At 61.3% G+C, this 230,686-nt stretch carries 181 protein-coding genes, 2 tRNA genes, 2 pseudogenes and 1 riboswitch (2 of these 186 cut by a window edge); of the genes and pseudogenes, 83 read left to right on the top strand and 102 right to left on the bottom strand.

Annotated features, from left to right (window positions below; genetic code table 11):
• Positions 1–645 carry the 3' portion of an urease subunit alpha gene (ureC, locus tag GH769_RS27860; RefSeq protein ID WP_020301612.1) on the top strand. The gene continues 1,056 nt to the left of window position 1, outside the view, so the window shows 645 of its 1,701 coding nt (coding positions 1,057–1,701); the start codon falls outside the window, past its left edge; the stop codon is at positions 643–645.
• Here ureC and GH769_RS27855 read toward each other — a convergent pair.
• The 3 genes from GH769_RS27855 to GH769_RS27845 form a co-directional block, all read right to left on the bottom strand.
• Complete coding sequence (locus GH769_RS27855; RefSeq protein ID WP_153649949.1) at positions 642–5,813, bottom strand: dermonecrotic toxin domain-containing protein; 5,172 nt, start codon at positions 5,811–5,813, stop codon at positions 642–644. The genes ureC and GH769_RS27855 overlap by 4 nt on opposite strands.
• 83 nt (positions 5,814–5,896) lie before the next feature.
• Positions 5,897–6,835: a DnaJ C-terminal domain-containing protein gene (locus GH769_RS27850; protein ID WP_014716703.1), complete on the bottom strand. Its 939-nt coding sequence runs from the start codon at positions 6,833–6,835 to the stop codon at positions 5,897–5,899.
• A gap of 230 nt (positions 6,836–7,065) precedes the next feature.
• Complete coding sequence (locus tag GH769_RS27845; RefSeq protein WP_032904032.1) at positions 7,066–14,001, bottom strand: dermonecrotic toxin domain-containing protein; 6,936 nt, start codon at positions 13,999–14,001, stop codon at positions 7,066–7,068.
• Positions 14,002–14,170: 169 nt separating this feature from the next.
• Between GH769_RS27845 and GH769_RS27840 the strand changes: the two genes are divergently transcribed.
• Positions 14,171–15,439 carry an Hsp70 family protein gene (locus GH769_RS27840; protein WP_014716701.1) on the top strand — a complete coding sequence of 423 codons (1,269 nt, stop codon included), beginning with the start codon at positions 14,171–14,173 and terminating at the stop codon, positions 15,437–15,439.
• 184 nt (positions 15,440–15,623) lie between these two features.
• On the opposite strand, the gene GH769_RS27835 is transcribed toward GH769_RS27840, so the two are convergent.
• The 3 genes from GH769_RS27835 to GH769_RS27825 all read right to left on the bottom strand — a co-directional run bounded on the left by GH769_RS27835 (position 15,624) and on the right by GH769_RS27825 (position 18,002).
• Positions 15,624–16,637 carry an AI-2E family transporter gene (locus GH769_RS27835; RefSeq protein ID WP_003188124.1) on the bottom strand — a complete coding sequence of 338 codons (1,014 nt, stop codon included), beginning with the start codon at positions 16,635–16,637 and terminating at the stop codon, positions 15,624–15,626.
• 205 nt (positions 16,638–16,842) lie between these two features.
• Entirely contained in the window at positions 16,843–17,142 is a 300-nt protein-coding gene (locus tag GH769_RS27830) for a PsiF family protein (RefSeq protein ID WP_014716700.1), read from the bottom strand.
• A 71-nt stretch (positions 17,143–17,213) separates the two neighbouring features.
• Positions 17,214–18,002 carry a helix-turn-helix transcriptional regulator gene (locus GH769_RS27825; RefSeq protein WP_003188122.1) on the bottom strand — a complete coding sequence of 263 codons (789 nt, stop codon included), beginning with the start codon at positions 18,000–18,002 and terminating at the stop codon, positions 17,214–17,216.
• Between the two features lie 98 nt (positions 18,003–18,100).
• Here GH769_RS27825 and GH769_RS27820 point away from each other — a divergent pair, with 98 nt between their 5' ends.
• Positions 18,101–18,991: a DMT family transporter gene (locus GH769_RS27820; RefSeq protein WP_032904034.1), complete on the top strand. Its 891-nt coding sequence runs from the start codon at positions 18,101–18,103 to the stop codon at positions 18,989–18,991.
• 97 nt (positions 18,992–19,088) lie between these two features.
• Positions 19,089–19,619 (top strand): bacterioferritin, encoded by a 531-nt coding sequence (locus GH769_RS27815; protein WP_014716698.1) that lies wholly within the window; start codon positions 19,089–19,091, stop codon positions 19,617–19,619.
• Between the two features lie 113 nt (positions 19,620–19,732).
• Here GH769_RS27815 and GH769_RS27810 read toward each other — a convergent pair whose 3' ends face one another.
• Positions 19,733–21,799: an AsmA family protein gene (locus tag GH769_RS27810; RefSeq protein WP_014716697.1), complete on the bottom strand. Its 2,067-nt coding sequence runs from the start codon at positions 21,797–21,799 to the stop codon at positions 19,733–19,735.
• Between the two features lie 357 nt (positions 21,800–22,156).
• Here GH769_RS27810 and GH769_RS27805 point away from each other — a divergent pair, with 357 nt between their 5' ends.
• Positions 22,157–22,477: a hypothetical protein gene (locus tag GH769_RS27805; RefSeq protein ID WP_003188116.1), complete on the top strand. Its 321-nt coding sequence runs from the start codon at positions 22,157–22,159 to the stop codon at positions 22,475–22,477.
• Between the two features lie 151 nt (positions 22,478–22,628).
• The gene (locus GH769_RS27800; RefSeq protein WP_003188114.1) at positions 22,629–23,261 is read left to right on the top strand and encodes a TetR family transcriptional regulator; all 633 of its coding nucleotides are present in this window, start codon (positions 22,629–22,631) and stop codon (positions 23,259–23,261) included.
• Positions 23,262–23,266: 5 nt separating this feature from the next.
• Here the strand turns inward: GH769_RS27800 and GH769_RS27795 are convergent, their stop codons facing one another.
• The gene (locus GH769_RS27795) at positions 23,267–23,773 is read right to left on the bottom strand and encodes a C40 family peptidase (RefSeq protein ID WP_014716696.1); all 507 of its coding nucleotides are present in this window, start codon (positions 23,771–23,773) and stop codon (positions 23,267–23,269) included.
• Between the two features lie 339 nt (positions 23,774–24,112).
• Here GH769_RS27795 and ureE point away from each other — a divergent pair, with 339 nt between their 5' ends.
• From ureE to GH769_RS27770, 5 genes are all read left to right on the top strand, one after another.
• A complete protein-coding gene (gene ureE / locus GH769_RS27790; RefSeq protein ID WP_014716695.1) occupies positions 24,113–24,613 on the top strand; it encodes an urease accessory protein UreE in 501 nt (166 codons plus the stop codon).
• Positions 24,610–25,284, top strand: a complete 675-nt coding sequence (locus GH769_RS27785; protein WP_020301618.1) for an urease accessory protein UreF — start codon at positions 24,610–24,612, stop codon at positions 25,282–25,284. Before ureE ends, GH769_RS27785 begins: the two co-directional genes overlap by 4 nt.
• A gap of 14 nt (positions 25,285–25,298) precedes the next feature.
• The gene (ureG, locus tag GH769_RS27780) at positions 25,299–25,913 is read left to right on the top strand and encodes an urease accessory protein UreG (RefSeq protein ID WP_014716693.1); all 615 of its coding nucleotides are present in this window, start codon (positions 25,299–25,301) and stop codon (positions 25,911–25,913) included.
• A 22-nt stretch (positions 25,914–25,935) separates the two neighbouring features.
• Positions 25,936–26,508, top strand: coding sequence for a HupE/UreJ family protein (locus GH769_RS27775; RefSeq protein WP_014716692.1), 573 nt, complete (start codon positions 25,936–25,938; stop codon positions 26,506–26,508).
• A gap of 176 nt (positions 26,509–26,684) precedes the next feature.
• Entirely contained in the window at positions 26,685–27,794 is a 1,110-nt protein-coding gene (locus tag GH769_RS27770) for an AGE family epimerase/isomerase (protein ID WP_014716691.1), read from the top strand.
• Positions 27,795–27,834: 40 nt separating this feature from the next.
• On the opposite strand, the gene GH769_RS27765 is transcribed toward GH769_RS27770, so the two are convergent.
• From GH769_RS27765 to GH769_RS27725, 9 genes are all read right to left on the bottom strand, one after another.
• Positions 27,835–28,740 (bottom strand): cation diffusion facilitator family transporter, encoded by a 906-nt coding sequence (locus GH769_RS27765; protein ID WP_032904036.1) that lies wholly within the window; start codon positions 28,738–28,740, stop codon positions 27,835–27,837.
• 180 nt (positions 28,741–28,920) lie between these two features.
• Positions 28,921–29,688, bottom strand: coding sequence for an SDR family oxidoreductase (locus GH769_RS27760; RefSeq protein ID WP_014716689.1), 768 nt, complete (start codon positions 29,686–29,688; stop codon positions 28,921–28,923).
• An 823-nt stretch (positions 29,689–30,511) separates the two neighbouring features.
• The gene (locus GH769_RS27755) at positions 30,512–31,228 is read right to left on the bottom strand and encodes an ABC transporter ATP-binding protein (RefSeq protein ID WP_003188103.1); all 717 of its coding nucleotides are present in this window, start codon (positions 31,226–31,228) and stop codon (positions 30,512–30,514) included.
• The gene (locus GH769_RS27750; RefSeq protein ID WP_003188102.1) at positions 31,225–32,100 is read right to left on the bottom strand and encodes an ABC transporter ATP-binding protein; all 876 of its coding nucleotides are present in this window, start codon (positions 32,098–32,100) and stop codon (positions 31,225–31,227) included. The genes GH769_RS27755 and GH769_RS27750 overlap by 4 nt, the downstream gene beginning before the upstream one ends.
• The gene (gene livM / locus GH769_RS27745; protein WP_014716688.1) at positions 32,097–33,374 is read right to left on the bottom strand and encodes a high-affinity branched-chain amino acid ABC transporter permease LivM; all 1,278 of its coding nucleotides are present in this window, start codon (positions 33,372–33,374) and stop codon (positions 32,097–32,099) included. The genes GH769_RS27750 and livM overlap by 4 nt, the downstream gene beginning before the upstream one ends.
• A gap of 2 nt (positions 33,375–33,376) precedes the next feature.
• The gene (locus GH769_RS27740; RefSeq protein WP_003188099.1) at positions 33,377–34,291 is read right to left on the bottom strand and encodes a branched-chain amino acid ABC transporter permease; all 915 of its coding nucleotides are present in this window, start codon (positions 34,289–34,291) and stop codon (positions 33,377–33,379) included.
• A 219-nt stretch (positions 34,292–34,510) separates the two neighbouring features.
• On the bottom strand, positions 34,511–35,647 hold the full coding sequence (locus GH769_RS27735; protein WP_005784282.1) for a branched-chain amino acid ABC transporter substrate-binding protein: 1,137 nt from the start codon (positions 35,645–35,647) through the stop codon (positions 34,511–34,513).
• 374 nt (positions 35,648–36,021) lie between these two features.
• The gene (locus GH769_RS27730; RefSeq protein WP_020301621.1) at positions 36,022–37,305 is read right to left on the bottom strand and encodes an FAD-binding oxidoreductase; all 1,284 of its coding nucleotides are present in this window, start codon (positions 37,303–37,305) and stop codon (positions 36,022–36,024) included.
• Positions 37,306–37,449: 144 nt separating this feature from the next.
• Positions 37,450–38,940: an aldehyde dehydrogenase family protein gene (locus GH769_RS27725; protein ID WP_003188096.1), complete on the bottom strand. Its 1,491-nt coding sequence runs from the start codon at positions 38,938–38,940 to the stop codon at positions 37,450–37,452.
• A 153-nt stretch (positions 38,941–39,093) separates the two neighbouring features.
• On the opposite strand from GH769_RS27725, the gene GH769_RS27720 reads away from it, so the two are divergent.
• The 3 genes from GH769_RS27720 (at position 39,094) to nadE (ending at position 42,237) form a co-directional block, all read left to right on the top strand.
• Complete coding sequence (locus GH769_RS27720; RefSeq protein ID WP_014716686.1) at positions 39,094–39,984, top strand: LysR family transcriptional regulator; 891 nt, start codon at positions 39,094–39,096, stop codon at positions 39,982–39,984.
• A 207-nt stretch (positions 39,985–40,191) separates the two neighbouring features.
• Positions 40,192–41,406 (top strand): nicotinate phosphoribosyltransferase, encoded by a 1,215-nt coding sequence (gene pncB, locus GH769_RS27715; RefSeq protein WP_003188094.1) that lies wholly within the window; start codon positions 40,192–40,194, stop codon positions 41,404–41,406.
• A gap of 3 nt (positions 41,407–41,409) precedes the next feature.
• Positions 41,410–42,237 (top strand): ammonia-dependent NAD(+) synthetase, encoded by an 828-nt coding sequence (gene nadE / locus GH769_RS27710; RefSeq protein ID WP_014716685.1) that lies wholly within the window; start codon positions 41,410–41,412, stop codon positions 42,235–42,237.
• Positions 42,238–42,373: 136 nt separating this feature from the next.
• Here the strand turns inward: nadE and azu are convergent, their stop codons facing one another.
• Entirely contained in the window at positions 42,374–42,820 is a 447-nt protein-coding gene (gene azu, locus GH769_RS27705; RefSeq protein ID WP_014716684.1) for an azurin, read from the bottom strand.
• A 333-nt stretch (positions 42,821–43,153) separates the two neighbouring features.
• Here azu and GH769_RS27700 point away from each other — a divergent pair, with 333 nt between their 5' ends.
• The gene (locus GH769_RS27700) at positions 43,154–43,336 is read left to right on the top strand and encodes a hypothetical protein (RefSeq protein ID WP_032904038.1); all 183 of its coding nucleotides are present in this window, start codon (positions 43,154–43,156) and stop codon (positions 43,334–43,336) included.
• A gap of 131 nt (positions 43,337–43,467) precedes the next feature.
• Here the strand turns inward: GH769_RS27700 and GH769_RS27690 are convergent, their stop codons facing one another.
• The 15 genes from GH769_RS27690 to rnr all read right to left on the bottom strand — a co-directional run bounded on the left by GH769_RS27690 (position 43,468) and on the right by rnr (position 63,379).
• Entirely contained in the window at positions 43,468–44,358 is an 891-nt protein-coding gene (locus GH769_RS27690; RefSeq protein ID WP_019818297.1) for a transglutaminase family protein, read from the bottom strand.
• The gene (locus GH769_RS27685; protein WP_032904039.1) at positions 44,358–46,844 is read right to left on the bottom strand and encodes a circularly permuted type 2 ATP-grasp protein; all 2,487 of its coding nucleotides are present in this window, start codon (positions 46,842–46,844) and stop codon (positions 44,358–44,360) included. The genes GH769_RS27690 and GH769_RS27685 overlap by 1 nt, the downstream gene beginning before the upstream one ends.
• A 193-nt stretch (positions 46,845–47,037) precedes the next feature.
• Positions 47,038–50,328 (bottom strand): DUF2126 domain-containing protein, encoded by a 3,291-nt coding sequence (locus GH769_RS27680; RefSeq protein WP_032904041.1) that lies wholly within the window; start codon positions 50,326–50,328, stop codon positions 47,038–47,040.
• A gap of 187 nt (positions 50,329–50,515) precedes the next feature.
• A complete protein-coding gene (locus tag GH769_RS27675; protein ID WP_020301625.1) occupies positions 50,516–50,965 on the bottom strand; it encodes a hypothetical protein in 450 nt (149 codons plus the stop codon).
• Positions 50,962–51,882: a hypothetical protein gene (locus GH769_RS27670; protein ID WP_014716678.1), complete on the bottom strand. Its 921-nt coding sequence runs from the start codon at positions 51,880–51,882 to the stop codon at positions 50,962–50,964. The genes GH769_RS27675 and GH769_RS27670 overlap by 4 nt, the downstream gene beginning before the upstream one ends.
• Positions 51,883–52,048: 166 nt before the next feature.
• Entirely contained in the window at positions 52,049–52,498 is a 450-nt protein-coding gene (locus GH769_RS27665) for a hypothetical protein (protein ID WP_014716677.1), read from the bottom strand.
• The gene (locus GH769_RS27660) at positions 52,495–53,427 is read right to left on the bottom strand and encodes a hypothetical protein (protein WP_014716676.1); all 933 of its coding nucleotides are present in this window, start codon (positions 53,425–53,427) and stop codon (positions 52,495–52,497) included. Before GH769_RS27660 ends, GH769_RS27665 begins: the two co-directional genes overlap by 4 nt.
• A gap of 201 nt (positions 53,428–53,628) precedes the next feature.
• Entirely contained in the window at positions 53,629–55,932 is a 2,304-nt protein-coding gene (locus GH769_RS27655; protein ID WP_003188080.1) for a YgiQ family radical SAM protein, read from the bottom strand.
• Between the two features lie 184 nt (positions 55,933–56,116).
• A complete protein-coding gene (gene dnaB / locus GH769_RS27650; RefSeq protein ID WP_003188079.1) occupies positions 56,117–57,514 on the bottom strand; it encodes a replicative DNA helicase in 1,398 nt (465 codons plus the stop codon).
• A 110-nt stretch (positions 57,515–57,624) separates the two neighbouring features.
• Entirely contained in the window at positions 57,625–58,071 is a 447-nt protein-coding gene (gene rplI / locus GH769_RS27645) for a 50S ribosomal protein L9 (protein WP_003171376.1), read from the bottom strand.
• Positions 58,072–58,089: 18 nt separating this feature from the next.
• Positions 58,090–58,983 carry a hypothetical protein gene (locus GH769_RS27640; RefSeq protein ID WP_019818302.1) on the bottom strand — a complete coding sequence of 298 codons (894 nt, stop codon included), beginning with the start codon at positions 58,981–58,983 and terminating at the stop codon, positions 58,090–58,092.
• 36 nt (positions 58,984–59,019) lie between these two features.
• Positions 59,020–59,250 (bottom strand): 30S ribosomal protein S18, encoded by a 231-nt coding sequence (gene rpsR, locus GH769_RS27635; protein ID WP_002551829.1) that lies wholly within the window; start codon positions 59,248–59,250, stop codon positions 59,020–59,022.
• A 29-nt stretch (positions 59,251–59,279) separates the two neighbouring features.
• A complete protein-coding gene (gene rpsF, locus GH769_RS27630; RefSeq protein ID WP_003188075.1) occupies positions 59,280–59,699 on the bottom strand; it encodes a 30S ribosomal protein S6 in 420 nt (139 codons plus the stop codon).
• A 294-nt stretch (positions 59,700–59,993) separates the two neighbouring features.
• Complete coding sequence (gene rlmB / locus GH769_RS27625; RefSeq protein WP_003188074.1) at positions 59,994–60,755, bottom strand: 23S rRNA (guanosine(2251)-2'-O)-methyltransferase RlmB; 762 nt, start codon at positions 60,753–60,755, stop codon at positions 59,994–59,996.
• Entirely contained in the window at positions 60,752–63,379 is a 2,628-nt protein-coding gene (rnr, locus tag GH769_RS27620) for a ribonuclease R (protein WP_032904042.1), read from the bottom strand. The genes rlmB and rnr overlap by 4 nt, the downstream gene beginning before the upstream one ends.
• Positions 63,380–63,603: 224 nt before the next feature.
• Here rnr and GH769_RS27615 point away from each other — a divergent pair.
• From GH769_RS27615 to GH769_RS27600, 4 genes are all read left to right on the top strand, one after another.
• A tRNA-Leu gene (locus GH769_RS27615) sits at positions 63,604–63,690 on the top strand.
• 154 nt (positions 63,691–63,844) lie between these two features.
• Positions 63,845–63,931: transfer RNA gene (locus tag GH769_RS27610), tRNA-Leu, on the top strand.
• A gap of 144 nt (positions 63,932–64,075) precedes the next feature.
• Positions 64,076–65,101: an extracellular solute-binding protein gene (locus GH769_RS27605; RefSeq protein WP_014716672.1), complete on the top strand. Its 1,026-nt coding sequence runs from the start codon at positions 64,076–64,078 to the stop codon at positions 65,099–65,101.
• The gene (locus GH769_RS27600) at positions 65,101–66,654 is read left to right on the top strand and encodes an iron ABC transporter permease (protein ID WP_020301627.1); all 1,554 of its coding nucleotides are present in this window, start codon (positions 65,101–65,103) and stop codon (positions 66,652–66,654) included. The genes GH769_RS27605 and GH769_RS27600 overlap by 1 nt, the downstream gene beginning before the upstream one ends.
• A 107-nt stretch (positions 66,655–66,761) precedes the next feature.
• On the opposite strand, the gene GH769_RS27595 is transcribed toward GH769_RS27600, so the two are convergent.
• From GH769_RS27595 to GH769_RS27540, 12 genes are all read right to left on the bottom strand, one after another.
• The gene (locus GH769_RS27595; RefSeq protein WP_014716670.1) at positions 66,762–68,696 is read right to left on the bottom strand and encodes a methyl-accepting chemotaxis protein; all 1,935 of its coding nucleotides are present in this window, start codon (positions 68,694–68,696) and stop codon (positions 66,762–66,764) included.
• Positions 68,697–68,835: 139 nt separating this feature from the next.
• Positions 68,836–70,125: an adenylosuccinate synthase gene (locus GH769_RS27590; protein WP_020301628.1), complete on the bottom strand. Its 1,290-nt coding sequence runs from the start codon at positions 70,123–70,125 to the stop codon at positions 68,836–68,838.
• Positions 70,126–70,179: 54 nt separating this feature from the next.
• The gene (locus GH769_RS27585) at positions 70,180–71,367 is read right to left on the bottom strand and encodes an ATP phosphoribosyltransferase regulatory subunit (RefSeq protein WP_003188066.1); all 1,188 of its coding nucleotides are present in this window, start codon (positions 71,365–71,367) and stop codon (positions 70,180–70,182) included.
• 293 nt (positions 71,368–71,660) lie between these two features.
• Positions 71,661–72,527, bottom strand: a complete 867-nt coding sequence (hflC, locus tag GH769_RS27580; RefSeq protein ID WP_003188064.1) for a protease modulator HflC — start codon at positions 72,525–72,527, stop codon at positions 71,661–71,663.
• Complete coding sequence (gene hflK / locus GH769_RS27575; RefSeq protein WP_003188062.1) at positions 72,527–73,702, bottom strand: FtsH protease activity modulator HflK; 1,176 nt, start codon at positions 73,700–73,702, stop codon at positions 72,527–72,529. The genes hflC and hflK overlap by 1 nt, the downstream gene beginning before the upstream one ends.
• Before the next feature lie 96 nt (positions 73,703–73,798).
• Positions 73,799–75,100 (bottom strand): ribosome rescue GTPase HflX, encoded by a 1,302-nt coding sequence (gene hflX / locus GH769_RS27570; protein WP_032904043.1) that lies wholly within the window; start codon positions 75,098–75,100, stop codon positions 73,799–73,801.
• 12 nt (positions 75,101–75,112) lie between these two features.
• A complete protein-coding gene (gene hfq / locus GH769_RS27565) occupies positions 75,113–75,373 on the bottom strand; it encodes an RNA chaperone Hfq (protein ID WP_003188059.1) in 261 nt (86 codons plus the stop codon).
• A gap of 94 nt (positions 75,374–75,467) precedes the next feature.
• A complete protein-coding gene (miaA, locus tag GH769_RS27560; RefSeq protein ID WP_032904044.1) occupies positions 75,468–76,439 on the bottom strand; it encodes a tRNA (adenosine(37)-N6)-dimethylallyltransferase MiaA in 972 nt (323 codons plus the stop codon).
• Positions 76,439–78,355, bottom strand: coding sequence for a DNA mismatch repair endonuclease MutL (mutL, locus tag GH769_RS27555; RefSeq protein WP_032893843.1), 1,917 nt, complete (start codon positions 78,353–78,355; stop codon positions 76,439–76,441). Before mutL ends, miaA begins: the two co-directional genes overlap by 1 nt.
• On the bottom strand, positions 78,355–79,776 hold the full coding sequence (locus GH769_RS27550; RefSeq protein WP_003188054.1) for an N-acetylmuramoyl-L-alanine amidase: 1,422 nt from the start codon (positions 79,774–79,776) through the stop codon (positions 78,355–78,357). Before GH769_RS27550 ends, mutL begins: the two co-directional genes overlap by 1 nt.
• A 15-nt stretch (positions 79,777–79,791) precedes the next feature.
• Positions 79,792–80,262 (bottom strand): tRNA (adenosine(37)-N6)-threonylcarbamoyltransferase complex ATPase subunit type 1 TsaE, encoded by a 471-nt coding sequence (gene tsaE / locus GH769_RS27545; RefSeq protein ID WP_014716665.1) that lies wholly within the window; start codon positions 80,260–80,262, stop codon positions 79,792–79,794.
• The gene (locus GH769_RS27540; protein ID WP_032904046.1) at positions 80,250–81,110 is read right to left on the bottom strand and encodes an NAD(P)H-hydrate dehydratase; all 861 of its coding nucleotides are present in this window, start codon (positions 81,108–81,110) and stop codon (positions 80,250–80,252) included. The genes tsaE and GH769_RS27540 overlap by 13 nt, the downstream gene beginning before the upstream one ends.
• A gap of 63 nt (positions 81,111–81,173) precedes the next feature.
• Here GH769_RS27540 and queG point away from each other — a divergent pair, with 63 nt between their 5' ends.
• On the top strand, positions 81,174–82,238 hold the full coding sequence (gene queG, locus GH769_RS27535) for a tRNA epoxyqueuosine(34) reductase QueG (protein ID WP_032904047.1): 1,065 nt from the start codon (positions 81,174–81,176) through the stop codon (positions 82,236–82,238).
• On the opposite strand, the gene GH769_RS27530 is transcribed toward queG, so the two are convergent.
• Together GH769_RS27530 and orn are read right to left on the bottom strand one after the other, a co-directional pair.
• Positions 82,235–82,852: a trimeric intracellular cation channel family protein gene (locus GH769_RS27530; RefSeq protein ID WP_169913170.1), complete on the bottom strand. Its 618-nt coding sequence runs from the start codon at positions 82,850–82,852 to the stop codon at positions 82,235–82,237. The genes queG and GH769_RS27530 overlap by 4 nt on opposite strands.
• A gap of 182 nt (positions 82,853–83,034) precedes the next feature.
• Positions 83,035–83,577, bottom strand: coding sequence for an oligoribonuclease (orn, locus tag GH769_RS27525; protein WP_003171343.1), 543 nt, complete (start codon positions 83,575–83,577; stop codon positions 83,035–83,037).
• A gap of 108 nt (positions 83,578–83,685) precedes the next feature.
• Between orn and rsgA the strand changes: the two genes are divergently transcribed.
• A complete protein-coding gene (gene rsgA / locus GH769_RS27520) occupies positions 83,686–84,717 on the top strand; it encodes a small ribosomal subunit biogenesis GTPase RsgA (protein ID WP_003188044.1) in 1,032 nt (343 codons plus the stop codon).
• Between the two features lie 286 nt (positions 84,718–85,003).
• A complete protein-coding gene (locus GH769_RS27515; protein WP_014716661.1) occupies positions 85,004–85,399 on the top strand; it encodes a type II toxin-antitoxin system PemK/MazF family toxin in 396 nt (131 codons plus the stop codon).
• Positions 85,400–85,457: 58 nt separating this feature from the next.
• On the opposite strand, the gene motB is transcribed toward GH769_RS27515, so the two are convergent.
• Both motB and motA read right to left on the bottom strand, forming a co-directional pair.
• A complete protein-coding gene (gene motB, locus GH769_RS27510; RefSeq protein ID WP_032904048.1) occupies positions 85,458–86,477 on the bottom strand; it encodes a flagellar motor protein MotB in 1,020 nt (339 codons plus the stop codon).
• 3 nt (positions 86,478–86,480) lie between these two features.
• The gene (gene motA / locus GH769_RS27505; protein ID WP_003188041.1) at positions 86,481–87,332 is read right to left on the bottom strand and encodes a flagellar motor stator protein MotA; all 852 of its coding nucleotides are present in this window, start codon (positions 87,330–87,332) and stop codon (positions 86,481–86,483) included.
• Between the two features lie 166 nt (positions 87,333–87,498).
• Here motA and GH769_RS27500 point away from each other — a divergent pair, with 166 nt between their 5' ends.
• The 3 genes from GH769_RS27500 to asd are packed head-to-tail and all read left to right on the top strand — an operon-like array spanning position 87,499 to position 90,783.
• Entirely contained in the window at positions 87,499–89,034 is a 1,536-nt protein-coding gene (locus tag GH769_RS27500; protein ID WP_032904050.1) for an HDOD domain-containing protein, read from the top strand.
• A gap of 57 nt (positions 89,035–89,091) precedes the next feature.
• Positions 89,092–89,907: a rhodanese-like domain-containing protein gene (locus GH769_RS27495; RefSeq protein WP_032904051.1), complete on the top strand. Its 816-nt coding sequence runs from the start codon at positions 89,092–89,094 to the stop codon at positions 89,905–89,907.
• A gap of 15 nt (positions 89,908–89,922) precedes the next feature.
• Complete coding sequence (gene asd / locus GH769_RS27490) at positions 89,923–90,783, top strand: archaetidylserine decarboxylase (protein WP_153649948.1); 861 nt, start codon at positions 89,923–89,925, stop codon at positions 90,781–90,783.
• 134 nt (positions 90,784–90,917) lie between these two features.
• On the opposite strand, the gene serB is transcribed toward asd, so the two are convergent.
• A complete protein-coding gene (gene serB, locus GH769_RS27485; protein ID WP_003188034.1) occupies positions 90,918–92,132 on the bottom strand; it encodes a phosphoserine phosphatase SerB in 1,215 nt (404 codons plus the stop codon).
• A gap of 133 nt (positions 92,133–92,265) precedes the next feature.
• Here serB and GH769_RS27480 point away from each other — a divergent pair, with 133 nt between their 5' ends.
• Positions 92,266–93,798: a HAMP domain-containing protein gene (locus GH769_RS27480; RefSeq protein WP_014716655.1), complete on the top strand. Its 1,533-nt coding sequence runs from the start codon at positions 92,266–92,268 to the stop codon at positions 93,796–93,798.
• Positions 93,799–94,017: 219 nt separating this feature from the next.
• Here GH769_RS27480 and GH769_RS27475 read toward each other — a convergent pair whose 3' ends face one another.
• The 8 genes from GH769_RS27475 to GH769_RS27440 form a co-directional block, all read right to left on the bottom strand.
• The gene (locus GH769_RS27475; protein ID WP_032873461.1) at positions 94,018–94,731 is read right to left on the bottom strand and encodes a membrane integrity-associated transporter subunit PqiC; all 714 of its coding nucleotides are present in this window, start codon (positions 94,729–94,731) and stop codon (positions 94,018–94,020) included.
• 173 nt (positions 94,732–94,904) lie between these two features.
• Positions 94,905–97,169: a DNA topoisomerase IV subunit A gene (gene parC / locus GH769_RS27470; RefSeq protein ID WP_020301636.1), complete on the bottom strand. Its 2,265-nt coding sequence runs from the start codon at positions 97,167–97,169 to the stop codon at positions 94,905–94,907.
• Positions 97,170–97,239: 70 nt separating this feature from the next.
• The gene (locus GH769_RS27465) at positions 97,240–98,235 is read right to left on the bottom strand and encodes an esterase-like activity of phytase family protein (RefSeq protein WP_020301637.1); all 996 of its coding nucleotides are present in this window, start codon (positions 98,233–98,235) and stop codon (positions 97,240–97,242) included.
• Positions 98,235–100,139, bottom strand: coding sequence for a DNA topoisomerase IV subunit B (parE, locus tag GH769_RS27460; protein ID WP_003188026.1), 1,905 nt, complete (start codon positions 100,137–100,139; stop codon positions 98,235–98,237). The genes GH769_RS27465 and parE overlap by 1 nt, the downstream gene beginning before the upstream one ends.
• 46 nt (positions 100,140–100,185) lie before the next feature.
• Positions 100,186–100,794: a YqiA/YcfP family alpha/beta fold hydrolase gene (locus GH769_RS27455; RefSeq protein WP_014716651.1), complete on the bottom strand. Its 609-nt coding sequence runs from the start codon at positions 100,792–100,794 to the stop codon at positions 100,186–100,188.
• Positions 100,795–100,972: 178 nt separating this feature from the next.
• Complete coding sequence (gene cpdA, locus GH769_RS27450) at positions 100,973–101,785, bottom strand: 3',5'-cyclic-AMP phosphodiesterase (protein WP_020301638.1); 813 nt, start codon at positions 101,783–101,785, stop codon at positions 100,973–100,975.
• A 97-nt stretch (positions 101,786–101,882) separates the two neighbouring features.
• Positions 101,883–102,332: a DUF1249 domain-containing protein gene (locus GH769_RS27445; RefSeq protein ID WP_003188022.1), complete on the bottom strand. Its 450-nt coding sequence runs from the start codon at positions 102,330–102,332 to the stop codon at positions 101,883–101,885.
• Entirely contained in the window at positions 102,323–102,940 is a 618-nt protein-coding gene (locus GH769_RS27440) for an NUDIX domain-containing protein (RefSeq protein ID WP_014716649.1), read from the bottom strand. Before GH769_RS27440 ends, GH769_RS27445 begins: the two co-directional genes overlap by 10 nt.
• 193 nt (positions 102,941–103,133) lie before the next feature.
• Here GH769_RS27440 and GH769_RS27435 point away from each other — a divergent pair, with 193 nt between their 5' ends.
• A complete protein-coding gene (locus GH769_RS27435) occupies positions 103,134–103,880 on the top strand; it encodes an RsiV family protein (RefSeq protein WP_020301639.1) in 747 nt (248 codons plus the stop codon).
• 167 nt (positions 103,881–104,047) lie between these two features.
• On the opposite strand, the gene thiC is transcribed toward GH769_RS27435, so the two are convergent.
• A complete protein-coding gene (gene thiC, locus GH769_RS27430) occupies positions 104,048–105,937 on the bottom strand; it encodes a phosphomethylpyrimidine synthase ThiC (RefSeq protein WP_014716647.1) in 1,890 nt (629 codons plus the stop codon).
• Between the two features lie 149 nt (positions 105,938–106,086).
• A riboswitch (TPP riboswitch) is annotated at positions 106,087–106,191 on the bottom strand.
• A gap of 196 nt (positions 106,192–106,387) precedes the next feature.
• On the opposite strand from thiC, the gene GH769_RS27425 reads away from it, so the two are divergent.
• Positions 106,388–107,827: a TolC family outer membrane protein gene (locus tag GH769_RS27425; protein ID WP_014716646.1), complete on the top strand. Its 1,440-nt coding sequence runs from the start codon at positions 106,388–106,390 to the stop codon at positions 107,825–107,827.
• A 103-nt stretch (positions 107,828–107,930) separates the two neighbouring features.
• Here GH769_RS27425 and waaA read toward each other — a convergent pair whose 3' ends face one another.
• Positions 107,931–109,208, bottom strand: coding sequence for a lipid IV(A) 3-deoxy-D-manno-octulosonic acid transferase (waaA, locus tag GH769_RS27420; protein WP_020301640.1), 1,278 nt, complete (start codon positions 109,206–109,208; stop codon positions 107,931–107,933).
• Between the two features lie 23 nt (positions 109,209–109,231).
• Complete coding sequence (locus GH769_RS27415) at positions 109,232–110,122, bottom strand: LysR family transcriptional regulator (protein ID WP_014716644.1); 891 nt, start codon at positions 110,120–110,122, stop codon at positions 109,232–109,234.
• A gap of 103 nt (positions 110,123–110,225) precedes the next feature.
• Between GH769_RS27415 and GH769_RS27410 the strand changes: the two genes are divergently transcribed.
• The 4 genes from GH769_RS27410 to GH769_RS27395 are packed head-to-tail and all read left to right on the top strand — an operon-like array spanning position 110,226 to position 113,602.
• The gene (locus tag GH769_RS27410) at positions 110,226–110,561 is read left to right on the top strand and encodes a multidrug efflux SMR transporter (RefSeq protein WP_003188013.1); all 336 of its coding nucleotides are present in this window, start codon (positions 110,226–110,228) and stop codon (positions 110,559–110,561) included.
• Between the two features lie 55 nt (positions 110,562–110,616).
• Positions 110,617–111,792 (top strand): FAD-binding oxidoreductase, encoded by a 1,176-nt coding sequence (locus GH769_RS27405; RefSeq protein ID WP_032904057.1) that lies wholly within the window; start codon positions 110,617–110,619, stop codon positions 111,790–111,792.
• Complete coding sequence (locus tag GH769_RS27400) at positions 111,789–112,601, top strand: aldo/keto reductase (protein WP_014716642.1); 813 nt, start codon at positions 111,789–111,791, stop codon at positions 112,599–112,601. Before GH769_RS27405 ends, GH769_RS27400 begins: the two co-directional genes overlap by 4 nt.
• Before the next feature lie 41 nt (positions 112,602–112,642).
• Positions 112,643–113,602, top strand: coding sequence for a hypothetical protein (locus GH769_RS27395; protein ID WP_003188010.1), 960 nt, complete (start codon positions 112,643–112,645; stop codon positions 113,600–113,602).
• Between the two features lie 27 nt (positions 113,603–113,629).
• Here GH769_RS27395 and hldE read toward each other — a convergent pair whose 3' ends face one another.
• Both hldE and msbA read right to left on the bottom strand, forming a co-directional pair.
• On the bottom strand, positions 113,630–115,054 hold the full coding sequence (hldE, locus tag GH769_RS27390; protein WP_014716641.1) for a bifunctional D-glycero-beta-D-manno-heptose-7-phosphate kinase/D-glycero-beta-D-manno-heptose 1-phosphate adenylyltransferase HldE: 1,425 nt from the start codon (positions 115,052–115,054) through the stop codon (positions 113,630–113,632).
• A 157-nt stretch (positions 115,055–115,211) separates the two neighbouring features.
• The gene (gene msbA / locus GH769_RS27385; RefSeq protein ID WP_014716640.1) at positions 115,212–117,017 is read right to left on the bottom strand and encodes a lipid A export permease/ATP-binding protein MsbA; all 1,806 of its coding nucleotides are present in this window, start codon (positions 117,015–117,017) and stop codon (positions 115,212–115,214) included.
• 158 nt (positions 117,018–117,175) lie between these two features.
• Between msbA and GH769_RS27380 the strand changes: the two genes are divergently transcribed.
• The gene (locus GH769_RS27380; RefSeq protein ID WP_020301643.1) at positions 117,176–119,017 is read left to right on the top strand and encodes a bifunctional O-antigen ligase/aminoglycoside phosphotransferase family protein; all 1,842 of its coding nucleotides are present in this window, start codon (positions 117,176–117,178) and stop codon (positions 119,015–119,017) included.
• 48 nt (positions 119,018–119,065) lie between these two features.
• Here GH769_RS27380 and GH769_RS27375 read toward each other — a convergent pair whose 3' ends face one another.
• The 7 genes from GH769_RS27375 to GH769_RS27345 all read right to left on the bottom strand — a co-directional run bounded on the left by GH769_RS27375 (position 119,066) and on the right by GH769_RS27345 (position 126,120).
• A complete protein-coding gene (locus GH769_RS27375) occupies positions 119,066–119,950 on the bottom strand; it encodes a glycosyltransferase (protein ID WP_032904058.1) in 885 nt (294 codons plus the stop codon).
• Positions 119,947–121,095 (bottom strand): glycosyltransferase family 4 protein, encoded by a 1,149-nt coding sequence (locus GH769_RS27370; RefSeq protein ID WP_014716637.1) that lies wholly within the window; start codon positions 121,093–121,095, stop codon positions 119,947–119,949. The genes GH769_RS27375 and GH769_RS27370 overlap by 4 nt, the downstream gene beginning before the upstream one ends.
• Before the next feature lie 85 nt (positions 121,096–121,180).
• The gene (locus GH769_RS27365) at positions 121,181–122,587 is read right to left on the bottom strand and encodes a PIG-L family deacetylase (RefSeq protein WP_020301645.1); all 1,407 of its coding nucleotides are present in this window, start codon (positions 122,585–122,587) and stop codon (positions 121,181–121,183) included.
• On the bottom strand, positions 122,584–123,480 hold the full coding sequence (locus GH769_RS27360; RefSeq protein WP_032904059.1) for a GNAT family N-acetyltransferase: 897 nt from the start codon (positions 123,478–123,480) through the stop codon (positions 122,584–122,586). The genes GH769_RS27365 and GH769_RS27360 overlap by 4 nt, the downstream gene beginning before the upstream one ends.
• A complete protein-coding gene (locus GH769_RS27355) occupies positions 123,481–125,238 on the bottom strand; it encodes a carbamoyltransferase (RefSeq protein WP_014716634.1) in 1,758 nt (585 codons plus the stop codon).
• Between the two features lie 142 nt (positions 125,239–125,380).
• Positions 125,381–125,737, bottom strand: a complete 357-nt coding sequence (locus GH769_RS27350; RefSeq protein ID WP_014716633.1) for a YceK/YidQ family lipoprotein — start codon at positions 125,735–125,737, stop codon at positions 125,381–125,383.
• Positions 125,738–125,793: 56 nt separating this feature from the next.
• Positions 125,794–126,120 (bottom strand): YceK/YidQ family lipoprotein, encoded by a 327-nt coding sequence (locus GH769_RS27345; RefSeq protein WP_020301647.1) that lies wholly within the window; start codon positions 126,118–126,120, stop codon positions 125,794–125,796.
• 189 nt (positions 126,121–126,309) lie between these two features.
• Between GH769_RS27345 and GH769_RS27340 the strand changes: the two genes are divergently transcribed.
• Positions 126,310–128,397, top strand: a complete 2,088-nt coding sequence (locus GH769_RS27340; protein ID WP_032904061.1) for a TonB-dependent receptor — start codon at positions 126,310–126,312, stop codon at positions 128,395–128,397.
• Positions 128,398–128,495: 98 nt separating this feature from the next.
• Here GH769_RS27340 and GH769_RS27335 read toward each other — a convergent pair whose 3' ends face one another.
• From GH769_RS27335 to glnE, 8 genes are all read right to left on the bottom strand, one after another.
• The gene (locus GH769_RS27335) at positions 128,496–129,947 is read right to left on the bottom strand and encodes a lipopolysaccharide kinase InaA family protein (protein ID WP_032904062.1); all 1,452 of its coding nucleotides are present in this window, start codon (positions 129,945–129,947) and stop codon (positions 128,496–128,498) included.
• A complete protein-coding gene (locus tag GH769_RS27330) occupies positions 129,947–130,699 on the bottom strand; it encodes a lipopolysaccharide kinase InaA family protein (RefSeq protein ID WP_032904063.1) in 753 nt (250 codons plus the stop codon). Before GH769_RS27330 ends, GH769_RS27335 begins: the two co-directional genes overlap by 1 nt.
• On the bottom strand, positions 130,696–131,430 hold the full coding sequence (locus GH769_RS27325) for a lipopolysaccharide kinase InaA family protein (RefSeq protein ID WP_003187993.1): 735 nt from the start codon (positions 131,428–131,430) through the stop codon (positions 130,696–130,698). The genes GH769_RS27330 and GH769_RS27325 overlap by 4 nt, the downstream gene beginning before the upstream one ends.
• Positions 131,430–132,236 (bottom strand): lipopolysaccharide core heptose(I) kinase RfaP, encoded by an 807-nt coding sequence (gene rfaP, locus GH769_RS27320; protein WP_014716628.1) that lies wholly within the window; start codon positions 132,234–132,236, stop codon positions 131,430–131,432. The genes GH769_RS27325 and rfaP overlap by 1 nt, the downstream gene beginning before the upstream one ends.
• Positions 132,233–133,357 (bottom strand): glycosyltransferase family 4 protein, encoded by a 1,125-nt coding sequence (locus tag GH769_RS27315; protein WP_014716627.1) that lies wholly within the window; start codon positions 133,355–133,357, stop codon positions 132,233–132,235. Before GH769_RS27315 ends, rfaP begins: the two co-directional genes overlap by 4 nt.
• Complete coding sequence (gene waaC, locus GH769_RS27310) at positions 133,357–134,418, bottom strand: lipopolysaccharide heptosyltransferase I (RefSeq protein ID WP_014716626.1); 1,062 nt, start codon at positions 134,416–134,418, stop codon at positions 133,357–133,359. The genes GH769_RS27315 and waaC overlap by 1 nt, the downstream gene beginning before the upstream one ends.
• A 1-nt stretch (position 134,419) precedes the next feature.
• A complete protein-coding gene (gene waaF, locus GH769_RS27305) occupies positions 134,420–135,454 on the bottom strand; it encodes a lipopolysaccharide heptosyltransferase II (RefSeq protein ID WP_019818313.1) in 1,035 nt (344 codons plus the stop codon).
• A gap of 221 nt (positions 135,455–135,675) precedes the next feature.
• Positions 135,676–138,615: a bifunctional [glutamate--ammonia ligase]-adenylyl-L-tyrosine phosphorylase/[glutamate--ammonia-ligase] adenylyltransferase gene (glnE, locus tag GH769_RS27300; protein ID WP_032904065.1), complete on the bottom strand. Its 2,940-nt coding sequence runs from the start codon at positions 138,613–138,615 to the stop codon at positions 135,676–135,678.
• 383 nt (positions 138,616–138,998) lie between these two features.
• On the opposite strand from glnE, the gene aceE reads away from it, so the two are divergent.
• The 4 genes from aceE to msrA all read left to right on the top strand — a co-directional run bounded on the left by aceE (position 138,999) and on the right by msrA (position 147,132).
• The gene (gene aceE, locus GH769_RS27295; protein WP_014716623.1) at positions 138,999–141,644 is read left to right on the top strand and encodes a pyruvate dehydrogenase (acetyl-transferring), homodimeric type; all 2,646 of its coding nucleotides are present in this window, start codon (positions 138,999–139,001) and stop codon (positions 141,642–141,644) included.
• A gap of 11 nt (positions 141,645–141,655) precedes the next feature.
• Complete coding sequence (gene aceF / locus GH769_RS27290) at positions 141,656–143,302, top strand: dihydrolipoyllysine-residue acetyltransferase (RefSeq protein ID WP_014716622.1); 1,647 nt, start codon at positions 141,656–141,658, stop codon at positions 143,300–143,302.
• A gap of 416 nt (positions 143,303–143,718) precedes the next feature.
• Complete coding sequence (locus GH769_RS27285) at positions 143,719–146,412, top strand: bifunctional diguanylate cyclase/phosphodiesterase (RefSeq protein ID WP_032904067.1); 2,694 nt, start codon at positions 143,719–143,721, stop codon at positions 146,410–146,412.
• 72 nt (positions 146,413–146,484) lie between these two features.
• Positions 146,485–147,132 (top strand): peptide-methionine (S)-S-oxide reductase MsrA, encoded by a 648-nt coding sequence (gene msrA / locus GH769_RS27280; protein ID WP_014716620.1) that lies wholly within the window; start codon positions 146,485–146,487, stop codon positions 147,130–147,132.
• A 134-nt stretch (positions 147,133–147,266) separates the two neighbouring features.
• Here msrA and GH769_RS27275 read toward each other — a convergent pair whose 3' ends face one another.
• The 4 genes from GH769_RS27275 to putP form a co-directional block, all read right to left on the bottom strand.
• Positions 147,267–148,103: a 23S rRNA (adenine(2030)-N(6))-methyltransferase RlmJ gene (locus GH769_RS27275; RefSeq protein WP_032904068.1), complete on the bottom strand. Its 837-nt coding sequence runs from the start codon at positions 148,101–148,103 to the stop codon at positions 147,267–147,269.
• A 97-nt stretch (positions 148,104–148,200) separates the two neighbouring features.
• Positions 148,201–148,926, bottom strand: coding sequence for a DUF4123 domain-containing protein (locus tag GH769_RS27270; RefSeq protein ID WP_014716618.1), 726 nt, complete (start codon positions 148,924–148,926; stop codon positions 148,201–148,203).
• Entirely contained in the window at positions 148,926–150,947 is a 2,022-nt protein-coding gene (tssI, locus tag GH769_RS27265; protein ID WP_032904069.1) for a type VI secretion system tip protein TssI/VgrG, read from the bottom strand. Before tssI ends, GH769_RS27270 begins: the two co-directional genes overlap by 1 nt.
• 216 nt (positions 150,948–151,163) lie before the next feature.
• Positions 151,164–152,648: a sodium/proline symporter PutP gene (putP, locus tag GH769_RS27260; RefSeq protein ID WP_014716616.1), complete on the bottom strand. Its 1,485-nt coding sequence runs from the start codon at positions 152,646–152,648 to the stop codon at positions 151,164–151,166.
• 461 nt (positions 152,649–153,109) lie between these two features.
• On the opposite strand from putP, the gene putA reads away from it, so the two are divergent.
• Positions 153,110–157,063, top strand: a complete 3,954-nt coding sequence (putA, locus tag GH769_RS27255; protein WP_032893907.1) for a trifunctional transcriptional regulator/proline dehydrogenase/L-glutamate gamma-semialdehyde dehydrogenase — start codon at positions 153,110–153,112, stop codon at positions 157,061–157,063.
• A gap of 241 nt (positions 157,064–157,304) precedes the next feature.
• The gene (locus tag GH769_RS27250; RefSeq protein WP_032904070.1) at positions 157,305–159,107 is read left to right on the top strand and encodes an acyl-CoA dehydrogenase; all 1,803 of its coding nucleotides are present in this window, start codon (positions 157,305–157,307) and stop codon (positions 159,105–159,107) included.
• 3 nt (positions 159,108–159,110) lie between these two features.
• On the opposite strand, the gene GH769_RS27245 is transcribed toward GH769_RS27250, so the two are convergent.
• Both GH769_RS27245 and GH769_RS27240 read right to left on the bottom strand, forming a co-directional pair.
• Positions 159,111–159,404, bottom strand: a complete 294-nt coding sequence (locus GH769_RS27245; RefSeq protein ID WP_003187971.1) for a cell division protein ZapA — start codon at positions 159,402–159,404, stop codon at positions 159,111–159,113.
• Positions 159,401–159,631 (bottom strand): hypothetical protein, encoded by a 231-nt coding sequence (locus tag GH769_RS27240; protein ID WP_003187970.1) that lies wholly within the window; start codon positions 159,629–159,631, stop codon positions 159,401–159,403. Before GH769_RS27240 ends, GH769_RS27245 begins: the two co-directional genes overlap by 4 nt.
• 277 nt (positions 159,632–159,908) lie before the next feature.
• Between GH769_RS27240 and GH769_RS29530 the strand changes: the two are divergent.
• From GH769_RS29530 to selO, 5 genes and pseudogenes are all read left to right on the top strand, one after another.
• Positions 159,909–160,679, top strand: a pseudogene (locus tag GH769_RS29530) (MCP four helix bundle domain-containing protein); the annotation flags it as partial.
• Positions 160,662–161,534, top strand: a complete 873-nt coding sequence (locus GH769_RS29525; protein ID WP_370694794.1) for a methyl-accepting chemotaxis protein — start codon at positions 160,662–160,664, stop codon at positions 161,532–161,534. The pseudogene GH769_RS29530 and the gene GH769_RS29525, both read left to right, overlap by 18 nt.
• 241 nt (positions 161,535–161,775) lie before the next feature.
• Positions 161,776–163,518: a potassium/proton antiporter gene (locus GH769_RS27230; protein ID WP_014716612.1), complete on the top strand. Its 1,743-nt coding sequence runs from the start codon at positions 161,776–161,778 to the stop codon at positions 163,516–163,518.
• A 49-nt stretch (positions 163,519–163,567) separates the two neighbouring features.
• A complete protein-coding gene (gene mscK, locus GH769_RS27225) occupies positions 163,568–166,951 on the top strand; it encodes a mechanosensitive channel MscK (RefSeq protein WP_153649947.1) in 3,384 nt (1,127 codons plus the stop codon).
• A 48-nt stretch (positions 166,952–166,999) separates the two neighbouring features.
• The gene (selO, locus tag GH769_RS27220; RefSeq protein WP_032904073.1) at positions 167,000–168,463 is read left to right on the top strand and encodes a protein adenylyltransferase SelO; all 1,464 of its coding nucleotides are present in this window, start codon (positions 167,000–167,002) and stop codon (positions 168,461–168,463) included.
• A 41-nt stretch (positions 168,464–168,504) separates the two neighbouring features.
• Here selO and GH769_RS27215 read toward each other — a convergent pair whose 3' ends face one another.
• The gene (locus GH769_RS27215) at positions 168,505–168,729 is read right to left on the bottom strand and encodes a hypothetical protein (RefSeq protein ID WP_032904074.1); all 225 of its coding nucleotides are present in this window, start codon (positions 168,727–168,729) and stop codon (positions 168,505–168,507) included.
• A gap of 81 nt (positions 168,730–168,810) precedes the next feature.
• Here GH769_RS27215 and trxC point away from each other — a divergent pair, with 81 nt between their 5' ends.
• A complete protein-coding gene (trxC, locus tag GH769_RS27210) occupies positions 168,811–169,245 on the top strand; it encodes a thioredoxin TrxC (protein ID WP_032904075.1) in 435 nt (144 codons plus the stop codon).
• Between the two features lie 132 nt (positions 169,246–169,377).
• Here the strand turns inward: trxC and GH769_RS27205 are convergent, their stop codons facing one another.
• Together GH769_RS27205 and GH769_RS27200 are read right to left on the bottom strand one after the other, a co-directional pair.
• On the bottom strand, positions 169,378–169,596 hold the full coding sequence (locus tag GH769_RS27205) for a DUF6124 family protein (protein ID WP_014716607.1): 219 nt from the start codon (positions 169,594–169,596) through the stop codon (positions 169,378–169,380).
• A 485-nt stretch (positions 169,597–170,081) separates the two neighbouring features.
• Positions 170,082–170,852, bottom strand: coding sequence for a ParA family protein (locus tag GH769_RS27200; RefSeq protein ID WP_020301660.1), 771 nt, complete (start codon positions 170,850–170,852; stop codon positions 170,082–170,084).
• Between the two features lie 313 nt (positions 170,853–171,165).
• Between GH769_RS27200 and GH769_RS27195 the strand changes: the two genes are divergently transcribed.
• The 20 genes from GH769_RS27195 (at position 171,166) to GH769_RS27100 (ending at position 188,658) form a co-directional block, all read left to right on the top strand.
• Positions 171,166–171,885 (top strand): beta-ketoacyl synthase chain length factor, encoded by a 720-nt coding sequence (locus GH769_RS27195; protein ID WP_014716605.1) that lies wholly within the window; start codon positions 171,166–171,168, stop codon positions 171,883–171,885.
• A complete protein-coding gene (locus tag GH769_RS27190) occupies positions 171,861–172,673 on the top strand; it encodes a 1-acyl-sn-glycerol-3-phosphate acyltransferase (protein WP_032904076.1) in 813 nt (270 codons plus the stop codon). Before GH769_RS27195 ends, GH769_RS27190 begins: the two co-directional genes overlap by 25 nt.
• A complete protein-coding gene (locus GH769_RS27185) occupies positions 172,651–172,920 on the top strand; it encodes a phosphopantetheine-binding protein (RefSeq protein WP_032904077.1) in 270 nt (89 codons plus the stop codon). The genes GH769_RS27190 and GH769_RS27185 overlap by 23 nt, the downstream gene beginning before the upstream one ends.
• 9 nt (positions 172,921–172,929) lie before the next feature.
• The gene (locus GH769_RS27180) at positions 172,930–173,184 is read left to right on the top strand and encodes an acyl carrier protein (protein WP_003187949.1); all 255 of its coding nucleotides are present in this window, start codon (positions 172,930–172,932) and stop codon (positions 173,182–173,184) included.
• Positions 173,181–173,726 carry a membrane protein gene (locus GH769_RS27175; protein WP_014716602.1) on the top strand — a complete coding sequence of 182 codons (546 nt, stop codon included), beginning with the start codon at positions 173,181–173,183 and terminating at the stop codon, positions 173,724–173,726. The genes GH769_RS27180 and GH769_RS27175 overlap by 4 nt, the downstream gene beginning before the upstream one ends.
• Positions 173,723–175,393 (top strand): AMP-binding protein, encoded by a 1,671-nt coding sequence (locus GH769_RS27170; protein ID WP_032904078.1) that lies wholly within the window; start codon positions 173,723–173,725, stop codon positions 175,391–175,393. Before GH769_RS27175 ends, GH769_RS27170 begins: the two co-directional genes overlap by 4 nt.
• 149 nt (positions 175,394–175,542) lie before the next feature.
• Positions 175,543–176,277, top strand: coding sequence for a glycosyltransferase family 2 protein (locus tag GH769_RS27165; RefSeq protein ID WP_032904079.1), 735 nt, complete (start codon positions 175,543–175,545; stop codon positions 176,275–176,277).
• Positions 176,274–177,209: a glycosyl transferase gene (locus GH769_RS27160; protein ID WP_014716599.1), complete on the top strand. Its 936-nt coding sequence runs from the start codon at positions 176,274–176,276 to the stop codon at positions 177,207–177,209. The genes GH769_RS27165 and GH769_RS27160 overlap by 4 nt, the downstream gene beginning before the upstream one ends.
• Complete coding sequence (hutH, locus tag GH769_RS27155; RefSeq protein ID WP_032904080.1) at positions 177,193–178,734, top strand: histidine ammonia-lyase; 1,542 nt, start codon at positions 177,193–177,195, stop codon at positions 178,732–178,734. Before GH769_RS27160 ends, hutH begins: the two co-directional genes overlap by 17 nt.
• Positions 178,727–179,152, top strand: a complete 426-nt coding sequence (locus tag GH769_RS27150) for a thioesterase family protein (RefSeq protein ID WP_032904081.1) — start codon at positions 178,727–178,729, stop codon at positions 179,150–179,152. The genes hutH and GH769_RS27150 overlap by 8 nt, the downstream gene beginning before the upstream one ends.
• Entirely contained in the window at positions 179,149–179,832 is a 684-nt protein-coding gene (locus GH769_RS27145) for an outer membrane lipoprotein carrier protein LolA (RefSeq protein WP_230957591.1), read from the top strand. The genes GH769_RS27150 and GH769_RS27145 overlap by 4 nt, the downstream gene beginning before the upstream one ends.
• Positions 179,804–182,134 carry an MMPL family transporter gene (locus tag GH769_RS27140; protein WP_032904083.1) on the top strand — a complete coding sequence of 777 codons (2,331 nt, stop codon included), beginning with the start codon at positions 179,804–179,806 and terminating at the stop codon, positions 182,132–182,134. The genes GH769_RS27145 and GH769_RS27140 overlap by 29 nt, the downstream gene beginning before the upstream one ends.
• Before the next feature lie 33 nt (positions 182,135–182,167).
• Entirely contained in the window at positions 182,168–183,415 is a 1,248-nt protein-coding gene (locus GH769_RS27135; RefSeq protein ID WP_153649946.1) for an NAD(P)/FAD-dependent oxidoreductase, read from the top strand.
• A complete protein-coding gene (locus GH769_RS27130) occupies positions 183,412–184,161 on the top strand; it encodes a class I SAM-dependent methyltransferase (RefSeq protein ID WP_032904084.1) in 750 nt (249 codons plus the stop codon). Before GH769_RS27135 ends, GH769_RS27130 begins: the two co-directional genes overlap by 4 nt.
• A complete protein-coding gene (locus tag GH769_RS27125; protein ID WP_032904085.1) occupies positions 184,158–184,640 on the top strand; it encodes a hypothetical protein in 483 nt (160 codons plus the stop codon). The genes GH769_RS27130 and GH769_RS27125 overlap by 4 nt, the downstream gene beginning before the upstream one ends.
• Positions 184,637–185,803 (top strand): beta-ketoacyl-[acyl-carrier-protein] synthase family protein, encoded by a 1,167-nt coding sequence (locus GH769_RS27120; RefSeq protein WP_019818330.1) that lies wholly within the window; start codon positions 184,637–184,639, stop codon positions 185,801–185,803. The genes GH769_RS27125 and GH769_RS27120 overlap by 4 nt, the downstream gene beginning before the upstream one ends.
• Complete coding sequence (locus GH769_RS27115) at positions 185,800–186,261, top strand: hotdog family protein (protein WP_032904086.1); 462 nt, start codon at positions 185,800–185,802, stop codon at positions 186,259–186,261. The genes GH769_RS27120 and GH769_RS27115 overlap by 4 nt, the downstream gene beginning before the upstream one ends.
• Positions 186,258–186,986 (top strand): 3-oxoacyl-ACP reductase FabG, encoded by a 729-nt coding sequence (fabG, locus tag GH769_RS27110; protein ID WP_014716589.1) that lies wholly within the window; start codon positions 186,258–186,260, stop codon positions 186,984–186,986. Before GH769_RS27115 ends, fabG begins: the two co-directional genes overlap by 4 nt.
• Positions 186,986–188,212 carry a beta-ketoacyl-ACP synthase gene (locus tag GH769_RS27105; protein ID WP_014716588.1) on the top strand — a complete coding sequence of 409 codons (1,227 nt, stop codon included), beginning with the start codon at positions 186,986–186,988 and terminating at the stop codon, positions 188,210–188,212. The genes fabG and GH769_RS27105 overlap by 1 nt, the downstream gene beginning before the upstream one ends.
• A gap of 26 nt (positions 188,213–188,238) precedes the next feature.
• The gene (locus tag GH769_RS27100) at positions 188,239–188,658 is read left to right on the top strand and encodes a hypothetical protein (protein ID WP_020301670.1); all 420 of its coding nucleotides are present in this window, start codon (positions 188,239–188,241) and stop codon (positions 188,656–188,658) included.
• Between the two features lie 101 nt (positions 188,659–188,759).
• Here the strand turns inward: GH769_RS27100 and GH769_RS27095 are convergent, their stop codons facing one another.
• Positions 188,760–189,653, bottom strand: a complete 894-nt coding sequence (locus GH769_RS27095) for a LysR family transcriptional regulator (RefSeq protein WP_014716587.1) — start codon at positions 189,651–189,653, stop codon at positions 188,760–188,762.
• Between the two features lie 184 nt (positions 189,654–189,837).
• Here GH769_RS27095 and GH769_RS27090 point away from each other — a divergent pair, with 184 nt between their 5' ends.
• Entirely contained in the window at positions 189,838–191,052 is a 1,215-nt protein-coding gene (locus tag GH769_RS27090; RefSeq protein ID WP_019818333.1) for an MFS transporter, read from the top strand.
• Positions 191,053–191,152: 100 nt separating this feature from the next.
• Here GH769_RS27090 and hemE read toward each other — a convergent pair whose 3' ends face one another.
• From hemE to pilM, 10 genes and pseudogenes are all read right to left on the bottom strand, one after another.
• On the bottom strand, positions 191,153–192,220 hold the full coding sequence (hemE, locus tag GH769_RS27085; RefSeq protein WP_032904087.1) for a uroporphyrinogen decarboxylase: 1,068 nt from the start codon (positions 192,218–192,220) through the stop codon (positions 191,153–191,155).
• 223 nt (positions 192,221–192,443) lie between these two features.
• Positions 192,444–193,862 carry an FAD-dependent oxidoreductase gene (locus GH769_RS27080; RefSeq protein ID WP_003187920.1) on the bottom strand — a complete coding sequence of 473 codons (1,419 nt, stop codon included), beginning with the start codon at positions 193,860–193,862 and terminating at the stop codon, positions 192,444–192,446.
• Positions 193,863–193,894: 32 nt separating this feature from the next.
• A complete protein-coding gene (gene gltB, locus GH769_RS27075) occupies positions 193,895–198,340 on the bottom strand; it encodes a glutamate synthase large subunit (protein WP_032904088.1) in 4,446 nt (1,481 codons plus the stop codon).
• Positions 198,341–198,692: 352 nt separating this feature from the next.
• Entirely contained in the window at positions 198,693–200,267 is a 1,575-nt protein-coding gene (locus GH769_RS27070; RefSeq protein ID WP_014716583.1) for an SPOR domain-containing protein, read from the bottom strand.
• A 9-nt stretch (positions 200,268–200,276) separates the two neighbouring features.
• The gene (aroB, locus tag GH769_RS27065; protein ID WP_020302367.1) at positions 200,277–201,377 is read right to left on the bottom strand and encodes a 3-dehydroquinate synthase; all 1,101 of its coding nucleotides are present in this window, start codon (positions 201,375–201,377) and stop codon (positions 200,277–200,279) included.
• A gap of 126 nt (positions 201,378–201,503) precedes the next feature.
• Positions 201,504–202,022: a shikimate kinase AroK gene (gene aroK, locus GH769_RS27060; RefSeq protein ID WP_003187914.1), complete on the bottom strand. Its 519-nt coding sequence runs from the start codon at positions 202,020–202,022 to the stop codon at positions 201,504–201,506.
• Between the two features lie 4 nt (positions 202,023–202,026).
• A pseudogene (locus GH769_RS27055) lies at positions 202,027–203,283 on the bottom strand (type IV pilus secretin PilQ); the annotation flags it as partial.
• A gap of 138 nt (positions 203,284–203,421) precedes the next feature.
• Complete coding sequence (locus GH769_RS27050) at positions 203,422–204,393, bottom strand: pilus assembly protein PilP (protein ID WP_032904090.1); 972 nt, start codon at positions 204,391–204,393, stop codon at positions 203,422–203,424.
• Positions 204,390–204,941, bottom strand: a complete 552-nt coding sequence (locus GH769_RS27045) for a PilN domain-containing protein (protein ID WP_014716579.1) — start codon at positions 204,939–204,941, stop codon at positions 204,390–204,392. The genes GH769_RS27050 and GH769_RS27045 overlap by 4 nt, the downstream gene beginning before the upstream one ends.
• Positions 204,938–205,594 (bottom strand): type IV pilus assembly protein PilM, encoded by a 657-nt coding sequence (gene pilM / locus GH769_RS27040; RefSeq protein ID WP_032873526.1) that lies wholly within the window; start codon positions 205,592–205,594, stop codon positions 204,938–204,940. Before pilM ends, GH769_RS27045 begins: the two co-directional genes overlap by 4 nt.
• Positions 205,595–205,827: 233 nt before the next feature.
• On the opposite strand from pilM, the gene GH769_RS27035 reads away from it, so the two are divergent.
• On the top strand, positions 205,828–208,290 hold the full coding sequence (locus GH769_RS27035; RefSeq protein WP_371921751.1) for a penicillin-binding protein 1A: 2,463 nt from the start codon (positions 205,828–205,830) through the stop codon (positions 208,288–208,290).
• 219 nt (positions 208,291–208,509) lie between these two features.
• Here the strand turns inward: GH769_RS27035 and GH769_RS27030 are convergent, their stop codons facing one another.
• From GH769_RS27030 to rpmE, 3 genes are all read right to left on the bottom strand, one after another.
• Positions 208,510–209,778, bottom strand: a complete 1,269-nt coding sequence (locus tag GH769_RS27030; RefSeq protein WP_014716577.1) for a malic enzyme-like NAD(P)-binding protein — start codon at positions 209,776–209,778, stop codon at positions 208,510–208,512.
• Positions 209,779–209,960: 182 nt separating this feature from the next.
• The gene (locus GH769_RS27025; RefSeq protein WP_153649945.1) at positions 209,961–210,767 is read right to left on the bottom strand and encodes a thermonuclease family protein; all 807 of its coding nucleotides are present in this window, start codon (positions 210,765–210,767) and stop codon (positions 209,961–209,963) included.
• A gap of 14 nt (positions 210,768–210,781) precedes the next feature.
• On the bottom strand, positions 210,782–211,012 hold the full coding sequence (gene rpmE, locus GH769_RS27020) for a 50S ribosomal protein L31 (RefSeq protein WP_014716575.1): 231 nt from the start codon (positions 211,010–211,012) through the stop codon (positions 210,782–210,784).
• Between the two features lie 337 nt (positions 211,013–211,349).
• Here rpmE and GH769_RS27015 point away from each other — a divergent pair, with 337 nt between their 5' ends.
• From GH769_RS27015 to GH769_RS26970, 10 genes are all read left to right on the top strand, one after another.
• A complete protein-coding gene (locus GH769_RS27015) occupies positions 211,350–213,569 on the top strand; it encodes a primosomal protein N' (RefSeq protein ID WP_032901838.1) in 2,220 nt (739 codons plus the stop codon).
• Between the two features lie 204 nt (positions 213,570–213,773).
• Positions 213,774–215,510, top strand: coding sequence for an arginine--tRNA ligase (argS, locus tag GH769_RS27010; RefSeq protein ID WP_019817938.1), 1,737 nt, complete (start codon positions 213,774–213,776; stop codon positions 215,508–215,510).
• Between the two features lies 1 nt (position 215,511).
• Positions 215,512–216,213 carry an SPOR domain-containing protein gene (locus GH769_RS27005; protein ID WP_003187899.1) on the top strand — a complete coding sequence of 234 codons (702 nt, stop codon included), beginning with the start codon at positions 215,512–215,514 and terminating at the stop codon, positions 216,211–216,213.
• A gap of 220 nt (positions 216,214–216,433) precedes the next feature.
• Positions 216,434–216,964, top strand: coding sequence for an ATP-dependent protease subunit HslV (hslV, locus tag GH769_RS27000; protein WP_003171209.1), 531 nt, complete (start codon positions 216,434–216,436; stop codon positions 216,962–216,964).
• A gap of 37 nt (positions 216,965–217,001) precedes the next feature.
• Positions 217,002–218,339: an ATP-dependent protease ATPase subunit HslU gene (gene hslU, locus GH769_RS26995; RefSeq protein ID WP_003171208.1), complete on the top strand. Its 1,338-nt coding sequence runs from the start codon at positions 217,002–217,004 to the stop codon at positions 218,337–218,339.
• A gap of 160 nt (positions 218,340–218,499) precedes the next feature.
• The gene (locus GH769_RS26990) at positions 218,500–218,877 is read left to right on the top strand and encodes a gamma-butyrobetaine hydroxylase-like domain-containing protein (RefSeq protein ID WP_019820036.1); all 378 of its coding nucleotides are present in this window, start codon (positions 218,500–218,502) and stop codon (positions 218,875–218,877) included.
• A 249-nt stretch (positions 218,878–219,126) separates the two neighbouring features.
• Positions 219,127–220,806: a class II poly(R)-hydroxyalkanoic acid synthase gene (phaC, locus tag GH769_RS26985; protein ID WP_014716570.1), complete on the top strand. Its 1,680-nt coding sequence runs from the start codon at positions 219,127–219,129 to the stop codon at positions 220,804–220,806.
• A 165-nt stretch (positions 220,807–220,971) separates the two neighbouring features.
• A complete protein-coding gene (gene phaZ / locus GH769_RS26980) occupies positions 220,972–221,817 on the top strand; it encodes a poly(3-hydroxyalkanoate) depolymerase (RefSeq protein WP_019820034.1) in 846 nt (281 codons plus the stop codon).
• Positions 221,818–221,907: 90 nt separating this feature from the next.
• On the top strand, positions 221,908–223,590 hold the full coding sequence (phaC, locus tag GH769_RS26975; protein WP_032901833.1) for a class II poly(R)-hydroxyalkanoic acid synthase: 1,683 nt from the start codon (positions 221,908–221,910) through the stop codon (positions 223,588–223,590).
• 27 nt (positions 223,591–223,617) lie between these two features.
• Positions 223,618–224,238: a TetR/AcrR family transcriptional regulator gene (locus GH769_RS26970; protein ID WP_020302373.1), complete on the top strand. Its 621-nt coding sequence runs from the start codon at positions 223,618–223,620 to the stop codon at positions 224,236–224,238.
• 7 nt (positions 224,239–224,245) lie between these two features.
• Here the strand turns inward: GH769_RS26970 and GH769_RS26965 are convergent, their stop codons facing one another.
• On the bottom strand, positions 224,246–224,941 hold the full coding sequence (locus GH769_RS26965) for a response regulator transcription factor (RefSeq protein ID WP_014716566.1): 696 nt from the start codon (positions 224,939–224,941) through the stop codon (positions 224,246–224,248).
• A gap of 339 nt (positions 224,942–225,280) precedes the next feature.
• On the opposite strand from GH769_RS26965, the gene GH769_RS26960 reads away from it, so the two are divergent.
• The 5 genes from GH769_RS26960 to GH769_RS26940 form a co-directional block, all read left to right on the top strand.
• Entirely contained in the window at positions 225,281–225,859 is a 579-nt protein-coding gene (locus GH769_RS26960; protein WP_032901831.1) for a fimbrial protein, read from the top strand.
• A gap of 53 nt (positions 225,860–225,912) precedes the next feature.
• Positions 225,913–226,686, top strand: a complete 774-nt coding sequence (locus GH769_RS26955) for a molecular chaperone (RefSeq protein WP_032901829.1) — start codon at positions 225,913–225,915, stop codon at positions 226,684–226,686.
• Between the two features lie 6 nt (positions 226,687–226,692).
• On the top strand, positions 226,693–227,451 hold the full coding sequence (locus tag GH769_RS26950) for a molecular chaperone (RefSeq protein ID WP_020302376.1): 759 nt from the start codon (positions 226,693–226,695) through the stop codon (positions 227,449–227,451).
• A 144-nt stretch (positions 227,452–227,595) separates the two neighbouring features.
• Positions 227,596–230,160, top strand: coding sequence for a fimbria/pilus outer membrane usher protein (locus GH769_RS26945; RefSeq protein WP_032901826.1), 2,565 nt, complete (start codon positions 227,596–227,598; stop codon positions 230,158–230,160).
• Positions 230,157–230,686, top strand: the 5' portion of a protein-coding gene (locus tag GH769_RS26940; RefSeq protein ID WP_014716561.1) for a fimbrial protein. Its footprint extends 427 nt past the window's final position; 530 of the gene's 957 nt are visible here — the first part of the coding sequence; its start codon is at positions 230,157–230,159; the stop codon falls past the right edge of the window. The genes GH769_RS26945 and GH769_RS26940 overlap by 4 nt, the downstream gene beginning before the upstream one ends.

The following is a 230,686-nucleotide window of genomic DNA, read 5'->3' as shown; positions in this document are numbered from 1 at the left end:
TTCTCGATGATCAGCTCCGACAGCCAGGCCATGGGCCGCGTCGGCGAGGTGATCACACGCACCTGGCAGACCGCCGACAAGATGAAAAAACAGCGTGGCCCGCTGCCCGGCGACGGCCCCGGCAACGACAATTTCCGCGCCAAGCGCTACATCGCCAAATACACCATCAACCCGGCGATCACCCACGGCATCAGCCATATCGTCGGCTCCATCGAAGTCGGCAAATGGGCCGACCTGGTGCTGTGGCGCCCGGCTTTTTTCGGCATCAAGCCCACGCTGATCCTCAAGGGCGGCGCCATTGCTTCGAGCCTGATGGGCGACGCCAACGCCTCGATCCCGACGCCGCAGCCAGTGCATTACCGCCCCATGTTCGCCAGCTTCGGCAGCTCCCTGCACGCCACCAGCCTGACGTTTATCAGCCAGGCCGCGCAGGCGGCCGGACTGCCCGAGGCCCTGGGCCTGAAGAAGCAGATCGCGGTGGTCAAGGGTTGCCGCGATGTGCAGAAAACCGACCTGATCCACAACGATTACCTGCCGGATATCGAGGTTGACCCGCAAACCTATCAGGTCAAGGCTGACGGTCAGTTGCTGTGGTGCGAACCGGCCGAGGTGTTGCCGATGGCCCAGCGGTACTTCCTGTTCTAGAGAATGGCGCTGATCGCTTGATCGGTCAGTGTCTGGTTCAAGGTGATCAGCTCGGCATTGATGCGGCCAAAGGTGTCATCGTAGTCTTGCTGGGGCATCAGTTGCCCCGGTTCACTTTCCGAAGCCGATCGGCCCAGGCGCCGGGCCGTCTGGCTGATGGTTTGACGCAGGGCCTGCCTCGCTCTCTCGGGGAGGTGGGCAGCGGCGGCCCATTGTGCCTGCGCGGCCTCATAGTCGATCAGGGCGTCGAATTTTTCGGCAATCAGCGCGTAATCAGTTTGATGCGCACGCTGCAGGAAGTCAGTCCACATCGGCTGCTCCAGCAGATTGTCACGCAACTGCGCGCCCTGATCCTGCAGCTGTACGCGCTGGAATGCCGCCTCCACCATCGGCGCCGTGACATAGTCCTCGCGAAACATCATGCTTCTGGATTGCCAGGGCAAGTCCAGCCGGGTGGCCAGCGGCACCGTATACGCCAGATAGATTTCGACTTCGTCGATATCGGCGATCACATTACCGGCGCCATCGTAATGCTCAATGCGCAGGCCCTGGGCATCATACTCGGGAAACCTGGCGCCCTGCTCCTGCAACTCGGCGACGCGAGCATGGGCAATACGCCCCAGCTCATCAAGGCGCCATTTCCTCCTGGCCAGGTTGAACACGGCCCTGCGCACGGCGTCGACATCCTCGCTGAAGTAGGCTGACCAATGCAGCACGGCAACGCCCATCGAATTGAACAACTGCGCCCCGGCGTCCACGCAGGCCGCTGGGTCCCGGGCCATCAGGAACAAGTGTTCGCGTAATTCGGCGTCTTCGCCCATCGCCTCAAGCATGCGCCAGACTTTGGCGGTCAATTCCGGCAACCATACGCCGCCCCTGCCTGTCGAGTCCCCGGAGTGCCTGACGGCACGAAGAAGATTGAAAAAGCCCTCAGAGCCAAACGAGCCTTCAAGCATGTCCCATAACACTTGCCTGGAGGGCCATTCCTGCGCCGAATAACCGGTTTTCCACTGCTCGCTGTCGAGCGCGCCCCTTTTCGGCAATTGGCGATCCGGATCCCGGCCAGCGGCCTCGATGTACCGTTTGAATTGAGCAAGCAGTTCAGGCGTCAGCTCTTCACGGGTGAGGAAGGTTTTCGCCACAATCAGTGCCTTATCCGAGCCCGGCGCGAACTCGGGAATCCGCGCTATCGGGTTCTGCCGCATATCCAGAATGAAATTTTCCGGCCTGGGCACACGGAACACACTGGCAGGCCACTCCTCCAGGCTTGTGTCATTGAGCAGCAAGGTCTGTAAGCGCGGCATGCGCCCAACATCGGGTGGCAAGCCGAGTGGGTTCATGTCCAAAAACAACTCCTTGAGACGCACCCGATCTTTCAAGCGCAGGACGTCTTCAGGCGTCAGGACAATATCGTTGCCGCCCAAATGCAACCGCTGCAAATGCGGCATCTGTTCGATGGCTGACGGCACGCTTGTCAGTTGAGCAGCCTCGATCCCTAATCGACGCAGACCGCGAAAGTTGGCGAGCAGTGGCTGCACATCCGCATCCGTCAGCTGCGAGCCTTCGGTTCCCACAATGCCCAAGTAGCTGACATGGTCGAAGTTTGCAGTCAGTGCGGGCAAGGTTCTGAGCTGCTGTGCCAGGTCGTCTTCCAACCATTCGATTTTCTGCCCCAAAAGGCGCCCATTTCGATCGTAGTGCCGTGGGCCGACCTTTCTCCAGGCGTCATCCAGCGCCGTATAAATCTTGCGCCTGGCCCTCAGCACCTGGCGTTGCTGGTCACCGAACGCCTCCATGCCCTGGGGCGGTGTGCTCAACCAGTTGTGCAAGGTGGCCTGCAGGGTCTTGTACTCTTGCTCCAACGCACGCAGCCAGCTCAGGTCCAACGCGCCGCGCTCGCTGATCAGGGCGAGCATTTCGTCCCGGGTGATTTGCGGGTACAGGCTGCGGATCCGCTCGCGCGTGATTTTTTCCCACTCAGTGCCACCCCGCCCGCTCAATGGATAGCCGCGACGCTCACCCGGCAACACGCTGGGCGGTCGAAAAAAAGGCAGTTTTTCCGGCGACATGCCCAAGGCTTTGCGCAACGGTACTCGGCCTATTGCATGCTGCTTGATCAACCCCTTCAATTGCTCACCCTGGCCGACGTGGGGCACGCCAATCGCGTTGCGATGGGCATCGGTCAACGCATGCTGCAAAGCACCATAGAAACCATTGAGCCCATGCAGGTGCTGGCCGCGCTCATCGAAGGCTTGGTAACGCCCATCCTCCATGCGTGCCAACACCTTGCGACTACTCGCCTCCAGGGGGCCGAAGCTGGCGCGCAATGGGCCTTCAAACCGGCCTTCGCGAACTTCCAGGCGCAAATTGTCCGACCAGCCGGGCAGTGCCGGCAGTGTGTGCAGGGCCAGGGTTTCGGTGTCTGGGCCGGCCAACGCGTCGAGGTACAAGCCTTCATACGCGAGGGTCAGGCGCATTTGCTGCTGCGCCCGGCGCGCCTTTTCAGCGAGGCGCAGGGGAATGCGCTTGGCGCGGTTCATCGTGTCGCGCTCGCTCGGCGTCGCGTCCACCAGCACTTCGCGCGCCAAAATCGTCGGCACGCCACTGAAGTCGCGCTGGATCAGCATAATCGCGGTGTCGGAGGGTGGCTGCTGCTCGACGTAGATACTCTTCATCAACCGCTCGCGCACCTCGATGGCCCTTTGTTCGAGTTTCAATCTCAGGGCCTCGGTTCTCGCCTCGGGTGTGCGGGCGGTGTAACTGCCCACCAGAGCATCGCGCTGAGGTTCGCTGAGCGCTTCGATAATGCGTATGGGCAACTGGCCGCTCATCAAATCGGCGCGGTGGACCTGCACGGTGTCCGCCCCCGCGGCCTGCTGATTACCGTATTTGATCGACGGTCCGCTCAACTCGGTGCCGGCAAATGCCTCGATCGCCTTGCTCGCTGGCCATCCCGGCAACTCCACCGCCAGGGATGCGGCATAGCTGCACAGTGCGCTGCTGAGCGAGCCCTGGCGAATGCCCTCGGCGACGTTCACCGCATCGCGATACGCCCTGAACTGGCGCAGGGTGTCGAGCAGGATCGCCGGTACCGCCTCGCCTTCCACATGCACGCGGCGCAGCACGTCCTCACTCACAGCCGCCACGCTGCGCGCCTGCTCCAACTCGGCATCGCTGAAGCCCTCCGTCACCGGGCCCAATCGCCGCATCAACGTGGCGCCTTCCCAGGTGTGCGGGCGTTCCACTTCATGGTTCCAGAGGCCAGCGCTGTTGCTCTTCAATATCGGTTGATAGGCCTCGGCACGTGTGGGATGGAGGATGCGGAATTGCTCGGTCAGCGGGTCTTGTTGCACGGCATAGCGTTTGCCCTCCAACGGCAGCACGGTCTGGCCGTTGTGCCGGTGCAGGCCTTGCTCATCCGCCGCCACTGAAGGGAGGGACGCGGTGTGCTCATAGGCCGACAAGTCGGGTTTCCAGAGCCGAGTCTTGCCATTGGGCAGGGTAACGGCCTTGAGCTGCTCGATAAACGGCGACACGGTGAAGTGCACCACGGCTGCCTGTACCGCCAGCGCCGCCAGGTTTTCCACCACGTCGGTGATGTGCGCCCAGCCCGCTTCGCGGTCGCCTTCGCTCAGCTCGATAACACCGTCGATGACTTCGTAAAGTAGTTGCCCGGCCATCGCCACAGCCATCACCACACCCAGCGGCGGCACCGCCATGGCCACCAGGTTCAGGCCGAACAGGCCGATACTCAGGTAATGCGCAGCGCGCAGTGAACGCGAGGCCTCATCGACATCGGAGGTGCTCACCGCACGATGCCGGGCGTTCTCGAACAGCCGCGTACGCAGGCTGCCCAGGCGATAGGTCCACAGGTCTGCAACTTGCCATAGGTCCGTCAGGGTGTGGGCGCGAATGTTGAATTCAGGGGCAGCGGCATGTACGCGCACGTAGGGCTGGGGTTCGCCCAGTGTCGAAGGCGTGGCAAAGGACGGAGAAGTCAGCAAGCGCCCCCACTCCGATCGCAAGGCCTGTGCACCAAACGGCTGGGGAGGTGCGTCCAGCACCAGTTCGGTCAGTCGTTTGTAGTAGTAGGCGCGGTCTTTGTCGGCAACGAACCGGGCAAAAAAATGCTGGTTCGGCGTAGCCTTCCAGCCTTGGGAGCGGTCAGCTTGCTGGGTGGTTTTCGCGCTCAGGCGCTCGGTCAAATCATTGCGAAAGTCATTGAAGCTTTCATAACGCTTGATGGGATGGTCGGGGTCATCGGGAATATAGACGATGACCCAGCAGGTGTAGCCAGGCTTGGCGCAAGTGTCGATGACCAGGCAATCGTGCACATGCAGGTTCATCAGGCTCAGGCTGCGATACCCGATGGGCTTGCCGTCGCTGAGGATGTGTTTTTCGCCGGCCGCCACGCGCATCAGCAGCGCGTGGTCGCTGTCGCCAATGTCGCCTTTGAGCAATGCCAGGTACGCCGCCGCCTTGAAGGCGGCTTTCTGATGCCGGACATAACGTTCGCGCAGTTCGGCTTGGGATTTGGCGTCGTCAGGTTTCAACTGTGCCTTGAGGTGAGCCTGGTACTGCTTGCCCAGGTCCAGGTCTCGGCACAGCTGGGTGAACGCATGAATCTTCAGGGTCGTGGTGTGGCGCTCGAAATGATCGCGCACGTCCGGTTGGGTAATGAAACCTGAGGCGCTGTTGAAATAGCCCTCTCGAGTCTCCCGTTGCTCAAAGTTGCCGAGGGCAGCGTGCAGCAGGGAGAACGTTTTGACCCTGAAGCCACCGGTCTTCACGCCAAAGGCATCTTCGATCGGTACATACAGGCGCAACCAGGTTTGGTTGACGTCCAGCTCGTGGCCGATAGCCTTTAGCTCGGCTTCCAGCAAGGGTTGGGCAAACGCTTGCTCCGAGCGTATGTGACTGAAAGTTTTCTCCAGTTCGTTGAGCGACTCGCAACGGGCGTCCAGCAGCACTTTGAGCTGATCTTTGCGTGCCTGGGAAGCGGCGTCATACCAGCGGGGAATAGCCGGCGGCGTGTCCTTGAGGGCCTTGCGACGGGAGGGCGAACTGTTGACCAGGCAAGTGGGGATCGCCTGCTTGATCAGTTCGTAATGCTGGCCCTGCTCACCAGGAGGCGGGGTGGCGGGGTCGGTGACTTGAAGGTCCGGCATGGGATGACAACCTTTTCTTGGAAGAGGTTGTCATCCTAGGCACGCCGTTTTTGCGGCTGGCGCTAACTAAATCAATGACCCGTTCAGAACTGCTCGCGCGGATTGAACGCAGCCTTTTGCGCCAGGGCCTCCCACAATGCCTTGACCTCATCATCCGCCGCCTTGGGCATGACGGCCTTGAGCTGGATGAACAGATAGCCGCGTTGCCCGGCCTTGTTCAGCAAACCATGGCCCTTGGCACGCATACGCTGGCCGTTCTGGCTACCGGCAGGCACCTTGAGGTTGATCTTGCCGGTGAGGGTCGGCACGGCCACTTCCGTGCCCAGCGCCAACTCCCACGGCGCCAGCGGTAGGTTGATGATCAGGTTTTCACCGTCCACCTCGAACTTGGCGTGTGGTGCAAACTTGATGATCAGGTACAAGTCGCCATTGGCCCCGCCACCAATGCCAGGCGCACCCTGGGCCTTGAGGCGAATGCGCTCGCCATCGGCCACACCAGCCGGGATCTTCACGTTCAGGCTCTTGACGGTGTTGCTGACGTGCCGGCCGGAGGCATCGTACTGGGGCACCTGGAAGCTGATCTGCTTGGACTCGGTCGACAGGGTTTCTTCCAGCGACACCGTCAACTGCATCTCCACATCCTGGCCCTTGCGCCCGGCGGGACGGCGCTGGCCGCCACCGAAAGCGTCACCGCGCGAGCCGAAGATCGAACTGAAGAAATCCGAGAAGTCGCCCGCGTCCTGGCCACCGCCAAAGCCGCCACGGCTCTGCCAGCCCGGCGGCCCCTGGAACGGCTGGCCATGCTGGCCGTATTTACGCAGTTCGTCGTACTCGGCGCGCTTGTCGGCGCTTTTCAGTGCCTCATAGGCTTCGGACGCGTCCTTGAACTTGGCTTCGGCATCCTTTTCCTTGCTCACGTCCGGGTGATATTTACGCGCCAGCTTGCGATAAGCCGACTTGATCTCCTTGTCGTCAGCCGTTGGCTCGACACCGAGAATCTTGTAGTAGTCTTTGAAATCCATGGGGGCATCACCATCCGTTATCGATATCGCGCAGCCCGCCACACGGCACGCCATGGCTGGCAGCCTGGGAATTGATGTCAGGGCGCGTCATAAGTTAAATGGCGATACACGGCATCAATGCAATGGCTGTGTACCGCCTGGATATGCCCACAAGATTGGGGCAAAACATGGACTTTCAAGATAGGACGCGTCTATTTACGACGACAGACGCGTTACCCGCAACGCAAGAATCAGGCAAATCGGCCTCTTATCATGTCTTCGGTGTACTGGTAGTCCAAACGCAACTCGGTGCCAGCGGCGATATCTTCGGTAGCGAAAATGGCATTGAGTAAAAATGGCTTGCGCTTGATCTGCGCGTCAGGGCCCACGCCCAGCCACATGTCGGCCTCGACGTCGAAAGCCACGGTCTCAACGTTGTAGCCTCCCAACGCCTGGCGCAGGGGTGTGCCGTTGGCGTCGTACTCAAAGTGGGTGTTGATTCGCGACAGGATGTTGTCACCCGACAAGTGAATCGGTTCTTCCACCAGCGTGTTCCCGTGGGCAACCCTCTGGCTGCCCACCTTCATGGTATAGGTCTGTTCGCCAGGCCCGAAGATACCGAACGGCAGCACGGTACCGCCGTACACACCGACGATTTCGCCTTTGGCGATTCGGCGGTTGGCCACCACCATCGACTGGCCGATCAACGCTTTCTCGCCCGGCACTTTCACGTCTTGTTCGGTGAACGTGCGCAGTTGCAGTTGCGCTTCATAGCGCGCGCCGACCTGTTCATATCCCTCGAACTGGATGTAAGGCTTGATCTGCGCCGAGGTGTAGTGGGCGCCCGAGTCCTGGGTCACCTGCTTCTCCAGCGACCTGATTCGAATAGGCCGTCCCTGATAATCCCTCAGCGGATACTTGCCGTTGTTGGCACGGACGTAGCTGCCGGCCGGATTGGGATTGGCCGTGAAATGGATTTCACGGCGCATATAGCTGAGTTCGCCCGCCGTGTATGGCCGCACCGGCATGGACTCCGAGGCCTCCACAAATTCATCGTCCGAACCTTGCGGTACCATCCCGCCCCTCAGGCCCCGGCGCTTCCAGACCCCGGTGATATCAGGCTTGGCAATCACACCGCTGCTGGTCAACAGCAACGGATTGTCCACCGCCTGTACCCACAGCACGTAGTACTCACCGTCGCCCGCGTCGGGCATGCTCGCGACAAAATATTGCTTGCCATTGAATTCAATGGCTTGCGCCTGGGAAAGTTGCAGGTTCACGGAGGTGCTTTCCACCAGCGCCTCAAGCGTTGCCGTGGGTACCAACGCCTGCGCCACTTCATCGCGGGTCAAGGTTTCAATCAACTGCGCTTCTTCAATCGCAAACTGTGCCTGCAACTCCTCGGCCTTGGCATCGTAGGCTGCGCGCGATAACGTCCCAGCCTCGAAATCACGCCGCAAAATATCCATTTTTTGGTGATGGGGCTCGTTCTGTACTTCAAACCGTGCGCGGTATTTGTTCGCCACATAATCTTTCCAGAAGTCTCTTGAAAGCACGGCCTGAAACTCCTGTGCGGAGTTATCCAGGCTGATGACTCGCTGATAGGCATCATTAAGCATCTCCAAGGAGACATTACCCAGACGGGCGAACCGTGGCTGTTGCGGCTGGCCCGGCAACTCAAGGCGATCCTTCAGGCCATGACGATACGCCAGCCGAATCTCCACCTCTTCCAAGCGGCTGAACTCCACCTCGCGCTGAGCGGGGGTCAAGTCGTCGCGCTTGCGGATCGCAGTTCTACGCTGATCGATATCTTGCAGTGCGATCTTCTCCAGCTCCTCCAGGCGCAACAGCCCCCTGGACAGTTTCAGCAGCGCCGCTCCCTGGGACGCGTCCAGTGCGAGGGTCCTGGCGTTGTGGGTCATCAGCAGGATCTCAAGGTTGCTGAAGGTCAGGGCCGCGCGATCACAACAGGCCGCCCGGCCCGCCCATTCAAACATTTCCTTGCGCAACTGCTCGGACTCGGCGCTGTTTTGCGTGATGCCATCGATCACGTCCCACACGCGCCGCTGCAAGTCTGCATGGCCTGCTGGTGCGACTTCCAGGTCACGCAGCACTTCGAAGAAACCTTGCGCACCGGGCAGGGCCTGCAGGGCGGCCCATTGAAGTCTGCGCTGCGCAACCTGTTGCGTGGAGAACCCGGTGGACCAGCGCCGGAACGGAGCATCAGTGGCAGCCAACACCACAGGACGATCAGCCACCCGCATGACGCTGGCGACCAGCCTGTTAGTGGCTCGTTCTCCCGCACTTAGCCGGTTGCCGTAAGCGACTATGCGTTGTCGCGTCTCGACCGACAACGGGTTCAAATCCAGATCGGTCACACGGGTGACGCGCAGGGTCTGTGCCAGTTGCTCGTCCGGCGGGGCTATCAGCGAATCGGGCAATGTGGAAATATTGTTAGCTCTGAGGTACACCGCATCCAGGCTTGGTTGGCCACCCAAGCCCGTCGGCCAGCTATCAATGCCGGTTGCCCCCATGCCCAATGAACGCAGATCCGACATTTGACTGAAATCCGGCGTGATACCCAGTGGGTTTGAATTGAGCAGCAACGCCCTGAGCGTGGTGCGTGACGACAGCATCGCTGCAGAATCGGGGGTCAGGCGTATCCGGTTGTTTTGCAGGGACAGCCGGGTCAAGCCCTGCATCTGCCCCAGCGCCGGTGGCAATTCGCGCAACCGGTTACTCGACAGGTCCAGCCAGCGCACGCCTCGAAAGCCAGAGAGAAAACCTTCAGGCGACGTATTGAGGTTCATGTTGCTCAATTTGAGTGAACCGACATGGCTGAAATCCGCATCCAGATCAGGCAGGCTCGGCAGGTTCAGGCCACTGAGGTCCAGCTCCAGACCGAAGGGGTCACCCGCGTGGGTGAGTTGCTGCGGGGTTTCCCTGCGCCAGCAACTCAAGATACGTTGCTGGGCCGTTGCGCGATCACTCAGTGCCGCCACCTCGGTGGAACGTTGCCCAACCCGCACATAGCGCTGGCGCTCACCGCCGCCGGAGAACCGCCAGCCCTCCAACTGACGCAGCAGCGTGTCAAATGCCTGCTCACGCGACGCCAGTTCTGCCTCGGCGGCCTCGCCCAACGCCCAAATCATCCCCCTGGAAAACTGCACGCTGTTGTTCGGGTATAGTTTCTGCATAACCCGAAGCCTTGGATTCGCGCTGTCGAAGGCGTCCTCAAGGGCGCCTCGCAGGAGCCGCGGATGGTTCTGCGTCAGGTTCTTCCAATACTGGTCGAACTTCTGCCAATAGTCGGCCGCAAAGGGGTTGCCATGCACGATGGTGACGTTATTCGTGCGCACGACCGCTTCGAGCTGATCCGCCGGCGGCGTCAAGTGTTGCGCGGGGACCTCCTGCAGTCGGTTATTCGACAGGTCGACACGCTTTAATCCGGTCAGGCTGGTTAATCCAGAAGGCCACCGGTCAATCTGCGTACCGCGCAAGTTCAACTCCGTGAGGTTTGGCATACCACTGAAGTCGGGCAATGTACCTAACGGGTTATGCATCAGGTCCAGGTTTTCAAGCGCGCTGAGCCGGCTTAACAAGTGCGCACTGTGCGGTGTCAATCGAAGCCCGCTGAAGGTGATGCTCAACGAAGTCAGATTTTTCATTTCCCCGATCACAGGCGCAAATTCGGCAACGTCGCCATTGAAGATCTTCAAACCCTCCAGATGCCTGAAGTTGTCGAGAAACTTGCCCGCGTTGCTCGACCAACTGATGTCGGACAGCTCAAGGTGTTGCACATGACTGAAATCTGCACTCACTGGCGGCAAATCAAACCGTTCCCCCCTGCCGTAATGCAGCTTCAGTGACGCCCCGGTTTCCCGCCGCCAGCAACGCACGACTTGATTGACCAGCTCTGTCTGAACGCTGTAGGCATTCATGGCTTGCGGCCCTTGGGCGCGCCACCACACCTTCAAGGTTTTTTTCAGTGCCCGAAACTCTTCCTCCCGCCGCGCTAGTCCCCCAGTCACGTCATCACCCAAGGATTGGATAAACGCGGTGATTTGCTCCTCGTTGAAGCTGGGAAACAACTGCCGTACACGCCCTCTGTCCGTGCGCAACGCGTTGCCAATTTTCCTGAACAGACGAAACCCCGGCCCGCCACCCAACAGACGAACCATCGGGTCATACTCCGGTTTGCGCAGTGGGTTGGCCTCCAGCACCGTAAGCAGCTCCGTGCGTGGTAAAGGGCTGCGCTGAATCGCCTGCTTGAGCTCAGCGGCGCTGCCCAGGCCCAGGCGCTGACGCTCGTCGAGCGCCAGTTGCTCCCAGATGGCACTGTAGAAATCGCCGGGCATGGAAGCCTGGAATTCGCCGCTCTCCAGCAGCACCAAGGTTCGCTTGTGCGGGAAATCGGGTGAGCCGATGGCATCGAGCACCGTGCCCTCAGGGGAATACTGGCGTAACTCCAGCCGCGAACCTCGGTGCCATCCTGGCAACGTTTCCAGGGTGCGCAAGGCCAAGCGATGGCTGTCGAGTCCGGTCTGAGTGTCAAGGTGCAGGCCCTCGTAGGCACGCGCCACACGGGTTTGCTGGGCACACCATTTCGCTTGCTCGGCCAATCGCTCAGGCAAGCGACCGCTGCTGCGCAAGGCCTCCAGTTCGTTTGCCGCAGCCCCTTGCAACAGCCGCTCGGCCGCCAGGGTCGGCAAGGCCGGGAATGCGTCCAGCACACGTTGTACATCCGCATCGGGCGCGGGGTTCAGCGCTCGGTAGCGTTCTTCCAGCAACGGCCCCTTGAGACTCTGCACGGCATCGCCGAGGTACTGGCGCAGTTGGCCGCAGCGAACGTCCAGGGATTGATCGGGGCTACCCGGCCACTCCTTAAGCTGCGGGTCGACACCCTGCAAGGTGTACAGCAACTCCCTGAGCAAGCGGCCCTGAGCCACGGTGCTTTCGGTCAGCACTATCACACGCTTGCGCACTGAAGTTGGCGCATCGGCGGTTTCCCACAGCACATCGCCGGTGGGGCCAATGACTTTAAGCGGTACGTTATCGGGCAGCAAACCGCGGCGCTGGAGCATGTCAAATTGCAGCACAGGATCGGCTTTCTGGTACACCAGCGGGTCGCTGCTTTTGATTTGCTCGACAAAGGTGCTGAACTGCCGGTGCAGTTCGAGGCGCTTGAGGGTGTCGTCCAGCAAGAGCGGCAGCGGCTCATGATCGACCATGGTCTGGCGCAACGCATCGGTCTCGACGCCGCTGATACGTAGCGGTTCGGACTGTCCGACGATGCCCAGGCGCTTGTGCAGCGTGGGCTCGTCCCACGTCAGCGGTTGCTCCAGTTCATGGCTCCAGACCCCGTTATGGTTGTGCTCCAGTTCCGGCGCATAGGCATTGGGACGGCTCGGATGCTGGATGCGGTATTGACCTGTGTGTGGGTCTTGCTTGACCTGATAATGTGAGTCGTCGAACGGCACCAACTGTTGGCCTTCGTGCTCGTACAGGCCCAACGCATCGGGCTTGGCCTCGGGCAAGGGTTTGAGTGGCGATGCATAGGGCGCAAGATCAGGGTTCCACAGCACCTGCTTGCCTGTTGGCAGCGTCACCGGTTTGAGATGATCCACCGCACTCTGCCATTTGACGGCAGGCAACACCTTGGAACCGGCGGCGATGAAGGCAACGTTCAGCGCCACGGAAGCGAAATGCGCCCACATCTGGCGCGGCTCGCCCTGTTCGTAGGCCTCAATGCCCTCGAACACTTCGTAGCACATTTGCGAAGCACCCACCGCGAGCATGATCGGCCCCAGCCCCGGCACTACAAAAGCGGCCAGGTTGAACACGCTGACAGCCGCGTCGAAAAAGCTCTCCAAACGTTCGAGCCGAGCCTTGCGGTCTTCATCTTCAGTGGGCACGGCCACGGCACGTGCATCACTCAAAATCTTGCTGATATGTGCTTGGCGACTGCGCTGCCACAGGTCACCGGCAACGACCCAGTCTTGCATCGGCAACCGCGCTAACGGTGTGCGCAGCGGATAGTCTGCCCCGCCATTTCCGTTGTTGGCAGGCTGGTACAACCGATTGAACCGGGCGAAAAAACCGCCTTGGTCGCGCACCGGCACAAAGCGGCTGAAAAAGCGTCGATACGATGCGCTGTGCAGGCGTGTGCGCAAGTCAGCCATGAACTCGCTACTTGACGCATATTCCTTGACGGGCTGCTGGGGGTCACCGGGGATGTACACCACCAGCGGCTCGGAGCGGCTCGTATTTTGACGATCGGGCCCGATCAAAAGCGGCCCTACCAACACGCTATCGAATACTTTAAGTGCGGCATAAGTCACCGGTTTCCCACCAAGCCTGGGGATATCAGAACCGGTCACCACCTGCTTGAGCATTCTATAGGCATCGGCACTCAGCGCTCCGTTCAACTGCAGCCTGGCAATCTCGATGCACACTGCAAGCTGCTGGCGCTGGTGCTCCTCGAGTAGCTGCTGCAGTGCCTGGCGCTCGCCGGCGTCTGCAGGTTCAACCACCGCCTTGATATGCGCCTGGTACAGCGCGCCCAGGTCCAGAGTGCGGCAGAGCTTGGCGAACGCGTGGGGGGCGATTGCTACAGCTTGGGCATTGACCGCCGCGAAGCTCGCAATGATGTTGGGGTTTTGCGGGTTGAAGGTGGTGATCAGTTGGCAATCGGTGCACGCGCTGGGCTGTTCTTCATCGGCCTCGAAATTGGCCAGGGCGGCTTCCAGCAATGAAATGCCGCGGTATGTGTAGGTCAGCGATGCGTCATTTTGTTGTTCGAAAACAAAGGCACCGTAGAAGTCATCGCGAGCGCCTTTGGAGCCATACTTGCGCACGAAGAACACATTGCGTACATCCAGCTCCAGATTGAACTCGTTTTTGATCGCATCTTTCAGCGGTTGCTCGGCGAATGTCAGGACGTCTTCAATCTGGCCCAGGTGCGCCTCAATCGAATTAAGCGTTTCACGAAAGCGTGAATGCTGCGCCGCCAGGGTGGTTTTGTCCGTGTGGGTGGCGGCCAGGTACCAGGCAGGAATATCCATCTCGTGCTTGCCCAGTTCTTCCTGGCGTTGCGGCGTACCTTCCTTGAACCAGTTCGGCACGCGTTGTTTGAGAAAGTCGTAATGCACGCCGCGCAGGTCGGCATTGAAGGTTGCATCAGGCATAGCAGTTCGTCCGTGAGGGCAGTAAAACCGCAGCCTAACCAAGCCCCCGCCGGTTCAAGACGTAGCTATGTAGCGCGATTACGCACTGATTTACGGATCACCGGTCTACGCATCCGCTCGCGAGTGACATACACTGCGCGGCCGTTTTTTTGACCGGAACCTGTTAGACATGAAAAACGAATCTCCAGCCCGTGCCTGCGGCATTGACTTCGGCACGTCCAACTCCACCGTCGGCTGGATCCGCCCCGGCGAGGAGACGCTGATCGCGCTGGAGGACGGAAAAATCACCCTGCCGTCAGTGGTCTTCTTCAACTTCGAGGAACGCCGCCCGGTGTACGGTCGCCTGGCGCTGCACGAATACCTGGAGAACTACGAAGGCCGCCTGATGCGCTCGCTCAAGAGCCTGCTGGGTTCCAAGCTGATCAAGCACGACACCAGCGTGCTCGGCACTGCCATGCCCTTCACCGACCTGCTGGCACTGTTTATCGGCCAGCTCAAGAGCCGCGCCGAAGCCAACGCCGGTCGTGAATTCGAAGAAGTGGTACTGGGCCGCCCGGTATTCTTCGTCGATGACGACCCGATGGCCGACCAGGAAGCGGAAAACACCCTGGTGGATGTGGCGCGCAAGATCGGCTTCAAGGACATCTCGTTCCAGTACGAACCGATTGCAGCGGCGTTCGACTACGAGTCCACCATCGAGAAAGAAGAGCTGGTATTGATCGTCGATATCGGCGGTGGTACCTCCGACTTCTCCCTGGTGCGCCTGTCGCCGGATCGTCGTCACAACGACAACCGCCAGAGCGACATCCTCGCCACCGGCGGCGTGCACATCGGCGGCACCGACTTCGACAAACAACTCTCGCTGGCTGGCATGATGCCGCTGTTCGGCTACGGCAGCCGCATGAAGAGCGGCGCCTACATGCCCACCAGCCACCACATGAACCTGGCGACCTGGCACACCATCAACTCGGTGTACTCGCAAAAATCCCAGCTGGCCCTGGGCAGCATGCGCTACGACATCGAAGACACCGGCGGCATCGACCGCCTGTTCAAGCTGATCGAACAGCGTGCTGGGCACTGGCTTGCCATGGAAGTGGAAGAAACCAAGATCCAGCTCACCCATCAAGACAGCCGCCACGTGCCGCTGGACCGCATCGAAGCGGGCCTGAGCGTAGACCTGAGCCGGGCGCTGTTCGAATCGTCCATCGACAACCTGCTCGAACGCGTGCGCGGCAGTGTCACGCAGTTGCTCAATGACGCCTCGGTGAGCGTGGCCCAGGTGGATACGGTGTTCTTTACCGGTGGTTCCAGCGGCATTCCGGCACTGCGCCACAGCATCTCGGCAATGCTGCCGAATGCGCGGCATGTGGAAGGTAATATCTTCGGCAGCATTGGCAGTGGTTTGGCGATTGAGGCGAGCAAGCGTTACGGCAGCTGAGTTTTAGCTGAAACCGTGGCGCGCCCTTCGCGAGCAAGCCCACATAGTTGGATCGTTGGGGTTTCAGGTAGATAGGCTTCGGCTGGCAGGCCGTCATCGCAGGCAAGCCAGCTCCCACAGGTGATCGCATTTCAATGTGGGAGCGGGCTTGCTCGCGATGGCGTCAGCCCAGGCGGCACAAGGCTTAAACCATCCCACCCAGCTTCAGCTCGCTTTTCAGATAGGCATAGTAAATCGGCCCCGCCACCACCCCCGGCAGGCCGAACGCTGCCTCAAACACCAGCATCGCCAACAGCAATTCCCATGACTTGGCACTGATCTGCCCGCCGACGATTCGCGCGTTGAGGAAGTACTCGACCTTGTGGATCACGATCAAATACCCCAGCGCCGCCACCGCCACCCAGATCGACAGCGACAGCGCCACGATGGTGATCAGGGTGTTGGAGATCAGGTTGCCGATCACGGGCAGCAGACCGAGCAGGAAGGTCAGCACGATCAGGGTCTTGGTCAACGGCAGGTGAATGCCACACAACGGCAGCACCACTGCCAGGAACACCGCGGTGAAGGCGGTGTTGAGCGCGGCGATCTTGATCTGGGCGAAGACGATGTTGCGAAACGCCTGGACCAACAGGTGCAGGCGGTCGAACAGCGCGGCGGCCAAGGGTTTGCGCTTGGTCAAGTCGGGCACGCGCTGCAAGGCGATGATCGCACCCAGCACCATGCCGATCAGCAAGGTGACGAACATGTGGGCCGCGTCTTTGCCAACCAGTTGCAGTTCGCTCAGGTGCTTGCTTAGCCAATCACCGATGGCCACGCGAAACTCCGCCGCGCTGGCGGGCAAATAGGCGTCGATGGACGGCGGCAATTGCCCGCGCGCGCGGTCGACCACGCCCATGAATTTGTCCAGGGAAGCCCCGGGGTTTTCCGCTTCGTGGAGCAGGAAGCTGATGGCGCCGGCGAAGATCAAGGCCAACACGCTGACGATCAAGGTGCCCAGCAAGGCCACCGCCAGCCAGCGCGCGCGCCGGCCTTCGATCAGGCGTTGCAGTTGAGGGGTGAGCATGTTGACCAGTTCATAGACCAACAGGCCGGCCAGCAGGCTGGGTAGCAATTTCAGCGGCAGTACCAGCAGCAACCCGCCGAAAATGATGATGTAGCTGGACAGCAACAACACATGACGCTGAGAAAACGTTGGCATACAGCCTCAAAACAAACGGCGTTGAAGGATGGGCAGTCTGCCAGCCTTGGAAGAATCAAGCGAGAGCGGGTGTTGTGAATACGATCAAGTGTGGGAGCTGGCTTGCCTGCGATGCGGGCACCTCGGTGTATCCGTCATACCGAGGCGACGCAATCGCAGGCAAGCCAGCTCCCACAGGGGTTCTGCAGCATTCGTGAACTCGCGATCAGCCCTTGAGGCAGGTGCTCATGAATGTCTTGCGCGCATCACCGGTCAACGCCTTGGTTTTCGCCGACGCATTGCAGTCTTTCATCTTCTGCTGCTGCGGGGTCAGGGTCTTGGCGTCGTTGGCGGCAGGTGCCGACAGGCAGGTCTTCATGAAGGCCTTACGGTCATCGCCCTTGAGCGTCTTGGTGGTGGCCTCGGCATTGCAGGTGGTCATTTTGTTTTGCTGGGCAGTGGCGGCAAAACCCTGGGCACACATCAGCAGGCCCATCATCAACAACGGAATACGCAGCATCTTCATGGAGTTTTCTCCCTGTTACCGTGCCGACGGGCACGGCCTACAGCGCAGTGTAGTCAAAACCTGTTACAACTTCACCGGCCACGAATGTTCGCCCGCCGATATTGCTCCGGCGTGCAGCCGGCGTGGCGTTGGAACATGGCGATAAACGCTGAGGCGGTGCTGTAGCCCAGATCAAACGCCACGTGTTGCACACTGCGGTCGCTGTCCAGCGCTTCGATGGCCGCCAGGTAGCGCAAGCGCTGGCGCCATTCGCCGAAGCTCATGCCCAGCTCGCGCACAAACTGGCGCGCCAGGGTGCGCTCGCTCACATGCACCTGCTCGGCCCATTGCGCCAGAGGGCGGTTGTCTCCCGGTTCTGCCTGCATGCCCTCCAAGACCCCAAGCAATCCCGGGTGGCGGGCGTAGGGCAGGAAGCAGTCGTGGACCGGCGCCTGCCTGAGCTGGTCCACCAGCACCTGGGCCAGGCGGATATCGGCATCGGTGCGCGGTGCATTGACATCGCGCAGGGCGAAATCCTTGAGGATCGCCTTGAGAATGTCGCTGATCGCCAGGGTGCAAGGCTGCTGCGGCAACTGCTCGCACAGCTGCGGCGCCAGCCCTACGGAGTGGTAGACAATCGCCTCGGCATTGTAGGAGCTGTGCTCGGTAAGCGGCGGCACCCACACGGCGTATTGCGGTGGCGACATGAAGCGATTGCCCGCCACTTCCATGCGCATCACACCGCTGGCCGAGTAATCCAGCGAGCCCCATGTGTGCTGGTGGGGGGTGCATTCGGTGTCCGGGGCAAAATCGGAATACCGAAAGTACACCGGGCTGGGCAGGCGGGCGAAATCGGGCAGGCGTACGGTGTGTCGGGACATATTGTCTGGATTCAACGCTCAGTTGTCTGGATCGCAGTATAGGCTTCGATCCAGACAGAGGATAATCCTGCCTCGTCAACACACTGGGTTTCTTTTCAATGCAATACGCGTATCCGCTGCTGGCTATCTTTATCTGGGCCGGCAACACCGTGGTCAACAAATTGGCCGTGGGCTCGATCTTCCCGGCTGAAATCGGCTTTTACCGCTGGCTGTTCGCTGCGTTGCTGTTCACGCCGTTCATGCTCAAACCGGTGGTCGCCCACTGGCCGCAGATCCGTCCCAACCTGGGCAAGATCTTTATCCTCGGCGTGCTCGGCATGGCGGTGTATCAGAGCCTGGCCTATTACGCCGCGACGCTGACCAGCGCCACCAATATGGGCATCATCCTGTCTCTGATGCCGTTGATGGCGCTGACCGCCGCGATCATCAGCCTTGGCCAACGCCTGACCTTCGGTGCGCTGACCGGCGCGGTGCTGTCGTTCGCAGGCGTGGTCGTGGTGGTGTCGGCCGGCAGCCTGGGCGCGTTGCTGCAACATGGGGTCAACCTGGGCGACGGCATGATGCTGGTGGCAACATTGGCTTATGCGGTCTACAGCACCCTGCTGAAAAAATGGCAGCTGCGCCTGCCGCCGTTGGTGCTGCTGTATTTGCAGGTGCTGGTCGCGGTGATGGTGCTGCTGCCGCTGTATCTGTTCTCGGCCAAGGCCGGTTTGGGCTGGGCGAATATTCCGCTGGTGCTATATGCCTGCCTGCTGGCTTCGATGCTGGCACCGCTGGCGTGGATGCACTCGGTCAAGACCCTGGGGCCCAGCCGTACCACGTTGTTCTTCAACCTGCTGCCGCTGATTACCGCGCTGATTGCGGCGGTGGTGCTGAAGGAAGAGTTGGCGCGGTATCACCTGGTGGGTGGCTTGCTGACCCTGGGTGGAGTGATCCTGTCGGAGCGCTGGACCACACCGGTCAGACGCCCTCAGGACGCATCCTGTTAAATCCGATAAAACTTTTCGCCTGGCCCGGGACTCACAACCAATAGCGATCACGCCGGCAGAGCGTGGCGTACAACCGGATTAGCCCCAGGAGATTGAAATGACTCAAGCACAACTGACTGACGTTGCGACCCTGCGCAGCCGCGCCCGCCAGAACGTCGAAAACGGTGCCGTGACCGAAGGCTACGACGCCGACCGTCAGGAAATCATCCGACTGCTCAACGAGTCGCTGGCCACTGAACTGGTCTGCGTGTTGCGCTACAAGCGTCACTACTTCATGGCCAACGGCCTCAAGGCCAGCGTGGCTGCCGATGAGTTCCTGGAACATGCGACCCAGGAAGCCGAGCACGCTGACAAACTGGCCGAGCGTATCGTGCAACTGGGCGGCGAGCCGGAGTTCAACCCCGACCTGCTGTCGAAAAACTCCCATGCGCAATACGTGGCGGGTAACACCTTGAAGGAAATGGTCTACGAAGACCTGGTGGCCGAGCGGATCGCAGTAGACAGCTACCGCGAGATCATCCAGTACATCGGTGACAAAGACCCGACTACCCGCCGCATCTTCGAAGACATCCTGGCTCAGGAAGAAGAACACGCGGACGATATGGCGGATATTCTGCAGGATCTGTAATAACTAACACCGCAACATCCCCCTGTGGGAGCGGGCTTGCTCGCGATAGCGTTGGATCAGTTGATAAATCATTGACTGATACCCCGCTATCGCGGGCAAGCCCGCTCCCACAATTACTTCACGGTCTTGGGCGCCTTGCCTTCCTTCATCTGTTGCAGCAACGGTGCGCACTCATTGGGCTCGCCACCGCTTGGGGCAACCAAGGCGAGCAAGCCGGCGGCCGGCCCGGCGATCACGCCCAGGGCGACCATGCCTGCACCACGTAGCGCCAACGGAATGGCTTTCACGCCAGCATTGGGCTTGATGAAAGGTCCATTGACGTAAAGCGGTGAACGCAGGGAGAACAGGCGAAAACCCTTGGATTCCGGCGTGATGGTCAGGTCCAGTTGCTCGGTGGCCATATTCGCGGTGCCGTCGATGTAGATGATCGCGTTCTCGGTATCGAACACAAACAACCGTGTGGTCGCCAGGCCCGTCTTGATGCCGAAGTCCGCCGCCGCGCAGTTGATCTTTACCTCTTCGTCGCCGAACAGGCGGCCGACCACGTAGTTGCCCACGTTGAGCCCGGCGATTTCCATCAGGCTTCGGCTGATGGCACCATCGTTGATGAGCATCTTCAGGTCACCGTTGGATGTGCCCAACAGTGCCGCCACCGAGTTACCGCGCCCGGTAATATCAGCATCGCCGTTGAGTTCACCGAAGCTGGTTTTCATCGGTTCGAAAGTCGGGAACAACTGCTTGAGCTTGAAGTTGCGCGCCGTCAGCTTGGCGCGGCCCTCCATCGGCGTAGTGCGGCCGTTCAAGCGAATCTGCGCATCGAGCTTCCCACCGGCCACGCCAAAGCGCAGGGGTTCAAGGCTCAGTTGGCCGTCGTTGAGCACCAGGTGGGTGTAGAGGTCGGTAAAGGGCAAGTCGGCACTGTGCACGATACGCTTGCCGGTGAACTCCACATCGGCATCCATATCGCGCCAACGCTCGGTGCGGAACTCCTCAACCGGCAGCACTTTGGTCGCCGGTTGCTTGCTTTCACCGCCACGGGCTTTTTGCTTGGCGTTGGAGTCCGCGCCAATCAAAGGCGCCAGGTCATCCATCAGCAGTTGGTTGGACACCAGCGCGCCACTGAGCTTGGGCCGTGGCTGGCTGGCAACATAGGCCAGGTCGCCGTGGATGTCGCTGTTGCCAATCTTGCCGTTGAAGTTCTCGTAGCGAAAGGAGGCGCCGCTGGCTTCATGCAGTTTGGCGATCAGGTGGCCGTCGGTGGAATAGGCCGGCGAATCCGGCAGGGTCACGCCGGTCAGCGGATACAGGTTGCCCAGACTGCTGCCTGAAAGCTTCAGGCGCAGGTCCAGGGCGCCGAGGTTCAGCGGGTCGGTCAGGGTGCCGGCCAGGGCGATGCTGGTGTCCGCGATCTTGACCTGGGCTTGCAGCGGGAACGGCTTGGCCGCGTCCTGCAAGGCCAGCAAGCCACCGATCTTGCCCGTGCCCGCGAGCTTCTGACCATGATATTGACCTTTGACCTTGAGGCCGAACGCGTAGTCCTGGGGCGCCGAGCCTTTTTCCAGGGCCTTCTTGGCATCGGCGTCGCCGACGATTTCACCGAAGGGGATCGGCTTGCCCAGCGGGTCGATGATCACATCCAGCTGGGTCTTGAGGCTTTGATCGTCAAGGGTCACATGGCCTTTGTCGAAGCCGATGGCGCCAATGTCCACCACCCAGTTGGACGGTTCGGCGTTGGGGTCCTTGGGGTCGAACTTGAACGTCCAGTTGGCGCGGCCATCCGCCAGGCGCTGCAACTGGGCACTGGGTTCGGTGAGGTCGATGCGGGGGATCACCACACGCTGCACCAGCAAGGCCAGGGGCGAAATGCGCAGCTCAACCTTCTTGAGCGTGACCATCTGCGGTTGTTTCGACCAATCGGGGTTACCCAGGGTCAGGTCTTCGGCAATCACATGGGGCCACGGCACCCAGGCGCGCCAGCCGCCTTCATCGGGCTCACGCTGCCACACCACCGCGAGGTTGCCGTTAATGGCGAATGGACGATGCAGTTCTTCGGAGACTTTGGCATTGAGGGGCGGCTTGATGCGGTTCCAGTCGAAGAACACCAACACCAGTACCACGATGGCAATCAACAGAACGAAGCTGGCGCAGCTCCAAGCGAGAATTTTACGAGTGCGCGTCATTGCACAGGACTCCTGAATACGACTGGCTGGGCAACAGCCTTTTAAACAGCTTATAGGACTACGACTGGCAAAGTGCCTGGGGGTTTAACGCAACGGCGGATTTAGCCGAAAAAAGCGATTTTCCTGATCAACCAGACAATTTTCCCCATCGACGACGCACCATTGTTACCCAGGTTCGTGTCGAAAATACCCACATCGGTGCAAAGCCGCGGGCTTGAGAGGCTCGATCTAGAGCCTCCCGCGAGAACAATCAATTCTGTTGATTATTACCATTGTGTTTATGAACTTTTATATCGACTTATCAAGGGTAACATTAGCCCTGTACCCACTTTATCGCCCTCCCTAGGAGCAACCATCATGAAACGCCAATTACTCGCTACCGTTCTGTTATCTGTCCTGGCTTCCAGCGCCTTTGCCCTGCCAGCTGCCGAACAGGCCACCCCACAGAACAAAGCCCAAGCCGTGCAAACCAGCCAAACCGTGGCTCGCAGCGGTTCGCAAGAAGACGAAAACCGTGATTACGCCAAAGGCGCCGTAGCTGAAAATGGCTACAACCGTCTGCAAGAGAAAGGTTTGGTCGAAGGCGGTGCTGAACAAGCCAACAAACGTGCCTACACCGAAGGCGTTGCTGAAGGCGGTGCCGACCGTCTGCAAGAACTGCATCAAGCACAGAGCTAAGCCTGTGGTGGCCCAGAAAAAAGCCCGATCTGCCGATCGGGCTTTTGCTTTTATATAGACCGCGTCACGCCCCGCCCCTGCCAAGTTCGACGCCGGCAAAGCGCTTTTGCTAGAGTGCGTCGCTGTACTTGCCGACAAAGCTCATCCGCTCATGCTGCCCCGCGCCGAACAGAAGCAACAGACCCGCCTCGCCCTGATGGACGCAGCCCGCCATCTGATGGAGTGCGGCCGTGGGTTTGGCAGCCTGAGCCTGCGTGAAGTGGCCAAGACGGCGGGTATCGTGCCCACCGGTTTCTATCGCCATTTCGCCGATATGGACCAGTTGGGGCTGGTACTGGTCAGCGAGGTCGGCCAGACCTTTCGCGCCACGATCCGCCTGGTGCGCCACAACGAATTCGTGATGGGCGGCATCATTGATGCCTCGGTGCGCATCTTTCTCGATGTGGTTTCGGCTAACCGCTCTCAGTTCCTGTTCCTGGCTCGCGAACAGTACGGCGGCTGCCTGGCCGTGCGCCAAGCCATCGCCGCCCTGCGCGAAGACATCACCCGCGACCTGGCCGCCGACCTGACGCTGATGCCCAAACTCCAGCACTTGGATGCCGAAGGTTTGCATGTGATGGCCGACCTGATCGTCAAGAGCGTGTTCGCCACCCTGCCCGATATCATCGACCCACCGGCCCACGCCCTGCCGGCCCACCTTACGCCCCAAGCGAAAATCACCCAGCAACTGCGCTTTATCTTTATCGGCCTCAAGCATTGGCAAGGGCTGGGCAGCACCGAATAAAGCAATCAACCCGCCGTGTGGAACCGTTTGGCGGTGGTGTAGTGCTTGTTCCAGTAGCTATTGCTCAATGAATCGATACGAATGGTTTTGCCGGTGCGCGGCGAATGAATGAATTTGCCGTGGCCAATGTAAAGCCCGACATGGCTGACCTGGCCGCGCCCGTTGCCTTTGAAAAACACCGCATCCCCAGGCTTCAACGCATTGCGCTTGATGGTCGCCGCCGATGAACGGTGCATGGCCGTGGTGGTGCGCGGTATCTGGATATTGGCCTGGGTCTTGAACAGGTACACCAGGAAGCTGCTGCAATCAAAGCCCTGCTCCGCCGAGGTGCCGCCCCACTTGTAGGGTGTACCGAGCAACTCATGGGCGCGGTCGATCACGTCGTCGATGGAAGCCGGCTTGAGGCTTTGCAGCGACGAGCCGAAGCTGGCGCGGGGCTGAAAATTGGCCGATGCCGATGAAATAAAGAAGGTCAGGCTGACCAGGCATATACAGAAAATTGATCGAAGCATGATGAACGTCGCGGTGGTATTAAACAGGGCGCATAGCCTAAAGAACCCTCAGGTAATCTCATGAACTCCAAATCCTCATGATTCGTAGGACAAATCCTAAAAACTGCCTACAGAGAAAAAGATGAAAGAAATTTCATCAAGACAAGCGCCTCCATCAACGCAAAACGCCCTTCGCCGGTGCTATAAACCTCGCCACGCACCAAATTGATTCACACACTGAATTATCTGACGCCCTATTGAGCAGCATGCCTGCCTGACTACAGGGAATTCCGACTCAATCCCGTGATTGGCAAGCCCCTTGCTCTAGGTCTTTCATCGCTCACAGCTGGAAGCTCTCTGATGCTGGTGATACATCGCCGAATCGCCCCCCAAGCCCTCTGGGCCGCCGAGTTGCTGCTCAATTACGAAGCCCGCAGCAAAAGCCGCCTGCGCTGTTTCAGTGCCGACGGTGAAGACGTCGGCCTGTTTTTGGAGCGGGGCCAGCCGCCCTTGCACGATGGTGAATTCCTACAGGCAGAAGACGGACGCGTCGTACGGGTGTGCGCCCGCCCTGAACAACTGCTGCATGTCACCTGCCGCAACGCGTTCGAGTTGACTCGCGCCGCCTATCACCTAGGCAACCGCCATGTAGCCCTGCAAGTCGGTGACGGTTGGCTGCGCCTGCTCGATGACTACGTGCTCAAGGCCATGCTTGAACAGCTGGGTGCCGATGCACAGACCATCGAAGCGCCGTTTCAACCCGAGCACGGCGCCTATGGCGGCGGCCATCATCATTCGCGCCATGGGGATGAAGACTTCAACTACGCCCCCAAGCTGCATCAGTTCGGCGTACGTCTATGAACCCAGCCTGGGCGCTTCTACGCCTGGCCAGTCCGCAATTGCCGATTGGCGGTTACAGCTATTCCCAGGGCCTGGAAATGGCGGTGGACAACGGCCGCGTGCAGGATGCCGCGAGCGCCCGACGCTGGATCAGTGACCAGTTGCTGCTCAACCTGGCGCGTTTCGAAGCGCCGCTGCTGCTCGCCCATTGCCGCGCAGCCATCGAGCAGGACTGGGCGCAACTGGCGCAGTGGTGCGACGAGCACCGCGCCAGCCGTGAGACCCGGGAGCTGTATCAGGAAAGCCGCCAGATGGGCTACTCCCTGCAACAGTTGCTCAACGGCTTGCCGGAACTGGACGACAGCGCCCGTGACTTTCTCGCTCAACGCGACGAACCGCACCTGGCCCTTGGCTGGGCCTTGGCCGCGCGCGCCTGGCACATCAACGCCGACGACGCCCTCGCCGCCTGGCTGTGGAGCTGGCTGGAAAACCAATTGGCCGTGCTGATGAAAACCCTGCCACTGGGCCAGCAAGCCGCCCAGCGTCTAACCAGTGAACTGCTGCCGCTGCTGCAACAAGCCCAGCAGGATGCCGAGCGCATTAACCCTAACCATTTGGGCAGCGCTGCTTTTGGCCTGTCCCTGGCGTGCATGGCCCACGAGCGCCAGTACAGCCGCCTGTTCCGTTCCTGATTCTGGAGAAGCACATGAACACACAACCCCTGCGCGTCGGTATCGGCGGCCCGGTAGGCTCGGGCAAGACCGCCCTGACCCTGGCCCTGTGCCTGGCGCTGCGCGATCGCTACAACCTGGCGGTGGTGACCAACGACATCTATACCCGTGAAGATGCCGACTTCCTGGTGCGCAACCAGGCCCTGGCGCCGGAGCGCATCATCGGCGTGGAAACCGGCGGCTGCCCACACACGGCGATTCGCGAAGATGCCTCGATCAACCTGGAGGCCGTGGACCAACTCAACCGTCGTTTTCCGGGCCTGGACCTGATTCTGGTGGAGTCCGGCGGCGACAACCTGTCGGCCACCTTCAGCCCGGAACTGTCGGACCTGACCATCTATGTGATCGATGTGTCTGCGGGCGACAAGCTGCCGCGCAAGGGCGGGCCTGGCATTTGCAAATCCGACCTGCTGGTGATCAACAAAATCGACCTGGCCCCGCTGGTCGGCGCGTCGCTGGACCTGATGAACAGCGACACTCAACGCATGCGCAACGGCAAACCCTTTGTGTTCAGCAACCAGAAAACCGGGGTCGGCCTGGATGACATCGTCGCCTTCATCGAACGCCAGGGCCTGCTGACCGCCGCCTGATCAACCCATAAGGAACCTGTCCATGAGACTCAACAGACTTTTCGCCGCCGCCGCGCTGCTGCTCGCGCCTGCCCTGGCCTTCGCCCATCCGGGCCATGGCGACAATGGCCTGATGGCCGGTATCAGCCATCCCCTGGGCGGCCTCGATCACTTGCTGGCCATGCTTGCGGTAGGCCTCTGGGCGGCCCAACAAAAAGGCGCCGCGCGCTGGGCGCTGCCATGCACCTTTGTCGGCACCATGCTGATCGGCGGCGTGCTGGGTTTTGAAGGGCTGCAACTGCCGGCGCTGGAAAGCGGGATTGCTGCTTCGGTGCTGGCCTTGGGCCTGGCGGTAGCATTGGCGGTGCGGCCGCCGCTGTTCGTGGCCGTGGGCGCCACGGCGTTGTTTGCGCTGTTTCATGGCGTGGCCCATGGCCTGGAACTGCCGGATATGACCAGCCCTTGGGCGTATGCCGCTGGGTTTGTGGGGGCGACCGCGGCGTTGCATGCAGCCGGTTATGCAGTCGTGCGCTTTTTGCCAGCTGCTGCTGCACCCTTGGTGCGAGTGGCCGGGGCGGCTTCGGCGGCGACTGGGGTGTGGTTGCTGGCGGGCTGATTTGCGGCACTGCTGAGGGCCTCTCGTTCCCACGCTCCGCGTGGGAACGCAGCCGAAGACGCTCTGCGTCCCAAAGCATGACGCAGAGCGTCATAAAATGCATTCCCACGCAGAGCGTGGGAACGATCAGCCTGCTACCATGCGCGCCTACACCCCTGCCGTGACGACGCCAGCCAATGCCCATCGCTTCCCCCTCTTCCCTGACGCCTGTGCTCACGCACTTCCATGACCTGATCGTGCCTCTCTGGCAAGGCCCGGGCTGGAATGCCGACCTGGCACTGCCCTTTGAGGCCCTGGACGCCGACCACCAGCCACTGCCCCCCCAGCGCTATCGCGCCATGGCCTGCGCCCGGCAGCTGTACCTGTTCGCCAGCCTGATCGGCGAACCCGGCGCGGCTTTCGCCGAAGAACGTGCGGCAGCGCTGTTTCGCTCCCTGCAACGGCACTTCCATGATGCCGAACACGGTGGCTGGTTCTATAGCATCGACCCCGCCGGCCAGCCGCTGGACAAGCGCAAAGACCTCTACACCCACGCCTTCATTATTTTTGCCTGCGCCCATTACTGGGCCAAGATGCGTGAGCCGTTGGTGGAATCGGTGCTCAACGCTGCCCTGGAAGTCGTCGCCCAACGTTTTGCCACCGGTGACGGCTTGTACGAGGCCGTACTGGAGCGCAACTGGGCCTCGCTCGACTCCGGCCCGTTGCAAAACCCGTTGATGCACCTGGCCGAAGGTTTCCTGGCCACCCTCGCGGTGCGTGAGGACGCCCAGGTACAAGCGGCCCTGCTGGCACTGGCGACGGCCATGCAGCAACGTTTCATCGACCGCGAGCACGGCGTGATGATGGAAAAACCTGTGGGCGCTGTGGATAACTGGTTTGAGCCGGGGCACCAGTTCGAATGGTTCTTTTTGCTCGAATCTTCAGCTGTGCTGCGCGGCACTGCGCTGCATGGGTCGCTGACACGGGCATTTGCCTATGCCGAGCAAAAGGGTGTGGATAAGTTAAGCGGCGCGGTTAGCGGCATGCTCGCGCTGGATGGCACGGTGCGCGACGGTACCCAACGGATCTGGGCACAGGCGGAGTACCTGCGGGCGCTGACATTGCGACCAAGTAGCGAAGCGGTGCTGCAGCGTCAGTTGCAGGCGCTGCAACAGCGCTTTTTGCATGCCAAGGGTTGGCATGAATGCCTGGATGCCGAGGGTAAGGTGAGCCGACGGGATATGCCTTCGACTACGCCCTATCATTTGGCGACTTGCTATCAGGGCTTGGTCCAGCATCTGGGCTGACCTGCTTGCCTGCGATAGCCTCACCTCGCTCTAACAGACTTTAGGCAATCCACTTGCGATCCCCGGTAAAACTGATCGTCAACCACCGCGCCGCATCCGCCGCCCCAAGCCCTGTGGATATCTCTTCCCGCAGCCCATCGAGAGTCGCGACGTTATCCACCGGGTAATTCGCTGGCAGCACCACATGAATTTCGATAAACCGCGCACGCCCGTGCTTCTGCACATAGGACACATAGTCGTCGAAACCATGCTTGGCCTGCGCCGCGTCCATCACTTCGCGGACCTTGTCGTCCAAGTGATCCGGCGCGATGCCCAACACTTCGCGCAGCGCCGGGCGCAGGATCTTGAATGCTGGCGCCAGCATGCTCAGGGCCAGCAGGATCAGAATCAACGGGTCCACGTAGACCGCCCACTCGCCATAGCCCTGGGACTTGAGCAACAGTGCGGCCAGGAAGCTGATCAGCAAGCCCACCGACAGCATCGCGTCCACCAGCCAACTGATGTTGTCGAACCGGATCAATGACGATTTGAGTGTGCGATTGCGGTAGCGCACATAGAAGAAGTAGGCGAACTCTACGACGGTAAACACCGCCGCATAAATGATCACCAGCCCCAACTCGATTTCGCGCCCGCCATTGATAATGCCGAACACGCCATTGAGGAACGCGTAGATGGCGATCAGCAGCAGGAAACTGCCTTCGATCAACAGCACCATTGGCTCCAGGTGCCAATAGCCGAACTGGAAACGCTCGTTGCTTTTCTTGGCGATCAGCTTGGCCGTGATCAGCATCAGCACCTTGATGGCGGTGGCGATCAGCGAGAAAAAGCCGTCGAACAGAATGGATTGGGCGCCGGATATCACACCCGTGACAATCCCGGCGATCGCGACTGCGAACATCAGGATAGTCGATTGTTTGAGCAGTGCCTGCTCACCTCGGTTACTCACATTGCCTCCTGTCAAAACCTTTAAACCGCTGGGTGCGGTGGGGTTTTCAGGCGGGCAGTGTACCTTATGCCGCATTTTGGCCGATTTGCCGCCATCGCAGGCAAGCCCCTTCCCACATTTGGATGTGTGAATACCGTCAAATGTGGGAGCTGGCTTGCCTGCGATGGCAGCGACGCGGTCTTAGCCTTTGGCCCCACGCTCAATCGCAAACCCAGCCCAGGTCTGGCTCACCGGCATCAACTCCAGGCGGTTGATGTTCACGTGCGCCGGGGTGTTCATCACCCAGAAAATCGTATCGGCAATGTCCTGCGGCTGGATCGGCTCGGCACCTGCGTAGGTGGCGTCATAACGCGCCTGGTCACCGCCGAAGCGCACCAGGGAGAACTCGCTTTCACACAAGCCCGGCTCGATATTGGTCACGCGCACGCCGGTGCCTTGCAGGTCGCAGCGCAGGTTCAACGAAAACTGCTTCACGAACGCCTTGGAACCGCCATACACATGGCTGCCCGGGTACGGGTAGTTACCGGCGATGGAGCCCAGGTTGATGATCCCGGCCCCGCGGCCATGGGCAATCAGGCGCGGCAACAGCAGGTTGGTGGTGGTCAGCAGGCCCTTGATGTTGGTATCGACCATGGTTTCCCAATCGTCGAGGTCGCACTTGGGCGCAGGGTCGGTGCCCACGGCCAGGCCGGCGTTGTTGATCAGGCCGCGCAGCGTGGCGAACGACGGCGGCAGGTTGGCGATGGCCTCCTCCATGCCTTTGCGGTCGCGCACATCCACCACCAGGCCATGCACTTCGGTCTGCTTGGAAAGCTCTTGGACCAAGGCATTCAAGCGCTCGGCACGACGACCGGTGAGCACCAGTTTCCAGCCGGCCTCGGCAAAACGACGGGCACAGGCTTCGCCGAAACCTGAAGTAGCGCCAGTGATAAACAGCGTGTCGGACATGGTGTTCTCCTTGCGGGCATCGGGGAAAAAAACAGCCAGCAGAATGCCCTTACGCCGCGTTTGCGGCAACCGCTGTGCACACACGCGCATGCTTGACTGATCACTTTTTAATCAAGCGACGCAAAGCCTTATAAACCGTAGCTTGCAGCCATATGCGCGCAGGTTATCCACAACTGCGCCCACAGTCTTTGGGGGCAAGTGCAAACGGCTCAAAGCCACTGTGTACAAGGGTTGCAGGCGGTTTTATAAAGTTTTTTGCTTGACCTGGGCAAGCGCCTATGTAGCCGCTGACAAATGCAGAAAAACACAACGATGGCTCCAGGCCAGTCATTGCGGCCCCTGCGCGCGTCTTTCCAGAGTTTAATCACAGACTTATCCACAGGCAGGAACGACTTATTTCGTTCATATACCTGTGTCTTTAAACAGGTTGACAAACCCTTGAGACGGTCGCGAAAAACACACTGATCGAAAAACAACCAACACGCTACAAGCCACGTGGTTAAAGGCTTTCAGCCAGCTACTCCCACGTTACCCACAGCCGGTTCCACAGTGGATGGGGACAAGTCAAAACTGTGACAAAACAGGGATTTGCGGCGACTATATGTCGCGCTTTTGAGGTGGGCTGGATTTGTTTTCCACAATTTGGTTGAGCGCTTGTGGACATCGCAAAAACAAATGTGGGAACCGGCTTTGGGTGGGAGCTAACTTGCCTGCGATGCGGCCACCTCGGTATGTCAGCTAAACCGAGGTGATGCTGTCGCGGGCAAGCCCGGCTCCCACATAAGGCCCGGTTCCCACAGGGTTGATGCGCCTGGATCTTAGGTCAGTGGCCGCCCAGGTAGGCGTTGCGCACGTCCTCGTTCACCAGCAACTCCTTGCCGGTGCCGGTCAGGCGAATCTCACCATTGACCATCACATACGCTCGGTCCGACAGGCGCAGCGCATGGTTGGCGTTCTGCTCCACCAGGAAGATGGTCATACCGGTGGACGCCAGCTCGCGCAGGGTGGAAAAGATCTGCTTCACCACAATCGGCGCCAACCCCAGGCTTGGCTCATCGAGCAGCAACAGCTTGGGCCGGCTCATCAGCGCACGGGCGATGGCGAGCATTTGTTGCTCACCACCGGACATGGTCATCGCCCGCTGGTTGCGCCGCTCCTTGAGCCTGGGGAACAGCTCGAACATGCGTTGCATGTCCTCGCTGGCGAACTTGTCGCCAATGGGGATAGTGCCCATCAGCAGGTTTTCCTCGACGGTCATGTCGGGGAACACCCGCCGCCCTTCCGGCGACTGCGCAATGCCGTTGGAAGCGATGTAGTGGGACGATTTGTGGGTAATGTCGACGCCGTTGTAGAGGATCTGCCCCGACTCGGCCCGAGGCTGACCGAAGATCGACATCAGTAACGTGGACTTACCCGCGCCATTGGAGCCGATCAGGCTGACGGTTTCGCCTTCGTTGATGTGCAGCGAGACTTTTTTCAGGGCCTGGATCGGGCCGTAGAACACGTCCAGGTCCTTCATTTCGAGGATAGGTGCACTCATACCAACTCCTCTTCATCCGCGCCCAGGTAGGCGGCGATCACTTTCGGGTCGTTGCGGATCGCATCCGGGCCGCCTTCGGCGATCACGTTGCCGTGGTCCAGCACCACAATGTGGTCGGAAATACTCATCACCATGCCCATGTCGTGTTCGATCAGCACCACCGTAAGGTCGTGTTCGTCGCGCAGCAGGCGAATCATCGCGCTGAGGGCTTCGGTTTCCTGTGGATTGAGGCCCGCTGCCGGTTCGTCCAGGCAGATGATCTGCGGCCGCGTGCACATGGCGCGGGCGATTTCCAGGCGGCGCTGCTGGCCGTAGGAGAGCTCGCCGGCCAGACGGTTGGCGCAGTCCACCAGGTCGACCACTTCCAGCCAGTAGAATGCGCAGTCCAGCGCATCGCTTTCGGCCTTGCGGTAGCCTTTGGTATTGAGGATGCCGGCAAGCATGTTGCGGTTGACCCACATGTGCTGGGCCACCAGCAGGTTTTCCAGCACCGACATTTCCTTGAACAGGCGAATGTTCTGGAAAGTGCGCGCCAGGCCGGCACGGTTCACCAGATGGGTGCCGCCGAACATCTTGTAGTACACGCGGCTGAGGAAGCTTTTGGGCGAGACAAAGTCGGTGGCCTCAAAGCGCTCACCCAGCAACTGAATGACGTTGGTTTGCTTGCCCCGCACGTTGAGCTCGATCTTGCCGCCACTGGCTTTGTAAAAGCCGGTGAGGCAGTTGAACACCGTGGTCTTGCCGGCGCCGTTGGGGCCGATCAGGGCGAAGATCGAGTTGCGTTTGACCTGTAGGCTCACATCACTGAGGGCCTTGATGCCCCCGAAGTGCATCATCAGGTGTTCGACAGACAGCACGACTTCCTTGCTCATGGCGCTACCCCCTTGCGTGGCGTCACACCGGTACGACTAATCCGAATCAAGCCACGCGGTCGCCAGATCATCATCACCACCATCAACACCCCAAACAGCAGCACACGGTACTCGGAAAAACTACGCAGCAGTTCCGGCGCCACGGTCAACACGAACGCTGCGATCACCACGCCGACCGTCGAGCCCATGCCGCCCAACACCACGATGGCGAGGATCAACGCCGACTCGAAGAAGGTAAACGACGATGGGTTGACGAAGCCCTGGTAGCTGGCAAAGAACACCCCGGCCAAACCGGCGGTGGACGCGCCGATGGTGAAGGCCGAGAGTTTGACCAGCACATGGTTCAGGCCCATGGAACGGCAGGCGATTTCATCTTCGCGCAGGGCTTCCCAGGCGCGACCGACCGGCATGCGCGTCAGGCGATGCTTGATGTACAGCACGGCCAGCACCACCAGAAACAGCACGATGTAGATGAACATGAACTTGATGTTGGGGTTGTAATCGATGCCGAAAAACTCGTGAAACGGAATGCCGCCATCCTTCGCACGCTTGCCGAACTCCAGGCCCAGGAAGGTCGGTGACGGCACGGGCATCCCGTTCGGGCCGCCGGTGAACGACAGCCAGTTGTTGAGCACCAGGCGTATGATTTCACCAAAACCCAGGGTCACGATGGCCAGGTAGTCACCGTGCATTCGCAGCACCGGGAAGCCGAGTATGCACCCCGCCAACGCCGCCGCGATGGCCGCCAGTGGCAGCACCGTCCAGAAGCCCAGGCCCAGGTATTGATAACCCAGCGCCAGGCCGTAGGCACCGATGGCATAGAACGCCACGTAACCCAGGTCGAGCAGGCCCGCCAGGCCCACCACGATGTTCAGCCCCAGGCCGAGCAATACGTAGATCAGCCCCAGGATCACCACGGTGAGCAGGTACTTGTTGGCAAAGATCGGGAACACGATGGCGATCACGATCAACGCCGGGATGATCCAGCGCAGCCGCGACTTGTAGTCCGGTGGCAGCACGTGCACGCCGGAGCCGCTGCTCTCGAACCCCTGCAGGATCTTCACGCCCTTGGAAGTTTGCAGGAATAGGCTCAAGGCAAAGCGCCCGGCCATCACGATAGCGACCAGCACGGCAACCCGCGCAGGTTCCAGGTTGAAGCTGTAGCCGTCGAGCACCACGCCGACAATCGGGCCGAATACGATCAGCGAAATCAGCCCCGCGAGGACCGTATCGACCACACTTTTCTTGATATCAATGGATTTGGCAGCAGACATGTTTACACCTTCGCCACAAGTGGGCGACCAAGCAGGCCCTGGGGACGGAAAATCAGAATCACCACCAGCAGGGAGAAACTGAACACGTCTTTGTAGTCAGAGTTGATCAACCCCGAGAACAGCGACTCGGAGATACCGAGGATGATCCCGCCCAGCATCGCCCCAGGCAGGGAGCCGATGCCGCCGAGGACCGCCGCGGTAAACGCCTTGATGCCGATGATGAAGCCGGCATAGAAGTCGAAGGTGCCGTAGTTGAGGGTGATCAGCACGCCGGCCAGGGCAGCCATGGCTGCGCCGATGACGAACACGTAGGAGATCACTCGGTCGGTGTTGATGCCCAGGATCGAGGCCATCTTGCGGTCTTGCTGGGTGGCGCGGCACATGCGGCCGAGCTTGGTGTATTTGATGATGTAGGTGAGCAAGGCCATGCCGGCGAACGCCGCCACGAGGATGAACACTTTGGTGTAGGTCAGTTGCACGAACCCGGTGCCGATATCGACGCGCCAGGCGCCGGCCAGCAGGGTGGGAATGCCTTGTTGCTTGGCGCCCTGGGCGATCTGCGCGTAGTTCTGCAGGATCAGCGAGATACCGATGGCGCTGATCAGCGGTGCCAGGCGGGTGGAGTTACGCAGGGGTTTGTAGGCGACACGCTCAATCACCCAACCGTACACGCCGGTGACGACTACGGTGAAGATCAAGGTACCGAGAATGAGCAGCGGGAAGGATTCGATGCCGAAGTAAGCCAGCAGTGCCAGACTGATCGCCGCGAGGTAAGCGGAAATCATATAAACCTCGCCGTGGGCGAAGTTGATCATGCCAATGATGCCATAGACCATTGTGTAGCCGATGGCGATCAGGCCATAGACCGACCCGAGGGTCAGGCCGTTGACCAGTTGCTGCAGGAAAATACCATCCATAACGCAATCTCACGCGGTGAGCACCTGCACACCGGTGGGTGTGCGGCGCTTCTGGAGGAAAAGACAGGTTTGTTGCAATAGAGCAGGCAACCAGGCCCTCTGTGGGAGCTGGCTTGCCTGCGATAGCGGTTTCACATTCAACACAGGGTTGGCATTGAGTCCGTCATCGCGGGCAAGCCCGGCTCCCACAGGAATCAAGGTGTTCAGGCCGTCGCGTTATTACTTCTGTTTTTCCAACTGATGGTATTTGCCGTCTTTGTCCCACTGGTAAACCACGTAGTCAGAGACTTTCAGGTCGCCCTTGGCATCCCAGGCTTTTTCGCCCATGACGGTTTTAACCGGGTTGGCCTTGAGCCACTTGGCAGCGTCTTCGCCCTTGTTGGACTTGGCACCGTTGAAGCCGGCGGCCAGGGCCTGGATCGAGGCGTAAGCGTACAGGGTGTAGCCTTCAGGCTCGGTGCCGTTCTTGCGGAACTCTTCCACGACCGTCTTGCTGTCCGGCAGCAGGCGTGGGTCGGCGCCGAAGGTCATGTACACGCCATCGACGTACTGCGCGCCGCCGGCGGTGGCTACCAACTCGTCGGTGACCACGCCGTCATCGGACATGAACTTGACGTCTTTGAGGCCCGCTTCGCGGATCTGGCGCACCAGTGGGCCGGCTTCCGGATGCAAGCCGCCGAAGTACACGACGTCGGCGCCCAGGGAACGGATCTTGGTAACCAGGGCGCTGAAGTCTTTCTCGCCCCGGGTCAGGCCCTCTTCCAGCACCGGCTTGACGCCGCGCTTGGTCAACTGCGCAGCGGTGGCGTCGGCCAGGCCTTTGCCGTAGGTGTCCTTGTCGTTGATCACCGCGACTTTCTTGCCCTTGAGCACGTCGACGATGTAGTCGCCGGCCACGATGCCTTGCTGGTCGTCACGCCCGCACATACGGAACATGGCGCCCAGGCCGCGTTCGGTCACTTGTGGGTTGGTGGAGCCTGGGGTGATGGCGATGATGCCCGCTTCGTCGTAAACCTCAGACGCCGGGATGGTGTTGGAGGAGCAGAAGTGCCCGACCACACCGATCACTTTGTCCTGGTCGGCCAGGCGGTTGGCCACGGCCACGGCCTGCTTGGGTTCGCAGGCGTCATCGCCTGCCACCAGCTTGATCTGCTCGCCGTTGATGCCGCCGGCCTTGTTGATAACGTCGGCTGCCGCCTGGGCACCCTTCATGTACTGCTCACCGAAAGCGGCGTTGGCACCCGTCATCGGGCCTGCCACACCAATTTTCACATCAGCTTGAACAAACGTAGAAACACCCAGCGCCGCAGCAACGGCGAGGGCCAGAAAACCTTTCTTGTAAAACGTCTGGGACATGAGTGGTGCTCCGATATTTTTGATTTTTGGCACGACAACTTGCATTCAAACTTTTCACTGAAAGCTCAGAGCAAGCCGCGTGCCATTACGTTTTTATTCTTCAAAAAGACACGGTGTCATTGTTATTACAGGCGTTTCGACGCCTTTTGCCAGGACGTGCAACCGTCTAGCGTCTACGGGTGCAACCAGCACTGCAAAAAAGTACAACCCTGGTAGGTCGCACCTGCAACCACAGGCATAAACGACAGTTCCTACAGCTGTAACAATGTGCGTAACGGAACTGCACATTTACAGTGCGTGATTGCTACGACTTGCACCAATACAGATGGGTAGCCTGCTAAGAAAACGCAGGCTTCTGAGGAGTATTTCGCTGATCAGATCACGATCCTCAGGCATTGCCCGGCGTGATAGAGCGAGAAGCCGGCTTCATACAGGCAACTGCGCAGGCCCACAGCGGCCAGAGGTTGCATAGGGGCAAAAGGGATCGGTAAGGCTTGGGGGTCCTGGTGACACAGGTAGTCGGCAAACGCCTTGCCCACTACGCTGCCGGTGGTCACCCCGCGCCCGTTATAACCGGTAACCGCCACCAGGCCGGGGGCCGGTTCGAACAGGCGCATCAAGTGGTCGGGGGTGAACGCGATGCAGCCGGTCCAGGTGAATTCCCATTGCACCGGTTTGAGGTACGGGAAGTAGTGTTGCTGCACCCGATCGGCCCATGCCTTGAGGAACCACGCCGGCTTCTGGTTGCCGTTACCCAGGCTGCCCAGCAACAGGCGCCCGTCGGCATCGCGGCGAATACTGCTCAGGACCTGGCGCGTGTCCCACGAACCCTGGCCGCCGGGGAGGATCTGTTTGGCCGCGTCATCGGTCAGCGGCGCCGACGCCACCTGGTAGTAATAGCCGGGGAAAAAGTTACGCCGCAGTTCGGTCCATTCGCCTTCGGTGTAGGCGTTGGAGGCGATCACCACCTGCGCGGCCTGCACCGCGCCCTCGGCGGTCTGCACCGACCAATCGGCGCCTTGGCGTTCAAGCTGGGTGACCGGGGAATGATCGAACAACTGCCCGCCCAACGCTGCGGCGGCATTTGCCAACCCAGTGGTGTAGGCCATGGGGTTCAAGGTGCCGGCGCGCCGATCCAGCAACGCGGCGGCGATTTTCCGGGTACCGGTGGCGTGCTCGCAGGCCTGGCCGGTGAGTAACTCAACCGGTGCGCCACGGCGCTTCCACTGCTGCTCACGGCTGCGCAAGTCCGCCTCGCCACGGGCGTTGTGCGCCATGTGCAAGGTGCCTTCACGGCGCAATTGGCAGTCGATGTTGTACTTGTCGATCAGGCTGAACACCAGGGACGGCGCCGCACCCAACATGCGGTTGAGCTGACTGCCCACCGCTGTGCCGAAACCGGCCTCGATCTCGTCCGGTGGAATCCACAGGCCGGCGTTGACCAGCCCGACGTTGCGCCCCGAGCCGCCGTGACCGGTGCGATGGGCCTCCAGTACGACGACGCTTTTACCTTGTTCCAGCAAATGAATGGCCGCCGACAAACCGGTGATGCCGGCGCCGATCACGCACACATCCACCTTGACCGCGCCCTTGAGCGCGGCTCGGTCGGGACGGCCTGGGGTGAGGTGTTCCCATAAACATGTTTCGCGCAGTGCCATTGCCAGACTCCGGGATGAATTCACCACCGCTCGTTCCCACGCTCTGCGTGGGAATGTAGCCTTGGACGCTCCGCGTCCGCATTGTCGTGACGCGGAGCGTCACAGAATGCGTTCCCACGCAGAGCGTGGGAACGATCAGTCTGGTCAGTCGAACGTGATGCCTTGTGCCAACGGCAGTTCCAGCGAGTAGTTCACAGTATTGGTCTGCCTGCGCATATACCCGCGCCACGCATCCGAGCCCGACTCACGCCCGCCGCCGGTTTCTTTTTCACCCCCGAACGCGCCACCGATCTCCGCGCCGCTCGGGCCGATGTTGACGTTGGCAATGCCGCAGTCGCTGCCCACCGCCGACATGAACTGCTCGGCTTCACGCACGTCGGTAGTGAAGATGCAGGACGACAAACCTTGTGGCACGGCATTGTTCAGGCGCAGGGCTTCGGCGAAGTCGGTGTAGCCGACCACGTAAAGAATCGGCGCGAAGGTTTCGCTGCACACCACGTCGCTTTGCTCGGGCATTTCCACGATGGCCGGCGATACGTAGTAGGCGTTGGGGAATGTGTCTTGCAGTTGGCGCTTGCCGCCGAACACCTTGCCGCCTTCGCTCAAGGCTTGCTCAAGGGCGTCCTGCATGTTGTCGAAACTGTGCTTGTCGATCAGCGGGCCGATCAGGTTGCCTTCCAGGGGGTGGCCGATGCGCACTTTGGAATAGGCGGCCTTGAGGCGGGTGACGATTTCTTCCTTGACCGACTCATGGGCGATCAGCCGGCGCAGGGTGGTGCAGCGTTGGCCGGCGGTGCCCACCGCGCTGAAGAGGATGGCGCGCACGGCCATGTCCAAGTCGGCGCTTGGACCGAGAATCATCGCGTTGTTGCCGCCCAGTTCAAGGATGCTGCGGGCGAAACGTGCGGCGACTTTGGGTGCCACTTCACGGCCCATACGCGTGCTGCCGGTGGCGCTGATCAGGGCGACGCGCGGGTCATCCACCAGCGCAGCGCCGGCGTCACGGCCGCCGATGATCACTTGGCTGAGGTACTCGGGGGCACCGTCGAATTTTTTCAGTACGCGCTCGAACAAGGCCTGGCAGGCCAGTGCAGTGAGCGGGGTCTTTTCCGACGGTTTCCAGATCACTGCGTTGCCGCACACCAAGGCCAGCGCAGTGTTCCACGCCCACACGGCCACCGGGAAGTTGAAGGCGCTGATCACGCCGACCACGCCCAGCGGGTGCCAGGTTTCACGCATATGGTGGCCTGGGCGCTCGGAGGCGATGGTCAAGCCGTACAACTGGCGCGACAGGCCGACGGCGAAGTCGCAGATGTCGATCATTTCCTGCACTTCACCCAAGCCTTCCTGGGTAATCTTGCCCGCTTCCCAGGAAACGAGTTCGCCCAGGTCGGCCTTGTACTCGCGCAATACGTCGCCGAACTGGCGCACCAGCTCGCCACGTCGCGGCGCCGGCACCTTGCGCCAGGCCTCGAATGCATGCTCGGCGCGACTGACCTGTTGCTCCACCTCGGCGGCGCCTTCCCAGTGCACACTGCCGATACGGCTGCCATCAATCGGTGAATGCACGGGTTGTTTTCCAGCCTGGTACAGCGCCGGGTTTACCCCGAGACGATCAAGCAATGCGGCAACCATGGGTCACTCCTTCAATCTGCAGACAAAAATTCGCGCCGCAATACGCACGGCGATCCTGGCCCTATTTGTAGCTGGCCCAAGACTTGCCAACAAACGACGATTAGGCGAGATATCATTCCCTTTATTCATGCAAAGAATAAAAAGAGGCATGCCGTGCTGAACAAAAGACATTTGCCCTCGATCACCGCCCTGCAGTGTTTCGAAGCGGCCACCCGCCACCTGAGCTTCACCCGCGCCGCCGAGGAACTGAACCTCACCCAAAGCGCGGTGAGCAAACAAGTAGCGCAGTTGGAAGAACTGTTGCAACACCTGCTGTTTCGCCGCGTGCGCCGCCGCTTGCAGATGACCCCGGCGGGCGACCTGTACCTGGTGGAGGTGCGCAAGATCCTCACCCAGGTGGAAATGTCCACCCACTACCTGCGCTCCTACGGGGGCGAAACCGAAGTGCTGCGCGTGTCCACGCCCTACACCTTCGGAGCACGCTGGCTGGTGCCGCGCCTCAAAGGCTGGCGTTTGCGCCACCCGCAGATCCACCTGGACCTGTGCAACGAACAGGACCCGGACGAGTTACTGCAAGGCAAGGCCGACATGGCGTTCTATTTCGGCCAGGGCGCACGTCCCGGCACCGAGAGCCTGAAACTGTTCAGTGAAGAGCTGGTACCGGTGTGTTCGCCCGACAGCCTGCCCGCCCAGCCTTTCACCGACCCCACGCAACTGAGCGACCTGGTGCTACTGCAAAACGCCTCGCGGCCCCAGGGCTGGCATGACTGGTTCGCCAGCCAGGGCTTCCATACCGAGCACAGCTACCATGGCCCGCGGTTCGACACGTTTTATATGTGTATCCGTGCGGCGCAGGTGGGATGCGGCGTGGCGTTATTGCCGCGCTTTCTGGTGGAGGAGGAATTGGCCGAGGGCAAGTTGGTGATCCCCTGGCAACATGCGATGCCGAGCCAGGATGCTTACTACCTGGCGTATCCTGAGCATTCGGCAGAGGTGCCCAAGGTGCGCGAGTTTGTGAAGTGGATGATGGAGCAGGTGCTTTAGCGCCTGGAGAATCGCCATCGCAGGCAAGCCTGCTCCCACCGTTTGGAATGCACTTCAAATGTGGGAGCTGGCTTGCCTGCGATGGCGCCAGTGGCCTTACTGAAAAAATCACTGGCAAAACCCCACAAGTCTATGCGCCACTAACCCCCTTCCTCAATTGTGCGTAAAGGCCGGCCTCCATCGCCGACCCGTCTGGAGATTCCCGTTATGAGCGAGAGTGTGTTTGCCGATCGCATCGTGCAGAACCTGCTCGACACCGACTTCTACAAGCTGACCATGATGCAGGCGGTGCTGCACAACTACCCGAACGTGGAAGTTGAATGGGAGTTTCGTTGCCGTAACAGCGAAGACCTGCGCCCTTACCTGGCGGAGATTCGTTACCAGATCGAGCGCCTCGCCGAGCTGAGCCTGAGCCCCGATCAACTGGGGTTCCTGGAACGCATCAGCTTTATGAAGCCGGATTTTCTGCGCTTCCTCGGGCTGTTTCGCTTCAACCTGCGGTATGTGCAAACCGGCATCGAGAACGGCGAGTTGTTTATCCGCCTGCGCGGACCGTGGCTGCATGTGATCCTGTTTGAAGTGCCAATGCTGGCCATCGTCAGCGAGGTGCGTAACCGCTACCGCTACCAGACCGTGATCCTCGAGCAGGCCCGCGAGCAGTTGTATCGCAAATTCGACTGGCTGACCGCCAATGCCAGCAGCGATGAGCTGTCGGAGCTGCAAGTGGCGGACTTCGGCACGCGCCGGCGCTTTTCCTACCGGGTGCAAGAGGAAGTGGTCAGCGTGCTCAAGCACGATTTCCCTGGCCGTTTTGTCGGCACCAGCAACGTGCACCTGGCGCGCGAATTCGATATGAAGCCGCTGGGCACCATGGCCCACGAGTGGATCATGGCCCACCAGCAACTCGGCCCACGCCTGATCGACAGCCAGATCGCCGCCCTTGATTGCTGGGTGCGCGAGTACCGTGGCCTGTTGGGTATCGCCCTCACCGATTGCATCACCACCGACGCGTTTCTGGGCGACTTCGACTTGTACTTCGCCAAGCTGTTCGACGGCCTGCGCCATGACTCCGGTGATCCGATCCAGTGGGCAGAAAAAGCCATCGCTCACTACCACAAGCTGGGCATCGAACCGATGAGCAAGACCCTGGTGTTCTCCGACAGTCTGACATTGCCCAAAGCCTTGGAAATATTCCGGGCGTTGCGCGGTCGCATTAATGTGAGCTTTGGCATCGGCACCAACCTGACCTGTGATATTCCAGGGGTGGAACCGATGAGCATCGTGCTTAAAATGACCGCCTGCAATGGCCAGCCCGTCGCGAAGATTTCCGATGAAGCGGGCAAGACCCATTGCACCGACCCGAATTTTGTCGCCTATTTGCGTCACGTTTTCAAAGTACCTGCCCTATCCAGCAAGGAGTGAATCATGCAAGCCGTACAGCGTGAGATTGCACAACAGCTCAAGGTGCAAGCCCCGTTCAAGGACCAGGCCGCACTCGAAGCCGAGGTTGCCCGGCGCGTGGCCTTTATCCAGGACTGCCTGCGCAATTCCGGGCTCAAGACCCTGGTGCTCGGCATCAGTGGTGGTGTCGACTCCCTGACCGCAGGCCTGTTGGCCCAACGTGCGGTGCAGGAACTGCGCGCCAGCACCGGCGATGAGGCGTACCGCTTTATCGCCGTGCGCCTGCCCTACGAAACCCAGTTCGACGAGCACGACGCCCAGGCCTCGGTGGACTTTATCGAGCCGGATGAACGTCACACCGTGAACATCGGCCCGGCGGTTAAAGCCCTGGCCAATGAAGTGGCCGCCTTTGAAGGCAAGGCCGCGGCGTCCCGTGACTTCGTGCTGGGCAACACCAAGGCGCGCATGCGTATGGTGGCGCAGTACACCATCGCCGGCGCGGCCGGCGGGCTGGTGATCGGCACCGACCATGCGGCGGAAGCGGTGATGGGCTTCTACACCAAGTTCGGTGATGGCGCGTGCGATCTGGCACCGTTGAGCGGGCTGGTGAAGCATCAGGTGCGGGCCATTGCCCGTCACTTTGGCGCGCCGGAATCGCTGGTGGAGAAGGTGCCGACCGCCGACCTGGAAGACCTGTCGCCGGGCAAGCCGGACGAGGCGTCACATGGCGTGACCTATGCCGAGATTGATGCGTTCCTGCAGGGTGAGCCGGTGCGTGAGGAGGCGTTCAGGATTATCTGCGAGACCTATCGCAAGACTGAGCACAAGCGGGTGATGCCGTTTGCACCTTGAGGTGAACCTGATCGTTTTGCATTGATTGTCACATCGCCATCGCAGGCAAGCCAGCTCCCACATTCGACCGCATTCCCATGTTGGAATCCGGTCAAGTGTGGGAGCTGGCTTGCCTGCGATGAACGATAACGCGGTCTTACTTCAGAACCACAGCACCTTTCATCATCGAGATGTGGCCTGGGAACGAGCAGAAGAAGCTGTATTTCTCATCGGCCTTCAGCTTGGAGACGTCGAAGGTCACCGAATCTTTCTCGCCGGCACCGATGATCTTGGTGTGGGCGATGATGCGCTCATCACCGGCTTTCAGGTAATCCTTGTCGATCCCCGCAGCCATGCCGTCGGTTGCCACCGGTTGCATATTGGCTTCGGTAGTCAGCACCCAGTTATGGCCCATCACGTTCTTGGGCAGGTTACCCGAGTGAGTCAGCTCAACGGTGAACTGCTTGCAGCTCTTGTCGATTTCAATCGCTTTAGTGTTGAACGACATTTGGTCGGTGGAGTCGACAGTGACCTTGCACTCTGCAGCAAGCAACTGGCCGCTCGCCAGAGTCAGCAGGGAAACAGCAACGAGTTTGGCAAACATGTGAATCTCCAAGGCAGGGTTTTAAAAACGCGGATTGCGGTAAGGGTGCCTCAATCAGGCTTGAGTTCTTATGATCTGAATCAACAGATTGTATACAACTTTAGGCTATCAGCTTCATCAACACAATCAACCAGCCAAACTGCCGCACCCTGATTATGATCGGCCCATCACTCACGGGAGTTCATGCCATGCACCTCAATCACCTGTTCAACGGCCTTCTGGCTGCCTACGCCTGCGGTAAGTGAAAGCAAAGGGCCCCCTGAAGCTGCTACCATGACGACCCGAGGCAGCTGCGCGCCGCCCACCCTCACCTTCGACCCTAGAGGATCGCCCATGGCCAAACCTAATTACTCCTTCGCCAAACGTCAGAGAGACTTGGCCAAGGAACAGAAGAAAGAGGAAAAGCTGCAACGCAAGAAAGCCGCTGCAGAGGAAGAAACCGGCGCGCTGAACCCGGATGCCGAAGGTGAAGCGGCAACTGACGAGACCGAAACCCCGAAAGACCCAGCTGAATGATCGTTCCCACGCTCCGCGTGGGAATGCAGCCCCGGACGCTCCGCGTCCCGCACCAGGCTTGAAGCCAGCGCAAGGGTGACGCAGAGCGTCACAGCAGGCATTCCCACGCAGAGCGTGGGAATGATCGTTTTTCATTCCAGCGGCATCACCGTCACCCGCACCTCCGGGTCGTGGCTGCCTCCCCCCAGAATCACCCCCCGCAATGGCGACACATCAGAAAAGTCCCGGCCCCAGGCCAGGGTGATGTGCTCCAGCGCCGGCTGCACATTGTTGGTCGGGTCAAAATCCACCCAGCCTGATACCGGGCAAAACACCGAAACCCACGCATGGGAAGCATCCGCGCCAATCAGCCGTGGCTGGCCGGGCGGTGGCTGGGTGAGCAGGTAGCCGCTGATATAGCGCGCCGCCAGGCCACGGGAACGCAGGCAGGCAAGCATCAGGTGAGCGAAGTCCTGGCACACGCCACGACGGCGCTCCAGCACTTCAACCAGCGGCGTGGCGACCTGGGTGGCTTCGGCATCGAAGGTAAATTCGCTGAAGATCTTCTCCATCAATGCCTGCGTGCCCAGCAGTAAAGGCTCGCCGGGCGGGAAGCAGCTTTCGGAGAACTCGACGAAGGTTTTCTTCAGATGGACATAGGGCGACTCGAAGCGATAGCGGCAGGCTTCGATCAGCTCGGCGCTCAAGGCCTGGCTGCTGTAGGTCAGGCTGTCGCGGGTGTGGTCCCAGGGCGGCGACCGCTGGAAGTCCAGAGCGGGTCGCGAAAGCACTTCTACAGTGAGTCCGGCGTTCACCAGCAATTCATCATGGGGCCGTTCGAACGCCAGGCGAGTGATCGGGTTGCCGAATACGTCCAGTTCGTCGCGGCGCGAGGTGGGTTCCGGGCTAATATCCAACTGCTGCCAGGTGCACTTCTGCCAGGCGCACGGCCTTGGCCACAGGTGCGCCAGTTGCTGGGCCAGGGACACCGGGCTGTCATAGTGGTAATGGGTATCGTGGAAAATCTGATAGCGCGCGCTCATTACACCGAAACCGTTTGCTGGCTGACATCATCCACGTGGGCAAAATGGCGCAGCGCCAGGCGATCCGACACCTGCCCGCTTTCATCGGCCACCGCTTGCAGCAAGTCGGCCAGGCCGTCCAGCGCGGCACGCACGCTGGTTTCGCCAAACAGGCCGTCCTCCAGGCAGCCCAGGTCAAAACGCGCCAGGCACTCGACCAAAGGCACCAGCCCGGTTTCACGGGGCACGCCAAAATCATCATTGAGACGGCGCAGGGTGCGGCTCACCAACTTGAGCTGGAACAGCACCGCATGGGGGTTCTGCTCGTCGAGCAGCAGCAAGTCGAGCACCGGGATCAACTGCGGCACCGCCAGGTAGCGCGAGCGGTAGGTGATGCTGCTGTTGCCCAGCTCCAGCAACCATTCCAGCCCGGCCTGATCGAACACGGCCACGCCACGCAGGAACGCCGCTAGGCTGCTGCTCAGAAACTGCAGACGCTCGATACGCCGGCCCATCATCAAGAAGCGCCAGCCCTCATCGCGGGTCATGTCGTCCAGGGCAAACCCGGACAGTGCCGCCAGGGACATCACCAGGCGGTTGAGAAAGTCGAGCAGTTCGCCAAAGTCTGCAGTGTCGCTTTCCAGTTCCATGGCTTCGCGTTGCAGCTCCACCAGGGCCTGCCAGTTTTCCCGGGACAACTTGCCGCGCACCTGGGACGCCGCCCACTGCAAGCGCTGCAAATTGGCGCGCAGGCTTGAAGGCCAGTCATCACCCAGCAAGGCGGCGAGCAGGCGCTCCGGCAGCTCGCCCTCCTCCGGCAACAGGCGCAGGCTTTCGCCGAGTTCGACGGCGGCCTGCAACGCCAGCGGATCGTCGCCATCGACATACCGCGCCAGTACGATACGCAGCCAGCGCGCACTGTCGTCGCAGCGCTCGCAGTAACGACCGAACCAGAACAGGTTTTCCACCACGCGCGAGGGCAAATAGGGATCGCGGCGCACCAGGTCATAGGCGCCAATGGTGCGTTGGGCGCGCCATTGCTCGCCACCCGGCGCGCGCTCACCGAGCACCCAGGTGTCCTTGCTCGCCCCGCCGCGCTGCATCGACACCACCTCGGCATCGGCGTCGGCCGCCACGCGAGTCAGGCCGCCAGGCAGTACCCGATAACCGTCTTCACTGGCCACGGCGTAGACACGCATACCAATGGCACGGTGTTGCAGGTGGTCATCCACGGTGTGCCATACGGGCGCCTGAGACAGTTGCGCCAGCTCTTGGGCGACATAGGCATAGGGCCGCGCACGCATGCGTTCGGCCAGGGCCTGGCGCTGTTCGTCGTCAAGGTCGCGACCAAACACCGGAGCGAAACTTTGTGAGGGAAATGCCGGCTTGATCAGCAGTTCCGGGAGTTTTTCCAAGGCTTCGGCAAGCACCGGCGCTTCACCGCACCACCAGGTGGCAATCGACGGCAGGATCAAGGCTTCACCGAACAAAAATTCGTTGATCTTGGGCAAAAAGCCCAGCAACCCCGGGGACTCCAGCACGCCACTGCCCAAGGCATTGGCCACCAGCACGTTGCCTTGACGCACGGCGTCGAGCAGGCCCGGCACGCCGAGCGCCGAGTCAGTGCGCAGTTCCAGCGGGTCGCAGAAATCATCATCAAGGCGACGCATAATCGCGTGCACCCGGCGCAGGCCGCTGAGCGTTTTCAGGAACACAGTGCTGTCACGCACGGTGAGGTCGCCGCCCTCTACCAAGGGGTAGCCGAGCTGACGCGCCAGGTACAGGTGTTCGAAATAGCTTTCGTTGAAACGCCCCGGCGTGAGCAGCACGATCAGTGGCGGCTGGTCATCGCCAGGGGCCTGGCGCGCCAGGGTCTCCTGCAGCGTGCGAAAGAAACCGGTGAGGTGCTGCACCTGCATATCCCGGTACAGGTCCGGGAAGGCGCGGGACACGATGGTGCGGTTTTCCAGGGCGTAGCCGGCGCCCGACGGGGCTTGGGTGCGGTCGGCGGTGACCCACCAGCGGCCATCCGGCGTGCGTGCCAGGTCGACCGCGTACAGATGCAGGAACGCACCGTCGGGCGGCTGGATACCCTGGCACGGCCACAGAAAATTGTTATGCCCGAACACCAGTTCGGCGGGCAGCAAGCCTTCCTTGATCAGGCGCTGCGGGCCATACAGGTCGGCCAGTACCGCATTGAGCAGGCGCGCACGCTGGGCGATGCCGGCCGACAGTTGCTGCCACTCCTCGGCCGCCAGCACATGGGGCAACAGGTCCAGCTCCCAGGGGCGGTCGGCGCCCTTGGGGTCGGCGTAGACGTTGTAGGTCACGCCGTTTTCCTGGATCTGGCGCGTCAGCAACGCCTGGCGCTGGGCCAGTTGTGCGGGCGTGCTGCGTTGCAGGTGATCGAACAAGCGCCGCCAATGGGCACGCACCGCGCCGCTGGCGTCCAGCAGTTCGTGATAGGTGCCCGCGGTGAGCGGGTAACGGTCGAGCAAGTCGGACATGGAACGCTCGGCAGAGGCAAGGGAAGTCAGGTTAACTCAAATTCACTACGATCCAATGTGGGAGCTGGCTTGTTGTGGCGAGGGAGCTTGCTCCCGCTCGACTGCGCAGCAGTCGCCTGCTATTGGGGGCGCTTCGCACCCCAGCGGGAGCAAGCTCCCTCGCCACAAAAGCCCTCCCACACTTGGATCATGTTCATTCCTTATTTTTTGTGAAACGCCGCAAATCCAGGGTCATTGGCAACTCATCGTTTACCGTTACAGTCGGCACCACAAGCTTGCCCGGGCTATGCCCCAAGCGGAAAAACCGCGCCATGCGCCGGCTCTCCGCCTCATTGGCATTCACCGGCAGGCTGTCGTAATTGCGCCCGCCCGGGTGCGCCACATGGTATTGGCAGCCGCCCAACGAACGCTGCATCCAGGTGTCGAGCAGGTCAAATACCAGCGGCGCATGCACGGGGATGGTCGGTTGCAGGCAGTTGGCCGGTTGCCAGGCGCGATAACGCACCCCCGCCACGAACTCACCGACGCGGCCGGTCGGTTGCAGCGGCACCGGCACGCCATTGCAGGTCAGCAGGTAACGTTGCGGCGGCAACCCGCTCAACTTCACTTGCAGGCGCTCCAGGGACGAATCCACATAGCGCACCGTGCCACCCACTGCGCCCTCCTCGCCCAGCACATGCCAAGGCTCCAAGGCCTGGCGCAGTTCCAGTTCGATACCGCTGACGGCGTAGTCGCCCACCTTGGGGAAACGGAACTCCAGATGCGCCGCGAACCATTCGGCTCGCAGCGGGTAACCAGCCGCGTTCAGCTCGACGATCACGTCGGCAAAGTCCTGCTCGATAAAGTGCGGCAACAGGAAACGGTCATGCAGTTCAGTGCCCCAGCGCGCCAGCTTCGGCGGCGCATAGGGCTCGCGCCAGAACCGCGCGACCAGCGCTCGCAGCAACAACTGCTGGGTCAGGCTCATGCGCGCATGGGGCGGCATTTCAAAGGCGCGCAGTTCCAGCAGGCCCAGTCGGCCCGTGGCGCCGTCGGGTGAGTAGAGTTTGTCGATACAGAATTCGGCGCGATGGGTATTGCCCGTCACGTCGATCAGCAGGTTGCGCAACAGGCGATCCACTAACCACGGCGGGCACTCCTCGCCCGGTGCCGGCATCTGCGCGAAGGCGATTTCCAGTTCATACAGCGCATCGTTGCGCGCCTCATCCACCCGGGGTGCCTGGGAGGTGGGGCCGATAAACAGGCCGGAGAACAAATAGGACAACGACGGGTGGTTATGCCAGTAGCTGATCAGGCTGCGCAGCAGGTCCGGTCGGCGCAGGAAGGGCGAATCCTTGGGCGTCGCGCCGCCGAGCACGAAGTGGTTACCGCCACCGGTGCCGGTATGGCGCCCGTCGATCATGAACTTCTCGGTGGTCAGGCGGGTTTGCCGTGCCTCTTCGTAGAGGAATTCGGTGCGTTCCACCAACTCGTCCCAGGTGGCGGATGGCTGTACGTTGACCTCAATGACACCGGGATCTGGCGTGACGCGGAAATTGCTCAGGCGCATATCCGCTGGCGGCTCGTAGCCTTCCAGCAGTACCGGGCAATGCAGCTCTTCGGCGGTGGCCTCAATGGCAGCCACCAGCTCCAGGTAATCCTCGACGCGCTCCAGCGGCGGCATAAACAGATACAGGCGCCCTTCGCGTGCTTCGGCACACAACGCGGTACGGGTCAGCCAGTCGGCGGACTCGTCGACCTTGGGCACACGCTCATCACCCGGCGCGGGCTCGCCATGGTTTTGCAACTGGGCGCTGGTCGGCAGCTCCGGCTGATCCTGGTTAGGGTCGGTCGGATGCACAAACGGATACTCCGCCGCCGTCACCCAGGGCTGCGAAGCGAGCGGCAGACGATAGCCCAGCGGCGAATCCCCCGGCACCAGGCGGCAATGGTTGTCGCGCAGGTACCAACGCCCACTCTGCCAGCGGTCATTGGCCGCAGTCCGTGCCAGCGGCAGCACTTGGCCGATGATTTTATCCAGGCCCTGGCTGAAGACTTTGCGCAGGCGCTCACGCTCCAGGTCGTCGCTCAGGCGCGGGTCTTGGGCAGTGACGTTCTGGGGCAGCGCCCCTTCGCGCCACAGGTAGTAGAAATTGTCTTCGAACGCCGGGAACACAAAGCGCGCCGGCAGTTTCAGGCGTTCGGCGACGCTGGCCAGGAAACGCCCGGCCATCACCCCATCGGCGCCGTAGTCCTCTTGCTCATCGGCGATCAGCGCGCTGTTGTGCCAGATCGGCACGCCATCGCGGCGCCAATAACAGTTGAGCGACCAACGTGGTAATTGCTCCCCGGGGTACCACTTGCCTTGGCCGAAATGCACCAGGCCCTTGGGCGCATAGTGCTGGCGCAGGCGCTGGAACAGCTCGGCGGACAGGCGACGCTTGTCCGGGCCCAGGGCTGCGGTGTTCCATTCGGCGCCGTCTGGGTCGTCGATAGAGACGAAGGTCGGCTCGCCGCCCATGGTCAGGCGTACGTCGTCCTTGAGCAGGTCGCCGTCGATCTGCCGGCCCAGGGTCTGGATCGCCAACCATTGTTCTTCGGTGTAGGGCTTGGTCACCCGTGGCGCTTCCCAGATGCGCTCCACCGACATCTCATGGGTGAACTCGCATTCGCACGGCTCCACCAACCCGCTGATGGGCGCGGCGGACGATGGATCGGGGCTACAGGCCAACGGGATATGCCCTTCACCGGCGAACAACCCGGACGTGGCATCCAGGCCAATCCAGCCAGCGCCGGGCAAATACACTTCGCACCAGGCGTGCAGGTCGGTGAAGTCCACCTCGGTACCGGACGGGCCGTCGAGGGCTTTGACGTCGGCGGTCAGTTGAATCAGATAACCAGAGACAAATCGCGCCGCCAATCCGAGGTTGCGCAGCAATTGCACCAACAACCAGGCCGAGTCGCGGCAAGAGCCGGATGCGTTTTCCAGGGTAAATTCCGGAGTTTGCACGCCCGGTTCCATGCGAATCAGGTAACCGATATCGGCGGCCAGGCGCTGGTTGAGGCCGACCAGGAAATCCACAGCAGGCAGCGGCGTGCGGTCGATACCGGCCAGGTACGCAGCCAACCTTGGCGTCAGCGGCAAGGTTTCCAGATACGGCGCCAGCTCGCGCTGCTCATCGGCGGCGTAGCTGAACGGGATATTTTCGGCGTAGGGCTCCAGGAAAAAATCGAACGGATTGAACACCGCCATCTCGGCGACCAGGTCGACTTCAATGCGCAACTCGTCAGTCTTTTCCGGGAACACCAGGCGCGCCAGGTAATTGCCCTGGGGGTCTTGCTGCCAGTTGATGAAATGCTGCTCGGGCAACACCTTCAACGCGTAGGACAGTATCCGCGTACGGCTATGGGCCGCCGGGCGTAGCCGCACGATCTGCGGGCCGAGTTCAACTGCACGGTCGTAGCGGTAATGCGTAACGTGGTGCAACGCGACATGAATCGACACGGCGGCCTCCTGCGAGCCAGGGCATAAGCACAACGCGCGCAAGACTTATGCCACAGCAGCAGTCATTGCACTAAAACGTCAGGCCCGGTGCAGTACAGCACCAAAACAGCGCCAACGTTGCGGCTATGGTGCAGGCGCTGCACACATTTGTAGCGCCGGGCTGAGTGCAGGTGGTGAATCTACCCAGTTAAGGCGTAGTACGCCTGGTATTCAGGGCTTGGCGCAGTTGACGGATTTGCACAAGTTTTGCCCGCATCTCTCGCTGCCCGCTGCTGTTGAGCACCAGCAGGCCGAACAGCGGGAAAATCAGCGACAGGCTATAGAGAACCCTGTGTGGGTTGTACTGAATCATGGGGAGCACAAACAACAGACAGGCAGCGTAGATGGCGACCATCACCCATGCCCATGAAGGTTTGCCCCGCAGGATCATAAAGTTGCTATGGACCGTCAACAAGATAAGCAATGCACCTGCGACCAGGATCTTGAGCCCGACTTGAGCAAGGGGCGCATCACGAAAATAGGTAACGAAAGCCAGCGCCACTGCAAGTGCCAGCGAAAAGTACGCAGCAAATACGCCGCCCAGAAACGTCAAGAAGTGACGCCTGAAGAAGTCGCGCAGCGTCATCAGCTCACTCATTCGTTTATTTCCTCGTACAAGCCTATCGCAATGGTATTGACGTTCCCAGAGTAGGCGCTGCCTCCGAACCCGACGGTCGCTCCCAGGATATCTTTGATCTGAGTACTGGTGCTTTGCTTGAGTTGCGTCGGGGTGAAACGCTTGGAGAGCTCACCCGATGCCTGCCTGAGCTTGAGCATCTTCGAGGTCAGGCTGGGATCATTGATGCTCAGTAGTTCCTTGGTCAGCTTGGCCCTCTCCTGACGGTTCAAGCCGCGTAGCACTTCCCGCAGGCTCTTGCCCGTCGATGCCTTAGCGACCTTGACCAGCTTGACCGTCGTCAGGGCTGAAGCGCCCACACCGGCCAACGATGCCGCGTCCAGCACAATGGATGCATTCTGGTACCAGCCTTCACTGTCGAGCCAATCGTTTACCTCAGGCTTGGCCACCTCAAGGGTCGTTCGGGCAATGCCATTGAAGCACTGGAGCGAACTCGCGCCTGCGGCCGCGTACCCCACCACCACAATGACTGAGCTCGCGCCGGCACTGAAAGGAACCAGAATAGTACCGCTGGCAATCGCAGCCCAACTGATGACAGCACCCAGGCAAGAGATTCCGGTATTTACGGCCTCGCCGATCAGCCTGGATTCCCGTGGATTGTTTACTACGTGATCAGCGAATTGTGTCGGCGCGATGTATTTCTGCGCCTCGCGCAGGATGACACGCTTTGGCTTGATGCTGCAGATGGGCTTGAATTCGCGCAGAGTGACGATATTAAAATCGGCATCGATATACACCACGCCAGCACCGACAACGCCGGGGTCAGCATCGATGGCCGCAAACAGCCGTGGCAGATTGATCAGGCTCTCGATGCGCTGGCGCGCCATAAATTGAGAGCGGTTGGAATCCATGCCGATGTTGAACAAGGAGTTGCCCATAAGTGTTCTTCCTTGACATTGAAAGTGCCCAGACCGGCCTCATCGCAGGCAAGCCAGCTCCCACACTTGAAATGCATTCCCCTGTGGGAGCTGGCTTGCCTGCGATAGCAATCTGATGGGCGCCACCCTAACAAACAGGCCACCTACCGCCAATAAACCTACCTAATCAACGGGCCTTGCGTTGCGCAATCACCGCCCGACGCAGGTGACGTATTTCGAGTAACCGCTGGCGCATTTCACGATGGCGCTTACTGTTGAGCAGCAGCAAGCCCAGCAGCGGAAACAGCACCGCCGAGCCGTACACCAGGGTATTGAGGCCGTATTGAATCATCGGCAACACGAACAGCAGGCAACACACCAGGTAGCCCGCCACCAGCCGGGTCGCCCAGGGATACCCGCGTGCAATCATCACATTGCCAAACACCAGCACTGCCACCAGCACCAGGATTGCAGCCCCGGAGTAGTTGGCCTTGAGCGCCGGCTCAACACCGCGCAAATAGGTCACGCCCGCCGTGGAGACAGCCACCGAACCAGAGAAAATTGCCATGAAGATGGTGCCCATGAACACCGGAAAATAACGCGCAAGGAAACTGCGCCTATCGGGAAACCCCTTCATTCCGTCAGTTCCTCATACAGGCCAATGGCAAGCGTCGATGCCGAGCCAACGTGACCGGTTCGATAGCTGCCCCAGATACCCAACATGCCGCCCAAGGCGTCCTTGAGCTGGGTGAGCGTGGCATGACGAATTTCCGTGGAACTGTAGCGCTTGGGCAACGTGCCGGCGCGCTGCTGCAACTTGAGCAACTTGGGGGTCAGGCTTGGGTCTTTGAGACTGAGCAATTCCTGGGTCAACTTCTTGCGCTCCTGGCGATTCAAGCCCTTGAGCAATTCATACCAGCTCTTGCCCAACGCAGCGGCTTTTTTGGCCTTGAGTAGCCTTAATGTGGTGAAGGCTCCCGTTCCGATCCCGACCAACGACGCGGCATCGAGAATCGGTGACACCGCGCCATACCACTGGGCGTCGTCCATGCGGTCGTTGGCATCTGGGTCAAGGATCTCGTTATAGGTACGGGCCACGCCAAACCCGCACTGAGCACTGCTGGCCAGCGCCGCTGTGACACCAATACCCACCACAAAAGCACTGGCGCCGGCGGTGAAGGGTACGGCGACGCTGCCACTGAACACCACGATCCAACCGATCACCGCAGCCCCACAGGAAAGCCCCATATCAAAGGCCTCCTTCTGGAGTCGCCCTTCACGGGGGTCGGTCTTCACCTGCTCGACGAACTGCGCCGGCGAGATGTACTTCTGCGCCTCGCGCAAAATGACGCGCTTGGGTTTGATGCTGCAGATGGGCTTGAATTCGCGCAGGGTGATCACGTTGAAGTCGGCGTCGATGTACACCACGCCAGCGCCGACGATGCTGGGGTCGGCGTCAATGACGGCGAACAGCCGCGGCAGGTTGATCTGGCTTTCAATGCGCTGGCGCGCCATGAATTGGGAGCGGTTGGAGTCCATGCCGATGTTGAGCAAGGGGTTGCCCATAGTGTTCTTCCTTGAAATTGAGAGTGCCCAGACCGGCCTCATCGCAGGCAAGCCAGCTCCCACAGGGGAATGCGTTCCAAGTGTGGGAACTGGCTTGCCTGCGACAGCAATCTAATGGGCGCCACCTTACCAAACAGACTCACCACCGACCAGAAAGCAAAACGCCAGCACGAGGCTGGCGTTTTGCATTTCAGGCGTCGATCAACGCGGCACAACCGGCTTGCGCGTAGGCTTGCCGCCCTTGCCCTTGGCCGCATCGCTGCGCTCTTTGGCCGCCTGCTTATTGCGCGCCTGGGCCGCAGCCTTGGCTTGCTCGCGCTTGTCCCACGGGTTGCTGCCGTCGCTGCCACGGGGTGGCAGGCCGGTGTGCTGGGTGAGGATCTTGGTGGTGGTTTCCTTGGCGACCTTATGGCTGCCGGCCGGCGTCGAGTTCTTACGCCGGGCGCTCTGGTAGCTGTCGGTGGACGGCTGGTGCAGCGGGATCAACTGGTCCTTGCCCGACCCGATCAGGTCGGCACGGCCCATGCGGGTCAATGCTTCACGCAGCATTGGCCAGCCCTTCGGGTCGTGGTAACGCAGGAACGCCTTGTGCAGGCGGCGCTGCTCCTCGCTCTTGACGATGGTCACCGCGTCGCTCTTGTAGGTGACCTTGCGCAGCGGGTTTTTGCCCGAGTGGTACATCGCGGTGGCGGTGGCCATCGGCGACGGGTAGAACGCCTGCACCTGGTCGGCACGGAAGCCATTGCCCTTGAGCCACAGGGCCAGGTTCATCATGTCTTCATCGGTGGTGCCGGGGTGGGCGGCGATGAAGTACGGGATCAGGTACTGCTCCTTGCCCGCTTCCTTGGTGTACTTCTCGAACATGCGCTTGAACTTGTCATAGCTGCCAATGCCCGGCTTCATCATCTGGTTGAGCGGACCTTCCTCGGTATGTTCCGGGGCGATCTTGAGGTAGCCACCGACGTGGTGGGTGACCAGCTCTTTGACGTACTCCGGCGACTCGACGGCCAGGTCGTAGCGCAGGCCGGAAGCGATCAGGATCTTCTTCACACCCGGCAACGCACGGGCACTGCGGTACAGCTGGATCAACGACGAGTGGTCGGTGTTCAGGTTCGGGCAGATGCCAGGGAACACGCACGATGGCTTGCGGCACGCGGATTCGATTTCCGGGCTTTTGCAGGCGATGCGGTACATATTCGCCGTCGGGCCGCCGAGGTCGGAGATCACGCCGGTGAAGCCCGGCACTTTGTCGCGGATCTCTTCGATTTCGCGAATGATCGACTCTTCGGAACGGTTCTGGATGATGCGGCCTTCGTGCTCGGTGATCGAGCAGAAGGTGCAGCCGCCGAAGCAGCCACGCATGATGTTCACCGAGAAACGGATCATGTCGTAGGCCGGAATCTTCTCCTTGCCATACGCCGGGTGCGGTACGCGGGCATAAGGCATGCCAAACACGTAGTCCATTTCTTCGGTAGTCATGGGAATGGGCGGCGGGTTGAACCACACGTCCACTTCTCCGTGTTTCTGCACCAAGGCACGGGCGTTGCCTGGGTTGGTTTCCAGGTGCAACACGCGGTTGGCGTGGGCATAGAGCACCGCGTCGCCGCGGACCTTTTCCACCGATGGCAGGCGGATCACGGTCTTGTCACGGGTCATACGCGGGCTGGCGAGGATCTGCACAACCTTGGCTTCTTCCGGATCGTCGACTGGACCTTTTTCCTGCTCGATGGCGCAGGCCTGGGTGTCTTGGGTATTCACATACGGGTTGATGATCTTGTCGATCTTGCCCGGACGGTCGATGCGCGTGGAGTCCACTTCGTACCAGCCCGCCGGCGTGTCACGGCGAATGAACGCAGTACCGCGCACATCGGTGATGTCTTCGATCTTGTGGCCCCACGACAAGCGCTGGGCAACTTCGACGATGGCCCGCTCGGCGTTGCCGTACAGCAGGATATCGGCGGTGGCGTCGATCAGGATCGAGTTGCGCACGCGGTCTTGCCAGTAGTCGTAGTGGGCGATGCGGCGCAGGGAAGCTTCGATGCCGCCGAGTACGATCGGTACATTCTTGTAGGCTTCCTTGCAACGCTGGCTGTACACCAGGCTTGCACGGTCGGGGCGTTTGCCAGCCATGCCGCCGGGGGTGTAGGCGTCGTCGGAGCGGATTTTCTTGTCGGCGGTGTAGCGGTTGATCATCGAGTCCATGTTGCCGGCCGCGACGCCGAAGAACAGGTTCGGCTCGCCGAGCTTCATGAAGTCGTCTTTGGACTGCCAGTTCGGCTGCGCAATGATCCCGACGCGAAAGCCCTGGGACTCCAGCAGCCGGCCGATGATCGCCATGCCGAACGATGGGTGGTCAACATAGGCATCACCGGTGACGATGATGATGTCGCACGAATCCCAGCCAAGCTGATCCATCTCCTCCCTGCTCATCGGCAGGAATGGCGCAGGACCGAAACATTCGGCCCAGTACTTGGGATAGTCAAATAACGGCTTGGCTGTTTGCATGACGGTGACCGGTGTGAAGATGAAAAATCGCGGGCGCGGAATATAGCACAAATTTTGACCAATTCCGACGGTAGTAGTCGGAATTGTGGTGACCCCATCGCAGGCAAGCCAGCTCCCACAGGAGAGCGCATTCCACATGTGGGAGCTGGCTTGCCTGCGATGAGGCCCTTACAGGTGCTTGAAACTACTCGTCGTCGTCGAAGTTGTAGCTACCCGGCGCCAGGTTCTCGAAACGCGTGTACTTGCCGATGAACGCCAACCGGATAAACCCGATCGGGCCGTTCCGCTGTTTGCCGATGATGATTTCGGCAATGCCCTTGTGTTCCGTCTCGGGGTGGTACACCTCGTCGCGGTACACGAACATGATCACGTCGGCGTCCTGCTCGATCGCTCCGGATTCCCGCAAGTCGGAGTTCACCGGACGCTTGTTGGGACGTTGCTCCAGGGAGCGGTTGAGCTGGGACAACGCTACCACCGGGCAGTTGAATTCCTTGGCCAGCGCCTTCAAGGAACGAGAGATTTCAGAAATCTCGTTGGTACGGTTGTCACCACTGGAACCGGGGATCTGCATCAACTGCAGGTAGTCGATCATGATCAGGGCGATGTCGCCATGCTCACGCACCAGGCGCCGGGTACGCGCGCGCATTTCGGACGGGCTGATACCGGCGGTGTCATCGATAAACAGCTTGCGGTCGTTGAGCAGGTTGACCGCCGAGGTCAGGCGCGGCCAGTCGTCATCCTCAAGTTGACCGGAACGCACCTTGGTCTGGTCGATACGGCCAAGAGACGAGAGCATACGCATGATCAGCGATTCACCTGGCATCTCGAGGGAGTACACCAGCACCGCCTTGTCGCTGCGCAGAACGGCGTTTTCCACCAGGTTCATCGCAAAGGTGGTCTTACCCATCGACGGACGGCCGGCGACGATGATCAAGTCGGACGGCTGCAGGCCGCTGGTCTTTTCGTCGAGGTCGGTGTAGCCGGTGGAAATACCGGTAATAGCCGCGTCGGTGTTGAACAGGGTGTCGATGCGGTCGATGGCTTTGGTCAACAGGTCGTTGACGCTGACCGGGCCGCCGGTCTTGGGCCGTGCTTCTGCAATCTGGAAGATCTGCCGCTCGGCTTCGTCAAGGATCTCGGCAGCAGTGCGGCCTTCGGGGTTGAAGGCGCTGTCGGCGATTTCAGTGCTGATGCCGATCAACTGGCGCAGGGTGGCGCGCTCGCGGACGATCTGGGCATAGGCCTTGATGTTGGCGACGGACGGCGTGTTTTTCGCCAGCTCACCGAGGTAGCCCAGGCCACCCACTTGGGAGGTCTGGCCTTCCTTGTCCAACTGCTCGGCCAGGGTTACCACGTCGATCGGTGAGTTCTGGTCGGCCAGCTTGGCGATGGCGCGGAAGATCAGGCGGTGGTCATGACGATAGAAGTCACCGTCCGAGACTTGATCCAGCACGCGTTCCCAGGCGTTGTTGTCCAGCATCAAGCCACCGAGCACGGCCTGTTCGGCCTCGATGGAATGCGGCGGCACCTTCAGGGCAGCGGTTTGCAGATCGTATTGCTCAGGAGCGGAGATTTCGTTCATGGCCACTTGGAATTTGGGGTGTGTAGAAAAACAAAAGGCACGACCTGTAAACAGGATCGTGCCCGATGTTAACCGGCTGGCACGCGAGGTGCCAGTCAGTTAGGTGCGACTTAAGCTGCTACCACGACAACGCGTACGGTGGCTTCAACTTCGGCGTGCAGGTGCACGGCTACGTCGAATTCGCCTACGTTGCGGATGGTGCCGTTCGGCAGACGAACTTCGCTCTTCTGCACTTCAACGCCGGAGGCGGTCAGTGCATCAGCGATGTCGTGGGTGCCGATCGAACCGAACAGCTTGCCTTCGTCACCAGCGGTGGCAGTGATAGTCACTTCCAGCTCAGCCAGTTGGGCAGCGCGAGTTTCGGCCGACGCTTTTTTGTCTGCTGCGGCTTTTTCCAGCTCAGCACGACGCTCTTCAAACGCAGCCAGGTTGGCAGCGGTTGCAGCGGTGGCTTTGCCGTATGGCAGCAGGTAGTTACGACCGTAGCCGGCCTTAACGTTCACTTTGTCGCCCAGGTTGCCCAGGTTGGCGACTTTTTCCAGAAGGATCAGTTGCATGTGAAAATCCTCTAACTTTTAACCTTCACCGTTCGCGTTATCGGCGTCTTTCGACGCCAGACGACCGCGAAAATCAATCAGGCTGTCAACAATGGCCAAGACCACGAGTAACGGATAGATCAGCTGCATGAACAGCAACAGCGTGACGTACAACCCCACCAGCCAGAACCTGGCCAGGCGCTTTCGCGCAACCAGCCCATGAATCAGGGCCAGCCCGGCAAACACCAGCGGTACGCTGCAAATCGGCGCCAGCAAGGCCATCTGTGGGCCGAAGTTCGGCCCGACAACCATGCACGCCAGCAGCAACATCGCCGGCCCCGCTGGGATTCTGATACTGCGAAACTCGCGACCAAAACCACCCGGGTTGTACAACAACGCCTGCCAATAACGCCCAAGAATCAGGCTCAGCACGCTGACGACCTGCAACAAAGCCGCAATCAGGCCAGTCAGGACCGGGGCAATCAGTGACGCAAACCGCGCTCGCTCATCTACCGACAACTGCTGGTAGAGATCCCCGAGGGCCAACGGCAGGATCTTGACGATCTCCTGCGCCAGCGCCTCGATCTGCGGGCGGAAAGCCGCGCCAAGCATCACTGAGTACACCAACCCCAATGCCACGCTGACCAGCAGCGTACGGACCCAGGACTCACTTGCGCGCAAAACCAACGCAAGGCTCGATGACCCCAGCAGTACCAGAAGTACCCGTGGATCACCCATTTGCAGCCACCAGATCAAGGCCGGCAACAAACCCAGGGCAAGAACGCCAAGGGCGTCCTTCAAACCGCGCCGCAGCAGCACAAGGCAACCTGCGGCAGCACCCAACCAATAAAGCAACGGCAATGCCGCACATCCAGCCACTACCAGAGTGGCCTGCACGCGACCGCGCATGATGAACTCAGCTAAGGCGCGCATGCATTCAATCCCTTACTACTTGTCGACTGCCCGGTCTCAGCGGCCGTGGCTGTCGGTGTAGGCCAGCAGGGCCAGGAAGCGGGCGCGCTTGATAGCGGTGGCCAGCTGACGCTGATAACGTGCTTTGGTACCGGTGATACGGCTTGGAACGATTTTGCCGGTCTCGGATACGTAGGCTTTCAGAGTGTTGAGATCTTTGTAATCGATCTCTTTCACGTCTTCAGCGGTGAAGCGGCAGAATTTACGACGACGGAAGAAACGTGCCATTTGATAGGCTCCTTAATAAGGTCCGTGGATTACTCGTCAGCGTTATCGCTGTCGTTCTCTTCGCCTTCAGCGCTTTCAGCGCCTTCGTGCTCAGGACGATCGCGACGCTCACGGCGCTCACTGCGGTTTTCTTCAGCCTTGAGCATCTCGGATTGGCCAGTAACGGCTTCTTCGCGACGGATGACCAGGTTACGGATCACTGCATCGTTGTAGCGGAAGTTGTCTTCCAGCTCGGCCAGGGCCTTGCCAGTGCACTCAACGTTCAGCATCACGTAGTGAGCCTTGTGAACATTGTTGATTGCGTAGGCCAGTTGACGACGGCCCCAATCTTCCAGACGGTGGATTTTGCCGCCGTCTTCTTCGATCAGCTTGGTGTAACGCTCAACCATGCCGCCGACTTGCTCGCTTTGATCCGGGTGGACCAAAAAGATGATTTCGTAATGACGCATGAATGCTCCTTACGGGTTGTAGCCTGCCGCTCAAAAACGGTCAGACAAGGAGTGAATGACACTTATGGATCTTGCCGCAGGGGAGGCACATCGGTGCCTGCCAGGAAGGCAAGGGGCGCAATTGTAGAGAAGGGGGAGAAGCGGCGCAAGGCAATTGGTGATTATTTGAACAATCCTGAATAAACACCACAGAACCAATGTGGGAGCGGGCTTGCCTGCGATGACCATGGCACCGGCAACATCTCTGCTGACTGACACTCCGTCATCGCGGGCAAGCCCGCTCCCACATTTTGATCACTTCTTGGGCTTGGCCTTGGCTTTCGCACCACGCTGACGCTGGGCTTCAAACAGGCAAACACCCGTCGCAACCGACACATTGAGGCTGCTGACGCTACCAGCCATCGGCAGGTGCACCAGGTAATCGCAATGCTCACGGGTCAACCGGCGCATGCCTTTGCCTTCGGCGCCCATGATCAGGATGGTAGGGCCGGTGAGGTCCTGATCATAGATGCTGACCTCAGCCTCCCCCGCCGTGCCCACGACCCACAGGCCGCGCTGCTGGAGCTTCTCCAGGGTACGCGCAAGGTTGGTCACGGCCACCAGCGGAATCACTTCCGCCGCACCGCAGGCGACCTTGCGCACCACCGGCGTCAGGGTCGCGGACTTGTCCTTGGGCACGATCACCGCCAGCGCACCGGCAGCATCCGCCGAACGTAGGCAGGCGCCGAGGTTGTGCGGGTCGGTCACGCCGTCCAGCACCAAGAGTAACGGCGCACCTTCGGTACGGTCGAGCAGCTCGTCGAGCATCGCCTCGCCCCACACCTGGCTCGGACTGACGTCAGCCACCACACCTTGGTGAACGCCTTCGACCCACACGTCCATTTCACGACGCTCGGCCTGGCCGATGGCAACCTTATTCTGCGTAGCCAACTCGACCAGCGCCTGTACGCGCGGCTCGCTGCGACCTTCGGCCAACCACACCTGCTTGACGCGCTTGGGATGGTGACGCAGCAGTGCTTCTACGGCGTGCACGCCGTAGATTTTTTCCAGACTCATGACTTGGCCTTAGGTTTGCGCGGCCCGCCGCTTTTTGCGGGAGCCGAACCCGCTTTTGGCGGGCCTTTACGGTGTTTACTTGGCTTGCTCGACGGTTTTTCCGCCCCGTGAGACTTTCCCCCAGACGCCGCTTTACCACCGCTTTTGGCTTCGTTGAGCAACTGCTGCTTCAACTCGCGGCTCTTGCGCAGCTCGGCGTTTTTCGCCGCAGCGTCGCTTGGGCGGTAGGCTTCAGGGGCCTTGTCCTTGGCAGAAGAACGACGACCGGCCTTGGCAGGTGCAGGCTCGGCCGTGGTTTTTGCAGTGGTCGCTTTGCCTTTGGACGCAGGCGCTGTGGTTTCACCACGTTTTTTACGACCCGCAGGCTCTGCCGGCTTGTCAGGCATGCCGAAGTCGATCTTGCGCTCGTCGAGGTCGACACGCATGACCTGCACTTCAACGGTATCGCCCAGACGGAAGCTGCGACCGGTGCGCTCGCCCGCCAGGCGGTGATGCACAGGATCGAAGTGGTAGTAATCACCCGGCAAGGCGGTGACGTGCACCAGGCCCTCGACGTAGATGTCGGTCAGCTCGACGAACAGGCCAAAGCCGGTCACTGCGGTGATCACACCCGGGAACGATTCGCCCACGCGATCCTTCATGAACTCGCACTTGAGCCAGTTCACCACGTCGCGGGTGGCTTCGTCGGCGCGGCGCTCGCTCATGGAGCACTGCTCACCCAGCTGTTCCAGGGCCGCTTCGTCGTACGGATAGATCCGTGCTTTCGGAATGGTCATGGCACCGGCGCGCTTGACGTGCGGGGTGTTCTGCTTGGAATGGATCACGCTGCGGATCGCCCGGTGCGTGAGCAAGTCCGGGTAGCGGCGAATCGGCGAAGTGAAGTGGGTGTACGCCTCGTAATTCAGGCCGAAGTGGCCCTGGTTATCGGCGCTGTACACCGCCTGGCTCAGGGATCGCAGCATCACGGTCTGGATCACGTGGTAATCCGGACGGTCCTTGATGCTGGCCAGCAGGGCCTGGTAATCCTTCGGCGTAGGACCATCCTTGCCTTTGTGCAGGGACAGGCCGAGCTCGCCGAGGAAGGCGCGAAGTTTTTCCAGGCGCTCCGGCGGCGGGCCGTCGTGCACACGGTACAACGCAGGAATTTCGTGCTTCTTGAGGAACTCGGCAGTGGCCACGTTGGCCGCCAGCATGCACTCCTCGATCAGCTTGTGCGCGTCGTTACGGGTGGTCGGGGTGATCGCCGCAATCTTGCGCTCGGAGCCGAAGACAATCCGGGTTTCCTGGGTTTCGAAATCGATCGCGCCACGGGTATGACGCGCACCCAGCAACACCTTGTACAGCGAGTACAGCTGCTTGAGGTGCGGCACCACGCCAGCGTACTCGGTACGCAGGGCCTTGGCTTCGCTGGTCTTCGGCGTTTCCAGGATGGTGCTGACCTTGTTGTAGGTCAGACGCGCCTGGGAGTGGATCACCGCTTCGTAGAACTGGTAGTCGGTCATTTCGCCGGTTTTGGAGATGGTCATCTCGCACACCATGGCCAAACGGTCGACTTTCGGGTTCAGGGAGCACAGGCCGTTGGACAGCTGCTCAGGCAGCATCGGAATCACGCGCTCTGGGAAGTACACGGAGTTGCCGCGCACCTGAGCCTCGTTATCCAGGGCCGAACCGATCTTCACGTAACTGGAGACGTCGGCAATCGCGACGTACAACTTCCAACCGCCGGAGAACAGGCGCAGCTTGCCAGGCTTGGCTTCGCAGTAGACCGCATCGTCGAAGTCGCGGGCATCTTCGCCGTCAATAGTGACGAACGGCAGATGGCGCAGGTCGATACGTTTTTCTTTGTCTTTCTCTTCGACTTCCGGCTTGAGCTTGGCGGCTTCCTTGAGCACGGCATCAGGCCAGACGTGAGGAATATCGTAGGTGCGCAAGGCAACGTCGATTTCCATGCCCGGCGCCATATAGTTGCCGACCACCTCCACGATATCGCCCTGGGGCTGGAAGCGCGCAGTAGGCCAGTGGGTGATTTTCACCTCGACGAACTGGCCGACCTTGGCGGCGCCATTGCGGCCCGGGGTGATCAGCACTTCCTGCTGGACCTTGGGGTTATCCGGCACAACGAAGCCGATGCCGCCTTCTTCAAAGTAACGGCCGACGATAGATTCGTGGGCACGGGACACCACTTCGACGATCACGCCTTCACGACGACCACGGCGGTCGAGGCCAGAAACCCGCGCCAGGGCACGGTCGCCATCGAACACCAGACGCATTTGCGCCGGGCTCATGAACAGGTCGTCGCTGCCGTCGTCCGGTATCAGGAAGCCGAAGCCGTCGCGGTGGCCGGCAATGCGGCCCAGGATCAGGTCGAGCTTGTCTACCGGCGCGTAAGTGCCACGACGGGTGTAGATCAATTGAGCATCGCGCTCCATCGCACGCAAACGGCGGCGCAGGGCTTCGAGCTGGTCTTCGGTGGTCAGACCGAATTCTTCAACCAGTTGCTCACGGCTAGCAGGCGAACCACGATCGGCGAGGTGCGCCAGGATCAGTTCGCGGCTAGGAATAGGGTTTTCATATTTTTCCGCTTCACGAGCGGCCTCGGGATCGAGGGACTGCCAATCGGCCATTAGAGAGTTTTCACCTTGTCTATATGTGGGTTAGTTTGGCATACGCGTATTGAAACGGGAAATTTCAGGTATCAACAAGCGTTTAAAAGACCTTTACGACCCCCGCCACGCACCTTGCACGACCGCTGGTGAAATTTTCCAGGCTTTTTTCATGGCAGGGGTTTACAGCTCAAATATCGCTCCGTATAGTGCGCGCCATCGACGACGGCAACGTTGTTGATGCTGCCCAGGTGGTGAAATTGGTAGACACGCCAGCTTCAGGTGCTGGTGATCGCAAGGTCGTGGAAGTTCGAGTCTTCTCCTGGGCACCAAATTCAGATCAAACCCGCGAAAGCGGGTTTTTTCGTTTCAGACCTTTGATTTTTAACGGAAAAATTGATTTATATTTTTCGAATCAGGGGTTTACAGATTAAAAACCCCGCCGTATAGTTCGCCCCATCAACAGCGGCAACGTTGTTAGATAATGCCCAGGTGGTGAAATTGGTAGACACGCCAGCTTCAGGTGCTGGTGATCGCAAGGTCGTGGAAGTTCGAGTCTTCTCCTGGGCACCAAATTCAGATCAAACCCGCGAAAGCGGGTTTTTTCGTTTCCGGGGTTTGAAAACTTCCCCAGTGATTTCCCCCTCATCCGCACTTGAGAAGATTTATCGTTTATCCTTGCAATGATTTGTTGCATATAAGCGAGGAACACTTCGGATGATGATCCGTGACAACCGACTCAAGACATCCCTTCTGCGCGGCCTGACCCTCACCCTACTCAGCCTGACCCTGCTCTCGCCCGCCGCCCATTCTGCCGACAAGGTCTCCCTGACCTTATACAACGGCCAACACAAAGAAGTCGGCGATGAACTCGCCAAGGCCTTCGAAGCCAAGACCGGCATCCACGTCAACGTGCGCAAAGGCAGCAGCAACCAGTTGGCCAGCCAAGTCGTCGAAGAAGGTGAGCGCTCCCCTGCCGACGTCATCTACACCGAAGAATCACCGCCCCTGAACAAACTCGGCGAGCAAGGCCTGTTGGCAAAAATCGATGCCAGCACCCTCAATGTGCTGCCCAAGGATTACGTGGGTAAAAACGGCGACTGGATGGGCGTGACCGCACGCACCCGCGTCGTAGCCTTCAACCCCAAATTGATTGCGGAAAAAGACTTGCCCAAGTCGGTACTGGATTTCGCCGGCCCCGAATGGCAAGGCAAGGTCGGTTTCGTGCCCACCAGCGGCGCGTTCCAGGAACAAGCCGTGGCAATCATCAAGCTGCACGGTCGCGAAGCCGCGGAAGAATGGCTGACCGGCCTGCGCGCCTTCGGCAAGGTGTACAGCAACAATATGGTCGCCCTCAAGGCCGTGGAAAACGGCGAAGTGGCTACCGTGCTGGTAAACAACTACTACTGGTTCGCCCTGAAAAAGGAAAAAACCAACCTGGACTCCCAGCTGCATTACTTCACCGATGGTGATGCTGGCGGCCTGATCACCGTGTCCTCCGCTGCCGCACTCAAATCCAGCAAGCATCCCAAAGAAGCTCAGCAATTGCTGGCATTCATGGCCAGCGAAGAGGGCCAGCGCGTGATCACCAACACGTCGGCCGAGTACCCGCTGCGCAAGGGCATGGAATCGAACCGCGGCCTCAAGCCATTTAGCGAGCTGCAGCCACCAAAGGTCACCCCCGCAGACCTGGGTAACGCCGAAGAAGCCCTGGAGCTGGAACGTGACGTTGGCCTGAACTGATGAACCCATCGCTTTCCGTCACGGGGTTCACCCCCCGTCGCAAACGCCCATCAATCTGGCTGCTGCTGCCTGTGCTATTGCTGGTTGGCCTGAGCCTGTTGCCGCTCGCCTATGTCGGGCTCAAAGCCTGGCAGGCGGGCTGGACGGAGGCGGTGCATCTACTGTGGCGACCTTATGTGTTCGGGCTGCTGCGCAACACGCTGGCATTGATGGTCGGCGTGACCCTGACCTGCGGCGTGATCGGCCTGTCCCTGGCCTGGCTACTGGAACGCAGCAACCTGCCAGGACGGCGCATCTGGGGCGTGATCCTGTGCCTGCCGTTTGCGGTGCCGGCGTTTGTCAGCAGTTTTACCTGGGTGTCGCTGAGCGCTCAGTTCGAGGGGCTCGGCGGCGCGATCCTGGTGATGAGCCTGTCCAAATACCCGCTGGTGTTTTTGCCGGTGGCGGCAACACTGCGCAATCTAGACCCCTCCCTGGAAGAATCGGCCCGCACGCTGGGGCTCAACCGCTGGGGCGTGTTCTTTCGCATCACACTCCCGCTGTTGTGGCCATCGCTGCTGGCCGGCTCACTATTGATCGCACTGCACATGCTGGTGGAATTCGGCGCGCTGTCGATTATCGGGTTGCAGACCTTCACCACCGCGATCTACCAGCAGTTCGAACTGGAATTCAGCAATGCCAATGCGGCAATGCTCTCGGCAGTGCTGCTGGTGATGTGCCTGACCCTGCTGTGGCTGGAGCTGCGCGTACGCGGCAAAGGCCGGCATGTGCGCATCGGCCAGGGCGCGGCGCGGCACGCCGAGCAGGTTCGACTCGGCAAGTGGGCGCCATTGGGCCAGGTGTATTGCCTGGCATTGGCGATCATCGGCAGCGGCATCCCGCTGGGCATGCTCGGCTATTGGTTGGCCGTCGGTTCGTCAGCGGCGTTTCCGATGGCCGAGATCAGCGAGGCGCTGCTGTCATCCCTGGCGCTCTCCCTGGGCGGCGCCGCACTGTGCCTGGTACTGGCAGTGCCGGTTGGGCTGCTGGTGGTGCGCTACAAAGGACAGTTGGCACTCTGGGCCGAACGCTTGCCGTATCTACTGCATGCCCTGCCCGGCCTGGTGATTGCGCTGACCCTGGTGTATTTCGCCCTGCATTACATCCCCGCGCTGTACCAGACCTCTGCGTTATTGCTGATTGCTTATGCGCTGCTGTTTTTGCCGTTGGCACAGGCGCCGATTCGTACAGCACTGAACAAGGCGGCGCCACAGCTGGAAGAGGCTGCGCGCACGTTAGGCGCATCGTCCTTCAGTGCGTTTTGCCGGGTGACGTTGCCAATCATCTTTCCGGCGCTGGGGGCGGCGTTTGCCTTGGTATTCCTGGATGCGATGAAGGAATTGACGGCGACGTTGCTGCTCAGCCCGACCGGGTTGAATACCTTGGCGACGGCCGTCTGGGCACATACCTCGAATGTGGAATTTGCGGCGGCGGCGCCGTATGCGGCGTTGTTGATAGTGGTGTCGGGGTTGCCGGTGTATCTGCTCACGACTCGGATGTATCTGAGTCGCTGAAACAGCTATCGCAGGCAAGCCAGCCCCCACAGTGACCGAGTTCCAACTTTGGAATGCAGTTGAATGTGGGAGCTGGCTTGCCTGCGATGAGGCCAGTCCAGACAACCTCACGCCCTGAACTGCCCCAAACTCGCCTTCAACTGCGCCGCCAACCCATCCAACACCTTGCCACTGGCCGTCGTCTCCACCACCGCTTGCGCCGCACGCTCGGCCTGGGCATGAATCACCTCGACGCGCCCACGCACCGCATGCGCGCCCTGGGCTTGATGCTCGGCCGCGCGCGTCGCCAGGCCAATCGCCGCATGCACCTGCTCCACAGAAGCCTGCACCGTCTGCTGCAAGCGCACGCTATCGCGCAGCACCAGCAAGCCCTCACTGGCCTGGCGCCCCGCCTTGCCGATGGTTTCTACGGCCTCACGCGCGCCCTGCTGCAACGCAACAATATGCGCCTGGATATCGCCAGTGGAGCTTTGAGTCTTGCTGGCCAGCGCACGCACTTCATCGGCCACCACCGCAAAGCCGCGCCCAGTCTCGCCAGCCCGTGCCGCTTCGATGGCCGCGTTGAGAGCGAGCAGGTTGGTTTGCTCGGCGATACCGTGAATCACGGTCAACACCACTTCAATTTGTTCGCTTTGCTGCGCCAGCCGTTCGATCACCTGGGAACCGGCCTGCACCTGCCCCGCCAACGCCTCGATCAAGCTGCCAACTTCGGCCGAGGTCCGTGAGTTTTCATCCGTGGCCTGGCGAATATCCACCACCTGCTGCAGGGCCGCCTGCATGGCGTGGCTTTCGGCCTGGGCCTCATCGGCCATTTGCGACAAAGCGCGCAAACTCTCGGCCACTTCATCACGCTGCAAGCCCGCCGCCGCATCGGCGCCAGCATTGCGCAACGTCATGGCGCCGATTTCCACGCCAGTACGCTGGGCCACGTCGCCTGCCTCCCGCACGATGGGCTGCAACTTATCCACAAAGCGATTGACCGCCGAGGCCATATCACCGATTTCATCCTTGCTGTTGATCTGCACGCGCTTGGTGAGGTCGCCTTCGCCGGCCGCCAGGTCATCCATCGCGGCAATCAGCAGCTTCAGACGATTGACCACGCGCCGGCCCAGCACAATAGCGATCAGCAGCAAGACCCCAAGCCCCACCAGCGCCAGACCCATGCCGATACGCCAGCGCAGGGTGCCCGCCGCGTCTTGCACAGCGGCGGCCGTGTTGGCCGTCATTTGCGTGGCAGTGGCTTGCGCCGATTGCAGCCGGGCGCCCATGGCGTTGGCGCTGTCAGCAGCGGCTCCCTTGAGGCTGTCACCCACCAGCTGATCACCGCTGGCGATCAGCGCGGCAAAGCGCTTATCCAAGGCTTGCAGGTCGGCTTCAACCGTCGCGGTCGACACGCCCATGCGCACCTTGCCGATTTCCACGCCGTTGGGGCTGATGGAGGCTTCGACGTAATACACGGAGGGGTCTGTCTTGGCCGCGTCCAGCACCTTGTCCAGGGCACGCTCCCCTGCGCCCTTTGCCAGCAGGGCCTGGTTGATAGGGTTTTCGCGGTTCAGGTATCGGGTCAGGTGCTCGCCTGCGGCGTCGTCATACACCACAAACAGCACATTGGGGTTGCGCTGGGCCCGGCGGGCAAACTCAGAAAGGGTCGGCACGTCACTGTCCCACATGGCACGGGGCGCGACCGAGGCCAGCAGTTGCGCCATGTCATTGGCCGAGTCCTGCAGGTCTTTTTCCAGCGTCGCACGCAACTGCTTTTGCTCTTCCTGCAAGCGCGTGGAAAGCCCGGCTGTGAGGCGCTGGCGCGTGCTGGCGGAGAGGCTGTCCAGGCTGGACGTGACTTCCTTGCCAGCCTGGGCCAGTTCGCCAGACAACTTCTGGCTATCTATGCCCAGACGATTGCCCAAATCGGCTTCCAGCGCCGTCACCGTGCTCCGCGTCAGCGCGACGGCCACCAGCACTTGCACCAAAAGAGCGATACCAAGGGTAACGAACACCGGCCGCAACAGACGGCTTTGTAACAACGAGAGAACGGCAGACACTGGAAATCCCTCCACCACGGGTGCCACTAATTTGATAGCACCTCGAAAGAGGGAAACACAGCAAGGGTCGTGCCGTTTGCCAGGCAGAAACGACAAAGGGCTCCCGAAGGAGCCCTTTGCTTTTTACATCAACAGCTTATTACGCGAACGGGTGACGCAGAACGATGGTCTCGTTGCGGTCCGGGCCGGTCGAAATAATGTCGATCGGTGCGCCGATCAGCTCTTCCACACGCTTGATGTAGGCGCGGGCGTTGGCTGGCAGTTCTTCCAGGGTCTTGGCGCCCACGGTCGATTCGGTCCAGCCTGGCACTTCTTCGTACACAGGCTGCAGGCCCACGTAGCTGTCAGCGTCGGTCGGGGCAACATCGTTGCCTTGGGCGTCTTTGTAGCCGACGCAGATGTTGATGGCTTCCAGGCCGTCGAGTACATCCAGCTTGGTCAGGCAGATGCCCGAGATGCTGTTCACATCGATAGCGCGACGCAGGATAACGGCGTCGAACCAGCCGCAACGACGAGCACGGCCAGTGGTGGCGCCGAATTCGTGACCTTGCTTGGCCAGGTGTGCGCCAACGTCGTCGAACAGCTCAGTCGGGAACGGACCGGAACCTACACGGGTGGTGTAAGCCTTGGTGATGCCCAGGATGTAGTCCAGGAACATCGGGCCAACGCCCGAGCCGGTGGCAACGCCGCCAGCAGTAGTGTTGGAGCTGGTCACGTACGGGTAGGTACCGTGGTCGATGTCCAGCAACGAACCCTGGGCACCTTCGAACATGATGTCCTTGCCAGCGCGACGCAGCTCGTGCAGCTCGGCCGTCACGTCCAGCATCAGCGGCTTGAGCAGCTCAGCGTATTCCTTGCACTCGGCCAGGGTCTTTTCAAACTCGATGGCCGGCTCTTTGTAGTAACCCACCAGCATGAAGTTGTGGTAATCCACCAGTTCACGCAGTTTGTCTTCAAAGCGCGGCATGTTGAGCAGGTCGCCCACACGCAGGCCACGACGTGCGACCTTGTCTTCGTAGGCCGGGCCGATGCCGCGACCGGTGGTGCCGATCTTCAGCTCGCCACGCGCCTTTTCACGGGCCTGGTCCAGCGCAACGTGGAAGGACAGGATCAGCGGGCAGGACGGGCTGATACGCAGGCGCTCGCGCACCGGTACGCCTTTCTCTTCCAGCTTGGTGATCTCGCGCAGCAGGGCGTCAGGTGCGACCACCACGCCATTGCCGATCAGGCACTGCACGCCTTCGCGCAGGACACCCGACGGGATCAGGTGCAAGACGGTTTTTTCGCCATCGATGACCAGGGTGTGGCCAGCGTTGTGGCCACCTTGGTAGCGCACTACGGCGGCAGCATGTTCGGTCAGCAGATCAACGATCTTGCCTTTGCCCTCATCACCCCATTGGGTGCCCAGGACTACGACATTCTTACCCATAACACTTGTCCTCATTCGCGCAAACTTGGTGCCGGCGATGGCCGGCAGGGAAACTCAAGAAGCCAGTGGCGATACTTGCCAAAGCCCGTTCTGCTGAATCAATTGCCGGTCGCAGTCCGCTTCACGGGCGGCGGCCAATGGCTGCCCAGGCAAGGCCTGGACTACACGCTGACCCTCACGGCGTAACTGGCAAACCTGCTGCCAGAGCGCTGCGTCCGTACTGTCGGGCATCCAGATGCCACCAGACGGCAGCTCGACCTCAGCACGCCCCAGGGTCACCAGGGTTTTCAAATCGGTGGAAAAACCAGTGGCCGGACGCGCACGACCGAAGTCGGCGCCGATATCGTCATAGCGACCACCTTGGGCGATGGCCTGGCCAACACCCGGGACGAATACCGCGAACACCACACCGGTGTGGTAGTGGTAGCCGCGCAATTCACCCAGATCAAAATACAGCGGCAGCTCCGGGAACCGTGCCGACAGGCGCTCGGCAATTGCCAGCACATCGTCCAGTGCTGCCAATACCGGTGCCGGCGCATTCGCCAGGCGCTCACGCGCAGCCACCAGCACTTCACGACCGCCGCACAGGTCTACCAGCGCGCGCAGCATGCCAGCCAGCTCAGCAGGCACACCCTCGGTGAGGGCGATCACTTCATCGATCGCCTTGCGCTGCAGGGCATCGAACAACTGTTGCTCCACTTCACCGGACAACCCGGCAGCGCGCGCCAGGCCACGGTAGATACCGACGTGGCCCAGGTCCATGTGCACATCCGGCACATCCGCCAGTTGCAGCATGGCCAGCATCAGGCTGATCACTTCAACATCGCTGCTCGGGCTGGCATCGCCGTACAGCTCGGCGCCCAACTGGATCGGGCTACGGGAAGACGACAACGCACGCGGCTGGGCATGCAGTACGCTGCCGGCGTAGCACAGGCGGCTCGGGCCTTCGCGCCGCAGGGTGTGCGCATCGATGCGCGCCACTTGCGGCGTGATGTCGGCACGGAACCCCATTTGCCGGCCCGATTGCGGGTCGATGACCTTGAAGGTGCGCAGATCCAGGTCCTGGCCCGCGCCGGTCAGCAGGGATTCCAGGTACTCGATATGGGGAGTCACGACAAACTCGTAACCCCAGCTCTGGAACAGATCCAACACCTGGCGACGCGCTACTTCAATGCGCGCAGCTTCTGGTGGCAGTACTTCTTCGATGCCATCTGGCAGCAGCCAGCGGTCTACCGTTGCCATTACGCCATTCCCCTTTGATCCGGGCGGCCAGCCCTCGGCCGAGCCTTGAGTGAAGCAGAAAATACCCGCCCCTTGCATAAACCACGCGCAAGAGCGACGTGACGAATGGCCTGCAAACGGCCTCGTCGGGCACTTTCCTCGAAAAACCTGTCACGCCTGCCGAATCAAACATGCAGACGCAAAAAAGCCGGGAATTTCCCGGCTGCCGCATCATACACCCGTTTTCTGAAAGGATCACCCCGCCAGGCATTTTAGCCGCCCGACGGAGTGCGCCTTACAGAATCACGGGCTGGTTACTTGGACTTTTCCAGGTAGCGGAAGAAGTCGCTGCTTGGGTCCAGCACCAGTACATCGGTTTTGTTCGCGAAGCTTTCACGGTAGGCACGCAGGCTACGGTAGAACGCGTAGAACTCCTGATCCTGGCCATAGGCCTTGGCGTAAATCGCCGCGGCTTGAGCATCACCGTCACCACGAGCCTCTTCAGACTCACGATAGGCTTCTGCCAGCAGTACACGACGCTGACGGTCGGCATCGGCACGGATACCTTCAGCCAACTCGTTACCCTTGGCGCGGTGCTCACGCGCTTCACGCTCACGCTCGGTGCTCATACGCTCGAACACGCTGCGGTTTACTTCCTTGGGCAGGTCAATGGCCTTGACGCGAACGTCAACCACTTCAATACCCAGCTCTTTTTCCGCCATGGTGTTCAGTGAGCGGGTGATGTCAGCCATCAGCGCATCACGCTCACCGGATACCACCTCGTGCAGGGTGCGCTTACCAAACTGGTCACGCAGCCCCGATTCCAGACGACGGGACAAACGCTCGTCGGCAATCTGCTTGAGGCCGGAAGTCGCGGTATAGAAGCGCTCGGCATCCTTGACGCGCCACTTGGCGTAGGCGTCAACCATCACGGCTTTCTTTTCCAGGGTCAGGAAGCGCTGTGTCGGTGCATCCAGGGTCATCAGGCGGGCGTCGAACTTGCGCACCTGGTTGACGTAGGGGACTTTCACATGCAGGCCCGGCTGGACATCCGCCTGGACCACGCGACCGAATTGCAGCAGCACCGCACGCTCGGTCTGAGCGACGATGTAGAAGCAGTTCCAGGCAGCGATGACCACGACGACGCCCACAATCAGGGCGGTCAGCGATTTATTGCTCATCAACGACTCTCCCTGGTACGTGTTTGCTGTTGCAGCAAGTCAGCGGCCGCACGGGCACTCGCTTCGTTGGCAGCGGCATTCGAGCCGGTGGACGGTGCACTGGCGCCGCTACGACCACCTTCGATCATCTTGTCCAGCGGCAGGTACAGCAGGTTGTTCTGCCCACCTTTGCTGCCGGTCACGAGAACCTTGCTGGTGTTGCTGAAGACTTCCTGCATGGTGTCCAGGTACAGACGCTCGCGGGTCACTTCAGGAGCCTTGCGGTACTCGGCGACCAGCTTGGTGAAACGATCTGCCTCACCCTTGGCGCGGGAGACCACTTCATCGCGGTAACCGTTGGCATCTTCAAGGATGCGCTGGGCCTGACCACGGGCTTCCGGCACAACGCCGTTGGCATAGGTTTCAGCCTGGTTGCGCGAACGCTGCTCGTCTTCACGGGCACGGATCACGTCGTCAAAGGCTTCCTGCACTTCACGCGGTGCCGCTGCGCTCTGTACGTTCACCTGAGTGACGGTAATACCAGTGCGATAGGTATCGAGGAACCGTTGCAGGCGCTCCTTGATTTCGCTGGCCATCAATTCACGACCTTCGGTCAGCACCTGGTCCATGGCGGTGGAACCCACCACGTGGCGCAGGGCACTTTCGGTTGCGTGTTGCAGACTGATTTCCGGCTGATCAACGTTCAGCACGAAGTCCTGCAGGTTGCTGATCTTGTACTGCACGGTCAGCGGCACTTCGACGATGTTCTCGTCTTCGGTCAGCATCTGGCCCTGCTTGGTGTACGCACGCTCACGCGTCACGTTCTCCATGTACTTCTTGTCGATCGGCGGGAAATAGATGTTCAGGCCTGGCCCGACAGTCTCGTAGTACTTGCCGAAGCGCAGCACCACGGCTTGCTCCTGCTCGTCCACCACGTAGACCGCGCTGTACAGCCATACGGCCGCGAGCACGACAAGACCCAGGCCCAGCAGGCCATAGCCACCGCCCTTGCTTGTGCGACCGCCGTCGTCACCACCACGTTTTTTTCCACCACCGAACAACCCATTCAGGCTTTCCTGCAGCTTTCGGAAGGCCTCGTCGAGATCCGGTGGCCCCTTGCGGTCGCCGTTATTGCGGCGCTTACCACCCCAAGGATCCTGATTATTCGAGTTGCCACCCGGCTCATTCCAAGCCATAGCGCTCTCCATCTGATAAAGCAAAGACGCACCCACGGCGCGCCGACCAATGCTACAGAATGCCTGCTACTGCGGCACAACCGCTTTCTCAGGCTTTTATTGCAAAGTGTGTTGTTCGATAAACTCTGCCGGTACAACACCCTCTCGGCTGACCAGCCGATTGAGTTCCGAGCGTGGCAATCGAACGGCCAGCAAGCTGATACCTTCTTCGTCGTGTTCTTCTTTCTGTACAGCGCCCAACTCGAAAAACTGTGCACGCAGTCGAGCAAAACGCTGCGGCAAGCGCAAGGTGCCGACGAACAAATCGCTGCCGAGCAATTCGGCAATGGCTTGTTCCAGCAACTCCAAGCCACTGCCATCTCGCGCCGACAACCAGACCCGCTGGGGCTTGCCGTTCTCGTCGCGCTGGATCTGTGGCTCAACGCCTTCAAGCAAATCGAGTTTGTTATAGACCTCGAGGATCGGCAAGTCCTGGGCACCAATCTCGCCCAGCACCACCATGACCTGTTCAATCTGCAACATGCGATCCGGTTCGGCCGCATCGATCACGTGCAACAGCAAGTCGGAATTGCTCGACTCTTCGAGCGTAGACCGAAATGCCTCGACCAGCTTGTGGGGCAGGTGACGAATGAAACCCACGGTATCGGCCAGCACAATCGGCCCCAGGTCGTCGATGTCCAGACGCCGCAGGGTCGGATCGAGGGTGGCGAACAGTTGGTCGGCCGCGTACACATCCGACTTGGTCACGTTATTGAACAGCGTGGATTTGCCGGCGTTGGTGTAGCCCACCAACGACACTGTAGGGATATCCGCACGGGAACGGCCACGTCGCGACTGCTCGCGCTGGCTGCGCACTTTTTCCAGGCGGCCCTTGATCTGGCGCAGGCGAACCCGCAGCAGACGCCGGTCGGTTTCCAACTGGGTTTCACCCGGGCCACGCATGCCGATACCGCCACCCTGACGCTCAAGGTGAGTCCAGCCGCGAACCAGGCGGGTGCTCATGTGATCAAGCTGGGCCAGTTCGACCTGGAGCTTGCCTTCATGGGTACGGGCGCGCTGGGCGAAAATGTCGAGAATCAGGCCGGTACGGTCGATCACGCGACACTCGAAAACACGTTCGAGGTTACGTTCCTGACTGGGCGTGAGGGTGTGATTGAAGATCACCAGATCGGCTTCTTCGGCATGAACCAGGTCGCGCAGTTCCTCGACCTTGCCGCTGCCAATCAGGTATTTGGCGGTTGGCCGATGACGCGGTACGTTAAAAAACGCAACGGTCTCGGCGCCGGCCGAATTTGCCAACTCCTGAAACTCCTGCGGATCTTCGCGCGCCTCAGGGTCCTGTCCATCCAAGTGAACGAGGATTACTCGCTCACCACCACCGTGGCGCTCAAAGAACAAAGGAGACTCCTATCAGGCGTTACCTGGCTCAGCGTCACCCTGTTCATCACCGGCTGCGCTAGGCAGACGGATTGGACGAACTGGAACGACTGTCGAGATAGCGTGCTTGTAAACCATCTGGCTGACGGTGTTTTTCAGCAGGATAACGAATTGGTCGAACGACTCGATCGTACCTTGCAGCTTGATGCCGTTGACCAGATAGATGGAAACCCCAACTTTCTCTTTACGTAAAGTATTCAAGTAAGGGTCTTGTAGCGAATGCCCTTTTGACATGTGCCGCACTCCTTTAAGGATCAATAATAAAAAATCGGAAAATAGATAGCTTATGGCCGTCACACCCCCAAGGATAGACGGCAATTGCAAGGACTCAGCTCAATATGGAGACCGTTCCCAAGTATTTCAAGGCGCGTGACAGATTGTCGCTGTCCAGGCTGTCCAACCAGTGCAAATCGCTCCAGCTGCGCAGCCAGGTGAACTGGCGCTTCGCCAACTGGCGCGTGGCGATGATGCCGCGCTCCTGCATTTCGGCTGACGTCAGCTTGCCATCCAGATGATCCCAGACTTGGCGGTAGCCTACAGCACGTATCGAAGGCAGCCCTGCATGCAGGTCACCTCTTGAACGCAGTGCTACGACCTCGTCCACAAACCCCTGTTCCAACATAATTGTGAATCTTTGTGCAATTCGTTCATGCAGCACCTGACGATCTGCCGGAGCGATGGCCAGATTCGCCACAGTATAGGGCAATTGTGACTGTCCAGATGCGCCTGCATCAGTACTTTGCGCACTTTGTTTCAGCCGATGTTCAGTCATGGTCTGGCCACTGACGCGCCAGACTTCCAGGGCGCGTGTGAGCCGCTGGGGGTCATTGGGGTGAATACGTGCCGCAGACACCGGATCTACCGCCGCCAACTGATCATGAAGGGCCTGCCAGCCAAGGCGCGCAGCCTCTTCTTCAAGTTCGGCGCGCACCTGGGTATCGGCAGGCGGCATATCGGCCAGGCCTTCCTGCAACGCCTTGTAGTAGAGCATGGTGCCGCCCACCAGCAGCGGGATATTGCCGCGCGCGGTGATCTCGGCCATGGCCGCCAGGGCGTCGGTGCGAAAATCCGCCGCCGAATAGCTCTGCGCCGGATCGATGATGTCGATCAACTTGTGCGGATACTGGGCCAACAGCGCCTTCGACGGCTTGGCCGTACCGATATCCATGTCCCGGTAAACCAGGGCAGAGTCGACGCTGATCAATTCGCAGGGCAGCACCTTGGTCAGCTCGATGGCCAGGTCGGTCTTGCCGGCGGCCGTGGGGCCCATCAGGAAAATGGCGGGAGGCAAGGCACTCATCAGCGGCCGCGCAAAAATAGTTTGTCCAGATCATCCAGGCCCATCTGGGTCCAGGTCGGTCGGCCATGGTTGCATTGGCCGCTGCGCTCGGTGTTTTCCATGTCGCGCAGCAGGCCGTTCATTTCCGGCAGGGCCAGGCGGCGGTTGGCGCGGATGGCGCCGTGGCAGGCCATGGTGCCGAGCAATTCGTTGATATGCGCCTGGATACGGTCACTGGTGCCGTACTCCATCAGGTCTGCCAGCACGTCGGCCACCAGGCGGTTGGCCTCGGCCTGCTTGAGCAGCGCGGGAATCTGGCGGATCGCCAGGGTTTCCGGGCCCAGGCGTTGCAGCTCGAAGCCCAGCTTCTGGAACACACTGTGATGTTCTTCTGCGCAGTCGGCTTCACGCTGGCTCACCGCCAGGGATTCGGGCACCAGCAGCGGCTGGCCGCTGAGGCCTTCGCTGGCCATGGCGATCTTCAGGCGCTCGTACATGATCCGTTCATGGGCAGCGTGCATGTCCACCAGCACCAGGCCATGGGCGTTTTCGGCGAGGATATAAATGCCTTTGAGCTGCGCCAGGGCATAGCCCAGCGGCGGAATATCACCGCCGCCTTCGGGCAACGCCACAGCAGCACCCGGCTCGGCACCCGGCAACGGCGCGAAAAACTCACGATACGCCGCCTGGGCCTCGGCCACCGGCACCGTCGATTGCGGACGTGGCGTGTACTGATACTGATAACCCGCACCGGCACCCGAATTCGGCGCCGTGTAGGCTGGCTGCGCCTGCGGCGATTGCAGCAGGTTGGCCGCCAGGCTCATTTCACCTTGCGGCCCGAACTCACCGGCCTCGGGACCGCTCGGGCGCACCACCGCGGTGACGATCGGCGCCGACAATTGATCATCCGGGCGCACATCACCCAGGGCACGGTGCAGCGTGCCATACAGGAAGTCATGCACCATGCGCCCGTCACGGAAGCGCACCTCATGCTTGGTCGGGTGCACATTGACGTCGACCACCGAAGGGTCAACCTCAAAGAACAGTACAAAGGTCGGGTGTCGCCCGTTGAACAGCACATCGCGATAAGCCTGGCGTACCGCATGGGCCACCAGTTTGTCGCGGACCGCCCGGCCGTTCACAAAAAAATACTGCAAGTCGGCCTGGCTGCGGGAGAACGTCGGCAACCCGACCCAGCCCCACAACCTCAAGCCATTGCGCTCGATCTCAATCGGCAGCGCCTGTTCCAGGAACCCGCTGCCACACACCGCTGCCACCCGCCGAGCACGCGCGGCGTCGTCGTTGGCTTCGTGCAGGCTGAGGATGGTCTTGCCATTGTGGCGCAGGTGAAAGGCCACGTCGAAACGGGCCAGGGCCAGGCGCTTGATGACTTCTTGCAGGTGATCGAATTCGGTTTTCTCGGCCTTGAGGAATTTGCGCCGCGCCGGGGTATTGAAAAACAGGTCGCGCACTTCCACTGAGGTACCCACCGGGTGCGCCGCCGGCTGGACCCGAGGCGCCATGTCGCGGCCTTCGGTTTCCACCTGCCAGGCCTGCTCGGCGCTGCGGGTGCGGGAGGTCAGGGTCAGGCGGGCCACGGAGCTGATGGAGGCCAGGGCCTCACCACGAAAGCCCAGGCTCATGACCCGCTCCAGGTCTTCCAGGTCGCGGATTTTGCTGGTGGCGTGACGGGCCAGGGCCAGGGGCAGGTCATCCGAAGAGATGCCACTGCCATCGTCACGTACCCGCAGCAGCTTGACGCCGCCCTGCTCCACATCGACATCAATGCGTTTGGCGCCGGAGTCGATGCTGTTTTCCAGCAACTCCTTGATTACCGACGCCGGGCGCTCAACCACCTCACCCGCAGCGATCTGGTTGGCAAGGCGCGGGCTGAGCAATTCAATGCGCGAGCCGCTGTTCAAGGTGGATTCGCTCATCACTGCGCCGCCAATGAGGTGCCGGGGATGGTCAACACCTGGCCGATCTTCAACTCGTCGGTTTTCAGGTTATTGGCGCTGCGCAAGGCTGCAGGCGTGACCTGGAAACGGACCGCCAGCATGGCGACGGTATCACCGGGCTGCACACGATGGTCACGCGGGCCCTGGGCGATTTTGCCGGAGTCGCGCAGCCAGGCGATATAGGTGCCCGGCGGCGGGTTCTGCTGGAAGAACTGGCGCACACCGGCGCTGATGGAGCGCGCCAGCGCTTGCTGGTGGCTGGCGCTGGCCAGTTTCGACGCTTCGTTGGCGTTGGAGATAAACCCGGTTTCCACCAGGATCGACGGGATATCCGGCGATTTCAACACCATGAACCCGGCTTGTTCTACGCGCTGCTTGTGCAGCGAGGTCACGCGGCCGATATTGCTCAGGACTTTCTGGCCCACGTTGAGGCTGGAGGTCAGCGAGGCGGTCATCGACAGGTCGAGCAGTACGCCTGCGAGCATCTTGTCCTTGTCATCAAGGGAGACGTTGCCGGCCCCGCCGATCAAGTCGGAACGGTTTTCACTGTCGGCCAGCCAGCGCGCAGTCTCGGAGGTAGCGCCGCGATCCGACAGGGCAAATACCGAGGCGCCAAAGGCAGCGGTTGAAGGCGCGGCGTCGGCGTGAATGGACACGAACAGGTCAGCGCCCTTCTTACGGGCAATTTCGGTACGGCCACGCAACGGAATGAAGTAGTCACCGGTACGGGTCAGCTCAGCGCGGTAGCCTTTCATGCCGTTGACCTGGCGCTGCAGTTCACGGGCGATGGCGAGCACCACGTCTTTCTCATGCTGGCCGCGGGAGCCGGAAGCCCCAGGGTCTTCGCCACCGTGGCCGGCGTCGATCACCACGATAATGTCGCGCTTGCCTGCCGGGGCAGGCGGCGGTGGTGGCAGCTTGACCTGGGGTTGCGAAGGGTTGACCGGCACCGCAGGCACCGTCGCCACGCTCGGCGTTGGCGCAGGCGGCGGTGCGGCGTCGGCGGGGTTGTCGAACAGGTCGACCACCAGGCGGTTGCCGTACTGGGCGTTGGGGGCCAGGGAGAAGCTTTTGGGGGTCACGGCCTTTTTCAGGTCGATGACCACACGCAGGTCGGTCGGCGTACGCTGGGCCGAGCGCATGGCGGTAATGGGCGTGTTGGCGGTGGAGACTTTCAGCGGCGCGGCCAGGCTGGCACCGTTGATATCGATCACCAGGCGATCAGGCGCCGTCAAGGTAAAGACGCTGTGCTGGACCGGGCCAGACAGGTCGAACACCAGTCGCGTGTTATCCGGCGCTCGCCACAGGCGAACACTTTTCACCTGTGAAGCAGCCAGAGCATTGACAGTCATTGCCGCAAGCAACACCCCCACGACAGCAACCAACGCGCGAAAGCGCATACCTAACCCCACCAATTATTTGAATTCCAATGCCAGAGCGGCACACCACGACTCAGCGCGTGGGCTCTGGGGCAACAACTTCAGCTGACGTCCGTGCTCATGCGGCGTAATGGTAATGGTCAGGTCCGGCTTTGGCAAAAAGCCTGTGCCTTTATTTGGCCACTCGATCAGGCACAGCGCATCATCGTCGAAGTAATCACGGATGCCCATGAACTCCAACTCTTCCGGATCGACCAGGCGATAGAGGTCGAAGTGGAAAGCACGCACGTCGCCGATCTCGTAAGGCTCGACCAACGTGAAGGTCGGGCTTTTTACCGCGCCGGTATGGCCAAGGCCGCGAATAATCCCCCGGGACAATGTGGTTTTGCCTGCGCCCAGGTCGCCCTCGAGAAAGATCAACCCGGCCCCTTGCGTGACCTGCGAAATACGCTGACCCAACGCGACCATGGCCTCTTCATCTGCCAGGAAAAGAATTACTTCAGGCACGGCGACTGCTCCTCCAGCAATTGACGAATGGCGGGCATCAGGTCGCTGGCTGCCAAGCCGCGACCAAAACTGCCCTGGCGGTCTCCGGCGGTCGCGTGCAACCACACGGCCAGGCAGCTCGCTTCGTACGCGGGCATACCCTGAGCCAATAGTGCCCCGACCAGACCGGCCAAAACATCACCGAGCCCAGCTGTTGCCATCGCCGGGTGGCCTTGATCACACCGCGACACACGCCCATCCGGGCTGGCAATCAAACTGCCTGCACCCTTGAGGATAGTCACGGCATTGAATCTTTGGCTCAACGCGCGCGCCACCTTAAGGCGATCTGCCTGAACCTCGGCTGTCGAGAGCCCCAACAAACGCGCAGCTTCGCCCGGATGAGGGGTAATTACACAGTTGGCCGGCAGCTCGACGCTGCCAGTGGCCAGTTGATTGAGCGCATCGGCATCCCACACCTGCGGGAGGCTGGCATTGGCCGCGACCGACAACAGGCTCTTGCCCCAGGCGGCATCGCCCAGGCCTGGGCCAATGACGATCACCGAGATTTTTTCCAGCAGGCCCATCAACTGGTTGGCCGAGCTCACGCCGACGGCCATGACCTCCGGCAGCCGAGCCAGAGCGGCCGGTACGTGTTCCGGCCGCGTCGCCAGCGAGACTATGCCGGCGCCGCTGCGCAAGGCGCTTTCGCTGCTCAGCAACGCCGCGCCGCCAACGCCACGGTCACCACCGATGACCAGCAGGTGGCCGAATTGGCCCTTATGGGCGTCCGGGGAACGCGCAGCCAGTTGCGGCAAATGGCCGGGCAACAACAGCTGAACGTCGGTAATTGGGTGTTTTGTCTGAGGCATGCGTCTTCAAGCTCCGATGTCTGGCAGAATTATACGCATCTAACCTGTGGTTTCCCGTGTCTCATGCCTGCTATTACCTCCGATCTGCCCGCCCTCGCCCAATCGATCAAAGACTGGGGTCGCGAGCTGGGCTTTCAGCAAGTCGGCATCAGCGGCCTCGACCTGGCTGAGCATGAACAGCACCTGCAACGCTGGCTCGACGCGGGTTACCACGGCGAGATGGAATACATGGGCGCCCACGGCAGCAAACGCTCCCACCCCGACGAGCTGGTGCCCGGCACCTTGCGCGTGGTGTCACTGCGCATGGACTACCTGCCCGGCGACACCCAGATGGCGCAACTACTGGCCCAGCCGGAAAAAGCCTATATATCGCGCTACGCCCTGGGCCGCGACTACCACAAGCTGATCCGCAAGCGCGTGCAGCAACTGGCCGACCGCATCCAGGCGCAGATCGGGCCGTTCGGCTTTCGCGCCTTTGTCGACAGCGCGCCCGTCCTGGAAAAAGCCATTGCCGAGCAAGCGGGCCTGGGCTGGATCGGTAAAAACACCCTGGTTCTCAACCGCAAGGCAGGCAGTTATTTCTTCCTGAGCGAACTGTTTGTCGATCTACCGTTGCCGGTAGACCCACCCCACGCCACAGAACACTGCGGCCGCTGCACGGCGTGCCTGGACATCTGCCCCACCAACGCCTTCGTTGGCCCTTACGTGCTGGACGCGCGACGCTGCATTTCGTACCTGACCATCGAACTCAAGAGTGCCATCCCCGAAGATCTGCGCCCACTGATTGGTAACCGGGTATTTGGCTGCGATGACTGTCAGATCGTTTGCCCGTGGAATCGTTTCGCTCGACCTACCGCCGAAAGCGATTTCAAGCCACGGCACAATCTGGATAACGCAGAACTGGCCGAATTGTTTATGTGGGACGAGGATAAATTCCTCAGCAGCACCGAGGGCTCGCCCCTGCGCCGCGCCGGTTACGAGCGCTGGTTACGCAACCTGGCGGTGGGCCTGGGTAATGCGCCCTCCAGCATTCCAGTGCTGGAAGCCTTGAAGGCGCGGCGGGACTATCCGTCGGAGTTGGTACGCGAACACGTGGAATGGGCGCTGGAGCAACACGCTGCGCGCTAGTGCACATCGTCGTTGTAGACGAACTTGGGCATTTCCCAGTGAAACCGGATCGCCAGCAGGCGTAACAGGAAGCCACTGAACAGCGTCAGCAGAATCGCTTGCTCGCTGGGCAGCTCCAGGTACAGGCACAGCAAGTAGAACCAGGCAGCCAGGAACGACACGCTGGCATACAGCTCGCGGCGGAAGATCAGCGGGATGTCGTTACAGAAGATATCCCGCAGGATGCCGCCGAATACCCCGGTGATGACCCCGCTGACCGACGCCACCAACATACCGTGACCCATTTCCAGGGCGGTCATGCAGCCGATCAGGGTGAAGGCCACCAACCCCACCGCATCCAGCGCCAGGAACAGCGAGCGCAGGTGGCGCATCAAGGGCGCGATAAAGATCGTCACCAATGCTGCAACGGAGGTCAGCACCAGGTACTCCGGGTGTTTGACCCAGGTCAGCGGGTAGTGGCCGAGCAACACATCGCGCACCGAACCGCCGCCCAGGGCTGTCACGCAAGCGATCAGCACCACGCCAAACCAGTCCATGCCACGCCGCCCCGCGGACAGGGCGCCAGTCATGGCTTCGGCGGTGATGGCGACGAGGTAGAGCATCAGCAACATGATGGCGATCCTGACAGAGAGGCCGGCAGTCTAATCATTTGCCGAGGGCACCAAAAGGGGGCACTTGGCGATAAACCGCGTCGCCTGTATCGCAGGCAAGCCAGCTCCCACACTTTGAATTTACGAATGCAGCCAAATGTGGGAGCTGGCTTGCCTGCGATGGCGCATTCACTGGCGCCGTAGAATCAAGCCTTGATGAAATGCTTGCGGTAATGCTGCAACTCGGCAATCGACTCGCGAATATCATCCAGCGCCAGGTGCGTGCTGCCTTTATGGAAGCTGTCTTTGACTTCCGGGGCCCAACGCGCAGCCAGTTCCTTCAAGGTCGACACGTCCAGGTTGCGGTAATGGAAGTAACTTTCCAGCCCCTTCATGTGCGTATAAAGGAAGCGACGGTCCTGGCAGATGCTGTTGCCGCAGATCGGCGATTTGCCCTTGGGCACCCATTTTTCCAGGAAGGCAATGGTTTCGGCCTCGGCTTCGGCCATGCTGATGCGGCTGTCGCGCACGCGCTGGGTCAGCCCGGAGTTACCGTGGGTGCGGGTGTTCCACTCGTCCATGGTGGCGAGTACGGCGTCGCTGTGGTGGATGGCGATCACCGGGCCTTCGGCCAAGGTGTTGAGGTTGCTGTCGGTGACAATGGTCGCCATCTCGATGATGACGTCGGTGTCGGGGTTCAGACCGGTCATTTCCAGATCGATCCAAATCAGGTTCTGTGGGTTTTGCATGGCTTGATTCTCTTGGCACCTTGGCGTAGCCGGGCAGTTTAGCAGGCGGGGGCGTGCTAGACTCGCGACCGTTTTACCCAACTTTTGCATTATCGACACGGAACACCAATGGCCAAACGCCAGCTCAACCGTCGCCAAAACTGGCGCATCGAAAAGATTCAAGGTGAACGCGCCGCCCGCGCCGCCAAACGTGAATCCTCCGCCGTGGAAGCGCTCGAGGGCGGCGACCTGGGGCCCGAACAAACCGGCTTGGTGATCGCGCACTTTGGTGTGCAGGTCGAAGTCGAGGCGCTCGAAGGCGAACTCGCGGGCCAGGTGTTCCGTTGCCACTTGCGCGCCAACCTGCCCGCGCTGGTCACCGGCGACAAGGTGGTGTGGCGTGCCGGCAACCAGGGCATCGGCGTCATCGTCGCCCAGTTGCCGCGCAGTACCGAGCTGCGCCGCCCCGACAGCCGTGGGCAGCTCAAGCCGGTGGCGGCCAACGTCGACATGATCGTGATCGTGTTCGCGCCACTGCCCGAGCCCCATGCCAACCTGATCGACCGCTACTTGGTCGCGGCCGAGCATGCTGGCATCCGCCCGTTGCTGCTGCTGAACAAATTCGACCTGATCGACGAGCAAAACGCCCCGGCGCTCAATGCGTTGCTGGCGGTCTACCGCACCCTGGGCTACCCGGTGCTGGAAGTGTCGGCTCACCACGGCAACGGCATGGAACAACTGCAACAGCAGTTGGACGGGCGGATCAGCGTGTTCGTCGGCCAGTCAGGCGTGGGCAAGTCGTCGCTGGTCAACAGCCTGTTGCCTGAAGTCGAAACCCGCGTGGGCCCGCTGTCGGAACTGTCCGGCCAGGGCACCCACACCACCACCACCGCGCGGTTGTTCCACTTCCCGGGCGGCGGCGAGTTGATCGACTCACCGGGTATCCGTGAATTCGGCTTGGGCCACGTCAGCCGCAGCGATGTGGAAGCGGGCTTCATCGAGTTCAACGACCTGATCGGCACCTGCCGCTTCCGCGACTGCAAACACGACCGCGAGCCGGGTTGTGCGTTGCTCAAGGCACTGGAAGATGGGCGCGTGCAGCAGCAGCGGATGAACAGCTATCGGTCGATTATTGCGAGCTTGCCTGAGAGCAGCTATTGACGGTCAATTTCTTGATACACATAAACCAGCGGGCTGAAAGCCCTAGCCCATTGATTTAACAGGAGCAGGCATCAAGAATTCGAGTCAACTGGGTGGCTGATACGCACATGCCAGCTTGTATTCGGATTTCCTGATGCTCATAATTGCTCCGTCACCAGCGAAAGCTGGCAGGAGTCTGGATCCTTTTCGGAGTTGACCCAGCGGCGCAGAAGGGGCGAAGCAAGCTCCACTGCGTGTCGAATGAAGCCGCCTTCGGGCGGCTTTGCTTTTTGTGGGGAATTAACATTTGGCTCTCTACTATCACCCCAAACAAGGCGACGTTTTGCTGTGTGACTTCACCCGAGGCTTTGTCGCCCCGGAAATGCTGAAGATCCGCAAAGTCGTAGTGATATCTCCTACCGCGACCCACAGTCGCAAGCTCTGCACCGTGGTGCCAATCTCCTCTACTGCACCAGCGACCCAATACGACTGGCACCATTTGCTACGCACCAATCCACTTCAATCCGATGGCTATAAAGAGCTATGGGTGAAGTGCGACATGATTTATACCGTCAGCTTTGAGCGCCTCGACAAGTTGCATAGAAAGACTCGCTCCAAAGGTCGAGAGTACTTCGTCCCACGCCTGTGCGCCGACGACATGCGAGGCGTAGTCAGTGGTGTCAAAGCGTACCTCCCACTTTGAACACACATGAAAACGCCCCGAATGATCGGGGCGTTTACGTTTCCAGCGCTTAGATCAACTATGACCCCGGTGCAGGCGCCGTAGGATCCTTGACGCCCCCGTCATCAAACAGGTTCAGCTTCTGGCGCAGCTCATGGGCTGGCAGCGGTTCCTGCTCCGGAGGCAGCGCGTTCGGGTTGGCCGGCACTTCGCCTGGCGCACCGTCGCCCTGGGTCGGTGCCGGTAGCGGTGGTTGATCGCCCTCAATCGCACGCTGGGCTTTTTTGGTCAGCACCACGATGTCGATACGGCGGTTGACCGGGTTGTACGGGTCTTTGGGATCAAACAGCTGCGAGGAGGCAAAGCCCACCACCCGCGCCACTTGCGGGTCCGGGTAGCTGCCGGCCACCAGCGCACGCCGGGCAGCATTGGCGCGGTTGGCCGAGAGCTCCCAGTTGCCGAAATCACCCTGGCCCGCGTAGGGCTTGGCGTCGGTGTGCCCGCTGATGCTGATCTTGTTGGGCACCGCCTTGATGGTGTCAGCCATGGCCAGCAGGATGTCTTCAAAGTACGGCTTCAAGCGCGCACTGCCCGAGTCGAACATCGGCCGGTTGGCGGCATCGGTAATCTGGATGCGCAGCCCCTCGGGGGTGATCTCGAAGGAAATCTGGTCCTTGAACTTCAGCAACTGTGGGTTTTCTTCAACCTTGTTCTGCAATTCCTGCAGCAACAGTTCCAGTCGCTCCTGTTCGACCTGCTCGGCCATGGATTCGACAGTGTCGCGCTCGATCGGGATTTTTTCCTGAGGCGATTCAGTTTGCACTTCCGGGTTGATGGTGCGCTCGGGCGCCAGTTCCGGCGAGCCGCCCAGGTCAATGACAAACGGCGTACCGCTTTCAGAAAAGCCAATCGGGTCTTTGAAGTAGCCGGCGATGGCGATTTTCTGTTCTGGCGTAGCGGTGGACATCAGCCACAACACCAGGAAGAACGCCATCATCGCCGTGGCAAAGTCGGCGAAGGCGATTTTCCAGGCGCCGCCATGGTGCCCCGCAGCGAAGCGCTTGACGCGCTTGATGATGATCGGCTGGTTGTTTTCCATGGCTTAGCGACCGCGAACCGCTTGTTCCAGCTCGGAGAAGCTTGGGCGATGTTTCGGGTACAGCACCTTGCGCCCGAACTCCACAGCCAGCGACGGCGGCATGCCCGAGGCCGATGCCACCAGGCACGCCTTGATCGCTTCGTAGAGGTTGATTTCTTCCTTGGCATCGTGGGCCAGGGAGGTGGCGAGCGGGCCGAAGAAACCATAGGCGGCGAGAATACCGAAGAAGGTCCCCACCAGCGCCGCACCTACGTGCATGCCGATGGCCGCCTGATCGCCTTCGCCCAGGGACGCCATGGTCACCACGATACCCAGTACCGCTGCGACAATACCGAAACCGGGCATGCCGTCGGCGATGCCGGTCACGGCGTGGGAAGGATGCTCCAGCTCTTCCTTGAGGCTGAACAACTCCATGTCGAACAGGCCTTCCAGCTCGTGGGGCGCCATGTTGCCGGAGGACATGATGCGCAGGTAATCACAGATATACGCGGTCATGCGCTCGTCTTTGAGCACGGCCGGGTACTTGGCAAAAATCGGGCTGGCCGCGGCGTCTTCGATATCGCCTTCGATCGCCATCATGCCTTCGCGGCGGCTTTTGTTGAGGATCTCGTAGATCAGCCCCAGCACTTCCAGATAAAACGTGTGGGAGAAGCGCGAGCTGAACATGCCCAGGGACTTCTTGACCACGTGCATGGTCATATAGCCTGGGTTGGCCTGCAAAAATGCGCCGAACGCTGCACCGCCGATAATCAGCACTTCGAAAGGCTGGATCAGTGCGGCGATTTTACCGTGGGAGAGGACGTACCCTCCGAGCACACTTGCGATGACGACAATGATGCCGATAATTTTAGCCATAGGAGAGGGGTACTTGCGCCGTCGGGTTCATGGACATATTGGGTGCAGCAGAAAACTCTTGTTCTACTTATCGGCAAAACTGCGCCAGACTATAGCCCGTTAAGGCGAAAAGCCAATTCGGCCCGTTCCGGGCGTGTTGAACGCAAGTGATGATCGCGCCCCAATCATGGCAATTGAAACGACAACCCCAACAAACCGCCCCAATACCCTCGCCGCTTGGATCAAGTGCCTGGACGACGTGCTGCTGCCCGTGCCCCAGGCCAGCCACGAACGCGTGTGCAAAGCTATTCGCGATAGCCGCAGTTCATTGCGAGATATTGCTGAGTTGATGCAAAACAGTCCGGCCCTGGTGCTGAGTGTGATGCGCGAAGCCAACAGCCAAGCCCACGGCAGCCTGGCCGAACCTGCGGAAAACCTTGAAGTCGCACTTAACCGTCTTGGCCTCAAACGTGCCGAAGAGCTGTTGGCGCGCCTGCCTTCGGTACCCGCCCGGGAAATCCCCGTGGCCTTGCGTCAGCTGTTGCTGATCAGCCAGCACGCATCCCAGCAAGCTAACGGTTTGTTCGGCAGTCGCCTGGCGCGGTTGTGGCAGGACATCCACTGGGGCAGCCTGCTGTTTTTGTCGCCACTGTGGCCGATGGCCGTCGCCTACCCCAAGCTTTTGGAAGAGTGGGAGTTGCGGGTGATCCATAAAGGCCAATCGGCACGCCAGGTCGAGCAACAGCTGTTCGGCGTGCGCTTGCTCGACCTGTGCCTGGGCCTGACCGAAGCCTGGCACCTGCCGATCTGGGTTTCACAGGGCTACAAGTTGCTGTTGGCCGAGCAACGCCTGCTGGTCAAGGCGCTGCACATTGCCCGTCAAGACGATGCCCTGCGTCACCAGCAATTGCTCGATGCCGAGCCCAACCTGCGACGCTGGCTGAACCAGCCGGCCAATACCGTATTGCTGGCCAATGGCCTGGCGATGTCGGCCCAGGAATCCTGGACCTGCCCGCACACAGAGCGCTGGCAATACCTGACGGCGCTGTACCTGCAAACGCCATTGAGCGATGTGCAACAGCAAGCCCACCAGCAAGCGGTGACCAGCGCGCGTACCACCTTGATGCCCGACCTCTGGCACCCGGCGCTGTCGCTGATCTGGCCGTGGCATGTGCAGAAAGTCCATCGCGGCTTGCTGCCTGCACCACCGCCCACGGCCGAAGCCTTGGCCGTGTGGCGCACGCGCTGCACCGAGTTGCTGGTGGAGCCGAGCCGCTTTGCCAACGCCATGCACCTGACCACTTGCGCCAAGGAAGCCTTGGTCGCCAGTGGCATGCAGCGGGTACTGATATTTATGGCAGATCGCGCCTTGAGCACCTTGCGTGTACACCAGGCCGACGGCCTGCCCAAGGACGCGGCTCACCTGAGCCTGGATGTGGTGAACAGCACACTGCTGCAACGCCTGCTGGAAAAGTCCGCCCAGGTACGCCTGACCCCCGACAACCATGCGCAGTTTTCCGCATTGCTGCCACCGATCCTGCGTCGTCTGTTTATTGGCGAGCATCTGCTGCTGCGCTCACTGAGCTGCAACGGCCGTGTGGTCATGCTGATCGTGGCGGACCAGGGCGGCGGGCCGTTCTCGGAAACCACCGTGCAGGCGTTCGGCAAAACCGCCCAATGCATCGAGAAAGCCCTGCACAGCTTTACCAACCGCAGCGCCTGATGCTTGCGCTACAATCACCGGCCTTTATCGCCAACATTTGTGCCCAGGAGACCTCACATGCCTGACTTCTCTGGCTTGCCGCTGGTGATCGAATCCGCCGACCTGTTGGGTCGCCTCGATTCCAAGCACTTGATACTGGTAGACCTCACCAGTGTCGCCCGCTACGCCGAAGGGCATATCCCCGGCGCGCATTTCGTTGACCCCAAGCGCACCCAACTGGGACAGCCACCGGCACCCGGCCTGCTACCAAGCAAGGCCGACCTGGAAAAACTGTTCGGCGAACTGGGCCACACCCCGGACGCCACCTATGTGGTCTACGACGACGAAGGCGGCGGTTGGGCCGGGCGTTTTATCTGGATGCTCGACGTGATCGGCCACCAGAAATATCACTACCTCGACGGCGGCCTGCTGGCTTGGCTGGAGGAAGGGCACCCGCTTTCCACCGATGTGCCCGCAGCAGCCGGCGGCCCGGTCAGCCTTACGCTGCACGACGGCCCCACAGCCACCCGCGAATACCTGCAAAGCCGCCTCGGCGCGGCCGACCTGGGGATCTGGGACGCTCGTGGCCCGCTGGAGTATTCCGGCGAGAAAGTGCTCGCAGCCAAGGGCGGCCACATTCCCGGCGCGGTGAACTTCGAATGGACTGCCGGCATGGACAAGACGCGCAACCTGCGTATCCGCCGTGACATGCCGCAAATCCTCGAAGACCTCGGGCTGACCAAAGACAAAGAAATCATCACCCACTGCCAGACTCACCACCGCTCTGGCTTCACCTACCTGGTGGCCAAGGCGCTCGGTTATCCGCGAGTCAAAGGTTATGCCGGTTCCTGGGGCGAATGGGGCAACCACCCCGACACCCCCGTTGAGATTTAAGGTTTAAGGACAGTTATGAAAAAGCAGTTGTTTATCCTCAGCCAGTACTTGCTGCCGCACCACTTGCTGTCGCGCCTGGCCGGTTGTATCGCCGAGTGCCGCGTGCGCTGGTTCAAGAACTCCTTCACTGCCTGGTTCGCTAAGCGCTACCAGGTGGACATGTCCCAGGCCCTGGTGGAAGACCTGACCGCCTACGAGCACTTCAACGCCTTCTTCACCCGTGCGTTGAAAGACGGCGCCCGCCCGTTGGATCCAACCCCTGGCGCAGTCCTGAGCCCCGCCGATGGCGCGGTCAGCCAGCTAGGCCCGATCGAACATGGCCGTATCTTCCAGGCCAAGGGCCACAGCTTCAGCGTGCTGGAACTGCTCGGTGGCGATGCCGCAATGGCTGCGCCGTTCATGGGCGGCGAGTTCGCGACAATTTACCTGTCGCCCAAGGACTACCACCGGGTGCACATGCCACTGGCCGGTACCCTGCTCGAGATGGTGTATGTGCCAGGGCGGATTTTCTCGGTCAACCAGACCACCGCCGAAAACGTGCCGGAACTGTTCGCCCGTAACGAGCGCGTTGTCTGCTTGTTCGACACCGAACGCGGCCCGATGGCCGTGGTGTTGGTAGGCGCGATGATCGTTGCGTCGATTGAAACCGTGTGGGCCGGTTTGGTAACGCCGCCGAAACGCGAGCTGAAAACCTTCCGCTACGACGAAGCGGCCCGCGCGCCGATTCATCTGGACAAGGGTGCGGAACTGGGTCGTTTCAAACTGGGCTCCACTGCCATCGTGCTGTTCGGGCCGGACCAGGTGAAGTGGGCTGAAGAACTGGCAGCGGGTACGCCGGTGCAGATGGGCCAGGGTATCGCCGCCGCTAAAGCCTGATATTGCAGTTGATCGTTCCCACGCTCCGCGTGGGAATGCAGCCCGAGGCGCTCTGCGCCCAAAGCGTGACGCAGAGCGTCACTGGAGGCGTTCCCACGCGGAGCGTGGGAACGATCAGTGACAGTGAGATCGGCTTATAGTTGACCGTCGCGGTCACGCAAGCCCAGCAGATACAACACGCCATCCAACCCCAAGGTCGAAATCGCCTGCTTGGCTGACTGCTTGACCAACGGTTTGGCGCGAAAGGCCACGCCCAACCCGGCAATCGCCAGCATCGGCAAGTCATTGGCGCCGTCGCCGACCGCAATGGTCTGCTCCAGGCGCAAGCCTTCCTTATGGGCCAATTCCTTGAGCAGGTCGGCCTTGCGCTGGGCGTCGACAATCGGCTCCACCGCGACGCCAGTCACTTTGCCATCCACCACTTCCAGCTCGTTGGCGAATACATAGTCAATGCCCAGCTTGGCCTGCAACTGCTTGGCGAAGTACGTGAAGCCGCCGGACAGGATGGCGGTCTTGTAGCCCAGTCGCTTGAGTTCGGCGAACAGGGTTTCGGCGCCTTCAGTCAGGCGCAGCGACGCGCCGATCGAGTCCAACACGCCCACGTCCAGGCCCTTGAGCAGCGCCAGACGCTCCTTGAAGCTGGCACGAAAATCCAGCTCGCCGGCCATCGCGCGCTCGGTAATCTCAGAAACTTGCTCGCCCACACCGGCCGCCTTGGCCAGCTCATCGATGACTTCGGCTTCGATCAAGGTGGAGTCCATGTCGAACACCGCCAAGCGGCGGTTGCGACGGAACAGGGAGTCTTCCTGGAAGGCGATATCGACATTCAGTTCCTGGGCCACGCTCAGGAAGTCGGCGCGCAGCGCTTGCGCGTCAGCCGGTTCACCGCGCACGGAGAACTCGATGCAGCCCTTGCCTTTGTCAGCCGGGGTGTCCAATGGCATGCGACCCGACAGACGGTCAATATGGTCGATATTCAATCCGTATTGCGCGGTGATCGAACTGACGCGCTGCAGCTGCTCAGCCGTTACCTTGCGGGTCAACAGGGTGACGATATGGCGCTTTTTACCCTGGCCTTCGACCCAGTGCTGGTAGTCAGCTTCGGACACCGGGGTGAAACGTACCTGTTGATCGAGCTTATACGCCGTAAACAGGATGTCCTTGAGTACCGAGGAGGCCTGCTCGGTGCTGGGGATCTCCACCAGGATGCCGAACGACAAGGTGTCGTGGATCACTGCCTGGCCGATGTCGAGAATGTTCACACCACCCTGGGCCAGGACGCCGGTAATGGCTGCGGTGAGACCCGGTCGGTCTTCACCCGTGATGTTGATCAGGACAATTTCGCGCAAAGCGCACCCCCAGGCTGGAAAAAAACCGCATTCTACCCACTTTCAGTGACCATCGGGCACAGGCAGCGCTTTGCCGGCCAGGGGCCTGTCGCTATACTGCGCGTCAACTTCACGGACCAAGAGCCGAGCGCAAGTGAACCGGCCCACGCCAGTAAAAACCGATAACTTCTTCCTGCTGATCTTCCGGGCACTGCGCCATCGCCGTGTACCGATTGCATTGCGCATCGCCAGCCATAACGTGATCCTGGTCGCTCTGGCCCTGGTGATCTACGCCTGCGTGATGGGTTTGCAGTTCAAGCAGGCCATGCACGAGCAAGCTGACGCCCTGGGCGCGAGCCTGACAACCCAGACTGCCACTTCGGCGACTGAGTTGCTGGTGTCCAACGACATCCTCAGCCTCAACGTATTGCTCAACAACCTGACCAAGAACCCGCTGGTGGCCCACGCCGCCATCTATAGCGTGGACAACCGGATCATGGCCGAGGCCGGGCAGCGCCCGAAAAACGGCCTGCTCGGTGAGGCCGAGGGCCTGTATCAGAGCAATATCACGTTCCAGGACGTGAAGGCCGGCCAACTGCGTATCAGCCTTGATATGCAACAGTTCCAGCAGCCGATGACCATCAGCCTGCAAAGCATGGGCATCCTGAGCGCGATCCTGCTGGCCTTGGCCCTGGCCTTGAGCCTGCGCCTTGGTCGGCATATCTCCACGCCGTTGATGCAACTGCGCATCTGGCTGCGGGATATCGACGAACACACCCCGGCCACCGATCGCCAGGACGAAATCGGCGACCTCGCGCGCCAGCTCCACACCAGCTTTGCCCCGGAGCCGAAAGCGCCTGAAGTCGAGCCCGAGCCTGAGTACGACGACACCGAGGACTACAACGACGAGCCTGAGTTTGAAGTGCGCGACCTGCGCGACCCAGGCTTCGACGAAAGCGCCCCGGTGGCCGGCCTCAAGCCTGCGCCGCGCCATGTGATCAAGGCCGAGGAAGACGAGCTGGACGACGAAGACCCGTTCGCCGACCTGCGCGACACCTCGGCAGCCGCCCCAGTCGCTGCGCCCAAACCGGTTGCGGTCAAGAACGCCGAGCCACAGCACAGTGCTGTACTCGCCGTGCAACTGGGTGCCCAGGAGCAACTGCGCCGCCTGCCCCGCGCCCGCCTGACCGAACTGCTCGAACGCTACCGTGACTGCCTCGACCAGGCCGCTTCGCTCTACCAGAGCGAACTGCACACCCTGAACGATGGCAGCACGCTGATGCTGTTCCACAGCGAAGACAGCGGCGAGGACTACCTGACCAATGCCATCTGCTGCGGCGAGCTGTTGCGCGCCCTGGGCCATGCCCTGCAGATCGAAGTAGCCGACAGCGGCATTACCCTGCAACTGCAGCTGGGTCTAACCGTGGGTGACGACCTGTTTGGCATCAGCCAGATCGACCTGCTGCTGACCGAAATCGCCCAGGATGCCCTGGCCTTGTCCCAGCACAGCCGTAACCTGCTGCTGGTGGAGCGCAAGATCAGTGAGGACACGCTGATCCGCCAACGCGCACGTATCCGCCCGATTGCCAGCCCTGAAGGGGCCAGTTGTGTGGAGCGGTTGATGGAGCCGTATCCGTCGATGCTGGAGCGTCAGTTGGCGCGGATGCATGAGACCCGTAAGCCCTGAGGCATAGCGTTATACCTACTGTGGAGCTGGGCTTATGTGGGAGCGGGCTTGCTCGCGAAGGCGGCGTGTCAGTCAGCTGATGCGCCCCTGACACACCTGATTCTCGAGCAAGCCCGCTCACACACAAGCCCCCCCATTTGGGTTGTGGTGCAGCTTAAATCGCAGCCCAACAAAAAGGCCCGCTTATTCAGCGGGCCTTTTGTTTGTGCGCCATTCAGATCAGAATCTGAACACTTCCAAGTCCGTACGAATCGGCGTGGCCATCGGCATCTTCGGTTTTTCCGGGGCCGCAGGCTTGGCCTGGGCGGGGGCCTGCTTACGCGGTTGCGCTTCGGCAATCGGCGGCTGGTTGGCCAATGGTTTGAGCGCCACCGACAACTGCTGTGCCAAGTGCTGCAACAGCACACCCTGGGCCTGGACCTGGGACGCAGTGGTGCCGGCGTGCTCTTCCTGCAGATGCACAATGCGGTTGTCCCGCACCTGCCCGCGACGGTCGATCAGGCGCCACTGTGCATCCAGGATCGCCGGTTGCGACTTGCCGGAATCCAGCCGCGTAATGGTCAGCAACACCTGTACATCCGGGGTGAACCCGGAGGGTCCCGGTGCCAGGACCACACGCTGGCTGTCCAGCTGGCCGGCGACCTGACGCAACATCAACTGGTTGATATCCGACGACAGGCTACCGGCCCAACGACCATCTGTGGAACCTTGCAGGCTGCCGTCGTTCTGACGTTGAAGCAGGGTTTCGCGTTGCAGGTAATCGGCAACCACTACCGGCCCCAGCAATACGGCCATGCCAGCGGTTTGGGCTGGCTGAGCCGGACTTCCGCTGTCCAGCTGGTACAGCGACACCGGTTGATGTGTGCTGCAACCCGCCAACCCCAAAAGGCCAGCGAGCATCAAAAATAGAGGAAGGCGTGGAGCAGTCATCATCCCATCCAAGTGGCTGCCACAAGGCGAACCACAATGTAATACTAAAAATAACCTGAACACGCTCGGCCACGCCGGCGCTGGAAAGGCCATATCATCCGTGAATATGCGCCATGACTCCAGCGCGAAAGCATCGATCTACGCGTTAAATCGTAGATCGAGGCCTCTAGTACCGCTTAAACCGGCGTTTCGACCAGCAAGGCATCCACTCGCTGGAAGCCTCGTGGCAGTTTGTTACCTCGCCGGCCACGCTCACCCTTGTAGTGTTCAAGGTCGTCAGGGCGCAATGACAACGTGCGCTTGCCGGCCTGGAGCACCAGGGTAGAACCTTCCGGGACCACGGCGATGTCAGTCACATACTCCTCGCGACTGGCCACCCGGTCACCGGGAATCCCGATGATCTTGTTGCCTTTACCCTTGCCCAGCTGCGGCAAGTCGCTGATCTTGAACACCAGCAAGCGCCCTTCGGTGGTCACCGACGCCAGCCAGTTACTCTCCCGATCCTCCACCGGCCTTGGCAGGATCACCTTGGCATTGTTCGGCAGGCTCAACAGCGCCTTGCCCGCCTTGTTCTTGGCCTGCAGGTCTTCACCCTTGACCACGAAACCGTAACCGGCGTCGGAGGCGATGACATACAGCGAATCATCGTCCGGCAACAGCACGCACTCGAAATTCGCCCCCGGTGGCGGCGTGAGGCGCCCGGTCAACGGCTCGCCCTGCCCCCGTGCAGACGGCAGGGTGTGGGCCGGCACCGAATAACTGCGCCCGGTCGAGTCGATAAACACCGCGAATTGATTGGAACGCCCGGCGGCAGCGGTCTTGAAGCCATCACCGGCTTTGTACGAAAGGCCGGTGGCGTCAATATCATGCCCTTTGGCGGAGCGAACCCAACCCTTTTCCGACAGAACGACGGTAATTTTCTCGTTGGGCAACAGCTCGGTTTCGGTCAGCGCCTTGGCTTCAGCGCGCTCGACGATAGGCGAGCGACGGTCATCGCCATAGGTTTCGGCGTCTTTGATCAGTTCGCTGCGCACCAGCTTCTTGAGCTTGGCTTCGCTGCCCAGCAGGGCTTGCAGCTTGGCTTGTTCCTTGAGCAGTGCATCCTGCTCGTCGCGCAGCTTCATTTCTTCCAGGCGTGCCAACTGGCGCAAGCGGGTGTCAAGAATGTAGTCCGCCTGGATTTCGCTCAGCTCGAAACGCGCGATCAGCTCGGCCTTCGGATGCTCGGCGGTACGGATGATATGGATCACTTCATCCAGGTTGAGGTAGGCGATCAGCAAGCCGTCCAACAGGTGCAAGCGGCGCTCGACCTTGTCGAGGCGAAATTGCAGGCGGCGACGCACGGTCTGCACGCGGAATTCCAGCCATTCCACCAGCAGATTGCGCAGGTTCTTCAACTGGGGCTTGCCGTCCAGGCCGATGATATTGACGTTGACCCGGTAGCTGGACTCCAGGTCGGTGCTGGCAAACAAGTGCTGCATCAGCACTTCATGATCCACCCGGCTGTTGGTCGGGATGATCACGATGCGGCATGGGTTCTCATGGTCGGACTCGTCACGCAGGTCGGCCACTTGTGGCAATTTCGACGGCTTGGCCTGCATCAACGCGGCGATCTGCTCCAGCACCTTGGCACCCGATACCTGGTGCGGCAGCGCGGTCACAATAATGTCGCCGTCCTCGATGTGGTACACCGCGCGCATACGCACCGAGCCCTTGCCCGTTTCGTACATCTTCAGCAGGTCCGCGCGCGGCGTGATGATTTCTGCTTCGGTCGGGTAATCCGGGCCCTGGATATGCTCGCAGAGCTGCTCGACCGTAGCTTTGGGCTCATCCAGCAAGCGCACGCAGGCAGTGGCGACTTCGCGCAGGTTGTGCGGCGGCACGTCGGTGGCCATGCCGACCGCAATACCGGTGGTGCCGTTGAGCAGGATATTCGGCAAACGCGCCGGCAACACCAGGGGTTCGTCGAGGGTGCCGTCAAAGTTCGGCCCCCAGTCGGCAGTGCCCTGGCCCAGCTCGCTGAGCAGCACTTCGGAATAACGCGACAGCCGCGCCTCGGTGTAACGCATGGCGGCGAAGGATTTGGGGTCATCCGGTGCACCCCAGTTACCCTGGCCGTCCACCAGGGTATAGCGGTAGCTGAACGGCTGGGCCATCAGCACCATGGCTTCATAGCACGCCGAATCACCGTGGGGGTGGAATTTACCCAGCACGTCACCGACGGTACGCGCCGATTTCTTGTGCTTGGAATCGGCGTCCAGGCCCAACTCACTCATGGCGTAGATGATGCGCCGTTGCACGGGCTTCAGGCCGTCGCCGATATGCGGCAAGGCACGGTCCATGATCACGTACATGGAGTAGTTGAGGTAGGCATTTTCGGTGAATTCAGCCAGCGACCGGCGTTCTACGCCATCTAAGCTGTCTGCGAGGATGTCACTCATGCGGGCCTCATCATGGGGTAAGGCGCAGCGGAACTGCCACTGCGCTGATTCAATTCAAAAAAATCTCGACTCATGGCTGGGCACTCCAGCCACCATCCGGAGCGGCAAAACGATAGACCATCGGACGCTTTTCACCATCGGCACGCGGGCCGAAATTGTTGTCGATCCCGACCCAGGCACCGTCGGCATCCACCAACAGGGCTTCAGCCAGGCCATACGACTGTGGGTAACGTCGCTGCGGCGTCAGGGCTTCGTCGGCAAACGACCAGCACAGCTCAACCTTGGCCGTGAGCGGGTCGCGCCGGCAGATCTGGAACGCATTGCGCTCCAGGGTAAACAGCTTGCCGTTGAACAGCGACAGGTCAGCAAAGTCCTTGGACACGGCCTTGGCGTTGGGGAACTGCGCCGGTTGCACTTCCTGGCCGGCCTCGCTCAACAATACACAACGGCCATCGCAATCCCATACGCTCTGCCCACGCTTGATCGAGACCAGGCCACGGCGTTCGCGCTCGGCAGCCAGCCAGATCTGATTGCCTTCAGGGTTTACCGCCAGGCCTTCGAACAAGGCATTAAAGTGCAGCAACATGCCACTGGCCCTGGCTTCACGCACCATGCCCGGCGCGATTTTCAACCACTCGGGTGCGCCCGTTGCGGGTACCTGCAACACCGCGGCATGGGCTTCGCTGACAATGTAGCGGTTGCCTGCGGCATCACAACTGATGCCTTCAAAGTCCAGGTCACCACCACGTATGAACGAAGCTGCCTTGGTGCGCGAACGCAAGCCCCAAGGCAGGCCGGACTCGGGCACGGGCGGCACGTCGATCGTCAGCGCTTGCGCGCTCCAGGTCGGCGCACGGGTATCCAGGCGGTAGATCTGGTCGTCATCGCGGTCCGAAACCGTCCACAGCTCGTTGCCACACAACGCCAGGCCCGACAGGTTCCCACCGCGCATGCCGTCAACCGGGTGTTCCGAGACCAGTTTGAGCTCTGCCACGCTGGCTGCGGCCACCTGGGTGACCGCCAGCCCGCTCAACATCAGGATCGCCAGGGCGACGCCTGTGCGCATCAGCCCAGAACCTCGGCCAGGTTGCCTTTGGATTCAAGCCAGGTCTTGCGGTCGCCAGCGCGTTTCTTCGCCAGCAGCATGTCCATCATTTCCGAGGTGGCGGCGAAGTCTTCCAGGGTCAACTGCACCAGGCGCCGGGTGTTCGGGTCCATGGTGGTTTCGCGCAGTTGCGGCGGGTTCATTTCACCCAGGCCCTTGAATCGCGTGACCTGTGGCTTGCCGCGTTTCTTCTCGGCCACCAGGCGGTCAAGGATGCCATCGCGCTCGGCTTCGTCCAGGGCGTAGAAAATCTCCTTGCCCAGGTCGATGCGGTACAGCGGCGGCATGGCGACGTAGACGTGACCGGCATCCACCAACGGGCGGAAATGCTGGACGAACAACGCGCACAGCAAGGTAGCAATGTGCAGGCCGTCAGAGTCGGCGTCGGCGAGGATGCAGATCTTGCCGTAGCGCAACTGGCTCATGTCTGCCGCGCCCGGATCGACGCCGATGGCGACCGCGATGTTATGCACTTCCTGGCTGGCGAGCACTTCGCTGCCATCGACTTCCCAGGTGTTGAGGATCTTGCCGCGCAACGGCAGGATCGCCTGGAACTCCTTGTCCCGCGCTTGCTTGGCGGAACCGCCGGCGGAGTCACCTTCCACCAGGAACAGCTCGGAACGCATCGGGTCTTGCCCGGCGCAATCGGCCAGTTTGCCCGGCAGTGCCGGGCCCTGGGTGATGCGCTTGCGCTCGACCTTTTTGCTCGCCTTCAAGCGCCGGCCGGCGTTGTTGATCGCCAGCTCCGCCAGGGCCAGGCCCAGTTCCGGATGCTCGTTGAGCCACAGGCTGAAGGCGTCCTTGACCACGCCAGAGACAAACGCCGCTGCCTCGCGGGACGACAGGCGCTCCTTGGTCTGCCCGGAGAATTGCGGTTCCTGCATCTTCATCGACAGCACGAACGCGATGCGCTCCCACACGTCTTCCGGCGCCAGTTTGACGCCGCGCGGCAACAGGCTGCGGTATTCGCAGAACTCACGCATGGCATCCAGCAAGCCTTGGCGCAAACCGTTGACGTGGGTGCCGCCCTGGGCCGTGGGGATCAGGTTGACGTAGCTTTCCTGCACGCTGTCGCCACCTTCGGGCAACCACAGCAGCGCCCAGTCCACCGCTTCTTTATTACCCGACAGGCTGCCGCAGAACGGCTCGTTTGGCAGGCGTTCGAAGTCGCTGACCGAGTCTTCCAGGTAGGAACGCAGGCCGTCTTCGTAGTGCCATTCGACCTTCTCGCCGGTGCCTTTGTCTTCAAAGCTGACCAGCAGCCCCGGGCACAGCACGGCCTTGGCCTTGAGCACGTGCTTGAGGCGGCTGATGGAGAATTTGGGCGAATCGAAATACTTGGGGTCCGGCGCAAAGTACACGCTGGTGCCGGTGTTGCGCTTGCCCACGGTGCCGATCACTTCCAGGTCGGTGGCTTTGTAGCCATCGGCGAAAGTCATCTGGTACTCGTTGCCATCGCGCTTGACCTTGACCCGCACCAGGGTCGACAGCGCGTTGACCACGGAAATACCCACGCCGTGCAAACCGCCGGAGAACTGGTAGTTCTTGTTGGAGAACTTGCCGCCGGCATGCAGCTTGGTAAGGATCAGCTCCACGCCCGGCACACCCTCTTCGGGGTGAATGTCCACCGGCATGCCACGACCGTCGTCGGACACTTCCAGGGAATGGTCGGCGTGAAGGATGACTTGCACCGACTTGGCGTGCCCGGCCAAGGCTTCGTCGACGCTGTTGTCGATGACTTCCTGGGCAAGGTGGTTCGGCCGACTGGTGTCGGTGTACATGCCGGGGCGTTTGCGCACCGGGTCGAGGCCCGAGAGGACTTCGATGGCGTCGGCGTTATAAGAGCTAGCGCTGGGAGTGGCCATGGGGTCTCGTCGTGAGTCGTTCGATTAAAAAGTGACCTGCGATTTTCTACAGTGACGAAAAATCGAAGGATTGAAACTGATCTGCGCCAATGCCGGCAAAGCACAACAGTGCCGGCAATTGCTGGGCGAACCCCTGGTAACCATGGTCGCCACCGGCCTGGATGCGCAAGGCGCAGGCCCGGTAATACTGTTGGGCCAGGCGATAATCCAGGGTTTCGTCCCCGGTCTGCAACCACACCTGATAACGCGCGGCATCCTGGGGCGCCGGTACTTCCAGCTCGGCCAAGGCCGTGACGTGGTCCTGTGTCAACTCCCAGGTCTCATCGGTGTAGAGGTTCTTCTGGGTGCCCAGGTAACCGTCGAACATCCGATGGGGACTGACCGCCGGGTTGACCAGCAACGCCTTGAGGCCATGGCGTTCGGCAAGATGGGTTGCATAGTAGCCGCCGAGTGAGCTGCCGACCAGCAGTGGCCGGCCCAGTTGCGCAATCGCTTGCTCCAATTGAAGAATTGCCTGACGAGGGTGGTGATGCAGCGCCGGTACGCGTAACTGGTCGGACAGGCCGAGGGTGCCCATCACGGTGGTCAACTGGCTGGCCTTATTGGAAGCCGGCGCACTGTTGAAGCCGTGGATATACAGGATCGAAGCGGACATGCCGGGCTCTCCGTGCTGGGGCCAAAGAGGCGCAGTTTACAGGGAATGCAGGCAGAAGCGGACCCAATGTGGGAGCTGGCTTGCCTGCGATGGCGGCGATTGAGTCAACGAGTCAGCGCCAGGTACACCGTCATGGCAGGCAAGCCAGCTCCCACCTTTTGATCAGTGTTTGCAGGCCTTAATAGCCGTTGCTGCCGTAATCGACCGTAAAAGCGAAGCCTTTGACCCGCTCCACCCCCGTTTCCAACCGTCCGTCGCCATGCAAGCGCAACCAGCGATAACCCGGTGCCTGCTCGCTGACCTGGAAATCCTCACTCCCTGGCGCAAACTGGATACAGGTGGACGGCGAAGCCAGCAGTCGCACACCGTTGCGGTTGCCGTCGATTTCCTGATGCACATGGCCCCAAAGCAATGCCTTGGTCTGCGGGAAGCGCTCAAGCACGGCAAACAGCGCCTCGGGGTTGCGCAGGCCAATCGGCTCCATCCATGCACAGCCGATGGGCACCGGATGATGGTGGAAACACACCAGGTGATGGCGGTCCGGCGCTTCGCTCAAGGCCTGCGCCAGCCGTTGCAGTTGCTCGTCTTGCAAGTAACCCGGCACCGACCCGGGTACCGCCGAATCCAGCAGGGTGATACGCCAGTTGCCAATATCCACCACCGGTTCGAGCAAATCACTGTGCATGGCAGCCTGGGCCATGACCTGCGGTTCGTCGTGGTTGCCGGGAATCCAGCGCGCCGGGGCGCCAAGGGGAGCGGTCAAATCGCGAAACTGTTGATAGGACGCCAGCGTGCCGTCCTGGGACAAGTCGCCGGTCGCCAGTATCAGGTCGATGGCCGGCTGTTGCGCACGCACCAGCTCGACCACCCGCTGCAGGCTTTCACGGGTGTTCATGCCCAGCAGCGTGGCGTCAGCGTCGGCAAACAGATGGCTGTCGGACAACTGCACCAGCAACACGGCATCAGGATTCACGGCGGATACGCTCGGCAAGGCGCTCTCCCTGGCAACTACAGGAATGGACATTTGGCGCGATTATGCTGGGGCAGGACACAAAGAGGAAACCCAAGGAAGCAGACGCAGTTCACCTCTACCGCACCACTTCAAACTCATGGCCCAAGGCCAGGCAGTGGCTGAGCCATTCACCGAGGAACACATTGAGCTGTGCTTTCTCATCGGGCTGGTGCATGAACACATTCGGGTAAGGATAGATGCTGCGAAAGCGTCGTGCGTGCTCGGCGCTGATCACTTCGGCCATACGGGCGTCGTGGTAGACCTGTACTTCCAGTTGCGGCACCGGCAACCACGGCAGGCTGTGTTCCTGGCGCACCCGCAGGGTGGTGGTGTACGGGCAGGTGAGAATGACTTCCAGGGTCAGCACGCCGAGCATCTGGTCGCCATGGGTGACAGCAATGCGCCGCGCCTGGGGGGCGTGGCGCATGTCCGGGAGCAGGCGCATCAGCCGCGCATAGTTGGCCTCGCAGGCCGCTTGCAGCCCGATCAGGTCTACTCGATAACGTTCCCGTGCCTTTACTGCCATAACCCCCTCACTTCCGCGCGATTAAGCGCAAGCCATTGCAGGGCGATAATGCTGGCTGCGTTGGAAATCTTGCCGTCGCGCACCGCCTGCAAGGCATCTTCGAATGCCCAGGCGGTGACGCGGATATCTTCTGCTTCTTCTTCCAATCCATGGACGCCACCCGCGCCCGAGCTGTCGCAACGGCCCAGGTACAGGTGGACAAATTCGGTACTGCCGCCCGGCGATGGGAAATACTTGGTGATCGGCCACAGCGCGGAGAATGTCAGCCCAGCTTCCTCCTCGGCCTCGCGGTGTGCAACCTCCTCGGGTTGCTCATCCTTGTCAATCAGGCCGGCGACCATCTCCACCAGCCAGGGGTTATCGGCGCGGCCCATGGCGCCGACGCGGAACTGTTCGATCAGCACCACCTCATCGCGCAGCGGGTCGTAGGGCAGCACGCATACGGCGTCATGACGCACGAACACCTCGCGGTTGATCACCCGACTCATGCCGCCGTCGAATTTTTCGTGGCGCAGTTGCAGGCGATCGAGCTTGTAGAAGCCTTTATAGGCATTGTCACGCTGAACAATCTCGATTTTGTTCGGCGTCGACTTCGCGATGTCCGTCATGGTGTCCCTCGTTAAGCTCGTGCAATGGGCGCCATCCTAACGCGACGACGCCCGTTGATGCAGCCCCTTTGCGGTTGCCGGGAGAGGCGGCGAGCGTCAAACTCACTGCAATCAGTTTAGTGGCGAACTGGCGGCCACGTTGGCAGTCCAAGCGCTACTCTTTTCGCTTTCCATCGATTTACGAAGGACACACATGTCGCTTTTAAAAATCGCCTCCGTGGCCTGTATTGCCTTGACCCTGGGTGCTTGCCAGAGCCTGTTCCAACCTGCCTATCTCAAGCCGCTGGACGTTACTACCGACAAATCGGAGCAGATCAAGCCCGGCTGTGATAGCCCGGCCTGCCCGCTGGTGAATATCGACACCGTGCATTTCCCCACCGAGCCACAACTCGACAGCCTGGTGGAACAGCGTTTGCTGCAAATGACCCGCGCCACGCCTGGCGCCAGCGTACCGGCGAGCCTGACCGCCTACCGGAACACCTTCCTGCGTGAGTCGCCTGACCGCCACGGCATGTACTTGCAAGCCAAGGTACGTGACCAGCATGACGGACTGGTGATCGTTGAAGTGTCCAGCTACCTGGACACCGGCGTCGCCCACGGCGAGCCAGGCCGCGGGTTTATCAACTATTCACGGATTCTGCATAAGGAACTGACCCTGGCCGACATGCTGCTGCCCGGCCAGGAGCAGGCGTTCTGGAATACCGCTAAAGTTGCCCACAACAGCTGGTTGATCAGCACCAAGATGGATCGCGATCCGGAGTTCGTGAAGAGCTGGCCGTTTCAGAAAACCCCGAACGTGGCCCTGACCAGCGGCGGCGTGGTGCTCAAGTACAACGTCAGCACCATCGCCCCTTACGCACAGGGGCTGATCGAAATCACCCTGCCCTATACGCGCCTCACCGGCGTGATCAAGCCTGAGCTGATGCCGGCACGCCGCTGATCGGTTGTTATTGCAGGGGAGAGTGGGTGTTTGTCGGATCGCTATCGCGGGCAAGCCCGACTCCCACAGGGGACCGGCTGTGAACACAAAATCTGTGTCCACTTAGGCCAACTGTGGGAGCCGGGCTTGCCCGCGATGACGGCGGTGCAGGCACCGCCGCCTATGGATCAGACCTTCTTGTAGAGCTGGCTACCTTCCTGCTTGAACCGCTCAGCCTGCTCGGCCAAGCCCTTGGCCACATCCACATCCACCGCATCGATGCGCTGGTTGGCCGCGTACTCACGCACTTCCTGGGTGATTTTCATCGAACAGAACTTAGGCCCGCACATCGAACAGAAATGCGCGACCTTGGCCGAATCCTTCGGCAAGGTTTCATCGTGATATGAACGTGCGGTATCCGGGTCCAGGCCGAGGTTGAACTGGTCTTCCCAGCGGAACTCGAAGCGCGCCTTGCTCAAGGCGTTATCGCGAATCTGCGCGCCGGGGTGGCCTTTGGCGAGGTCGGCCGCGTGGGCCGCGATCTTGTAGGTAATGATCCCGGTCTTCACGTCATCCTTGTTCGGCAAGCCCAGGTGCTCCTTGGGCGTGACGTAGCAGAGCATGGCACAACCGAACCAGCCGATCATTGCCGCGCCGATACCCGAAGTGATGTGATCATAGCCGGGCGCAATGTCGGTGGTCAGCGGGCCTAGGGTGTAGAACGGCGCCTCGTCGCAGCACTCCAGTTGCTTGTCCATGTTCTCCTTGATCAACTGCATCGGCACATGGCCGGGGCCTTCGATCATGGTTTGCACGTCGTGCTTCCAGGCGGTCTTGGTCAGTTCGCCCAGGGTTTCCAGTTCGCCGAATTGCGCGGCGTCGTTGGCATCGGCAATCGAACCCGGGCGCAAGCCATCGCCAAGGGAGAAGCTGACGTCATAGGCCTTCATGATTTCGCAGATTTCGTCGAAATGCGTGTAGGTGAAGTTCTCTTTGTGGTGGGCCAGGCACCACTTGGCCATGATCGAACCACCACGGGAGACGATGCCGGTCACGCGCTTGGCAGTCAGCGGCACATACCGCAGCAATACCCCAGCGTGGATGGTGAAGTAGTCGACGCCCTGCTCGGCCTGTTCGATCAAGGTGTCGCGGAACAGCTCCCAGGTCAGGTCTTCGGCGGCGCCCCCGACTTTTTCCAGGGCCTGGTAGATCGGCACGGTCCCGATTGGCACTGGCGAGTTGCGGATGATCCACTCGCGGGTTTCGTGGATGTGTTTACCGGTGGACAGGTCCATCACCGTGTCCGAGCCCCAGCGAATGCCCCAGGTGAGCTTCGCCACTTCCTCTTCGATGGACGAACCCAGGGCGCTGTTGCCAATGTTGCCGTTGATCTTCACCAGGAAGTTACGGCCGATGATCATCGGTTCCAGCTCGGTGTGGTTGATGTTGGCCGGGATGATCGCGCGGCCCCGGGCGATTTCTTCGCGTACGAATTCAGGCGTGATGATTTTCGGCACGCTGGCGCCGAAGCTGTGGCCGGCGTGCTGCTGATCCAGCAAGCCACTGGCACGGGCCTCTTCAAGCTTCATGTTTTCGCGGATGGCGACGTATTCCATCTCGGCCGTGATGATGCCTTTGCGCGCGTAATGCATTTGCGTGACGTTGGCACCGGCCTTGGCGCGGCGCGGGTTCTTTACATGGGCAAAACGCAGGGCAGTCAGTTCGGCGTCGCTCAAGCGCTGCTGGCCGAAGTGCGATGTGAGACCGGGCAGGCGCTCGGTGTCGTCGCGTACTTCGATCCACGGCGAGCGCACGTCGGCCAGGCCTTTGCGCACGTCGATAATCACATTCGGGTCGGTGTAGGGGCCTGAGGTGTCGTAGACGGTAACCGGCGCGTTGATTTCGCCGCCGAAATCGGTGGGCGTGACGTCCAGGCTGATCTCGCGCATCGGCACGCGAATATCCGGGCGGGAGCCCTGCACGTAGATTTTCTGCGAGCGGGTAAACGGCTGCACGGAGCCGGAGTCGACCTTGGCCGATTCACTCAGGTGCACGGTATTTTTTAGTTTTGTACTCATCACGGGCTCTCCAACTTATCCAGGCGGTGGATTTTTGTCGGAGCGAACCTGTGACGGACGGACGCACTGTAACCAGTGCTGTGCTTGGCGCACGAGGGCTGTTCGATTGTCGAACAACATCCCGGACGAAGCACAAGAGGACTCGCCGGGTGACGAGAAATCTTGTTCCCTACGCAGGCGCTAACCTGATCAGGTTCAACGGGATCCGGTATTACCGATCTCAGCCTTCCAACAAGGCACCCCGACAAGAACGCGGCCAGTCTAGACCATGGCGTGGGCAAATTGCCAATAGCGGTGCATTCAGCGTGATGAATGGCGCGATCGTGGGATTGTTGTGCGCAGGTCCGGCCACTACACTCGGGCACTGCTTCAAGGCTTGACGCCAGGAATGGCCAGCCTTAGCCTTGAGCGCTAAATTATAGTCGTAATATTAAAATTAGGGATCGCCTCATGCTGCGCAAACTCTCACTGGCTGTTGCCGTGTCTTGTGCGACCAACGGACTGGTCTGGGCAGCTGAAGCGCCCTTGTCCGCCAATACCGACCTGGTCAGCGTCTATCAGGAAGCGGCGCACAACAACGCCGACCTGGCCGCTGCCCGTGCGCAGTACGGCGCGCAAAAAGAAGTGGTGCCCCAGGCCCGCGCAGGTTTGCTGCCGAATCTGTCGGCCGGTGCCGACAGCAATAACGTGCGCACCCAGATCGATCAACCGGCCGCCACGGCCAACCGTGACGCCCACTCCTGGCGCGCCACCCTGAGCCAGCCGCTGTTTCGCGCCGACCGCTGGTTCCAGCTGCAAGCCGCCCAAGCGGTCAACGAGCAAGCCTCGCTGCAACTGTCGGCCTCCGAGCAGAACCTGATTTTGCAAAGTGCCGAGAGCTACTTCGCCGTGCTGCGTGCCCAGGACAACCTGGCGTCGACCAAAGCCGAAGAAAATGCCTTCAAGCGCCAGCTCGACCAGTCCAACGAACGCTTCGATGTGGGCCTGTCGGACAAGACCGATGTGCTGCAATCCCAGGCCAGCTACGACACTGCCCGGGCCAACCGCATCCTGGCCCAGCGTCAGGTGGACGACGCTTTCGAAGCGCTGATCACCCTGACCAACCGCCAATACAATTCGATCCAGGGCATCGTTCATACGCTGCCGGTGCTGCCGCCGGCGCCGAACGACGCCAAGGCCTGGGTCGAAACCGCCGGGCGCCAGAATCTCAACCTGCTCGCCAGCAATTACGCGGTAACCGCCGCCGAAGAAACCCTTCGGCAGCGCAAGGCCGGCCACTTGCCGACCCTCGATGCGGTTGCGCAATACGAAAAAGGCGACAACGACGCCCTGGGTTTCAGCAACCCGAATCAGTTGCCCATCCCGTACGGTGGCGATGTGTCGCAACGCACCGTCGGCCTGCGCTTGAACATCCCGATCTATAGCGGCGGCCTTACCAGCTCGCAAGTGCGCGAATCCTATTCGCGCCTCGACCAGACCGAGCAACAACGTGAAGGCCTGCGCCGCCAAGTGGTGGAAAACACCCGCAATCTGCACCGTGCAGTCAACACCGATGTGGAGCAGGTGCAAGCGCGCCGCCAGTCGATCATCTCCAACCAGAGCGCGGTGGAAGCCACGGAAATCGGCTATCAGGTGGGCACGCGCAACATCGTCGACGTGCTGGACTCACAGCGCCAGCTGTACGCGTCGGTGCGCAACTACAACAACAGCCGCTACGATTACATCCTCGACAACCTGCGCTTGAAGCAGGCGGCCGGCACGCTCAACCCGGGGGATTTGCAAGATCTGGCGCGCTATCTCAAGGCTGACTACAACCCGGACAAAGACTTCCTGCCGCCGGACCTGGCCAAAGCCGCTGCCGAACAGCTCAAGGCCCGCCCCGGCTATTAAAATGTGGGAGCTGGCTTGCCTGCGATGCAGACACCTCGGTACATCAGGTACACCGAGGTGATGCTATCGCAGGCAAGCCAGCTCCCACATTGGGTTGGTGTTGTCAGTGTTTGATCAGTTTGTCCAAACCGTCCAGTAAACGCTTGAGCGCGCCCTGATTGGCCTGCATCACCTTGAGCCCCGCCTGCGCCATCTTGCGTGCGTCCTGGGGCAACTCAAACAACTGTCGCACCGCTTCGGCCAGCCCATCGGCATCGTCCACCTCTCGCAACGCCCCGGCGTCGCGCATCATCGCGGTGATGTCGAGGAAATTGAAGACATGCGGGCCCATGATCACCGGTTTACCCAGCGCCGCCGGTTCCAGCGGGTTGTGCCCGCCGGTCGGCACCAGGCTGCCGCCGACGAATGCGCTGTCGGCCAGGGCGTAAAGAAACAGCAATTCGCCCATGGTGTCGCCGAGCAGCACCGAGGTGTGCTCGGTAACCGGCTCGCCGCTGGAGCGACGCACGGTGGCAAACCCTTGCTGCACGCAGCGCTCAAACGTAGGGCCAAAGCGCTCCTGATGACGGGGCACCAGAATCAGCAGTGCATTGGGATAGTTCGCCAGCAACTGGCGATGAGCGGCCAGCACCACGTCATCTTCACCTTCGTGGGTACTGGCGGCGATCCAGACCGGACGCTCGCTGGCGCCCCATTGTTCACGCAGGGCAGCGGCGCGGGCCGTCAACTGCGGGTCGATGCTCAGGTCGAACTTGATCGAGCCGGTCACTTCCACGGTTTCAGGACGTGCACCCAGGCTGCGCAAGCGTTCGGCCTCGGTCTCGGTCTGTACGGCGAACAGGCTCATTTCTGCCAGCATCGGCGCCGTCAGCTTGGCAAATCGCGCGTACCCCTTGGCCGAGCGCGCCGACAACCGCGCATTGGCCAGCGCCACCGGGATACCGCGCTGGGCACAGGCGTGGATATGGTTGGGCCACAGCTCGGTTTCCATGATCACCGCCAGCGTGGGCTGGACGCGGTTCAAAAAACGCTTGGCGGCGCACGGTAAGTCGTACGGCAAATAGCAGTGCTGGATGCGGGGTTCGTTGGCGAACAACGCCTGGATCCGCTCGGAACCGGTGGGCGTCATGCAGGTGACGGTAATCGGCAGCTGTGGATAACGCTCCAACAAGCCGCGAACCATCGGGGCGGCGGCAATGCTTTCGCCGACCGACACCGCGTGCACCCAGATCCCGCCGGGCCGCATCACCGGAAAGCCATAGGAAAACCGCTCGCCCACCCGCTTGGCATAGGCCGGCGCTTTGCGCGCACGCAACCACAAGCGTAAAGCCACCAACGGCAGCGCCAGGTAAAACAGACAGCTGTAGAGAGTTCTATTCATGGCGGCGGAGTTTATCGGCTTTTTCAGTCGATCGCCTGCAAGCACTCGGCAAAACGTTTGGCCAGGAAGCGCGCGGCAGGCCCAAGGTGCTCGTCGCGGCGCCACACCAATTCCACCACCAGGGCGGGCGGGGTCCACTCGCTGGCCAATTCGACCATCTGTTGCTGGTAGGTCGGGTATTGCACGATATGCCGAGGCAGCCAGGCCCAGCCCAGGCCACTCATCAGCCATTCGGCCAATACGTAGAAGCTGTCGGCGCGCCACACCAGGGGGCTGGCCGCCTCGCTGCCGGGGTAGACGCTGGTCTGGGTCGACATCAGCAACTGCCGAAACTGGGCCAGGTGTTGGCACGTCACGTACTGCTCCTTGGCCAACGGGTGATTGACTCCGCACACCGTGACCATTTCCACGCTGCCCACCACCCTTCGCTCCAGGGCTTCGGGAATCTGGTCGTGATAGAACAACAGCCCCAGGTCCGCCTTGCGCTCCACCAGCTTGCGCGCCACATCGCCCTGGGCCGCGCTGGACAACTGCACCTCCAGCAGCGGGTAGTGCACGGCCAGCGCCTCCAGGCTGTCGAGCACAGGCTGGAACAACATCGCCTCATCCTGAGCCAGGCGCAGGCAGGCTTCCTCGCCGCGGGTCAACGACAACGCCCGGCCCGTGAGGCGCTCACACTGGCGCAGCACCTCACGCGCTTCCTCCAACAACACACTGCCGGCCTCGGTCAGGCGCGGTTGCCGGCCGCTGCTACGTTCGAACAGGACAACGCCCAAGTCAGCCTCCAGCAGGGCAATGCCACTGCTGACCGCCGATTGCGCCTTGCGCTGCCCACGCGCCACGGCAGAAAACGAGCGCTGCTCGGCGACGCTGACAAACAGGCGCATCTGCTCCAGATCCCATTGCACGCTCATGGCTCAACCCATCTCAATTCCAGATAGGTAATGACTTTACCCCATCTGGCGAACCTCTAGAATGCCGACCTTATCAAATGCGCATCACCTCGAGGATTGCCCCATGAATGCCGCCTACTACTACTTGGCCATCGCCATCTGCTCGGAAGTGATCGCCACCGTTTCCATGAAAGCCATCAAAGGCTGGAGCACCCCTATTCCGTTGTTGCTGGTGATCGTCGGTTACGGCGTGGCGTTCTGGATGCTGACTCTGGTGGTGCGCACCGTGCCGGTCGGCGTGGCATACGCGGTATGGGCAGGGATGGGCATCGTCATGGTCAGCATCGCGGCGCTGTTCATCTACGGGCAGAAGTTGGATGTGCCGGCGATGCTGGGGATGGGCCTGATTGTGCTGGGCGTGGTGGTGATTCAGCTGTTCTCGAAAACCGCCGGACACTGACCGCCACTCAACAGCCTGTATACTGCGCCTCTTGTCTTGAACACTGAGGTCGCCGATGCCATCCGTTATTTCCACCGACGTTCTGATTGTCGGCGCCGGGGTTGCCGGCCTCTGGCTCAATGCGCGCCTGCGCGGCCAGGGGTTTTCCACGGTACTGGTGGAAAGCGCCACCCTGGGCGGCGGGCAAAGCCTGAAGTCCCAGGGCATCATCCACGGCGGTGCGAAATACGCCCTGCATGGCGCCCTCACCGGCGCCTCCGAAGCCATTGCCGATATGCCGCGCCGCTGGCGTGAAGCCCTGGCCGGCAACGGCGAGCTGGACCTGTCCGGTGTGCGCGTGCTGTCCCAGGCACATTACTTGTGGTCGCCCGGGACGATTGCCGGCAACCTCACCAGCTTTTTCGCCAGCAAGGCCGTGCGTGGCCGCGTCGATCAGGTCAAGGGCGACGAACTGCCCCTGGCGCTGCAAGACCGTCGCTTCAAAGGCAAGGTCTACCGCCTGGCCGAGCTGGTGGTGGACGTGCCCAGCCTGATCAATCGCTTGGCGCAACTGGCTGGTGACAGCCTGCTCGCAGGTGTGCACATCGAACCGTTGCTGGAGGGTGACACCCTGGTGGGCTTGAAGGTCGATGGCCGTGAGATCCGCGCCCAGCGCATAGTCCTGAGCGCTGGCGGCGGCACGGCAGACTTGCTCGCCGCCCTGGGCCATAGCCAGCCGGCCATGCAAAAACGCCCGCTGCACATGATCATCGCCAAAGGCCCCGGCCTCAAGCCGCTGTACGCCCACTGCCTGGGCGGCGGCACCAAGCCACGGATTACCGTGACCACCCACCCGGCCGCGGATGGCAACTGGGTGTGGTACATGGGCGGTGATATCGCCGAGGCTGACGGTGTGGCGCGTACGCAGCAAGAACAGATCGCCACCGCGCAGAAAGAGCTCGCTCAACTGCTGCCCTGGATCGACATGAGCCAGACCCAGTGGGCCACCCTGCGGGTGGAACGCGCCGAGCCGCTGCAATCGGGGCTGAGCCGTCCCGATAACGCGTTCCTTGCCGAAGACGGCCGCCTGCTGGTCGGCTGGCCCACCAAACTGGCCCTGGCGCCGGACTTCGCCGACCGCGTACTACACGCTCTGGAGCGCGACGGCATCCGCCCAGGCGCCAATACCCCGCTGCCCGAGCTGCCAGCACCGGCAATCGGCCAACCCGTCTGGGAGCACCTGTTGCCATGAGCCTGCCAACCCTGCACGACCTGCATCGCCCCCTGGGCAGCACCGGCCTGCTGGTGTCGCCCCTGGGCCTGGGCACCGTCAAGTTGGGCCGCGACCAAGGGGTGAAATACCCCAACGGCTTTCAGATCCCTGGCGACGACGAGGCCCGCATGCTGTTGCGCCAGGCCCGCGAACTGGGCATCAACCTGATCGACACCGCACCGGCCTATGGCATGAGCGAAGAGCGCCTGGGGCCGCTGCTGCGTGACCAGCGCAAGGACTGGGTCATCGTCAGCAAGGTTGGCGAAGAGTTTGCCAATGGCGTGTCCCATCACGATTTCAGCGCGGCCCATACGCGGATGTCGATCGAACGCAGCCTGAAACGACTTGAAACGGATTTTATCGACCTGGTGCTGGTGCACTCCGACGGCAACGACTTGCATATCCTCAACGATTGCGAGGTTTACCAGACCCTGGCGCAGTTGAAGAAAGACGGCAAGATTCGCGGTTTCGGCTTCTCCGGCAAAACCGTCGAGGGCGGCGTGAAAGCGCTGGAACAGGGCGACTGCGCGATGGTCACCTACAACCTCAACGAACAGGCTGAGAAGGCCGTGATCGACTATGCGGCCGCCCACGGCAAGGGCATCCTGGTGAAAAAGGCGCTGGCCAGCGGCCACGTATGCCTGGAACCGGGAATGGATCCAATTCAGGCCAGTTTCACCTTGTTGTTCGCGCAAACGGGCGTCGCCAGTGCTATTGTCGGGACCATTAATCCGCTGCACCTGGCCCATAACGTAGCAACTGCTGCCCGGGTCATTCGTCAACTCTGATGCCGCCCACGCGGCCGACCCCGTCGCAAGAAGGAGCCGACATGCCGCGTACGCTCATAAGAAAGAACCCCAGCAACTTCAAGACACTGCCGCTGCACGTCGAAGCCACCCCCGAAGGCCTGAGCTACCAGAGCGTCGGCATGCCGCTCAACTTCGCCCAGACCCTGCAACGGCGCAAGCCGGTCGAGGTACCAGATGCCGAACGCTTCGCCCTGGAACTGGCGAACCTCGGCGTCTCGGTACGCCTGACCCTGCACTGGCAAAACAAGGACTACTGGGTGCTGGTGCGCCAACGCCGCCAGGACCGTGGCGACGTGGTGCTCAAGCTGATCTCCGGCTACGTCCCGGCCCATGAACTGAACCTGCCGCTGCACACCGCCATCCAGGAAATTGCCGAAGAGTGCCTGCTCGAAACACCCGAAGGCTGGCTCGGCGGGCGCTTCAACGACACCTGGCTGCCGGCGCCCTACTCCGCCGCCCTGCATTACCGCGAAGCCCTACCGTTTCGGCTCAGCCCCTTGTCCGGCGCCGCACGCCCGGTACGCTGCGCCACCATGCAACTGATCGAGCGCCCACGGGCCTACGTGCACCTGCCGACCGCCTCGCTGCAATTGATTTATGACCTGCGCCTGGAAGTGCCGAAGGAGGCCAAGTCCCTCAGTTTGTTTCATGTGGATGAGCGTTTGGAGGGCGACCAACTGGTGGCACGCCTGGATCGTCAGCGTCCGGACCTGTACTTGATGCCGCTCAAAGACGGCGAGCCGCTTGCAGAGTTGTATACCGTCAAGAAGGATCAGCTGTACCCGGCCAGCACGCGCGGCCTGTATCTGGCGGAAAGTTTTGCCCAGCAAGAAGGCTGGCTGGTGCGCGATGAGCGCATTCGCTGGAAGGACTGGCTCAGGCAGCAGGGCCTGGCAGAGCCGGAAAAAGACTCCAAGCTCAAGCGCTTGACCGGCAAGGCGCGGCAGATGCTGCGCAAGATCGTGCCGAAGAAAAGCTAGGGGCGAGCAGGCTCGCCCCACGGGGTATCACTCGTTGTTGCGGATCTTCTCGACAATCGCGGTGGTGGAGCTGTTTTCAACCAACCCCAGCACTTTGACCGTGCCACCGTAGGCACTGACGATGTCCGCACCGACCACTTGGTCGACGCTGTAGTCACCGCCCTTGACCAGCACGTCGGGCTTGACCTGGGCCAACAGATTTTCCGGCGTGCCTTCAGAGAAGCTGATCACCCAGTCCACCGCACCCAGGCCCGCGAGTACCGCCATGCGCCGGTCAACACTGTTGATCGGGCGGCCAGGGCCTTTCAAGCGGCTGACCGACGCGTCATCGTTGACCGCGACGATCAAACGGTCGCCTTGGGCACTCGCCTGCTCCAGGTACGTCACATGCCCGGCGTGCAGGATGTCAAAGCAACCGTTGGTGAACACAATGCTTTCGTTGTGAGCCCGGGCATCGTCAATCGCCAGCAGCAATTGCTCCAGGCCTAGCACACCGCGCTCCGAGCCTTCCGAGCGCTGAATCGCACGGCGCAACTCCGGTGCGCTGATGGCGGCGGTACCCAGCTTGCCCACCACAATGCCCGCCGCCAGGTTGGCCAGGGCCACGGCGTGGGGCAGTTCTTCACCGGCAGCAATGGAGGCTGCCAGGGTAGAAATCACGGTATCACCGGCGCCGGTGACGTCGAACACTTCACGGGCACGCGCTGGCAGGTGCATCGCCGGATGGCCCGGACGCAGCAGGGTCATGCCGTGCTCGCCACGGGTCACCAGCAAGGCGCCCAAGTCGAGATCGGCCATCAGCGCCGCGCCCTTGCTCACCAGTTCGTGCTCATCAGCGCAACCGCCGACGATGGTCTCGAACTCACTGAGGTTGGGCGTGAGCAGGCTGGCGCCTCGGTAAACCGAAAAGTCCTTGCCCTTGGGATCGGCCAGCACCGGAATGTTGCGGGCCTTGGCGGCCTGGATCAACACCTGGTGATTCTGCAAGGCGCCTTTGCCGTAGTCGGACAACACCAGCACCTTGATACCTTCGAGCAGTGCCTCGACCTGGTCGCCAAGGGCCAGGGCGTCGGTGGCGAAGGGTTCTTCAAAATCGATACGCAGCAACTGCTGATGACGGCTCATGACCCGCAGCTTGACGATGGTCGGCTGATAGGCGATGCGCTGAAACAACGCACGCACGCCGGCGCCCTGCAGGCTGTTGGCCAGGCTTTCGGCCGCTTCGTCGTCGCCGGTCACCCCCACCAGGGAGGCCGGGGCGCCGAGGGCGGCAATATTGAGCGCGACGTTGGCAGCGCCACCTGGGCGGTCTTCGATTTGCTCGACCTTGACGACCGGTACCGGAGCCTCAGGGGAAATCCGTGAGGTACCACCATGCCAGTAACGGTCGAGCATGACATCGCCGACCACCAAGACAGCGGCTTGATTGAATCGCGGCATGGACAACTTCATGGAGCAACCCACATACAAAATGAACAGGGGCGCGATATTAGCACAGGGTTTGCGATGGCTTGCGACCGCCGCAGGGCAAATGTGGGAGGGGATTTGCTCTCTGTAGGAGCGAGCAAGCTCGCTCCTACATTTCATTTACCCCGTGATGCCGGGTGGATCAGGTGATATCAGCCTGCACCGGTGCATCCAGGCCCATGGCATGCAGGCGGGCGTAATAGCCGTTCTGCGCCAACAACTCGCCATGGGTACCACGTTCGACAATCCGCCCGTCGTCCATCACCAAGATCAGATCAGCCTTCTCGATGGTGGACAAACGGTGCGCAATCACCAGGGTCGTGCGGCCTTGCATGACCTTATCCAGTGCCGCCTGGATGTGCCGCTCGGACTCGGTGTCCAGTGCCGAGGTGGCCTCGTCGAGGATCAGCAACGGCGCGTTCTTAAGCAATGCACGGGCAATCGCCAAACGCTGGCGCTGGCCGCCGGACAACAGCACACCGTTCTCACCCACCTGAGTATCAAAGCCCTTGGGCAACTGATCGATGAAGTCCTTGGCATTGGCATCCGCCGCCGCCGCTTCGACGTCGGCGCGAGGCGCACCGGCCAGGTCGCCATAGGCAATGTTGTTGGTCACGGTGTCGCTGAACAGGGTCACATGCTGGGTGACCTGGGCAATATGCTTGCGCAGGTTGAGCAGCTTGTAGTCTTCGATCTCGATGCCATCGAGCAGAATTTCACCGCTTTCATGGTGGTAGAAGCGCGGGATCAGGCTGGCCAGGGTCGACTTGCCACTGCCCGAACGCCCCACCAGCGCAATCATCTGCCCAGGCTCGGCGGTGAAGCTGATGTCCTTGAGCACATGGCGATCGGTGCCAGGGTAGGTGAAGTTCAGGTGACGCACTTCCAGACGACCGCTGACCTTGTCGCGTTCGAGAGTGCCGTGGTCGACCTCAACGTCTTCGTCCAGTTGTTCGAAGATGCTTTCGGCGCCCGCCACGCCTTTCTGGATGGTCGAGCTGACTTCCGAAAGTTGGCGGATCGGCTTGGGCAGCAAGCCCGCCAGGGTGATGTAGGCCACCATGTCACCCGCCGAGGCGTCGCCACGCAGGTACAGCACCAGGAACATCAGCACGGCCATGGCGGAGTAGATCACCAATTGCAGCGCCGGGGTGTAGATCGCCCCGGTGCGGGTCATGCGCAGTTGCTTGTTGGTGTTGCTCTGGCTGGCCTTGAAAAAGCGCTTCTGTTCGTAGACTTCGCCGCCGAAGCTGCGCACCACGCGGTAGCCCTGGATGGTCTCCGAGGCCACGTGGGTCACGTCGCCCATGGCCACCTGGATCTTCTTGCTCTGCTTGCGAAATTTCTTGCTGGCGGTACTGACCATCACGGCAATCAACGGCAGGATCGCGATCATTACCAAGGTGAGGCGCCAGTTCATGTACAGCAAGGAAGCGAACAGGAAGATCACCGTCATGCCTTCGCGAATCACCACCTTGATGGCATCGGTCGCGGCACCCGTGACCATGGTCACGTTGAAGGTAATGCGGGAAATAAGGTGCCCGGAGTTGTGGTTATCGAAGTAACGGTTGGGCAGCGTCAGCAGGTTGTTGAACAGTTGCACCCGCAGGTCGTGGACCAAACCCAGGGAGACCTTGGCCAACAGGTAGTTGCCCAGGAATGAACCCAGGCCCTGCCAGGCCGCGATCAGGATAATCAGCAGCGGCACCGCCTGCAGCAATTGCAGGTCGCGCAAAAAGGGCACGGTCGGGAACAGCACAGCTTCCGGATTGGAAAGACCGTCGACAAAGTACTTGAGGATGTAACCCAGCATCGGTTGGGTCGACGCGAAAATCAGAAATCCAAGGATACTCAACGCGAACAAGCCCATATAGGGCTTAACGTAACTGAGCAGGCGGAAGTATATTTTCAAGCTCGAAGGGCTTGCGCTCGGACTGGAGTCGGTCATATCACGCGGCGTTTTGAAAAAGGAGGCTGACTTTAGCACAGCTTCTCTGTTGTACTTGCACCCGGCGTAAGCCGCGGCCCGGTTGGATCCTACCGGCGACATTACTTAGCCACTAGCTTAAGATGGTCGGCTTTCTCTTTCTGGAATGGCTTTACTGTATGCACTCCAAGCGCCTTACCTATGGCTCAAATCGCGTTTTCGACTTCCTGGTCCTATGGATTTTGCCTGTTGGCTTGTTGCTGCTCCTGAGTGCACTGTTCTTTGTCGGCAATCGCAATGTACTGCACCGAATTGTCTACATCCTGTTCAGCGTACCGACCTTGTTTCTGTTGTGCATGCGTCCTCGGGAGTTCAAGGACCTGCTGCGCGAACCCCTGGCGATCGCGTTCCTGGCGTTCTCCGCCTGGGCGTTGACCAGTCTGCTCTGGAGCCCCGCGCCCAGTTCCGATACCGACCTGTTCAAGCGACCGCTGAATACCTTCATGCTGTTTGGTGGCTGCGGGCTGTTGCTGCATTACCGCAACGAATTGTTCAAACCGATCTTCTTCAGCGCTGCGGTGATTGCGCTGGTGGTGAGCCTGGGTAATCTGGTGGCGTTCGCCAAGGGCTATCAACCTGGCATGCGCATGATCGGTGGTCTGGGCGCCCTCGACAACCCGCTGCTCAGCTCGCACCTGTTTGGCTTTTTCACGGTGTACTGGCTATACGTCTGCATGACCACCCAGCGTCTCAACGTGCTGTGGTTCAGCGTACCGTCCCTGGCGATCATGACCGCTGCGGTGCTGGCGACCGGCTCACGCACGCCGCTGGTGGCGCTGACGCTGGCCATACTTTGGATGAGTTTTGTCAGCCGTAACCGCCGTGCGGCATTGCTACTCAGTGGGATGTTCCTAGGAGCTGTCGCGCTACTACTGTTTTACCCTGAATTGATCACCGAGCGGGGCACCTCATTTCGGCTCGAGCTGTGGAGTATTTCATTGCAGCTTATCGCCGAGCACCCCTGGATCGGACATAGCTACGACTCCGAGCTGTACCTGACCCTGGCAGAAGGCTATCAACTGCGCGAACCCCACAGCTTCGCACTCGGCGTGCTCTATTACGTCGGCATCATCGGTTTCATCCCGTGGGCCTTCATGCTCGGCTGGGGCTTGTATAAAGGCCTGCAGCAACGTGCACAGCCGCTGTTCATTCTGGCATCGTCGCTGCTGGCTTACGGCATCGGCGCAGGCCTGACCGAAGGCGGCGGCATATTGTCGCGCCCCAAGGAACACTGGTTCCTGCTGTGGATTCCCCTGGCAATTATCACTGGCCTGAGCCTCGCCCAACGCCACCGCAGCCTGCTGCGCATGAAGGTGCAGAACCTCAAGCCCGCGGCGTTTGAACAGCTGTGCAGCAACGCCCACGTGATTGAAGCCGATGGCCTGGGGCCCAAAGTCCTGCGCCTGGAGGACGGCAGTTTCCTCAAACTGTTCCGCCCACGCCGCTGGTACACCTCCGGCAGTTTCAACCCGTACTCCGAGCGCTTTGCCAGCAACAGCGAGCAACTGCGCACCCTGGGCATTCCCACGCCGCACATCCTTGGGCTCTATCGCCTCAGCGATGCCAGCAGCGCCGTGACCTACACACCACTGCCCGGCCTGACGTTGCGCCAAGCGCTGCAAAGCCTGGACAGCAGTCTGCGTGAGTCACTGGTGGAGCGCTTTGGCCGGTTCATGGCGCAACTGCACGAGCGCGGCGTGTACTTCCGCTCGCTGCACCTGGGTAACGTGTTGTTGATGGACGACGGTGAGTTTGCCCTGATCGACGTGGCTGACCTGCGCATCTACCCGTCTTCACTGCGTCACGCTCTGCGCCAACGTAACCTGCGCCACATGCAGCGTTATCCGCAGGACCGCAGCTGGCTGTTCGAAACGCACTTCGAACAACTGCTCAAAGGTTACGCCTCGGTGGCAAGCCCAACCGCCACTGCGAAAATCCGCGAGCAGGTCCAAAGCCTGTAAACACCTGTAGGAGCGAGCTTGCTCGCTCCTACAGGGTGCGGTGCCGGTTCAGCTCTTCTTGAGCGGCGCCAGATACAACCGCACCAGCCCCCGCAAGGTCTTGCGCCCCCAGAACTTCAAAGGGATCTGCTTGAGAATCTCCCGCGCCAACGGGCGGTCGCGGTCGGCGGTCTTGAGGAACATCGAGTTCAGGAAGTTGTAGCGAACCGCGTCATAGGCCGGGTGCTCGCTGAACTTCGCGTAGGTCTTGAGGATGTTCTGGATCATGTAGCGGTGGTTCTTGTACGTGTTGTTAGCGTGCTGGCGATACTTGGCCATCACCACGTCAAGGGCGTCGATGGTATAGCCCGCCGCCGTGATCTTCAGTTGGATCAGCAAGTCTTCCAGGGGAATCTGTGGGTCGAAACCACCGACCTCCTCCAGCACTTCGCGACGTATCAGCATGGTCGGCGCCGGTGGAAACGGTTTGCGGTCCAGGAACAGGTCGTCGAAATCCAGACAGCGAAACGGCACGTCGCGACGCTGTTTCTTCTCTGGGTGCAGGTTGCCATCCCCGTCGATCAGCTCGATATTGCCAGCACACATGCCCACCTTCGGCTTGCCGTCCATATACGCCACCTGGGTGGCAATACGGTCCGGCAACATGATGTCATCCGAGCCGAACGGTGCGATCAGGCTGCCCTTGGCGCGAGCAATCGCACCGTTCAAGGTGGCGCTGAGCCCTTGATTCTGCTGCACCTGGAAATCAAAGCCGTGCTCGGCCTGCAAGCGCTGGATGCGTTCGACGCTGTCATCCTTGGAGCCGTCGTCGACCACCAACAGCTCGATATTGGGGTAGGTCTGCCCCAGCACACTAAGAATACTTTGCTCGATGTACTGGCCATGGTTGTAGGAAGCGATGATCACCGAGACCAGGGGTTGTGGCTGATTCATGCTCTACCTACTTCACGCAAACCGGTTTCAATCAGGGTCAGGTACTTGTGCTTGAACTCGTCGAGGGTGTGGTTGGCCTCCAGATAGCGGAACACCTCCTCCCCCTTGGCGCGCAATTGTTCATCGCTCAAGGCCAGGTAAGTATCCAGGGCCGCAGCCAGTTGTTCGACATTGCCCGGGTCGTGGGACAAGCCGCCCGCGCCCTGCACCAGCGGCAGCATCGCCGGGCCGTTGGAGGCAATCACCGGCAGATGGCCGCTCATGCCTTCCAGCAAGGCCAGGCCCAGACCTTCGAACAGCGACGGCATGGTCCAGATATCGAAGCCACGCACGTACTTCATGCCGTCTTCGCGAAAACCCAGCAAGTGCGCACGGCCGGTCAGGCCCAGGCGCTCGATGTCGGCGCGCAGGTCGGCTTCGGCACGGCCGGAACCAATGATGCCCACCTGCGCCTCAGGGTATTTGTCCTTGAGCGTGGCGAAGGCTTGCAGCAGATGGGTATGACCCTTGATCGGCACGAGGCGGCCCAGGGCACCAATCATCCGTGCATCCATGGGCAGGCCCAAGGCCTTGCGTGCGTCTTCACGGGACAGCTGCAAAGCCTCTGCCTGGGGAATGTCGATCGCGTTGGTGACGTAGGTGGTGTTCTCACGGGTGAAGCCGCAGTTGAGGTCTACCAGGTAGTCCTTGACCGCTTCGGACACACCGACAAAGCGCCACGCCGGGCTGACCCAGCGCTGGGTCTGACGTCGACGGTAACCACGGGCGTACTCGCCAAAGCCGTGGGAGATGCCGATGCACAGCGGGATCTTCAACCAGCGGTTGAGCGACAGCATCATGTTCACCGACTTGAACCGGTTACAGATGACCACGTCGAACTTCTGCTCACGGCAGTATTTGTAGATCTGCCACATGGCGCCAAAGCGAATACCCTTGAGAGACTTCTCCGGCAGCTCGAAATAGTGGGAGTGCTCGGCCACGCTCAGGGGCTGGCCGGGCAGCGGGCGCCCACTGAGAAATCCGGAGGTCACCTCGAAACGCTCAGCCGGCAGGGATTTGACGATTTGCTCACCCAAGTCCGCGAAGTCATGGGTCTTGACGTTGTAGTCCGGCTGTAACTGCAAAACCTTGAAACGAGGCTTCATAACTCTCCATGCAGCGATCTGGCTACGGGCACGCAGCCCGGTAAAAAGGGCGGCAGGCGCATAACGGCCCGCCTTCAATCGGCTCTCAGTCCTGCTTCAGGACCCACAACAGCTCGTGGCGGCGCACGGCCTTGCGAAAGAATTCGTTCTCGCCATAGGGCGATGGACTACGGCCCGCCAGCAGTTGCTGCAACCACCTACGCACTCGACGCTTGAACGGCGCTGGCGGCTGCAGGTCGTGCATCATGCCCAGGGCCATGGCCTTGTCCTGCTGCTGGCTCAAGGCGAGGGCGAAACTGCACGGCACCAGCTCCACAGCGCCATCGAAACGCGGCGGCAATGCTACGCCAGCGCCGGAATCGCCCATGGGCCAACGGTCGTTATCATGCAGGTGATTGGCGTAGCCGAGCAATGTGTCGGGCTGCCACGCCAGGCCCTGCAAGGCTTCCAGCACTGCCGCATGGGCGCAGATATGGTCGGCGTGGGGGTCCAGCAACGGCGTGGGCAACACGATGACCTGGGGCCGCGCCTTGAGCAGCAGCGCCCGCAGATCGGCGATCAGGTTGTGCCAAGTCGGCGCGCCATCAGCATCGCCAGGCAGGGCAAAACCATTGAACTGGCGAAACAGTCGCGTATCGGCCAAATCGGCTTCGCGCGAGGCTTGAGGCTGATCCGGCGCGACCTGCATGGCTTGCAACTGCATGCAAAAGTAGCCCAATTGCACGCACTGCGCCTCGGGCACGCCCGCCCAGCGGGGCACGGCGACGCTGTCCCAGGCGCGCAAACGGCCCTTGAGGCGCGCAGCTTCAGCCTTGGGCAGGCCCATGTGCTGATAATGCTCGGCTTCGATTTCACCGGCGGTCAGCGTGACGATCCAGCTTTCAGTCGCCTGGCTGTAAAGGCTGAACGCAGCCAGCTCGGCATCGTCGGCATGGGGCGCGATCACCATCACACGTTGCTGGCGATAGTCGGGCTGGCGAAAGCGCCACAGCGTCGGCTGCCCCTTGATCCGGCAAAAACGCCCGCGCAAGTGGAGCTTGCCCGCCGCCAAGTCTTCGGCGGCGCCGGTCAGGTTCAGATAACGCCGCCCAGCGACGCCGCGTTCGAAGGTTTGCCGGTCCGGGCTTGCCAGGCCCAACAGGTCTACCGCAGGGTCGAAGAAACGCCCCAGCCAGGTACTTTTCAACTCAATGCCGACGATCAGGGTTTCCTCCGCCGCCAACGGCGCATCCAGCAACAGTCGGCCCGCCTCCAGGCGCAAGCCGGGTTGTTCGCTGCCGGCCGGGAACGCGTACTCATAGCTGTCTTTGGGCGAGTAAAACAGGTGATCGGCAAACCAGGCCTCATGGGCGGCCCACAACAGCACCGCAAGGATCAGCGGCAACCACCAGGCAACCAGTACGCCGGTCGCGACCAACACCAGCACGCCGATCAGCAGCGCAATACGTTTGTTACGCCGATGGCGCTTGAGCAGTTGCTGTTTGCGGCTCATACGCTGAACACCGGCACCGGGTTGCACCAGCGCTCCTTGTATTCACGGTCGGAACGCCCGAAGGAGAAGCGCAGTGACTTGTTCGCCGCCCGCGCCTGTTCCCAGGCACTTTGGGTATTGAGGAAACTCAGCACACTGCCAGGGCTGAATGCACGGGTTTCAGGGTCGACGCCGCCGTTGACATACTCGGCGCTGTACCACTCGTTGGACTGCACCTGATACACCAATTGCACTGCAATCGGCGCGTCGTTCAGAAACAGCACCGAGCCGAACAGGAATTCCTTGAGCAACTCCAGCACCTCGGCCAGACGCGCCGCGCCCGCCGCCGGGAAGCCCCAACGACGCTGGAACAGGTCGCAATAAATCGCCGCCAGTTCTACGCTGGAAAACTCACTGACCGCCCGTACCACGCCGCCCGCCTCTTCCAACAGGCGCAGTTCACGCCGCTGGTTATAGCGAAACTTCTTCGACAGGTCTTCGGGCGTACGCGCCATGGCCAATTGCTCGGCCTGAGGCTTGAGGGTGCTCACGCGCCCCTCGTTCAGCGCCGAGAGGTAGCGCGCACGGTGCCGTAACGGTGCCTGCGCATCGGCGGCAATCGGCAGGATGATCTCGGCGTTGCCCAGGTCAAACAGGCCTTTCTTGCCGCTGCGCTTGAGCACGTCCTTGGACAGCGCCAGGTCGCGCCCCCAGGTGGCGATCGCCCCCTTGAACTCACCACCTTGCTCCCAGCCCAGGTAGCGCACGGGTATCTGCGCCAGGCCGGCCAGCCGCTCGATCACCTGGGGATGGGTCGCCACGCTGCCGCCGTAACGCTGCCAGGCCTGGGCGTAAACCTCGGCCTCGACAGGCGCCCAGCCACGTTCACGCCAGCCCTGGAAGCGGTTCAGCATTTAAACCACGGCGTCATAAGGGTCCACGCCGTCCTTGACCACCAGGATGTCTTCCATGATCAGGTACTGCAGGTCCGAGCCGAAGAACATGTTCAGCGCGTCGGTCGGCGAGCAGATCATCGCTTCGCCACGACGGTTGAGCGAGGTGTTCAGGGACACGCCGTTACCGGTCAGCACTTCCAGCTCTTTCATCATGTCGTAGTAGCGCGGGTTGTATTCGCGCTTGAGCACCTGGGCACGGGAAGTACCGTCTTCGTGCACCACTTCCGGTACACGGGTCTTCCACTCTTCGGCGACTTCAAAAGTGAAGGTCATGAACGGCGCCGGGTGATCGACCTTGATCATCTGTGGGGCCACGGTGTCGAGCATCGACGGGCAGAAAGGCCTCCAGCGCTCGCGGAACTTGATCTGGTGGTTGATGCGATCCGCCACGCCGGTTGCACTTGGGCAACCGATGATCGAACGACCGCCCAACGCACGCGGGCCAAACTCCATGCGGCCCTGGAACCAGGCTACCGGATTGCCGTCGACCATGATCTTGGCAATGCGCTTAGGCATGTTCTCGATCTTGCGCCAGTTCGGCTTGCTCTCGTGCTTGGCGCACGCGGCAATCACGTCTTCGTTGCTGTAGGACGGGCCGAGGTAGACGTGTTCCATCTTCTCGACCGGTACACCACGAGCATGGGACACGTAGGCCGCCGCACCGACGGCGGTGCCGGCATCGCCGGAAGCCGGCTGTACGAACAGCTCTTTGACGTCGTCACGGGCAATGATCTTCTGGTTCAGCTTGACGTTCAGCGCACAGCCGCCGGCGAAGGCCAGCTTGCCGGTGTCCTTGAGGATGTCGCCCAGGTAGTGGTCGATCATCTGCAAGGCCAGTTTCTCGAACAGCGCCTGCATGCTGGCCGCGTAGTGGATGTACGGCTCGTCGGCGATGTCGCCTTCGCGTTTCGGCCCCAGCCACTCGATCAGTTTCGGCGAGAAGTAGAAACCCTTGCCCTTCTCTTTGTAGCGGCGCAGGCCGATGACATTGGCGTAGTCGGTGTTGATCACCAGCTCGCCGTTTTCAAAGGAGGCCAGGCGCGAGAAATCGTACTTGCTGGCATCGCCGTACGGCGCCATGCCCATGACCTTGAACTCACCGTCGAGCATCTCGAAACCGAGGAACTCGGTGATTGCGCCGTACAGGCCGCCGAGGGAGTCCGGATCGTAGAATTCCTTGATCTTGTGGATCTTGCCGTTTTCGCCGTAGCCGAAGAAGGTGGTGGCGTACTCGCCCTTGCCATCGATGCCCAGGATCGCGGTTTTTTCCTGGAAGCCCGAGCAGTGGTAGGCGCTGGAAGCGTGAGCCAGGTGGTGTTCAACCGGTTCGATCTTGATTTTCTTAGGATCGAAGCCCAGTTGCTCCAGGCACCAGACGATCTTGTTGCGATAGCGTTTGTAACGACGGTTGCCCATCAAGATCGCGTCGAGGGCGCGGTCCGGGGCGTACCAGTAACGCTTGGCGTAGTGCCAGCGCGCCTCGCCGAACAGGCTGATCGGGGCGAACGGGATCGCCACCACGTCAACGTCCGAAGGCTTGATGCCAGCCTGCTCCAGGCAGAACTTCGCCGACTCGTAGGGCATGCGGTTCTTTGCATGTTTGTCGCGTACGAAGCGCTCTTCTTCGGCGGCCGCAATCAGCTTGCCGTCGATATACAGGGCTGCGGAAGGATCATGGCTAAGGGCGCCGGACAGGCCAAGAATCGTCAATGCCACTGGGGTCTAGCCTCTTTTAGTCTGCATGCAGGCGCATCGCGCCTGAAAAAAGTGTGCCTCTCGCCTGGGCGAGAAACAGCTAAAGGGCGGGATTATAGCTTAAAAGCAGAGGGAAGCTGTTAGCGGCAAGCGCCGAGAGGGGCTAGCGGAAGATCTCGATGCTGCCGTCCTTGTTCTGGCGGTAGATCGTGTAAGGCAGCATCAGGGTGTCCATGACACCAGAGGCGACAAATTCAATCGCGATGATCGGGAAAGCATTGCCTTGGCGATCCAGCAGGCTTTGGTCCTTCAGGCTTTTGTCCGGTGCGGGCTCGCCATTGAGGGTACAAAAGCCGTAGATCACCCCACTGTAGATACGCGGCACGTTTTCGCAGTGACTGCGCGACTCCTTGAGATTCTGGCTGGCCACGGCATCCGGACGCAAGACGGTATTGATCGTTCCGCAACCGGAGGCCATTAACAAGGTTGAAACCAGCAGTACTTTGAAACCACGACTCACGGACTACTCCTTTCGCCCAGTAAATGGGCTGGGCAGGTGCTTTTATACCCATAGGCTTATGAACGGCCTGGACGCCAATAGATGCTGATATTACCGTCGGCCGATTGTCGATAAATCGTATAGGGCAAAACCACCGTATCGGCAACCGCGGACACCGCAATATCTACGAGCACGAAGGGTATGAGGAACCCGGTGGGGTCCGGGGCCGCGTGCAGCATGCAGAAATCAAACGCCACGCCGCTGTAAGCGCGGGGAATGGATTGGCAATAGGTTTTTACGAGCCTGAGTTCACGCGCCGTGTCGCCCTCTTTGCGCATGACGCTATTAACGGTTCCACAACCGCTTAATAACAGCGCAACGACAGTTATACCCAGCGCAGCCATTCTTTTTCTTTTCATATCCGAGCCTCGCAAACGGTCAGCCACGCTAGCACCGAGAGATTGGCTCATTCATGCGAGAAGCACCGCCACATTGCGTGGGAAAAATCCGAAATGGTAAAACTTACCTGACTGTTTAAACTTGCGCACTTTTTGCGCGCCTTCACTATGCGTGCCCGAGACTCTGGCTGCCTCATGAAAAAAACGCACGCTCGCTTTTCCCTCTTGCTGCCTGGCCTGCTGGCCTTGAGCACCACAGCGCAAGGCGAGGACTCGCCACTGATACTTGACCCCAGCGTGGTCACCGGTTCGCGCAGCGCCAGCCCAACGTTTGATTTGCCCTACTCCGTGGACGGCATCAGCCGCGAACAGATCAGTGACGGCCAACTCGGCATCAACGCCTCCGAAGCCCTGTCCCGCGTGCCCGGCCTGGTGGTGCAGAACCGCCAGAACTATGCGCAGGACCTGCAAATTTCTTCCCGAGGCTTCGGCGCCCGTTCAGCATTCGGCGTGCGCGGCATCAAGCTGGTCGCCGACGGCATTCCCGCCAGTACCCCGGACGGTCAGGGTCAAGCCGCCACCTTCAACCTCGACACCGCCGAGCGCATCGAAGTGCTGCGCGGCCCGGCGGCGACGCTGTATGGCAGCAACGCCGGGGGCGTGATCCAGATGTTCTCCCGCGACGGCGAGGGCCCGCCGCGCATCGGCGCCGAAACCCTGGTGGGCAGCGACGGGCTGAACAAGAACCACCTGAGCGCCGAGGGCGCGGCGAATGGCGCCGGGTTTGTGCTCGACGCCTCGCGCATGGACACCAACGGCTACCGCGATCACAGCAGCGCGCGCCGCGACCAGACCTTCGCCAAGCTCAATTTCCAGCCCGATGACGACAGCAAGCTGGCGCTGATCTACAGCAGCCTGGAGCAGAACGGTACGCAGGATCCACTGGGGCAGACCTGGGCGGCGTACAAGGCCGACCCGCGTTCGGTAAGCGCCAATGCGCTGAACTACAACACGCGCAAAAGTATCGATCATCAGCAATTGGGGATGAATTACGAGCGGTATTTCGGTGGCGCCACCTTGCAGGTCAATGCCTACACTGGGCGCCGTAGTGTGATTCAGTACCTGTCGATCCCCAAGGGCACGCCCGCCAACGAACGCGGCGGAGGCGTGGTGCAATTTGATCGAAAGTTCTACGGCGGCAGCGTGCGCTGGATGCAGCCCATCGAAAGCGCGCCTGGCGAGCTGATGATCATTACCGGCCTGGACTTCGACCAAAGCGAGGACAGCCGCCATGGCTATCAGAACTACAGCGGCAATGCCCTGGGCGTGAAAGGCCAACTACGCCGCGACGAAATCGACACGGCTCGCAGCCTCGACCCGTATATCCAAGCCAACTGGGCCCTCGACCGCTGGACCCTGCAAGCCGGCGTACGCCACAGCACGATGCAGATGGACGTTGACGACCAGTTCCTCAGCAATGGCGACGCCAGCGGCAACAAGACCTACCAGAAAAACACACCGTCGATGAGCGTGATGTATGCGTTCACCCCCGACCTGCATGGCTACATCAGCGCAGGCAAAGGCTTTGAAACCCCGACCCAGGCCGAGCTGGCCTATGCACCGGGCAACGCCGAGGGCTTCAACTTCGGCTTGAAGCCGTCTGAAAGTACGCAATATGAAATGGGTGTGAAAGCGCAACTGAACAACACGCGGATCAACGCCGCCGTTTTCCAGATCACCACCGAGGACGAACTGGTGGTGCAGCAATCCATCGGCGGCCGTACCAGCTACCAGAACGCCGGTCGCACATTGCGCCGCGGCTTCGAACTGGGCGTTGAAAGCCAACTGAGCGAGCACTGGAGCACCAGCCTCGCCTACACCCGCCTGCACGCCACCTACGACAGCGACTTTGCCAGCGGCGCCAACACCATCGACAAAGGCAACTACCTCCCCGGCGTGCCACAAACTACCCTGTTCGCCGAACTGAACTGGAAACCACGGGACTGGGTCAGCACCGCCATCGAGGGCCTGTACCGCAGCAAAGTCTACGTAGAAGACACCAACCAGCAACACGCCGCACCGGCCTACAGCGTCTTCAACTGGCGCGCACGGTTTGAGCAGAAGGTAGAGCACTGGACCTTTCACCAGACCTTGCGCCTGGATAACCTGCTGGATCGCCAGTATGTGGGGTCGGTAATTGTGGGCGACGGCAATGGTCGCTATTACGAAGCCGCGCCGGGGCGGTCGTGGTATGCGGGGGCTGGGGCGCAGTACCAGTTCTGAATGCAGCGCCTGGACGGGCGCCATCGCGGGCAAGCCCGCTCCCACATTTTGACCGCGTTCACAGATCAACTGTGGGAGCGGGCTTGCCCGCGATAGATTTAACTGCCGACACCCGCCTCTTTGGGCAAGCGCTGGTCAATCACCTGGTACAGCGCACTGCCCTGCGACCAGTTACGCATAAATCGCGCACGGTCTTTGGCATACGCAGGGGCGAAGCTGGACAGCGAACCGTGCTGGCACATCGCATCCAGGTCAATCATCGCCCAGCGCCCGTCGCTCCAGAACAGGTTATGGCCCTTGAAATCCCCATGGCTGATGCGCTCGCGGATCAGCTCGGCAAACAACTGGTCCAGCGCCTGCAATTCGCTCTCGGGCGCATCGCCGCTTTCAACATACGGCGCAAAGCGCTCGATGATGTCTGGCCCAGGCAGGTATTCGGTGACCAGGTAGGCACGGCTGCGCAACCACAGGAACCGTTTCTCCAGCACCGCCAGCGGCTTGGGCGTGGCGAAGCCCAGGAAGGCCAGGCGGTTGCCTTCGCGCCAGGAGTGCCAGGCGCGGCTCGGGCGCCAGAAGCGCTTGAGCCAATGGGCAAAGCCCTTGATGTTGTAGCGTTTGATCACCAGCGGCCGGCCAGCCACGTCGACCTTGGCCACGCTCGCCGCGCCACCGGTCTTGTACAGGTGCCCCTGGTCGAGCAACGCATCGGCCTGCTCCAGCACCGGCACCATGGCGGCTTCTTCTTCGCGGCGGATCGCACGCAAGCCAAAAGCGCCGCGCACCACGCTGAACAGCGTGCATTCGCGGCCGGTCTTGTCCAGGTAGTCTCTCAAACGCCAGGCGCTGACTTTACGCACCTGCTTTTCCAAGGCTTGCATTGGCAAGGCGTGTTCGCCGTTGGCCAGCAAGTAATACACCAGCAACTCTTCGGTAAAGGGCTCGAGGTTCTTGGGCAGTTGGGCGAAGAACACACCGAGGTTCTCCAGCACTCGATTGCGCGACAACGGCTTGCCCGCCTCTTCGACACGAATACCGGCGCCATCGATCAAATACAGCTTGCCATCCTTGCGCAGCAGGTTGTCCAGGTGCAGGTCTTCTTGCCACAGGCCCTTGGCATGCATCTGGGCAATCGCGCCCAGCGCTTCGGCGAGCACAGCGGTTTGTTCGTCCGCCAACGGCGGCAGGTTTTCGACGGCGAGCCAAGCGTCGGACAGGCTTTGGGCCCCCTCGATAAATTCAAACAGCAGCCAACCGCCCTCGCCGTCCTGCAAGCCATCGGCCAGCAGCAACGGCGTGGTCAGGCCCTGCTCAGCCAACAGGCGCACCCCCGTAAGCTCACGCTGAAAATGCCGCGCCGCCTTGTTGCCCACCAACAACTTGGCCAACACCGGGCGACCCCGCCACACGGCGGCGCCCACATAGCGCTGCCCCGGCAACACCCGCAAAAGGCTCAGCAATTGCAATTGCCCAGGGCCGGCGGCATCCGCCAGGTCGAGGGTCAGTGGCAGGCCGGGGGTACGCCCAGCCGTTTTCAGCTCGGATAAACGCATCAGCGGTTCTCCTTATGGCTGCGGCGCGCGGTCAGGCGCTGGTGCCAAGTGGACACCAGGGCACTGTCCTCGGGCTGCTCAAGGTACGCCGCCAGCAATTGGCGCACCTGCGCGTCCGACCATTGCGGCGCGCGGCGCAGCAGCGGTTCCAGGTCCTTGACCCGGTCACGCCAGCCAAACAGCAGCGGGCGGGTTTTCTCCAGGTCGATCAACTGCGCGGCATAACCCTCACCGGCAGGCTGCAGGAAAATATGCTTGGGGTAAAAACAGCCATGCACTTGCCCGACGCTGTGCAGATGACGCGCCAGCTTGCCGCACGCCAACAGGATCGCACTGTGCTGGGCTGCGCTCAATTGCGACCACTGCTCCAGCAACGAGTCCAGGTCATTCCAGCCATCCAGCGCACGGGTGAGCAGCATCGCCCGGCGCTCGCCCTTGACCTTGCGTTCACCGAAGAACGCCGCTTGCAGGGCCGGTATACCGAGCTTTCGATACAGGCTGATGTTGCGAAACTCGCGGGCAAAACTCGGCTCGCCGAACGGGCGGTGCAAGGTGCGCGTGAGGTAGTTGCTCTGGCGCTTGAGGTAGTAACCCTGCCCCTCAAGCTCCAGGCGATACACACTGCTCCAACCGTCGCCGCTGGTGTTCGGCTCGTCCACTGCATCCAGTTGCTTGGCCCACAGCGCGTCGAAGGTCGCCAGGCCGTTGCGCTCAAGCAGAGCGCGGTCTTCGGCCGCCAGGAAGTCACTCATTCGCGTCCCTCGAAAAACTTCACCACATGGCGAATTCGCTGTTTGTCCGACGCGGTCAGGTGCGCGCGCTGACGATATTGCAGGTAGAAGCGCAGGCGCTGGGTGGCCGACAAGTGATACTTGGCGACTTTGTCCAGGCAGGCCAGGTCTTTGGTGATGCGGTACTTGAGCCAGAAACCGCGCCAGAAATCACCGTTGGGGCAGTCGATCAGGTACAGGGTGCGCTGGTCGTCCACCAGCAGATTGCGCCACTTCAAGTCGTTATGGGTGAAGCGGTGATCGTGCATGGTGCGCGTGTATTCGGCGAGCTGGCGGCTGATGCCATCGACCCACCTGGGGTCTTTGAGGCGCTCATCGTGACGCTCGGCCAGCACCGACAGATCTTCGGTCTTGGGCAGTTCGCGGGTGATCATGGCGCCACGGTTATAGGCCAGGCCCTTGCGGTCCAGGCCCCAGGCCACCACGTCGGCGGTAGGGATGCCCCACTTGGCGAAGCGCTTGAGGTTCTGCCATTCGGACTTCACCCGCGGCCTGCCCAGGTAACGACGCAGGCCCTTGCCGGCACCTACGTAGCGCTTGACGTAATAATTGACCCCGCCACGCTCCACCCGGATCACTTCCGACAACGGGTCGCGGGTCAGCCGCTCGCCTTGCAGGGCGAACACCGCGTCCAGGCTTCCAAAGTCATCCGCCAGGGCGGCGTAGGCAGGTTCCAGATTCCAACCCGCCATCAGATCGCATCCCCGTATCGCTGTTTACGCGCATACAGCTTTGCTGCCATGCGTTCCAGCGCAGACAACAGCGCGGTTTGCTCTGCCAGGATCTGGCGCAGCGGCTGCTGGAAGTAGGCCTTGAGAAAACGCAGCTTGTCGCGCTGGGTCAAGCCGATCTCCAACGCGGAGTAATACAGGCCGGCCAGGTCTTTGTTGCGCCAACGCACGGGGATCGTCGCACGTACCTGGGCACGGTGCAGGTCGATCACCGACAGCTTGAGGTTGTCGACGCTGATAGGCCGGTCGGTGTGCAGCAGGAAATGGCACAGGTAGCAGTCACGGTGGTTGACGCCGCCGCGGTGCATCGCGCCCACGGTACGCGCCAGCTCAAGGGTCAAGGCATGCTTGATGGCCGGCACGGGCGGTTGCTTGACCCAGTCCAGGGTCAGGTCTTCCAGGCTGATGATGGGGGTCAGTTCCTGGGTGATGATGAACGAATGCTGGTCGGCCGGGTTGCTGCCTTTTTCACCGAACGCCACGGCGGTCATGGTCGGTACGCCAAGCGCCTGCAAGCGCTGGATCGCCACCCACTCCTGGCCCGCGCCCAACACCGGTAATTTGGCGGTGACCAGGTTCTTGAGGATTTCGCCCCAGCCGATTCCACGGTGGATCTTCACAAAATAAGGCTGGCCCTCGACCACCGTACGCAACGTACGGCGAGCGGCCAGCTCGCGGAACACCTGGCCTTCCAGCTTCTCGACCTCGGCGAACGCATCGCGTCCGGCCCAGAGGGTCTTGAAGGGTTCGGCTAGAATCAACTTCATCGGTTTGGCTCCGCCAGAATCAGGTCCGCAGCGTACTGCGGCATGCTAAAGAGGTCGGCCGTCTCGGCGAAGGCCAGACCATTGCGACTCCAGGTCGCACGCGCTTGTGGGTCGTCGAGCATATCGACCAAATACTGGTTGAGCTGGGTTTGCTCGAACGGCTCGTCCAACACCCGGCCGCTCTGGGCCTTGTCGATGTAGAACGCATAGCCGCACACCTGGCTCACCAGTACAGGGAGGCCGGCGACCACCGCTTCGACCAGCACCATGCCGGCCGCCTCGTTGTACGCAGGGTGAATCAACAGGTCCGCCCCCAGCAGGAAACGCGGAATATCATTGCGGCCCTTGAAGAACTGCACCTGGTCGCCCAGGCCCAGCGCCGCGCTCTGCAATTGGAATACTTTGGGGTCGTCCTGGCCGATTACAAATAGCCGGGTGCGTTTCTTCAGCCGCGAAGGCAGAGCGGCCAGCGCCTTGAGGCTGCGGTCGACGCCCTTGGTCTTGAACCCCGAACCGATCTGCACCAACAGCAGATCATCCTCGGCCAAGCCAAATTCAGCGCGGAACTCGGCGCGGATTTCGGCGGCGTTCGGCGGGGCGCGGCGGTCGCGGGCAATACCCGGTGGCAACAGGTGAAAACGCTCGGCCTGGGTGCCGTAATACTGGGTAAACAGCTGCTGCTGATGCTCAGACAACACCATGATCTGCGTCTTGGCGTTTTTATCGAACACGGCGCGCTCGTATTCGGCAAAGTGCTTGTAGCGCCCGAACCAGCGATACATCGGGTTGCGCAGGGTCTGGGCCTTGTCCTCGAACACACCGTCGGCGGCAAAGTACAGATCCAGCCCCGGCATCTTGTTGAAGCCCACCACGCGGTCCACTGGGCGCTTGGCCAGGTCGGCCTGGATCCAGGCGTAGAGCTTTTCGTTGCGACGGTGGTTGACCAAGGCCTTGACCGGCGCCACCAGCACCTCAAAGCCTGGCGGGATATCACCTTCCCAGATCAGGGTGTACACCCGAATGCTGTGGCCGCGCTGCTGGCATTCCAGGGCGATGCGCATGAAGTCGCGCTGCAGGCCACCGAAAGGGAAGTACTTGTACAGAACAAAAGCCAGTTGCATCAGTGCTGCTCCTCGGCCAGTAACAACGTGCTCAGCCGGCTTGCAACACGCTCAGGGTTCAAGCGCGTGAAGCACAGGGGCGACTCGCGGGCGATGTCGAACCGCCGCAGGTCGTCGGCAGTGGGTTGATAAGTGCACTGTTTTTGCAGGCAAGGCGCGCACGGCCAGTCGCTGGCCAAGTGAATCTGGCCTTTGCCGTAGGCACCGGTAAGGCCTGGGTTGGTGGGGCCAAACAGGGAAATGGTCGGCACGTCCAATGCCGCCGCCAAGTGGCCAAGGCCGGTGTCGACGGCCACGCAGGCACGGGCGCTCGCCAAGACACGGGCAACGCCCGCCAGGTTGAGCTTGGGCAACACTTCGGTGTTGGGCAGGCCGAGGGCCAGGCGTTCGGCCCGCGCCTTTTCGGCGGCGTTGCCCCACGGCAGCTTTACGTCCACGCCCAGGCGGCCCATGCGTTCGGCCAGCTCGCGCCAATAGGCTTCGGGCCAGTGCTTGGTGTCCCAAGTGGTGCCATGCAACAGCAATACGAACGGTTTTTTCGGCGGCAGGCCGAGCAGCTTTTCAACGCTCAGGCCGTAGTCGCCCAGGCGTTGGGGCAGGTCGTAGCCCAGGGCCACGGCAAACAGCTGGCGCAAGCGCTCCACCGCATGCTGCCCACGGGCCACGGCCAGGCGCCGGGAATAAAAGCGCGCAGCCAGGGGTTCACGCGCAGAGTCTTTGTCGAAGCCAGCGATGGGCGCCCGCACATAGCGCGTCAGCCAGGCGCTTTTGAGCAAGCCCTGGGCGTCGATCACCAGGTCATATTTGGTCGACTGCACCGCCTGCTTGAAGCGCCGCCATTCACCGCTCTTGACGGTTTGCCAGAGGTTCTTGCGCCAGCGGCGAATCGCCACCGGAATCACCTTGTCGACCGCCGGGTGCCAGGTGGGGATTTCGGCAAAGCCTTCTTCCACCACCCAGTCGAACCGAATGCCGGGAATCGCCCGCGCTGCGTCGGTGAGGGCCGGCAAGGCATGGATCACGTCGCCCAGGGATGAGGTCTTGATTACCAGAACCCGCAACTCAATGAACCTCGACCACGTCGCCCTGCAAACGCTGCAGGGCATCGGTTACCGGCTGGGGCAGCAACTGGCGCAGGCAGTTGTAGTGGCCGAAGCGGCAAGTACGGTCAAAGCACGGGCTGCAATCCAGGCCCAGGCGCACCACTTCGACCTTGTCGGCTAACGGCGGAGTGAAGCCTGGGGATGTGGAGCCGTACACGGCCACCAGCGGACGGTTCAGCGCCGCCGCCACATGCATCAGGCCGGAGTCGTTGGACACCACCGAGTCGGCGCACGACAACAGGTCGATGGCCTCGGCCAGGGACGTGTCGCCACTGAGGTTCACCGCCTCTTCACGCAGGCCGGGGATCAAGCGCTGACGAATGTCTTCACCCACCGAATGATCGTTCTTGGAGCCGAACAACCACACCTGCCAGCCTTCGCGGATCTTGGTTTCGGCGACTTTGGCGTAATGCTCCGACGGCCAACGCTTGGACTCGCCAAATTCGGCGCCCGGGCACAAGGCCAATACGGGCCGATCCAGGGTCAGGCCGAACTTGGCCAGCGCCGCGTCGCGGGTCACCGGGTCGATCTGCAAGCTGGGGCGCGGGTACGGCTTGGGCAGTTCAGTGCCCGGCTCGTAGGCCAAAGCCATAAAGCGTTCGATCATCAACGGGTAACGGGCTTTATCCAGGGTGCGCACGTCGTTGAGCAGCACATAGCGAAACTCGCCGCGCCAGCCGGTGCGCTTGGGGATACCGGCAAAGTACGGCACCAGCGCCGACTTCAGCGAGTTAGGCAGCAGGATCGCCTGGTCGTACTGGCCCGCCATGGACTTGCCGATACGTCGGCGGGTCGCCAACTCAAGGGCGCCGTGGCCGAGCGGGAAGCTCAAGGCCTTACGCACCTCTGGCATGCGCTCGAGGATCGGCCGGCTCCACTCAGGGGCGAGCACGTCGATCTGGCAGTCTGGATAGCGCAGGCGCAGGCACTGAAACAGTGTCTGTGCCATCACCATGTCACCGACCCAACTGGGCCCAACGATCAGAATATTCATGTAGTTTCCACAAACGATGCGGGGAGGCCTATGCCTCCCCGCCTCGATAATAACTGTAGATCGCGGTGCGCCAGGGAGCATCTTTATGTGGGAGCTGGCTTGCCTGCGATCGCATCACCTCGGCATCACTGATAAACCGAGGCGCCTGCATCGCGGGCAAGCCCGGCTCCCACCTTAATCCGCATCCCATATGAAAATTGGCGTCGCCAATCAGTCGAGTTTCAATTTAAGCCCAGCGCCTGCCAGATTCGCATCACCTGTCGCCGCTCGTCGGCGAACTGGTCCCCGGCTACCGTACCGGCCTCGTTCTGCAAAGCCTGGCGGTGCGCGGCTGAGCGATAAGCCTTGTACACTTCACGCAGCAAATGGGCATCGGCGGCGGGCATCAGCCCGACCTGCTCCAGGCCCTCCAAAATGCGGATATTGTCGGTGTAGCGCAGCAACGATGGATGTTGCGCAGACCACGCCAAAGCCGCGTATTGCACCATAAATTCAATATCGACGATACCTCCGGCGTCCTGCTTGAGGTCGAACAGCGCCGTGGCCTCGAAGGCATTGGCGCCCCTGCCGGCAGTCGTGGCCTTGGTGCCCAGGTTGTCACGCATCTTGGCACGCATCTCGCTGACCTCCTGGCGCAGCTTCTCCAAGTCCCGCTCACGCCCCAACACGTTAGCCCGTACCTGCTCGAACGCCTGGCCCACATCCTGGCTGCCCACCAGTACCCGCGCACGGATCAGGGCCTGATGTTCCCAGGTCCAGGCTTCATTTTGTTGATAGCGATCAAACGCCCCCAGGGAACTCACCAACAAGCCGGATGCGCCGGAAGGTCGCAGGCGCATGTCCACTTCATACAGCTGGCCAGAGTTGGTCTGGGTGGTCAGCAGGTGAATGATGCGCTGGCCCAGGCGTGTAAAGAATTGTGCGCCATCGATCGGCTTGGCACCGTCCGTCTCGGCCTGGGGGTCGCCGTCATGGATAAACACCAGGTCCAGGTCCGAACCATGCCCCAGTTCGATGCCGCCGACTTTCCCATAACCGACAATGATGAACCCAGGATCGCACAGGGTGCCGTCCAGGCGCTGCGGCGAGCCGTGGCGGGCGACCGTCTGGCGCCAGGCCAGGGCCAGCACTTGTTCAAGAATGGCTTCGGCCAGCCAGGTGAGGTAGTCGCTGACTTTCATCAACGGCAGGCTGCCGGCGATTTCGGAAGCGGCCACCCGCAGGCGGTGCGCCAGTTTGAAATGGCGCAAGGCTTCCATCTGCTGCTCAAGGTCATCTTCGGGAATGCGCGTGAGGCGCTCGCGCAACTCAGCGGCCAGTTCCGGCGCCAGCGGCGGCTTGAACAAGCGGCCTTCGTTGAGCAATTCATCGAGCAACAGCGGGAAACGGGTGATCTGTTCGGCGATCCACGGGCTGGCTGCGCACAATGTCAGCAGGCGACGCAGGGCGTCGGGGTTCTCGGTCAGCAACACCAGGTAGGCCGAACGCCGGGCCACGGCTTCCACCAGCGGCAACACGCGCTCCAGCACCAGGTCTGGGTTGGCATGTTCAACGGCCTGGGCCAGCAGGCGTGGGATGAACGCATCCAGGCGCTCACGCCCCAGGCGCTGCATGGCGCGCAACTGCGGGCTGGCGCGCAGGCTGGCCAAGGCCTTGAGGGCCTTGGGGGCATCGGCGAAACCGCCTTCACTCAGTTGGCGGCACGCGGCATCGTCATCCTGGGATTCCTCCCACAGTGGCAACCATTCACCGCCGACCACCAATTCGCTTTCTTCGCCCTCTTCTTCATCAGGGTCGGCAATCACTTGGCGAAAGTGCCAGTCCACACGGCCACGCCAGTACATCAGGCGCTCATGGAACGCGGCCCAGTCACTAAAGCCCAGCATAAAGGCAATGCGTGCCTGGTCTTCGGGGCCGTCCGGCAGCATTTGCGTCTGGCGGTCGGCAATCGCCTGGATCGCATGTTCGGTGTAGCGCAGGAACTCGTAACCGCTGCGCAGCTCGCTGATCACCGCCGCGGGCAAATAACCCTGGCCTTCCAGCGTGCCCAGCACGTTCAACAGCGGGCGTTGCTGCAGGCTGAGGTCGCGGCCGCCATGGATCAGCTGGAATGCCTGGGCGATAAATTCCACCTCACGAATGCCGCCCGCGCCCAGCTTGATATTGTCGGCCATGCCCTTGCGCCGCACTTCCTGCTGGATCAGTTGCTTCATGGTGCGCAGCGCTTCGATGGCCGAGAAGTCCAGATAACGGCGATAGACAAACGGGCGCAGCATGTCGAGCAGTTGCGCGCCAGCCGCCTGGTCGCCGGCTACCACCCGCGCCTTGATCATGGCGTAGCGCTCCCAGTCCCGGCCCTGGTCCTGGTAGTACTGCTCCAGCGCGTTGAAGCTGAGCACCAGGGCGCCGGCCGAACCGTAGGGACGCAGGCGCATGTCGACGCGGAAGACAAAACCGTCGACGGTCATCGGGTCCAGGGCCTTGATCAGTTTTTGACCCAGGCGAATAAAGAATTCCTGATTATCCAGGGCGCGCTTCACGCCCACCGTCTCGCCGCCTTCGGGGTAGGCGAAGATCAGGTCGATATCCGACGACAGGTTCAGCTCCACCGCACCGAGCTTGCCCATGCCGAGGATGACCATGTGCTGCGCCTCGCCACTGCGTGCGCCGGTCGGCGTGCCGAACTGGGCGCAGTGGCGTTGGTACAGCCATTGATAGGACTGGTCGATGCAGGCGTCGGCCATGTCGGACAGATCGCGACAGGTTTGCACCAGGTCGGCCTGGCGTGTGAGGTCGCGCCAGATGATGCGCACCTGCTGGCGCGTGCGTTGGCGGCGTAGCGCACGGCCCAGTTCATCTTCTGTTTCGGCCTGTTGCACGGCACCGGCTATCTGGCTGCACAGCTCGCCGGGCGCAAAGCCGCGGTCCAGCTCGCCCCAGGCCACCAGCTCCAGCAACATCAAAGGGTCACGAACACTCTGTTCAATGACGAAATCACTGGCGGCGCACACGCGGGCGAAGTCGGCCCACCGTTGCGGCGTCCACGCAGAAAGGCCATGATCGTCATCCAGCGCGGCCACCGCGTCACGAAATGACTGTTCGGCCCGGTTGGCGTAAGGCAACAGAATGGCCGGCAGTTCGGCCAGCGTTGGAAGGCTCATGGTCTATCCTTGATCGGCGTGTAAATGGCGTGTAGTTGTGAAGGCAAGAGCCATGCTCGGTGAAGGACTGTCGAACAAAGGTTAGAAATAGCTGAAATTAAATTAATCTTGGCAGGCAACATCAAAGTTTCACCTTTTCTTGTTCGCAATAGACCAACAATAACGATTATGCTCACCAGCAAGACCGAGCCATACGCTCAGTCTTGTGTAGTTTTACTACTCGTATATACATTCGAAAGGCTGAAATGGCCGACGATTTGTAGTAAAACTACAGGACGCCGAAGCAACCTTCGGCCATCCAAGAATTTATGTCGTCTGCCCACAAGGCCAGTCGCAAACTTCAGGCAACCGATTCTGGTAGCCTTTCCGCCCTGGAGCAAGCCATGCAAGACCTCGATCCCGTCGAAACCCAGGAATGGCTGGACGCCCTGGAATCGGTTCTCGACAAAGAAGGCGAAGACCGTGCTCACTACCTGATGACCCGTATGGGCGAACTCGCGACCCGCAGCGGCTCGCAACTGCCTTACGCCATCACTACGCCATACCGCAACACCATCCCCGTTACCCACGAAGCACGCATGCCTGGCGACCTGTTCATGGAACGCCGCATTCGCTCGCTGGTACGTTGGAACGCCATGGCGATGGTAATGCGCACGAACTTGAAAGATTCGGACCTGGGCGGTCACATCTCCAGCTTCGCTTCCAGCGCAACCCTGTATGACATCGGCTTCAACTACTTCTTCCAGGCCCCGACCGACGAACACGGCGGCGACCTGATCTACTTCCAGGGCCACACCTCGCCAGGCGTCTACGCCCGTGCGTTCATGGAAGGTCGCATCAGCGAAGAACAAATGAACAACTTCCGCCAGGAAGTCGACGGTCAGGGCCTGTCGTCCTACCCGCACCCTTGGCTGATGCCTGATTTCTGGCAATTCCCGACCGTTTCCATGGGTCTGGGCCCGATCCAGGCAATCTACCAGGCACGCTTCATGAAGTACCTGGAAGCCCGTGGTTTCATCCCCGAAGGCAAGCAGAAAGTCTGGTGCTTCCTCGGCGACGGCGAGTGCGACGAGCCGGAATCCCTGGGTGCCATTTCCCTGGCCGGCCGCGAGAAGCTCGACAACCTGATCTTCGTCATCAACTGCAACCTGCAGCGCCTCGACGGCCCGGTTCGCGGCAATGGCAAGATCATCCAGGAACTCGAAGGCGTGTTCCGCGGTGCTCAGTGGAACGTGACCAAAGTCATCTGGGGCCGCTTCTGGGACCCACTGCTGGCCAAGGACGTCGACGGTATCCTGCAGCGTCGCATGGACGAAGTCATCGACGGCGAGTACCAGAACTACAAAGCCAAAGACGGCGCGTTCGTTCGCGAGCACTTCTTCAACACGCCTGAACTCAAGGCGATGGTTGCCGACCTGTCCGACGACGAGATCTGGAAGCTCAACCGTGGCGGCCACGACCCGTACAAGGTCTACGCGGCGTACCACGAAGCGGTCAACCACAAAGAACAACCCACCGTCATCCTGGCCAAGACCATCAAGGGTTATGGCACTGGTGCCGGCGAAGCGAAGAACACCGCGCACAACACCAAGAAAGTCGATGTCGACAGCCTGAAGTTGTTCCGCGACCGCTTCGACATCCCGGTCAAGGACGAAGAGCTGGAGAACCTGCCGTTCTTCAAGCCGGAGCCAAACAGCGCCGAAGCCCGCTACCTGAGCGAGCGCCGCACTGCACTGGGCGGTTTCGTGCCACAGCGCCGCGCCAACAGCTTCAGCGTGCCGACGCCAGACCTGAGCACCCTCAAGGCTATCCTTGACGGCTCGGGCGACCGTGAAATCTCCACCACCATGGCCTTCGTGCGTATCCTCGCGCAATTGGTCAAGGACAAGGACATCGGCCCGCGCATCGTCCCGATCATCCCGGACGAAGCCCGTACCTTCGGTATGGAAGGCATGTTCCGTCAGTTGGGCATCTACTCCTCCGTCGGCCAGCTCTACGAGCCAGTCGATAAAGACCAGGTGATGTTCTACAAGGAAGACAAGAAGGGCCAGATCCTCGAAGAAGGCATCAACGAAGCGGGCGCCATGAGCTCCTTCATCGCTGCCGGTACTTCGTACTCCAGCCACAACCAGCCAATGCTGCCGTTCTACATCTTCTACTCGATGTTCGGCTTCCAGCGTATCGGCGACCTGGCCTGGGCAGCAGGCGACAGCCGTACCCGTGGCTTCCTGATCGGCGGTACCGCCGGCCGCACCACGCTGAACGGCGAAGGCCTGCAACACGAAGACGGTCACAGCCACATCCTGGCTGCCACCATCCCGAACTGCCGCACCTTTGATCCAACCTACGGCTATGAGCTGGCGGTGATCATCCAGGACGGCATGAAGAAGATGACCGAAGAGCAGCAGGACGTTTTCTACTACATCACCGTGATGAACGAGTCCTACCAGCAGCCAGCCATGCCGGCCGGTGTGGAAGAAGGCATCATCAAGGGCATGTACCTGCTCGAAGAAGACACCAAGGAAGCGGCCCACCACGTACAGCTGATGGGCTCCGGCACCATCCTGCGTGAAGTGCGTGAAGCGGCGAAGATCCTGCGCGACGAGTTCAACGTCGGTGCCGACGTATGGAGCGTCACCAGCTTCAACGAACTGCGCCGCGACGGCCTGGCCGTGGAGCGCAGCAACCGTCTGCACCCTGGCCAGAAGCCAGCCAAGAGCTACGTCGAAGAGTGCCTGGCCGGCCGTAAGGGTCCAGTCATTGCCTCTACCGACTACATGAAACTGTTTGCTGAACAAATTCGCCAGTGGGTCCCGTCCAAGGAATTCAAAGTCCTGGGCACCGATGGTTTCGGCCGCAGTGACAGCCGCAAGAAGCTGCGTCACTTCTTCGAAGTCGACCGTCACTTCGTGGTGTTGGCAGCCCTGGAAGCCTTGGCTGACCGTGGTGAGATCGAACCTAAGGTGGTGGCTGACGCTATCGTCAAGTTCGGGATCAACCCGGAAAAACGCAACCCACTGGACTGCTGAGGAGATTTTTTGTGAGCGAACTCATTCGCGTACCTGACATCGGCAGCGGTGAAGGTGAAGTAATCGAGCTGTTTGTGAAGGTCGGCGACACCGTCGAAGCCGACCAGAGCATCCTGACCCTGGAGTCGGACAAAGCGAGCATGGAAATCCCTGCTCCCAAGGCCGGCGTGGTCAAGAGCCTGAAAGTGAAGCTGGGCGACCGCCTGAAAGAAGGCGACGAACTGCTGGAACTGGAAATCGAAGGCGCTGCTGATGCAGCCCCTGCGGCCGCGGCTCCGGCCGCCGCTGCACCTGCACCTGCTGCTGAAAAGCCTGCCGCTGCCGAGGCTGCTCCAGCCCCGGCCGCCGCACCTGCCGCCGCGACCGTCCAGGACATTCACGTCCCGGACATCGGCTCGTCGGGCAAGGCCAAGATCATCGAGCTGCTGGTCAAGGTCGGCGACACCGTCGAAGCCGACCAGTCGCTGATCACCCTGGAGTCCGACAAGGCCTCCATGGAGATCCCATCGCCGGCTGCCGGCGTAGTGGAAAGCATCGCGGTCAAGCTGGAAGACGAAGTCGGCACCGGTGACTTCATCCTCAAGCTCAAAGTACAAGGTGCTGCGCCAGCCGCCGCACCAGCACCGGCTGCTGCTCCGGCGGCCAAGGCTGAAGCGGCACCTGCCGCTGCTGCCCCTGCGCCGGCCGCAAAAGCCGAAGCTGCGCCAGCCCCTGCGGCGGCTGCACCTGCGCCAAGCGGTGCCAAGGTTCACGCCGGCCCAGCCGTGCGTCAGTTGGCCCGTGAATTCGGCGTCGAGCTGAGCGCTGTTGCAGCCAGCGGCCCGCACGGCCGTGTGCTGAAGGAAGACGTGCAGGTTTACGTCAAAACCATGATGCAAAAAGCCAAGGAAGCTCCGGCTGCCGGCGGCGCTACCGGTGGTTCGGGCATTCCGCCGATCCGCACCGTGGACTTCAGCCGCTTCGGCGAAACCGAAGAAGTGCCGATGACCCGCCTGATGCAAATCGGCGCGGCAGGCCTGCATGCCAGCTGGTTGAACATCCCGCACGTGACCCAATTCGACCAGGCCGATATCACCGACCTGGAAGCGTTCCGCGTTGCGCAGAAAGCCGTGGCCGAGAAGGCCGGCGTGAAGCTGACCGTACTGCCACTGCTGCTCAAGGCCTGTGCACACCTGCTCAAGGAACTGCCGGACTTCAACAGCTCGCTGGCGCCAAGCGGCAAGGCGATCATTCGCAAGAAGTACGTGCACATCGGCTTTGCGGTCGACACCCCGGATGGCCTGCTGGTACCGGTCATCAAGAACGTCGACCAGAAGAGCCTGCTGCAGCTCGCTGGCGAAGCGGCTGCGCTGGCTGCCAAGGCCCGCGACAAGAAGCTCACCCCGGACGACATGCAGGGCGCCTGCTTCACCATCTCCAGCCTCGGCCACATTGGCGGTACTGGCTTCACGCCAATCGTCAACGCGCCGGAAGTGGCGATCCTGGGTGTGTCCAAGGCCACCATCCAGCCTGTGTGGGACGGTAAAGCGTTCCAACCCAAGCTGATGCTGCCACTGTCGCTGTCCTACGATCACCGCGTGATCAACGGCGCCGCGGCTGCGCGCTTCACCCAGCGCCTGAGCCAGTTGCTGAACGACATCCGCACCATCCTGCTGTAAGTCGCATGGCCTTCCTGTTACCGGGAAGGTCCTTGCCACACCGATTTCCGAGCGCCACGCTCGTACCTCAACCCCGCCACTTGGCGGGGCTTTTTTTGCCTGTGTTTTGTAGGAGCGAGCTTGCTGTGGCGAGGGAGCTTGCTCCCGCTGGAGTGCGAAGCGCTCCCAAGATTTTGGGGCCGCTGCGCAGCCCAGCGCAAGCAAGCTTGCTCGCCACACGCAAGCACCCTACCTGCGTCAACGCACCATCGATCACCCCAATTACAGAAATCCCTCGCGCGGCCGATAACAGGCTTATAGCACTTAGCCTTCATCCTCTCTTGTCACTGCGTCCTGCATGATGCAACCTTGCCGCAGTCGACAGTCAAGAGGGCGTGAGCCCAGCGCAGTGCGCATTTTCCCAAGCGAGTTTCCCCATGAAAAGCCAACCCGATGTCGCCCGTATGGCGGCCGAGGTAGTGACGCAATTACCGGTGCCTTCGCGCCTCGGTATGCTGCGTTTCGAGCGGCTTAATGAGGCAAGCTGGGCCCTGCTCTACCTCGATCCCAATTGCGAACGCCAGTTCGGCCTGCCGGCGGTTGAACTCTGCGCCTTGATCGGCACGCCCTACGCCAGCCTGATGGAACCCCAGGCGCGCTACCAGTTGCACGATGCGATCCAGCAACAACTGGCCCGCAGCCCCCATTATCTGGTGCGCTATACCCTGCACACCCATGACGGCCCGCTGAGCGTGCTGGAAATGGGCGAGGCCTACAAACAACACAACCGCCACCTGGTGCGCGGCTACCTGATGGTGGTCGAGGGGCTGTTCAGCGAGAACAGCGCACCCGCCCCGACGGTCGACCTGGAAAACCAGAACAGCCGCCTGCAAATTGCCCTGGAGCTCAATCAGCGAGCACAGCAGGAACAGTTGCAGCATCTGGAGCGAGTGCGCGCCCAGCAAGAACTGATCCTGCTGCTGGCGCGCCAACGCTACACCACGCCAAACTCCCTGCAAGAAGCCGCTGAACTGATCACGCGCAGCGCCTGCGACATTTACCAGATCGACTGCGCCAGCATCTGGAACCTCGAAGGCCATCACTTGGTACCGATCTCCGCCTATCACCGCGCCGATCAACAACACCACCTGCCTGAAGCCATCGATGCCAGCGGCTTCCCGGATTACCTGGAAGCCCTGCACTCCAGCCGCGCCATCGACGCCACCCACGCCATGCGCGACCCACGCACCCGGGAAATGGCTGAAAGCCTGCGCGCCAAGGACATCCACGCGATGCTCGACGCCAGCATCCGTGTCGACGGCCAGGTGGTCGGCGTGCTGTGCCTGGAACAAGGTGGCAGCCCGCGCGCCTGGCAGTCCGATGAAATCGCGTTCGCCGGCGAGTTGGCAGACCAGTTCGCCCAGGTCATCAACAACCACAACCGCCGCACTGCCACCAGCGCCTTGCACCTGTTCCAGCGCGCGGTAGAGCAAAGCGCCAACGCGTTCTTGCTGGTCAATTGCGACGGCGTGGTGGAGTACGTCAACCCCAGCTTCACCGCGATCACCCAGTACAGCGCCGAAGAAGTCCACGGCCATCGCCTGGCCCAACTGCCAGCCCTGGAGAACCTCAGCGAATTGCTGTTCGACGCGCCCTCGGCCCTGGCCAAAAGCAACAGCTGGCAAGGCGAGTTCAAGAGCCGCCGCAAGAACCTGGAACCCTACTGGGGCCAGCTGTCGATTTCCAAAGTGTATGGCGACAACCGCGAGTTGACCCACTACATCGGCATCTACGAAGACATCACCCAGACCAAGCTGGCGCAGCAGCGCATCGAACGCCTGGCCTACACCGACAACCTGACCAACCTGGGCAATCGCCCCGCGTTCATTCGCAACCTCGACGAGCGCTTTGCCCGCGACAGCGACAGCCCGATCAGCCTGCTGTTGGTGGACATCGACAACTTCAAGCGCATCAACGACAGCCTCGGCCACCAGACCGGCGACAAGTTGCTGATCAGCCTGGCGCGCCGCCTGCGCAACAGCTTGAGCAGCGGCGGCAGCCTGGCGCGTTTTGCCAGCAACGAATTCGCGGTGCTGTTGGACGACGCCGACCTTGAGACCGGCCAGCAGGTGGCCAGCCAGTTGCTGACCACCCTCGACAAGCCGATGTTCGTCGACAACCAATTGATCAGCGTCACCGGCTCCGTGGGCCTGGCCTGTGCGCCGCTGCATGGTCGCGACCCACAGACCTTGATGCGCAACGCCGGCCTGGCCCTGCACAAGGCCAAGGCCAACGGTAAACACCAGGTGCAGGTGTTCACCGAAGCCCTGAATGCCGAGGCCAGCTACAAGCTGTTCGTGGAAAACAATCTGCGCCGTGCCCTGACCCAGAACGAGCTGGACGTGTTCTACCAGCCCAAGCTATGCCTGCGCAGCGGTCGCCTGCTGGGCATGGAAGCACTGTTGCGCTGGAACCACCCGGAAAAAGGCATGATCCGCCCCGACCAGTTCATCAGCGTGGCTGAAGAAACCGGGCTGATCATCCCCATCGGTAAATGGATCGCGCGCCAGGCCTGCCGCATGAGCCGCCAATTGACGGCCGCAGGCCTGGGCAACTTGCAGGTGGCCATCAACCTGTCGCCCAAGCAATTCTCCGACCCGGACCTGGTGGCCTCGATTGCCACCATCCTCAAGGAGGAACAGCTGCCGGCCAACCTGCTGGAGCTGGAGCTGACCGAAGGCTTGCTGCTGGAAGCCACCGAAGATACGCGCCTGCAACTGGACCAGCTCAAGAGCTTTGGCCTGACCCTGGCGATGGACGACTTCGGTACCGGTTACTCGTCGCTGAGCTACTTGAAAAAATTCCCCATCGACATCATTAAGATTGATCGCAGCTTTATCCATGAAATCCCGGATAACCAGGACGACATGGAAATCACCTCGGCGGTGATCGCCATGGCCCACAACCTCAAGCTCAAGGTCGTGGCCGAAGGCATCGAGACCGCTGAGCAGTTGGCGTTCCTGCGTCGGCACCGTTGCGACGTGGGCCAGGGCTATCTGTTCGACCGCCCGATCCCCGGTGCCGAGCTGATGCAGAGGCTTAAACGCTACCCGCGCGGGCCAATCGCCTGACAGCGCTGTAACACTCGGGCACACTGGCTGTCTGACAATTTACTGTTACTCAACCTGACGAGAGGACTGATCATGGTCTTGCGCTCGGAAATTCTGGTGAACAAAAACGTGCTGCCTACTCAAGAACAAGCGTTGCCTGGTCGTGAAACCCCGATGAAGTTACCGGAAACGCACTTCGTCAACGGCAACCCACTGCTGGGCCCGTTCCTGGATGACGTCGGCTTTGCGATCTTCGGCCTGGGCTGCTTCTGGGGCGCGGAACGCAAGTTCTGGCAACGCGACGGCGTGGTCAGCACCGTGGTCGGCTACGCCGGCGGCTTCACGCCTAACCCGACTTACGAAGAAGTCTGCTCGGGCCTGACCGGCCATAGCGAAGTGGTGCTGGTGGTGTATGACCAGGCCAAGGTGAAATACGAAGACCTGTTGAAGATGTTCTGGGAACTGCACAACCCGACCCAGGGCATGCGCCAGGGCAACGACATCGGCAGCCAGTACCGCTCGGTGATCTACGCCACCACGCCGGAGCAATTGGCGGCGGCCAAAGCCAGTGCCGAGGCTTATCAGCAAGAGCTGAGCAAGGCCGGCCTGGGTGAGATCACCACAGAAATCGAAGAGGCCCCGACGGTGTACTTCGCCGAGGCGTATCACCAGCAGTACCTGGCGAAGAATCCCCAGGGTTACTGTGGGATCGGCGGCACTGGCGTGACCTGCCCGATCTAAGGTCAACATAAAACCAAATGTGGGAGGGGGCTTGCCCCCGATAGCGGAGTGTCAGTTACGGATGTAGTGGCTGATACCCAGCAATCGGGGGCAAGCCCCCTCCCACATTGGTTTGTGTTTGGCCGGAAAGTGGGTTATTCGGCGATGAGCCAATCCATCTGCCAGCCACCCTGGGTCTGGCCCAGTTGCTTGGACAACCATGGCAGCAACTCACGCAATTCCTCTTCCAGGCCCCACGGCGGGTTGGCAATCGCCAGGCCCGAGCCGGTGAGGGTGTTGGGCGTGTCCAGCGGATGCACCAGCAACTCCACACGCAGCAGCTTCGGCGCACCGGTACCGGCCAGGTCCTGGTAGAAACGGCGCAACATGCGCTGGTCTTTCACCGGGTACCAGATCGCCGCGACCGTCTGGCGCATACGGCTGACGGCTTCCTTGAGGGACGCCGCGCAACGCTGCATTTCGTCGAGTTTTTCAAACGGCGGGTCGATCAGCATCAGCCCGCGCTTTTCCGGCACCGGCAGCAAGGCCCGTGGCACATGCCAGCCCTCGCCCAGATGCACTTTGACGCGGCGATCACCCTTCATGTTGTCCTTGAGCAGCACGCCATCTTCCGGGTGCTTCTCATTGAGCAGCACACGGTCCTGGGGCCGTGTGAGGCGGCGCGCCAGTTCCGGCGAGCCCGGGTAGTAGCGCAACTGGCCATCCGGGTTCATCTCGTGCAGCACGCGCATGTAGTCGGCGGTGAGCGGAGGCAGGTCGCTTGCGCCCCACAGGCGGGCTATGCCTTCCAGGTACTCACCGGTGCGGTTGGCCTGGTCGCCCTGCAAGTCGTAAAAGCCAATGCCTGCGTGAGTGTCGAGGTAGGCGAACGGCTGTTCCTTGCGCGACATCAGGGCGATGAGGCGGGTCAAGGTCAGGTGTTTGAAGACATCGGCGTGGTTGCCGGCGTGAAAGGCGTGACGATAATTCATGGTTGCTCCTGCGCAGGGGGCGAAGTTTACCTCCTACCGACGCAAAGGTGCAGGGCCGCACGGCAGGCGGCACGGATGTCACGCTATTGCCAGGGGCTCAACTGAGTTGCGAGGCAAGGTAATCAGCCAATGCGCCATGGCTGACTTGCGGCCTGCGTACGAAGTAGGCGACCTTGTGCTGCAAGGTCGCTGGCGTAAACGCGGTATAGAGGTCAGGGCGCTGTTCCTGGAGCCATTGCAACAGGTTGTCGACCAGCACCTGCGGTGACTGCTGGGCCATATGCATCAGCAACGATGCCGGTACCTGCCACCACGGGCTGGTTGGGGCCGCAGTGACTGATTTGGGCGCCACCGACAGCGGTTGGCCGTTGACCAGGTAGCGCTGGAACACCGGCAACACGCGCGCCGCCTCGTCGCCTAATGACTGCAACATCGGCAAAAGGTGCGCGCCGTCCCAGAAGCGCAAAAACACCGGCTGGCTTTCCGGCAGGTACACCTGGGTCAACCCCTTCAAATGCGCGATCACCACCTCCAGCGGGCTGGATGAGACCGCCAGCCAGCCCCAATCCGCCGCTTGGGTGGTGGCTATCCACTCGAGAAAAGCACTGCTCGGCTCAACGACGCCAACGTAGGGCATGACCTCATCCCAGTCGGCGTAGGCCGTGCCCACCCAGATCGGTCGCGGCATCTTCCCCGCAGCCGTGGCTTGCCAGGCGGCGAGCGGCTTGGCGTCGCTGGCATTGCCCAGCACGGCGTACAGCTGTTCATCTGGCTGCAACGGGTAGTGCGCCAGCCAGGCATTGGGCGTCAAGGGCGCGGGCATCAGGACGCACTCCGTGCATGGGCGCCGATGTCACACTGGCCGTTCTTGCAGCGCTCGCATTCTTCGCAGAACGGCGCGCTGCGTTTGAGGCTGAACACTTGTGCACGGCTTAACGGCGCGGGAACCACGGTCAATAAAGTCTCGTTCAATCCAGGCATCAACGGTGCAGGTGTCGGAGCAGGCGCGCTGCCGAGCTGGATCGGCACACTGCTGAATATCCCGCCCGCTGACAACGTGATCGACTGCCCACCCGCCTGGATCGTCACGCTGGCACCCGCATCAATAATGATGTTTTGTCCGGCCCCCAACGCAATGGTCTGCCCGGCACGCATGTGCTGCGAACCGCCAACCACCAGATGGTCATCCTGCTTGAGCTGCGTCAAACGGTTGCCGTGGGTGATGCGCTGCTCTTCGCCCCGCAGCTCATGGCGCGACTCGCCGCCCACCTGCACGCGACGCTGGTTATCGACCTGTACCTGCTGGTCGTGCAACACATGCTGGGTCCAGTCCCGCTGGGCGCGCAGGTAGATTTCCTCAGCGCCCTTGCGGTCCTCGATACGCAGTTCGTTGTAGCCACCACCGCCAGGGCTGCTCTGGCTACGCCAGAGACTGCGGGTCTTGTCTGCGGGCAGGTCGAGGGGCACTGGCGTGGCGGCGTTGGGCAGGCACCCCACCACCAGCGGCATGTCCATGTCGCCATTGACGAACCCCACCAGCACCTCCATACCGACCCGGGGGATCAGCACCACGCCATAACGGTCATGGGCCCAGCCGCTGGCTACCCGCAGCCAGCAACTGGAATGGTCGTTGTGCTCACCGACACGATCCCAGGCCAGTTGCACCTTGACCCGGCCGTACTCGTCACAGTGGACCTCACTGTCAACCGGGCCGGTAACCACCGCGCTTTGATACCCCGATACCGTCGGGCGCGGCGGCTCCGGCAAAGGCGGACGAAACACCGCCTCCCATGGCGCGGCGACAAATGTGTTGCGATACCCCTGGCGCAGCTCCCCACCCTCTTCCTCGGTAACCGCCTCCTCCAGCACCTGGGGTTGTTTGCCTTCATGGCGCACCTGCGTCACCAGCCACAAATCATTCCAGTCCTCGCGGGGGTGCTCGCGCAACTGCAAAAACCGGCCACTGGCCAATGCCGGCTCATCGCCCTGGCCATGGGCACTGCGGTAGTCGCTGCGGTGCCGCTCCAAGCCACGCTGGGCGAGGTATCGGCCATGGGCTCGGTCGGAAAAATTGCCGGGGTAGTGCTGCGCTTCAAGCTTGGGCAAAGACTCATCGACGGCTGCGCTTTCCAGCTCGACATGGGGTTTGCGAAAGTCGTAATCGCGCAGGTTCAACGCCGTGGTCCGGGTCGCCAATTGCAAGGTGAAGCGCTTGATCCCAGGGGTATCGGCCACCATTCCCGAACCTGGCCGGTAAGGCGTGGGCTGATCCATCTGGGCAAACACCGTCTGGTCATCGCCAAACACCAGCAGATGCCCTTCGGGGGAATGCTGGAAGTGATAGTGAATCCCCAGCTCGGCACACAGGCGCTGAATGAACGCCAGGTCGCTCTCGCCGAACTGCACGCAATATTCACGCTCCGGGTAATCACCGCTCAACCGGAACTCAAAGCGGTCACTGTGAATCCCCTGCCCGGCCAGCACCTGAGCAACAATCTGCGGCACCGTCTTATGCTGAAAAATACGCTGATGGCTGCTGTACGCCAGGTACGCCAAATGCGGCGCAAGACTGAGTTGGTAACGCGTCAAGCGCCGGCCCGAGTCGCCCTGGGCTACCCGATACACCAGGCCATGAACGCCATGCCCCTGATCATCGAAGCCCAAGTACACCTGGCGATGCAGCAAGCCCTCCAGATCGATATCCGGTTGCTCGCAGACCAGCTCAAGTTCAAACCGGTAAGGCTGGCTGATGGCCTCGGTGCCGTTGAACGCGAACACCTTGAAGTCACTGGGCGACCCATCCAGGGCCAGGGTAAATGCGGGTTGGTTGGCAGGAGCGAACATCCGGTGTTTCTCTGCGAAGGGTGGGCGGCCGATTCTGCACCAGCCGTTCGCCTGGCCGAGCGCTGCCTCGGCAAATAAGTAAGGTCCTACGTGAGCACCGCTGGAATCCACGGGCATCGGCGGCTATTGCACCAATCAGCCCAGCAAAAAAAGGCCCAGCGTCCTTCGGACGTGGGCCTTTCTTGTTCGCTCAGCAGGCGTTAAACGCCCAGCGAATTACTTGTTCAAGTTGTAATCTTTTTCCGCCGCGTCAAAACGCTCGACCATACCCACCGTCGGTGCGCCCATCTTGCTCACGAAGTAGATCGCCAGGCTGGCGAAGATGAAGCCTGGGATGATTTCGTACAGGCCCAGCAATTCGAAGTGCTTCCACACGATCACGGTGATTGCGCCGACCAGGATGCCGGCCAGCGCGCCGTTGCGGGTCATGTGTTTCCAGATTACCGAGATCAGTACCACAGGGCCGAAGGCTGCACCGAAACCGGCCCAGGCGTAGCTGACCAGGCCCAGTACGCGGTTTTCCGGGTTGGCTGCCATGGCGATGGCGATCAAGGCCACGACCAGCACCATCAGGCGACCGACCCATACCAGTTCACGCTGGGACGCGCCCTTGCGCAGGAACGCCTTGTAGAAGTCTTCGGTCAGGGCGCTGGAGCACACCAGCAATTGGCAGCTCAGGGTGCTCATCACAGCCGCCAGAATGGCCGACAGCAACACACCGGCAACCCATGGGTTGAACAGGATTTTGGCCAGTTCGATAAACACACGCTCTGGGTTTTCAGTCACCGGGCCTGCTACTTCCGGGTGTGCCGAGAAGTAAGCGATACCGAAGAAGCCCACTGCCACGGTGCCGCCCAGGCACAGGATCATCCAGGTCATGGAAATACGACGCGCCTTGGCGATCGACTTAACCGAGTCCGCCGCCATGAAACGCGCAAGGATGTGCGGTTGGCCGAAGTAGCCCAGGCCCCAGCCCATCAGCGAAATAACGCCGATGAAGGTGGTGTTTTTCAGCATGTCGAAGCTGGTCGGGTCCTTGGCTTCAATGGCCAGGAAGGTGGTGTCTACGCCGCCGGTGGCCAGCAGCACGATGATCGGCGTAAGGATCAGCGCGAAGATCATCAGCGTGGCTTGTACGGTGTCGGTCCAGCTGACTGCCAGGAAACCACCGATGAAGGTGTAGGCAATGGTCGCTGCAGCACCGGCCCACAGCGCGGTCTCGTAGGACATGCCGAAGGTGCTTTCGAACAGGCGGGCGCCGGCGACGATGCCGGAGGCGCAGTAGATGGTGAAGAACACCAGGATCACCACGGCGGAGATGATCCGCAGCAGGCCGCTCTTATCTTCGAAGCGGCTGGAGAAGTAATCCGGCAGGGTCAGGGCGTCGCCGTTGTGTTCGGTCTGCACCCGCAGGCGGCCGGCCACGAACAACCAGTTGAGGTAAGCACCGACGATCAGGCCGATGGCAATCCAGCTTTCCGACAGACCGGACATGTAGATCGCGCCCGGCAAGCCCATCAACAGCCAGCCACTCATGTCGGAAGCACCGGCGGACAAGGCTGTCACCACGCTACCGAGGCTGCGACCGCCCAGGATGTAATCGGAAAGGTTGTTGGTGGAGCGATAGGCCATCAGGCCGATCAGCACCATTGCTGCGATGTAGATCACGAACGTGATCAGGGTTGGATTGCTAACGCTCATAGGAGTGACGCCCTGGCTTTGTTTTTATGTAGCGACGGTCATGGGGACGGCCACCCGTGGATAACCGGATAGACGAACCTGCATGCCGCGCATTTATGACTGGCGTTTCCCCAGGAAAGCCGCCAGCCGATGAACCCACCCTGAGGGTTGGTTGCACCTTGGTGCGCGAATGCTATTCAACAAAGCAAATAAGGTGCAACCAGTTTCTGCCGATTAAGTTGCACCCAAGTATGTTTTAGGACAAACGCGCTTTTTTTGCTCCTTTTCGGAGCAAGAACAGCCGATCTCAGAAGCAAATGCACCAGCGCGGAGCGGATTCGGTCGCCTGTTTATTTTTTTCCGATCAAGCGTCGAACATTTAACCAACAAAAGGGTTGCACCCGGTTGCACCTCGGGATGGGCAAAGCTAATCTTGCCGCCAGCAGATGCCACTCGGTAGTGGCACCCATGAGGATAAAAAAATGGCAACGACCACCCTTGGGGTCAAACTCGACGACCCGACCCGCGAACGCCTGAAGGCCGCCGCGACCTCCATTGATCGTACGCCGCACTGGCTGATCAAGCAGGCGATTTTCAATTACCTGGAGAAACTCGAGGGTGGTGCAACCCTGTCCGAGCTCAATGGCTTGAGCAGCAAGGAGGCCGATGATGCCGGCGAGGTCCAGGCCGACCACGCCCACCAGTGCTTCCTTGAGTTCGCCGAGAGCATCCTGCCGCAATCGGTATTGCGTGCCGCAATCACCGCCGCTTACCGTCGCCCCGAGCCGGAAGTGGTGCCGATGCTGATCGAACAGGCGCGCCTGCCGGCGCCGATGGCCGAAGCCACCAACAAGCTGGCCGCGAGCATTGCCGAAAAACTGCGCAATCAGAAGAGTGCCGGCGGCCGTGCCGGTATTGTTCAGGGCCTGCTGCAAGAATTCTCCCTGTCGTCCCAGGAAGGCGTGGCGCTGATGTGCCTGGCCGAAGCGCTGCTGCGTATCCCGGACAAAGGCACCCGCGATGCGCTGATCCGCGACAAGATCAGCACCGGCAACTGGCAGCCACACCTGGGCAACAGCCCTTCGCTGTTCGTCAACGCCGCCACCTGGGGCCTGCTGCTGACTGGCAAGCTGGTGTCGACCCACAACGAAGCGGGCCTGACCTCGTCCCTGAGCCGCATCATCGGCAAGAGCGGCGAGCCGATGATCCGCAAGGGCGTCGACATGGCCATGCGCCTGATGGGCGAGCAGTTCGTCACCGGCGAAACCATCGCCGAAGCCCTGGCCAATGCGAGCAAGTTCGAAGCCAAGGGCTTCCGCTATTCCTACGACATGCTCGGTGAAGCCGCCCTCACCGAACACGACGCCCAGAAGTACCTGGCCTCGTACGAACAAGCCATTCATTCCATCGGCAAAGCCTCCCATGGCCGTGGGATCTATGAAGGCCCGGGCATCTCCATCAAGCTCTCCGCCCTGCACCCGCGCTACAGCCGTGCGCAGTACGAGCGTGTGATGGACGAGTTGTACCCGCGCCTGCTGTCGCTGACCTTGCTGGCCAAGCAGTACGACATCGGCCTGAACATCGACGCCGAAGAAGCCGACCGCCTGGAGCTGTCCCTGGACCTGCTCGAGCGCCTGTGCTTCGAGCCGCAATTGACTGGCTGGAACGGCATCGGCTTTGTGATCCAGGCGTACCAGAAGCGTTGCCCGTATGTGATCGACTACGTCATCGACCTGGCCCGCCGCAGCCGCCATCGCCTGATGATCCGCCTGGTAAAAGGCGCGTACTGGGACAGCGAAATCAAGCGCGCCCAGGTCGAAGGCCTGGAAGGCTACCCGGTGTACACCCGTAAGGTGTACACCGACGTTTCCTACATTGCCTGCGCGCGCAAACTGCTGTCGGTGCCGGAAGTCATCTACCCGCAGTTCGCCACGCACAACGCCCACACCCTGTCGGCTATCTACCACATCGCCGGTCAGAACTATTACCCCGGCCAGTACGAGTTCCAGTGCCTGCACGGCATGGGTGAACCGCTGTACGAACAGGTTGTAGGCAAGGTTTCCGAAGGTAAGTTGAACCGTCCGTGCCGTGTGTACGCGCCGGTCGGTACCCACGAAACGCTGCTGGCCTACCTGGTACGCCGCCTGCTGGAAAACGGCGCCAACACCTCGTTCGTCAACCGCATCGCTGACCAGTCCATCTCGATCCAGGAACTGGTAGCCGACCCGGTGGCCAGCATCGAGCAAATGGCAACCCAGGAAGGCGGTTTCGGCCTGCCGCACCCGCGCATCCCTTTGCCGCGTGACCTGTACGGCAGCGACCGCGCCAACTCGGCCGGTATCGACCTGGCCAACGAACATCGCCTGGCCTCGTTGTCCTGCGCCCTGCTGGCCACTGCTCACAACAACTGGAAAGCCGCGCCGATGCTCGGTTGCGCCGCCAGCAATGAAGCGGCACAACCGGTTCTGAACCCATCCGACCTGCGTGACGTGGTCGGCCAGGTACAGGAAGCCACCGTCGAAGACGTCGACAACGCCATCCAGTGCGCCATCAGCGCCGCGCCGATCTGGCAGGCCACCCCGCCCGCCGAACGTGCTGCCATCCTGGAACGCGCCGCCGACCTGATGGAAGGCGAGATCCAGCCGCTGATGGGCTTGCTGGCCCGTGAAGCCGGCAAGACCTTCGCCAACGCCATCGCCGAAGTGCGTGAAGCCGTGGACTTCCTGCGTTACTACGCGGTGCAGGCGCGCAACGACTTTACCAATGACGCCCACCGCCCATTGGGCCCGGTGGTGTGCATCAGCCCGTGGAACTTCCCGCTCGCCATCTTCAGCGGCCAGGTAGCTGCAGCGCTGGCTGCTGGTAACCCGGTGCTGGCCAAGCCTGCCGAGCAGACGCCGCTGGTGGCTGCCCAGGCCGTACGTATTCTGCTTGAAGCCGGTATTCCGGAAGGCGTGCTGCAATTGCTGCCAGGCCAGGGCGAAAGCGTCGGTGCCCGTCTGGTGGGTGATGATCGCGTCAAAGGCGTGATGTTCACCGGTTCCACCGAAGTGGCGCGCCTGCTGCAACGCAATGTCGCCGGTCGCCTGGATGCCCAGGGTCGCCCGATTCCACTGATCGCCGAAACCGGTGGCCAGAACGCGATGATCGTCGATTCCTCGGCGCTGACCGAACAAGTGGTGATCGACGTCGTGTCGTCGGCCTTCGACAGCGCCGGTCAACGTTGCTCGGCACTGCGCGTACTGTGCCTGCAGGAAGATTCGGCAGACCGTGTGGTCGAAATGCTCAAGGGCGCCATGGCTGAATGCCGCCTGGGCAACCCGGAACGCCTGTCGGTGGACATTGGCCCGGTGATTGACGCCGAAGCCAAGGCCGGTATCGAGAAACACATCCAGGCCATGCGCGACAAAGGCCGCAACGTTTACCAGGTGGCGATTGCCGACGGTGAAGAGATCAAGCGCGGCACCTTCGTGATGCCGACCCTGATCGAGCTGGAAAGCTTCGACGAACTGCAACGCGAGATCTTCGGCCCGGTGCTGCACGTAGTGCGCTACAAGCGCAAAGAGATCGACCAGCTCATCGGCCAGATCAACGCTTCCGGCTACGGCCTGACCCTGGGCGTGCACACGCGCATCGACGAGACCATCGCCAAGGTGATCGACAACGTCAATGCCGGTAACGTCTACGTCAACCGCAACATTGTTGGCGCCGTGGTCGGCGTGCAGCCGTTCGGCGGCGAAGGCCTGTCGGGCACTGGCCCGAAAGCCGGTGGCCCGCTGTACCTGTACCGCTTGTTGTCGACTCGTCCTACCGATGCAATCGAGCAATCCTTCGTACGCGGCGACAAGTTGGCCGCGCCGGATGTGCGCCTGCGTGATGCCATGAGCCAATCGCTGACCGCCCTGAAAACCTGGGCCGACGGCAATAAGTTCAGTGAACTGAGCGCCCTGTGCACGCAGTTCGCCGCCCAGTCGCAAAGCGGTATCACCCGCCAACTGGCCGGCCCGACCGGCGAGCGCAACAGCTACGCCATCCTGCCGCGCGAGCACGTACTGTGCCTGGCCGAAGTGGAAGGCGACCTGCTGACCCAACTGGCGGCGGTATTGGCCGTCGGTGGTTCGGCGGTATGGCCGGAAACCGAGCTGACCAAGGCCTTGTTCCCACGCCTGCCTAAAGAGATTCAGGCGAAGATCAAGCGCGTGGCTGACTGGACCAAGGACGACGTGGTGTTTGACGCCGTGCTGCATCACGGTGATTCCGACCAACTGCGTGCGGTGTGCCAGCAAGTGGCGCAGCGCGGTGGGGCGATTGTCGGGGTGCATGGCATGTCTCAAGGTGAGACCGCGATTGCCCTGGAGCGCCTGGTGATCGAGCGTGCGTTGAGCGTAAACACCGCCGCGGCGGGTGGTAACGCCAGCCTGATGACCATCGGCTAACTGACACACCGCGGCTGATCGCGGCTGATCGTTCCCACGCTCCGCGTGGGAATGCAGCTTAAGGACGCTCTGCGTCCAGAAGCGTGACGCGGAGCGTCAAAAGAGGCGTTCCCACGCAGAGCGTGGGAACGATCTCGATGCCTCGCCAGCGTTCTGCCCTTCTATCACTTAAATCAATCTTGCTACCCACCCTCCATTCCCGCACTTAGACTCAGGCCAATTCCTTCAAAGGTACGCCGCCATGTCCGAGACGCTGCTCAGTTCCCGCAATCTGGCTTTCGAGCTGTATGAAGTCCTCGATGCCGAGGGCCTGACCCAGCGCGAGCGGTTTGCCGAGCACAACCGCGAAACTTTCGACGCTGCAATCAGCACGGCGCGCAGCATCGCCGAAAAGTACTTCGCCCCCCACAACCGCAAGAACGACGAAAACGAACCGCGTTATGAGAACGGCCAAGCGATCCTGATCCCGGAAGTCAAACCCGCCGTAGACTCCTTCCTGGAGGCCGGCTTCCTCAACGCAGCACGTAGCTTTGAAGCAGGTGGCATGCAACTGCCGACCCTGTTGTCCCAGGCCTGTTTCGCGCACTTCCAATCGGCCAACGCCGCCTCGACGTCCTACCCGTTCCTGACCATGGGCGCCGCCAACCTGATCGAAAGCTTCGGCACCGAGGAGCAGAAACAACGCTTCCTGCAGCCAATGATCGACGGGCGCTTCTTCGGCACCATGGCCCTGACCGAGCCCCATGCCGGTTCTTCCCTGTCGGACATTCGTACCCGTGCAGAACCCGCGGCTGACGGCAGTTATCGGCTCAAGGGCAACAAGATCTTTATCTCCGGTGGCGACCATTCGCTGTCGGAAAACATCGTGCATATGGTGCTGGCAAAATTGCCGGACGCTCCCGCAGGCGTGAAGGGCATTTCGCTGTTTATCGTGCCCAAGTTCCTGGTCAACGAGGACGGCAGCCTGGGCGCTCGCAACGATGTGCTGCTGGCAGGGCTGTTCCACAAGATGGGCTGGCGCGGCACCACGTCCACGGCGCTTAACTTTGGCGATAACGGCAACTGTGTCGGCTATCTGGTGGGCAAGCCGCACCAGGGGCTGAGCTGCATGTTCCAGATGATGAACGAGGCACGCATCGGCGTGGGCATGGGCGCGGTGATGCTCGGTTACGCCGGCTACCTCTACTCCCTGGACTACGCCCGCGAACGGCCCCAGGGGCGCCTGCCTGATAGTAAAGACCCGAGCACCGCACCGGTGGCGATCATCCAGCACGCCGACATCAAGCGCATGCTACTGACCCAGAAAGCCTATGTGGAAGGCGCCTTTGACCTCGGACTCTACGCGGCGCGGCTATTCGACGACACCACCACCCTGCAAACCGACACCGAGCGCAAGCAAGCCCACGAACTGCTCGACCTGCTCACGCCCATCGTCAAATCCTGGCCGTCGGAGTTCTGCCTCAAGGCCAACGAGCTGGCGATCCAGATTCTCGGCGGCCACGGCTACACCCGCGAATACCCGGTGGAGCAGTACTACCGCGACAACCGCCTGAACCCCATCCATGAAGGCACCCACGGCATCCAGTCCCTGGACCTGCTCGGGCGCAAATTGGCGCAGAACGGCGGCGCCGGTTTAAAGCAGTTGATTCGCCTGATCGCCGAAACCGGAGCCCGGGCGCAAAAGCACGCTTCACTCACGGCACTGCGAGAGCCTCTGGAGCAACTGGTAAACCGGCTGCAAAGCGTCACGATTGGCCTGCTGACCGATCTCGCCCAAGGCAAGGTCAACAGCAGCCTGGCGAACTCGGCGCTGTACTTGAAAGTGTTCGGGCACACGGTGATTGGCTGGCGCTGGCTGGAACAGGCAGTCCGCGCCGAAGAAGGGCTGGCCAAGGGTGACGTGGCCGATGCCGCCTTCTACAAGGGCAAGCTCCAGGCCGCCCGGTACTTCCTGACCTGGGAAGTACCGAGCTGCCATCATGAACTGGCGATTCTGGAGGCACGCGACGATACGTGCCTGGGCATGCAAGAGGAATGGTTCTAGCCCTCAGGGCTGACCGATCACCTTGGAAATCACATCGACCGTGGCGCTGACTTGCTCTTGGTAACGGTCGAGTTCCTGCTGGTGCGCCTGTTGCATTTCAATCTGCTCGGCGCACAGGTTCAGCGCGGCCAGTACCAATAGCTTGTCACCGATCAGGGTCGGGTACTTTTTCTTGGTAACCGCCAGGGAGGCCTTGAGCATGGTCACGGCATGCATCAGGGTCTGATCTTCGCCGGCCGGTGCCTTGATCGAGTAATCCTCTCCGAGAATCGAAACGACCTTTATGCCCTCACTCATGCGCTGACAGGCCCTGCACTTACACGCTCAACCAGCGCCTGGATGCGGGCGGCGGTGGCGCCGTGCTTTTCTTCCTGTTCCATCAGGTTCAGTTGCAGGCTGTCGTTTTCGTCCTTGGCGCGGGCCAGCTCGGCCTTGAGGGATTCGTTGCTGCCCAGCAGTTCTTGATTCTGCTGTACGAGGTCGCTGACCAGTTGTTCCAATTGGCTGAGGGATGCTTCTAACATTTTGATTTCTCGGGCGTTTAAAAAGGGCGGTGACGATAAAGAAAATTCACCTCGGATGCCAGGGTTATCCCCGGCCGCGCAGCCCGATGTTGCAAGGCCGGGCCGCACTTTCGAGCCTTAGTGACTGCATTTACCCGATCTGGTTCCTGAACTCACCCAACCCCTGGTCCGATGCGACAAAAGCGCGCGCCCCCTTAAGACTTTAGTCGCAGGGCCGATAAGGCGGGCACACCTCGTCTCATGGCCGCATGGATAGCGCCTCCCCCAGGACTCCAGCATGTCTCTTCGTAATATGAATATCGCCCCGAGGGCCTTCCTTGGCTTCGCGTTTATTGGCGCCTTGATGTTGTTGCTCGGTGTGTTCGCCCTGAACCAGATGAGCAAAATTCGTGCAGCCACCGAAGACATCACCTCGGCCAGCGTGCCCAGCATTCGCGCCCTGGATGAATTCACCCAACTGACCCTGCGCCTGCGCGTGCTGTCGTACCGCTTGCTGACCAACCGCGAGCCAGATGTACAGCAAAAGACCCTGGAAGCCTTCGAACTGCGCAATCAGCAGATTCGCACAGCCCAGGACATCTACGAAAAACTGATCACCAGCACCGAAGAGCGCAACGCTTACAACGAGTACGTGCGCTTGCTGGGTCAGTACCGCCAGATTGAAGAGCGCATGAAGAGCCTGTCTCGCGCCAATCAGGTCAACGAGCTGCGCAGCCTGCTCAACACCGAGTTGCTGGACAACTCCGAGCAGGTCAATGCGGTCTTGACCCGCTTGCTGGATATCAATAACGACGACGCCAACGCCACCAACCAGCGCGCCAAAGACCAATACGACATGGCCTTTGACCTGGTAGTAGGCCTGCTGGTGGTTGCCACGGCGCTGACCTTGCTGTTCGCCTGGCTGCTGACACGCAGCATCACCCTGCCCATCGCACAGGCGCTAGAAGCCGCCGAAGAAGTGGCCGAAGGCAATCTGACGCGCCCGATCACCGTGGACGGCAACGACGAAGCCGGACGCCTGCTCGCGGCCATGGCCAAGATGCAACACAAACTGCGCGACACCCTGCAACGTATCGCCGGCTCCGCTACCCAGCTGGCGTCTGCCGCTGAAGAGCTGAATGCGGTCACCGACGAAAGCGCCCGTGGCCTGACCCAGCAGAATAACGAAATCGAACAGGCCGCCACTGCCGTCAACGAGATGACCAGCGCGGTGGAAGAAGTCGCACGCAACGCGGTGAGCACCTCCGAAGCCTCGCGCAACGCCACCACCTCTGCCGGCGACGGCCGCGACCTGGTGCAGGAAACCGTTAGCGCCATCGAACGCATGAGTACCGATGTGCAGGCCACAGCGTCCCTGATTGGCGATCTGGCCAATGAATCGCGGGATATCGGCAAAGTGCTGGACGTGATCCGTGGCCTGGCTGACCAGACCAACCTGCTGGCCCTGAACGCAGCGATTGAAGCTGCGCGCGCCGGCGAAGCCGGACGTGGTTTCGCCGTGGTGGCCGATGAAGTACGGGCCCTTGCCCATCGCACCCAGCAGTCCACCAGCGAGATCGAACGCATGATCGGCAGTATCCAGACGGGTACCGAACATGCAGTGGATTCGATGCGTAACAGCACCGAGCGGGCCGAATCGACACTCAACATTGCCCGAGGCGCGGGCCTGTCGCTGGACACCATCAACACGGCGATTGTGGAGATCAACGAGCGCAACCTGGTGATCGCCAGCGCGGCGGAAGAACAGGCCCAGGTGGCGCGGGAAGTGGACCGCAACCTGGTGAATATCCGTGACCTGTCGGTGCAATCGGCCACCGGCGCCAGCCAGACCAGTGCGGCGAGCGGCGAATTGTCGCGGTTGGCGGTGGACCTGAACGGGATGGTCGGAAGGTTCCGCCTCTGAAATAAGCCTTTGCTCACACCGCATACCCTGTGGGAGCTGGCTTGCCTGCGATAGCAATCTATCAGCTAACGCCCCTGGCGCCTGGCACACCGCAATCGCAGGCAAGCCAGCTCCCACATTTGATCGATGCGCAGCCACAAAAGCTTTTTGACAGCGCAGCAATTCAACAGGTTAGAATCCCTGGCACGCAGACTGCATGGTCAGTTTGCGTCCTGTCTTCCCCTGCCCTGGAGTACTGCCTTTGAATGCGACGACCATCAACAGCCTGTTCTTGATCGGCGCGTTGCTGGTGACTGCGAGCATTCTGGTGAGTTCGCTTTCGTCACGCCTGGGGATCCCCATCCTGGTGATTATCCTGGCCGTGGGCATGACCGCCGGGGTCGATGGCGGTGGCATCATTTTCGATAACTACCCGACCGCCTACCTGGTGGGCAACCTCGCCCTCGCCGTGATCCTGCTCGACGGCGGTTTGCGCACCCGGGTGGCGAGTTTCCGCGTGGCGCTGTGGCCGGCATTGTCCCTGGCCACGGTGGGGGTGTTGATTACCACCGGCCTCACCGGCATGGCCGCGGCCTGGCTGTTCGACCTCAATATCATCCAGGGCCTGCTGATTGGTGCCATTGTCGGCTCCACGGACGCCGCGGCGGTGTTCTCACTGCTGGGCGGCAAGGGCCTCAACGAGCGGGTCAGCGCCAGCCTGGAAATCGAATCGGGCAGTAACGATCCGATGGCGGTGTTCCTCACCGTCACCCTGATCGACATGCTCGCCAGCGGCCAGACCGGCCTGCACTGGAGCCTGCTCACGCACCTGATCCGCGAATTCGGCATCGGTGGCCTGGTAGGCCTGGGTGGCGGCTGGCTGATGTTGCAGCTGGTCAACCGTATCAACCTGGCCAACGGCCTGTACCCGATCCTGGTGATCGCCGGCGGCCTGTTCGTGTTTGCCCTGACCAACGCCCTGCACGGCAGCGGCTTCCTCGCCGTGTACCTGTGCGGGCTGGTGATCGGCAACCGCCCGGTGCGCAGCCGCCATGGCATTTTGCACATGCTCGACGGCATGGCCTGGCTGGCGCAGATCGGGATGTTCTTGGTGCTGGGCCTACTGGTCACGCCTCACGATTTGCTGCCCATCGCCCTGCCCGCCCTGGGCCTGGCGCTGTGGATGATCCTGTTTGCCCGGCCGCTGTCGGTGATGGTTGGCTTGCTGCCATTCAAAGCGTTCCACGGGCGCGAAAAGGCCTTTATCGCCTGGGTCGGCCTGCGCGGCGCGGTACCGATCATCCTCGCGGTGTTCCCGCTGATGGCCGGTCTGCCCCATGCACAGCTGTACTTCAACCTGGCGTTCTTTATCGTGCTGGTCTCGCTGTTGGTGCAGGGCACCAGCCTGCCGTGGGTGGCCAAGTTGCTCAAAGTCACCGTACCGCCAGACCCGGCACCGATCTCCCGCGCGGCCCTGGAAGTGCACGTCACCAGCGAGTGGGAGCTGTTCGTCTACCGCCTCGGCGCCGAGAAATGGTGCATCGGCGCGGCCCTGCGCGAGCTGAAAATGCCCGAAGGCACGCGCATCGCCGCGCTGTTTCGTGGCCAGCAACTGCTCCATCCGTCGGGTAGTACGGTGCTGGAAGTCGACGATTTGCTCTGTGTGATCGGCCACGAACACAACCTGCCGGCTCTGGGCAAACTGTTCAGCCAGGCACCGCAACGGGGCCTCGATTTGCGCTTCTTCGGCGACTTCGTCCTCGAAGGCGACGCCCAGCTGGGCGCGGTTTCCGCCTTGTACGGGCTCAAGCTTGAGGGTATCGACCCGGACATGCCGCTGAGCCGTTTCATCACCCAGAAGGTGGGCGGTGCACCGGTAGTCGGCGACCAGGTGGAGTGGAACAACACCATCTGGACCGTCGCGGTCATGGACGGGAACAAGATTGGCAAAGTCGGCGTCAGATTCCCCGAAGGAAGTCGCCCGGGCCCCGGACTCTTCCTCTAAACTGCGGGACAACGACGCCCCGATTCTTCACTTTGCAAGACCGGTCTCTATGCCAACCCTGCGTACTTTTCTCGCCACTGCCCTGCTGGGCCTGACCCTTTGTGTTGGCAGCGTATACGCCGCCGACCCGCCCAGCGCCGAAGCCGTCCAGCAAAGTCTGGATAAACTGCCCGACCGCAAGCTGCCTGACGCCGACATGAAGGCGCTGCAGGCGACCCTGCAACAGACCCTGACCTACCTGAGCAATCAGCAGGACTACGAGCAGCGCCTGGCCGACCTCAAGCGCCAGCTGGAAGAGGCCCCGCGTCAGACCAATGAGAACCAGCGTGAGCTGGCGCGCCTCAAGGCCACCAAAATCATTCCGGTGGCCCAACGCTACGCCAGCCTGCCGGTGCCGCAGCTTGAGCAGTTATTGGTGCAACGCAGCACCCAGCAAGGCGACCTGCAAAAAGAGCTGGCCGACGCCAACAGCCTGACCATCGCCGCCCAGACCCGCCCCGAGCGCGCCCAGACCGAAATCAGCAGCAGCCAGACGCGCATCCAGCAAATCAACGCGACGCTCAAGCTTGGCAAAGACAACGGCAAGCCCCTCAGCAGCGACCAGCGCAACCAGCTCAACGCCGAACTGGCGGCCCTGAATGCCTTGATTCCCCTGCGCCGCCAGGAATTGGCCGGCAACAGCCAGCTGCAAGATTTGGGCAACAGCCAGCATGACCTGATCCAGGAAAAAACCGCACGCCTGGAGCAGGAAATCCAGGACCTGCAAACCCTGATCAACCAGAAACGCCTGGCCCAGTCCCAGCAGACGGTGACCCAACAGTCCATCGAAGCGCAGAAAGCCGGGGGCAGCAGCATCCTGGCCAAGGAAAGCGCAGACAACCTGAAGCTGTCCGACTACCTGCTCAAAAGCACCGACCGCCTCAACGACCTGACCCAGAAAAACCTGCAGACCAAGCAGCAACTGGACACCGTGACCCAAAGCGATTCGGCCCTGGACGAGCAGATCAACGTGCTCAAGGGCAGCCTGCTGCTGTCCAAGATTCTCTATAAACAAAAGCAGGCCCTGCCGCGTCTGACCGTGGACAAAGACCTGGCCGACGACATCGCCAACATTCGCCTGTACCAGTTCGAGGTCAACCAACAGCGAGAGCTGATCACCTCCCCCAGCGCCTATGTGGACAACCTGCTGGCCAACCAGCCGCCAGATGAAGTCACCCCGCAACTGCGCCGCACCCTGCTGGAAGTGGCGATCACCCGCAGCGACCTGCTGGAACGCCTGAGCCGCGAACTGAGCGCACTGCTCAACGAATCCATCACCCTGCAACTGAACCAGAAACAACTGCTCAGCACCGCCAGCACCCTGCGCGCCACGCTCGATGAGCAAATGTTCTGGATCCCCAGCAACAAGCCGCTGGACACTGAATGGCTGGAAACCGTACCGGCGCATCTGAGCAAACAGGTCACCACCCTGCCCTGGGCGTCCAGCGTCAGTGAGCTGTATGACGGCCTGACCCAACGCCCGCTGCTGTTCCTGCCGTTGCTGTTGCTGATCGGCGCGCTGCTGTGGCGGCGCAATGCGCTGTATGTGCGCCTGAAAAAGGTTCACCAAGACATCGGCCACTTCAAGCGCGACAGCCAGTGGCATACGCCGCAGGCCATCCTGATCAACATCCTGCTGGCGATGCCCGTGGCCCTGGGCCTGGCGCTGTGCGGCTACGCGTTGCAGATCGACGCCCGCGGGCAAAACGCCAACCTGGGCGCGGCCTTGCTGCAGATCGCCCAAGCCTGGCTGGTGTTCTACACCGCCTACCGCATCCTCGCGCCGGGCGGCGTGGCGGAGCTGCACTTTCGCTGGGAGAGGCCGCAGGTCGAATTCCTGCAAGGCTGGATACGCAAGCTCGGGCTGGTGGTACTGGCGTTGGTGGCCGTGGTCGCAATTGCCGAACATCAACCGGCCGCGCTGGCTGACGACGTGTTGGGTATCGCCGTGGTGCTGACCTGCTACGGGCTGATGGCCTGGCTGCTGGGCCGCCTGCTGCTGAACAGCCCAACCCATGAAAAGGCCTCGTTGTTTCGCAAAGCAATCGGCGTGGTGTTCACCGCCCTGCCCATCGCGCTGTTTATTGCCGTGTCCTTTGGCTATTACTACACCGCGCTGAAACTCAGTGACCGGCTGATCAACACCCTGTACCTGCTGATGTTCTGGCTGGTGATCGAAGCCACCTTCGTGCGCGGCCTGGGTGTTGCCGCACGGCGCCTGGCCTACGCCCGCGCCCTGGCCAAACGCCAGGCAGCCAAGGAGGCCGGTGACGGCGAAGCGGTGATCGAAGAGCCGACCCTGGACATCGAGCAGGTCAACGAACAGTCCATGCGCCTGATCCGCCTGGCCCTGCTCGGCGGCTTTATCGCGGCGTTGTATTGGGTGTGGTCGGACCTGATCTCGGTATTTTCCTACCTGGACAACGTCACGCTGTACGAATACACCAGCGGTACCGGTGCGAATATCAGCATGGTGCCCATCAGCATCGGCGACCTGCTGGGCGCGTCGATTATCATCGGTATCACCTTCGCCCTGGCGCGCAACCTGCCCGGCCTGCTGGAAGTGCTGGTGCTGTCCAAGCTCGACCTGGCCCAAGGCAGCGCCTACGCCACCACCACCTTGCTGTCCTACATCATTGCCGGCGTGGGCTTTGTCACCACCCTTTCCACCCTCGGTGTGAGTTGGGACAAGCTGCAATGGCTGGTGGCCGCGCTGTCGGTGGGCCTGGGTTTCGGCATGCAGGAGATCTTCGCCAACTTCATCTCCGGCATCATGATTTTGTTCGAACGCCCGGTGCGCATCGGCGACACCATTACCATCGGCAACCTGTCGGGTACGGTGAGCAAGATCCGTATTCGTGCCACCACCATTACCGACTTCGACAATAAAGACATCATTGTCCCCAACAAGACCTTCATTACCGGGCAGTTGATCAACTGGTCGCTGACCGACACCATCACTCGGGTGACCCTCAAACTCGGCGTGGACTACGGCTCCGACCTCGACCTGGTGAAGGAACTGTTACTGAAAGCCGCTCGGGAAAACCCTCGGGTCCTGAAAGAACCGGAACCCCATGTGTACTTCCTCAACTTCGGCGAAAGCACACTGGACCACGAGCTGCGCATGCACGTGCGCGACCTGGGCGACCGCAACCCGGTGCTCGACGAGGTCAACCGCTTTATCAACCGTGAGTTCAAGAAACAGCACATCAACATCTCGTTCCGGCAGATGGAGATCTACCTGAAAAACCTCCACGGCCAGGAATACAAACTGGTGCCGGCCGAGGATGAGCGCAAGACCATCGTGCAGCCCGTCGACCAGCCCGACGCCCCAGAGCCACCTGCGGGCAAAGTGGTGGATGCGCCGGAGCCGCCACCCAGCAAACTCGACTAAATGCCCTATCCCCAGCAGAATGCTCGGACATTCTGCTGGAGATGGCCGGTGAAAGCCCTCGACGAACTGACCTTCGACAATCGCTTCGCACGCCTGGGCGATGCGTTCTCAACCCACGTTCTGCCCGAACCCCTGGACGAACCGCGCCTGGTGGTAGCGAGCAAGGCCGCCATGGCGCTGCTCGACCTCGACCCGGCCGTGGCCGAAACCTCCGTGTTTGCCGAACTGTTTGGCGGCCACAAACTGTGGGCCGAAGCCGAGCCACGGGCGATGGTGTATTCCGGGCATCAATTCGGCGGCTACACGCCGCAACTGGGCGATGGCCGCGGGTTGCTGCTGGGCGAGGTCTATAACGAGGCCGGCGAGCATTGGGATTTGCACCTCAAGGGCGCCGGGATGACGCCTTACTCGCGCATGGGCGACGGGCGGGCGGTGTTGCGCTCTTCGATTCGTGAATTCCTCGCCTCCGAAGCCCTGCATGCGCTGGGCATCCCCACCAGCCGCGCCCTGTGCGTGATCGGCTCCAGCACGCCGGTATGGCGGGAGAAACAGGAACGCGGGGCGATGGTTTTACGCCTGGCCCACAGCCATATTCGCTTCGGGCACTTCGAATATTTCTATTACACCAAGAAGCCTGAGCAACAGGCCGAACTGGCCGAGCACGTGCTGAACCTGCACTACCCCGAATGCCGCGAGCAACCCGAGCCTTACCTGGCGATGTTCCGCGAGATCGTCGAGCGCAACGCCGAAATGATCGCCAAGTGGCAGGCTTATGGTTTTTGCCACGGCGTGATGAACACCGACAACATGTCGATCCTGGGCATTACCTTCGACTTCGGGCCCTTCGCGTTTCTCGATGATTTTGACGCGCACTTCATCTGCAACCATTCCGATCATGAAGGCCGCTACTCCTTCAGCAATCAGGTGCCGATCGGGCAATGGAACCTCAGCGCCTTGGCCCAGGCGCTCACGCCGTTAATCAGCGTTGACGCACTGAAAGAAGCCCTCGGCCTGTACCTGCCGCTGTACCAGGCGCACTACCTGGACTTGATGCGCCGCCGCCTGGGCCTGACCACCGCCGAAGACGCCGACCAGCAGTTGGTGGAGCGCTTGCTCAAGCTGATGCAGAACAGCGGCGTGGACTACACGCTGTTCTTGCGCCACCTGGGAGATGAACCCGCTGCTCTGGCCGTGGCGCGGCTACGTGATGACTTTGTCGACCTGGCCGGGTTCGACGCCTGGGCCGAGCAGTACAAGGCGCGCGTGGCGCGGGACGGGGATTACACCCAGGAACAGCGCCGTGAGCGCATGCACGCGGTCAACCCGCTATATATCCTGCGCAACTACCTGGCCCAAAACGCCATCGCCGCCGCCGAATCAGGCGACTACAGCGAAGTGCGGCGGCTGCATGACGTGCTGACCAGACCGTTTGAGGAACAAGCGGGGATGGAGCAGTACGCGCAACGACCGCCGGATTGGGGCAAGCATTTGGAGATTAGTTGTTCGTCGTAAGTCCTAAAGACGGTCGGATTATTCTGCGGTGAGTAGGCTCATCAGATCTGAGGCATACGCTGATGCTCCAGATCATAGGCCTCCACCCAGTCAGAAATGATGTCAAGTAGCCCACTCATTGGATGGTCTTCATCTTCTCCTGTGATATCGAGCAGCTCATCAATCGCCTCGACCAGGACGCCATAATCATCCTCGGTTTGGGGTTTGCGCAGCAGCGTTGCAACGTAAGGCCAATGTTCAATGGCCAGTTTTAGAGCGTGGTTCATGCTTTGTCCTTTTTTCGCGTGTTGATAAACAGCGTCGCCGACACCAGATTGAAGCCAATAGCCGCCCCCAAGGAGCCCCCGATGTCCGAATCTCTTGTAATCCCCTGCCCTCATTGCAACGGCCTCAACCGCATCCCCGGCGAACGCCTGGGTGATGCGCCCAAGTGCGGGCGCTGCAAGCAGTCGGTGTTGCTGAACAAACCCTTTGATTTGAAACAGGGTGACTATGCCAACCAGATCAAGGGCGACCTGCCGCTGCTGGTCGATGTGTGGGCCGACTGGTGCGGGCCGTGCAAGTCGTTTGCGCCGGTGTTCGAACAGGCAGCCGGGCAGTTGGAAGGCAAGTGCCGGCTGGCGAAGCTGGACAGCGAGGCTAACCAGCAGCTGTCGGCGCAGTTGGGGATTCGCTCGATTCCCAGTTTGATACTGTTCAAGAACGGCCGCGAAGTGGCGCGCCAGAGTGGGGCATTTCCGTTGCCGCAGTTGATGAGTTGGTTGCGTAGCCAGGGGGTGTAAACATCCCCCCTCCATCAACTCGGTCAATGTGGGAGCTGGCTTGCCTGCGATGCAGGCGACTCGGTCTGCCTGGTACACCGAGGTGATGCCATCGCAGGCAAGCCAGCTCCCACATTAGATGCATTTCATGCGTTAGGTCAGCGGGGCTTCGCGGTCCATCATCTGGCTGACCAGCATGACGCCCAGTTCGCTTAACTGGTGGATGGCCAGCGCTACGTCGCGGTGTTCGCCGGTGAGGTCGTTGGACAGGTTGAGCAGCAAGGTGCGCACCGAGGAGAAGGTTTCGTAGCTGTTGAGTACGAGGGTTTCGGTGGGGAGGTTGGGTGAAACATTGAAAAGACGGATAGACATGCATTTGTTCCCTGATAGGGCCACTACCGTTTCGCTACTAAACGAAGGGTGGCAGCTGTACGCAGGTTAGTAGACCGGGGAACAAAGCAAAGACCGGCGCACCCGAAGGTGCCCTGCGCACAGCCACCATCAGATAGGCGATAAACGCCATGCTTTTGGAGCAGGTGCACATGCTTTGGTCGGTCGGGCTACTAAACCCGATCACTGAACATTCAGCGACCGGCAAACCTTAGAGACGCCCATCCAGACGCACAAGCCGGCGGATTCTGGCGTAGCTGTAGGCAAGGTTACAAGGCACAAGCCCAATTGCCAGCCCCTTCCTACATACCTTGTGGGACAAATCCAACTCACCTGCCGACATGCAATCCAAACTGTGGGAGCTGGCTTGCCTGCGATAACGGTGTTCCAGGCGACACATTGACTCAATGTGCCGCCCTCATCGCGGGCAAGCCCGGCTCCCACAGTGTTCGGTGTTGCCTGTGGGGTCAGGCGTTCTCAAGTAAGTTATGCAACTCCACAAACTGCTGCGTCAGCTTATGCCGTGGGTCCAGATGAATCAGCGGCTTGCTCTCCTGGTGCGACTCGCGCATACGCACGGAGCTGGCCAGGTACACCGGCAGTACCGGCAGCCCTTCGGCAATCAACTCATCGAGAATCTGTTGCGGCAGGCTCGCCCGGGCCTGGAACTGGTTAACCACGATGCCTTCCACTTCCAGGCCTTCGTTATGGTCGTCCTTCAATTCTTCGATCTCTGCTAGCAGGCCATACAACGCCTGGCGCGAGAAGCTGTCGCAGTCGAAGGGGATCAGCACCCGATCAGCGGCAATCAGCGCCGAAACCGCGTAGAAGTTCAAGGCCGGAGGCGTATCCAGGTAAATGCGGTCGTAATCCTCGCTCAGCTCATCCAGCAGTTTTCGCAGCTTGTTGATTTTGTGCTTGGCTTCGAGCTTGGGCTGCAGGTCTGCCAGCTCGGCGGTGGCGGTGATCACGTGCAGGTTGTCGAACGGCGTTTCGTAGATATCTACCTTGTTCTTCTTCGAAAACGGCCCCGAAGACAGCGTCTGCTTGAAAAAATCCGCGATCCCCATGGGGATGTCGTCACCCGTCAGCCCGGTGAGGTACTGGGTTGAGTTGGCCTGTGCATCGAGGTCCACCAACAGGGTTCGATAACCTTCGCTGGCGCTGACCGCCGCCAGGTTGCAGGCGATGCTGGACTTGCCCACACCGCCTTTTTGATTGAACACCACGCGCCGCATGGAAAAACCTCCGTGTATCAATGAATCCCCCGAGTGTAGAGCGCAAAAGCGCCGGTTAGCTACCTCGTTCATCCTTGCGCGCTGTCTGGCTCACAAATGAATGGAAACCGCGTAACGATCGAGTCCGGCCTTTGATCGCCGATAATCTGCAAATTCTTCCAACTTATTTGTGATCAATAGTGAACAAACTTTCACCACTATTTGCTAGAACCCCACGGCACCGGGATAATGCGCGCCATACGGCCATTGCTCCCTGTCCCGGAATCCGGGGCCATTGGCCGCACATGGAAGCCCGCAGGGGCGGGATTTCTCAGTGATCAACTTCAACATCGCCCAATGGCGCGCCTGGGCTCCCGGCCTTGCGAGTGCGGACGACTGGTACGCCTGGTGCCGGGACCCGGTGTTGCCGCCTGTCAGCGAAGCGTCCCCCGATGTGTCATTTTTGCCAGCCATGCAGCGCCGCCGTCTGAGCCGGCTGGCGCGCATGGCGTTCAGCGTCGGCTGGCCGCTGGCCGAGGGCCTTGAAGACCTGCCGCTGGTGTTTATTTCCCGCCACGGCGAAACCCCGCGCACCCTGGACATCCTCAGTGACCTGGCCAACGAGCAGCCGCTGTCGCCTACTCAGTTCAGCCTGTCGGTGCATAACGCGGTGATTGGCCTGTGGTCAATCCTGCGCAATGAAACCAGCGAGATGACCGCCCTCGCCGCCGCCGGCGATGGCCTCGAACACGGCCTGCTCGAAGCCGCCGCGTTGCTCAACGAAGGCGCCGCCGCCGTATTGCTGGTGATCACCGAAGAACAACCGCCCCACGCCTACGCCAGCTGGATTAGGGATGTGCCCTTCCCCTACGCCCTCGGCCTGTTGCTCACGCCGGGCGACGAGTGGCAACTGGAACTCACCACCGGCACTGTCCAACTCACTCAAACCCAGTGGCCCCACGCCCTGAACCTGCTGCGCACCCTGCTGACCGAACAGGGCGCCTGCCAACATGCCTGGAAGAACCGAGTATGGAACTGGCAACGCAAGCCCTGACCCACAAGCCACGGCAGGCCTATTATTGGCGCCTGTTCGCCACGGCCCTCAGCTTTTGCCTGTTTGGCATCGGCGGGCTGTGCCTGCGTTTGCTGGTATTTCCGTTGCTCAGTTGCCTGCCGGGCGACGCCAGCCAGCACCAACGGCGCGCACGCCACACCATCAGTTGCCTGTTCTGGTTTTTTATTCGCCTGATGAAGGGCCTGGGCATTCTCACGTACAGCGTCGAGGGTGCCGAAAAGCTTGGCCGCCCTGGCCAGATGATCGTCGCCAACCACCCGTCGCTGATCGACGTGGTGTTCCTGATCGGCCTGATGCGCCAGACCAACTGCGTGGTCAAGCAGAGCCTGTTCCAGAACCCGTTCACCCGCAGCCCGGTGCGCGATGCCGGCTATATCAGCAATGACGGCAGTGCCGACATGCTCGATGCCGCAGCCGACGCCCTGCGCGCCGGCCAGACGCTGATCATCTTTCCCGAAGGCACCCGCACCACGCCGGGCGCGGCGCCGGCCTTTCATCGCGGCGGTGCGGCCATTGCGCTGCGTGGTGCGACAATCATCACGCCAGTGGTGATCAAGGTCAGCCCCACCACGCTGACCAAGGCCGAACCCTGGTATCGCATTCCCCACCGTCGATTTCACTTCAGTTTGCGCGTGGGGGCCGATATAGAACCACAAGCGTTCGCCGCGCTCGGCGCCGCGCCCCAGGCTTCACGCAAGCTCAACGATCACCTGCATCACTATTTCATTAAGGAGCTCGCCGAAGATGAGCGACCAACACCGCCTTGAGCACGACATAAAGACGCTGATCATCGAGGCCCTGGGCCTGGAAGACATCAGCGTCGACGACATTGGCAGCGACCAGACCCTGTTTGGCGAAGGCCTGGGCCTGGATTCGGTCGACGCGCTGGAATTGGGCCTGGCGATCCAGAAAAAATACGGCATCAAAATCGATGCCGACGCCAAGGACACCCGCAATCACTTCACCAACGTGGCCAGCCTTGCGGCATTCGTCACGGCCCGACAGGCAGCTTGAGACCGTACCATGCAAACTCGTGACGATATCTTCAACACCCTGCGCGACGCCTTGGTGGAACTGTTTGAACTGCCCCCGGAACGCGTCACCCTCGACGCCAACCTGTACCAGGACCTGGAAATCGACAGCATCGACGCCGTGGACCTGATCGACCACATCAAGCGCCAGACCGGCAAGAAAATCGCCGCCGAAGAGTTCAAGGCGGTACGCACGGTGAACGACGTGGTAGAGGCGGTGTACCGTCTGGTCCAGCCCGCCGCATGAGCCGGCTGATCGGCCTTGGCCTGTTATTGGCGGGGCTGCTGTACCCCTTCGCCGTGTATTACGGCACCGAGCATTTTGCACCCTGGCAGTTCGGCTTGCTGCTGGGCAGCCTGTGGCTGTTGCGCGCGCTCACCGCTGCGCGGCGCCCGGGCAGCCGTTGGATGGCGGTGGTGGTGATCGTGTTTTGCCTGGCACTGGCATGGTTCGATAACCCGCAGTGGCTGCGCTGGTACCCGAGCCTGGTCAGCGGGTTCATGCTGGCGCTGTTCGGCCTGAGCCTGAAATACGGCCCGCCGATGGTCGAGCGCCTGGCACGCATGACCGACCCGCACCTGCCGCCCCACGCGGTGGTGTATACCCGCCGGGTCACCCTGGTGTGGAGTGTGTTTTTTCTCTGTAATGGCCTGCTCGCCGCCGCGCTCACCCTGTGGGCGCCGCTGAGCTGGTGGACGTTGTACAACGGCCTGATCGCCTACGGGCTGATGGGGCTGTTGTTTGCCGTGGAATGGCTGGTACGACAAAGGGTTCGAGGCCGCGTATGAAAGGGTTGAAACTTGAGCATTTGCTGCTTGAGCCACTGCAAGATCGCGGGGTGACCACCGAGCCCCTCATGAACCACGCGCAACTGTGGGAGCAGTCGCTGAGCCTGGCGGCGGGCCTGCAAGCCCGGGGTATCCGGCGCCTGGCCGTGCACCTGGAAGACGCCGGGCTGCTGGCGATTGCGCTGCTGGGCGCCTGGCGCGCAGGCGCGAGCGTGCTGCTGCCCGCCGACCTGCAACCCCAGACGCGCCAACGCTGGGCCACTGCCGTGGATGCCTGGCTGGTCGAAGCCAGCGACCTGGACGCGCTGTATCAAGTGCCCTTGAGCGCCGCCGCCCTCGACCTGGACACTTGCCAACTGAGCCTGTGCACCTCCGGCTCCAGCGGCGAGCCCAAGCGCATCGACAAGTCCCTGCGCCAGTTGGCCAATGAAGTAGAGGCGCTGGAGGCCCTGTGGGGCAAAGACCTCAAGGACGCCTGCATCATCGGCAGTGTCGCCACCCAGCATATCTACGGCTTGCTGTTTCGCGTGCTGTGGCCGCTGTGCGCAGGTCGCACCTTTGTGCGCAAACAACTGGCGTTCCCCGAAGACATGCAGCGCGCCAGCCGAGAGCACCGGCAATTTGCCTGGGTGGCCAGCCCGGCGTTGCTCAAGCGCATGGGCGACAACCTCGACTGGCCGGCACTGAGCCAGGTTGCGCGAGTGTTTTCCTCCGGCGGTGCATTGCCGATTGAAGCTGCCGGCAGCCTCTACGACCGTTTACAGCAATGGCCGACGGAAATCCTCGGCAGCTCGGAAACCGGCGGCATCGCCTGGCGCCAGGGTGCGCAACCCTGGCAGCCGTTTGCCGATGTACAACTGAGCCAGGATGCCGACGGCGCTCTGCGTATCGCATCAAAATACCTGCCCGAAGGGCACATCGAACAGACTGCCGACGCTGCACGCATCCATGCCGATGGCCGTTTTGAGTTGCTGGGCCGCCTGGACCGTATCGTCAAGCTGGAAGAGAAACGCATCTCCCTGCCGATGCTCGAACAGGCGTTGATGACCCACCCGTGGGTCGCCGAAACCCGCTTGGGCGTGGTGCAGGAAAACCGCGCCTCCCTCGGCGCGCTGGTGGTGCTCAGCAGCGATGGCTTGCATGCCCTGCGCAACCAGGGCCGCCGCACGCTCACCCAAACCTTGCGCCAGCACTTGAGCCAACATTGCGAGGCCCTGGCCTTGCCGCGCCGCTGGCGCTTGCTGCGCCAACTGCCGCTGAACAGCCAGGGCAAGCTGCCTCAGGCCGATGTCGAAGCCTTGTTGCTGGCGCCTCGCCCCAAGGGCCCAGAGGTGTTGGCGCAAGTCGAAACCGAAGGTGAATGGACCTTGCAACTGAGCATCCCACCGGACCTGGCCTATTTCAGCGGGCACTTCCCGGTCACCCCAGTATTGCCGGGGGTGGGGCAGGTGGAATGGGCGTTCAACCTGGGCCAGCAATTGCTCGACCTGCCAACCCGGTTCGCCGGCATGGAAGTGCTCAAGTTCCAGCAACTGGTGCGCCCGGGCGATCACATCGAACTGCACCTGCGCTTTGATCGGGAGCGTAGCAAACTGTACTTCGCCTATCGCAATGGGGTTGCGGCGTGCTCAAGCGGGCGGATCGTGCTGGAGGCCGCGCATGCATAAGCCGGGTGAGCACTTCGTGCTCAATCGCGGGCAAACCCGCTCCCACACTGGATCAGTGTCGGCCAACAATCTTGTGTGCACAGCAAATCCAATGTGGGAGCTGGCTTGCCTGCGATGCAGGCGGCGCGGTGTATCGGTTGCCCCCCATCATGCATAACCCCTGCGCTTTAATCCCGGTGTACAACCACGAAGCCGCCGTGCCGGCCGTGGTCCAGAGTGTGCTGAAAAGCGGCCTGCCCTGCCTCTTGGTGGACGATGGCAGCAGCGCCGCCTGCGCAGCCGTGCTGGCGCACCTGGCGACGCTGGACAACGTCACCCTGCTGACCCTGCCCAGCAACCAGGGCAAGGGCGGCGCCGTGATGGCCGGTTTCCGCGAGGCAGCGCGCCTGGGCTACACCCACGCCCTGCAAGTGGACGCCGATGGTCAGCACGACCTGCGCGAAGTCGAGACCTTTATCCACACCTCACGCCAGCACCCCGACGCCGTCATCTGCGGCTACCCCGAATACGACGACAGCGTGCCCAAGGGTCGCCTGTACGCACGTTACCTGACCCACGTTTGGGTGTGGATCAACACCCTGTCGCTTGAGATTCGCGACTCGATGTGCGGCTTTCGCGTGTACCCGCTGGCTCCGACCCTGGCGCTGATGGACTCGGCCTACATCGGCACGCACATGGATTTCGACTCGGACATCCTGGTACGCCTGGCCTGGCGCAACCAGCCTATGCGCTGGCTGCCCACCCAGGTGCACTACCCCGCCGACGGCCTGTCGCACTTTCGCTTGTTGCGTGACAACCTGCGCATCAGCGCCATGCACACGCGGTTGTTCTTCGGCATGCTCGTGCGCGCGCCGATGATCCTGTGGCGACGGTGGCAAGCATGAACGACAGCACCAAACATTGGGCCGACCGCGAGGAACGCGGCAGCTTCTGGCTGATGAAATTCACCGCGGTCGCGGTCAAAGTCCTCGGCCGTCGCCTATTGAGCCCGTTGCTCTACAGCATCGTCTTTTACTTCTTCCTGTTCGGCCGCACCGCACGCCACAGCGCGTGGCAATACCAGCAGCGGCTGGCGCAATGGAGCGGGCGCGATGACTTGCTGCCGAGCCACCGCACCGTCTTTGCCCAGTTCATGGCCTTCGCCGATTCGCTGCTGGACAAGCTGGACGTGTGGAACGGCAAGCTGCGCCTGGAGCAAATCGAGATCAACGATCCGGCGCAGTTGCGCAGCCAACTGCGTGGCGAGCGCGGGCAGATGCTGGTGGGTGCGCACCTGGGTAACCTGGAAGTGTGCCGCGCCCTCGCGGAGATTGGTGAGCAGGTCACCATGAACGTGCTGGTGCACACCAAGCACGCCGAGCGTTTCAACCGCCTGCTGGGCGAGGCCGGCGCGACCCATTTGCGCCTGATTCAGGTGAGCGAACTGGACCCGGCCACCATGCTGCTGCTCAGCCAGCGCCTGGACGATGGCGAGTGGCTGGCGATTGCCGGCGACCGCATCCCGCTGCACGGCGGGCGTACGGTGCGCGTGGACTTCCTCGGCCATACGGCGGCATTTCCCCAAGGCCCATGGCTGCTGGCGGGCTTGCTCAAGTGCCCGGTCAATCTGCTGATGTGTCTTAAGCACCAGGGCCGCTATCGCCTGACTATCGAGCCCTTTGCCGATTTGATCGAGTGGAAGCGCAGTACCCGCGAGCAGGTCATCGCCCTGTGGACCGCCCGCTACGCCGCACGCTTGGGCCAGTTCTGCCTGCAAGCGCCCCAACAATGGTTCAACTTTTACCCTTTCTGGAAGACCGATGACGACGCCTCTTGAGCCCATCACCTTTGGTGAACGCCCCCTGCGCATCGAAGACGTGCTGGCCCTGGCCAACCGCCAGGTACCCACTCGCCTGCAGGACGATGCCGCGTACCGCCAACGCATCGCCAAGGGCGCGCAGTTCCTCGACTCGCTGCTGGACAAGGAAGGCGTGATCTACGGCGTGACCACCGGCTACGGCGACTCCTGCGTAGTGGCGGTGCCGCTGGAGCACGTCGAAGCCTTGCCGCGTCATCTGTACACCTTTCACGGTTGCGGCCTGGGCACGTTGCTCGACGCCCAAGCCACCCGTGCCGTGCTGGCGGCGCGTTTGCAGTCGCTGTGCCATGGCGTATCGGGCGTACGCGTGGAGCTGCTGGAGCGCTTGCACGCCTTCCTCGAACACGATGTGCTGCCACTGATCCCGGAAGAAGGCTCGGTGGGTGCCAGTGGTGATCTGACGCCGCTGTCCTACGTGGCCGCGACCTTGTCCGGCGAGCGCGAGGTGCTATTCCGTGGCGAACGCCGTCCGGCGGCCGACGTGCACCGCGAGCTGAGCTGGGAGCCGTTGGTCCTGCGCCCCAAGGAAGCCCTGGCACTGATGAACGGCACCGCGGTGATGACCGGCCTGGCCTGCCTGGCCTTTGCCCGCGCCGACTATCTGTTGCAACTGGCCACGCGCATCACCGCGCTCAATGTGGTGGCGCTGCAAGGCAACCCGGAACACTTCGACGAGCGCCTCTTCGCCGCCAAGCCGCACCCAGGGCAGATGCAAGTGGCTGCGTGGCTGCGCCACGACCTGGCGATCGATGCACCGACCGCACCGCTGCATCGCTTGCAGGATCGCTATTCGCTGCGCTGCGCACCCCACGTACTCGGCGTGCTGGCCGATAGCTTGAGCTGGCTGCGCTCGTTCATCGAAATCGAGCTCAACAGCGCCAACGACAACCCGATCATCGATGCCGAAGAAGAACGCGTGCTGCATGGCGGGCACTTCTACGGTGGGCATATCGCCTTCGCCATGGACAGCCTCAAAACCCTGGTGGCCAACGTTGCCGACCTGCTCGACCGCCAGCTCGCACTGTTGGTGGACGTGCGTTACAACCATGGCCTGCCGAGCAACCTGTCGGGCGCCCCGGCTGATCGCGCAATGATCAACCATGGCTTCAAGGCCGTGCAGATCGGCACCAGCGCCTGGACCGCCGAAGCGCTGAAAAACACCATGCCGGCCAGCGTGTTCTCACGCTCTACCGAGTGCCACAACCAGGACAAGGTGAGCATGGGCACCATCGCTGCCCGCGATGCGATCCGCGTGCTGGAGTTGACCGAACAGGTGGCCGCCGCGACCCTGCTCGCCGCCAACCAGGGCGTGTGGCTGCGCGCCCAGGCCGAGGATGCCCGCCCACTGCCACCGGCACTGGCCGCGATGCACGCGGAACTGGCCCAGGACTTTGCGCCGGTCATCGAAGACCGCGCCTTGGAAGGCGAACTGCGCCTGTGCCTGCAACGCATCGCCGCGCAACACTGGAGGCTGCATGCGTAGCCCCGGCGTGTTGCACAGCGACACTGAAATCCTCGTGCCGTTTTTCGACATCGACACCATGAACGTGGTGTGGCACGGGCACTACGTGAAGTACCTGGAGGTGGCGCGCTGTGCGTTGCTGGACAAGATCGGCCATAACTACATGGCGATGCTCGAAGCCGGCTACGCCTGGCCAGTGATCGACATGCAGCTACGCTATGTACGCGGCGCGACCTTCGGCCAGACCATCAATGTGCGCGCCAGCCTGGTGGAATGGGAGAACCGTTTGAAGGTGAACTACCTGATTACCGACCTGGCCAGCGGCGAACGCTTGACCCGCGCCAGCACCGTGCAAGTAGCGGTGGAAATCGCCAGCCGCGAGATGCAACTGGCCTCGCCCAAAGTCTTCACCGATGCCGTAGAGAGAGCCTTGAAATGAGATCCCCTGTGGGAGCGGGCTTGCCCGCGATGGACGTTAACGATAAAGCAGGTCGCCTGACGCTGCGCAGCGCCCTCAGGTTCTTCGCGGGCAAGCCCGCGCCCACATTGATCGCGTTGTTGCTGAGCTTCAGCGCCCACGCCTTCGACCTCCAGCAGTTGAGCGATCAGCTTGCCAAACCCTCCGTGATCCACGGCAACTTCACCCAGGAAAAACACCTGCGCGCCCTGCCCCAGCCATTGGTGAGCAAAGGCACCTTCGTGCTCGCCAAGGATCAAGGCCTGCTGTGGCTGTTGAAAAGCCCGCTGCAACAGGACTACCGCATTACAGCCCAGGGCATTGCCCGCCGCGATGCCAATGGCTGGCAACTACTGCCAAACAAGAGTGCCGGCGCCGAACAGAATCGTTTGTTCCTGGCAGTACTGCAGGGCGACAGCAGTGGCCTGCAGCGCGACTTCGACCTGCAACTGCAAGGCGAGGCCCAACAATGGAAGCTCACGCTGACCCCACGCTCACTGCTGCTCAAGCAAGTCTTCACCCAGATCAATATCGACGGCGGCGCACTGGTGCGCACCATTGAACTGCTGGAAACCCAAGGCGACAGCACGCTGTTGCGCATGCAGGACAATACCGCCGACCAGCCGTTGAGCAATGCGGAGCAACACGACTTTGCCCAGTGAGCGCCTGCTGCCGCGCCTGTTCCTGACCTTGCTGGTGGCCGTGCTGGCCCTGGCAGGCTGGCAGTGGCGTGATGGCGCGCCGTTGTCGGCCAACCTGATGGAACTGGTGCCCGGCAGCACGCCGGACGCCTTGGAACTGCAAGCCGAACAGCGCATGCAAGAGCCGCTCAACCGCGAAATGCTGGTACTGGTGGGGCATGCCGACCGCCAGCAAGCGGTGGCCGTGGCGCAGCAACTGGGTGAGCGTTGGCAGGCCAGCGGCCTGTTTGAAAAGGTGCAGTGGAACCTGCAAGCCGACTTGCCAGCGTTGCGCGAACAACTGCTGCGTGGGCGTTTGTCGATGCTCTCGTCCAAGGACCGCGAACAACTGATCCAGCAGCCTGAGGCGTTCATCCAGCAACGCGTGCAATCGCTGTTCGACCCCTTCACCGGCTTCAGCCTGGTGCCAAGCCAGGACGATTGGCTCGGCCTCACCGGGCGCATCCAGAACAGCCAGCCGCAACACGGTGCGGTGCAAATGGACATCGGCAGCGGCGCCTTGATCGCCGATGCCGACGGCAAGAGTTGGGTGCTACTGCGAGCGCGCACTACCGGCAACGCCTTCGACATGAAGCTGCCGCTGCAAGTGGCGGACTTGCTGAAGGCCAGCCGCGAGCAAGCCAGCGCACACGGCGCGCAACTGCTCGCCGCCAGCGGTTTGCTCTATGCGGCCAACGGGCAACAGCAGGCCACGCGGGAAATGACCTGGGTCGGCGGCGGCGCCACCCTGGGCATCCTGTTATTGCTGCTGCTGGCGTTCCGACGCTGGCGGGTGCTGCTGGCGTTCGTGCCGGTACTGGTGGGCATGCTGTTTGGCGCGGTGGCATGTGTGGCGCTGTTTGGGCATATGCATGTGATGACCCTGGTGCTGGGTTCCAGCCTGATCGGCGTGGCGGTGGATTACCCACTGCACTACCTGTCCAAAAGCTGGAGCCTGCAACCCTGGCGCAGTTGGCCGGCGTTGCGCCTGACCCTGCCAGGGCTGAGCCTGAGCCTGGCCACCAGCGCTATCGGCTACCTGGCGCTGGCCTGGACGCCGTTCCCGGCGCTGACCCAGATTGCGGTGTTTTCGGCTGCCGGTTTGGTCGGTGCCTATTTGTGTGCCGTGTGCCTGTTGCCCGCGCTGCTCAAGGGCGTGGAACTGCGCCCGGCGCAATGGCCGCTGCGTGTCGCCCAAAGCCTATGGCAGCTGCGCACGGCCTTGCTCAAACGCGTGCCCAGTTCGGTACTGCTGGTGTGGGTGCTGCTGTTCTGCGCGGCGGGCCTGTGGCAACTGAACACTAAAAACGATATCCGCCAATGGATCGGTGCACCGCCGCAGTTGCTGCAGGAAGCCCAGGCCGTGGCGCGCATCACCGGGTTCCAGCCCACCAGCCAGTTTTTCCTGGTGCGGGCGGACAATCAGCAGCAGTTGCTGGAACGCCAGGCCGCCCTGGGCAAACGCTTGGACCAGTTGGTACAGATGGACAAGCTTCAGGGCTACCTGGCGCTCAATCAACTGGTCAACCTCCCCGCCGAACAACAACAGTTGCGCGAGGCGCTGAACAACCTGGCGCTACACTGGCAACCGCTACTGGACCTCGGCGTGCCCCTCAGTGCCCTGCAAGCCGAAGTGGCGCAATTGCAGGCGCTGCCTACCGCAGACATCGACGCCGCACTGCAAGGCCCGCTGGCCGAGCCCTGGCGCACCCTGTGGCTCGGCCCGGTCGACGGCGGCGTGGCAGCCATGGTCAGCCTGCAAGGCTTGAACAACCCGGCGCTGCTGCGGGTACAGGCGCTGGACTTGCCCGGCGTGCAACTGGTCGACCGCCTGGGCGACTTGAACCGCGTATTTGCCGACACGCAGATCAGCGCTGCCGAATTGAAGTTGCTGTCTTGCGTGCTGATCGTGCTATTGCTGATTGCGCCCTTCGGCGTTGGCGGCGCCTTGCGTATCGTCGCCCTGCCGCTGCTGGCCGCGTTGTGCAGCCTGGCCAGCCTCGGTTGGCTGGGCCAGCCGCTGACTTTGTTCAGCCTGTTTGGCCTGCTGCTGGTCACGGCCATCAGCGTCGACTATGCGATTTTGATGCGCGAGCAGATCGGCGGCCCTGCCGTCAGCCTGTTGGGAACACTGCTGGCAGCGCTGACGACTTGGTTGTCGTTCGGCCTGCTGGCGGTCTCCAGTACACCGGCCGTGAGTAATTTCGGCTTGTCGGTCAGCCTGGGCCTGGCGTTCAGCTTTATGCTGGCGCCCTGGGCCGGCCGGCAGAAACACGCCTTATGAATGTGATTAGCGCCTATGCGGCAAGGAGCCCTCGTGCCCACAGTTGAAATGGAACGTCGCCAGGTGGTGGTGATCGGTGCCGGGCCTTCCGGTGCCATCGCGGCCGCGCTGTTAAAGCGTAAAGGGCATGATGTATTGATCATCGAGCGCGAGCATTTCCCGCGTTTCTCGATTGGCGAAAGCCTGCTGTCGCACTGCATCGACTTTATCGAAGAAGCCGGCATGCTCGACGCTGTGCAAGCCGCAGGCTTCCAGGTAAAAACCGGCGCGGCCTTCGCCTGGGGCGAGCGCTACAGTGCCTTTGATTTCAGCGACACCTTCAGCAACGGCAAGCCCACCACCTTCCAGGTGCAGCGCGGCGAGTTCGACAAATTGCTGGCCGACCAGGCGGCACTGCAAGGCGTGGAAATCCGCTATGGCCAAACCATTGTCGGCGTGGATTTTTCTGCCGAGAGCCGGTATTTGCATGTGCGCCGCCAGAATGGCAGCGAGTACCACCTCAAGGCGAGGTTCGTGCTCGATGCCAGTGGCTATGGCCGTGTGTTGCCACGCCTGCTGGACCTGGAAGCACCGTCGAATTTCCCGCTGCGCCAGGCCGTATTCACCCACGTCGAGGACCGTATCGAACACCCAGGCTTTGACCGCAGCAAAATCCTGGTGACCACTCACCCGACCCAGCGCGACATCTGGTTCTGGACCATCCCGTTCAGTAACGGCCGTTGCTCGGTGGGCGTGGTCGCGGCCAAGGAGCATTTCGAGAGTGCCGACAGCGACCTCGACGCCTGCCTGCGCGGCTTTATCGAGCAAACCCCAAGCCTGTCCGGCGTGCTGCAAAATGCCGTCTGGGACACCCCGGCGCGCACCATCGGCGGCTACTCGGCCAACGTCAAAACCCTGCACGGCCCAGGCTTTGCGCTGCTGGGCAATGCGGCGGAGTTCCTCGACCCGGTGTTCTCTTCCGGCGTGACCATTGCCATGCGTTCGGCGAGCATGGCCGCAGGGGTGCTGCACCGCCAATTGAGCGGCGAAACAGTGGACTGGCAAACCGAGTTCGCCGAACCGCTCAAGCGCGGTGTCGATACCTTCCGTTGCTACGTCGAGGGTTGGTATGCGGGCACGTTCCAGGACGTGATTTTCCATCCTGGCAGTTCACCGGAGATTCGCCGCATGATCAGCTCTATCCTGGCCGGTTACGCCTGGGATGAACGCAACCCGTTTGTCAGCGAGCCGAAACGGCGCTTGCGGATGTTGTCGGATATTTGTGCGAGTGAAGCGGTATGAGCAGCCCGGGCGTCGAAAAAAACTACCTGAGTCAAAACTACGTCGAAGAAACCAAGTTCGGTTTCTGGTTCCTGCGCAGCCATACCTGGCAGCATCACGTGTTGCGCGTGGCGATCAATGACCTGCGCAGCCTGTTCAGCGAGCCGCTGCCGGTGGCGCCGGTGTTGCTGGATGCCGGTTGCGGCCAAGGCAAATCCTTCCAGTTGCTGCATCAGGTATTTGCGCCTTCGCGCCTGATCGGCCTGGATGCGGACCCTCACAGCCTGGCACTGAGCCGCGAAGAAGCCGCGCGGCTGGGCCTGGATGTGGAGTTGATCGGCAGCGACTGCGCAACCCTCAACCTAGCGGATGCCAGCGTCGATATCCTGTTCTGCCACCAGACCTTCCATCATCTGGTGGAACAACATCGCGCACTCAAGGAGTTCTATCGGGTGCTCAAGCCGGGCGGCTATCTGCTGTTTGCCGAATCCACCGAAGCTTACATCGACACCTGGGTGATTCGCTGGCTGTTCCGCCACCCGATGCATGTGCAAAAGAGCGCCGACGAGTACTTGGAGATGCTGCGCGAGCAGGGCTTTGAATTCGCTGCTCAGAACATTTCGTACCCTTACTTGTGGTGGAGCCGTTCCAGTGACTTCGGCCTGCTGGAACGCTGGGGCCTGCGCAAGGCACCGCCTGTGGGCCAGCGCGAGGAAACCCTGGTCAACTGCGTGGCCCGTAAACCTGTGGAGAGCGCGGCCCCATGATGCGCCTGCTGTTGATAAGTTGCCTGCTGCTGCTCGGTGCCTGCGCCAGCCAGGCGCCGCTGCCGGAAAAAATGCCGGCGCTGGCCTTGCCGATGCAATTGCATGTGCAGCGCCTGGCAGACGGCCAGAGTCAGGACTGGCTGCTGGTGATCCAGCGCGAAGGCCGCGCGATTCGCTGGTCGATGATGGACCCGCTGGGCATTCCCCTGGCCCGGCAAAAACTGCTTGATGGGCAGTGGCAGGCAGACGGCTTGCTGCCGCCCAACCCCCAGGCGCGCACGCTATTTGCCGCGCTGCTGTTTGCCCTGACCGCGCCCGGTGACGTACCGGCGTTGTATCCCACTGCGCAGGCCATGGACCTGACGCGCACGCTGCCGGGCCACTGGCAGATCGTCTATCAGTCTTCGGAGGTGTTCACTGTGAACATAGCCGACCCGCCATTGAGTTACCGCATCACCCCGCTGGGTATGAGCCGATGACCGCCTACCTCAATGCCCTTGGCGTGATCTGCGCCCTTGGCCGTGGCCAGGCGCAAGTCAGCCGCAAGCTGTTTGCCGGCGACTGCTCGGGCATGCGTGCCGAAAGCGGCTGGGTGCCGGAGCGCGTCGTGCCGGTGGCCGCCGTACACGGCGAACTGGCGAGCCTGCCCCCTGAGCTGGCCCAGCAAAGCAGTCGCAATAACCAGTTGCTGTTGGAAGCGGCGCTGCAAATTGAAGATCAGATTCGTCAGGCCATCCAAACCTACGGCCCTGGCCGGGTCGGGGTTGTGCTCGGCACCAGCACCTCGGGCATTGACGAAGCCAGCCGTGGCATTGCCCATTACCTGCAAAACACGCAGTTCCCCGCCGACTACGATTACCAGCAACAGGAACTCAGCGCCCCGGCCAACTTCCTCGCCGACTGGTTGGACGTGAGCGGCCCGGCCTATGTGATTTCCACCGCCTGCACCTCCAGCGCCCGAGCATTGATGAGCGCCCAGCGCCTGTTGGACCTGGGGGTGTGCGATGCGGTGATCTGCGGCGGCGTGGACAGCCTGTGCAAGCTGACGCTGAACGGGTTTACCGCGCTGGAAGCCGTGTCTGCCGAGCGCTGTAATCCGTTCTCGGTGAACCGCAACGGCATCAATATCGGTGAAGCGGCGGTGCTGTTCCTGATGAGCCGCGAGCCGGCCCCTATCGCCTTGCTGGGCAGCGGCGCCAGTTGCGACGCGCACCATATCTCTGCGCCCGAGCCCAGCGGCAAGGGCGCGTTGCTGGCCATGCGCAAGGCCCTGGCCAGTGCAAAGCTTTCGCCCGAGCAGATCGGCTACCTGAACCTGCACGGCACCGCAACCCAACACAACGACGCCATGGAAAGCCTGGCGGTCGCCAGCCTGTTTCCCGGCGGCGTCGCCTGCTCATCGACCAAGCCCATGACCGGCCACACCCTCGGCGCTGCCGGGGCCCTGGAAGCCGCGTTCTGCTGGCTGAGCCTGACCCATCGCCTGCTGCCACCCCACGTATGGGACGGCCACCCCGACCCGGCGCTGCCCGCGTTGCAATGGGCGCGCAGCGGCGACAGCTTGAAAAAACCCTGCCTGATGAGCAACTCGTTTGCCTTCGGCGGTAACAATGTCAGCCTGATAATCGCAGAGGCCCCATGATCGATTGGCCACTTGCCGAACTGCTGCCCCATGCGGGCGACATGATCCTGATCGACCAGGTGCTGTCGTTCGATGAAGAGCAGATCCACACCCGCGTCACCGTCAAGCCCGGCGGCCTGTTCAACCGTGCTGACGGTAGCCTGCCCGCCTGGGTCGGCATCGAGCTGATGGCGCAAAGCGTCGCCGCCTATGCCGGTTGCCATGCACGCCAGCAAGGCAAGGCCGTGGAACTCGGTTTCCTGTTGGGCACACGCAAGTTCGAGTGCAACGTGGAGCACTTTCCGGCCGGCCTCGAGCTGAATATCCACGGCCTGCGCTCCCTGGAAGACGACAACGGCATGGGCGTGTTCGAATGCCACCTCACCGGCGACGGTATCCAGGCCAGCGCGCGCTTGAACGTATTTCGACCGCCCCAGGCGGCCAACTATTTAGATGAATCGAAGGACGAAACGCCATGACTGAATCCGTACTGGTCACCGGCTCCAGCCGTGGCATCGGCCGCGCCATTGCCCTGCGCCTGGCCCAGGCCGGCCATGACATCGTGCTGCATTGCCGCAGCGGCCGTGCCGAAGCCGACGCGGTACAGCTCGAGGTCCAAGCCCTGGGGCGCGAGGCACGCGTGCTGCAGTTCGACGTGGCCGATCGCGCTGCGTGCAAAGAGATCCTTGAGGCCGATGTGGAGCAGCATGGCGCCTACTACGGCGTGGTGCTCAATGCCGGCCTGACCCGCGACGGTGCCTTTCCTGCTCTGTCGGAAGACGATTGGGATGTGGTGATGCGCACCAACCTGGATGGTTTCTACAACGTGCTGCACCCGGTGATGATGCCGATGATTCGACGCCGCGCCGCCGGGCGTATCGTGTGTATCACCTCGGTGTCCGGGCTGATCGGCAACCGCGGCCAGGTCAACTACAGCGCCTCCAAAGCCGGCTTGATCGGTGCGGCCAAGGCGCTGGCCATTGAATTGGGCAAGCGCAAGATCACCGTCAACTGCGTGGCGCCGGGCCTGATCGACACCGCGATGCTGGATGAAAACGTGCCGGTAGAAGAACTGATGAAAATGATCCCGGCCCAACGCATGGGCACGCCGGAAGAAGTCGCTGGCGCCGTGAACTTCCTGATGTCCGCCGAAGCCGGCTATATCACGCGCCAGGTGCTGGCCGTAAACGGGGGCCTGTGCTGATGAAGCGCGTTGTCGTCACCGGCATGGCCGGCGTGACCTCCCTGGGCAGCGACTGGGACACCATCGCCGCCAACTTTCGCGCCAACCGCAGCGGCATCCGGCGCATGGATGAGTGGGACCGTTTCACCGAACTGAACACCCGCCTGGCCGGCCCTATCGATGATTTCGTCGTGCCCGCGCACTGGACGCGCAAGCAACTGCGCAGCATGGGCCGCGTCTCGCGCCTGGCGGTGTGGGCGGCGGAGCAGGCGTTGCGGGACGCCGGCTTGCTGGGTGACGAGTCGATCAAGGACGGGCGCATGGGCGTGGCCTGTGGCTCGTCCACCGGCAGCACCGATGAGATCAAGGCGTTCGGCAATATGCTGCTCAACTCGGTGGCCGAGGGGCTTAATGCCAACTCCTATGTGCGCATGATGCCGCACACCACGGCGGCAAATATCAGCATCTTCTTTGGCCTCACGGGCCGGCTGATTCCTACCTCCAGCGCCTGCACCAGCGGCAGCCAGGGCATCGGCTACGCCTATGAGGCAATCAAGTTCGGGCGCCTGCCGTTGATGCTTGCGGGCGGCGCAGAAGAACTGTGCCCCACCGAAGCCATGGTGTTCGATGCGCTGTACGCCACCAGCCTGAAAAACGATGCGCCGCAAACCAGCCCTCGTCCCTACGACAGCGGCCGCGACGGCCTAGTGATCGGTGAAGGTGGCGGCATGTTGGTGCTCGAAGAGTTGGAACACGCACTCGCGCGAGGCGCGCATATTCATGCGGAGCTGGTCGGCTTCGGCAGCAACGCCGACGGCCAGCACACCACCCGCCCGGAACAGAAAACCATGCGCCGCGCCATGGAGCTGGCCCTGGAAGACGCAGGTCTTGAACCGTCCGCCATCGGCTACGTGAACGGCCACGGCACGGCTACCGACCAGGGCGACATCGCTGAAACCCTGGCCACCAGCAGCCTGTTTGGCAGCCGTATGCCGATCAGTTCGCAGAAAAGTTTCCTGGGGCACACCTTGGGCGCGTGCGGGGCGTTGGAATCGTGGTTCAGCATCGAGATGATGAACCGCGACCAGTACGTGCACACCTTCAACCTGGACGCGGTCGACCCGCAATGCGGCGAGCTGGACTACCTGCAAGGTGGCTTTCGCCAGATGCACAACGACTACGTGATGAACAACAACTTTGCCTTCGGCGGGGTCAACACCTCGTTGATCTTCCGCCGCTGGGCCTGACTTTTTAATCGATTGGAGAAAACGGAATGTCTTCCCTGCTACGCGCTGCCCTGATCACCCTGGCCCTGCTGACCACGGCTGGCTGCACCAGCAAACCCGTGCTCAACACCCAGCATGAGTTACCGGCCACAAGCCAGGTCAGCGAAGAAAAAATGAAGCAAGTGATCGTCGCCGCCCTGCAAAAACGCGAGTGGACGGTACAACGCCTGAGCCCACAACTGGTGCAGGCCGAGATCACCGTGCGCGGCCAGTTCTACGCCGCCATCGACATCCGCTACACCCGCAACAGCTACGCCATCACCTACCGCGACAGCCGCGACCTGGGCTACAAGGACGGCAAGATCCATCGCAACTACAACCGCTGGGTGAGCATGCTGGATCGGGATATTCTGGCGGGGTTGCGTACTTACAGCGTGAATGAAGCAAATACTTCGCCCCAAAACTGACCCCCTTGTGGCGAGGGAGCTTGCTCCCGCTGGACTGCGCAGCAGGCCCATTTTTTAGGGCCGCTACGCGACCCAGTGGGAGCAAGCTCCCTCGCCACAGGTTATTGAGCGGCCTTACGCGTCAACAACTCCACAAACCCTTTCGCCATCGGCGTTTGCGCGCCCTTACGCTGCACCAGCCACACCGCCGTCACCGCCTGCGGGTCGAGCAAGGTGCGATAGACCACGCCGTCAATGCGGATGCGCTGGTAAGACGCCGGCAACACCGACACCCCCAACCCCGCCGCCACCAGGCCGATGATGGTCATTGCTTCCCCTGCTTCCTGGGCAAAGTGCGGGCTGAACCCGGCGTCGCGGGCCAGGTTGAGCAACTGCGCGTACAAGCCGCTGCCGTAACTGCGCGGGAAGAACACAAAAGGCTCCTCGGCCAATTGCTCCAGATGCAAGCCGCGCTCGCTGCCGTGGGCCAATGGGTGGCCGGCGCTCAATACCGCGACTAATGGCTCGCGCATCAACTCGATCACGTTCAGTGAGTCGGGCAAGGGCAAAGGCCGCATCAACCCAACCTGAATCGACTCGTCCACCAGCGACTCGGCCACTTGGGTGCTGCTCATTTCTTGCAGGTTCAGATGCACCGCCGGGAATGCCTGGCGGAAGGCAAAGATCGCCTGGGGAATGCTGGCGTTGAACGGCGCAGACGAGGTGAAGCCGATCTTCAATTCACCCAGTTCCCCCAACTGCGCACGCCGCGCCACATCTGCCGCCTTGTCGACCTGGGCCAGCACCAGCCGTGCCTCTTGCAAGAACAAGCGCCCGGCCTCGCTCAGCTCGACCCGACGATTGGTACGCTCGAACAAGCGTGCGCCCAGCTCGTGTTCCAGCGCCTGTATCTGCTGGCTCAGGGGCGGCTGCGAGATGCCCAGCACCTGCGCGGCGCGGCCGAAGTGCAGCTCTTCGGCAACGGCGATGAAGTAGCGCAAATGGCGAAATTCCATGCAAGCCTCATTAGGTCGTAAAAGCTATCAAACAGGTCGAACAATATATTGGAAAGAATCATTAGCCAGCTATATTCTTTTTCGTATTGTCAGTCCTGGCAGACTTTCCTCCCCGAGGTCCCCCGTGAATCCTGCTGTTGCCCCACTTGCCCAACACACCTCGCCCTCAGCCCTTGATGACGTAGTGGCGCAGCTCAACGACGCGTACATCGAAAAAGGCACGCCGATGTTCATGCGCACCGTGCTGGCGCTGTTCTCCGGCGGGTTCGCCACCTTTGCGCTGTTGTATTGCGTGCAGCCGATGATGCCGGCGCTGTCCCACGAGTTTTCCATCAATGCCGCGCAGAGCAGCCTGATTCTATCCGTCGCCACCGCGATGCTCGCCTGCGGCCTGCTGATCACCGGGCCGATATCCGACAGGCTGGGGCGCAAGCCGGTGATGGTTGCCGCGTTGTTCTGTGCGGCGCTGGCCACCATCGCCAGCGGCCTGATGCCGAGCTGGGAGGGCATCCTGTTGATGCGCGCACTGGTGGGCCTGTCCTTGAGCGGCCTGGCCGCCGTGGCCATGACCTACCTGAGCGAAGAGATCCACCCACAACACATTGGCCTGGCCATGGGTTTGTACATCGGTGGCAACGCGATTGGCGGCATGAGCGGGCGCCTGATCATCGGCGTGTTGATCGACTTCGTCAGCTGGCACACCGCAATGCTGATCATCGGTGCCCTGGCATTGATCGCCGCCACAGTGTTCTGGAGGATCCTCCCCGAGTCGCGCAACTTCCGCGCCAGCAGCCTCAAGCCGCGCAACCTGGTGGACGGCTTCGTCATGCACTTCAAGGACGCCGGCCTGCCGTGGCTGTTCCTTGAAGCCTTCCTGCTGATGGGCGCCTTCGTGACGATGTTCAACTACATCGGCTATCGCCTGCTGGCCTCACCCTATGAGCTGAGCCAGGCGGTGGTTGGCCTGTTGTCAGTGGTGTACCTGTCGGGCATCTACAGCTCGGCCAAGATCGGCTCCCTGGCCGACCGCCTCGGCCGCCGCCGAGTGCTGTGGGGCACCATCGTGCTGATGCTCGCCGGCATGGCGCTGACACTGTTCACCCCGCTGTGGTTGGTGGTGCCGGGCATGCTGATCTTCACCTTCGGCTTTTTCGGCGCCCACTCGGTCGCCAGCAGCTGGATCGGGCGCCGTGCGGTGAAAGCCAAGGGGCAGGCGTCGTCGCTGTATCTGTTCTGCTATTACGTGGGATCGAGTATTGCCGGGACGGCGGGAGGGTTTTTCTGGCACTTTGCCGGGTGGAATGGGATTGGCGGGTTTATCGTCGCGCTGCTGATTGGCGCGTTGCTGGTGGCGTTGAAGCTGGCGAAGTTGCCGCCACTGGGAAATATGCAGACCTGACGCGATTGGCTTTATGTGGGAGCTGGCTTGCCTGCGATGGCGGTGTTGAATTCGCCGCCGCCATCGCAGGCAAGCCAGCTCCCACAGTTTGTTTTGCGTTTTACTCGTGGTACTGCGCCGACAGTTCGTGCACTGCGCGCAAGAACGCTCCCGCGTGCTCCGGGTTCACTTCCGGGGTGATACCGTGGCCAAGGTTGAACACGTGGCCACTGCCTTTGCCGTAGCTAGCCAGGATGCGCCCTACTTCGGCGCGGATCGCTTCTGGCTTGGCGTACAGCACGGTCGGGTCCATGTTGCCTTGCAGGGCCACCTGGTTGCCGACGCGACGGCGCGCTTCGCCGAGGTCACAGGTCCAGTCCAGGCCCAGGGCATCGGCGCCCGCGTCGGCGATGCTTTCCAGCCACAGGCCGCCGCCCTTGGTGAACATGATCACCGGCACTTTACGGCCTTCGTGTTCGCGGATCAGGCCGCTGACGATCTTGCGCATGTAGGCCAGGGAGAACTCCTGGTACGCCGCCGCCGACAGGTTGCCGCCCCAGGTGTCGAAAATCTGTACCGCTTGGGCGCCCGCCATGATCTGGCCGTTGAGGTAGGAGGTGACCGACTGCGCCAGCTTGTCCAGCAACAGGTGCATGGCTTGCGGGTTGTCGTAGAGCATGGCCTTGGTCTTGCGGAAGTCTTTCGACGAGCCGCCTTCGACCATGTAGGTGGCCAGGGTCCATGGGCTGCCAGAAAAGCCGATCAGCGGCACACGGCCGTTAAGCTCGCGGCGGATGGTGCTCACGGCGTCCATCACGTAGCCCAGGTCTTTGTGTGGATCAGGGATCGGCAGGGCTTCGATATCGGCCAGGGTGCTCACGACTTTCTTGAAGCGCGGGCCTTCGCCGGTTTCGAAGTACAGGCCTTGGCCCATGGCGTCGGGGATGGTGAGGATATCGGAGAAGAGGATGGCCGCGTCCAGTTGTGGGTAGCGGTCCAGCGGCTGCATCGTGACTTCGCAGGCGAACGCAGGATTCATGCACAGGCTCATGAAATCGCCCGCATTGGCGCGACTGGCGCGGTATTCCGGCAGGTAGCGACCGGCTTGACGCATCATCCACACCGGGGTGACGTCTACGGGTTGCTTGAGCAGGGCACGAAGGAAACGGTCGTTCTTGAGGGCAGTCATGTCGGCATCCGCAAAAAAAGTGCGGGCATTTTCTCAGAGCGCGACGCAAAAGGCACGGAATGCACCGTGCCTTTTGTCTATCGGGTCAATTTGTCGCGGCAATGCCGCCGCAGGATCGTTCCCACGCTCCGCGTGGTAACGCCTCCTGTGACGATCCGCGTCATGCTGTTCGGGACGCGGAGCGTCCCTGGCGGCATTCCCACGCGGAGCGTGGGAATGATCATCAGACTTGGAGGTAGTCCAGGATGCCTTCGGCGGCGTTACGGCCTTCGAAGATCGCGGTGACCACCAGGTCCGACCCGCGCACCATGTCGCCACCGGCGAAGATCTTCGGGTTGCTGGTCTGGTGCTTGTACTGGCCTTGCTCCGGGGCGACGACGCGGCCCTGGCTGTCGGTCTGGATCTCGAACTGCTCGAACCACGGTGCCGGGCTTGGGCGGAAACCGAAGGCGATGACCACGGCGTCAGCCGGGATGATTTCTTCGGAACCCGGGATCGGCTCGGGGCTGCGACGGCCACGGGCATCCGGCTCGCCGAGACGGGTCTCGACCACCTTCACACCTTCGACGCGGTCTTCACCGACGATGGCGATCGGCTGGCGGTTGTAGAGAAATTTCACGCCTTCTTCCTTGGCGTTCTTCACCTCTTTGCGCGAGCCGGGCATGTTGGCTTCGTCACGGCGATACGCGCAGGTCACCGACTTGGCGCCCTGGCGGATCGAGGTGCGGTTGCAGTCCATCGCGGTGTCGCCACCGCCCAGCACCACGACCTTCTTGCCCTTCATATCGACGAAATCTTCCGGCGACTTTTCAAAGCCCAGGTTGCGGTTGACGTTGGCGATCAGGAAGTCGAGCGCGTCATACACGCCTGGCAAGTCCTCACCGGCAAAGCCGCCCTTCATGTAGGTGTAGGTGCCCATGCCCATGAACACCGCATCGTATTCGGCGAGCAGTTGCTCCATGGTGATGTCTTTGCCGATTTCGGTATTGAGACGGAACTCGATACCCATGCCGGTGAACACTTCACGACGGTGGCTCAGTACGGTTTTTTCCAGCTTGAACTCGGGAATGCCGAAGGTCAGCAAGCCACCGATTTCCGGATTCTTGTCGAACACCACCGGGGTCACGCCGCCACGCACCAACACGTCGGCACACCCCAGGCCAGCAGGGCCTGCGCCGATGATCGCGACGCGCTTGCCGGTCGGCTTGACCTTGGACATGTCCGGGCGCCAGCCCATGGCGAACGCGGTGTCGGTGATGTACTTCTCCACCGAACCGATGGTCACCGCGCCGAAGCCGTCGTTGAGGGTGCAGGCCCCTTCACACAGCCGGTCTTGCGGACACACCCGGCCGCAGACTTCCGGCAGGGTATTGGTCTGGTGAGACAGCTCGGCGGCGGCGAGGATGTTGCCCTCGGCCACCAGCTTGAGCCAGTTGGGAATGAAGTTGTGCACCGGGCACTTCCATTCGCAATACGGGTTACCGCAACCCAGGCAGCGATGGGCCTGATCGGCCGAGTGCTGGGGTTTGAAGGGTTCGTAGATTTCCACGAACTCTTTCTTGCGTTGACGCAACAGTTTCTTCTTCGGATCTTTGCGCCCGACATCGATGAACTGGAAGTCGTTATTCAGACGTTCAGCCATGTTAAAACCTCATCAAACTGTTCAGGCGCATATCACTGCGGGTTGGCACGGATGCTGGAAAGCAACGATTTCAGGTTGGCAGCCTTGGGCTTGACCAGCCAGAAACGACGCAGGTAATCATCGAGGTTTTCGGCGAGGTTACGACCCCATTCGCTGCCGGTCTCTTCGACATACTCGTCCAGCACGTGCTGCAAGTGGTTCCGGTAGGACTCCATGGCTTCGCCGCTGATGCGCTGGATCTCGACCAACTCGTGGTTGACCTTGTCGACGAAGGTGTTGTCCTGGTCGAGCACGTAGGCGAAACCGCCGGTCATGCCCGAACCGAAGTTGTAACCGGTCTTGCCCAGTACCGCGACAAAGCCTCCGGTCATGTACTCGCAGCAGTGATCGCCAGTACCTTCCACCACGGTGTGGGCACCGGAGTTACGCACGGCGAAACGCTCACCGGCGGTACCTGCGGCAAACAGCTTGCCACCGGTGGCGCCGTACAAGCAGGTGTTGCCAATGATGGCGCTGTCCTGGGTCTTGTACACGCTGCCAGCCGGCGGGACGATGACCAGCTTGCCGCCGGTCATGCCCTTGCCCACGTAGTCGTTGGCGTCGCCTTCCAGGTACATGTGCAGGCCGCCGGCGTTCCACACGCCGAAGCTTTGGCCCGCAGTGCCCTTGAAGCGGAAGGTGATCGGCGCTTTCGCCATGCCCTGGTTGCCGTGCTTGCGTGCGATTTCGCCGGAGATGCGTGCGCCGATGGAACGGTCGCAGTTGCAGATATCCAGGGCGAATTCGCCACCGCTGGCGTCGTTGATCGAGGAGCCGGCCATTTCGACCATTTTCTCGGCCAACAGGCCTTTGTCGAACGGTGGGTTGCGGTCCACCTGGCAGAACTGTGGCTTGTCTGCCGGGATGTGATCGCTGCCCAACAGCGGGGTGAGGTCCAGATGTTGTTGCTTGGCGGTCTGGCCTTCGAGGATATCCAACAGGTCGGTGCGACCGATCAGCTCTTCCAGCGAACGTACGCCCAGCTTGGCCAGCCACTCACGGGTTTCTCCGGCGACGTAGGTGAAGAAATTCACCACCATGTCGACGGTGCCGATGTAGTGATCCTTGCGCAGTTTTTCGTTCTGAGTCGCTACGCCGGTAGCGCAGTTGTTCAGGTGGCAGATGCGCAGGTATTTGCAGCCCAGGGCGATCATTGGCGCGGTGCCGAAGCCGAAGCTTTCGGCGCCGAGGATCGCGGCCTTGATCACGTCGAGGCCGGTTTTCAGGCCGCCGTCGGTCTGTACTCGCACCTTGCCGCGCAGATCGTTGCCGCGCAGGGTCTGGTGGGTTTCGGCCAGGCCGAGTTCCCACGGCGCACCGGCGTACTTGATCGAGGTCAGCGGCGAAGCGCCGGTGCCGCCATCGTAGCCGGAGATGGTGATCAGGTCGGCATAGGCCTTGGCCACACCGGCGGCAATGGTGCCGACGCCGGCTTCTGCGACCAGTTTCACCGAGACCAGGGCCTGAGGGTTGACTTGTTTGAGGTCGAAGATCAGCTGCGACAAGTCTTCAATCGAGTAGATGTCATGGTGCGGCGGTGGCGAAATCAGGGTCACGCCCGGTACGGCGTAACGCAGCTTGGCGATCAGGCCGTTGACTTTGCCGCCTGGCAGTTGCCCACCCTCACCCGGCTTGGCGCCTTGGGCCACCTTGATCTGCAGCACTTCGGCGTTGACCAGGTACTCGGGGGTCACACCAAAGCGGCCGGTGGCCACCTGCTTGATTTTCGAGCTTTTGAGCGTGCCGTAGCGCGCCGGGTCTTCACCACCTTCGCCGGAGTTGGAACGCGCACCCAGGCGGTTCATGGCTTCGGCCAGGGCTTCGTGAGCTTCCGGCGACAAGGCGCCCAGGGAAATACCGGCGGAGTCGAAGCGCTTGAGGATCGATTCCAGCGGCTCGACTTGGCTGATGTCCATCGGCGTGTCCAGGGTCTTCACCTTGAACAAGTCGCGGATCATCGACACCGGGCGGTTATCCACCAGGCTCGTGTATTCCTTGAACTTGGCGTAGTCACCCTGCTGTACAGCGGCTTGCAGAGTGTTGACCACGTCGGGGTTGTAGGCATGGTATTCGCCACCGTGCACGAACTTGAGCAGGCCACCTTGCTGGATCGGCTTGCGCGCGCTCCAGGCCTCCAAGGCCAGGGCTTTTTGCTCGGCTTCGATGTCGACGAAACGCGCACCCTTGATGCGGCTCGGTACGCCACGGAAGCTCAGCTCGCAGACTTCTTCGGACAGGCCGATGGCTTCGAACAACTGAGCGCCACGGTACGAGGTGACCGTAGAGATGCCCATCTTCGACAGGATCTTCAGCAGCCCCTTGGTAATGCCCTTGCGGTAGTTCTTGAACACCTCATAGAGGTCGCCCAGCACTTCACCGGTACGGATCAGGTCACCCAGCACTTCGTACGCGAGGAACGGGTACACCGCCGAGGCGCCGAAACCGATCAGCACCGCAAAGTGGTGCGGGTCGCGGGCGGTGGCGGTTTCCACGAGGATATTGGAGTCGCAGCGCAGGCCTTTTTCGGTCAGGCGATGGTGCACCGCGCCGGTCGCCAGGGACGCGTGGATCGGCAACTTGCCCGGCGCGATGTGGCGGTCGGTCAGTACGATCTGGGTACGGCCGGCGCGCACGGCTTCTTCAGCCTGGTCAGCAACGTTACGTACAGCCGCTTCAAGGCCCAGGCTCTCGTCGTAGTTCAGGTCGATGATCTGGCGGTCGAAGCCTGGACGCTCCAGGGTCATCAGCGAGCGCCATTTGGCCGGAGAAATGACCGGCGAGCTGAGGATCACGCGGGACGCATGCTCAGGCGATTCCTGGAAGATGTTGCGCTCGGCACCGAGGCACACTTCCAGGGACATCACGATGGCTTCGCGCAGCGGGTCGATCGGTGGGTTGGTCACCTGGGCGAACTGCTGGCGGAAATAGTCGTACGGCGTGCGCACGCGCTGGGACAGCACGGCCATTGGCGTGTCGTCACCCATGGAGCCTACGGCTTCGTAGCCTTGCTCACCGAGTGGGCGCAGCACCTGGTCGCGCTCTTCGAACGTGACCTGATACATCTTCATGTACTGCTTGAGCTGGTCGATGTCGTAGAAAGCCGAACCGTGGTCGTTGTCTTCCATGGTCGCCTGGATGCGCAGGGCGTTCTTGCGCAGCCATTGCTTGTACGGGTGACGGGACTTCAAGCGGTTGTCGATGGCGTCGGTGTCGAGGATCTGCCCGGTCTCGGTGTCCACGGCCAGGATCTGGCCAGGGCCCACACGGCCTTTGGCGATCACGTCTTCAGGCTTGTAGTCCCACACGCCGATTTCCGAGGCGAGGGTGATGAAACCGTTGGTGGTGGTCACCCAACGCGCCGGGCGCAGGCCGTTACGGTCGAGCAGGCACACCGCATAGCGGCCGTCGGTCATGACCACGCCGGCCGGGCCGTCCCACGGTTCCATGTGCATCGAGTTGTACTCGTAGAACGCACGCAGGTCCGGGTCCATCGTCTCGACGTTCTGCCACGCTGGCGGAATGATCATGCGCACGCCACGGAACAGGTCGATGCCACCGGTGACCATCAGCTCAAGCATGTTGTCCATGCTGGAGGAGTCGGAACCCACGCGATTGACCAGCGGGCCGAGCTCTTCGAGGTCCATCAAATCGTTGGCGAACTTGGTGCGACGGGCCTGGGCCCAGTTGCGGTTGCCAGTGATGGTATTGATCTCGCCGTTGTGGGCGAGGAAGCGGAATGGCTGGGCCAGCGGCCACTTCGGCAGGGTATTGGTGGAGAAGCGCTGGTGGAACACGCAGATTGCGGTTTGCAGGCGCTCATCGCTCAGGTCTGGATAGAAGGCGGTGAGGTCCGCCGGCATCATCAGGCCTTTATAAATGATGGTCTTGTGGGAAAAGCTGCAGATGTAATGGTCGGTGTCGGCGGCGTTGAGCACCGACGAACGACGACGGGAGGTGAACAGCTTGATCGCCATGTCCTGGTCGCTCAGGCCATCGCCGGCGATGAACACTTGTTCGATCTGCGGCAGGCGCTCCAGGGCCAGACGGCCGAGTACGCTGGTGTCGATGGGCACTTTGCGCCAGCCGACGATCTGCAGGCCGGCGGCAACGATCTCGCGGTTCATGTTCTCGCGAGCGGCCTCGGCTTTTACCGGGTCCTGGTTGAAAAACACCATGCCCACGGCGTACTGCTTGGGCAGTTCGACCGCAAATTGCTCTTTGGCGACAGCACGCAGGAACTGGTCGGGCTTTTGAATCAGCAAGCCACAGCCGTCACCGGTCTTGCCGTCGGCGTTGATCCCACCGCGGTGGGTCATGCAGGTCAGGGCCTCGATGGCCGTTTGCAAAAGGGTATGACTGGGTTCGCCCTGCATGTGGGCTATCAGGCCGAAACCGCAGTTATCCTTGAATTCATCGGGTTGGTACAGACCTGCTTTCATAGACACTTTCTCACCAGGCTGCCTCTTATATCGAGGCAAATTTCTTTTCAATTCAACCGGTTACCTTCCACGCCGAACGTACGCCGGCTTAGCGGGGGCAAAAGGGAGGTCATTGTACACACCGACACAGACGCTCACAAATTTAGCGACGAAATGTCGCAAATCTATGTCGCATTTATGAAAGGTTTAAAGCGATATGCTGTGCTAGTCAAAACTTTTTTAATTCTGACCGCTACGACTCAAAAGCCACTGTGACGCAGACACCACAAAGCGCGCGGTCTCGGAAGACTGCACGCACTTGCGGATTTTTTTGAGGTGCCGGGAGGGCGGCCTGGGTAAGGCCGCCGGATCTTCAGCGAGTTGCTGCCAGTTCTTGTTGAACGCTGGCAACAGTGCGAGGCCAAGGTTTACCAGCCTGAACCTTCGCTGGCAAGGCTTTGATAGCAGAATCGGCTGCGGCGCGGCTTGGGAAGCTGCCGTAGGTGATCACGTAGAGAGGCTTGCCGTTGAGCACTTTCTTGAAATAACGGTACTGGCCGCCCTGCTCTTTGACGAACGCCTGGGCGTTAGCTTCGGAGCTGGTGCCGAGGATCTGTACCACAAAGTTGCCGGTAGGCTGGCTGCTGTACCAGCTGCTGCCGGCGGCACCGGCCTTGGCCACGGTGGCGGCTGGTTTTTCAGCAGGCTTGGCGGCTGGCGCTGGAGCCGGCGCTGGTTTTGCTACCGGTGCCGGCTTGGCGGTGGCAACGGTCGGCGCAGGCGTTGGCTTGGCCGCTGGCGCTACCGGTGTGACTGGCGCTACCGGAGTGGCTGGCGTGCCAGCCGGTACGCCCGCAGGTGGCGCGGTGGTGGTCACAGTCGGCGGCGTGGCGCTGGAGCCTTCCACCGGCACTCCGTCGTCGCCTTCGGAGATGCCACCGGCTTCTTCTGCCAGCGGGCCGCGCATCACCGGTTGGCCGACCATCGGCAGGTTGGTCGGTTGGCCGGAGTTGGCAAATTCGACGTTTGGCGTGGGTTTGCCCAATGGCAACTGCGCCTGCTCAGTTGGCGCGCCGGTGGTTGTCGGTGCCTTGTTGCGACCCGGGATCAACCAGGCGGCGGCTACAGCGACCACGACAACGGCGGAAATAGCCAATACGTGCTTCTTAGGCATAGTGAACCCCATCTTTGGACGCTTGACCGCAGAGCGGCTGGCAATCATGGCTTCGATCATCGCATCGCGGGCAACCTGGTTGATGTTTCCAGGCCAGCCATCGGAGCTTTCGTGAATATCAGAGATCTGCGCAGCGGTGAAAAGTTCGATACCCGCCCCGGCGCCTTCAAGGCGTTGTGCCAGGTATTCGCGGGTTTCTTCCTCTTCGTACGGCTGCAACTCGATGACGTGGAACAGCTCCTGCTCACCACTGATCTGCTCCAGATCGGCGATCAGCGACGACTCACCGAACAGGAACACATGCGGGCGACCTTCCGGCGTGCCCGCCGCGAGCGCCAGCAGCGCTTCGAGGGCGGATTCGTCGAGCTGCTCGGCGTCATCTACCAGCAGGTAGACTTCCTGGCCGGTCAGGCCCAACTGCACCACTTGCTTGAGAATCGCGTTCGGCTCGGCATTGGAGACGTCCAACGCCTGCGCTACCTGGCGCAATACGCCGGCCGCATCACCGGCACCGCGGGCCGATACCACCACGCTCTGCACCGATTGCTTGTTGGTGCTGGCCACCAGCGCCTGGCGCAGCAAGGTCTTGCCGCTGCCCAGAGGGCCGGTGACCACCAGCAGCAACTGGCTGTAGCGCGCGAGGTGATGCAACTGCCCCAGTACCGGCTTGCGCTGGGCGGGGAAGAATTTGAAACCCGGCACCCGTGGAGCAAAGGGGTCGTGGCTCAAGTGGTAATGGCCGAGGAACGCCTCGTCGGCATGCAAACTAGTCATCGGGTCTTATTAACCTTTGAGCTGGGCCAGGGCGCGGTAATCCGCTCCCAGCGTGGCCTGTAGAATCTCTTTTGGATAATCGTCGGTCACCACGGCTTCGCCGATGTGGCGCAGCAGTACCAGTCGAAGTCGACCGTCGATCACTTTCTTGTCTATCGCCATATGTTCAAGGAAATCCGCCTCGGTCATATCCGTGGGCGGAATAACCGGCAAACCGGCGCGCTGGAACAGGCGGATACCGCGATCACGCTCTTGGGCGCTGATCCAGCCCAGGCGCTGCGACATGTCCAATGCCATCACCGTGCCAGCCGCTACGGCTTCCCCATGCAACCACACACCATAGCCCATGTGCGTTTCGATCGCATGGCCGAAGGTGTGGCCCAGGTTCAGTGTGGCCCGCACACCGGACTCGCGCTCGTCGGCATTGACTACCAGCGCCTTGGCCGCGCATGAGCGGGAAATCGCCTCGGTAAGCGCCACCTGGTCGAGGCCGCGCAAGGCGTCCATGTGCTCTTCCAGCCAGGTCAGGAACGGCTCATCGCAGATCAGCCCGTACTTGATGACTTCCGCCAGGCCGGCCGACAGCTCACGCGGTGGCAGGGTGTTGAGGGTAGCAGTGTCGATCAGCACAGCTTGGGGCTGATAGAACGCGCCGACCATGTTCTTGCCCAGCGGGTGGTTGATACCGGTCTTGCCGCCCACCGACGAATCGACCTGGGACAGCAAGGTGGTCGGCACCTGGATAAAATCCACGCCGCGCTGGTAGCAGGCCGCGGCAAAACCGGCCATGTCGCCAATCACACCGCCGCCCAGGGCGACCACAGTGGTTCGACGGTCATGGCGTGCGGTCAGCAGGCCATCAAAGATCAGTTGCAGGGTTTCCCAGTTTTTGTGGACCTCGCCGTCAGGCAACACCACGGAGATCACCGAGTACGCCGCCAGGCTGCGGCTCAAACGCTCAAGATACAGCGGCGCGACCGTTTCGTTGGAGATGATCGCCACCTGTCGGCCGGCAATATGCGGCGCAAGCAGTTCGGGCTGGTCCAACAGACCTGCGCCAATGTGGATCGGGTAGCTGCGCTCGCCTAGATCGACCTTAAGTGTCTGCATGTGTCCCCGCGTTGAAGATGTATTGACGACCGGCACTGTCGATATCTCGACACCGCCTAGTGGCTCTACGCCATACCTTACAGGGTGATGGCGCGCCGCCGAGAATAGCGCATTTCGGGCCAGGCTTTAACGGGGTGGCAACCGTTGCAAGCGCTCGAGGATGTCGAGCACGACCATCCGAGGTGGCCGCTCATCGGTTTCCACCACCAGATCGGCGATTTCCCGGTACAGCGGATCGCGCAGCGCCAGCAGGTCACGCAGGGTTTTGGCCGGGTCGGCAGTGCGCAACAACGGGCGATTGCGATCACGGGCGGTACGGCCCACCTGCTGCTCGACCGACGCGTGCAAATACACCACTCGACCACCGGCATGCAGCGCCCGACGGTTTTCATCGCGCATGACAGCGCCACCGCCGGTCGCCAATACCACGCCATCGCAGCCGCACAGCTCAGCAATCATCGCCTGCTCGCGGTCACGAAAGCCCAGCTCGCCTTCTTTATCGAAGATCCATGGGATATTGGCACCCGTGCGCAATTCAATTTCCTTGTCGGAATCTTTGAACGGCAGGCGCAGCTCTTTGGCCAGCAAACGGCCGATGGTGCTTTTTCCAGCCCCCATCGGCCCTACAAGAATCAAATTTCGCACAGAATCAACGACTCACAGCAATCGCCTGGTTATTCATGATACGCGGAGTCAGGAATACCAGCAGCTCGGATTTTTTCTCCGCCAGCACATCGCGCCGGAAAAGGCGGCCAAGATACGGCACATCGCCCAAAAATGGCACTTTATCTACCACTTTGCTCTGGGTGTTGGAGAAAACCCCGCCAATGACGATGGTCTCGCCATCCCTGACCAGAACCTTGGCGTTGACCTCGTTTTTCTTGATCGGCGGCACGTCATTGAGGCGATTCAGGTAGTCAGGCTCATCCTTGGTGACCTTGACCGCCATGATCACATGGTCGTCGGGGGTGATTTGCGGCGTGACTTCAAGCGACAGCGAAGCCTCTTTGAACGACACCGAGGTGGCGCCCTGGGAGGTGGATTCCTGGTAAGGAATCTCGGTGCCCTTGAGGATGCGTGCAGTCTCTTTGTCGGAGGTGACGACCTTGGGCTGCGAGACGATCTCACCGTTGCCGGTTTTTTCCATGGCGGTCAGCTCAAGGTCCAGCAACAGGTTGTCGGTGATATAGGCGATCCCCAGGCCCGAGGTTCCGGCCAGCGCCCCCAAGTCGACAAAGGGTGAACTGGGTGGGTTTTGCGGCGGCTCGGCGCCGTCTGCCTGGGGCTTGGCAATACCGCCAACGCCGCCGTGGCCGCGTGTGAGCCGCCCACCCCAGCGCACACCCAGGCTTTTGTCGTAGTCGACATTGGCCTCCACAATTCGCGCCTCGATCATGACCTGGCGTACCGGGATATCCAGCTGCGCCACGATGCGCCGCAGCTCTTGGAGCCGCTCGCCAGTCTGGTAGGCGATGATGTTGTTGGTGCGGTCATCCACTGCCACCGAACCGCGCTCATCGGTGGCGCCCTCAAAGCCGGTCACCGACTGAAACAGCTTGGCCAGGTCGGCGGCCTTGGCGTAATTGACCTGCAGCAGCTCCCGACGCAAGGGCGCCAGCTCGGCCATCTGCTTGCGCGACTCCAGCATCAACAGCTCTCGGGCAGCCAATTCATCGGCGGGCGCCACCAGCAGCACGCCCGCCTTGACTCGCTTGTCCAAGCCCTTGGTTTGCAGTACCAGGTCCAGAGCCTGGTCCCAGGGCACATCCTTGAGCCGCAGGGTGATCGAGCCCTGCACCTCATCGCTGGTCACCAGGTTGAGCCCGGCGACATCGGCGATTTGCTGCAATACCGCACGCAAGTCGATGTCTTGGAAATTCAGGGTCAGTTTGGCGCCTGTATAGCTGACCGGCGGGGCGCTGTCGGGCGGCGGCAGTTGGATAAGGTCGAGGCGATTGGGCACAGCAGCAGCCATCGGTGCCGTGAACGCTATCCATAGCGCCACACCGAAGGACGAGAAGGTCCTTTTCATTGTTTGATTCCGTTATGAGTTGACGTTCAGCACAAGGGTTCGCGGGCGTTCCAGCCAGGCACCCTGTCCATCGGGAAACAGCTCCACCAGCTCGACAGCAGCGTCTTGAATGGCCGTGACCTGGCCATGGTCCAGCCCCAGGTAATCACCCACCGCCAGCCGATACACCCTGGCCCCAGCCCGCAACAAGGCAAAGGCCTGCGCACCACGGGACAACGTGCCGACCATTTCGAACTGATCGAGGCGCATACCCTCCAACAGTCCCCGTGGCCGGGTGAAATCCGGGGCAAGGGCCGGCCGGCCCGGAACGTGGGGTGCCTGCAAAGCGGGCGGCGTGAACGGGTCGCGCAAGGACGAGGGCTCGTAGACAAATTGCGGCCCTGGGTCGAGCACCTGGCGGGCCTTGCCGTTTTGCAGGGTGCTGCGATAGGTCTTGGCGAGCATGTTCAGACGCAACAAGGCACCCTGATGCCCGAGCGCAACATCCTGCACGGTAACGACCCGCGGCAACCCACCCAAGGCACTGACAAACGTCGCCAGGTCGTGGTAAACCCCGGACGCGCTTATCTGCATGGGTTGTTCGATATAAAGCTGCCGAGGCGCTTCATCCAGCACGGTGATGCCTTCGACCCACACCCCATGGGCAGCCGCCAGCCGGGCGATGTCTTCCAGCACGGCAGGCAGCTCGGACTCGCCGGGCAATTGCCCTAGAAGGCTGGCAAGGTTGTCTTCCATGCTCCGGACTTGCCGGGTGCGCAGCTCAAGGCTCGCGGCCAGGTCGGACTTTTCTGTGAGTTGCTGCTGCAGCGCCTGCTCCCGCGCCTCAAGCCCGTGCAATCGCTCCCGCTGCGGCCCCCCATGCGAAACCTCGCCCAGCACCAGCACCAGGCCGGCCAGCGCACAGCCAAGCAGCACCTTGCCCGGCAGGGACCATTTAGCAGCGTTGTAAGAGAGCGTGGAAAAATCGAGCCTGGGCAGGCTCATGGTTGCGCCTCGCTGGATTCTCCCTGGCGCACCATCAGCTGAAATTCGCTTTCGCCGCGCGCACCTTCGGCCTGCACGCGCTGCAGACGGGTCGAACTGGAACCCTGGGTTGGCTTGAGCTGCTGCATCAAACGGGCGATATCCTGGTTGCTTTCAGCCGTGCCGCGAATGCTGATGGTGTCGCCGTTTGCGACCACCTCATGCAGATGGACACCTTCAGGCACCGCACGCGCCAATTGCTCGAACAATCGAGCCCCGGAAGAGCGGGCATCGTGCAGGTCCTGAACCACCTTCATGCGTTCGGCCAGTTGCTGGCTTCGCTCCTGAAGATCGTCGATCGTCTTGATGCGCGAGTCCTGGGTGGCGATGTGCTCTTCCAGGCGGCTGTTGCGGCTTACCTGCCGGTCTATCGCCTGGTCGATCACTTGATCAGCCAACCACAATGCCGCGAGCGCCATGCAGGCAAACGCCAGCAATAGCACCAACAGGTATTTGCGCCTGCGCTCCGCCAGGGCCTGGCGCCAAGGCAAAAGATTGATTCGTGTCATCCAGCGAAACTCCTCAGGGCCAGCCCGCAAGCCACTCCCATCCCTTGGGCATCCAAGGCCCATTGTGCACCATCGACTCTGTGACCCGGCGTGAAGCTGGCAAAATCCTGAAGGCAAGCGCGCTGCAATGCAAACCCTTCTACATCAACCACCCGCGGCACCAGCCCCGCCAGGGCCAAAACCGCCTCGCGCGCTTCGACCTGCTCGCGCAGGCACGCCGCCAGCATCACCTCCACCCACTGTGGGCCTTGAGCCGATGGCCCTTGAACCTGAAAGTCGATGGCCACTTCATCCAATGGATAAGGGATGAACTGGTCGGCTTCCATCTGGATCTTCCAGGCCATTTCCTCGTCGCTGAGGCCTGCGTCCATGTCAATCAGCCGGGTAATTACCGACGGGCCCGCAACCGCCACGGCGGCGTACCGGGCCGAGGTACCCAGGCGCGACAGCGCCTGTTGCAGCCCCCGGCCCACACCCTCAAGGTCCAGCAGGGTGCCGTCGACCACCGCGTGGGGCGCCAGCACTTGCGTGGCGTAGCCCTGGACGCTGAAACCGCCGGATGAACGGCCCAGTTCGATCAGCTTGATGCCACTGTCATTGATATCGACCCCCAACACCGTGTCGACTTTTCGCCTGAAAAATCCCTTTCCCATAAAACTCCCCAAAACTTTCCCTGTCATACCGGCTGTCATCTCGCCTGATTGCTGCCAGGCACCTTGCATTCGGTCGGCTTGTTCAAGGCTCGCGAATGACGCCCCAAGCCGAAAAATGCTTTAATGCCCAGCGTTTTTTCCCGCTTTTTATCTGCTGCCCGGGTCGATCCATCGTTTGCCATGCATGCCCCGACGCGTAACTCTTTCTTTTCTCTGGAAATCCAAAAGCCTTGATTCGTCTGCTGAAGTTTTTCGGGTACTCCATTGTCGCCATCGTCTGCGGGCTGCTGCTCGTATTCAGCGGGGCCTACCTCTACCTTAGTCCGGGTTTGCCCTCCGTAGAGGCCCTCAGAAGTATCCAGTTGCAGATTCCTTTGCGGGTCTACAGCAGCGATGACAAGTTAATCGCGGAGTTCGGCGAAATGCGCCGCACACCGATCCGTTTCGCCGACATTCCACCCAATTTCATCAGCGCATTGCTGTCCGCCGAAGACGATAATTTCGCCAACCACTACGGCGTAGACCCCAGCAGCCTGGTGCGTGCAGCCACACAACTGGTAAAAAGCGGACACATTCAATCGGGCGGCAGCACCATCACCATGCAGGTGGCGAAGAACTTCTTCCTCACCAGCGAGCGCAGCTTTTCCCGCAAGGCCACCGAAATCCTGTTGGCGCTGCAGATCGAACGCCAGCTGACCAAGGATGAAATCCTCGAGCTGTACGTCAACAAAATCTACTTGGGCAACCGCGCCTACGGCATCGAGGCCGCGTCCCAGGTCTATTACGGCAAGTCGATTCGTGACGCCAGCCTGGCGCAGATGGCCATGATTGCTGGCCTGCCCAAGGCACCTTCGCGCTTCAACCCGCTGGCCAACCCGGCGCGCAGCAAAGAACGCCGCGACTGGATCCTGGGCCGCATGTACAAGCTGGGCAAGATCGACCAGGCCGCTTATGAAAGCGCCGTGGCCGAGCCGCTGAATGCCAGCTATCACGTGCCGACGCCCGAAGTGAATGCACCCTATATCGCTGAAATGGCCCGCGCCGAGATGGTTGGCCGTTATGGCAGCGAGGCCTACACCGAAGGTTTCCGCGTCACCACGACGGTGCCGAGCAACTTGCAGGAAATCGCCAACCATTCGGTACATGAAGGCCTGATTACTTATGACCAGCGTCACGGCTACCGCGGTCCCGAGTCGCGCCTGCCGGGCAAGACCCTGAGTGCCTGGACCACCGAACTGAGCAAACAGCGTTCGATCAGCGGCCTGGACCCGGCCATCGTTACCCAGGTATCGAAAGACGGCATCCAAGTGCTGACCCGTTCTGGCGAAGCCCATGTAGCCTGGGACAGCATGAAGTGGGCGCGCCCGTTCCTGAACACCAACAGCATGGGCGCGATGCCCAAGCAGCCCTCCGACGTGGCCCAGGTGGGTGATCTGATCCGCGTGCAACGCCAGAAGGATGACAGCCTCAAATTCAGCCAGGTGCCGCTCGCCCAGGGCGCCCTGGTGTCCCTGGACCCGCAGAACGGTGCGATCCGTGCGCTGGTCGGCGGTTTTGCCTTTGAGCAGAGCAACTACAACCGCGCTACCCAGGCCAAGCGCCAGCCAGGCTCCAGCTTCAAGCCGTTCGTCTACAGTGCGGCACTGGACAACGGCTACACCGCCGCCAGCCTGGTCAACGACGCGCCAATCGTGTTTGTCGACGAATACCTGGACAAGGTCTGGCGCCCGAAAAATGACACCAACACGTTCCTCGGCCCGATCCGTATCCGCGAGGCGCTGTACAAGTCGCGCAACCTGGTGTCGATTCGCCTGTTGCAGGCGATGGGCGTAGGCAAGACCATCGACTACATGACGCGCTTTGGCTTCGCCAAGTCGGACCTGCCGCCGAACCTGTCCCTGGCCCTGGGTACCGCAACCCTCACGCCGATGGAAATCGCCACCGGCTGGAGCACCTTTGCCAACGGCGGCTACAAGATCGCGCCTTACCTGATCGACAAGATCGAAAGCCGCAATGGCGACACCCTGTTTATTGCCAATCCGCCACGGGTACCGGGTGATGTGGTCAATGGCGTGGCGGCAACCGACGGCCTTGCGGCACCGAGCAACGGCGGTATCACCATCGAGCCGACGCCAGGCACGCCGTCGGCCGCAAACGCCAGCGCACCGGCCGAACCGCAAGCGCCAGCGGTTGCCGAGCGCATCGTGGATGGCCGTACTACCTACATCCTCAACAGCATCCTGCAAGACGTGATCAAGAAGGGCACCGGCCGCCGCGCACTGGCCCTGGGCCGCGCGGATATCGCTGGCAAGACCGGTACCACCAACGAATCCAAGGACGCCTGGTTCTCCGGCTACAACGGCGACTACGTGACCACCGTGTGGACCGGCTATGACCAGCCTGAAAGCCTGGGCCGCCGCGAGTTTGGTGGCACCGTCGCCCTGCCGATCTGGATGAGCTACATGGGCGCAGCGCTCAAGGACAAGCCGCTGCATACCCAGCCAGAGCCGGAAGGCATCCTCAGCCTGCGCATAGACCCGATCAGTGGCCGCGCAGCTTCACCGAGCACGCCGAATGCGTACTTCGAGCTGTTCAAGAGCGAAGACACACCGCCGTCGGTCAACGAACTGGGCAACGGCGCAGTGCCGGGCAGCCCACTGCCGGCGGATGAAGGCGCGCCGATCGATTTGTTCTGACCTGATCACGCTGATCGGCCGATCGTTCCCACGCTCCGCGTGGGAATGCATCCTGTGACGCTCTGCGTCACGACCTCAAAAGCAGACGCGGAGCGTCCAGGTGGGCATTCCCACGCAGAGCGTGGGAATGATCAGCCAAAGCCTCTCGTGAATCGCTACCCACAAAAAAGCCCCGACTGATCACTCAGCCGGGGCTTTTTGTTGGTGCGCTATAACGGCTTAGCCGTTGAACACATCATCCACGCTCTGCAGCGGGTAGTTCTTTGGATACGGCAGGGTAGCCACACCAGTCTCGATCGCGGCCTTGGCCACGGCATCGGAGATCAGGGTGATCAGGCGCTTATCCATTGGTTTTGGAATGATGTACTCACGACCGAATTCCAGCTTGGCGCCACCGTAGGCGTCGCACACGTCCTGAGGTACCGGCAGCTTGGCCAGTTCACGCAGGGCGTTGGCAGCGGCCACTTTCATTTCTTCGTTGATACGCTTGGCGCGAACGTCCAGGGCACCACGGAAGATGAACGGGAAGCCCAATACGTTGTTGACCTGGTTCGGGTAGTCCGAACGGCCGGTGGCCATGATCACGTCGCTGCGAGTGGCGTGGGCCAGCTCAGGAGAAATTTCCGGATCCGGGTTGGAGCAGGCGAACACGATAGGGTTCGGCGCCATGGATTTCAGGCCTTCAGCGCTCAGCAAGTTCGGGCCGGACAGGCCAACGAACACGTCGGCACCGTCGAGGGCGTCAGCCAGGGTGCGCTTGGAGGACGGATGGGCAAACATCGCCTTGTACTGGTTCAGGTCGGTACGCTCGGACTGGATCACGCCCTTGCTGTCGACCATATAGATGTTTTCCAGCTTGGCGCCCATGCTGATGATCAGCTTCATGCAGGAAATGGCCGCGGCACCGGCGCCCAGGCAGACGATTTTCGCCTCGCCCAGGGTTTTGCCAGCGATTTCCAGGGCGTTGATCATGCCGGCTGCGGTAACGATCGCGGTGCCGTGCTGGTCATCGTGGAATACCGGAATGTCGCACTGCTCGATCAGGGCCTTTTCGATCTCGAAGCACTCAGGTGCCTTGATGTCTTCCAGGTTGATGCCACCGAACGTGATGGAAATGCGCTTGACGGTGTCGATGAACGCCTGCGGGCTTTCGGAATCGACTTCGATGTCGAAAACGTCGATGCCGGCAAAGCGCTTGAACAGCACGCCCTTGCCTTCCATGACTGGCTTGGAAGCCAATGGGCCGAGGTTACCCAGGCCCAGAATCGCGGTGCCATCGGAAATCACTGCAACCAGGTTGCCTTTGCCGGTGTACTTGTACGCCAGCTCTGGGTCACGGGCGATTTCACGTACGGGTTCGGCAACACCAGGGCTGTAGGCCAGCGACAGGTCGCGGGCAGTGGCAGTGGCTTTGGTGAGCTCTACACTCAGCTTTCCTGGACGAGGATTGGCATGGTATTCGAGAGCGGCAGTTTTCAAATCAGACATATCGGCATTCCGCTTTTACTGTTGGTCGACGGACCGCCGAGGATACGCGTGTCGTAAAGTCCCTACAAGACTGGGCAGTCACAGGTGTCAAGGGCCCTGGGCTACGACTTTTGGCCAAGAGCCACGGGATACAAGGGCTCAACTGTTCACAATCGAAATAAAAAATGTCTACAATTTTTTATTCAAAGCGTCGATTTCAGCATGCGAGAGTCGGTTATTGGCAACAGCCAGCGTGCTTGGCCTTTTTTCAGGCCGCCACGGCGGGAACGATCCTGCCCCCAGCCACGCGCCTCAAGGGTGCGGCCTTGCAGACCATTGAGCATGGCCGTATCGAACTGGCTGATCAGCTCGGGCGCAATGCGTAATACCAGTGAACCCTGCAGTTCAATCCAGATTCCGCCGCGATTGCGCTCGATCTTGCTGACCCGACCAGCCACCAGGGCAAACCCGGAGCGCTTGAGATTGGCCACGTTTTGCACCGGCGATTGGCGCCACAGGCCGAGCCGTGACTGGCGGGCGCTGTTTTCGGCCGCCTGCTGGCAGGCCACCAGGTCCACGTTCGGCGCCACGCCCACCTGGTACCCCAGGCCCTCGGCCAGCAGTTGCGCCTCCAGGTTCTCGCCATTGGCGCCGTAGAGGTAAGCCAGGGTGCGCCCGTAATGATCTTTGCCTTCGCGCCCCGGCACCAGGCCGACACGCCCATCACTGGCCTTGACCAACGCCTGCAGGCGCTGGCGTGCGGCGACGGCAAATGGCTCGTCTGGACGGCCCTTCTTGCCGGTTTCCGGCGCATTGAGGCCGATCATACGTACGCTGCGACCATCCTTGAGGCGTACTGTGTCGCCATCCACCACACGCTGCACCTCAACGCGGGCGATAGCTGCCGGGGCGGGGCAGAATGCATCGGCCTCAGCGGTCACCAGCCAAATTCCAGGCACAAAAAAGGCGCCCACAAGGGACGCCTTTTTCAACAGCGGGTAAAAGCCCATAAGGCTCTTGAACCTTACTCTGCTGGAGTAGCAGGCTTCTTGCCGAAAGCACCAAAGCGATCTGCGAAGCGCTGTACGCGGCCGCCGGTGTCCAGAGTTTTCTGCTTACCGGTGTAGAACGGGTGGCACTCGTTGCATACGTCAGTACCCAGTGGCTTGCACAGGTTCGAACGAGTTTCGAACTTGTTGCCGCAGCTGCAGGTGACTTGGATGGTTTCGTACGCTGGATGGATATCGGCTTTCATGGCACTTCCTCAGGCTAGCGTGCCGCCACTCGACACTATTGTCGAATACCGCACGTAATTAGGCCGCGGATTCTACCAGACCTTTTTAATCGCGCAAGCGGCGGTAATGGCCGAAAGCTCCCTTTCATCAGATATTCCTGACACACCGCCGTCAATGTGGGAGCCGGGCTTGCCCGCGAAGGCGGTGTGTCAGTCACTGCATCTGTTACTGCACTAGCGCTTTCGCAGGCAAGCCAGCTCCCACAAGATCCGGTTCCAGTACTGGAGACGTGACAACCCCGGTCTGCTAGGCTCCCGCCCCTGCGCCACCGCTGCCTTAATAGATGAGACTCCTCGCGTGCCCGACGCCATTTTGCGCCTAGCCCTGCCCTCGCCCCTGCGCCGCCTGTTCGATTACCGGGCCCCGCCCGGCGTGTCGCGTGCGCAGTTGCAGCCAGGCATGCGCGTGCGCGTGCCGTTCGGGCGCAGGGAAATGATCGGCATTCTGGTGGAAGTTACCGACCACAGCGAAGTGCCTGCCGAAAAGCTCAAGCCGGCTATTGCCCTGCTCGACGCCACACCGCCGCTGCCGCCCGCGCTGTTCAAGCTGTGCCTGTGGACCGCGCAGTATTACCAACACAGCCTGGGCGATACCTTGAGCTGGGCGCTGCCGGTGCTGCTGCGCCAGGGCGAACTGGCCGAAGCGCGTCAGGAGCGTTTCTGGTCGATGGCGCCCGGCGCACGCCTCGAAGACCCGCGCATCGCCCGCGCCCCGCGCCAGCGTGAGGCCCTGGCCACCTTGGCGCAGCATCCACACGGCGTGGCCCATCAGCTATTAAGCAAGCTGATGCTGAGCAAAGACAGCCTCGACCTGCTGCTGGCCAAGGGCCTGGTGCAGGTGGAAATCCGCAAGCACGCCCCGGACCCGCGCCACGAACACTGGCTGGCCCAGCCGGAGTTGCCGCTGAACCCCGAGCAACGCGCCGCGTATGAGGCGATTCGCGCCGGTTTCGACAGTTTCCACGCGTTCCTGCTAGCCGGCGTCACCGGCAGCGGCAAGACCGAAGTCTATTTGCAACTGATCCGCGAAACCCTGCAGGCGGGCAAGCAGGCACTGGTGCTGATCCCCGAGATCAATCTGGGCCCGCAGACCGTGGCGCGTTTCGAGCAACGCTTCAATGCCCGGATCGCCCTGGTGCACTCAGCGGTCAATGACCGTGAACGCCTGGAGTCGTGGCTGGCGGCGCGGGACGGCGAGGCCGACATTATTATCGGCACGCGCTCAGCACTGTTCACGCCGATGAAAAACCCCGGGCTGATCATCGTCGACGAGGAGCACGATGGCTCCTATAAACAGCAGGAAGGTTTGCGCTACCACGCCCGCGACCTCGCGCTGGTGCGCGCCCGCCAGGAAGACATCCCGATTGTGCTGGGCTCGGCCACGCCGTCCCTGGAAAGTCTGCACAACGCCTACACCGGCCGTTACGGGCTGCTGCGCCTGAACGAGCGCGCCGGCGGCGCCAAACAACCGCGTTTCCTGCGCCTGGACGTGAAAAGCCGCCCGCTGGACAGCGGGATTTCCGGCCCGATGCAACAGGCCATTGGCCAGACCCTGGCCGCCGGCCAGCAAGTATTGGTATTTCTCAACCGCCGCGGCTTTGCCCCGACGCTGCTGTGCCATGACTGCGGCTGGATGTCCGGCTGCGAGCGCTGCGATGCGCGCATGACCGTGCACCAGCGCCACGGCGAGTTACGCTGCCATCACTGCGGCCATGTGGAACGGGTACCGCGCCATTGCCCGCAGTGCGGCAAGGTGGACCTGCGGCCCGTGGGCGCCGGCACCGAGCGCGCCGAAGAACGCCTGGGCATTCTGTTCCCGGATTACCCGGTGCTGCGGGTCGACCGCGACAGCACGTCGCGCAAAGACGCTATGAACCAACTGTTCACCACCATCCACAAGGGCCAACCGTGCATTCTGGTGGGCACGCAGATGCTTGCCAAAGGGCATCACTTCCCACGGGTGACCCTGGTGTCGATCCTGGATGCCGATGGCGGGCTGTTCTCCGGGGATTTTCGCGCCAGCGAACGCATGGCGCAGTTGATCGTGCAGGTGGCAGGGCGCGCCGGGCGGGCCGAAGAGCCAGGCAGGGTGATTATCCAGACGCACCTGGCCGACCACCCGCTGCTGATTCAACTGACGGAACAAGGCTACTTTGCCTTCGCCGAGCAGGCCTTGAGCGAACGCCGCGCCGCCGGCCTGCCGCCCTTTGCGCACCTGGCGCTGCTGCGTGCCGAAGCCCACAAACCCGGGCAGGTCGAAGGCTTTCTTGATGAGGCCTGCAGCGCCGCCGAACGTTTATTGGGCGAACTGGCCCTCAGTGGCATCGAACTACTCGGCCCGGTGCCAGCGCCCATGGAGCGGCGCGCCGGGCGTTATCGCGCTCAGCTACTCTTGCAGGCAACCTCCCGCGCGCCGCTGCATCGGCTATTAAGTCGCTGGATGCTTGAGCTGGAGCAACTGCCCAGCGGTCGGCAGGTGCGATGGTCGTTGGATGTAGACCCGGTAGATTTGTATTGAGGGTAATTACGTCATCGCAGGCAAGCCAGCTCGCACATTATGAAATGTGAATACCCTTAAATGTGGGAGCGGGCTTGCCCGCGAAGAGGCCCGCAGGTCCGCCATATAGTCTGAACGGTTGGCAAGCCCGCCCTCGCCACGGATAATGCCCAGTTTTTCCACCTGCGCATCGCGCGCCGCCGCTTGCGGTCGAAAGAGAACACCATGAAAGACACCATTCGCCAGCTGATCCAACAAGCCCTCACCCAACTCGTCAACGAAGGTGTGTTGCCTGAAGGCCTGTCGCCGGCGATCCAGGTGGAGAACACCCGCGACAAGACCCATGGCGACTTCGCCAGCAACATCGCGATGATGCTGTCCAAGCCGGCCGGCATGAAGCCGCGTGACCTGGCGGAAAAAATCATCGCAGCCCTGCCGGCTGACGCGAGTGTCACCAAGGCCGAAATCGCCGGCCCTGGCTTTATTAACTTCTTTCAGAACACCCAGGCCCTGGCGTCACGCCTGGATGCTGCCCTGGCCGATGCCCGCATCGGTGCACGCAAGGCCGGCGACAGCCAGCGCGTGGTCATCGACCTGTCGGCGCCGAACCTGGCCAAGGAAATGCACGTGGGCCACCTGCGCTCCACCATCATTGGCGACGGCGTGGCACGGGTGCTGGAATTCCTCGGCGACACCGTGATCCGCCAGAATCACGTGGGCGACTGGGGTACCCAGTTCGGCATGCTGATGGCCTACCTGCAGGAAAACCCGATCACCAGCAACGAGCTGGCCGACCTGGAAAACTTCTACCGCGCCGCCAAAAAGCGGTTTGACGAGTCTGAAGAGTTCGCCGACCGCGCACGGGGCCTGGTGGTCAAGCTGCAAGCCGGCGACGAAGAGTGCCTGGCGCTGTGGAACCGCTTCCGTGAAATTTCCCTGTCCCATTGCCAGGAAATCTACGAGCTGCTCAACGTGAAACTGACCATGGCCGACGTGATGGGCGAAAGCGCCTATAACGACGACCTGATCAACGTGGTCAACGACCTCAAGGCCAAAGGCCTGCTGGTCGAAAGCAACGGCGCCCAGTGCGTGTTCCTCGAAGAATTCAAGACCGCCGACGGCGAGCCGCTGCCGGTGATCATCGTCAAGGCCGATGGCGGCTACCTCTACGCCACCACTGACCTGGCCGCCGTGCGTTACCGCAGTGGCGTGCTCAAGGCTGACCGTGCGCTGTACTTCGTCGACCAGCGCCAGGCCCTGCACTTCCAGCAGGTGTTCGAAGTGGCCCGTCGCGCCGGTTTCGTCACCCACCCGATGCATATGGAGCACATGGGCTTTGGCACCATGAACGGCGCCGATGGCCGCCCCTTCAAGACCCGCGACGGCGGCACCGTGAAGCTGATCGACCTGCTGACCGAAGCCCAGGAACGTGCCTACAACCTGGTGAAGGAAAAGAACCCGGAGCTGGCCGAGGCCGACCTGCGTAATATTGCCCGCGTGGTGGGCATTGGCGCGGTGAAATACGCCGACCTGTCCAAGCACCGCACCAGCGACTACAGCTTCAACTTCGACCTGATGCTCAACTTCGAAGGCAACACCGCGCCGTACCTGCTGTACGCCTACACCCGCGTGGCCGGGGTATTTCGCAAGCTGGGCAAGGACTTCAGCGAAGTCGAGGGCCAGATCGCGCTGGACGCCGCCCACGAACAGGAACTGGCGGCCAAGCTCGCGCAATTTGGCGAAGTGCTCAACAGCGTTGGCGAAAAAGGCACGCCGCACATCCTGTGCACCTATTTGTACGAAGTGGCCGGCCTGTTCTCCAGCTTCTACGAGAACTGCCCGATCCTGACCGCCGACGACGAAGCCCAGAAACAAAGTCGCCTGCGCCTTGCCGCATTGGCTGGACGCACCCTCAAGCAAGGCCTGGAACTCTTGGGCCTGGAAACTCTGGAGCGTATGTAAGTTGGCTGCCAAGAAAAAACCTGCACCCAAGCGCGGCGCCAGCCGCTACCAGGCCCCGGCGAAGCAACCGATTCCGGGTTGGTTGTGGATGGCCATCGGCCTGACGGTCGGCGCATTTATCGTGTTTCTGATGAAGCTGGAGCCCGGCCAGGGCGATGACGTCAAGCGCGTCAAACAGGAGCAGCAAAAGGCCACGAAAATCGCCGAAGCCAACAAGACCGCGCCGAGCCCGACCGCACCGGTAAAGCCCAAGTACGACTTCTACACGCTGCTGCCGGAATCGGAAGTGATCGTGCCGCCTGACGCCGTGCCGGAAAAAACCCTGCCGACGCCACAAGTGCCGACCACGCCGGTAACCCCAGCGGAAGCGGCGAAAATCGACACGGCGCGCGCCCAGGCCGCGCTGGCCGGTATCACGCCGCCGCCAGCACCGCCGGTGGCTGCAACCAAGGCGGCGCCGGTGACCAAGTTCTTCCTGCAAGCGGGCTCGTTCCCGAAACAGGCGGATGCGGACCGTGTACGCGCACAGATCATTCTGTTGGGCCAATCGGTATCGGTTGAGTCCGGCACGGTGAAGGACGCGACCTGGTATCGCGTATTGGTGGGGCCGTTCAGCAACCGCGAACAGCTGACCGTGGCGCAAAAGCAATTGGCCGGCGCCGGGTTTAGCAACCTGTTGTTACAACAACGCCAGAGCCGCTGACGCATACCCACTGATCGTTCCCACGCTCCGCGTGGGAACGTGCCCCTTGACGCTTTGCGTCACAGAGCAGGCGCAGAGCGCCCAAGGCGGCATTACCACGCGGAGCGTGGGAACGATCACCACTCGTCCGCACTCCCTCCCTACGGTTGAAATCCCCCTCGCCACCCCCATATGAGTTTCCATCAGGGCATTTTCGCCCCGCTGCGTGGAGACTCTCCCCTTGACCACCATCGTTTCAGTACGTCGCCACGGCAAAGTTGTCATGGGCGGCGACGGCCAGGTTTCCCTGGGCAACACCGTGATGAAAGGCAACGCCAAGAAAGTGCGCCGCCTGTACCACGGCCAGGTGCTTGCCGGCTTCGCAGGCGCAACCGCCGATGCCTTTACCCTGTTCGAACGCTTCGAAGGCCAGCTTGAGAAACACCAGGGCCACCTGGTGCGCGCCGCTGTAGAGCTTGCCAAAGAATGGCGCACCGACCGCTCCCTCAGCCGCCTGGAGGCTATGCTGGCGGTTGCGAACAAAGACGCTTCCCTGATCATCACCGGCAACGGCGACGTGGTTGAACCCGAGCATGGCTTGATCGCCATGGGTTCAGGTGGCGGCTACGCCCAGGCTGCGGCCAGCGCGCTGCTGAAGAAAACCGACCTGTCGGCCCGTGAAATCGTCGAGACCGCCCTGGGTATCGCTGGCGATATCTGCGTGTTCACCAACCACAATCAGACCATTGAGGAGCAGGACCTCGCCGAATAAGCCCTGGGCTTATTCAGGCTTGAGGCCGCCAAACACTATGTCCATGACTCCCCGCGAAATCGTCCATGAACTCAACCGCCATATCATCGGCCAGGACGATGCCAAGCGCGCCGTTGCCATTGCGCTGCGTAACCGCTGGCGCCGGATGCAACTGCCAGAAGAACTGCGCGTTGAAGTAACGCCCAAGAACATCCTGATGATCGGCCCTACCGGCGTCGGCAAAACCGAGATCGCTCGGCGGCTGGCCAAACTGGCCAATGCACCGTTCATCAAGGTCGAAGCGACCAAATTCACCGAAGTTGGCTATGTGGGCCGCGATGTCGAGTCGATCATTCGTGATCTGGCTGACGCCGCCCTGAAGATGCTGCGCGAACAGGAAGTGACCAAGGTCAGCCATCGCGCCGAAGACGCCGCTGAAGAGCGCATCCTCGACGCCCTGCTGCCACCGGCACGCATGGGTTTCAACGAAGACGCCGCACCTTCGTCGGATTCCAACACCCGCCAGCTGTTCCGCAAGCGCCTGCGTGAAGGCCAGTTGGATGACAAGGAAATCGAGATCGAAGTGGCCGAAGTGTCCGGCGTGGATATCTCTGCCCCGCCTGGCATGGAAGAAATGACCAGCCAGTTGCAGAACCTGTTCGCCAACATGGGCAAGGGCAAGAAGAAAAGCCGCAAGCTCAAGGTGAAAGAAGCGCTCAAGCTGGTGCGCGACGAAGAAGCCGGGCGCCTGGTCAATGAGGAAGAACTCAAGGCCAAGGCCCTGGAAGCGGTCGAGCAACATGGCATTGTGTTTATCGATGAGATCGACAAGGTGGCCAAGCGTGGTAACTCCGGCGGCGTGGATGTGTCCCGCGAAGGCGTACAGCGCGATTTGCTGCCGCTGATCGAAGGCTGCACGGTCAACACCAAGCTGGGCATGGTCAAGACTGACCACATCCTGTTTATCGCCTCCGGTGCCTTCCACCTGAGCAAGCCGAGCGACCTGGTGCCCGAGCTGCAAGGCCGCCTGCCGATTCGGGTGGAGCTCAAGGCACTGACGCCGGGCGACTTCGAGCGCATCCTCAGCGAACCGCATGCCTCGCTCACCGAGCAGTACCGCGAGCTGCTGAAAACCGAAGGGCTGGGTATCGAATTCCAGGCAGACGGTATCAAGCGCCTGGCGGAGATCGCCTGGCAGGTCAATGAAAAGACCGAGAACATCGGTGCCCGTCGCCTGCATACCTTGCTTGAGCGCCTGCTTGAGGAAGTATCCTTCAGCGCCGGCGACATGGCCGGTGCGCAGAATGGCGAAGCGATCAAGATCGATGCCGATTATGTGAACAGCCACCTGGGCGAATTGGCGCAGAACGAAGATCTGTCTCGTTATATCCTGTAAGCCTCACTCAATGTGGGAGTGGCTTGTGTGGGCGCTGGCTTGCCTGCGATAGCATCACCTCAGTGTTCCTGAAACACCGAGGTGCCGGCATCGCGGGCAAGCCCGGCTCCCACATTGGTCCCTCCCACATTTGGGGCCGGTTCCTTCAGGGTTATCTCCAATGTCGAAATTTCCTACCGCAGTAAACCTGCATAAAACTTCCAACACCCTCGGCCTTACCTACGGGCCCGACGAGGTTTACCAACTACCCGCCGAATTCCTGCGGGTGCACTCCCCTTCCGCCGAGGTCCAGGGCCACGGCAAACCCATCCTGCAATTCGGCAAGCTCAACGTCCGGTTGATCAAGCTGGAACCGGCCGGCCAGTACGCACTGAAATTGACCTTCGACGACGGTCATGACAGCGGACTGTTCACCTGGGACTACCTCTATCAGTTGGCCGTACGTCAGGACGCTTTGTGGGCCGACTACCTGGCCGAGCTCAAAGCCGCTGGTAAAACCCGCGATCCGAGTGAGTCGGTCGTGCGGCTGATGCTCTAGCTCAACGGTCTTGCTGTTTAGAGCGCATTTTCTAATTTCATCTGCTTGAATGCCCTGTCGCGTGGCCAACGATTGGCCCGCTTGCGAAAAAAAATAAACTCGGGTAACCAATGGAGCTGGCAAGTTCCCTGCATTTGACGATGCGGTATCAACGGTCACCCGAGTCGCAGTACCAGGCTGGTGTCGTGTATCGAAATTGGGTGCGCAGCAATCGCCGGTACTCGTCTTTCGGACAATGGAGCGTCGTAGATGAGTAACAAGAATAACGATGACTTGAAACGCCAGGCCTCGGAAAACACCCTGGGGTTGAACCCGATCATCGCGTTACGCAAAAAGGATTTATTGGCCTCGGCCAAGATGGTGCTGACCCAAGCCATCAAGCAACCGTTGCACAGCGTCAAGCACGTCGCCCACTTTGGCGTTGAATTGAAGAATGTGATGTTCGGCAAATCCGCACTGGTGCCCGAGGGCGACGACCGTCGTTTCAACGACCCAGCCTGGAGCCAGAACCCGCTCTACAAACGTTATTTGCAGACTTACCTGGCATGGCGCAAGGAACTTCACGACTGGATCGACGACAGCAACCTGTCGGCACAAGACATCAGCCGGGGCCACTTCGTGATCAACCTGATGACCGAAGCCATGGCCCCCACCAACAGCGCGGCCAACCCGGCGGCGGTCAAACGCTTCTTTGAAACCGGCGGTAAAAGCCTGCTCGACGGTTTGTCTCACCTGGCCAAGGACATGGTGCACAACGGCGGCATGCCCAGCCAGGTCAACATGGGCGCCTTTGAAGTCGGCAAGACCCTGGGCACCAGCGAAGGCGCGGTGGTGTTTCGCAACGACGTGCTGGAGCTGATCCAGTACAAGCCCATTACCGAGCAGGTGCATGAGCGCCCGCTGCTGGTGGTGCCGCCGCAGATCAACAAATTCTACGTCTTCGACCTGTGCCCGGATAAAAGCCTGGCGCGCTTCTGCCTGCGTAATGGCCAGCAGACCTTTATCGTCAGTTGGCGCAACCCCACCAAGGCCCAGCGCGAATGGGGGCTATCCACCTATATCGAGGCGCTGAAGGAAGCGGTCGATGTGGTCACGGCGATTACCGGCAGCAAAGACGTGAATATGCTCGGTGCCTGCTCAGGCGGCATCACCTGCACGGCGCTGTTGGGCCACTACGCGGCGCTGGGGCAGAAGAAGGTCAACGCCCTGACTCTGCTGGTGAGCGTGCTGGATACCACCCTGGACACCCAGGTGGCGCTGTTTGTCGACGAGCAGACTCTGGAAGCGGCCAAGCGCCACTCCTATCAGGCCGGCGTGCTGGAAGGCCGCGACATGGCCAAGGTCTTTGCCTGGATGCGCCCCAACGACTTGATCTGGAACTATTGGGTCAACAACTACCTGCTGGGCAACGAGCCGCCGGTGTTCGACATCCTGTTCTGGAACAACGACACCACACGCTTGCCGGCCGCGTTCCATGGCGACCTGATCGAACTGTTCAAAAACAACCCACTGGTACGGGCCAACGCCCTGGAAGTGTGCGGCACGCCCATCGACCTCAAGCAGGTCACTGCCGATATCTATTCCCTGGCCGGCACCAACGACCACATCACGCCGTGGCAGTCCTGTTACAAGTCAGCGCAGTTGTTCGGCGGCAAGGTCGAGTTTGTACTGTCCAGCAGCGGGCATATCCAGAGCATCCTCAACCCGCCGGGCAACCCCAAAGCGCGCTACCAGACCAGCGAGGGTCTGGCCGGCAGTGCGCTGGAGTGGCAAGAAGATGCGACCAAGCACACCGATTCGTGGTGGCTGCATTGGCAGGTGTGGCAGGCGGAGCGGGCGGGAAAATTGAAAAAAGCCCCGACGACATTAGGCAATAAAACCTATGCAGCCGCTGAAGCGGCGCCGGGTACCTATGTACATGAACGCTAGGCATTCTTGTGATTGAAATGAGATCAGATGTGGGAGCTGGCTTGCCTGCGATAGCAATGGGCCTGCTCACTAATCGCGGCCTGAAAGAATGCCATCGCAGGCAAGCCAGCTCCCACACTGACCGAGTTCCTACAGACCAATAGCACCACTTCACAGGGCTTGAGCATGGCGCAACCGTTCATCTTCCGTACCATCGACCTGGATGGCCAGACCATCCGCACGGCGGTACGCCCGGGCAAGCCGCACTTGACCCCGCTGCTGATCTTCAACGGCATCGGCGCCAACCTTGAGCTGGTGTTTCCGTTCGTCCAGGCCCTGGACCCGGACCTGGAAGTGATCGCCTTCGACGTGCCCGGCGTGGGCGGTTCCTCGACGCCGAACCGACCCTATCGCTTCCCCGGCCTGGCCAAGCTCACCGCACGTATGCTCGATTACCTCGACTACGGCCAAGTGAATGCCGTGGGCGTGTCCTGGGGCGGAGCGCTGGCCCAGCAATTTGCGTATGACTACCCCGAGCGCTGCAAGAAATTGATCCTGGCGGCCACCGCAGCCGGGGCTTTCATGGTGCCGGGCAAGCCCAAGGTGTTGTGGCTGATGGCAAGTCCCAGGCGCTATATCCAGCCGTCCCACGTGGTGCGCATTGCACCGATGATTTATGGCGGCTCGTTCCGCCGTGATTCCAAACTGGCCGCCGAGCACGCCAGCAAAGTGCGCTCGGCCGGCAAGCTGGGTTACTACTGGCAACTGTTTGCCGGGCTGGGCTGGACCAGCATTCACTGGCTGCACAAGATCCGCCAGCCCACCCTGGTGCTGGCCGGGGACGATGACCCGCTGATCCCGCTGGTCAACATGCGCATGCTCGCCTGGCGCATCCCCAATGCGCAGTTGCACATCATCGACGACGGCCACCTGTTCCTGATCACCCGGGCCGAAGCCGTGGCGCCGATCATCATGAAGTTTCTGGAGGAGGAGCGCCTGCGCGCCGTGATACATCCGCGACCGGCGGTGTGAAGGACCACACCACCGCGCAACTTGCCAGGAACCGACTATGGTTCTGGATTGGCGTGCCTGCTTGATGACTTGACGAAGGAGTGTTGGCTCATGCGAGAAAGACCCGTGACGAACCCGGCGCCCACCCCCGCTGCGTTCATCAACGCGCAAAATGCGATCACCGGCCTGCGCGGCCGGGACTTGCTGTCGACCCTGCGTACCGTCGCCGCGCACGGCCTGCGCAACCCGGTGCACACCGCTCGCCACGCCCTGGCCCTGGGCGGCCAGCTGGGCCGTGTGCTGCTGGGTGAGACCGTGCACGAACCCAACCCCAGGGACCATCGCTTCAGCGACCCCACCTGGAAGCTCAACCCGCTGTACCGCCGCAGCTTGCAAGCCTATCTGAGCTGGCAAAAACAGACACGGCAGTGGATCGATGACAGCGCCCTCAGTGACGATGATCGCGCCCGCGCGCAGTTCGCCTTCGCCCTGCTCAACGATGCCGTGTCCCCTTCCAACACCCTGCTCAACCCGCTGGCGATCAAGGAGTTGCTCAACTCCGGCGGCAACAGCGTAGTGCGTGGCGTGAGTAATTTGCTCGAAGACCTGCTGCACAACAACGGTTTGCCGCGCCAGGTCAGCAAGCACGCTTTCGAAGTGGGCAAGACCGTGGCGACCACCCCCGGTTCGGTGGTGTTTCGCAATGAGCTGCTGGAGCTGATCCAATACAAGCCCATGAGCGAAAAACAGTACGCCAAGCCACTGCTGGTGGTGCCGCCGCAAATCAACAAGTACTACATTTTCGACCTGAGCCCGGCCAACAGCTTTGTGCAATACGCGCTCAAAAACGGCCTGCAGACCTTTATGGTCAGCTGGCGTAACCCGGACGTGCGGCATCGCGAATGGGGCCTGTCCACCTACGTGGCGGCGCTGGAAGAAGCGCTCAACGTGTGCCGGGCCATCACTGGCGCCCGCGAGGTCAACCTGATGGGCGCCTGCGCCGGGGGCCTGACCATCGCCGCGCTGCAAGGCCACCTGCAAGCCAAGCGCCAGTTGCGGCGCATCTCCAGCGCCAGTTACCTGGTAAGCCTGCTCGACAGCCAGATCGACAGCCCCGCAACCCTATTCGCCGATGAACAAACCCTGGAGGCCGCCAAGCGCCGCTCTTACCAGCAAGGCGTGCTGGATGGCCGCGACATGGCCAAGGTGTTTGCCTGGATGCGCCCCAACGACTTGATCTGGAATTACTGGATCAACAATTACCTGCTGGGCAAGGAACCGCCGGCGTTCGACATCCTGTACTGGAACAACGACAACACGCGCCTGCCTGCCGCCTTGCACGGTGACCTGCTGGACTTCTTCAAGCACAACCCCCTGAGCCACCCTGGCGGCCTGGAGGTATGCGGCACGCCCATCGACTTGCGCAAGGTCGCGGTGGACAGCTTCAGCGTGGCCGGCATCAACGATCACATCACGCCGTGGGACGCGGTGTACCGCTCCACGCAACTGCTGGGTGGCGAGCGGCGCTTCGTGCTGTCCAACAGCGGGCATATCCAGAGCATCCTCAACCCACCGGGCAACCCCAAGGCCAACTACGTCGAGAACCTCAAGCTGAGCAGCGACCCGCGCGCCTGGTATTACGACGCCCAGCACGTCGAAGGCAGTTGGTGGCCGCAGTGGCTGGAGTGGGTGCAAAAACGCTCCGGTGTACAACGCGAAACCCTCACCGCTCTGGGCAACCAGAATTACCCACCGATGGAAGCGGCGCCGGGCACTTACGTGCGCGTGCGATGAGCTCAAATATCACATTAAGAAGACTGGATGAAGACCCGCGACCGTATCCTTGAATGTGCCTTGCAGTTGTTCAACCACAAGGGCGAACCGAACGTGTCGACCATGGAGGTGGCCAATGAAATGGGGATCAGCCCCGGTAACCTCTACTACCACTTCCATGGCAAGGAGCCGTTGGTACTGGGGCTGTTCGAGCGCTTTCAATGCGAGCTGGCGCCGCTGCTCGACCCGCCTGCCGATGCGCAACTGGAGGCTGAGGACTACTGGCTGTTTTTGCACCTGATTGTCGAGCGCATGGCCCACTATCGCTTCCTCTTCCAGGACCTGTCGAACCTGGCCGGGCGCCTGCCGAAGCTGGCCAAGGGGATCCGCAATCTGCTTACCGCGCTCAAACGCACCCTGGCCTCCTTGTTGGCGCGGTTGAAGGCTGCGGGGCAACTGGTCAGTGACACCCAGGCACTGGGGCAGTTGGTGGAACAGATCACCATGACCCTGCTGTTCTCCCTCGATTACCAACGCGTACTGGACCGTGAAGGCGAGGTACGAGTGGTGGTGTACCAGGTCATGATGCTGGTAGCGCCGCACCTGCTGTCACCTGCACGCCAGGCCACCGAACGCTGGGCCTTGCGCTACCTGGATGATCCGCTTTGACCGGTGCTTACTCAGGCCCGCCGAATTGCTGAATGAATTTGAAAAGTTCACTGTCATTGCGCACGCCCAACTTCCGATAAGCCGATTGTTTCTGCGTACTGATAGTACTTGCACTGCGGGAGAACTTTGCCGCAATCGAACTGACTGACATGCCATCGAGAAAACAGCGCAATACTTCGCGCTCTTTGGGTGTGAGCCCGGAGGTCAATGACAGCGTCGCTGAAACATTGACCGTCGACTTCACAGTGACGAGATCAAACGCAGAGTGTTTGCCCTGTAATGTCGCCAACATACAAGGTTGTATATAAAGCCGCCCTTGAGCGACAGTTCGGATAGCCGTGATCAGCTCGGTCAGATTCTGAGTCTTACCCAGAATGCCCCAACATCCAGCCTTGAGCGCCAGCGAGACTGTCGCAGGCGAATAATCCGAGGAAACGATCAATGCCCGGCACTGGCTGAAACGCCTGCCCAGCGTCTGGAGCAGACTGAGGCCGTCGATGTCTGACGGCGCCAGCACGAAGTCCATGACGACCACATCGACCCGCTGACGGGCCAGCGCCTCCAGCAGTTGCCGGCCCGTACCGTAGGAGCCGGTCACCTGAATGTCGGCCTCGGCATTCAATCCCAGTGCGATACCTTGGCGAACCATCTCGTGGTCATCCAGCAGCATGACGGTACAGATGGCCAATGGTGAAGTTGTCATAACGAGCCCCGCATAAATCAATGCAGTACTGCACGCTATAGACCAGCCTTATGCAGGGTTCAATAAGCGGACACAACAGTACTACATTTACTTACGGCAACTTCCTACAGAAACAACTGAGGAAACTTTACCCAACCAAAAATCCATACGAAAAAAACTAAACAAAACAAAACGCTTTCGAACAATCACGAACCAAAACTCGAGACTTCGCTATAGAGCGCATTCACTTTTAGATACAAATTATGCCAGCCCGCCCCATGAAAAAAATTCGACAAGAACCTCAGGCACTGCGCTTAAACCTGCGGCGGATAACTTCAATAACTCGAGATCGAAAACAGAATGAAAGCCAACGTTTTACCTGCCGTTGCAATCGCCCTGGCCTTGAGCGCCACGATGACGTCATCGGTGTACGCCGCGGACGGCGTGATCAACTTCAGTGGACTGGTGACCGACGTGACCTGCACCGTCGAAGGCGCGGCTCCGGGCACGGGGGCTGTGGTCAAGGACGTGAACCTGGGTGGCGTCTCTGCTGCACGCCTGGCCACGGCAGGCAGCCGTGCCAACCTGACCGGCTTCACCATTCGCATCGGCGCACCGGGTGAGGGCAGTTGCACCAACGGACGCACCGCCATGGTTGCCTTCGATCCGACCAGCCCGGCCATCGACGTGGCCACTGGGCGCTTGAACATTGATGGTTACGACGATCCATCGGATACCACCAACGCCAAAAACGTCCAGGTGGAGGTCACCAGCCGCAGCGGCACGCCGATCAACGTGTACACCGAAAAATCCGAAGGCGTGGTGATCGCCGATAACCAGGCAACCATCCCATTGGCTGCACAACTGTACGCCAGCGGCCCGGCCACCGAAGGCAAGGTCAACACCCGGGTCGGGTTCATGATCGAGTACGCCGAGTAAAGCGCGAGCGAGCCTGCGAAGGCGGGCTCCTCCCTGGGTAAAGAGACCAGACGATGAAAACGAAGGCCCGTCTTACATTTGTCGCCGGTGTGTCTGGTGCAATGCTGCTGTTCATACTTGCCGCCGAGGCAGGCGTCATCATCCACGGCACACGGGTGATCTACCCTGCCGAACGGCAGGAAGTGATCGTACGCCTGGAAAACAAGGGCAATCGCCCGGCATTGGTGCAAACCTGGCTGGACGACGGCGACCGATACTCAACAGCCGCCACTGCAAAAGCGCCGCTGAGTACGTCCCCCCCAATCTTCCGCATTGAGCCGCACCAGCAACAGGCGTTGCGCCTGCGCTACTCGGGCGAGCCTTTGCCTGCCGATCGTGAAAGCCTGTTTTGGCTCAACGTACTGGAAGTGCCGCCGAGTGCCGCAAAGGGTGACGAGAATAACCAGATCGAATTGGCATTTCGCACCCGCTTGCGCGTATTCCTGCGCCCGCAAGCGTTGCCTTATGCGGTGGCAAACGCAGCCTCGAAACTGCAATGGAAACTGATCGCCCACGATCGCGGCTACGCCCTGCAAGCCACTAACCCGACGCCCTATCACGTCTCGCTTGCCTCTATCGAACTGCTCAGCGCCGGCCAGCGTTTTGCCAAAGCGCCGAACCAGAGCGCCAACGACAGCCTGCTGCTGCCGGCCGGCGATGTAAAGCGCTTTGCGTTGCCGCTGTTGCGCGAATGTCCGCGTACCCCGGCCAAGGTTGAGTTCACCAGCGTCAGCGATTTCGGTGCCCGCGTACGGCATTCGGCAGCGCTGCCTGGCTGCACGGGATAAACCACCATGAATGTATTTTCGATTTTTGCGCAGACCACCTTGCTGACCTGCACGCTGGTGGGCGCAACGGCGCTGCAGGCGAGCGTGATCATCAACAGCACGCGCGTGGTTTATCCGCAGAACGACAAAGAGGTCACCGTCAGGCTGGAGAGCAAGAACCAGGCACCGGTATTGGTCCAGACCTGGCTGGATAATGGCGATGAGCAGTCGACGCCACAGGTGGGCGGCATTCCTTTTGTGGTGACCCCGCCCATCTTCCGTATGGAACCGGGCAAGCAACAGGTGGTGCGCGTGGCCTATACCGGCGAATCCTTGCCGACCGCACAGGAAAGCCTGTTCTGGTTCAACTTGCTGGAAGTGCCTGCGCAATCTCCAAATGCGCAACAGGGCAACCAACTGCAGCTGGCGTTTCGCTCGCGGATCAAACTGTTCTTCCGTCCGCATAACCTGCTCTACGGAGTCGAAACGGCACCCGGAAAACTGCAATGGCGACGCATCTCAAGCGCACAGGGCCAGGGCCTGGAAGTCTTCAACCCGACGCCCTATCACGTGACCTTTGAAGCCGTCGAGGTGCTGGAGTCCGGGCAACGACATGCGCGTAAAACCGCGTCGTCGGGCAGCGAAAACATGGTACTGCCCGGCGGCCGCCTGCGCTTTGAGCTGCCCACGCTCAAAGCATCGGCCAATACCGAGGCGACCGTAGAGTTCCAGACACTCGATGACTATGGCGTGAAGGCCGTCCATAGCGCCAAGGCCCCGCCATGACAGCCCCCAGAACAGACCTTCCAGCGTAGGGCGCCCTGACTGGCGCTACCACGCCCCTACTTTTTCATGTCGATGCCCACTGACGCGGGTAGGGACGCCCTATGCCGACAGTCGACCGACACCTGTTTTTCGAGAATGCTGAACATGAGTTTCAACACGCCAACCGGCGTAAAAGCACGTCATCGCTTCAAGCGGACCCTGCATAGCCTGCTGTTGATCAGCGGCGCTCAAGCCGTCAGCGCCCAGAGTGCCGAACAGGTCGAATTCAATCCGGCTTTCTTTCCGGGTGGCAAGGCGGGCTTGCAGGTCGATATCGCCAAGTTCAACCAAGGCAACGTCGTCCTGCCTGGCAGCTATCGCGCCGATGTGCACCTTAACGGCCAGTGGATCGGGCGTGAAACCCTGTCCTTTTCCAAGATCGCGGGCCATGACACCGCCCAGCTGTGCCTGGAGCCCCAGGCGCTGCTCAGGTTTGGCGTTATCGTCGATAGCGTCGAGGCAGCAGCCCTTTCCAGCTGTGCCGACATCGCCAGCTACCTGCCCGGCGCCAGCAGCCAGTTCGATTCGGGTGAAAGTCGCCTCGACCTGCAAGTTCCGCAGATATACCTGGCGCGCCAGCCACGCGGCTACGTCGACCCGCAACACTGGGATGGCGGCGTGGATGCCGCGTTTGTGCGTTACAACACCAATACCTTCACCACGCGGACCGGCGGGCGCACCCAGGGCTCCAGCTACCTCGGCCTGAACACCGGCCTCAACCTGGGGAACTGGCACTGGCGCCACAACGGCAGCTACAGCCGCACCCATACCGCCTCGGGGTACCAAAGCAGCGCCACCTATGTGCAGCGGGATTTGAGTGCCTTGAAGTCCCAACTGGTGCTTGGCGAACTCTATACCCCCGGCGAACTGTTCGACAGCGTGCGTCTGCGCGGCGCCAGCCTGTCTTCCGATGACCGGATGCTGCCCGATTCACTGACCGGCTTTGCCCCGGTAGTGCGCGGGGTTGCCGAGACCAACGCACGGGTCACTGTGCGCCAACGCGGTGTGTTGCTGGATGAAGTCTCCGTCGCGCCCGGCCCGTTCGTGCTCAAGGACCTGTTCCCCACCGGTTACGGCGGCGACCTGAATGTCACCGTCACCGAAGCCGACGGTCGTACCCGTGAGTTCATCGTACCGTTTGCCGCCAACGCCAACCTGCTGCGCCCCGGCTACAGCCGCTATTCGCTGAGTGCCGGCCTGCTCGATGAAGTCGGCCTGCACCACCCGCCCAGGCTGATGCAAGCGACTTACCAGCATGGCCTGAGTAATCTGCTGACCGGTTATACCGGTGCCGTGATGGGTGAGGATTACCGTTCACAGTTGCTGGGGGCCGCGTTCAACACGCCGTTGGGCGCACTTTCTCTGGACTTGACCCAGTCGAACGCGCATCTGCCAGGGCATGGTTCACGCGCGGGTCAAAGCGTACAGCTGCGCTACAGCAAGAACTTCGCGAATACGGGCACCCACTTCGCGCTGGGCGCCTACCGCTACTCCACCGAAGGCTTCTTGAGCGTGAGCGACGCAGCACACATCCGCGACCTTGCGCTGGACGGGCTCAAGCTCGACACCGTTTCGCGCCTGCGTGACCGAATGGACATCAGCCTCAACCAAAGCGTCGGCGACGGCTCGGTGTACCTGACCGGCTCCTCGCAAAACTATTGGAACCGCAACAATGGCAACCTGACGTTTACCGCCGGCTACAGCAGTACGTGGAAGGGTTTGCATTACACCGTCAGCGCGCAGCGCACCCGGGACTTGCTGAGCGAACGCGTCGACAAGCAATTGGACTTCACCGTCAGCCTGCCACTGGGCAGCGGCGCACGCTCGCCCACACTGACCACCACCGTCTACCGTGGCGATCAAAGCAGCGGCGAGCGCCTGAGCCTGGGCGGTACGCTTGGCGGGCGCAATGAATTGAGCTACGGCCTGAGCAGCAGCCGTGCTCAAGGCAGCGGCTATGCCACTAGCGCCGACATGAAATACCAGACCTCTCAAGGCGTGCTGTCGGCAAGCTACGGCCAAAGCAACGCGTACCAATCGACCTCCCTGGGCATGACCGGTGGCATCGTCGCCCACCGTGGCGGTGTGACCTTCGCCCCAGAGTTGGGCGACACCATCGGCATCGTCCAGGCTCCCGACGCCCTCGGCGCACGGATCAATGGCAACCACAGCGCGCAGATCGGCAAAAGCGGCTTCGCCGTGGTGCCGAATCTCACGCCTTACCGCCAGAACGTGGTCGAGTTGGACCCCAAGGATCTGTCCTCGGATGTCGAGCTCAAGACCGCCGCTCAGAACGTCGCGCCACGAGCCGGCTCGGTGGTGCAGTTGCAATTCGAGACCGTCAGCGGGCAGGCCATGTTGATCACGGCGCTGCGGGAGGATGGCACGCCATTGCCGTTCGGCGCGGATGTGTTCGATGAAAGCGGCGCCAGCGTCGGGATCGTTGGCCAGGGTGGCAAAGCCTTTGCGCGTGTGTCACGCGGGCAGGGGCAGTTGACGGTCAAGTGGGGCCCGGACGCCACGACCCTGTGCACGCTGCGCTATGACGTGAGCACAGGTTTCACTGCCGAGAACACCAACCGCTTGCGCCACCTGAACGCAGGTGCCTGCCAGCATGCGCCGCAAGCGCCTACCGCCAAAAGCCCCATGACAATACGGAGTTCACAATGAAGCCGTCGATCTCGCGCCTCTTGACCCTGCTGGTGCTTGGCCTGCCCATCGCGGCCCAGGCGGAGTGCGATAGCTATATGGACTCCGAGCACGGCCTTTCCCTTCCGGCCACTATTACGGTACCGGCCAACCTGCCCGATGGCAGCATCATCACCCAGCAGCCATTCAGTGGAGTGGTTCCCGGCCGTTTCTTCAATTGCCACAGCTTGACCCTCAGACAGGTCACCTCCCGCAGGTACCCGCAACTATTGCCAAGCCTGATCTATTCCACTGAGGCTCCTGGCATCGGCATCCGCATAAAAATTACCGATGCCCGAGGAGTGACCAACTTCTACGCGCTTGAAAATATTACCAATCAGCTGCCCACTGGACGCCATCCCATCTTCACCAATGCCGAGGCGATCTTCTACAAAACCGGCCCGGTGACCGGAGGGGTAGTGCCGGCGGGAAGCATCTACAAATACACAATGATGACCCGTATAGGCCAGCGCCTGGGCCGCTTTGAGCTCAACCTCAACAACTCGGT

This window comes from Pseudomonas sp. CFSAN084952, from assembly GCF_009648855.1.
Taxonomy (GTDB): domain Bacteria; phylum Pseudomonadota; class Gammaproteobacteria; order Pseudomonadales; family Pseudomonadaceae; genus Aquipseudomonas; species Aquipseudomonas paracarnis.
The sequence above is the reverse complement of the archived record's forward strand: the minus strand, read 5'-3'. Positions and strand labels throughout refer to the sequence as shown.

What these genes read in the sequence shown, in the direction of transcription:
- GH769_RS26945 (WP_032901826.1), top strand. Translation starts at nt 227,596, where the DNA reads ATGAGTTTCAACACGCCAACCGGCGTAAAAGCACGTCATCGCTTCAAG.
- GH769_RS27740 (WP_003188099.1), bottom strand. Translation starts at nt 34,291, where the DNA reads ATGGATGGTATTTTCCTGCAGCAACTGGTCAACGGCCTGACCCTCGGG.
- GH769_RS27550 (WP_003188054.1), bottom strand. Translation starts at nt 79,776, where the DNA reads ATGCGCTTTCGCGCGTTGGTTGCTGTCGTGGGGGTGTTGCTTGCGGCA.
- GH769_RS27435 (WP_020301639.1), top strand. Translation starts at nt 103,134, where the DNA reads ATGTCGCTTTTAAAAATCGCCTCCGTGGCCTGTATTGCCTTGACCCTG.
- phaZ (WP_019820034.1), top strand. Translation starts at nt 220,972, where the DNA reads ATGGCGCAACCGTTCATCTTCCGTACCATCGACCTGGATGGCCAGACC.
- pilM (WP_032873526.1), bottom strand. Translation starts at nt 205,594, where the DNA reads ATGGGAAAGGGATTTTTCAGGCGAAAAGTCGACACGGTGTTGGGGGTC.
- GH769_RS27180 (WP_003187949.1), top strand. Translation starts at nt 172,930, where the DNA reads ATGCAAACTCGTGACGATATCTTCAACACCCTGCGCGACGCCTTGGTG.
- glnE (WP_032904065.1), bottom strand. Translation starts at nt 138,615, where the DNA reads ATGAGCCTTCCAACGCTGGCCGAACTGCCGGCCATTCTGTTGCCTTAC.
- msrA (WP_014716620.1), top strand. Translation starts at nt 146,485, where the DNA reads ATGGTCTTGCGCTCGGAAATTCTGGTGAACAAAAACGTGCTGCCTACT.
- GH769_RS27335 (WP_032904062.1), bottom strand. Translation starts at nt 129,947, where the DNA reads ATGCGTTTATCCGAGCTGAAAACGGCTGGGCGTACCCCCGGCCTGCCA.
- GH769_RS27190 (WP_032904076.1), top strand. Translation starts at nt 171,861, where the DNA reads ATGGAACTGGCAACGCAAGCCCTGACCCACAAGCCACGGCAGGCCTAT.
- GH769_RS27600 (WP_020301627.1), top strand. Translation starts at nt 65,101, where the DNA reads ATGAACCCATCGCTTTCCGTCACGGGGTTCACCCCCCGTCGCAAACGC.
- GH769_RS27340 (WP_032904061.1), top strand. Translation starts at nt 126,310, where the DNA reads ATGAAAAAAACGCACGCTCGCTTTTCCCTCTTGCTGCCTGGCCTGCTG.
- orn (WP_003171343.1), bottom strand. Translation starts at nt 83,577, where the DNA reads ATGCAAAACCCACAGAACCTGATTTGGATCGATCTGGAAATGACCGGT.
- msbA (WP_014716640.1), bottom strand. Translation starts at nt 117,017, where the DNA reads ATGACCGACTCCAGTCCGAGCGCAAGCCCTTCGAGCTTGAAAATATAC.
- GH769_RS27050 (WP_032904090.1), bottom strand. Translation starts at nt 204,393, where the DNA reads ATGAGCCTGCCCAGGCTCGATTTTTCCACGCTCTCTTACAACGCTGCT.
- ureE (WP_014716695.1), top strand. Translation starts at nt 24,113, where the DNA reads ATGCTGGTGATACATCGCCGAATCGCCCCCCAAGCCCTCTGGGCCGCC.
- azu (WP_014716684.1), bottom strand. Translation starts at nt 42,820, where the DNA reads ATGTTTGCCAAACTCGTTGCTGTTTCCCTGCTGACTCTGGCGAGCGGC.
- GH769_RS27070 (WP_014716583.1), bottom strand. Translation starts at nt 200,267, where the DNA reads ATGACTAGTTTGCATGCCGACGAGGCGTTCCTCGGCCATTACCACTTG.
- rnr (WP_032904042.1), bottom strand. Translation starts at nt 63,379, where the DNA reads ATGGCCGATTGGCAGTCCCTCGATCCCGAGGCCGCTCGTGAAGCGGAA.
- GH769_RS27815 (WP_014716698.1), top strand. Translation starts at nt 19,089, where the DNA reads ATGACTCAAGCACAACTGACTGACGTTGCGACCCTGCGCAGCCGCGCC.
- GH769_RS27655 (WP_003188080.1), bottom strand. Translation starts at nt 55,932, where the DNA reads ATGCAAACAGCCAAGCCGTTATTTGACTATCCCAAGTACTGGGCCGAA.
- GH769_RS27375 (WP_032904058.1), bottom strand. Translation starts at nt 119,950, where the DNA reads ATGAATCAGCCACAACCCCTGGTCTCGGTGATCATCGCTTCCTACAAC.
- GH769_RS27700 (WP_032904038.1), top strand. Translation starts at nt 43,154, where the DNA reads ATGGCCAAACCTAATTACTCCTTCGCCAAACGTCAGAGAGACTTGGCC.
- GH769_RS27405 (WP_032904057.1), top strand. Translation starts at nt 110,617, where the DNA reads ATGCCATCCGTTATTTCCACCGACGTTCTGATTGTCGGCGCCGGGGTT.
- thiC (WP_014716647.1), bottom strand. Translation starts at nt 105,937, where the DNA reads ATGAGTACAAAACTAAAAAATACCGTGCACCTGAGTGAATCGGCCAAG.
- tssI (WP_032904069.1), bottom strand. Translation starts at nt 150,947, where the DNA reads ATGTTCGCTCCTGCCAACCAACCCGCATTTACCCTGGCCCTGGATGGG.
- GH769_RS27030 (WP_014716577.1), bottom strand. Translation starts at nt 209,778, where the DNA reads ATGTCTGATTTGAAAACTGCCGCTCTCGAATACCATGCCAATCCTCGT.
- GH769_RS27850 (WP_014716703.1), bottom strand. Translation starts at nt 6,835, where the DNA reads ATGGATTTCAAAGACTACTACAAGATTCTCGGTGTCGAGCCAACGGCT.
- fabG (WP_014716589.1), top strand. Translation starts at nt 186,258, where the DNA reads ATGACTGAATCCGTACTGGTCACCGGCTCCAGCCGTGGCATCGGCCGC.
- hldE (WP_014716641.1), bottom strand. Translation starts at nt 115,054, where the DNA reads ATGAAGTTGTCCATGCCGCGATTCAATCAAGCCGCTGTCTTGGTGGTC.
- parE (WP_003188026.1), bottom strand. Translation starts at nt 100,139, where the DNA reads ATGGCCACTCCCAGCGCTAGCTCTTATAACGCCGACGCCATCGAAGTC.
- GH769_RS27400 (WP_014716642.1), top strand. Translation starts at nt 111,789, where the DNA reads ATGAGCCTGCCAACCCTGCACGACCTGCATCGCCCCCTGGGCAGCACC.
- hemE (WP_032904087.1), bottom strand. Translation starts at nt 192,220, where the DNA reads ATGACTGCCCTCAAGAACGACCGTTTCCTTCGTGCCCTGCTCAAGCAA.
- GH769_RS27200 (WP_020301660.1), bottom strand. Translation starts at nt 170,852, where the DNA reads ATGCGGCGCGTGGTGTTCAATCAAAAAGGCGGTGTGGGCAAGTCCAGC.
- GH769_RS27770 (WP_014716691.1), top strand. Translation starts at nt 26,685, where the DNA reads ATGCCCATCGCTTCCCCCTCTTCCCTGACGCCTGTGCTCACGCACTTC.
- GH769_RS27120 (WP_019818330.1), top strand. Translation starts at nt 184,637, where the DNA reads ATGACCGCCTACCTCAATGCCCTTGGCGTGATCTGCGCCCTTGGCCGT.
- GH769_RS27640 (WP_019818302.1), bottom strand. Translation starts at nt 58,983, where the DNA reads ATGCGCGCCTTAGCTGAGTTCATCATGCGCGGTCGCGTGCAGGCCACT.
- GH769_RS27675 (WP_020301625.1), bottom strand. Translation starts at nt 50,965, where the DNA reads ATGAGTGAGCTGATGACGCTGCGCGACTTCTTCAGGCGTCACTTCTTG.
- GH769_RS27125 (WP_032904085.1), top strand. Translation starts at nt 184,158, where the DNA reads ATGATGCGCCTGCTGTTGATAAGTTGCCTGCTGCTGCTCGGTGCCTGC.
- GH769_RS27445 (WP_003188022.1), bottom strand. Translation starts at nt 102,332, where the DNA reads ATGGCAGTAAAGGCACGGGAACGTTATCGAGTAGACCTGATCGGGCTG.
- GH769_RS27465 (WP_020301637.1), bottom strand. Translation starts at nt 98,235, where the DNA reads ATGCGCACAGGCGTCGCCCTGGCGATCCTGATGTTGAGCGGGCTGGCG.
- GH769_RS27495 (WP_032904051.1), top strand. Translation starts at nt 89,092, where the DNA reads ATGCCTGACTTCTCTGGCTTGCCGCTGGTGATCGAATCCGCCGACCTG.
- GH769_RS27540 (WP_032904046.1), bottom strand. Translation starts at nt 81,110, where the DNA reads ATGCCTCAGACAAAACACCCAATTACCGACGTTCAGCTGTTGTTGCCC.
- mutL (WP_032893843.1), bottom strand. Translation starts at nt 78,355, where the DNA reads ATGAGCGAATCCACCTTGAACAGCGGCTCGCGCATTGAATTGCTCAGC.
- GH769_RS27215 (WP_032904074.1), bottom strand. Translation starts at nt 168,729, where the DNA reads ATGAACCACGCTCTAAAACTGGCCATTGAACATTGGCCTTACGTTGCA.
- GH769_RS27805 (WP_003188116.1), top strand. Translation starts at nt 22,157, where the DNA reads ATGAAACGCCAATTACTCGCTACCGTTCTGTTATCTGTCCTGGCTTCC.
- hslU (WP_003171208.1), top strand. Translation starts at nt 217,002, where the DNA reads ATGTCCATGACTCCCCGCGAAATCGTCCATGAACTCAACCGCCATATC.
- rfaP (WP_014716628.1), bottom strand. Translation starts at nt 132,236, where the DNA reads ATGAAGTTGATTCTAGCCGAACCCTTCAAGACCCTCTGGGCCGGACGC.
- GH769_RS27250 (WP_032904070.1), top strand. Translation starts at nt 157,305, where the DNA reads ATGTCCGAGACGCTGCTCAGTTCCCGCAATCTGGCTTTCGAGCTGTAT.
- GH769_RS27080 (WP_003187920.1), bottom strand. Translation starts at nt 193,862, where the DNA reads ATGGCTGAACGTCTGAATAACGACTTCCAGTTCATCGATGTCGGGCGC.
- GH769_RS27830 (WP_014716700.1), bottom strand. Translation starts at nt 17,142, where the DNA reads ATGAAGATGCTGCGTATTCCGTTGTTGATGATGGGCCTGCTGATGTGT.
- ureG (WP_014716693.1), top strand. Translation starts at nt 25,299, where the DNA reads ATGAACACACAACCCCTGCGCGTCGGTATCGGCGGCCCGGTAGGCTCG.
- GH769_RS27585 (WP_003188066.1), bottom strand. Translation starts at nt 71,367, where the DNA reads ATGGCAACGGTAGACCGCTGGCTGCTGCCAGATGGCATCGAAGAAGTA.
- GH769_RS27100 (WP_020301670.1), top strand. Translation starts at nt 188,239, where the DNA reads ATGTCTTCCCTGCTACGCGCTGCCCTGATCACCCTGGCCCTGCTGACC.
- hutH (WP_032904080.1), top strand. Translation starts at nt 177,193, where the DNA reads ATGACGACGCCTCTTGAGCCCATCACCTTTGGTGAACGCCCCCTGCGC.
- parC (WP_020301636.1), bottom strand. Translation starts at nt 97,169, where the DNA reads ATGAGTGACATCCTCGCAGACAGCTTAGATGGCGTAGAACGCCGGTCG.
- GH769_RS27755 (WP_003188103.1), bottom strand. Translation starts at nt 31,228, where the DNA reads ATGAGTGCACCTATCCTCGAAATGAAGGACCTGGACGTGTTCTACGGC.
- GH769_RS27455 (WP_014716651.1), bottom strand. Translation starts at nt 100,794, where the DNA reads ATGTCCGCTTCGATCCTGTATATCCACGGCTTCAACAGTGCGCCGGCT.
- GH769_RS27750 (WP_003188102.1), bottom strand. Translation starts at nt 32,100, where the DNA reads ATGAGCAAGGAAGTCGTGCTGTCTGTCGAACACCTGATGATGCACTTC.
- rpsR (WP_002551829.1), bottom strand. Translation starts at nt 59,250, where the DNA reads ATGGCACGTTTCTTCCGTCGTCGTAAATTCTGCCGCTTCACCGCTGAA.
- GH769_RS26965 (WP_014716566.1), bottom strand. Translation starts at nt 224,941, where the DNA reads ATGACAACTTCACCATTGGCCATCTGTACCGTCATGCTGCTGGATGAC.
- rsgA (WP_003188044.1), top strand. Translation starts at nt 83,686, where the DNA reads ATGGCCAAACGCCAGCTCAACCGTCGCCAAAACTGGCGCATCGAAAAG.
- gltB (WP_032904088.1), bottom strand. Translation starts at nt 198,340, where the DNA reads ATGAAAGCAGGTCTGTACCAACCCGATGAATTCAAGGATAACTGCGGT.
- queG (WP_032904047.1), top strand. Translation starts at nt 81,174, where the DNA reads ATGCCTGCTATTACCTCCGATCTGCCCGCCCTCGCCCAATCGATCAAA.
- GH769_RS27365 (WP_020301645.1), bottom strand. Translation starts at nt 122,587, where the DNA reads ATGAGCCGCAAACAGCAACTGCTCAAGCGCCATCGGCGTAACAAACGT.
- GH769_RS27160 (WP_014716599.1), top strand. Translation starts at nt 176,274, where the DNA reads ATGAACGACAGCACCAAACATTGGGCCGACCGCGAGGAACGCGGCAGC.
- GH769_RS27165 (WP_032904079.1), top strand. Translation starts at nt 175,543, where the DNA reads ATGCATAACCCCTGCGCTTTAATCCCGGTGTACAACCACGAAGCCGCC.
- GH769_RS27345 (WP_020301647.1), bottom strand. Translation starts at nt 126,120, where the DNA reads ATGGCTGCGCTGGGTATAACTGTCGTTGCGCTGTTATTAAGCGGTTGT.
- putA (WP_032893907.1), top strand. Translation starts at nt 153,110, where the DNA reads ATGGCAACGACCACCCTTGGGGTCAAACTCGACGACCCGACCCGCGAA.
- GH769_RS27725 (WP_003188096.1), bottom strand. Translation starts at nt 38,940, where the DNA reads ATGGTTGCCGCATTGCTTGATCGTCTCGGGGTAAACCCGGCGCTGTAC.
- phaC (WP_032901833.1), top strand. Translation starts at nt 221,908, where the DNA reads ATGCGAGAAAGACCCGTGACGAACCCGGCGCCCACCCCCGCTGCGTTC.
- GH769_RS27810 (WP_014716697.1), bottom strand. Translation starts at nt 21,799, where the DNA reads ATGACGCGCACTCGTAAAATTCTCGCTTGGAGCTGCGCCAGCTTCGTT.
- phaC (WP_014716570.1), top strand. Translation starts at nt 219,127, where the DNA reads ATGAGTAACAAGAATAACGATGACTTGAAACGCCAGGCCTCGGAAAAC.
- GH769_RS27730 (WP_020301621.1), bottom strand. Translation starts at nt 37,305, where the DNA reads ATGGCACTGCGCGAAACATGTTTATGGGAACACCTCACCCCAGGCCGT.
- rlmB (WP_003188074.1), bottom strand. Translation starts at nt 60,755, where the DNA reads ATGAGTCTGGAAAAAATCTACGGCGTGCACGCCGTAGAAGCACTGCTG.
- GH769_RS27475 (WP_032873461.1), bottom strand. Translation starts at nt 94,731, where the DNA reads ATGATGACTGCTCCACGCCTTCCTCTATTTTTGATGCTCGCTGGCCTT.
- GH769_RS27835 (WP_003188124.1), bottom strand. Translation starts at nt 16,637, where the DNA reads ATGCCAACGTTTTCTCAGCGTCATGTGTTGTTGCTGTCCAGCTACATC.
- GH769_RS27360 (WP_032904059.1), bottom strand. Translation starts at nt 123,480, where the DNA reads ATGCTGAACCGCTTCCAGGGCTGGCGTGAACGTGGCTGGGCGCCTGTC.
- GH769_RS27665 (WP_014716677.1), bottom strand. Translation starts at nt 52,498, where the DNA reads ATGAAGGGGTTTCCCGATAGGCGCAGTTTCCTTGCGCGTTATTTTCCG.
- GH769_RS27105 (WP_014716588.1), top strand. Translation starts at nt 186,986, where the DNA reads ATGAAGCGCGTTGTCGTCACCGGCATGGCCGGCGTGACCTCCCTGGGC.
- GH769_RS27760 (WP_014716689.1), bottom strand. Translation starts at nt 29,688, where the DNA reads ATGTCCGACACGCTGTTTATCACTGGCGCTACTTCAGGTTTCGGCGAA.
- motB (WP_032904048.1), bottom strand. Translation starts at nt 86,477, where the DNA reads ATGGAAAACAACCAGCCGATCATCATCAAGCGCGTCAAGCGCTTCGCT.
- GH769_RS27660 (WP_014716676.1), bottom strand. Translation starts at nt 53,427, where the DNA reads ATGGGCAACCCCTTGCTCAACATCGGCATGGACTCCAACCGCTCCCAA.
- GH769_RS27380 (WP_020301643.1), top strand. Translation starts at nt 117,176, where the DNA reads ATGCACTCCAAGCGCCTTACCTATGGCTCAAATCGCGTTTTCGACTTC.
- GH769_RS26990 (WP_019820036.1), top strand. Translation starts at nt 218,500, where the DNA reads ATGTCGAAATTTCCTACCGCAGTAAACCTGCATAAAACTTCCAACACC.
- GH769_RS27315 (WP_014716627.1), bottom strand. Translation starts at nt 133,357, where the DNA reads ATGCAACTGGCTTTTGTTCTGTACAAGTACTTCCCTTTCGGTGGCCTG.
- GH769_RS27275 (WP_032904068.1), bottom strand. Translation starts at nt 148,103, where the DNA reads ATGAATTATCGTCACGCCTTTCACGCCGGCAACCACGCCGATGTCTTC.
- dnaB (WP_003188079.1), bottom strand. Translation starts at nt 57,514, where the DNA reads ATGAACGAAATCTCCGCTCCTGAGCAATACGATCTGCAAACCGCTGCC.
- mscK (WP_153649947.1), top strand. Translation starts at nt 163,568, where the DNA reads ATGCCAACCCTGCGTACTTTTCTCGCCACTGCCCTGCTGGGCCTGACC.
- GH769_RS27685 (WP_032904039.1), bottom strand. Translation starts at nt 46,844, where the DNA reads ATGTCCGACTTGCTCGACCGTTACCCGCTCACCGCGGGCACCTATCAC.
- GH769_RS27500 (WP_032904050.1), top strand. Translation starts at nt 87,499, where the DNA reads ATGGCAATTGAAACGACAACCCCAACAAACCGCCCCAATACCCTCGCC.
- GH769_RS27240 (WP_003187970.1), bottom strand. Translation starts at nt 159,631, where the DNA reads ATGTTAGAAGCATCCCTCAGCCAATTGGAACAACTGGTCAGCGACCTC.
- GH769_RS27370 (WP_014716637.1), bottom strand. Translation starts at nt 121,095, where the DNA reads ATGAAGCCTCGTTTCAAGGTTTTGCAGTTACAGCCGGACTACAACGTC.
- GH769_RS27205 (WP_014716607.1), bottom strand. Translation starts at nt 169,596, where the DNA reads ATGTCTATCCGTCTTTTCAATGTTTCACCCAACCTCCCCACCGAAACC.
- GH769_RS27800 (WP_003188114.1), top strand. Translation starts at nt 22,629, where the DNA reads ATGCTGCCCCGCGCCGAACAGAAGCAACAGACCCGCCTCGCCCTGATG.
- GH769_RS27270 (WP_014716618.1), bottom strand. Translation starts at nt 148,926, where the DNA reads ATGCCCGCGCCCTTGACGCCCAATGCCTGGCTGGCGCACTACCCGTTG.
- hfq (WP_003188059.1), bottom strand. Translation starts at nt 75,373, where the DNA reads ATGTCAAAAGGGCATTCGCTACAAGACCCTTACTTGAATACTTTACGT.
- GH769_RS27095 (WP_014716587.1), bottom strand. Translation starts at nt 189,653, where the DNA reads ATGGAATTTCGCCATTTGCGCTACTTCATCGCCGTTGCCGAAGAGCTG.
- livM (WP_014716688.1), bottom strand. Translation starts at nt 33,374, where the DNA reads ATGTCTGCTGCCAAATCCATTGATATCAAGAAAAGTGTGGTCGATACG.
- GH769_RS26955 (WP_032901829.1), top strand. Translation starts at nt 225,913, where the DNA reads ATGAAAACGAAGGCCCGTCTTACATTTGTCGCCGGTGTGTCTGGTGCA.
- GH769_RS27025 (WP_153649945.1), bottom strand. Translation starts at nt 210,767, where the DNA reads ATGGGCTTTTACCCGCTGTTGAAAAAGGCGTCCCTTGTGGGCGCCTTT.
- rpsF (WP_003188075.1), bottom strand. Translation starts at nt 59,699, where the DNA reads ATGCGTCATTACGAAATCATCTTTTTGGTCCACCCGGATCAAAGCGAG.
- GH769_RS27440 (WP_014716649.1), bottom strand. Translation starts at nt 102,940, where the DNA reads ATGACGGACATCGCGAAGTCGACGCCGAACAAAATCGAGATTGTTCAG.
- GH769_RS27325 (WP_003187993.1), bottom strand. Translation starts at nt 131,430, where the DNA reads ATGGCGGGTTGGAATCTGGAACCTGCCTACGCCGCCCTGGCGGATGAC.
- hflK (WP_003188062.1), bottom strand. Translation starts at nt 73,702, where the DNA reads ATGGCTTGGAATGAGCCGGGTGGCAACTCGAATAATCAGGATCCTTGG.
- GH769_RS27605 (WP_014716672.1), top strand. Translation starts at nt 64,076, where the DNA reads ATGATGATCCGTGACAACCGACTCAAGACATCCCTTCTGCGCGGCCTG.
- GH769_RS27130 (WP_032904084.1), top strand. Translation starts at nt 183,412, where the DNA reads ATGAGCAGCCCGGGCGTCGAAAAAAACTACCTGAGTCAAAACTACGTC.
- GH769_RS27170 (WP_032904078.1), top strand. Translation starts at nt 173,723, where the DNA reads ATGAAAGGGTTGAAACTTGAGCATTTGCTGCTTGAGCCACTGCAAGAT.
- nadE (WP_014716685.1), top strand. Translation starts at nt 41,410, where the DNA reads ATGCAAGCCGTACAGCGTGAGATTGCACAACAGCTCAAGGTGCAAGCC.
- GH769_RS27690 (WP_019818297.1), bottom strand. Translation starts at nt 44,358, where the DNA reads ATGAGCGCGCGCTATCAGATTTTCCACGATACCCATTACCACTATGAC.
- GH769_RS27395 (WP_003188010.1), top strand. Translation starts at nt 112,643, where the DNA reads ATGCCGCGTACGCTCATAAGAAAGAACCCCAGCAACTTCAAGACACTG.
- rpmE (WP_014716575.1), bottom strand. Translation starts at nt 211,012, where the DNA reads ATGAAAGCCGATATCCATCCAGCGTACGAAACCATCCAAGTCACCTGC.
- GH769_RS27820 (WP_032904034.1), top strand. Translation starts at nt 18,101, where the DNA reads ATGCAATACGCGTATCCGCTGCTGGCTATCTTTATCTGGGCCGGCAAC.
- asd (WP_153649948.1), top strand. Translation starts at nt 89,923, where the DNA reads ATGAAAAAGCAGTTGTTTATCCTCAGCCAGTACTTGCTGCCGCACCAC.
- pncB (WP_003188094.1), top strand. Translation starts at nt 40,192, where the DNA reads ATGAGCGAGAGTGTGTTTGCCGATCGCATCGTGCAGAACCTGCTCGAC.
- argS (WP_019817938.1), top strand. Translation starts at nt 213,774, where the DNA reads ATGAAAGACACCATTCGCCAGCTGATCCAACAAGCCCTCACCCAACTC.
- GH769_RS27785 (WP_020301618.1), top strand. Translation starts at nt 24,610, where the DNA reads ATGAACCCAGCCTGGGCGCTTCTACGCCTGGCCAGTCCGCAATTGCCG.
- GH769_RS27140 (WP_032904083.1), top strand. Translation starts at nt 179,804, where the DNA reads ATGCGGAGCAACACGACTTTGCCCAGTGAGCGCCTGCTGCCGCGCCTG.
- trxC (WP_032904075.1), top strand. Translation starts at nt 168,811, where the DNA reads ATGTCCGAATCTCTTGTAATCCCCTGCCCTCATTGCAACGGCCTCAAC.
- GH769_RS27735 (WP_005784282.1), bottom strand. Translation starts at nt 35,647, where the DNA reads ATGTCCCAGACGTTTTACAAGAAAGGTTTTCTGGCCCTCGCCGTTGCT.
- miaA (WP_032904044.1), bottom strand. Translation starts at nt 76,439, where the DNA reads ATGAGTGCCTTGCCTCCCGCCATTTTCCTGATGGGCCCCACGGCCGCC.
- GH769_RS27670 (WP_014716678.1), bottom strand. Translation starts at nt 51,882, where the DNA reads ATGGGCAACTCCTTGTTCAACATCGGCATGGATTCCAACCGCTCTCAA.
- GH769_RS27150 (WP_032904081.1), top strand. Translation starts at nt 178,727, where the DNA reads ATGCGTAGCCCCGGCGTGTTGCACAGCGACACTGAAATCCTCGTGCCG.
- GH769_RS27175 (WP_014716602.1), top strand. Translation starts at nt 173,181, where the DNA reads ATGAGCCGGCTGATCGGCCTTGGCCTGTTATTGGCGGGGCTGCTGTAC.
- GH769_RS27415 (WP_014716644.1), bottom strand. Translation starts at nt 110,122, where the DNA reads ATGAGCGTGCAATGGGATCTGGAGCAGATGCGCCTGTTTGTCAGCGTC.
- GH769_RS27245 (WP_003187971.1), bottom strand. Translation starts at nt 159,404, where the DNA reads ATGAGTGAGGGCATAAAGGTCGTTTCGATTCTCGGAGAGGATTACTCG.
- GH769_RS27330 (WP_032904063.1), bottom strand. Translation starts at nt 130,699, where the DNA reads ATGAGTGACTTCCTGGCGGCCGAAGACCGCGCTCTGCTTGAGCGCAAC.
- GH769_RS27185 (WP_032904077.1), top strand. Translation starts at nt 172,651, where the DNA reads ATGAGCGACCAACACCGCCTTGAGCACGACATAAAGACGCTGATCATC.
- GH769_RS27775 (WP_014716692.1), top strand. Translation starts at nt 25,936, where the DNA reads ATGAGACTCAACAGACTTTTCGCCGCCGCCGCGCTGCTGCTCGCGCCT.
- GH769_RS27795 (WP_014716696.1), bottom strand. Translation starts at nt 23,773, where the DNA reads ATGCTTCGATCAATTTTCTGTATATGCCTGGTCAGCCTGACCTTCTTT.
- motA (WP_003188041.1), bottom strand. Translation starts at nt 87,332, where the DNA reads ATGGCTAAAATTATCGGCATCATTGTCGTCATCGCAAGTGTGCTCGGA.
- GH769_RS27855 (WP_153649949.1), bottom strand. Translation starts at nt 5,813, where the DNA reads ATGCCGGACCTTCAAGTCACCGACCCCGCCACCCCGCCTCCTGGTGAG.
- GH769_RS26960 (WP_032901831.1), top strand. Translation starts at nt 225,281, where the DNA reads ATGAAAGCCAACGTTTTACCTGCCGTTGCAATCGCCCTGGCCTTGAGC.
- rplI (WP_003171376.1), bottom strand. Translation starts at nt 58,071, where the DNA reads ATGCAACTGATCCTTCTGGAAAAAGTCGCCAACCTGGGCAACCTGGGC.
- GH769_RS27590 (WP_020301628.1), bottom strand. Translation starts at nt 70,125, where the DNA reads ATGGGTAAGAATGTCGTAGTCCTGGGCACCCAATGGGGTGATGAGGGC.
- hflC (WP_003188064.1), bottom strand. Translation starts at nt 72,527, where the DNA reads ATGAGCAATAAATCGCTGACCGCCCTGATTGTGGGCGTCGTCGTGGTC.
- GH769_RS27115 (WP_032904086.1), top strand. Translation starts at nt 185,800, where the DNA reads ATGATCGATTGGCCACTTGCCGAACTGCTGCCCCATGCGGGCGACATG.
- GH769_RS27845 (WP_032904032.1), bottom strand. Translation starts at nt 14,001, where the DNA reads ATGCCTGATGCAACCTTCAATGCCGACCTGCGCGGCGTGCATTACGAC.
- GH769_RS27045 (WP_014716579.1), bottom strand. Translation starts at nt 204,941, where the DNA reads ATGACACGAATCAATCTTTTGCCTTGGCGCCAGGCCCTGGCGGAGCGC.
- waaA (WP_020301640.1), bottom strand. Translation starts at nt 109,208, where the DNA reads ATGAATAGAACTCTCTACAGCTGTCTGTTTTACCTGGCGCTGCCGTTG.
- GH769_RS26950 (WP_020302376.1), top strand. Translation starts at nt 226,693, where the DNA reads ATGAATGTATTTTCGATTTTTGCGCAGACCACCTTGCTGACCTGCACG.
- GH769_RS27410 (WP_003188013.1), top strand. Translation starts at nt 110,226, where the DNA reads ATGAATGCCGCCTACTACTACTTGGCCATCGCCATCTGCTCGGAAGTG.
- GH769_RS27285 (WP_032904067.1), top strand. Translation starts at nt 143,719, where the DNA reads ATGAAAAGCCAACCCGATGTCGCCCGTATGGCGGCCGAGGTAGTGACG.
- GH769_RS27145 (WP_230957591.1), top strand. Translation starts at nt 179,149, where the DNA reads ATGAGATCCCCTGTGGGAGCGGGCTTGCCCGCGATGGACGTTAACGAT.
- waaF (WP_019818313.1), bottom strand. Translation starts at nt 135,454, where the DNA reads ATGAATATTCTGATCGTTGGGCCCAGTTGGGTCGGTGACATGGTGATG.
- aceE (WP_014716623.1), top strand. Translation starts at nt 138,999, where the DNA reads ATGCAAGACCTCGATCCCGTCGAAACCCAGGAATGGCTGGACGCCCTG.
- GH769_RS29525 (WP_370694794.1), top strand. Translation starts at nt 160,662, where the DNA reads ATGGCCAAGATGCAACACAAACTGCGCGACACCCTGCAACGTATCGCC.
- GH769_RS27425 (WP_014716646.1), top strand. Translation starts at nt 106,388, where the DNA reads ATGCTGCGCAAACTCTCACTGGCTGTTGCCGTGTCTTGTGCGACCAAC.
- putP (WP_014716616.1), bottom strand. Translation starts at nt 152,648, where the DNA reads ATGAGCGTTAGCAATCCAACCCTGATCACGTTCGTGATCTACATCGCA.
- aroB (WP_020302367.1), bottom strand. Translation starts at nt 201,377, where the DNA reads ATGCAGACACTTAAGGTCGATCTAGGCGAGCGCAGCTACCCGATCCAC.
- GH769_RS27840 (WP_014716701.1), top strand. Translation starts at nt 14,171, where the DNA reads ATGAAAAACGAATCTCCAGCCCGTGCCTGCGGCATTGACTTCGGCACG.
- GH769_RS27825 (WP_003188122.1), bottom strand. Translation starts at nt 18,002, where the DNA reads ATGTCCCGACACACCGTACGCCTGCCCGATTTCGCCCGCCTGCCCAGC.
- GH769_RS26970 (WP_020302373.1), top strand. Translation starts at nt 223,618, where the DNA reads ATGAAGACCCGCGACCGTATCCTTGAATGTGCCTTGCAGTTGTTCAAC.